214 protein-coding genes, 5 tRNA genes and 4 pseudogenes (2 of these 223 only partly in view) are annotated in these 225517 nt (G+C 71.8%); 77 read left to right on the forward strand and 146 right to left on the reverse strand.

Features of this window, described 5'->3' with window-relative positions; translation table 11 throughout:
• Both ABD901_RS14540 and ABD901_RS14545 read left to right on the forward strand, forming a co-directional pair.
• On the forward strand, positions 1–1739 hold the 3' portion of the coding sequence (locus ABD901_RS14540; protein ID WP_345126188.1) for a sensor histidine kinase. The gene continues 1363 nt to the left of window position 1, outside the view; the window shows 1739 of its 3102 coding nt (coding positions 1364–3102); its start codon lies beyond the left edge, outside the window; its stop codon occupies positions 1737–1739.
• Positions 1736–2155: a roadblock/LC7 domain-containing protein gene (locus tag ABD901_RS14545; RefSeq protein WP_425556692.1), complete on the forward strand. Its 420-nt coding sequence runs from the start codon at positions 1736–1738 to the stop codon at positions 2153–2155. Before ABD901_RS14540 ends, ABD901_RS14545 begins: the two co-directional genes overlap by 4 nt.
• A gap of 366 nt (positions 2156–2521) precedes the next feature.
• Here the strand turns inward: ABD901_RS14545 and ABD901_RS14550 are convergent, their stop codons facing one another.
• Together ABD901_RS14550 and guaB are read right to left on the reverse strand one after the other, a co-directional pair.
• Positions 2522–3640 (reverse strand): GuaB3 family IMP dehydrogenase-related protein, encoded by a 1119-nt coding sequence (locus ABD901_RS14550; RefSeq protein WP_345126191.1) that lies wholly within the window; start codon positions 3638–3640, stop codon positions 2522–2524.
• 36 nt (positions 3641–3676) lie between these two features.
• Positions 3677–5176, reverse strand: a complete 1500-nt coding sequence (guaB, locus tag ABD901_RS14555) for an IMP dehydrogenase (RefSeq protein ID WP_380137902.1) — start codon at positions 5174–5176, stop codon at positions 3677–3679.
• Positions 5177–5298: 122 nt separating this feature from the next.
• On the opposite strand from guaB, the gene ABD901_RS14560 reads away from it, so the two are divergent.
• Positions 5299–5691 (forward strand): DUF5319 domain-containing protein, encoded by a 393-nt coding sequence (locus ABD901_RS14560; RefSeq protein WP_345126198.1) that lies wholly within the window; start codon positions 5299–5301, stop codon positions 5689–5691.
• A gap of 85 nt (positions 5692–5776) precedes the next feature.
• Here the strand turns inward: ABD901_RS14560 and ABD901_RS14565 are convergent, their stop codons facing one another.
• The gene (locus ABD901_RS14565) at positions 5777–6535 is read right to left on the reverse strand and encodes a helix-turn-helix domain-containing protein (RefSeq protein ID WP_345126199.1); all 759 of its coding nucleotides are present in this window, start codon (positions 6533–6535) and stop codon (positions 5777–5779) included.
• A 180-nt stretch (positions 6536–6715) separates the two neighbouring features.
• On the opposite strand from ABD901_RS14565, the pseudogene ABD901_RS14570 reads away from it, so the two are divergent.
• Positions 6716–7081: pseudogene (locus ABD901_RS14570) on the forward strand (WhiB family transcriptional regulator); the annotation flags it as partial.
• Positions 7082–7224: 143 nt separating this feature from the next.
• On the opposite strand, the gene ABD901_RS14575 reads toward ABD901_RS14570, so the two are convergent.
• The 3 genes from ABD901_RS14575 to groES form a co-directional block, all read right to left on the reverse strand.
• Complete coding sequence (locus ABD901_RS14575; RefSeq protein ID WP_345126202.1) at positions 7225–8733, reverse strand: molybdopterin-dependent oxidoreductase; 1509 nt, start codon at positions 8731–8733, stop codon at positions 7225–7227.
• Positions 8734–8932: 199 nt separating this feature from the next.
• Complete coding sequence (gene groL, locus ABD901_RS14580; protein ID WP_345126205.1) at positions 8933–10570, reverse strand: chaperonin GroEL; 1638 nt, start codon at positions 10568–10570, stop codon at positions 8933–8935.
• 90 nt (positions 10571–10660) lie between these two features.
• Positions 10661–10975 carry a co-chaperone GroES gene (gene groES / locus ABD901_RS14585; RefSeq protein WP_344616035.1) on the reverse strand — a complete coding sequence of 105 codons (315 nt, stop codon included), beginning with the start codon at positions 10973–10975 and terminating at the stop codon, positions 10661–10663.
• 196 nt (positions 10976–11171) lie between these two features.
• Between groES and ABD901_RS14590 the strand changes: the two genes are divergently transcribed.
• Positions 11172–12377, forward strand: coding sequence for a class I SAM-dependent methyltransferase (locus tag ABD901_RS14590; protein WP_345126208.1), 1206 nt, complete (start codon positions 11172–11174; stop codon positions 12375–12377).
• Here ABD901_RS14590 and ABD901_RS14595 read toward each other — a convergent pair.
• Positions 12337–13083 carry a hypothetical protein gene (locus ABD901_RS14595; RefSeq protein ID WP_345126211.1) on the reverse strand — a complete coding sequence of 249 codons (747 nt, stop codon included), beginning with the start codon at positions 13081–13083 and terminating at the stop codon, positions 12337–12339. The genes ABD901_RS14590 and ABD901_RS14595 overlap by 41 nt on opposite strands.
• Before the next feature lie 17 nt (positions 13084–13100).
• Here ABD901_RS14595 and ybaK point away from each other — a divergent pair, with 17 nt between their 5' ends.
• Both ybaK and ABD901_RS14605 read left to right on the forward strand, forming a co-directional pair.
• On the forward strand, positions 13101–13580 hold the full coding sequence (gene ybaK, locus ABD901_RS14600; protein ID WP_345126216.1) for a Cys-tRNA(Pro) deacylase: 480 nt from the start codon (positions 13101–13103) through the stop codon (positions 13578–13580).
• Between the two features lie 12 nt (positions 13581–13592).
• Positions 13593–13880 carry a DUF1707 SHOCT-like domain-containing protein gene (locus tag ABD901_RS14605; RefSeq protein WP_345126219.1) on the forward strand — a complete coding sequence of 96 codons (288 nt, stop codon included), beginning with the start codon at positions 13593–13595 and terminating at the stop codon, positions 13878–13880.
• 478 nt (positions 13881–14358) lie between these two features.
• Here the strand turns inward: ABD901_RS14605 and ABD901_RS14610 are convergent, their stop codons facing one another.
• From ABD901_RS14610 to tsaB, 7 genes and pseudogenes are all read right to left on the reverse strand, one after another.
• Positions 14359–16071, reverse strand: a complete 1713-nt coding sequence (locus tag ABD901_RS14610; RefSeq protein WP_345126223.1) for an ABC transporter ATP-binding protein — start codon at positions 16069–16071, stop codon at positions 14359–14361.
• Positions 16071–17744: an ABC transporter transmembrane domain-containing protein gene (locus ABD901_RS14615; protein WP_345126226.1), complete on the reverse strand. Its 1674-nt coding sequence runs from the start codon at positions 17742–17744 to the stop codon at positions 16071–16073. Before ABD901_RS14615 ends, ABD901_RS14610 begins: the two co-directional genes overlap by 1 nt.
• Before the next feature lie 55 nt (positions 17745–17799).
• A complete protein-coding gene (locus tag ABD901_RS14620) occupies positions 17800–18057 on the reverse strand; it encodes a hypothetical protein (protein WP_345126956.1) in 258 nt (85 codons plus the stop codon).
• A gap of 303 nt (positions 18058–18360) precedes the next feature.
• Positions 18361–19410: a tRNA (adenosine(37)-N6)-threonylcarbamoyltransferase complex transferase subunit TsaD gene (gene tsaD, locus ABD901_RS14625; protein ID WP_345126230.1), complete on the reverse strand. Its 1050-nt coding sequence runs from the start codon at positions 19408–19410 to the stop codon at positions 18361–18363.
• Positions 19394–19693: pseudogene (rimI, locus tag ABD901_RS14630) on the reverse strand (ribosomal protein S18-alanine N-acetyltransferase); the annotation flags it as partial. The gene tsaD and the pseudogene rimI, both read right to left, overlap by 17 nt.
• Before the next feature lie 264 nt (positions 19694–19957).
• Positions 19958–20113, reverse strand: a pseudogene (locus ABD901_RS14635) (ribosomal protein S18-alanine N-acetyltransferase); the annotation flags it as partial.
• Complete coding sequence (tsaB, locus tag ABD901_RS14640) at positions 20110–20763, reverse strand: tRNA (adenosine(37)-N6)-threonylcarbamoyltransferase complex dimerization subunit type 1 TsaB (protein ID WP_345126233.1); 654 nt, start codon at positions 20761–20763, stop codon at positions 20110–20112. The pseudogene ABD901_RS14635 and the gene tsaB, both read right to left, overlap by 4 nt.
• A 343-nt stretch (positions 20764–21106) precedes the next feature.
• On the opposite strand from tsaB, the gene ABD901_RS14645 reads away from it, so the two are divergent.
• The gene (locus ABD901_RS14645; protein ID WP_345126237.1) at positions 21107–23179 is read left to right on the forward strand and encodes an Hsp70 family protein; all 2073 of its coding nucleotides are present in this window, start codon (positions 21107–21109) and stop codon (positions 23177–23179) included.
• A 91-nt stretch (positions 23180–23270) separates the two neighbouring features.
• Here ABD901_RS14645 and tsaE read toward each other — a convergent pair whose 3' ends face one another.
• The 11 genes from tsaE to ABD901_RS14700 form a co-directional block, all read right to left on the reverse strand.
• Positions 23271–23750 carry a tRNA (adenosine(37)-N6)-threonylcarbamoyltransferase complex ATPase subunit type 1 TsaE gene (tsaE, locus tag ABD901_RS14650; protein WP_345126240.1) on the reverse strand — a complete coding sequence of 160 codons (480 nt, stop codon included), beginning with the start codon at positions 23748–23750 and terminating at the stop codon, positions 23271–23273.
• Entirely contained in the window at positions 23747–24823 is a 1077-nt protein-coding gene (locus tag ABD901_RS14655; RefSeq protein WP_345126243.1) for an alpha/beta fold hydrolase, read from the reverse strand. Before ABD901_RS14655 ends, tsaE begins: the two co-directional genes overlap by 4 nt.
• Before the next feature lie 20 nt (positions 24824–24843).
• Positions 24844–26289, reverse strand: coding sequence for an NAD(P)H-hydrate dehydratase (locus ABD901_RS14660; protein ID WP_345126245.1), 1446 nt, complete (start codon positions 26287–26289; stop codon positions 24844–24846).
• Positions 26286–26681 (reverse strand): holo-ACP synthase, encoded by a 396-nt coding sequence (locus ABD901_RS14665; protein ID WP_345126248.1) that lies wholly within the window; start codon positions 26679–26681, stop codon positions 26286–26288. Before ABD901_RS14665 ends, ABD901_RS14660 begins: the two co-directional genes overlap by 4 nt.
• A 23-nt stretch (positions 26682–26704) precedes the next feature.
• Positions 26705–28588 (reverse strand): glutamine--fructose-6-phosphate transaminase (isomerizing), encoded by a 1884-nt coding sequence (glmS, locus tag ABD901_RS14670; RefSeq protein ID WP_345126251.1) that lies wholly within the window; start codon positions 28586–28588, stop codon positions 26705–26707.
• 87 nt (positions 28589–28675) lie between these two features.
• Complete coding sequence (locus ABD901_RS14675; protein WP_345126253.1) at positions 28676–29434, reverse strand: SDR family oxidoreductase; 759 nt, start codon at positions 29432–29434, stop codon at positions 28676–28678.
• A gap of 12 nt (positions 29435–29446) precedes the next feature.
• The gene (gene glmM, locus ABD901_RS14680) at positions 29447–30793 is read right to left on the reverse strand and encodes a phosphoglucosamine mutase (RefSeq protein ID WP_345126259.1); all 1347 of its coding nucleotides are present in this window, start codon (positions 30791–30793) and stop codon (positions 29447–29449) included.
• Positions 30794–30881: 88 nt separating this feature from the next.
• Positions 30882–31379, reverse strand: a complete 498-nt coding sequence (gene rpsI / locus ABD901_RS14685) for a 30S ribosomal protein S9 (protein WP_345126262.1) — start codon at positions 31377–31379, stop codon at positions 30882–30884.
• 20 nt (positions 31380–31399) lie between these two features.
• On the reverse strand, positions 31400–31843 hold the full coding sequence (gene rplM / locus ABD901_RS14690; RefSeq protein ID WP_345126267.1) for a 50S ribosomal protein L13: 444 nt from the start codon (positions 31841–31843) through the stop codon (positions 31400–31402).
• Between the two features lie 136 nt (positions 31844–31979).
• Complete coding sequence (locus tag ABD901_RS14695; protein ID WP_345126271.1) at positions 31980–33320, reverse strand: nitrate/nitrite transporter; 1341 nt, start codon at positions 33318–33320, stop codon at positions 31980–31982.
• Between the two features lie 121 nt (positions 33321–33441).
• Positions 33442–34149, reverse strand: coding sequence for a hypothetical protein (locus tag ABD901_RS14700; protein ID WP_345126274.1), 708 nt, complete (start codon positions 34147–34149; stop codon positions 33442–33444).
• Between the two features lie 222 nt (positions 34150–34371).
• Here ABD901_RS14700 and nirB point away from each other — a divergent pair, with 222 nt between their 5' ends.
• The 3 genes from nirB to ABD901_RS14715 are packed head-to-tail and all read left to right on the forward strand — an operon-like array spanning position 34372 to position 38314.
• Entirely contained in the window at positions 34372–36840 is a 2469-nt protein-coding gene (gene nirB, locus ABD901_RS14705) for a nitrite reductase large subunit NirB (protein ID WP_345126278.1), read from the forward strand.
• Positions 36837–37175 (forward strand): nitrite reductase small subunit NirD, encoded by a 339-nt coding sequence (gene nirD / locus ABD901_RS14710; protein WP_345126281.1) that lies wholly within the window; start codon positions 36837–36839, stop codon positions 37173–37175. The genes nirB and nirD overlap by 4 nt, the downstream gene beginning before the upstream one ends.
• A complete protein-coding gene (locus ABD901_RS14715; protein ID WP_345126285.1) occupies positions 37172–38314 on the forward strand; it encodes a uroporphyrinogen-III synthase in 1143 nt (380 codons plus the stop codon). Before nirD ends, ABD901_RS14715 begins: the two co-directional genes overlap by 4 nt.
• Before the next feature lie 3 nt (positions 38315–38317).
• On the opposite strand, the gene ABD901_RS14720 is transcribed toward ABD901_RS14715, so the two are convergent.
• The 3 genes from ABD901_RS14720 to ABD901_RS14730 form a co-directional block, all read right to left on the reverse strand.
• Positions 38318–38563, reverse strand: coding sequence for a DUF2630 family protein (locus ABD901_RS14720; RefSeq protein WP_345126286.1), 246 nt, complete (start codon positions 38561–38563; stop codon positions 38318–38320).
• A gap of 137 nt (positions 38564–38700) precedes the next feature.
• A complete protein-coding gene (locus ABD901_RS14725) occupies positions 38701–40356 on the reverse strand; it encodes an ABC-F family ATP-binding cassette domain-containing protein (protein WP_345126293.1) in 1656 nt (551 codons plus the stop codon).
• 28 nt (positions 40357–40384) lie between these two features.
• Positions 40385–40999 (reverse strand): class I SAM-dependent methyltransferase, encoded by a 615-nt coding sequence (locus ABD901_RS14730; protein WP_345126959.1) that lies wholly within the window; start codon positions 40997–40999, stop codon positions 40385–40387.
• Positions 41000–41134: 135 nt separating this feature from the next.
• On the opposite strand from ABD901_RS14730, the gene ABD901_RS14735 reads away from it, so the two are divergent.
• Entirely contained in the window at positions 41135–43756 is a 2622-nt protein-coding gene (locus tag ABD901_RS14735; protein WP_345126295.1) for a hypothetical protein, read from the forward strand.
• Positions 43757–43987: 231 nt separating this feature from the next.
• Here the strand turns inward: ABD901_RS14735 and truA are convergent, their stop codons facing one another.
• The 57 genes and pseudogenes from truA to ABD901_RS15020 all read right to left on the reverse strand — a co-directional run bounded on the left by truA (position 43988) and on the right by ABD901_RS15020 (position 86091).
• Positions 43988–44800: a tRNA pseudouridine(38-40) synthase TruA gene (gene truA / locus ABD901_RS14740; RefSeq protein ID WP_345126298.1), complete on the reverse strand. Its 813-nt coding sequence runs from the start codon at positions 44798–44800 to the stop codon at positions 43988–43990.
• Between the two features lie 72 nt (positions 44801–44872).
• Positions 44873–45397 carry a 50S ribosomal protein L17 gene (rplQ, locus tag ABD901_RS14745; protein ID WP_345126302.1) on the reverse strand — a complete coding sequence of 175 codons (525 nt, stop codon included), beginning with the start codon at positions 45395–45397 and terminating at the stop codon, positions 44873–44875.
• Positions 45398–45429: 32 nt separating this feature from the next.
• The gene (locus ABD901_RS14750) at positions 45430–46452 is read right to left on the reverse strand and encodes a DNA-directed RNA polymerase subunit alpha (protein ID WP_344616005.1); all 1023 of its coding nucleotides are present in this window, start codon (positions 46450–46452) and stop codon (positions 45430–45432) included.
• 133 nt (positions 46453–46585) lie between these two features.
• A complete protein-coding gene (rpsD, locus tag ABD901_RS14755) occupies positions 46586–47212 on the reverse strand; it encodes a 30S ribosomal protein S4 (protein WP_345126309.1) in 627 nt (208 codons plus the stop codon).
• A 19-nt stretch (positions 47213–47231) separates the two neighbouring features.
• Complete coding sequence (gene rpsK / locus ABD901_RS14760) at positions 47232–47642, reverse strand: 30S ribosomal protein S11 (protein WP_033357646.1); 411 nt, start codon at positions 47640–47642, stop codon at positions 47232–47234.
• Positions 47643–47687: 45 nt separating this feature from the next.
• Positions 47688–48068: a 30S ribosomal protein S13 gene (gene rpsM, locus ABD901_RS14765; protein WP_345126317.1), complete on the reverse strand. Its 381-nt coding sequence runs from the start codon at positions 48066–48068 to the stop codon at positions 47688–47690.
• 173 nt (positions 48069–48241) lie between these two features.
• A complete protein-coding gene (gene rpmJ, locus ABD901_RS14770) occupies positions 48242–48358 on the reverse strand; it encodes a 50S ribosomal protein L36 (RefSeq protein WP_014440745.1) in 117 nt (38 codons plus the stop codon).
• An 81-nt stretch (positions 48359–48439) separates the two neighbouring features.
• Positions 48440–48661: a translation initiation factor IF-1 gene (infA, locus tag ABD901_RS14775; protein WP_007073013.1), complete on the reverse strand. Its 222-nt coding sequence runs from the start codon at positions 48659–48661 to the stop codon at positions 48440–48442.
• 195 nt (positions 48662–48856) lie between these two features.
• On the reverse strand, positions 48857–49357 hold the full coding sequence (locus ABD901_RS14780) for a DUF1707 SHOCT-like domain-containing protein (protein ID WP_345126322.1): 501 nt from the start codon (positions 49355–49357) through the stop codon (positions 48857–48859).
• A 69-nt stretch (positions 49358–49426) separates the two neighbouring features.
• The gene (map, locus tag ABD901_RS14785; RefSeq protein WP_345126325.1) at positions 49427–50272 is read right to left on the reverse strand and encodes a type I methionyl aminopeptidase; all 846 of its coding nucleotides are present in this window, start codon (positions 50270–50272) and stop codon (positions 49427–49429) included.
• Between the two features lie 19 nt (positions 50273–50291).
• Positions 50292–50945, reverse strand: a complete 654-nt coding sequence (locus tag ABD901_RS14790) for an adenylate kinase (RefSeq protein ID WP_345126328.1) — start codon at positions 50943–50945, stop codon at positions 50292–50294.
• Positions 50945–52282, reverse strand: coding sequence for a preprotein translocase subunit SecY (secY, locus tag ABD901_RS14795; protein WP_345126962.1), 1338 nt, complete (start codon positions 52280–52282; stop codon positions 50945–50947). Before secY ends, ABD901_RS14790 begins: the two co-directional genes overlap by 1 nt.
• A 196-nt stretch (positions 52283–52478) precedes the next feature.
• On the reverse strand, positions 52479–52937 hold the full coding sequence (gene rplO, locus ABD901_RS14800; protein WP_345126332.1) for a 50S ribosomal protein L15: 459 nt from the start codon (positions 52935–52937) through the stop codon (positions 52479–52481).
• A gap of 4 nt (positions 52938–52941) precedes the next feature.
• On the reverse strand, positions 52942–53124 hold the full coding sequence (gene rpmD / locus ABD901_RS14805; protein WP_345126336.1) for a 50S ribosomal protein L30: 183 nt from the start codon (positions 53122–53124) through the stop codon (positions 52942–52944).
• A gap of 2 nt (positions 53125–53126) precedes the next feature.
• Positions 53127–53750 (reverse strand): 30S ribosomal protein S5, encoded by a 624-nt coding sequence (gene rpsE, locus ABD901_RS14810; protein WP_345126340.1) that lies wholly within the window; start codon positions 53748–53750, stop codon positions 53127–53129.
• 14 nt (positions 53751–53764) lie between these two features.
• Positions 53765–54160: a 50S ribosomal protein L18 gene (gene rplR / locus ABD901_RS14815; RefSeq protein WP_345126345.1), complete on the reverse strand. Its 396-nt coding sequence runs from the start codon at positions 54158–54160 to the stop codon at positions 53765–53767.
• Positions 54157–54699, reverse strand: coding sequence for a 50S ribosomal protein L6 (gene rplF, locus ABD901_RS14820; RefSeq protein ID WP_345126348.1), 543 nt, complete (start codon positions 54697–54699; stop codon positions 54157–54159). The genes rplR and rplF overlap by 4 nt, the downstream gene beginning before the upstream one ends.
• 13 nt (positions 54700–54712) lie before the next feature.
• A complete protein-coding gene (gene rpsH, locus ABD901_RS14825) occupies positions 54713–55120 on the reverse strand; it encodes a 30S ribosomal protein S8 (protein ID WP_344615994.1) in 408 nt (135 codons plus the stop codon).
• Between the two features lie 63 nt (positions 55121–55183).
• Positions 55184–55369 carry a type Z 30S ribosomal protein S14 gene (locus tag ABD901_RS14830; RefSeq protein ID WP_190249376.1) on the reverse strand — a complete coding sequence of 62 codons (186 nt, stop codon included), beginning with the start codon at positions 55367–55369 and terminating at the stop codon, positions 55184–55186.
• Positions 55370–55382: 13 nt separating this feature from the next.
• Positions 55383–55946, reverse strand: a complete 564-nt coding sequence (gene rplE / locus ABD901_RS14835) for a 50S ribosomal protein L5 (RefSeq protein WP_345126356.1) — start codon at positions 55944–55946, stop codon at positions 55383–55385.
• Positions 55946–56260, reverse strand: coding sequence for a 50S ribosomal protein L24 (gene rplX / locus ABD901_RS14840; protein WP_345126361.1), 315 nt, complete (start codon positions 56258–56260; stop codon positions 55946–55948). Before rplX ends, rplE begins: the two co-directional genes overlap by 1 nt.
• A 2-nt stretch (positions 56261–56262) precedes the next feature.
• Entirely contained in the window at positions 56263–56631 is a 369-nt protein-coding gene (gene rplN, locus ABD901_RS14845; protein ID WP_033357657.1) for a 50S ribosomal protein L14, read from the reverse strand.
• Positions 56632–56713: 82 nt separating this feature from the next.
• Positions 56714–56998: a 30S ribosomal protein S17 gene (rpsQ, locus tag ABD901_RS14850; protein ID WP_238007611.1), complete on the reverse strand. Its 285-nt coding sequence runs from the start codon at positions 56996–56998 to the stop codon at positions 56714–56716.
• 2 nt (positions 56999–57000) lie between these two features.
• On the reverse strand, positions 57001–57240 hold the full coding sequence (gene rpmC / locus ABD901_RS14855; protein WP_345126367.1) for a 50S ribosomal protein L29: 240 nt from the start codon (positions 57238–57240) through the stop codon (positions 57001–57003).
• Entirely contained in the window at positions 57240–57665 is a 426-nt protein-coding gene (gene rplP / locus ABD901_RS14860; protein ID WP_190249381.1) for a 50S ribosomal protein L16, read from the reverse strand. Before rplP ends, rpmC begins: the two co-directional genes overlap by 1 nt.
• A 3-nt stretch (positions 57666–57668) precedes the next feature.
• Positions 57669–58532 (reverse strand): 30S ribosomal protein S3, encoded by an 864-nt coding sequence (gene rpsC / locus ABD901_RS14865; RefSeq protein ID WP_345126376.1) that lies wholly within the window; start codon positions 58530–58532, stop codon positions 57669–57671.
• A 137-nt stretch (positions 58533–58669) separates the two neighbouring features.
• Positions 58670–59095: pseudogene (gene rplV, locus ABD901_RS14870) on the reverse strand (50S ribosomal protein L22); the annotation flags it as partial.
• 31 nt (positions 59096–59126) lie between these two features.
• Positions 59127–59408: a 30S ribosomal protein S19 gene (gene rpsS / locus ABD901_RS14875; RefSeq protein ID WP_190249384.1), complete on the reverse strand. Its 282-nt coding sequence runs from the start codon at positions 59406–59408 to the stop codon at positions 59127–59129.
• Positions 59409–59420: 12 nt separating this feature from the next.
• A complete protein-coding gene (gene rplB / locus ABD901_RS14880; RefSeq protein ID WP_345126380.1) occupies positions 59421–60260 on the reverse strand; it encodes a 50S ribosomal protein L2 in 840 nt (279 codons plus the stop codon).
• Positions 60261–60272: 12 nt separating this feature from the next.
• Positions 60273–60575: a 50S ribosomal protein L23 gene (gene rplW, locus ABD901_RS14885; RefSeq protein WP_345126384.1), complete on the reverse strand. Its 303-nt coding sequence runs from the start codon at positions 60573–60575 to the stop codon at positions 60273–60275.
• A 3-nt stretch (positions 60576–60578) separates the two neighbouring features.
• Positions 60579–61247 carry a 50S ribosomal protein L4 gene (rplD, locus tag ABD901_RS14890; RefSeq protein ID WP_345126387.1) on the reverse strand — a complete coding sequence of 223 codons (669 nt, stop codon included), beginning with the start codon at positions 61245–61247 and terminating at the stop codon, positions 60579–60581.
• The gene (gene rplC, locus ABD901_RS14895; protein WP_345126391.1) at positions 61244–61915 is read right to left on the reverse strand and encodes a 50S ribosomal protein L3; all 672 of its coding nucleotides are present in this window, start codon (positions 61913–61915) and stop codon (positions 61244–61246) included. The genes rplD and rplC overlap by 4 nt, the downstream gene beginning before the upstream one ends.
• A 12-nt stretch (positions 61916–61927) precedes the next feature.
• Positions 61928–62236: a 30S ribosomal protein S10 gene (gene rpsJ / locus ABD901_RS14900; protein WP_018347762.1), complete on the reverse strand. Its 309-nt coding sequence runs from the start codon at positions 62234–62236 to the stop codon at positions 61928–61930.
• Positions 62237–62563: 327 nt separating this feature from the next.
• The gene (gene tuf, locus ABD901_RS14905) at positions 62564–63757 is read right to left on the reverse strand and encodes an elongation factor Tu (protein ID WP_345126394.1); all 1194 of its coding nucleotides are present in this window, start codon (positions 63755–63757) and stop codon (positions 62564–62566) included.
• 147 nt (positions 63758–63904) lie between these two features.
• Positions 63905–66004, reverse strand: a complete 2100-nt coding sequence (fusA, locus tag ABD901_RS14910; protein ID WP_345126397.1) for an elongation factor G — start codon at positions 66002–66004, stop codon at positions 63905–63907.
• A gap of 46 nt (positions 66005–66050) precedes the next feature.
• Entirely contained in the window at positions 66051–66521 is a 471-nt protein-coding gene (gene rpsG, locus ABD901_RS14915) for a 30S ribosomal protein S7 (protein ID WP_190249390.1), read from the reverse strand.
• A 1-nt stretch (position 66522) separates the two neighbouring features.
• The gene (rpsL, locus tag ABD901_RS14920; protein WP_033357671.1) at positions 66523–66897 is read right to left on the reverse strand and encodes a 30S ribosomal protein S12; all 375 of its coding nucleotides are present in this window, start codon (positions 66895–66897) and stop codon (positions 66523–66525) included.
• A gap of 373 nt (positions 66898–67270) precedes the next feature.
• On the reverse strand, positions 67271–67789 hold the full coding sequence (locus ABD901_RS14925) for a hypothetical protein (protein WP_345126403.1): 519 nt from the start codon (positions 67787–67789) through the stop codon (positions 67271–67273).
• The gene (locus ABD901_RS14930; RefSeq protein ID WP_345126405.1) at positions 67789–68124 is read right to left on the reverse strand and encodes a hypothetical protein; all 336 of its coding nucleotides are present in this window, start codon (positions 68122–68124) and stop codon (positions 67789–67791) included. Before ABD901_RS14930 ends, ABD901_RS14925 begins: the two co-directional genes overlap by 1 nt.
• A 76-nt stretch (positions 68125–68200) precedes the next feature.
• Positions 68201–72088 carry a DNA-directed RNA polymerase subunit beta' gene (locus tag ABD901_RS14935; RefSeq protein ID WP_345126407.1) on the reverse strand — a complete coding sequence of 1296 codons (3888 nt, stop codon included), beginning with the start codon at positions 72086–72088 and terminating at the stop codon, positions 68201–68203.
• Positions 72089–72176: 88 nt separating this feature from the next.
• Positions 72177–75602 (reverse strand): DNA-directed RNA polymerase subunit beta, encoded by a 3426-nt coding sequence (gene rpoB, locus ABD901_RS14940; RefSeq protein ID WP_345126410.1) that lies wholly within the window; start codon positions 75600–75602, stop codon positions 72177–72179.
• Between the two features lie 526 nt (positions 75603–76128).
• Complete coding sequence (gene rplL, locus ABD901_RS14945; protein ID WP_345126413.1) at positions 76129–76512, reverse strand: 50S ribosomal protein L7/L12; 384 nt, start codon at positions 76510–76512, stop codon at positions 76129–76131.
• A gap of 45 nt (positions 76513–76557) precedes the next feature.
• The gene (gene rplJ / locus ABD901_RS14950; RefSeq protein WP_345126416.1) at positions 76558–77106 is read right to left on the reverse strand and encodes a 50S ribosomal protein L10; all 549 of its coding nucleotides are present in this window, start codon (positions 77104–77106) and stop codon (positions 76558–76560) included.
• Between the two features lie 252 nt (positions 77107–77358).
• Positions 77359–78048: a hypothetical protein gene (locus tag ABD901_RS14955; protein WP_345126419.1), complete on the reverse strand. Its 690-nt coding sequence runs from the start codon at positions 78046–78048 to the stop codon at positions 77359–77361.
• The gene (locus ABD901_RS14960) at positions 78045–78773 is read right to left on the reverse strand and encodes an ATP-binding cassette domain-containing protein (protein ID WP_345126424.1); all 729 of its coding nucleotides are present in this window, start codon (positions 78771–78773) and stop codon (positions 78045–78047) included. Before ABD901_RS14960 ends, ABD901_RS14955 begins: the two co-directional genes overlap by 4 nt.
• 68 nt (positions 78774–78841) lie before the next feature.
• On the reverse strand, positions 78842–79570 hold the full coding sequence (gene rplA, locus ABD901_RS14965) for a 50S ribosomal protein L1 (RefSeq protein ID WP_345126427.1): 729 nt from the start codon (positions 79568–79570) through the stop codon (positions 78842–78844).
• 68 nt (positions 79571–79638) lie between these two features.
• Entirely contained in the window at positions 79639–80070 is a 432-nt protein-coding gene (gene rplK / locus ABD901_RS14970; protein WP_345126430.1) for a 50S ribosomal protein L11, read from the reverse strand.
• A gap of 107 nt (positions 80071–80177) precedes the next feature.
• Entirely contained in the window at positions 80178–80810 is a 633-nt protein-coding gene (gene nusG / locus ABD901_RS14975) for a transcription termination/antitermination protein NusG (RefSeq protein WP_380139915.1), read from the reverse strand.
• A 151-nt stretch (positions 80811–80961) separates the two neighbouring features.
• Complete coding sequence (secE, locus tag ABD901_RS14980) at positions 80962–81450, reverse strand: preprotein translocase subunit SecE (RefSeq protein ID WP_345126437.1); 489 nt, start codon at positions 81448–81450, stop codon at positions 80962–80964.
• A 215-nt stretch (positions 81451–81665) separates the two neighbouring features.
• Positions 81666–81738, reverse strand: a tRNA-Trp gene (locus tag ABD901_RS14985).
• A gap of 84 nt (positions 81739–81822) precedes the next feature.
• Positions 81823–82224, reverse strand: coding sequence for a MaoC family dehydratase (locus tag ABD901_RS14990; RefSeq protein WP_345126440.1), 402 nt, complete (start codon positions 82222–82224; stop codon positions 81823–81825).
• A 1-nt stretch (position 82225) separates the two neighbouring features.
• Positions 82226–82672 carry an FAS1-like dehydratase domain-containing protein gene (locus ABD901_RS14995; protein ID WP_345126442.1) on the reverse strand — a complete coding sequence of 149 codons (447 nt, stop codon included), beginning with the start codon at positions 82670–82672 and terminating at the stop codon, positions 82226–82228.
• A 68-nt stretch (positions 82673–82740) separates the two neighbouring features.
• Positions 82741–82908, reverse strand: a complete 168-nt coding sequence (gene rpmG / locus ABD901_RS15000) for a 50S ribosomal protein L33 (protein WP_033357682.1) — start codon at positions 82906–82908, stop codon at positions 82741–82743.
• 103 nt (positions 82909–83011) lie between these two features.
• Positions 83012–83084, reverse strand: a tRNA-Met gene (locus tag ABD901_RS15005).
• Positions 83085–83088: 4 nt separating this feature from the next.
• Positions 83089–83161: transfer RNA gene (locus ABD901_RS15010), tRNA-Thr, on the reverse strand.
• 103 nt (positions 83162–83264) lie between these two features.
• Positions 83265–85721, reverse strand: coding sequence for a putative bifunctional diguanylate cyclase/phosphodiesterase (locus ABD901_RS15015; protein ID WP_345126445.1), 2457 nt, complete (start codon positions 85719–85721; stop codon positions 83265–83267).
• A 157-nt stretch (positions 85722–85878) separates the two neighbouring features.
• Positions 85879–86091: a hypothetical protein gene (locus ABD901_RS15020; RefSeq protein ID WP_345126450.1), complete on the reverse strand. Its 213-nt coding sequence runs from the start codon at positions 86089–86091 to the stop codon at positions 85879–85881.
• Positions 86092–86610: 519 nt separating this feature from the next.
• Between ABD901_RS15020 and ABD901_RS15025 the strand changes: the two genes are divergently transcribed.
• The 9 genes from ABD901_RS15025 to ABD901_RS15065 all read left to right on the forward strand — a co-directional run bounded on the left by ABD901_RS15025 (position 86611) and on the right by ABD901_RS15065 (position 95812).
• Entirely contained in the window at positions 86611–87150 is a 540-nt protein-coding gene (locus ABD901_RS15025; RefSeq protein WP_345126966.1) for a NuoI/complex I 23 kDa subunit family protein, read from the forward strand.
• 113 nt (positions 87151–87263) lie between these two features.
• Positions 87264–87785, forward strand: coding sequence for an NADH-quinone oxidoreductase subunit J family protein (locus ABD901_RS15030; protein ID WP_345126454.1), 522 nt, complete (start codon positions 87264–87266; stop codon positions 87783–87785).
• The gene (gene nuoK, locus ABD901_RS15035) at positions 87785–88213 is read left to right on the forward strand and encodes an NADH-quinone oxidoreductase subunit NuoK (RefSeq protein ID WP_345126458.1); all 429 of its coding nucleotides are present in this window, start codon (positions 87785–87787) and stop codon (positions 88211–88213) included. Before ABD901_RS15030 ends, nuoK begins: the two co-directional genes overlap by 1 nt.
• Positions 88210–90051: an NADH-quinone oxidoreductase subunit 5 family protein gene (locus tag ABD901_RS15040; protein ID WP_345126460.1), complete on the forward strand. Its 1842-nt coding sequence runs from the start codon at positions 88210–88212 to the stop codon at positions 90049–90051. Before nuoK ends, ABD901_RS15040 begins: the two co-directional genes overlap by 4 nt.
• Positions 90052–90172: 121 nt before the next feature.
• Positions 90173–91693, forward strand: a complete 1521-nt coding sequence (locus ABD901_RS15045; RefSeq protein ID WP_380137876.1) for a complex I subunit 4 family protein — start codon at positions 90173–90175, stop codon at positions 91691–91693.
• Positions 91690–93315, forward strand: coding sequence for an NADH-quinone oxidoreductase subunit N (locus ABD901_RS15050; RefSeq protein ID WP_345126465.1), 1626 nt, complete (start codon positions 91690–91692; stop codon positions 93313–93315). Before ABD901_RS15045 ends, ABD901_RS15050 begins: the two co-directional genes overlap by 4 nt.
• 63 nt (positions 93316–93378) lie before the next feature.
• Positions 93379–94251, forward strand: coding sequence for a zinc metalloprotease HtpX (gene htpX / locus ABD901_RS15055; protein ID WP_345126468.1), 873 nt, complete (start codon positions 93379–93381; stop codon positions 94249–94251).
• 182 nt (positions 94252–94433) lie between these two features.
• Positions 94434–95639, forward strand: a complete 1206-nt coding sequence (locus ABD901_RS15060; RefSeq protein WP_345126473.1) for an MFS transporter — start codon at positions 94434–94436, stop codon at positions 95637–95639.
• A gap of 11 nt (positions 95640–95650) precedes the next feature.
• Positions 95651–95812: a hypothetical protein gene (locus tag ABD901_RS15065; protein ID WP_345126475.1), complete on the forward strand. Its 162-nt coding sequence runs from the start codon at positions 95651–95653 to the stop codon at positions 95810–95812.
• 200 nt (positions 95813–96012) lie between these two features.
• Here ABD901_RS15065 and ABD901_RS15070 read toward each other — a convergent pair whose 3' ends face one another.
• Positions 96013–96507, reverse strand: coding sequence for a YajQ family cyclic di-GMP-binding protein (locus ABD901_RS15070; RefSeq protein WP_345126478.1), 495 nt, complete (start codon positions 96505–96507; stop codon positions 96013–96015).
• 102 nt (positions 96508–96609) lie between these two features.
• Here ABD901_RS15070 and ABD901_RS15075 point away from each other — a divergent pair.
• Together ABD901_RS15075 and ABD901_RS15080 are read left to right on the forward strand one after the other, a co-directional pair.
• Positions 96610–96690: transfer RNA gene (locus ABD901_RS15075), tRNA-Tyr, on the forward strand.
• 204 nt (positions 96691–96894) lie between these two features.
• Positions 96895–97446, forward strand: a complete 552-nt coding sequence (locus tag ABD901_RS15080) for a Uma2 family endonuclease (RefSeq protein WP_345126482.1) — start codon at positions 96895–96897, stop codon at positions 97444–97446.
• An 87-nt stretch (positions 97447–97533) separates the two neighbouring features.
• Here ABD901_RS15080 and ABD901_RS15085 read toward each other — a convergent pair whose 3' ends face one another.
• Positions 97534–98304 (reverse strand): SDR family NAD(P)-dependent oxidoreductase, encoded by a 771-nt coding sequence (locus tag ABD901_RS15085; RefSeq protein ID WP_345126485.1) that lies wholly within the window; start codon positions 98302–98304, stop codon positions 97534–97536.
• A gap of 69 nt (positions 98305–98373) precedes the next feature.
• On the opposite strand from ABD901_RS15085, the gene ABD901_RS15090 reads away from it, so the two are divergent.
• Positions 98374–98982, forward strand: coding sequence for a TetR/AcrR family transcriptional regulator (locus ABD901_RS15090; RefSeq protein ID WP_345126969.1), 609 nt, complete (start codon positions 98374–98376; stop codon positions 98980–98982).
• On the opposite strand, the gene ABD901_RS15095 is transcribed toward ABD901_RS15090, so the two are convergent.
• Complete coding sequence (locus ABD901_RS15095) at positions 98926–99225, reverse strand: MGMT family protein (RefSeq protein ID WP_345126489.1); 300 nt, start codon at positions 99223–99225, stop codon at positions 98926–98928. The genes ABD901_RS15090 and ABD901_RS15095 overlap by 57 nt on opposite strands.
• Positions 99226–99277: 52 nt before the next feature.
• On the opposite strand from ABD901_RS15095, the gene proB reads away from it, so the two are divergent.
• Entirely contained in the window at positions 99278–100378 is a 1101-nt protein-coding gene (gene proB / locus ABD901_RS15100; protein WP_345126493.1) for a glutamate 5-kinase, read from the forward strand.
• A 3-nt stretch (positions 100379–100381) separates the two neighbouring features.
• Here proB and ABD901_RS15105 read toward each other — a convergent pair whose 3' ends face one another.
• The gene (locus tag ABD901_RS15105) at positions 100382–101827 is read right to left on the reverse strand and encodes a gamma-glutamyltransferase (protein WP_345126498.1); all 1446 of its coding nucleotides are present in this window, start codon (positions 101825–101827) and stop codon (positions 100382–100384) included.
• Between ABD901_RS15105 and ABD901_RS15110 the strand changes: the two genes are divergently transcribed.
• Both ABD901_RS15110 and ABD901_RS15115 read left to right on the forward strand, forming a co-directional pair.
• Positions 101826–103163 carry an MFS transporter gene (locus ABD901_RS15110; protein WP_345126502.1) on the forward strand — a complete coding sequence of 446 codons (1338 nt, stop codon included), beginning with the start codon at positions 101826–101828 and terminating at the stop codon, positions 103161–103163. The two genes, ABD901_RS15105 and ABD901_RS15110, sit on opposite strands and share 2 nt — an antisense overlap.
• Positions 103160–104578, forward strand: coding sequence for a pyridoxal phosphate-dependent decarboxylase family protein (locus ABD901_RS15115; protein ID WP_345126507.1), 1419 nt, complete (start codon positions 103160–103162; stop codon positions 104576–104578). The genes ABD901_RS15110 and ABD901_RS15115 overlap by 4 nt, the downstream gene beginning before the upstream one ends.
• Here ABD901_RS15115 and ABD901_RS15120 read toward each other — a convergent pair.
• The 9 genes from ABD901_RS15120 to ABD901_RS15160 all read right to left on the reverse strand — a co-directional run bounded on the left by ABD901_RS15120 (position 104544) and on the right by ABD901_RS15160 (position 114422).
• Positions 104544–105515 (reverse strand): complex I subunit 1/NuoH family protein, encoded by a 972-nt coding sequence (locus tag ABD901_RS15120; RefSeq protein WP_345126510.1) that lies wholly within the window; start codon positions 105513–105515, stop codon positions 104544–104546. The two genes, ABD901_RS15115 and ABD901_RS15120, sit on opposite strands and share 35 nt — an antisense overlap.
• On the reverse strand, positions 105515–106087 hold the full coding sequence (locus ABD901_RS15125) for an NADH-quinone oxidoreductase subunit C (protein ID WP_345126513.1): 573 nt from the start codon (positions 106085–106087) through the stop codon (positions 105515–105517). The genes ABD901_RS15120 and ABD901_RS15125 overlap by 1 nt, the downstream gene beginning before the upstream one ends.
• Positions 106084–106593, reverse strand: a complete 510-nt coding sequence (locus tag ABD901_RS15130) for an NADH-quinone oxidoreductase subunit B (RefSeq protein WP_345126517.1) — start codon at positions 106591–106593, stop codon at positions 106084–106086. The genes ABD901_RS15125 and ABD901_RS15130 overlap by 4 nt, the downstream gene beginning before the upstream one ends.
• Positions 106594–106731: 138 nt before the next feature.
• Entirely contained in the window at positions 106732–107850 is a 1119-nt protein-coding gene (locus tag ABD901_RS15135; protein ID WP_345126519.1) for a right-handed parallel beta-helix repeat-containing protein, read from the reverse strand.
• A gap of 134 nt (positions 107851–107984) precedes the next feature.
• On the reverse strand, positions 107985–108782 hold the full coding sequence (locus tag ABD901_RS15140) for a squalene--hopene cyclase (protein WP_345126521.1): 798 nt from the start codon (positions 108780–108782) through the stop codon (positions 107985–107987).
• A 40-nt stretch (positions 108783–108822) separates the two neighbouring features.
• The gene (gene moeZ / locus ABD901_RS15145) at positions 108823–110001 is read right to left on the reverse strand and encodes an adenylyltransferase/sulfurtransferase MoeZ (protein ID WP_345126527.1); all 1179 of its coding nucleotides are present in this window, start codon (positions 109999–110001) and stop codon (positions 108823–108825) included.
• 41 nt (positions 110002–110042) lie between these two features.
• The gene (locus ABD901_RS15150; RefSeq protein ID WP_345126532.1) at positions 110043–110900 is read right to left on the reverse strand and encodes a DUF3152 domain-containing protein; all 858 of its coding nucleotides are present in this window, start codon (positions 110898–110900) and stop codon (positions 110043–110045) included.
• A gap of 6 nt (positions 110901–110906) precedes the next feature.
• Complete coding sequence (locus tag ABD901_RS15155; RefSeq protein ID WP_345126536.1) at positions 110907–111947, reverse strand: alpha/beta fold hydrolase; 1041 nt, start codon at positions 111945–111947, stop codon at positions 110907–110909.
• Between the two features lie 117 nt (positions 111948–112064).
• Entirely contained in the window at positions 112065–114422 is a 2358-nt protein-coding gene (locus ABD901_RS15160; protein WP_345126540.1) for a hypothetical protein, read from the reverse strand.
• 89 nt (positions 114423–114511) lie between these two features.
• Between ABD901_RS15160 and ABD901_RS15165 the strand changes: the two genes are divergently transcribed.
• Both ABD901_RS15165 and ABD901_RS15170 read left to right on the forward strand, forming a co-directional pair.
• A complete protein-coding gene (locus ABD901_RS15165; protein WP_345126974.1) occupies positions 114512–115150 on the forward strand; it encodes a TetR/AcrR family transcriptional regulator in 639 nt (212 codons plus the stop codon).
• A 69-nt stretch (positions 115151–115219) separates the two neighbouring features.
• Complete coding sequence (locus tag ABD901_RS15170) at positions 115220–115453, forward strand: DUF3107 domain-containing protein (protein WP_345126543.1); 234 nt, start codon at positions 115220–115222, stop codon at positions 115451–115453.
• Positions 115454–115957: 504 nt separating this feature from the next.
• Here the strand turns inward: ABD901_RS15170 and ABD901_RS15175 are convergent.
• Positions 115958–116641: a ferritin-like fold-containing protein gene (locus ABD901_RS15175; protein WP_345126546.1), complete on the reverse strand. Its 684-nt coding sequence runs from the start codon at positions 116639–116641 to the stop codon at positions 115958–115960.
• A gap of 253 nt (positions 116642–116894) precedes the next feature.
• Here ABD901_RS15175 and ABD901_RS15180 point away from each other — a divergent pair, with 253 nt between their 5' ends.
• A complete protein-coding gene (locus tag ABD901_RS15180; RefSeq protein ID WP_345126548.1) occupies positions 116895–118550 on the forward strand; it encodes a DEAD/DEAH box helicase in 1656 nt (551 codons plus the stop codon).
• Between the two features lie 159 nt (positions 118551–118709).
• Here ABD901_RS15180 and ABD901_RS15185 read toward each other — a convergent pair whose 3' ends face one another.
• Positions 118710–119576 (reverse strand): hypothetical protein, encoded by an 867-nt coding sequence (locus ABD901_RS15185; protein WP_345126552.1) that lies wholly within the window; start codon positions 119574–119576, stop codon positions 118710–118712.
• Between the two features lie 147 nt (positions 119577–119723).
• Between ABD901_RS15185 and ABD901_RS15190 the strand changes: the two genes are divergently transcribed.
• Both ABD901_RS15190 and ABD901_RS15195 read left to right on the forward strand, forming a co-directional pair.
• Positions 119724–121814, forward strand: coding sequence for a RecQ family ATP-dependent DNA helicase (locus tag ABD901_RS15190; RefSeq protein ID WP_345126555.1), 2091 nt, complete (start codon positions 119724–119726; stop codon positions 121812–121814).
• Positions 121815–122028: 214 nt separating this feature from the next.
• Positions 122029–122379 (forward strand): DUF6086 family protein, encoded by a 351-nt coding sequence (locus ABD901_RS15195; RefSeq protein ID WP_345126557.1) that lies wholly within the window; start codon positions 122029–122031, stop codon positions 122377–122379.
• Positions 122380–122665: 286 nt separating this feature from the next.
• Here ABD901_RS15195 and ABD901_RS15200 read toward each other — a convergent pair whose 3' ends face one another.
• The 7 genes from ABD901_RS15200 to ABD901_RS15230 all read right to left on the reverse strand — a co-directional run bounded on the left by ABD901_RS15200 (position 122666) and on the right by ABD901_RS15230 (position 134622).
• Positions 122666–124357, reverse strand: a complete 1692-nt coding sequence (locus ABD901_RS15200; RefSeq protein ID WP_345126559.1) for an FHA domain-containing protein — start codon at positions 124355–124357, stop codon at positions 122666–122668.
• Positions 124358–124516: 159 nt separating this feature from the next.
• Positions 124517–125851 (reverse strand): serine/threonine-protein kinase, encoded by a 1335-nt coding sequence (locus ABD901_RS15205; RefSeq protein ID WP_345126561.1) that lies wholly within the window; start codon positions 125849–125851, stop codon positions 124517–124519.
• Positions 125833–128493, reverse strand: coding sequence for a cyanophycin synthetase (gene cphA, locus ABD901_RS15210; RefSeq protein ID WP_345126564.1), 2661 nt, complete (start codon positions 128491–128493; stop codon positions 125833–125835). The genes ABD901_RS15205 and cphA overlap by 19 nt, the downstream gene beginning before the upstream one ends.
• Positions 128483–129295 (reverse strand): cyanophycinase, encoded by an 813-nt coding sequence (locus ABD901_RS15215; RefSeq protein WP_345126568.1) that lies wholly within the window; start codon positions 129293–129295, stop codon positions 128483–128485. Before ABD901_RS15215 ends, cphA begins: the two co-directional genes overlap by 11 nt.
• A gap of 222 nt (positions 129296–129517) precedes the next feature.
• Complete coding sequence (locus tag ABD901_RS15220) at positions 129518–133192, reverse strand: family 78 glycoside hydrolase catalytic domain (RefSeq protein WP_345126573.1); 3675 nt, start codon at positions 133190–133192, stop codon at positions 129518–129520.
• Positions 133193–133267: 75 nt separating this feature from the next.
• Positions 133268–134044, reverse strand: a complete 777-nt coding sequence (locus ABD901_RS15225; RefSeq protein WP_345126580.1) for an SDR family NAD(P)-dependent oxidoreductase — start codon at positions 134042–134044, stop codon at positions 133268–133270.
• Positions 134041–134622, reverse strand: a complete 582-nt coding sequence (locus ABD901_RS15230; protein ID WP_345126582.1) for a DUF998 domain-containing protein — start codon at positions 134620–134622, stop codon at positions 134041–134043. Before ABD901_RS15230 ends, ABD901_RS15225 begins: the two co-directional genes overlap by 4 nt.
• Before the next feature lie 81 nt (positions 134623–134703).
• Between ABD901_RS15230 and ABD901_RS15235 the strand changes: the two genes are divergently transcribed.
• Together ABD901_RS15235 and ABD901_RS15240 are read left to right on the forward strand one after the other, a co-directional pair.
• Positions 134704–135444: a LysR family substrate-binding domain-containing protein gene (locus ABD901_RS15235; RefSeq protein WP_345126585.1), complete on the forward strand. Its 741-nt coding sequence runs from the start codon at positions 134704–134706 to the stop codon at positions 135442–135444.
• A 66-nt stretch (positions 135445–135510) separates the two neighbouring features.
• Positions 135511–139650, forward strand: coding sequence for an AAA domain-containing protein (locus tag ABD901_RS15240; RefSeq protein ID WP_345126588.1), 4140 nt, complete (start codon positions 135511–135513; stop codon positions 139648–139650).
• On the opposite strand, the gene ABD901_RS15245 is transcribed toward ABD901_RS15240, so the two are convergent.
• The 3 genes from ABD901_RS15245 to ABD901_RS15255 all read right to left on the reverse strand — a co-directional run bounded on the left by ABD901_RS15245 (position 139647) and on the right by ABD901_RS15255 (position 142063).
• Positions 139647–140651, reverse strand: a complete 1005-nt coding sequence (locus tag ABD901_RS15245) for an SMP-30/gluconolactonase/LRE family protein (RefSeq protein WP_345126592.1) — start codon at positions 140649–140651, stop codon at positions 139647–139649. The genes ABD901_RS15240 and ABD901_RS15245 overlap by 4 nt on opposite strands.
• 144 nt (positions 140652–140795) lie before the next feature.
• Positions 140796–141494, reverse strand: coding sequence for an NRDE family protein (locus ABD901_RS15250; RefSeq protein WP_345126595.1), 699 nt, complete (start codon positions 141492–141494; stop codon positions 140796–140798).
• A 77-nt stretch (positions 141495–141571) separates the two neighbouring features.
• The gene (locus tag ABD901_RS15255; protein WP_345126598.1) at positions 141572–142063 is read right to left on the reverse strand and encodes a winged helix-turn-helix transcriptional regulator; all 492 of its coding nucleotides are present in this window, start codon (positions 142061–142063) and stop codon (positions 141572–141574) included.
• A 65-nt stretch (positions 142064–142128) separates the two neighbouring features.
• Between ABD901_RS15255 and ABD901_RS15260 the strand changes: the two genes are divergently transcribed.
• The gene (locus ABD901_RS15260; protein WP_345126603.1) at positions 142129–142632 is read left to right on the forward strand and encodes a PaaI family thioesterase; all 504 of its coding nucleotides are present in this window, start codon (positions 142129–142131) and stop codon (positions 142630–142632) included.
• 64 nt (positions 142633–142696) lie between these two features.
• Positions 142697–144634, forward strand: coding sequence for an ArnT family glycosyltransferase (locus ABD901_RS15265; protein ID WP_345126606.1), 1938 nt, complete (start codon positions 142697–142699; stop codon positions 144632–144634).
• A 55-nt stretch (positions 144635–144689) separates the two neighbouring features.
• Here the strand turns inward: ABD901_RS15265 and ABD901_RS15270 are convergent, their stop codons facing one another.
• On the reverse strand, positions 144690–145079 hold the full coding sequence (locus ABD901_RS15270; RefSeq protein ID WP_345126610.1) for a PPOX class F420-dependent oxidoreductase: 390 nt from the start codon (positions 145077–145079) through the stop codon (positions 144690–144692).
• Positions 145080–145155: 76 nt separating this feature from the next.
• Between ABD901_RS15270 and ABD901_RS15275 the strand changes: the two genes are divergently transcribed.
• The gene (locus ABD901_RS15275) at positions 145156–146370 is read left to right on the forward strand and encodes a bifunctional glycosyltransferase family 2/GtrA family protein (protein ID WP_345126612.1); all 1215 of its coding nucleotides are present in this window, start codon (positions 145156–145158) and stop codon (positions 146368–146370) included.
• 112 nt (positions 146371–146482) lie between these two features.
• Here the strand turns inward: ABD901_RS15275 and ABD901_RS15280 are convergent, their stop codons facing one another.
• The 4 genes from ABD901_RS15280 to ABD901_RS15295 form a co-directional block, all read right to left on the reverse strand.
• Entirely contained in the window at positions 146483–147208 is a 726-nt protein-coding gene (locus ABD901_RS15280; protein WP_345126614.1) for an enoyl-CoA hydratase/isomerase family protein, read from the reverse strand.
• The gene (locus ABD901_RS15285; protein WP_345126619.1) at positions 147202–148671 is read right to left on the reverse strand and encodes a glutamate-cysteine ligase family protein; all 1470 of its coding nucleotides are present in this window, start codon (positions 148669–148671) and stop codon (positions 147202–147204) included. Before ABD901_RS15285 ends, ABD901_RS15280 begins: the two co-directional genes overlap by 7 nt.
• Positions 148672–148741: 70 nt before the next feature.
• Positions 148742–149830 (reverse strand): hypothetical protein, encoded by a 1089-nt coding sequence (locus tag ABD901_RS15290; RefSeq protein WP_345126621.1) that lies wholly within the window; start codon positions 149828–149830, stop codon positions 148742–148744.
• 88 nt (positions 149831–149918) lie between these two features.
• A complete protein-coding gene (locus ABD901_RS15295; RefSeq protein ID WP_345126625.1) occupies positions 149919–150935 on the reverse strand; it encodes a helix-turn-helix domain-containing protein in 1017 nt (338 codons plus the stop codon).
• 395 nt (positions 150936–151330) lie between these two features.
• On the opposite strand from ABD901_RS15295, the gene ABD901_RS15300 reads away from it, so the two are divergent.
• The 3 genes from ABD901_RS15300 (at position 151331) to ABD901_RS15310 (ending at position 153442) form a co-directional block, all read left to right on the forward strand.
• Positions 151331–151618, forward strand: a complete 288-nt coding sequence (locus ABD901_RS15300) for a hypothetical protein (protein WP_345126627.1) — start codon at positions 151331–151333, stop codon at positions 151616–151618.
• Positions 151619–151736: 118 nt separating this feature from the next.
• Complete coding sequence (locus ABD901_RS15305; protein WP_345126630.1) at positions 151737–152252, forward strand: GNAT family N-acetyltransferase; 516 nt, start codon at positions 151737–151739, stop codon at positions 152250–152252.
• 5 nt (positions 152253–152257) lie between these two features.
• Positions 152258–153442, forward strand: a complete 1185-nt coding sequence (locus ABD901_RS15310; RefSeq protein ID WP_345126633.1) for a hypothetical protein — start codon at positions 152258–152260, stop codon at positions 153440–153442.
• Here the strand turns inward: ABD901_RS15310 and urtE are convergent.
• The 3 genes from urtE to ABD901_RS15325 are packed head-to-tail and all read right to left on the reverse strand — an operon-like array spanning position 153432 to position 156143.
• Positions 153432–154127 carry an urea ABC transporter ATP-binding subunit UrtE gene (urtE, locus tag ABD901_RS15315; RefSeq protein ID WP_345126639.1) on the reverse strand — a complete coding sequence of 232 codons (696 nt, stop codon included), beginning with the start codon at positions 154125–154127 and terminating at the stop codon, positions 153432–153434. The two genes, ABD901_RS15310 and urtE, sit on opposite strands and share 11 nt — an antisense overlap.
• Positions 154114–154881 (reverse strand): urea ABC transporter ATP-binding protein UrtD, encoded by a 768-nt coding sequence (urtD, locus tag ABD901_RS15320; protein ID WP_345126641.1) that lies wholly within the window; start codon positions 154879–154881, stop codon positions 154114–154116. Before urtD ends, urtE begins: the two co-directional genes overlap by 14 nt.
• Positions 154878–156143, reverse strand: a complete 1266-nt coding sequence (locus tag ABD901_RS15325; RefSeq protein WP_345126645.1) for an ABC transporter permease subunit — start codon at positions 156141–156143, stop codon at positions 154878–154880. Before ABD901_RS15325 ends, urtD begins: the two co-directional genes overlap by 4 nt.
• Positions 156144–156365: 222 nt before the next feature.
• On the opposite strand from ABD901_RS15325, the gene ABD901_RS15330 reads away from it, so the two are divergent.
• A complete protein-coding gene (locus ABD901_RS15330) occupies positions 156366–157955 on the forward strand; it encodes a glycoside hydrolase family 10-like protein (protein WP_345126648.1) in 1590 nt (529 codons plus the stop codon).
• A 36-nt stretch (positions 157956–157991) separates the two neighbouring features.
• Positions 157992–158420, forward strand: coding sequence for an SPW repeat domain-containing protein (locus tag ABD901_RS15335; RefSeq protein ID WP_345126651.1), 429 nt, complete (start codon positions 157992–157994; stop codon positions 158418–158420).
• 55 nt (positions 158421–158475) lie between these two features.
• Here ABD901_RS15335 and ABD901_RS15340 read toward each other — a convergent pair whose 3' ends face one another.
• From ABD901_RS15340 to ABD901_RS15350, 3 genes are all read right to left on the reverse strand, one after another.
• Positions 158476–158670, reverse strand: a complete 195-nt coding sequence (locus ABD901_RS15340; RefSeq protein ID WP_345126654.1) for a CsbD family protein — start codon at positions 158668–158670, stop codon at positions 158476–158478.
• 35 nt (positions 158671–158705) lie between these two features.
• Positions 158706–159296, reverse strand: a complete 591-nt coding sequence (locus ABD901_RS15345) for a DedA family protein (protein ID WP_345126656.1) — start codon at positions 159294–159296, stop codon at positions 158706–158708.
• Between the two features lie 77 nt (positions 159297–159373).
• On the reverse strand, positions 159374–160465 hold the full coding sequence (locus ABD901_RS15350) for an RNA polymerase subunit sigma-70 (protein WP_345126664.1): 1092 nt from the start codon (positions 160463–160465) through the stop codon (positions 159374–159376).
• Here ABD901_RS15350 and ABD901_RS15355 point away from each other — a divergent pair.
• Positions 160394–161047, forward strand: coding sequence for an RluA family pseudouridine synthase (locus tag ABD901_RS15355; RefSeq protein ID WP_345126667.1), 654 nt, complete (start codon positions 160394–160396; stop codon positions 161045–161047). The genes ABD901_RS15350 and ABD901_RS15355 overlap by 72 nt on opposite strands.
• Here the strand turns inward: ABD901_RS15355 and ABD901_RS15360 are convergent.
• The 3 genes from ABD901_RS15360 to ABD901_RS15370 all read right to left on the reverse strand — a co-directional run bounded on the left by ABD901_RS15360 (position 161040) and on the right by ABD901_RS15370 (position 164928).
• The gene (locus ABD901_RS15360; protein WP_345126671.1) at positions 161040–163289 is read right to left on the reverse strand and encodes an ATP-binding protein; all 2250 of its coding nucleotides are present in this window, start codon (positions 163287–163289) and stop codon (positions 161040–161042) included. The two genes, ABD901_RS15355 and ABD901_RS15360, sit on opposite strands and share 8 nt — an antisense overlap.
• A gap of 31 nt (positions 163290–163320) precedes the next feature.
• Positions 163321–164064 (reverse strand): CPBP family intramembrane glutamic endopeptidase, encoded by a 744-nt coding sequence (locus ABD901_RS15365; RefSeq protein ID WP_345126676.1) that lies wholly within the window; start codon positions 164062–164064, stop codon positions 163321–163323.
• A gap of 84 nt (positions 164065–164148) precedes the next feature.
• On the reverse strand, positions 164149–164928 hold the full coding sequence (locus ABD901_RS15370) for a class I SAM-dependent methyltransferase (RefSeq protein ID WP_345126679.1): 780 nt from the start codon (positions 164926–164928) through the stop codon (positions 164149–164151).
• Between the two features lie 57 nt (positions 164929–164985).
• Between ABD901_RS15370 and ABD901_RS15375 the strand changes: the two genes are divergently transcribed.
• On the forward strand, positions 164986–166251 hold the full coding sequence (locus ABD901_RS15375) for an APC family permease (protein WP_345126979.1): 1266 nt from the start codon (positions 164986–164988) through the stop codon (positions 166249–166251).
• Between the two features lie 73 nt (positions 166252–166324).
• On the opposite strand, the gene ABD901_RS15380 is transcribed toward ABD901_RS15375, so the two are convergent.
• Genes ABD901_RS15380 through ABD901_RS15390 form a run of 3 tightly spaced genes read right to left on the reverse strand, consistent with a single transcriptional unit; the run spans position 166325 to position 168888 of the window.
• Positions 166325–167194: an RNA polymerase sigma-70 factor gene (locus ABD901_RS15380; RefSeq protein WP_345126682.1), complete on the reverse strand. Its 870-nt coding sequence runs from the start codon at positions 167192–167194 to the stop codon at positions 166325–166327.
• A gap of 24 nt (positions 167195–167218) precedes the next feature.
• Positions 167219–168055, reverse strand: a complete 837-nt coding sequence (locus tag ABD901_RS15385; RefSeq protein WP_345126686.1) for an ABC transporter permease — start codon at positions 168053–168055, stop codon at positions 167219–167221.
• On the reverse strand, positions 168052–168888 hold the full coding sequence (locus ABD901_RS15390) for an ABC transporter ATP-binding protein (RefSeq protein WP_380139911.1): 837 nt from the start codon (positions 168886–168888) through the stop codon (positions 168052–168054). The genes ABD901_RS15385 and ABD901_RS15390 overlap by 4 nt, the downstream gene beginning before the upstream one ends.
• 166 nt (positions 168889–169054) lie before the next feature.
• On the opposite strand from ABD901_RS15390, the gene ABD901_RS15395 reads away from it, so the two are divergent.
• Entirely contained in the window at positions 169055–170071 is a 1017-nt protein-coding gene (locus ABD901_RS15395) for a GbsR/MarR family transcriptional regulator (protein ID WP_345126693.1), read from the forward strand.
• Between the two features lie 258 nt (positions 170072–170329).
• Here ABD901_RS15395 and ABD901_RS15400 read toward each other — a convergent pair whose 3' ends face one another.
• On the reverse strand, positions 170330–173851 hold the full coding sequence (locus tag ABD901_RS15400; protein WP_345126696.1) for an ATP-binding protein: 3522 nt from the start codon (positions 173849–173851) through the stop codon (positions 170330–170332).
• A 138-nt stretch (positions 173852–173989) separates the two neighbouring features.
• Here ABD901_RS15400 and ABD901_RS15405 point away from each other — a divergent pair, with 138 nt between their 5' ends.
• On the forward strand, positions 173990–176338 hold the full coding sequence (locus ABD901_RS15405) for a lamin tail domain-containing protein (RefSeq protein ID WP_345126700.1): 2349 nt from the start codon (positions 173990–173992) through the stop codon (positions 176336–176338).
• 114 nt (positions 176339–176452) lie between these two features.
• On the opposite strand, the gene ABD901_RS15410 is transcribed toward ABD901_RS15405, so the two are convergent.
• Entirely contained in the window at positions 176453–178486 is a 2034-nt protein-coding gene (locus tag ABD901_RS15410) for a substrate-binding domain-containing protein (protein ID WP_345126703.1), read from the reverse strand.
• 185 nt (positions 178487–178671) lie between these two features.
• On the opposite strand from ABD901_RS15410, the gene ABD901_RS15415 reads away from it, so the two are divergent.
• On the forward strand, positions 178672–179127 hold the full coding sequence (locus ABD901_RS15415; protein ID WP_345126713.1) for a GNAT family N-acetyltransferase: 456 nt from the start codon (positions 178672–178674) through the stop codon (positions 179125–179127).
• A gap of 101 nt (positions 179128–179228) precedes the next feature.
• Here the strand turns inward: ABD901_RS15415 and ABD901_RS15420 are convergent.
• Positions 179229–179301: transfer RNA gene (locus ABD901_RS15420), tRNA-Arg, on the reverse strand.
• Between the two features lie 106 nt (positions 179302–179407).
• On the opposite strand from ABD901_RS15420, the gene ABD901_RS15425 reads away from it, so the two are divergent.
• Together ABD901_RS15425 and ABD901_RS15430 are read left to right on the forward strand one after the other, a co-directional pair.
• Positions 179408–179911, forward strand: coding sequence for a SigE family RNA polymerase sigma factor (locus tag ABD901_RS15425; protein WP_345126717.1), 504 nt, complete (start codon positions 179408–179410; stop codon positions 179909–179911).
• 3 nt (positions 179912–179914) lie between these two features.
• Complete coding sequence (locus ABD901_RS15430) at positions 179915–181084, forward strand: hypothetical protein (protein ID WP_345126720.1); 1170 nt, start codon at positions 179915–179917, stop codon at positions 181082–181084.
• Here the strand turns inward: ABD901_RS15430 and nhaA are convergent.
• Complete coding sequence (nhaA, locus tag ABD901_RS15435) at positions 181035–182873, reverse strand: Na+/H+ antiporter NhaA (RefSeq protein ID WP_345126982.1); 1839 nt, start codon at positions 182871–182873, stop codon at positions 181035–181037. The genes ABD901_RS15430 and nhaA overlap by 50 nt on opposite strands.
• Before the next feature lie 70 nt (positions 182874–182943).
• On the opposite strand from nhaA, the gene ABD901_RS15440 reads away from it, so the two are divergent.
• The 6 genes from ABD901_RS15440 to ABD901_RS15465 all read left to right on the forward strand — a co-directional run bounded on the left by ABD901_RS15440 (position 182944) and on the right by ABD901_RS15465 (position 188745).
• On the forward strand, positions 182944–183603 hold the full coding sequence (locus ABD901_RS15440; RefSeq protein ID WP_380137838.1) for a response regulator: 660 nt from the start codon (positions 182944–182946) through the stop codon (positions 183601–183603).
• The gene (locus tag ABD901_RS15445; protein WP_345126737.1) at positions 183600–184682 is read left to right on the forward strand and encodes a sensor histidine kinase; all 1083 of its coding nucleotides are present in this window, start codon (positions 183600–183602) and stop codon (positions 184680–184682) included. The genes ABD901_RS15440 and ABD901_RS15445 overlap by 4 nt, the downstream gene beginning before the upstream one ends.
• A gap of 4 nt (positions 184683–184686) precedes the next feature.
• A complete protein-coding gene (locus ABD901_RS15450; protein WP_345126741.1) occupies positions 184687–185547 on the forward strand; it encodes an ABC transporter ATP-binding protein in 861 nt (286 codons plus the stop codon).
• Complete coding sequence (locus tag ABD901_RS15455) at positions 185544–187037, forward strand: hypothetical protein (protein WP_345126745.1); 1494 nt, start codon at positions 185544–185546, stop codon at positions 187035–187037. The genes ABD901_RS15450 and ABD901_RS15455 overlap by 4 nt, the downstream gene beginning before the upstream one ends.
• A 71-nt stretch (positions 187038–187108) precedes the next feature.
• Entirely contained in the window at positions 187109–187651 is a 543-nt protein-coding gene (locus ABD901_RS15460) for a SigE family RNA polymerase sigma factor (RefSeq protein ID WP_345126985.1), read from the forward strand.
• Positions 187648–188745 (forward strand): hypothetical protein, encoded by a 1098-nt coding sequence (locus ABD901_RS15465; RefSeq protein WP_345126748.1) that lies wholly within the window; start codon positions 187648–187650, stop codon positions 188743–188745. The genes ABD901_RS15460 and ABD901_RS15465 overlap by 4 nt, the downstream gene beginning before the upstream one ends.
• Positions 188746–188749: 4 nt before the next feature.
• Here the strand turns inward: ABD901_RS15465 and ABD901_RS15470 are convergent, their stop codons facing one another.
• A complete protein-coding gene (locus ABD901_RS15470) occupies positions 188750–189649 on the reverse strand; it encodes an alpha/beta hydrolase-fold protein (protein WP_345126753.1) in 900 nt (299 codons plus the stop codon).
• A 109-nt stretch (positions 189650–189758) separates the two neighbouring features.
• On the reverse strand, positions 189759–190328 hold the full coding sequence (locus ABD901_RS15475) for a permease (protein ID WP_345126758.1): 570 nt from the start codon (positions 190326–190328) through the stop codon (positions 189759–189761).
• A gap of 245 nt (positions 190329–190573) precedes the next feature.
• Here ABD901_RS15475 and ABD901_RS15480 point away from each other — a divergent pair, with 245 nt between their 5' ends.
• Positions 190574–191128, forward strand: a complete 555-nt coding sequence (locus ABD901_RS15480) for a TetR/AcrR family transcriptional regulator (protein WP_345126765.1) — start codon at positions 190574–190576, stop codon at positions 191126–191128.
• Here the strand turns inward: ABD901_RS15480 and ABD901_RS15485 are convergent.
• On the reverse strand, positions 191110–191766 hold the full coding sequence (locus tag ABD901_RS15485) for a response regulator (protein ID WP_345126770.1): 657 nt from the start codon (positions 191764–191766) through the stop codon (positions 191110–191112). The genes ABD901_RS15480 and ABD901_RS15485 overlap by 19 nt on opposite strands.
• Positions 191767–191768: 2 nt before the next feature.
• The gene (locus tag ABD901_RS15490) at positions 191769–192854 is read right to left on the reverse strand and encodes a sensor histidine kinase (RefSeq protein WP_345126773.1); all 1086 of its coding nucleotides are present in this window, start codon (positions 192852–192854) and stop codon (positions 191769–191771) included.
• Positions 192855–192953: 99 nt separating this feature from the next.
• On the opposite strand from ABD901_RS15490, the gene ABD901_RS15495 reads away from it, so the two are divergent.
• The 4 genes from ABD901_RS15495 (at position 192954) to ABD901_RS15510 (ending at position 196657) form a co-directional block, all read left to right on the forward strand.
• Positions 192954–193649 (forward strand): ABC transporter ATP-binding protein, encoded by a 696-nt coding sequence (locus ABD901_RS15495; protein WP_345126780.1) that lies wholly within the window; start codon positions 192954–192956, stop codon positions 193647–193649.
• Positions 193646–194404 (forward strand): ABC transporter permease, encoded by a 759-nt coding sequence (locus ABD901_RS15500; RefSeq protein ID WP_345126783.1) that lies wholly within the window; start codon positions 193646–193648, stop codon positions 194402–194404. Before ABD901_RS15495 ends, ABD901_RS15500 begins: the two co-directional genes overlap by 4 nt.
• Positions 194405–194627: 223 nt before the next feature.
• Positions 194628–196097, forward strand: coding sequence for a DUF1996 domain-containing protein (locus tag ABD901_RS15505; RefSeq protein WP_345126787.1), 1470 nt, complete (start codon positions 194628–194630; stop codon positions 196095–196097).
• A gap of 200 nt (positions 196098–196297) precedes the next feature.
• Positions 196298–196657, forward strand: a complete 360-nt coding sequence (locus tag ABD901_RS15510) for a response regulator (RefSeq protein WP_345126791.1) — start codon at positions 196298–196300, stop codon at positions 196655–196657.
• Between the two features lie 5 nt (positions 196658–196662).
• Here ABD901_RS15510 and ABD901_RS15515 read toward each other — a convergent pair whose 3' ends face one another.
• Complete coding sequence (locus ABD901_RS15515) at positions 196663–197355, reverse strand: response regulator transcription factor (protein ID WP_345126798.1); 693 nt, start codon at positions 197353–197355, stop codon at positions 196663–196665.
• A 41-nt stretch (positions 197356–197396) separates the two neighbouring features.
• On the opposite strand from ABD901_RS15515, the gene ABD901_RS15520 reads away from it, so the two are divergent.
• Both ABD901_RS15520 and ABD901_RS15525 read left to right on the forward strand, forming a co-directional pair.
• Positions 197397–199307: a CHASE3 domain-containing protein gene (locus ABD901_RS15520; protein WP_345126802.1), complete on the forward strand. Its 1911-nt coding sequence runs from the start codon at positions 197397–197399 to the stop codon at positions 199305–199307.
• A 137-nt stretch (positions 199308–199444) separates the two neighbouring features.
• Complete coding sequence (locus ABD901_RS15525; RefSeq protein ID WP_345126805.1) at positions 199445–199690, forward strand: hypothetical protein; 246 nt, start codon at positions 199445–199447, stop codon at positions 199688–199690.
• A gap of 57 nt (positions 199691–199747) precedes the next feature.
• Here the strand turns inward: ABD901_RS15525 and ABD901_RS15530 are convergent, their stop codons facing one another.
• Complete coding sequence (locus ABD901_RS15530; protein WP_345126808.1) at positions 199748–200758, reverse strand: coiled-coil domain-containing protein; 1011 nt, start codon at positions 200756–200758, stop codon at positions 199748–199750.
• A gap of 223 nt (positions 200759–200981) precedes the next feature.
• On the opposite strand from ABD901_RS15530, the gene ABD901_RS15535 reads away from it, so the two are divergent.
• The 6 genes from ABD901_RS15535 (at position 200982) to ABD901_RS15560 (ending at position 206673) form a co-directional block, all read left to right on the forward strand.
• A complete protein-coding gene (locus ABD901_RS15535) occupies positions 200982–201209 on the forward strand; it encodes a hypothetical protein (RefSeq protein ID WP_345126812.1) in 228 nt (75 codons plus the stop codon).
• Positions 201206–202600 carry a hypothetical protein gene (locus tag ABD901_RS15540; protein ID WP_345126815.1) on the forward strand — a complete coding sequence of 465 codons (1395 nt, stop codon included), beginning with the start codon at positions 201206–201208 and terminating at the stop codon, positions 202598–202600. The genes ABD901_RS15535 and ABD901_RS15540 overlap by 4 nt, the downstream gene beginning before the upstream one ends.
• Positions 202601–203046: 446 nt before the next feature.
• Positions 203047–204054 (forward strand): hypothetical protein, encoded by a 1008-nt coding sequence (locus tag ABD901_RS15545; RefSeq protein ID WP_345126818.1) that lies wholly within the window; start codon positions 203047–203049, stop codon positions 204052–204054.
• Positions 204055–204170: 116 nt separating this feature from the next.
• Positions 204171–204812, forward strand: a complete 642-nt coding sequence (locus tag ABD901_RS15550; RefSeq protein ID WP_345126820.1) for a hypothetical protein — start codon at positions 204171–204173, stop codon at positions 204810–204812.
• 54 nt (positions 204813–204866) lie between these two features.
• Positions 204867–206255: an MFS transporter gene (locus ABD901_RS15555; RefSeq protein WP_345126823.1), complete on the forward strand. Its 1389-nt coding sequence runs from the start codon at positions 204867–204869 to the stop codon at positions 206253–206255.
• Positions 206248–206673: a MarR family winged helix-turn-helix transcriptional regulator gene (locus ABD901_RS15560; RefSeq protein WP_345126827.1), complete on the forward strand. Its 426-nt coding sequence runs from the start codon at positions 206248–206250 to the stop codon at positions 206671–206673. The genes ABD901_RS15555 and ABD901_RS15560 overlap by 8 nt, the downstream gene beginning before the upstream one ends.
• Before the next feature lie 384 nt (positions 206674–207057).
• Here ABD901_RS15560 and ABD901_RS15565 read toward each other — a convergent pair whose 3' ends face one another.
• On the reverse strand, positions 207058–208143 hold the full coding sequence (locus tag ABD901_RS15565; protein ID WP_345126830.1) for a branched-chain amino acid aminotransferase: 1086 nt from the start codon (positions 208141–208143) through the stop codon (positions 207058–207060).
• A gap of 69 nt (positions 208144–208212) precedes the next feature.
• Positions 208213–209064, reverse strand: coding sequence for a spermidine synthase (locus ABD901_RS15570; protein ID WP_380137820.1), 852 nt, complete (start codon positions 209062–209064; stop codon positions 208213–208215).
• A 140-nt stretch (positions 209065–209204) separates the two neighbouring features.
• Here ABD901_RS15570 and ABD901_RS15575 point away from each other — a divergent pair, with 140 nt between their 5' ends.
• From ABD901_RS15575 to ABD901_RS15605, 7 genes are read left to right on the forward strand one after another with little or no spacing between them, the layout of a single operon-like run.
• Positions 209205–210080, forward strand: a complete 876-nt coding sequence (locus tag ABD901_RS15575; RefSeq protein WP_345126840.1) for an FAD binding domain-containing protein — start codon at positions 209205–209207, stop codon at positions 210078–210080.
• A 3-nt stretch (positions 210081–210083) separates the two neighbouring features.
• Positions 210084–210563, forward strand: coding sequence for a (2Fe-2S)-binding protein (locus ABD901_RS15580; RefSeq protein ID WP_345126845.1), 480 nt, complete (start codon positions 210084–210086; stop codon positions 210561–210563).
• Positions 210560–212935 carry an aerobic carbon-monoxide dehydrogenase large subunit gene (locus ABD901_RS15585; RefSeq protein ID WP_345126852.1) on the forward strand — a complete coding sequence of 792 codons (2376 nt, stop codon included), beginning with the start codon at positions 210560–210562 and terminating at the stop codon, positions 212933–212935. The genes ABD901_RS15580 and ABD901_RS15585 overlap by 4 nt, the downstream gene beginning before the upstream one ends.
• Positions 212936–212947: 12 nt before the next feature.
• Positions 212948–213865 (forward strand): XdhC family protein, encoded by a 918-nt coding sequence (locus ABD901_RS15590; protein WP_345126855.1) that lies wholly within the window; start codon positions 212948–212950, stop codon positions 213863–213865.
• The gene (locus tag ABD901_RS15595) at positions 213862–214728 is read left to right on the forward strand and encodes an AAA family ATPase (protein ID WP_345126858.1); all 867 of its coding nucleotides are present in this window, start codon (positions 213862–213864) and stop codon (positions 214726–214728) included. The genes ABD901_RS15590 and ABD901_RS15595 overlap by 4 nt, the downstream gene beginning before the upstream one ends.
• Positions 214697–215884 (forward strand): vWA domain-containing protein, encoded by a 1188-nt coding sequence (locus tag ABD901_RS15600; RefSeq protein WP_345126862.1) that lies wholly within the window; start codon positions 214697–214699, stop codon positions 215882–215884. Before ABD901_RS15595 ends, ABD901_RS15600 begins: the two co-directional genes overlap by 32 nt.
• Positions 215841–216491, forward strand: coding sequence for an SRPBCC family protein (locus ABD901_RS15605; RefSeq protein WP_345126866.1), 651 nt, complete (start codon positions 215841–215843; stop codon positions 216489–216491). The genes ABD901_RS15600 and ABD901_RS15605 overlap by 44 nt, the downstream gene beginning before the upstream one ends.
• A gap of 76 nt (positions 216492–216567) precedes the next feature.
• On the opposite strand, the gene ABD901_RS15610 is transcribed toward ABD901_RS15605, so the two are convergent.
• Complete coding sequence (locus ABD901_RS15610; RefSeq protein ID WP_425556694.1) at positions 216568–219117, reverse strand: glycoside hydrolase family 9 protein; 2550 nt, start codon at positions 219115–219117, stop codon at positions 216568–216570.
• A 75-nt stretch (positions 219118–219192) separates the two neighbouring features.
• Positions 219193–219714, reverse strand: a complete 522-nt coding sequence (locus tag ABD901_RS15615; RefSeq protein ID WP_345126870.1) for a DUF6328 family protein — start codon at positions 219712–219714, stop codon at positions 219193–219195.
• Between the two features lie 43 nt (positions 219715–219757).
• Here ABD901_RS15615 and ABD901_RS15620 point away from each other — a divergent pair, with 43 nt between their 5' ends.
• Positions 219758–220078 (forward strand): DUF6401 family natural product biosynthesis protein, encoded by a 321-nt coding sequence (locus ABD901_RS15620; protein ID WP_345126874.1) that lies wholly within the window; start codon positions 219758–219760, stop codon positions 220076–220078.
• A gap of 27 nt (positions 220079–220105) precedes the next feature.
• Here the strand turns inward: ABD901_RS15620 and ABD901_RS15625 are convergent, their stop codons facing one another.
• Positions 220106–221293: an esterase-like activity of phytase family protein gene (locus tag ABD901_RS15625; protein WP_345126877.1), complete on the reverse strand. Its 1188-nt coding sequence runs from the start codon at positions 221291–221293 to the stop codon at positions 220106–220108.
• 46 nt (positions 221294–221339) lie between these two features.
• Positions 221340–221855 carry a hypothetical protein gene (locus ABD901_RS15630; protein ID WP_345126880.1) on the reverse strand — a complete coding sequence of 172 codons (516 nt, stop codon included), beginning with the start codon at positions 221853–221855 and terminating at the stop codon, positions 221340–221342.
• A 214-nt stretch (positions 221856–222069) separates the two neighbouring features.
• Between ABD901_RS15630 and ABD901_RS15635 the strand changes: the two genes are divergently transcribed.
• The gene (locus tag ABD901_RS15635; protein WP_345126884.1) at positions 222070–222270 is read left to right on the forward strand and encodes a PspC domain-containing protein; all 201 of its coding nucleotides are present in this window, start codon (positions 222070–222072) and stop codon (positions 222268–222270) included.
• Positions 222271–222629: 359 nt separating this feature from the next.
• Here ABD901_RS15635 and ABD901_RS15640 read toward each other — a convergent pair whose 3' ends face one another.
• The 3 genes from ABD901_RS15640 to ABD901_RS15650 all read right to left on the reverse strand — a co-directional run.
• Positions 222630–224153 (reverse strand): MFS transporter, encoded by a 1524-nt coding sequence (locus ABD901_RS15640; RefSeq protein ID WP_345126890.1) that lies wholly within the window; start codon positions 224151–224153, stop codon positions 222630–222632.
• A 313-nt stretch (positions 224154–224466) separates the two neighbouring features.
• The gene (locus tag ABD901_RS15645; protein ID WP_345126897.1) at positions 224467–225201 is read right to left on the reverse strand and encodes an LppX_LprAFG lipoprotein; all 735 of its coding nucleotides are present in this window, start codon (positions 225199–225201) and stop codon (positions 224467–224469) included.
• Between the two features lie 165 nt (positions 225202–225366).
• Positions 225367–225517, reverse strand: partial view of a glycoside hydrolase family 3 protein gene (locus ABD901_RS15650; RefSeq protein ID WP_345126900.1) — the 3' end only. It continues 1325 nt past the right edge of the window; the window shows 151 of its 1476 coding nt (coding positions 1326–1476); the start codon falls outside the window, past its right edge; the stop codon is at positions 225367–225369.

The raw sequence follows: 225517 nt of genomic DNA on the forward strand, positions 1-225517 counted from the left end.
ACTCGATGTTCGTCAACCTGGCCCGCCGCTCGCAGACGCTCGTCGAGCGCCAGTTGCAGCTGCTGGACCAGCTGGAGTCGGCCGAGACCGACCCGGACCAGCTGGCCAACCTGTTCCGGCTGGACCACCTGGCCACGCGCATGCGCCGCAACGACGAGAACCTGCTGGTCCTCGCCGGCAGCGAGGCCACGCGCCGGTGGGCGCAGCCGGTCTCGCTGTCCGCGGTGATGCTCGCGGCGATGGCCGAGATCGAGCAGTACGCCCGAATCCGCCACGACGTGTCCAACGACATCTACGTCGTGGGCCACGCCGTGTCCGACATCGTGCACCTGTTCGCCGAGCTGCTGGAGAACGCGACCACGTTCTCCCCGCCGGACACGGTGGTCACGGTCACGGGCTGGCCGGCACAGCAGGCCCGCGAGGCGACGATCGTCATCGAGGACAAGGGCATCGGCATGACCGAGTCCGGCCTCGTCGAGGCGAACGAGCGCGTCTCCAGCCCGATCGCCATCGACGTCGCCGCGTCCGAGCGGATGGGCCTCGTCGTGGTCGGTCACCTCGCCGACCGGCACGGCGTCTCCGTGCGGCTCACCGCGACCGACGACGGGGTCACCGCGTACGTGACGCTGCCGGCCCGGCTGCTGGCCGCCCCGCCGGAGGGCGTCGGCCTCTACGGCAACGCCGCCAGCCGCCTCGCCGGCACCGCCCGCCTGCCGATCCCGGTCGACGGCGGCAGCTCGCAGGCGCCCGCCGGCCCGGCGCCGGCCGACGCGCCGACCGCAGTGCTCCCGGCGCTGCCGGGCCGCCTCGCCGCCGAGGCCAACGGCAACGGCAACGGCGCGGCGCCGGACGTGGACGTGGCGCGGCCGGTCTCCGGCGTGCCCGCGGTCGCGGCGCCGCCGGTGCCGGGCGTCCCGTCCGCGACCACCACCTGGCCGGTGGCGTCCCGCGACGCCGAGGAGCAGCAGCCCGACGAGGCCGGGCCCGGCGAGGCGCCGGTTTCCGGGGCGCCCGTCTCCGCCGCCCCTATCTCGGCGCAGCCGGTATCCGGAGCACCCGTCTCGGCGGCGCCCGTCTCGGCGGCGCCGGTGTCCGCGGCGCCTGTCTCCGCGGCGCCCGTGTCGGCTCAGCCCGTGTCCGCGGCGCCCGTCTCGGCGCAGCCTGTCTCGGCGCAGCCGGTTTCGGCGGCGCCGGTCTCGGCCCAGCCCGTCTCGGCGGCGCCGGTGTCCGCGGCGCCCGTCTCGGCGGCGCCCGCGTCGGCTCAGCCCGTGTCCGCCGCGCCGGCCTCGACGCCGCCGGCGAACCGGGCGACGAACGGCGGCCCGGCCGCCGCGCGGCGCGGTCCGACCCGCTCCGAGGACATCCTGGGCGCAGCAGCGCGCGGCAACGGCGCGCCAGCGCCCGCGGCGAAGGGCACCCGCTGGTGGTCCCGCGGCGGTGGCGGCGACGCGCCCGCGCCGGCCCCGGCGATCCCGGTGCAGCGCCAGCCGGTCACGGCCGGCACCAGCAGCGCCGGGCTGCCAATCCGGGTCCCGCAGGCCCAGCTGCCGGGCGATCCGACGGGCCAGGTGCCCGCGACGCCCGAGCCGACGCAGCCGATCACGGTCACCCACGCGGAACCGGATCCGGCTAGCGTGGGCAGCATGCTCACCCGGTTCTACAGTGGCGTGCACCGAGCCGCGAACGAGGACGAGGTGCCCACGGTGCCGATCAACGAACATCGAGGGAGCACGGCGTGACCCTGAGCCAACAAGCACGGGACCTGAGCTGGCTGATCAACGCGTTCACCGAGCGGGTGCCCGGCATTGCCCATGCTGTGGTGGTCTCCTCCGACGGCCTGCTGGTGGCCGTCTCCGACCACCTGCCCCGCGACAGCGCCGATCAGCTCGCCGCGGTCACGTCCGGCCTGGTGAGCGTCACCAGCGGCGCCGCGCGGATCTTCGACGGCGACGAGGTCAAGCAGACCGTGGTCGAGATGGGACAGGGCTTCTTCCTGGTCATGTCGATCCGCGACGGGTCGATCCTGGCGACGCTGGCCGGCCGGGAGGCCGACATCGGCGTGGTCGGATACGAGATGGCCCGGCTGGCTAAGCAGGCGGGCGAGATGCTGACCCCCGCGCTGCGCGCCGAGCTGCAGCAGGCGCTCCCCCGCTGACACCACGGCCCGCCGGCCGACGCCGCCACCGGCCGACGCCGCCACCGGCCGACGCCGCCACCGGCCGACGCCGCCACCGGCCGACGCCGCCACCGGCCGACGCCGCCACCGGCCGACGCCGCCACCGGCTGGCGCCGTGCGCGCCGCTGACGTCGGACGCGGTCCGAGCGCGTCGCCCAGCGGCTGGCCGGCGTTGCGTCAAACCGCTGACGTCGGACGCGGGCGGAACGCGTCGCCCGGCGGCCGGCCGGCGTTTGCGTCAGGACGGTCGCCGATAGGCACGAAGAAGGCCCGGGCAGCGCGCCCGGGCCTTCTGATCGTGCACGTCCTAGCAAGTCATTCGCGTCCTAGCTTGTCGTTCGCGTCCTACTTGTCCAGGATCAGGCCGACCTTCTGGAACTCCTTCAGGTCGCGATACCCGCACTTGGCCATCGCCCGGCGCAGCCCGCCGAAGAGGTTGAGCGCGCCGTCGGGGTCCTCGGACGGGCCGTAGAGGACCTTCTCCAGGCTGCCCAGCGACGGCTCGGCCGCCCCGAAGGAGCCCCGGGGCAGCTTCGGGTGGCTCGCCGCCGAGTGCCACCAGGCGCCGCCGGCCGGCGCGGTCTCGCTGCGCGACAGCGGCTCGCCGACCATGACGGCGTCGGCGCCGCAGCCCAGCGCCTTCGCGATGTCGCCGGACGTCTGGATGTTGCCGTCGGCGATGATGTGGACATACCGCCCACCGGTCTCGTCCAGGTAGTCGCGGCGCGCGTCGGCGGCGTCGGCGATCGCGGTCGCCATCGGGACGCGAATGCCCAGGACGCGGTCGGTGGTCGACCACTCGTCGGCGCCGATGCCCACGATGACGCCGGCGGCGCCGGTGCGCATGAGGTGCAGCGCGGTCTGGTAGTTGGTGCAGCCGCCGACGATGACCGGCAGGTCGAGGTCGGCGATGAACTCCTTGAGGTTGAGCGGCTCGTCGGTCGTCGAGACGTGCTCGGCGGAGACGAGCGTGCCCTGGATGACCAGGAGGTCGACGCCCGCGTCGAGGATCACCGGGGCGAGCGCCAGCGTGTGCTGGGGCGAGACGCGCACCGCGACCGTGACGCCGCCGTCGCGGATCTCCTTGACCCGCTCGCCGATCAGCTCGGGCTTGATCGGCTCGGCGTAGACCTCCTGCAGGCGCTGGGTGGCGGGGGCCTCGTCATCGAGGCCGGCCAGCTCCTCCAGGATCTTGGTCGGGTCGGCGTACCGCGTCCAGAGGCCCTCGACGTTGAGCACGCCCAGGCCGCCGAGCTTGCCCAGCGCGACCGCGGTGGCCGGGCTCATGGTGGCGTCGGACGGGTGTGCGACGCACGGGATCTTGAACGGATAGGCGTCGAGCTGCCAGTTCGTCGAAACGTCGTCGACGTCGCGCGTGCGGCGCGTCGGGACGATCGCGATGTCGTCCAGGTGGTAGCCACGCCGGGCGCTCTTGCTGTGCCCGATCTCGACCACATCACGCATTGTCAGCTCCTGTTGCACTCGGGGTGGGCGCCACCGTCAGCGCGAATGGTAGTTGGGTGCCTCGACGGTCATCTGGATGTCGTGCGGGTGGCTCTCCTTGAGCCCCGCCGCGGTGATCCGGATGAGCCGGCCGCGCTCGTGCATGTCGGCGACGGTGCCGGCGCCGACGAAGCCCATACCGGAGCGCAGGCCGCCGATGAGCTGGTGCGCCACCGCGGAGAGAGGGCCGCGGTAGGGCACCTGGCCCTCGATGCCCTCGGGGACCAGCTTGTCGTCGGAGAGCACGTCGTCCTGGAAGTAGCGGTCCTTGGAGTAGGAGCGCGCCTGGCCGCGGGACTGCATCGCGCCGAGGGAGCCCATGCCGCGATACGCCTTGTACTGCTTGCCGTTGATGAAGATCAGGTCGCCGGGGCTCTCCTCGCACCCGGCCAGCAGGCTGCCCAGCATCACGGTGCTGGCGCCGGCCACGATGCCCTTGGCGATGTCGCCGGAATACTGCATGCCGCCGTCGGCGATGACCGGCACGCCGAGCGGGCGGCAGGCGCGGGCGGCCTCCATGATCGCGGTGATCTGCGGCACGCCGACGCCGGCGACGACGCGGGTGGTGCAGATCGAGCCCGGCCCGACGCCGACCTTGACCGCGTCGGCGCCCGCCTCGGCGAGGGCCTTGGCGCCCTCGTAGGTGGCCACGTTGCCGCCGACGACGTCGACCGACGTCTCGGCCTTCAGCCGCGTGACCATCTCGACCACCTGGCGATTGTGCCCGTGGGCGGTGTCCACCATCACGATGTCCAGGCCGGCGTCGATGAGCGTGCGGGCCCGCTTGTAGGCGTCGTCGCCGACGCCGACCGCGGCGGCCACGCGCAGGCGCCCCGCCTCGTCCTTGGTCGCGTGCGGGAACTTCTCGCTCTTGGAGAAGTCCTTCACGGTGATCAGGCCGCGCAGCTTGCCCGAGTCGTCGACGATCGGCAGCTTCTCCACCTTGTGCTTGCGCAGCAGGGCGAGCGCCTCGTCCTTGCTCACGCCGACCCGGGCGGTGATCAGCGGCGCGACGGTCATGATGTCGCGCACGCGGGTCATCGGGTCGGACACGAAGCGCATGTCGCGGTTGGTGACGATGCCCACGAGCTGGCCGTCGGCGTCGGTCACCGGCACGCCGGAGATGCGGAACCGCCCGCACAGCACGTCGACCTCGCGCAGCGTGTCGTCGGGCGAGCAGGTCACCGGGTTGGTGACCATGCCGGCCTCCGACCGCTTGACCAGGTCGACCTGCTGCGCCTGGTCGTCGATCGACAGGTTGCGGTGCAGCGTGCCGATGCCACCCTGGCGCGCCATGGCGATCGCCATCCGGGCCTCGGTCACCGTGTCCATCGCGCTGGACACCAGCGGTATCCGCAGGGTGATGTTGCGGGTGACCCGGCTCGAGGTGTCCACGCCACTGGGCACAACGTCCGACTCGCCCGGCAGGAGCAGCACGTCGTCGAAGGTCAGGCCCAAAGGCAGCACGTCAGGTCGCGAGAAATCCATGAAGCGCATCCCAGCTCTCGGTCGTCCGGCGGGTGCGTCTCATCGTACTTCCGCCCCGGCAGTACACCCGTCCGCCATGGCAGAGCCGTGCCCGGGCCCACACCGAGGCTGATTGGGGCTACCGTTGAGGCGTGCACGAAGAGCCCATCGACCCGTTCGCCGGCGACCCGGCCGATCCGTCGGCCGAGCTCGACGACAGCGGAAGCGAAGACCCGTTGACCGCCGCCGAGCGCCAGGACGTTCTCGAGGACCTTGCCGACCTCGAGATCTACCAGGCGCTGCTCACGGCGATCGGCGTCCGCGGGCTCGTCATCGAGTGCGAGGACTGCCACGAGCCGCACTATTTCGACTGGGACCTGCTGCGGGGCAACCTGAAACACCTGCTGACCTCCGGGCGCCCGCGGGTGCACGAGCCCGCCTTCGACCCCGACCCGGACCACTACGTCACATGGGAGTACGCGCGGGGTTACGCTGACGGTGTTCACGACGCCCTGGCGAGCGCGACCGACGACAACGACGGCTGAGCAGGCTCTCGTTTAGGTTTTTCGCGGCAGGGGTACGCCTCCGGCATGCCTTGGATGGCCTGCCCGAACGTCGTGCCCAGCGACGCTAGCTCACGAGCCCGGCGCGAAACGCCGCCGCGACCGCGTGTGCCCGGTCACGCGCGCCCAGCTTCCGGAACAGCCGGCGAGCGTGCGTCTTGACCGTGTCCTCGGAGACGAAGAGCTCGCGGCCGATCTCGGCGTTGCTCTTGCCGTCCGCCATCCCGCGCAGCACCTGCAGCTCACGCTCGGTCAGCTCCACCCGGCGACGGGGCGGCTCGCCCGGCGAGTCGCCGCGCTGCTGCGGCACCCCGGCGCCGGCGACCCGTGCGCTCGGCACGCCGACCGTGGTGCGCGCGCTGCCGGCCAGCCCGCGGCCGGCCTGGAGGACGCCGCCGGTGGCCTGCTTCGGCACGGCCACGCGCGCCTGCAGCACCGGCTCGCCGTTACTGCGGCCCACCTGGCTGAGCACCAGCAGCACCGCCTTGGCCAGCGTCGTGACCGGGTCGGCCGTGTCCACCCGGATGACCGCCCGCGCGCCGGCGGCGATCGCCGCCGCGGCCGCGCGGGGCTCCTCCGTGCCGAAGAAGACCACCGTCGCGCCCGGCGCCACGGCCAGAACCCGCCGCGAGAACTCGGCGCTGTCGGGGCGTGACAGCGACGGGTCCGCCAGCACCAGGTCGACCGGCTGCTCACTGAGCCGCGCCAGGGCCTCGACCATCGTGACGGCGGTCCGCACCGCGTGTGCCACTCCCAGCCTGGCCGCGGCCGCGGCAACCGTCTGTGCCGCGACCTGTGTTCGCACACACACCAAAATCGTACGCACCGTCGTGCTCCTCTCTCTCAAAGAGAGAAACACGAAATGGCGAGATCTAGACGTGGTTTCGCCGCGATTGACTCACGAGAAATTGACGGAAGGCATGCCGTTACCCGCGGCGGTCTCGCGCGTTGTACCGGGAATGTGCGACGCGCGAATTCCAGGCCGCACGCCTGGAAGGAGGAGCGAATGACGAATGTGACCCGTTTGCCCGGTCCCATCGCGGACGTGTGGGACTGGCAGCGGCTCGGCCTGTGCCGGGGCCGCGACAGCGCGCAGTTCTTCCATCCCGACGGCGAGCGAGGCGCGTCGCGCGGCCGCCGGGAGGCTGCCGCCAAGAACGTGTGCCGGGCCTGCCCGGTGCGCGCCGAGTGCGCCGCGCAGGCGCTCGCCACGCGCGAGCCCTACGGCGTGTGGGGCGGCTTCACCGAGGGCGAGCGGCTGCGGCTGCTCGCGCTGGGCTGGGAGGACACCGCCGACCGGCGGCACACCCGCGTGGACGTGTCGCGGCTGGAGGCCAAGCTCGGCCTGCGCCCGACCCCGCCCGTACCCTCGGCCAACGCGGGCACCCAGCAGCCACTGCGCAGCGCGCCGGGCCGCCCGGCCCCGACGCACCCGGCACCGGGCGTGCCGTCACAGCGCCGCCCGCAGGTCTCGGCCGGCGGCTCCCGCTCCCGCTCCGCGGCGCGGTAGAACGCCTACTTGACGTCGACCTCAATCGAGTGCCATCCCGTGGCGCCGTCCGGATCGGGCGGCGCCACGGCGTTGGTCTGGGTCTCCCCGCCGTTGTCGGTGGCGCGCACGGTCAGCCGGTGCTTGCCGGGCGTTGCCGACCATTTCAGCGTCCACTGCCGCCACGTGTCGATCGACGGTACGGGCAGCAGCGTCGCCTCCTGCCAGGGCCCTTGATCGATTTGTACCTCGACCTTGGAAATGCCGCGGTGCTGCGCCCAGGCGACCCCGCCGATCGTGATCTCGCCCGCCCGGGGATTACCGCCGTCGCGCGGGGCGTCGATTCTCGATTCGGTCTTGATCGGCCCCTTGGCGGCCCAGCCGCGCTTGATCCAATATGCGTCGAAATCGGCGAACGAGGATAGTTCGAGTTCGACGAGCCATTTTGTCGCGGATACGTATCCGTACAATCCCGGCACCACCATCCGCACCGGAAAACCGTGCTCGATCGGCAGCGGCTCGCCGTTCATGGCAATGGCGAGCATGGCGTCCCGGCCGTCGGTGAGCACCGCCGTCGGGGTGCCCGCCGTGAACCCGTCGATCGAGCGGCTCACGACCTGGTCGGCGCCATCCTTGGGCCGCGCCTCGGCGAGCAGGTCGGCGACCCTGACGCCCTGCCACTTGGCGTTGCCGATGAGCCCGCCGCCCACCTCGTTCGAGACGCAGGCGAGCGTGATGTACCGCTCGATCATCGGCCGCCGCAGAAGCTCCTGGTAGCTGATGGTGATCTCCTTCTCGACGCGGCCGTGGATGCGCAGCTGCCAGTCCTCGCTCGTCAGCTGCGGTACCACCAGGGCGGTGTCGATCAGGTAGAAGTCCTTGTTCGGGGTCACGAACGGCGCGAGGTCGGGCAGGTTGGCGTCGGCCTCGGGCGGCAGCGGCGCGACGGTGTTGGGCGGCACGCTGGGCAGCGTGATCGTGGCCCGGTCGGCCTCGACGCTGCGCCGGGTGGACCACCAGCGGCTGGCAAACCCGGCGACGGCGGCGCCGAGCAGCGTGTACCCGGCGGCGCGCAGGAACCAGCGCCGCTGCTCGGGGTCGGCGTTGTCGCCGGCTTCGTGCGTGGACAGCCAGCGCAGCACCCCCGCGCCGGCAGCCGCCCCGACGAGCGTGGGCACGAACGCGTACCAGGGCGCGTTGTGCCGGCTGAGCGCGGCGACGATCCCGACGAGCGCGAAGACGCCGATTCCGATATATCCGATATATGGCCGTTTCGCGGCGAGCACGCCGATGATCGCGGCGAACACGGCGAGCAGGACGACGGTCCCGACGCTGAGGGCGAGCTTGTCGTAGGTGTAGAAGACCTGGACCGCGAATTCCTTGACGCCCGCCGGCACGTTGTCGATGACCACACCACCGACGCTGACCAGCGGAGACGTGCTCGCGCCGGTGAGGATGGCGACGATCTCGGCAACACCGAGCGCGACGCCTGCGGCGGTCAGTACTGCGAGCGCACCGAACCTACGAGTCTGCACGCCCCCAGCATGCGGCGATCATCCCGGCGCCACCAAGCCCGGTAATAGGTCCCTAATGTTTCTCCCAGGCACCGATCGCGGCCGAATTTTCCCCCGACGAGGTATAAATCCGGCAAGTCGTGGCGCGGAGCGCCCGACTTGTCGGGAAAATGAACGGGCCCCGAGCGAGAGTGCTCGGGGCCCGCGGAAAAGCAACCGGTCAGAAGCCCGGGCCGTGCGAGTGACCGTGGCCGTGGCCGTGACCGCCGGCGGCGGGCTCCGGGGCGGCTGGCTTGTCGACGATCAGGCTCTCCGTGGTGAGCAGCAGGCCGGCGATCGACGCGGCGTTGGCGACCGCGCTGTGCGTCACCTTCACCGGGTCGACGATGCCGGACTTCACCAGGTCGACGTACTCACCGGTGGCGGCGTCCAGGCCGTGGCCGAAGTCGAGCGCCGAGACCTTGCCGACCACGACGTACCCGTCGAAGCCTGCGTTCTGAGCGATCCACCGCAGCGGCTCGACCAGGGCCTTGCGCACGATGGAGACGCCGACCTTCTCGTCGCCGGTGAGGCCGAGGTCGCCGTCCAGGACCGAGAGGATCTGGGCCAGTGCGGCGCCGCCGCCGGGGACGATGCCCTCCTGGACCGCGGCCTTCGTCGCGGAGATCGCGTCCTCGATGCGGTGCTTGCGCTCCTTCATCTCGACCTCGGTCGCGGCGCCGGCCTTGATGACCGCGACGCCGCCCGCGAGCTTGGCGACCCGCTCGTTGAGCTTCTCCTTGTCCCAGTCGGAGTCGGAGGCCTCGATCTCCTTGCGCAGCTGCTCGACGCGCGCGGTGACCTCGGAGCGGTCGCCGCCGCCGTCGACGATCGTGGTCAGGTCCTTGGTGACCACGACGCGGCGGGCGGTGCCCAGCTGCTCCAGGCCGACGCCCTCGAGCTTGTACCCGAGCTCCGGCGCGACCAGCTCGGCGCCGGTCAGGATCGAGATGTCCTGCAGCATCGCCTTGCGGCGGTCGCCGAAGCCGGGCGCCTTGACCGCGACGACCTTGAAGGTCTTGCGGATGGCGTTCACGACGAGGGTCGACAGGGCCTGGCCCTCGACGTCCTCGGCGATGATCAGCAGCGGCTTGCTGTTCTGGACGATCTTCTCCAGGAGGGGCAGCAGCTCCTCGATGGCGGAGATCTTCTGGGTGGTGATGAGGACGTACGCGTCCTCGAGGACCGCCTCCTGCGCCTCGCCGTCGGTGACGAAGTGCGGGGAGATGAAGCCCTTGTCGAACTGCATGCCCTCGGTGACCTCGAGCTCGGTCGTGAGGGTCGAGCCCTCCTCGACCGTGATGACGCCGTCGCGGCCGACCCGCTCCATCGCCGAGGCGATCAGGTCGCCGATGGTGGCGTCCTGCGCGGAGATGGTGGCGACCTGGGCGATCTCGGTGTGGCTCGCGACCGGGGTGGCCTTGTCCTTGAGCGCCTGCACGACCGCGGCCGCAGCCTGGTCGATGCCGCGCTTGAGCCCGGCCGGGTTGGTGCCGGCGGTCACGTTGCGCAGGCCCTCGCGGACGAGCGCCTGTGCCAGGACCGTCGCCGTGGTGGTGCCGTCACCGGCCACGTCGTTGGTCTTGGTGGCGACCTCCTTGACCAGCTGCGCGCCGAGGTTCTCGTACGGGTTGGCGAGCTCGATCTCCTTGGCGATCGTCACGCCGTCGTTGGTGATGGTGGGCGCACCGAACTTCTTGTCCAGGACGACATTGCGTCCCCGGGGGCCGAGCGTGACCTTGACCGTGTCGGCCAGGCGGTTGACGCCGTGCTCCAGCAGGTGGCGCGCCTCGTCGGAGAAGCTCAGGATCTTCGCCATGCTATGGATTCCCTTCAAAGCGACACCGCCCCGGCTGCCTCGCGCCTACGCACGGGTCCGGGGCGGTGGCCACTGCTTATTTGGACTTGATCACTTCTCGATGACGGCCAGCACGTCGCGGGCGGAGAGCACCAGGTACTCAGCGCCGGCGTACTTGACCTCGGTGCCGCCGTACTTCGAGTAGATGACGGTGTCGCCGACCTTGACGTCGATCGGCACCCGGTTGCCCTTGTCGTCGATGCGACCCGGGCCGACCGCGATGACGGTGCCCTCCTGGGGCTTCTCCTTCGCGGTGTCCGGAATGACGATGCCCGAGGCGGTGGTCGTCTCAGCCTCGTTGGCCTGGACCAGGATGCGGTCCTCGAGTGGCTTGATCGCAACCTGCGTCGCGGTAGTCACGGGCATACCCTCCAAGGGTATCGAGCTTGTTAATCGAGTGCCCGGTGAAGCCGTCGTCGCGGGTGCCGGCCCCGGCCGGGTTTACTGGCACCCTCGACACGAGAGTGCTAATCGGAGGTTATGTCGACGGCTAGCACTCCGTCAACTAGAGTGCCAGACACGCCGCGAAATCACCCAGTGATCCCCGCCGGATAATCAGCGGGTGGAGTTCGACGACGTGCTGGCACTGGACACCGAGGCCGGCCGAGCCGCCCTCGCCGCGGCCACCGACCTGCCCGACGGCGACCCGCTCGCCGCCGCCTCCGCGCTGCGCGCCCGCGGGTTCGCACCGGCACTGGCCGCGGCGGCGCTGACCCAGGTGGCCCTGCGCCGCCGGGCCACCGCCAAGTTCGGCCCGGACGCCGCCGTCATGCTCTTCACCCGTGCCGGCCTCGAGCAGGCCACCCGCGCCCCGGTCGCCCGGCGCCGGGCCGAGCGCATGGCCGCCGCGGGCGCCCGCCGGATCGCCGACCTCGGCTGCGGCATCGGCGCCGACACCATCGCGTTCGCCCGGGCGGGACTGCAGGTCCTGGCCGTCGACGCATCCCCCGCCACCGCCGCCGTGGCGGAGGCCAACGTCCGAGCGCTGCATCTGGCGGATTCGGTACACCTGGAGGCCCGCGACGCCACCGAGGTCCCGCTCGACGCCGTGGACGCCGTGTTCTGCGACCCGGCCCGCCGCACGTCGGGCGGGCGGCGGGTGTTCGACCCGCGCGCGTACTCGCCGCCGTGGGAGTTCGTGGCCGGGCTGGCTCAGCGGGTACCACTGGCGGCTTTGAAACTCGCCCCGGGAATCGACCACGACCTGCTCCCCGCCGGGGCCGAGGGTGAGTGGGTGTCCGTGGACGGCGACGTTGTCGAGGCGGCGGCCTGGTGTGGTCCGCTCGCGGCGGCACCGCGCCGGGCGACCGTCCTGCGCGGCGACGAGGCGCACGAGCTCACCGGCACCGGCGCGGAGCGCGCCCCGGCCGGCCCGCTCGGCGGGTATCTCTACGACCCCGACGGCGCCGTCGTGCGCGCCCACCTGGTCGCGGAGCTCGCCGAGTCCCTCGACGGCCGGCTGCTGGACGAGACGATCGCGTACGTCACGGCCGACGTGGCACGCGCCACCCCGTTCGCCCGCTGCTACGCGATCGAGGAGCGCCTGCCGATCGCACTGAAGAAGCTGCGCGCCGCCCTGCGCGCCCTCGACGTCGGCTCCCTGCAGATCCTCAAGCGCGGCTCCGCGCACGACGTCGAGGACCTGCGCCGCCAGCTGCGCCTCGAGGGCTCCCGCGACGCCGTGCTGGCCCTGACCCGCATCGCCGGCGAGCCCGCCGCGCTGCTGCTCAGATCAACGGGTGCCCGAGCCGCCGCTGCAGGTCGTTGAGCACGTCCTCGGCCAGCAGGTCCGGCGTGCGCAGCCCGAGTTGCCCGAGCAGCTGGCGCCCGGTGTCGCGGCACATCTCGTACGTCAGGCGGTCGTTGAGCCAGCGCAGCCACTCGACGATGTCGTTGACGTAGAACGCGACGCTCTGCTCGGAGTTGCGCTGCCGCCGCTCCTCGGACACCACCATCAGCGCCGCGGCCAGCCGCCGGCGCGGAAAGTCGTGCCCCGCGAGCGCATCGGCGAACGCGTCGGCCCGGTGCCGCGGCGCCGTCGGCGACACCGTGAGCTTCGGAAACGGCGGCTCCCCCGCCGTCCACACCTGCGCGCTGCGCGGCACGAACTCCGGCTCCAGCACCACGTCCACCCGCGAGGCGTGCCCCGGGTCGTCGACCGCGATCAGCACGCGCGGGCTGTAGCTGGTCACCTTGACGGCGTAGCGGGAGGCCCCGGTCCCTTCCTCGATGCAGAACCTGGCATCGGGCAGCTTGAGGTTCCCGTCGAACACCAGCCGCCCGACCCGCGGCCCCGCACCTTGCCACAGCCGCACCCGCACCGGCCCGGTCTGCGGCCGCGCGGCGATGCGCACATGGTGCTCGGTCGCCGTGACCGCACCGTCGCCGTCGAACACCGCCAGGTCGACGGCGTTCGACGCGCCGAGGAACAGGTGGCCGTGGCCGAGGTACAACTGGACGGCACCGATCTGCATGTCGCTATTGTGGGCCAGTGGCGAGCAAGGGCACCCCGGCGACCGCACTGCTGACGCGCCAGAAGATCGCGTTCACACCCCATACCTACGAGGTCGACCCGCGCGCCGCCTCCTACGGCGAGGCCGCCGCGGCCGCGCTGGGTGTGGAGCCTTCGCGCCTGTTCAAGACGTTGGTGACGACGGTCGACGGCCAGCTCACGGTCGGCGTCGTGCCGGTCTCGTCGTCCCTGGACCTGAAGGCCCTGGCCGCAGCGGTGGGCGGCAAGCGCGCCGCGATGGCCGAGCCGGCGGCCGCGGAGCGCGCCACGGGCTACGTCACCGGCGGCATCTCCCCGGTCGGCCAGCGCTCGCGACTCCCGATCGTCATCGACGCTTCGGCGGAGGCGTTGGCCACGATGTACGTCTCGGGCGGCCGCCGCGGCCTGCAGATCGAACTGTCCCCGACGGACCTGGTCCAGGTCACCGGCGCCACCCTGGCGCCGATCGCGACGCACTGAAACGATAGCGACGTGCGGGCATCGGACGAGGACCGCAAGCGCGTCATCGGTGTGCTCCAACGCCACACCGAGGCGGGCCGCCTGACGCTGGACGAGTTCTCCGACCGCGTGGGCACGGTGTACGCGGCGAAGACCCTCGACGACCTGCGCGCCGCGGTCGTCGACCTGCCCGCACTGTCCCCTTCGCCGTCCACCCCACCCCCCTCCGAGCCACACGACGGCCGCGCGTTGCTGCTGACGTTCGCGCTGGCAATCGTCGCGGTCGCATTGATCGGCACCGCATACACGCTCTTCCATTAGCTTTGCGTGCTGCGTCGATTACGGTCCGGCGTTGAGCCAAGATCCACCTTTTTGGCGCATGCTAAGGTGGACCTTGAGAAAGCGGAGCACCACCCGCCGACCTGGAGCCGTGTCCGACCTACGCCAGCGACTCTGGCACGCATCGACACCACGCCTCATTCGCCGACTTCGCCGAGCGCCGTTCGCGGGCGCGGACTCGCGGGGTCCGGCGGCGGCAGGCTCGCTCCGCGGGACCGGCCTAGCGGGGTTTCAGCCTCGCGTGGTTCCGGCCTCGCGTGGTTCCGCGGCGGTGTGCTCGCTTCACGGGCGCGCGCTCGTGGGCCTAAGGCGTGGTTCGTAGGTGGGGTGGGGTAAGAGCCATTCGTTGATCGCGGCAACCCGGTGCTCGTCGTCGGGGCGCGCCAATGGAGGTAGGGGGTTCGGGTGGAGCGAAGCTCCCCCGGGCGAGCGCAGCGAGCGACTGACACAGCAACAGCTGTTAGCGGCCGTGCCAGCTTCGCCAGAGCGCCGCGTACGCGCCGCCCGCCTCGACCAGCTCGTCGTGGCTGCCGAGCTCGGTGATCCGGCCGTCCTCGACGACCGCGACCCGGTCGGCGTCGTGTGCGGAGAAGAGGCGGTGGGCGATCGCGACGACGGTGCGGCCCTCCAGCGCGCCGGCCAGCGAGCGCTCCAGGTGCCGGGCCGCGCGCGGGTCGATCAGGGACGTCGCCTCGTCCAGGACCAGGGTGTGCGGGTCGGCCAGGACCAGGCGGGCCAGGGCCAGCTGCTGGGCCTGGGCGGGGGTGAGCGACAGGTCGGTGGCGCCCAGGCCGAGCGCCATCGCCCAGTCGAGGGCGTCGACGGTGGCCAGGGCGGTGAACAGCTGCTCGTCGGTCGCGTCGGCCCTCGCCAGCGTCAGGTTCTCGCGCAGAGTGCCGATGAAGACGTGGTGCTCCTGCGTCACCAGCGCCACGTGGCGGCGCAGGTCGTCCAGCGGGAGCTCGGACAAGGGGACCGTGCCCAGCTCGATCGAGCCGGCGCGTGGGGCGTGGATGCCGGCCAATAGGCGGCCCAGCGTGGACTTGCCGGCGCCCGACGGGCCGACCATGGCCAGGCGCTCGCCGGGGCGGATCGCCAGGTCGATGCCGTGCAGCACGTCGCGGCCGTCCACATAGGAGTAGCGGACGTCCTTGGCGACCAGGCGGTCGTCGACCGGCTTTGGGCCCGACATCACCGGCGGGGCCGTCGCCGAACGTACGCCGACCAAGCGGGCGAAAGACGCCAGGCCGAGCTGCATCTCGTCGAAGTAGGACAAAATGCGGTCCAGCGGGTCGATGATCGCCACCAGGTAGAGGACCGCCGCCGTTACCTGGCCCACCGTTGACCAGCCCTGGGTCACGAACCAGCCGCCGGCTACCAACGTCACCGCGGCCGGCAAGGCGTAGGCGAACTCGGTCACGGGGAACCAGACCGTGCGCAGGGACAAGGTGTAGCGCGCGGCGGCGTACAAGCCCGTCAGCTGGGCCTGCGTGCGCTCGATTCGCTGTGACTGGCGGCCCAGAGTCTCCACCGTGCGGGCGCCCTCCACCGTTTCGGCCAGGCCGTCGGCCATCTGGGCGAACGCGGCGCTCTCGCGCAGGTAGCCGCCCGGGGCGCGGCGGAAGTACCAGCGTGAGCCGTAGTACAAAGCTGGGACCGCGACCAGGGCCGGCAGCAGCAGGAGCGGGGCGACCAGGGCGATCGCGCCGATCGTGAGCAGCATCTGCAGCACGCCGACCACGATCGCCGGCAGCGCGGCCTCGACCGAGTGCGACGTCTGGGCGACGTCGCGCGAGGCGCGGCTGAGCAGGTCGCCCGTGCCGGCGCGCTCCACTGTGGACAGCGGGATGGCGAGGACGCCCTCGACGAACTCCTCGCGCAGGCGGGCCAGGACCAGCTCGGCCAGCTTCGAGGCGGCCAGGCGGGCGTACCGCACCAGCACCGCCTGCGCGATCACGAAACCGGCGATGGCCAGGGCGATCCGGTCGACCGTCCACGTCGTGGTGCCGGCGGCAACGCGCTCGACCAGCGTGCCGAGCAGCGGGGGCGCGGCCAGGCCGGCGGCCGCGGCGACCAGGTGCAGTGTGAGGACGCCGGCGAGGCGGCCGGGGTACGCGACGAACAGGCCGCGCAGGTAGGCCCGCACCTCTGCGCGTCCGGCGATCGGCAGCATCAGTCCTCCCCGCGGGTCACGGTCGCGGCGTACGCCGGGCAGTCGTCCAGCAAAGCCCGATGCGGCCCGGCCGCGGCGACCCGGCCGGAGTCGTCGACGAACGCGACGATGTCGGCGCGGTCGAGCAGCAGCGGGCTGGTCGTGCAGACCACGGTCGTGCGGCCGGCGCGCGCGGCGGGCAGGCGTTCGGCGATGCGCGCCTCGGTGTGCGCGTCCACGGCGCTGGTCGGCTCGACGAGCACTAGCACGGGCGGGTCGAGCGCGAGCGCCCGCGCCAGCCGCAGCCGCTGTTGCTGCCCGCCCGAGAAGTCCCGGCCGCGCTCGGCGATCTCGGTGTCGAGCCCGTCGGGGAGTGCCTCGACGATGTCGCGCGCCGCCGCGGCGTCCAGGGTCGCGCCGTTGCCGAGCTCCTCGCGCAGCGGGCCGCGGAACAGCTGCCCGTCGTTGTCGGCCAGCACAATGTGCCGCCGCACGTCCGCGAGTGGCATTTTCCGCAGTGGTACCCCATGCAGCCGCGCCTGCGACCCCCGCGCCAGGAGCGCTATCCGGTCGGCGATGCCCGCCGCGTCCTCGGGCCGGACGGCCGCGACCGCCATGAACGTGCCCGCCTCGACGAGCAGGCCCGAGTCGGGGTCGTCGAGGTCGCCGGGCTGCAGGGGTACCGAATCCGGCGGCTCTTGAAAATCGGGCTCGATCCGCAGCACGTCGACCACCCGCTGCGCGCTCACCAGGCCGCGGGTCACCTTGTCGGCGAACTCGGTCAGGGTGCGCAGGGGCGAGATCAGGAACGCCGCGTACGCGTAGAAGGCGACCAGCTCGCCCGGCGTGATCCGCCCGGCGACCGCGAACCGCGCGCCGAGCCAGGTGACGAGCGCGACGAAGCACCCGGGCAGCAGCATCTGCGCGGCCTCGAGCATCGACTCGACGCGCGCGACCCGCACGCCGGCGAAGCGGACCCGCTGCGACTCGGCGCGGTACCGCGCGGAGAACACCGCCTCCCCGCCGACCCCGCGCAGCACCCGCAGCCCCGACACGATGTCGGCGGCGCGGCTGGCGAGCTGCCCGGCGAGGTCGCGCTGGTGGCGGCGCCGGTGGTGCAGCGGTCGCAGCAGGAGCCCGACCACGGCGACGAGCACCGGCACGCCCAGCACGACGACCAGCCCGAGCGGCACCGACACGCGCAGCAGCAGCGCGGAGACGACCACGACCGCGACGAGCGCGCCGCTGCCGCGGGCGGTGATGTCCATCGAGTACCCGATGGTGTCGAAGTCCGTCGTGCCGATGCTCACGACCTCGCCCGTGGCCACGCGCTTCTCCAGCGCCGCGCCGAGCCGCGCGGCCTGCCGGACGGTGACCTGCATGGTGCGGAACCCGGCGTTGAGGAAGTTCGTCACCGCGAACCGGTGGCGCATCGTCCCGCTGACCGCGGTGACGGCACCGAGCCCGAGCACCCCCAGCGCCGCGAGCAGGAGCCGCCGCCGGTCGTGGTGTGCGAGCGCGTCGACGCCGGCCCCGATCGCCGCCGGCACGAGCGCCTGGCTGACCATCCACATGACGCCGAAGCAGACGCCCCCGGCGATCAGCGAGAGCTGGCTGCGCGCGAGCCAGAGCAGGTACCTCGCCGCGGAACGACTGTCGGGCTCCAGCGGCTCGGCGAGGGGCAGTCTGCGCACGGTAGTGCACCGTAACCGCTGCCCCGCCCCGATCGCCTTACATTTTTCCGCGCGCTCAGCGGTCGACCTCTGTGAAGTCCCAGAACTGCGGCTTGCGAGCCACGAGGTGCGACGGCGGTTCGGCAAACCCTTCGGGCGTGCTACCTCGCCACTTGGACACGACGACGAGTCGCTGGTCCGTCGACGAGTACACCTCGCTGCTCATGTGCATGGGGTGCACCTCGACCTTGGGCAGCATGGCCTCGCAAACCCAGGACAACAGCTCCCCGAACGACTCCGGGTGCGCCCTGACCTCCCACATGCGCACGATCACGGCGCTGGACTCTACTCCCATACCCACCTCCCACAACGACGATGGTCAGACGGCCGCCGCGGCGGCTCCGGCTCCTGCCCGGGCGGACAGGGGAAACGAGAACCGAGGACCGGCCGACCCCGGATTGGGCCGGCCCGGTCGGGCTGACCCGAGGCTGCCCAACCCGGGGCTGCCCAACCTGGGGCCGGCTCCAGGTCCGGGTTTGGGCCGGCCCGATCGGGCTGCCGCCGGCGGGCCGGGACGGGCCGGAACGTGCTTGTGTGGCCGCGGCGGCCGGCGTGCGCCGACGCGGCGGGTTGTCGGTCAGGCCGTGACGAGTGTGATGGGCATCGCAGAGTCCGACGGCAGGCCGAGCGAGCCCGGCGCCGCACCGGAGGCGACCAGGTGCGAGCCCAGCGCGGCCACCATCGCGCCGTTGTCGGTGCAGAGCTTGGGGCGCGGCACGCGCAGCGTGATGCCGTGCTTGTCGCAGCGCTCCTGGGCCATCGACCGGATGCGCGAGTTGGCCGCGACGCCGCCGCCGATGACGAGGGTCTCCACGCCGTGCTCACGGCAGGCGTCGACCGCCTTCGCCGTCAGCACGTCGCACACCGCCTCCTGGAAGCTCGCCGCCACGTCCGCGACCGGCACCGGCTCACCGGCCCGCTGCCGCGCCTCGACCCACCGCGCCACGGCGGTCTTCAGGCCGGAGAACGAGAAGTCGAACCGGTGCTCGGCGAGGTCGCGCGGCGCGGTGAGCCCGCGCGGGAACGGGATGCCCGCCCCGCCCTCGCGCGCCGCCTTGTCGATCGGGGGCCCGCCCGGGAACGGCAGCCCGAGCAGCCGCGCCACCTTGTCGAACGCCTCGCCGGCGGCGTCGTCGATCGTCGCGCCGAGCGGCACGACCCCGCCGGCCAGGTCGTCGACCCGCAGCAGCGAGGAGTGCCCGCCGGAGACGAGCAGCGCGATCGCCGGCTCCGGCAGCGCGCCGTGCTCGAGCGTGTCGACCGCCACGTGCGCGGCCAGGTGGTTGACGCCGTAGATCGGCTTGCCCGCGGCCACCGCGTAGGCCTTGGCCGCGGCGACGCCGACCAGCAGCGCGCCCGCCAGCCCCGGACCGGCCGTGACCGCGATGGCGTCCACGTCGGCCAGCGTCACGCCCGCCTTGTCCAGCGCCCGCTGCATCGTCGGGACCATCGCCTCGAAGTGCGCCCGGCTGGCCACCTCCGGCACCACGCCCCCGAACCGCGCGTGCTCGTCGACGCTCGACGCGATCTCGTCCGCGAGCAGCGTGTGCCCCCGCACGATGCCGACGCCGGTCTCGTCGCACGACGTCTCGATCCCGAGGACCAGCGGTTCAGTCTTGTTGCTCACGCATCATCACCAGTGCATCCGTGTTGCTGGGCTGGTAGTAGCCGCGGCGGATGCCGACGGCCTCGAACCCGTACTGCGCATAAAGCTTCTGCGCCGGCGCGTTGTCGACGGCGACCTCGAGCAGGACCTGCCGCGCCCCGCGCCGGGCGGCCTCGTCGAGCAGCGCCTCCAGCAGCCGCCGCCCGATGCCGCGCCGCTGTGCGTCGCCGCGCACGCCGATGTTCTGCACCCACGCCTCGTCCGGCGGCGACACGGCCAGCCCGGCATACCCGACGATCCGCCCGCGGCGCCCGCCCGCGCCCGGCTCGGCACCGTGCTCCCCAACGGCCGGACCCGAACCGCCGTCGCCCGAACCGCTGCCGACCGAACCGCCGCCGACCGAACCGCTCTCGACTGAGGCGCTGCCGACTGAAGTGCTCTCGACCGAAGCGCTGTCGACCGAACCGATCGCCGCGGATCGCGACCCCAGGGTCGAGCCGCTCGCAGGCCCGGCGACGGGCGACGGACCGCGAGGAGAGGAAGGCCGCGCGCCGGGAGACGACGGCTCGGTGTCGCGGTCGACGGCGATGAGGTAGTGGTGGCCGTTGGCGAGCTCGTTCCAGAACATGCCGGCCGACCAGCGCTCCTCGCCGAAGAGCTCGTCCTCGATCGGCAGCAGCTCCTCGATGTGGAACCACCGCAGCTCGGCCAGGTCGATGCTCATTGCAGTGCCGGTTTCCGCTCGCCGGGCAGGACCGCGTCGGGCCGGCGCAGGTAGAGCGGCGTGAGCGTCTCGCCCGGGGCCTTGGCGCGCACGCGGTCGGCGGCAAGCTCGGCCAGTGCCAGTGCGGACGGGTAGCGCGGGCCCTCGACGGGCAGGGCGAGCACGTCTGCGTACTTCTCGGCGCCGTCGCCGGCCGCGCGCTCGATGCCGTCGAGTGCGACGTCCGCGGGGCTCGCCACGTCGGGGCCGGCCAGGCGGGTGCCGTCCTGATAGACGGCCCAGTAGATCTCCTTGCGGCGGGCGTCGGTCGCGACCAGGGCGCGGCCCGGCAGGTGCAGGCCGATCGCGTCGAGGGTGCAGACGCCGTAGACCGGTAGCGCCAGGGCGTGGCCCATCGCCGCGGCGGTGACCAGGCCGGCGCGCAGGCCGGTGAAGGGGCCGGGTCCGACGCCCGCCACGATCGCCGTCAGGTCGCCGATGGTCGCGCCGCCGTCGGCCAGCGCGGCGGTGATCTGGGGTGCCAGCAGCTCGCCGGCGCCGCGGGCGTCGACGGTCACGCGCTCCGCGAGCAGGGTCACGTCGTCGTCACCGACCCGCGCGAGCGCCGCGGTCACCGCCGCCGTCGCCGAGTCCACCACCATCACCAGCACGGTCCCAACTCTAGAGGAGGGGTCTGACACTTCTTTGACGCCGCGGCGCCGAACACACAAAAGCACCGTCGAGCACACAAAGGCGCCGTCGAGAGCACAAAGGCGCCGTCGAGAGCACCAAAGCACCGTCGAGAGCACAAAGGCGCCGTCGAGAGCACAGAAGCGGCGTCGAAGGCGCAAAAGTGGCGTCCAGGGCCCAAAGGCGACGTCAAGGCCGCAAAGGCGGCGCGCAGGCAAACGGTGCTGGTCAAATCGGTGTTGCGACGTCGCAACCGCGACCATTTAACGCGACCGCAACGAGCGGGCCCTAGCATCGGCGGCTATCGACGCCGGGAGAGCCGCTGTGACCGAACCGATCCTGGTCGTGGACATCGGGTCGTGGGCCCTGTCCGCCGCCGTCGTACTACCCGACCAGCTGCTCCCGGTCCGCGAGCCCGTCACCGGGGCCCAGCGCTGGCCGGGCGGTGCCACGCTCGTCGCCGGCGCCGGGCGCGGGCAGCTGACCGTCGGCGTCCCCGCCGAGCAGGCCAGGGACCAGCATCCGCGGCAGTACGTCGACGGCGTGCGCCGCGCGATCGACGCCAACGCGCCGATCTGGCTCGGCGACCAGCTGGTCAACGGGGTGGAGCTGGTCGGCACGGCGCTGGAGGCGGTCGTCGACGAGGCGCGCCGGCTGTACGGGAGCGTCGGGCGGTTGGTGCTGAGCGCGCCCGTGGGGTACCGAACCCATGATCCCCGCCGCGAAAGCCTGGTCGCCGCCGCGGCCATGACCGGCTTCCCCGATGCCGAGCTCGTCTGCGACGCGACGGCCGCGGTGCTCGACCCGATGACGATGCTCGAGGCCCCCGAGGGCGGCCACGTGCTCGTGTGCGACCTCGGCGCGACGTGGACGGCGACGGTGGCCCGGGTGGAGCAGGGTCGTGCGGTACCGCTGAGTCATGAAGGCTCCGGCAGCGGCCGCGACATCGACGTGATGCTCGCCGCGGACCTCCGGGCGACGCTCGCCGAGTGGGTGGAGCCGGCGTTCTCGGCCGGCGGCGACACGAGCGTGCGCGCCAACCTGCACGCCCTGGACATCGCGCGGCGGCTCAAGCACCGGCTGGCCGACGCACCCGAGGCGGCGGAGGAGGTGGAGTCGGGCGTCCCGGCGTACCGCTTGGACCGCCGCATGCTCGACCAGCTCACGGAGCCGGCGACGCGCTGGCTGATCGCCAGCTGCCGTGCGGTCATCGCGCGGGCGGGGCTCGTGCCGGCCGACATCATGGCGGTGCTCATGGTCGGCGGCGCCGCGCGGCTGCCCGGGGTCGGGCCGGTGCTGCACAACGGCCTCGGCCGGCCGGTGACCCGCCCCGCCGATCCGGAGCTCGCCGTGCTGCGCGGCGCCGCCGCCTGGGCGCGCGCCCGTGCCGAGCGCGGCGTGCCCGCGGACCCGCCGTCGTGGCGCGTCGAGCCGCTGTCGTGGACGATCCCGGGCGGGCGCGGGCGGCTGGTGCGGTGGCTGGTGAAGGAGGGCGAGGGGTACGCCCGGGGCGCCGCCCTCGCGCAGGTGCGCATCGCCGACGACCAGGTGTTCGACCTCACGGCGGGGCGCACCGACGGCGTCCTGCTCGAGCAGCGCGTCGCCGCCGGCGGCATGGTCGCCTCCGGCGCGGTGGCCGCGCACGCGCGCCTCGAACCGGCGAGCGCCGAGCGGTTCCAGCTGGCCAAGCGGCACCACCTGCGCGTGGCCGGCGCCTGGCTGCTCACGCCCGACCGGCGGGCACTGATCGAGTGCTCGCGCACCGGCGAGTACGTCAAGGTGCGCGCCATCGACACCGGCGCCCTGGTGACCGAGCTGCGCCCGGGCCGCGGCGCCGGCCGCACGCAGCACGCGCAGGTCGCGCTCGGCCCCGGCCGCCGGCTGGCCCTCGTCACCTGGGACGCCGACGGCCACTTCTCGGTGTGGGACGTGCTGGCCGGCCGGATGGTGGCGAGCTTCTCCGACGTTCACAAACCGGATGCGGTACTGCTGAACGAATCCGAATGGCGCCTCGTCACCACCGGCGAGGGCGCGGCGAGCGTCGGCCGCTATCGCCGCGACGTCGCCACCGTGTGGGACCTGGCCACTGGCGCCCGCCTCGACCGCGTCGTGGGCGAGGACCTGCCGAAGCGGTTCACCGGGTACGCCGAGACGAGCCGCGCGGACGCCTTCGCGCCGCAGATGGAGAGCCCGGACGGCCGGCTGCGCGCGGCGGCGCTGGACGGCACCCTGTCGGTGCGGGACCTGGAGACGGAGGCCGAGGTGTTCCGCGCCGACCTCGCGCCGGGGCGGCCGGTGAGCACCGCGTTCTGTCACGAGGGCCGGCACCTGCTGGCGCGCGGTACGGACGACGAGGGCACCTGGGTGGACGTCTGGGAGGTCCTGCAGGCCGCCTGACGCGCGCGAGAACGCCACGATCTATCGCCTGTCGGGGTATAAATCCGACAAGTCGTGGCGCGCCAGCGCCCGACTTGTCGGCAAAAACCGCCTACGCCGTCAGCGAGGCCGCGCGAGTCGGCCAGTCGCCGCCGCGCGGGATCAGGGCGACCACCCGCGAGTCGTCGTCACGGCGATCCAGACGGACCTCCAGGTGCGCGTCGCTGAGCTGCTCGACCAGCCCCTCGCCCCACTCCACGAGCGTGACCGAGTCCTCGAGCGTCGCGTCCAGGTCCAGGGCGTCGACCTCCCCCATCGGGTCCCGGACGTTGCCGAGGCGGTACGCGTCGACGTGCACCATCGGCAGTGTCCCGCCCCGGTTCGCGTCGGGCCGGTGCACCCGGGCGATCACGAACGTGGGGGACGTCACATTGCCGGTCACGTGCAGACCGGCGCCGACGCCCTGCGCCAGGGCGGTCTTGCCGGCGCCGAGCGGGCCGGTCAGCACGACCAGGTCGCCGGCGCGCAGCACGGACGCGAGCGCCATGCCGAAATCGCGCGTCTGCTCGACCGTCGCCAGGATTCTCGTCACTGCAGCACCTTCGTGAGGAACGTGTCCATCGCGTCGTCGACCTCGTCGGCGTGCTCGAGCAGCACGACGTGGCCGCCGTCGGCGATCACCACCAGCTCCGCCTCGGGCAGGACAGACGTTATCTCGTACGTGTGCGCCAGCGGCGTCAACACGTCCTTGTCGCCGCAGACGAGCAGGACGGGCACGTCGCGCAGCGGGCCGAGGACGAGCAGCCGGGCGTGCGTGTAGAGCGTGCGCAGGTACCGCGCGATCACCTCGGTCGACGTGGTGGAGTTCATCTTCTCGACGTACGACACCAGGGCGGGGCTGGGACGCGCCGTGCCGAACCCGTAGCGGCGGGTGAGCAGCCAGGCCAGGTCGGTCGAGGCGCGGCGGGCGCGGTCGATGACGGCGGAGCTGATCGGGCCGGCGAAGCCGAGGACGGGCATCAGCGGGCGGCGGAAGCGGGCGACGACCTCCGGGAAGCCGAAGGTGACCTGGTCGAGCTTGCCCGCGGAGGTGGAGATGAGCACGGCGGCTCGGACGCGGGACTCGAACAGCTCGGGCACCTGCTCGGCCAGCGCCATGATCGTCATGCCGCCCATCGAGTGGCCGACGAGCACGATCGGGCCGGTCGGCGTCGTGGCCTGCAGGACGGCACGCAGGCCTGCGCCGAGGGCGTCCAGGCTGTACTCGCCCTTGGACAGGCGGCCCGAGCGGCCGTGGCCGGGCTGGTCGTAGAAGACCATGCGGTACTTGCCCTCGAAGTACTTGCGCTGGAAGTGGAACGTGCCCATGTCCAGGCAGAAGCCGTGCACGAAGACCAGCGTGGGGCGATCGTCGCCGACCGGGCCGTCGACGACCTCCACGTGCAGGTCGATGCCGTCGTCGGTGGTGACGGTGAGCTCCTCGTCGGTGTCCCAGACGCCGAACTCCTCGTCGGCGTAGGGGTCGTCGGCGTTCTTGGAGCGCCGCACGATGTACCGCTCGGTGGCCACCCCGGCGGCGACGCCCGCCGCCGCCAGACCCACGATCGCGCCGACGATGCCGGCCGTTCGCTTCCGGTTGCCGTTCTTGACCACCTCACTGCCCATGCACAAAGCCTAAACGGTCGTTACCCGCGAGTTAAGATCGCGACTGCTTCGCGCAGGTGGGAGGCCACGTCGGCGGAGGTGACGGGGCCGCCCTCGGCGGCGAGGCGGCCGGCGAGGCCGTGCGCGTAGGCGGCGGCGACGGCCGCGTGCTCGGCCGGCAGGCCGCCGGCGAGCAGGGAGCCGAGCAGGCCGGCGAGGACGTCGCCGGTGCCGCCGGTGGCCAGGGCCGCGGTGCCGGTCGGGTTGACGAAGACCCGGCCGTCGGGCGTGGCGACGATGGTGCGGTCGCCCTTGAGCAGCACCACGGCGTCCATGCGGGCGGCGAGGGTGGTTGCGGCGGCGATCCGGTCGTCGCCGGGCGCGCCGCCGGAGAGGCGCTGGAACTCCCCGTCGTGCGGCGTGACGACGGTCGGCGCGTCGCGCTGGCGCAGCCAGTCGCGCATCCGGGTGTCGCCGAGCAGGGTCAGCGCGTCGGCGTCGAGGACGACGGGCACGGGTGCGCCGAGCACGGCCCGCACCTCGCCGTAGGCGCGGTCGTCGGTGCCGAGGCCGCTGCCGCAGACCCACGCCTGGACGCGGCCCGCGTCGGCGACCCGCTCGGTGGCCACGACCGGCGGGTGGTGCATGCGCACGGCGTCGGCCGCGCCGCCGGCGTAGCGGACCAGGCCGGACGGGCCGGCGAGGGCGCCCGAGGTGGAGAGCACGGCGGCGCCGATGTAGGTGTCGGAGCCGGTGGACAGGCCCACGACGCCGCGGGAGTACTTGTTGTCGTTCGCGGCCGGCCGCGGCCACCAGGCGGCGATGTCGGCGGCGTCGGGCACGTAGAGGGCGGGGTCGCCGTCGAGGTGCCCGCCGAGGCCGATGTCGACGAGTTCGACCATCCCGCTGTGTACCGCACCGGCGCCCACCACCAGCCCGGGCTTGAGCACGCCGAAGGTGACCGTGATGTCGGCGTGGATCGCCATGCCGGTGACCGCGCCGGTGTCGGCGTCGACGCCCGAGGGCACGTCGACGGCGATGACTGGCGCGTCGCGCAGCAGGTCGGCGACGTCGGCGACCCGGGAGGCCTGCGGCTCGCGCAGCCCGCCGCGCCCGCCGATGCCGAGGATGCCGTCGACGACGAGGTCGGCGGCGGCCGGGCGCTTCGAGTCGGGGGCGAGCAGCCGCCCGCCGGCCTCGACGAGCGCGCCGGCGCCGCCGCGGTGTGCCCGGTCGGGGTCGAGCAGCAGCGCCTCCACGCGGGCGCCGCGGCGGGCGAGCCGGGCGCCGGCGTAGAGCGCGTCGCCGCCGTTGTTGCCGGGGCCGACGAGCAGCAGGATCGTGCTGCCGTACAGCCGGGGCAGCGTGTCGGCGCAGCGTCGCGCCAGGCCCGCGGCGGCGCGCTGCATGAGCGCACCGTCGGGCAGGGTCTTCATCAGCGACTCTTCGGCCGCGCGCACCTGCGCGACCCGCCAAGCGGCTCTCATTCGGCGCTCCCCTGTTCGGCGGGCACCCGCTCGGCCACGACCATCGCCGAGGCGATCCCGCCGTCGTGCGACAGCGACAGATGCCAGCGGGAGATCCCGCGCTCGGCGGCGGCCTGTGCGACGGTGCCGGAGACGGTCAGCCACGGCCGGCCGTCGGGATCGGACACGATCTCGCAGTCGTGCCAGTGCAGCCCGCCGGGCGCGCCGAGGGCCTTGGCCACCGACTCCTTCGCCGCGAAGCGGGCCGCCAGCGACTCCGCCGAGCGGGGGTTCCCGGAGGAGGTGACCCGCTCGGCGGAGGTGAAGAGGCGGTCGATGAGCAGTGGTGTGCGCTCCAGCGCCTTGCCGAAGCGCTCGACGAGCACGACGTCGATGCCGACGGACACGATCACAGGGTTACCCTGTCACACCGGCCTTACTCGACGGTGACGGACTTGGCCAGGTTGCGGGGCTGGTCCACGTCGTGGCCGCGGGCGGCCGCGATCTCGCAGGCCAGGACCTGCAGGGGCACGGTGGTGACCAGCGGGGCGAGCAGCGTCGGGGTGACCGGGACGCGGAAGAGGTGATCGGCGTAGGGCCGCACGGCCTCGTCGCCCTCCTCGGCGATCACGATCGTGCGGGCGCCGCGGGCCCGGACCTCCTGGATGTTGGAGACGACCTTGTCGTGCAGCACGCCGCGGCCGCGGGGCGAGGGCACCACGCACACGACGGGGGTGCCGTGGTCGATGAGCGCGATCGGGCCGTGCTTGAGCTCGCCGGCGGCGAAGCCCTCGGCGTGCATGTAAGCGAGCTCCTTGAGCTTCAGGGCGCCCTCCAGGGCCACCGGGTAGCTCACGTGGCGGCCGATGAACAGCACGCTCTTGGCCTCGGCGAGCTCGCGGGCGAGCTCGCGGATGGGCGCCATCATCGACAGGACCTGCTCGACCTTGGCCGGCATCTCCTGCAGCTGGGCGACGACGGCGGCGACCTCGTCGGCGTACTTCACCCCGCGCACCTGCGCCAGGTGCAGCCCGACCAGGTAACAGGCGACGAGCTGGGTGAGGAACGCCTTGGTCGAGGCGACCGCGATCTCGGGGCCGGCGTGGGTGTACAGCACCGCGTCGGACTCCCGCGGGATCGTGGAGCCGTTGGTGTTGCAGACCGCCAGGACCCGGGCCTTCTGCTCCTTCGCGTGGCGCAGCGCCATCAGGGTGTCCATCGTCTCGCCGGACTGTGAGATCGCCACGACCAGCGTCGAGCGGTCCAGCACCGGGTCGCGGTAGCGGAACTCGCTGGCGAGCTCCACCTCGCAGGGGATGCGGGTCCAGTGCTCGATGGCGTACTTGGCCACCATGCCCGCGTGGTACGCCGTGCCGCAGGCGACGATGAACACCTTGTCGACGTCGCGCAGGTCCTGGTCGGTGAGGCGGACCTCGTCGAGCATCAGGTCGCCGTGCTCGTTGAGCCGGCCCAGCAGGGTCTCGGCGACCGCGTGCGGCTGCTCGGCGATCTCCTTGAGCATGAAGTAGTCGTAGCCGCCCTTCTCGGCGGCGGAGGCGTCCCAGTCGATGTGGAACGTCTTGCCCTCGGCGGCGTTGCCGAGGAAGTCGGTGATGACGATCGCGTCGCCGCTGATGAGCACGACCTGGTCCTGGCCGAGCTCGACGGCCTCGCGGGTGTGCTCGATGAACGCGGACACGTCGCTGGCGAGGTAGTTCTCGCCCTGGCCGCGGCCGACGACGAGCGGGGAGTTGCGGCGGGCGCCGACGACCACGCCGGGGGCCTGCACGTCGACGGCGAGCAGCGTGAAGGCGCCCTCCAGGCGCCGGCACACGGCGCGCATGGCGTCGGCGAGCCGCTCGCCGGGCGTGTCGCCCTCGGCGTCGTGCAGCGCGATCGAGAGCAGGTGCGCGGCGCACTCGGTGTCGGTGTCGCTGGCGAACTCGATGCCGGCGGACTCGAGCTCCGCGCGCAGCTTGGCGAAGTTCTCGATGATGCCGTTGTGGATGACGGCGACGCGCCCGTCGAGCGAGCGGTGCGGGTGCGCGTTGCGGTCGGTCGGGCCGCCGTGGGTGGCCCAGCGGGTGTGCCCGATGCCGGTCGTGCCGACGCCGAGCGCGTGCCCGGCCTCCTCGGCGAGCAGCTCGGTGACGGCCTTCTCGAGGTTGGCGAGCTTGCCGGCGCGCTTGGCGGTGAGCAGCTCACCGTTGACGATGGCGACGCCGGCGGAGTCGTAGCCGCGGTACTCCAGCCGCCGCAGCCCGTCCAGCACGATGTTCAAGGCCGGCCGGGCGCCGGCGTACCCCACGATTCCGCACATGCCCCGTACCGTAGCAGAAAACTGCGCAACGCCCGTGCGCGAAACTGTCACGTACGCGCACGGGCACTGCGCGCAAACGGGCGACTGCTAAATCAGGGACGATCGGATCTGCGCGCCGCCGTCGACCACGAGCGTCTGCCCCGTCATCCAGCGCGAGGCCGGCCCCGCCAGAAACATGATGACGTCGGCGATGTCGTCCGGCTCGCCGATGCGCCCGAGCGGCAGCTTGTCGCTGAGGAACTCCTCGTTGTTCTCCCACAGCCCCCGCGCAAGGTGGGTGCGCACGATCCCGGGCGCGACGGCGTTCACCCGCACCGCCGGCGCGAGCTCGGCGCCCATCTGCCGGGTCAGGTGGATCACGGCGGCCTTCGTGGCGTTGTAGTACCCGATCCCGGGCTCGGTCAGCACGCCGCCGACTGAGGCGACGTTGACGATGACGCCGCCGTGCGCCGACATCGAGGCCTTCCACACCAGCTGGCTCCACAGCACCACGCCGAACTGGTTGAGCCGGACCGTCTTCTCCGCGCGGACGGGGTCGATGTCCATGAGCGGGCCGAAGTACGGGTTGGTGCCGGCGTTGTTCACCAGGACCTCGACCGAGCCGAAGCGCGCCATGGCGGCGTCGACGACCGCGGCCGCCTGCTCGGGCTCGGCCGCGTGCGCGGCGTGCGTGAGCACCCCGACGTCCGGGAACTGCGCGGAGATCTCCGCGGCGACCTCGTCCAGCGCTTCGATCTTGCGGGAGGTCAGCACGACGTTGCAGCCTTCGGCGGCGAAGGCGACAGCGCTCGCCTTGCCGATGCCCCGGGAGGCGCCGGTGACGATGACGGTGCGGGCATTGGTCATGCGCGCACGTTACTACTCGGTAGGTGAGACCGTCCTCACGATGTGAGCGATCCGCTCCGCGGCCGAGCGAGCGGTCTCCTGGGTGCCGGCCTCGACCATCACCCGGACGAGCTGCTCGGTGCCGGACGGGCGCAGCAGCACCCGGCCCGCCCCGCCGAGCTCAGCCTCGACCTGCTTGGCCGCGTCGAGCACCTGCGGCGAGCGGGCGGCCGCCGCGCGGTCGAGCACGGGCACATTGATCATCACCTGGGGCAGCCGCTGTACCACGGAGGCCAGCTCCTTGAGGCTCCTGCCCGTGCGCTCCATGCGCCCCATCAGGTGCAGCGCGGTGAGCACGCCGTCGCCGGTGGTCGCATACGCCGGCATCACGATGTGCCCGCTCTGCTCACCGCCGAGGGCGAGGCCCTTGGCCCGCAGCTCCTCCAGCACGTACCGGTCGCCGACCTTGGTCTCCAGCAGCCGGATGCCGGCCTCGGCCATGGCGAGCTTGAGGCCCAGGTTGCTCATCACGGTCGCGACCAGGGTGTCCTCGGTCAGCGAGCCCGCCTCGCGCATCGACAGCGCGAGGATCGCCATGATCTGGTCGCCGTCGACCTCGGTGCCGTCGGCGGCCACCGCGATGCAGCGGTCGGCGTCGCCGTCGTGCGCGATGCCCAGGTCGGCGCCGTGCTCGACGACCGCCGCGCGCAGCTGGGCGATGTGGTTGGAGCCGCAGTCGTCGTTGATGTTGAGGCCGTCGGGGTCCGCGTTGATCGCGATGACGGAGGCGCCGGCGCGGCGGTACGCCTCCGGCGCGGCCGAGGACGCGGCGCCGTTGGCGCAGTCGACGACGACCGTGAGCTCCGCCAGCGGGCTGGGCAGGGAGGTCAGCAGGTGCTGGACGTAGCGGTCCTCGCCGTCGGCGTAGTCGGTGACCCGGCCGACACCGGCGCCCGTGGGGCGGCGGTGGGTGCCGTTGTCCATGAGGCGCTCGATCTCGTCCTCGACCTCGTCGGGCAGCTTGTGCCCGCCGGCGGCGAAGAGCTTGATCCCGTTGTCCGGCATCGGGTTGTGCGACGCCGAGAGCATCACGCCGATGTCGGCGTCGAGGACGCCGGTGAGGTACGCGACCGCGGGCGTCGGCAGCACGCCGACCCGCACGACGTTCGCGCCGGCGCTGGTGAGGCCGGCCACGACGGCCGCCTCGAGCATCTCGCCGCTCGCGCGCGGGTCCCGGCCGACGACGGCGACGGGCGCGTGCGAATGGTCGTGCTCGAACAGTGCCTGGGCGGCGGCAATGGCGACCGCCATGGCGAGTTCGGGGGTCAGGTCGGCGTTCGCCCGCCCGCGCACCCCGTCGGTGCCGAAGAGTCGCCCCATTGCGTACCTCCCATGGTTGTACTTCGTGCGCAGCGCAAAATCGGCCGGGCGCGCACCTCCCAGGGTGGCACCCGGCCGACAGGCTTGGTTAGCGCTTGGAGTACTGCGGGGCCTTACGGGCCTTCTTCAGGCCGTACTTCTTGCGCTCCGTCGCCCGGGCGTCCCGAGTCAGGAAGCCGGCCTTCTTGAGCGCCGCGCGGTCGTCCGGGTCGTTCTCGACCAGGGCGCGCGCGATCGCGAGCCGCAGCCCACCGGCCTGGCCGGTGGTGCCGCCGCCACGCAGGTTGGCGAAGACGTCGAACGTCTCGGCCTTCTCGACGATGACCAGCGGCTCACGGACCGACTGCTGGTGCACCTTGCTCGGGAAGTAGTTCTCCAGCTCGCGCCCGTTGAGCAGGAACTTGCCGGTGCCAGGGACCAGGCGGACCCGGACGATGGCCTCCTTGCGGCGGCCGACCGTCTGGATCGGCTGGCCGGCGCGGCGGGCGCGGGTCGGTGCCGCGGCGGTCGCCGTGGCGGTCGCAGCGGGGGCCTCGACGGTCGCAACAGCGGCCGGCGTCGGGGCGGCGGTGGTCTCCTCGGTCACGCTCAGTCCTTCGTCCGCGCTCACTGCGCGATCTGCTTGATCTCGAACGGCTGGGGCAGCTGCGCGGCGTGCGGGTGCTCAGCGCCCGCGTACACCTTCAGCTTGTGGATCTGGCGCGCACCCAGCCGGTTGTGCGGGAGCATGCCCTTGACGGCCAGCTCGATCGCCCGCTCGGGGTGCTTGGTCAGCAGCTCTTCGTAGCCGACCCTCTTCAGGCCACCCGGGTAGCCCGAGTGGCGGTACGCCACCTTGGTCTGCCGCTTGTTGCCGGTCAGCGCCACCTTGCCGGCGTTGATCACGATGACGAAGTCGCCGGTGTCCACGTGCGGGGCGAACGTCGGCTTGTGCTTGCCGCGCAGCAGCGTCGCAGCGTGCGTGGCCAGGCGGCCGAGCACCACGTCGGTGGCGTCGATGACATGCCACACGCGCTCGATCTCACCCGGCTTCGGGCTGTACGTACCCACAGGTCTACCTGTTCTTCCACATCGTCGGTTTCGGGGTGCGCTCTGGTGCGTACCCCCGGAGTCGACGTGGGGACGCCATGTCATCGCACAACAGCAATCCACGATACTCGGCGTCCCCAGTCGACACCAAATCGGGTCACACGCCAGCAAGCCTGCGCGCAGAGCTGCGCAGATACACCAGCCAGGTTACCCCGAAGCAGAGAGCGTAGTACGCGATGAAGACAACGTAGGCCGCGTCACCCGTCTTGTACTCCAGGAACGACTCCCGGAACGCCAGGTTGACCAGCACGCCGCCGGCCGCGCCGATCGCACCGGCCACGCCGATGAGCGCGGTGGCCAGGCGCCGGGCCTGCTGGTCGTTGTCCGGATTCTTGGCCCGGAAGATCGCCGGGATCATCTTGTACGTCGATCCGTTGCCCAGCCCGCTGAAGATGAACAGGAACACGAAGCCGGTCACGAACAGCGGCAGCGAGTGCTCGCGGGAGGCGACCAGGACGGTGCCGGCGCCGGCGGCCATCGCCACGAAGTTCCAGAACGAGATCCGGGCGCCGCCGAACCGGTCGGCGAGCATGCCCCCGATCGGGCGGATCAGCGAGCCGAGCAGCGGGCCGAGGAAGGTCAGGTAGGCCGCCTTGACCGGGGTGGAGAAGTCGGCCTTGAACTGCACCTGCAGGACCTGCCCGAAGGCGAAGCCGAAGCCGATGAAGGAGCCGAACGTCCCGATGTAGAGCAGCGACATGATCCAGGCATGCCCATCCTTGATCACGTCACGCATGGCGCGCTTGTCGTTGGAGGCGTGGGTGAGGTTGTCCATGTAGATCGCGGCGAGCACGGCGGCGATCACGATCAGCGGCAGGTAGATCAGCACGATGAGGCGCGGGTGCGCGGCGCCGGCCGTGGCGAGCACCAGCAGCCCGACGAGCTGCACCGCGGCCACGCCGATGTTGCCGCCGCCGGCGTTGATGCCCAGCGCCCAGCCCTTGAGCCGCTGCGGGTAGAAGGCGTTGATGTTCGCCATCGACGAGGCGAAGTTGCCGCCGCCGACGCCGGCCACGGCCGCCGCGATGAGCAGCGTGTTGAACGAGACGCCCGGCTCCAGGATGATCCCGGCGAAGATCGTGGGCACGAGCAGCATCAGGGCGCTGAAGATCGTCCAGTTGCGCCCGCCGAAGGTCGCCACGGCGAAGGTGTACGGCAGCCGCAGCACCGCCCCGACCAGCGTCGGCGCGCTCGTGAGCAGGAACTTCTGGGCCGGGTCGAGGCCGTATTTCGGCCCGAGGAACAGCACGAAGACCGACCACAGGCTCCAGATCGAGAAGCCGATGTGCTCGGAGAGGATCGACACGACGAGGTTGCGCCGGGCCACCTTCGCCCCGGTCCGCGCCCAGAAGTCGGGGTCCTCCGGGCGCCAGTCGTCGATCCACCGGCCGCGGCGCGGCCCTGACGGAGACTGCGGTCTTTCCACGGCAAGGGTCATGACCGTGGACGCTATGGATGCCCGGTTTCGCCTCGAGGCGCCGAAGTTGTCGGCGCCGAAACGTTTCCCACACGGCGGCGGATCCCCGCTTGTGAGATCCGCCGCCGCGCAAAAGCCCTGATCAGGCCTTTCGGAAGGTCCAGATGCCGGTGTCGGCGCCGCCCGCGGGCGGGGAGAGCTTGAGCGTGGTGCCGCCGCAGTCGTACTGGCTCTTCTTGAGCACCGGCTGGGCGTCGACGGCGCCGCCGGTGTCCGCGGTGCCGGATCCGGTGAACTCGCTGATCGGCATCTTGTCGGCGACGGTGACCGCGGCCGGTGCGGTCAGGTTCACGGTCACCGTGAGGCTGCTGAAGTCGACCGTGCCGGTCGGCTCGAGCGTGCCGGTGGCCGTCGACGGCGTCTTGATCGAGCCGTTGACCTTGCCGCCGTAGGCGAAGCTGCCCTTCACGTCGCTGCCGGACACGGAGAAGGTGAAGGTCACCGGCGTCATCGGGCCGAAGTCGACCTGGGTCTTGCCGCCGGAGTCGATCGTGAGCAACGCACCGCCGCCACCCGAGAAGGTGCCGTTGACCGGGCCGCTGAGCTTGCCGGTCAGGCCGTCGGCCTTCCAGGTGCCGACGAGGCACGACGCCGCGGTGCCCTGCCCGCCGCCGCCCGTGCTGCCGCCGCTCCCCGTGGCGCCGGACGCAACGGCGGTGGCGCCGGCCGTGGCGTTGCCCGAGGCGCCCGCGGTGGCGGACGATCCGGGGGACTTGTCACTGCCGCATCCGGCGAGCCCGATGCTGAACACCGCAACGGCCGCGATGGCGACCTTGCCGGTCGAGCGCATCTGCTTCCTCCTTGCTGGGTTTCTCTTGGTCGGCATAGGGGTCCGTCCCTATTTACCCCGCAGGGAACCTTCGCCACCCTATCGTGCGAGGATGTGGCACAACCGATACCGTTTCGGCGACCACCCGGTAACCACCTGCTCAGGGCGCGTGTGAGGCGCTCTTAGCAGGCGCGAAACATTCGGGACCCTGGAGCGAAACCGCCCCCCGGCAGCCTTTGGGCCATGTCCGAAGCGTCTTCGATGAAGGTCGTCGTCATCGGCCACGGCATGGTGGGGCATCGCTTCCTGGAGGCGCTGCAGTCGCGTGACACCGACCGTAGCTATGAGGTCACGGTGCTCGCCGAGGAAGGCCGGCCGGCCTACGACCGGGTCCGGCTGTCCGCCTACTTCGACGGGGTCTCGGCCGAGGAGCTCACCTACACGGTCCCCGACGGGGTTGACCTGCGCCTCGGCGAGCCGGCCGTCTCCGTGGACCGGGAGGCGCGGCTGGTGCGCACCGGCGCGGGCGAGTACCACTACGACGCGCTCGTGCTGGCGACGGGCTCGTCGGCGTTCGTGCCGCCGATCAGCGGGGTCGACCAGGCGGGCGTCTTCGTGTACCGCACCCTCGACGACCTCGAGGCGATCCGCGGCCACGCCAAGGGCAAGGAGGTCGGCGCGGTCATCGGCGGCGGCCTGCTCGGCCTGGAGGCGGCCAACGCACTGCGCCTGCTGGGCCTGCGCACCCACGTCATCGAGTTCGCGCCCCGGCTGATGCCGGTGCAGGTCGACACGGCCGGCGGCGCGGTCCTGCGCCGCTACGTCGAGGACCTGGGCGTTCGGGTGCACGTCGGCGCGGGCACGACCGCGATCCGCCAGACGTCGCCGAACGGGCGGCTGGGCCTGACCCTCTCCGACGGCGCGCACGTCCCCGCCGACATCGTGGTGGTGGCGGCGGGCATCCGGCCGCGCGACGAGCTGGCCCGCTCCATGGGCCTGCCGACGGGGGCGCGCGGCGGGGTGATCGTGGACCGCGGCTGCCGCACCGAGGACCCGGCGATCTACGCGATCGGCGAGTGCGCGGAGATCGACGGTCGCTGCTACGGCCTGGTCGCGCCGGGGTACGCGATGGCCGAGGTCGTTGCCGACCGGCTGCTCGGCGGGTCCGCCGAGTTCCCGGGCGCCGACCTGTCGACCAAGCTCAAGCTGCTCGGCGTCGACGTGGCGAGCTTCGGCGATGCGCTGCGGGAGGACCTGCTCGACATCGTGTACCTGGACCCGGCCAACGGTCGTTACGCCAAGCTCGTGCTCTCCGACGACGCGCAGACGCTGCTCGGCGGCATCCTGGTCGGCGACGCGAGCGCCTACCCGACGCTACGGGCCAGCGTCGGCGGCCCGCTGCCCGGCCACCCGCTCGCGCTGCTGGCCGGCGACGCGCAGGCCGGCGACGTTGCGCTGCCGGCCGACGCGCAGGTCTGCAGCTGCAACGCGGTCACGCAGGGCCAGGTCGTCGCCGCGATCCACGAGGGCTGCGCCGACGTGCCCGCGCTCAAGGAGTGCACCCGCGCCGGCACCAGCTGCGGCTCGTGCGTGCCGCTGCTCAAGCAGATCCTCAAGCAGCAGGGCGTGGCGGCCAGCAAGGCGCTGTGCGAGCACTTCGACTACTCCCGCGCGGAGCTGTTCGACATCGTGCGCATCCGCGAGATCCGCACGTTCTCGCAGCTCATCTCCGATCACGGGCGCGGGCGCGGCTGCGACGTGTGCAAGCCGACCGTGGCCTCGATCCTCGCCTCGCTGCACAACGACTACGTCCTGGAGGGCGAGCAGGCCTCGCTGCAGGACACCAACGACCACTTCCTGGCCAACATCCAGCGCAACGGCACCTACTCGGTGGTGCCGCGCATCCCCGGCGGGGAGATCACGCCGGACAAGCTCATCGTGATCGGCGAGGTGGCGCGGGACTTCAACCTGTACACCAAGATCACCGGCGGCCAGCGCATCGACCTGCTCGGCGCGCGCGTCGAGCAGCTGCCGGCGATCTGGAACCGGCTGGTCGCGGCCGGGTTCGAGTCCGGGCACGCCTACGGCAAGGCGCTGCGCACCGTGAAGTCCTGCGTCGGGTCGACCTGGTGCCGGTACGGCGTGCAGGACTCCGTCGGGCTGGCGATCGCGCTCGAGCTGCGGTACCGCGGGCTGCGCGCCCCGCACAAGCTCAAGTCCGCGGTGTCCGGGTGCGCCCGCGAGTGCGCCGAGGCCCGCGGCAAGGACTTCGGCATCATCGCCACCGATAACGGCTGGAACCTCTACGTCGGCGGCAACGGCGGCTTCCGCCCTCGCCACGCCGACCTGCTGGCCTCGGACCTGTCCACCGACGACCTGATCCGCACCATCGACCGGTTCCTGATGTTCTACATCCGCACCGCCGACCGGCTGCAGCGCACCTCGGCCTGGATCGAGGGGCTCGAGGGCGGCCTGGACTACCTGCGCGCGGTGATCGTGGACGACTCGCTCGGCATCGCCGCCGAGCTCGACGCCCAGATGGCCCACCACATCTCGTCGTACATCGACGAGTGGCGGGCGACCGTCGAGGACCCGCAGCGGCTGGCCCGCTTCGTGTCGTTCGTCAACGCCCCCGGCACCCCGGACCCGACGATCACGTTCGTTTCCGAGCGGGGACAGCCTGTCCCTGTCGTTCTAGGAGCGCGCTCATGAAGTGGACCGTTGTCTGCCCCTACCTGCGCCTGGAGCCGGAGCGCGGCGTGGCCGCACTGGTCGGCGGGGCCCAGGTGGCGCTGTTTCGGACCTTCGACGACGGGCTGTACGCCATCGGCAACCTCGACCCGATCAGCGGCGCGGCCGTGCTCTCGCGCGGCATCGTCGGCAGCCGTGGCGACACGCCGGTGGTCGCCTCGCCGATGCACAAGCAGGCGTTCGACCTGACCACCGGGGAGTGCCTGGACGAGCCCGGAGTGCGGGTGCCGGTCTACGCCGTGCGGGTGACCGACGGCATGGTCGAGATCGCGGACCTGGTCGGGGAACGCACATGAGCGCGGGCAGCACGCTGGAAGCGCCCCCGGACTCGGGCGAGGACCTGCCGCTGGCGGGGTTCACGGTGGCCGTGACCGCCGACCGGCGCCGCGACGAGCTGAGCGCCCTGCTGGAGCGGCGGGGCGCCCGCGTCGTGCTCGCGCCGGCGCTGCGCATCGTGCCGGTCGCCGACGACACCGAGCTCAAGGCCGCCACCGTGTCCTGCGTCGACGTGGCGCCCGACATCGTCATCGCCACCACCGGCATCGGCCTGCGCGGCTGGATCGAGGCCGCCGAGGGCTGGGGCCTGGGCGAGGCGCTGCGCGCACGGCTCGGCGAGGCGTACCTCATCGCCCGCGGCCCGAAGGCCAAGGGCGCCGTGCGGGCCGCCGGCATGCTCGAGGCGTGGTCACCGGACACGGAGAGTTGCGACGAGGCCCTCGACTACCTGCTGAGCGGCGGCTATCCGGGCGGCATCGCGGGGCGGCGCATCGCCGTGCAGATGCACGGTGAGCCGCATCCCGAGTTCACGTCCGCGCTGCGCGACGCCGGTGCGATCGTCGTGGAGATTCCGGTGTACCGCTGGGCGCCCCCGGTCGACCCCGCGCCCCTGCGCCGCCTGGTGGACCTGGTCTGCTCGCGCCTGGTCGACTCGGTCACGTTCACCTCGGCGCCCGCCGTCAGCTCGCTCCTGCGCGTGGCCGGCCCCGAGGCCCCGGACGTGCTCGAGGCGCTGCGCACCGACGTCCTGGCGGCCTGCGTGGGCCCCGTGACCGCGGCCCCGCTGCAGCGCCTGGGCGTCCCCGTCGCCGCGCCCTCCCGGGCCCGCCTGGGCGCCCTGGTCCGCATCCTCGTGGACGAGCTGCCCAAGCGGTCACCCACCCTGCAGGTCGCCGGCGCCGCCGTGACCTTGCGCGGCCACGCCGCGATCATCGACGGCACGCTGAAGCCCCTGGCACCCGGCCCGATGGCCGTCCTGCGCGCCCTGGCCGCCTCCCCCGGCCGCGTGCTGTCCCGCGCCGCCCTGCTGCGGGAGCTCCCGCGCGGCGCGGACGAGCACGCGGTGGAGATGGCGGTGGCACGGCTGCGCGCCGCCCTGGGGGGCTCGGCGTTCGTCCAGACCGTGGTGAAGCGCGGCTACCGCCTCCGGGTGGACTAACCCCTACTGCAGGTAGTGCTCGACCTCTTCGATGGAGTGCGCCTCGACCTCGTCGGGCGACACTCCCTGCAGCTTCGCCGCCCGCCGCCGGCGCAGCAGGTCCCAGAGCTGGTCGAGCTGCGCCTCGATCCCCTTCAGCCGGTCGTGCTCCTCCTGCTCGGTGATCTTGCCCGTCTGCAGCTGGGTGCGTAGCTTGTGCTCCTCGTCGACGAGGTTCGAGATCTGGTGCATCAACGTCGTGTCGTCCATGGGTTGCATCATCCACCAACGGGCGGCGACGGGCCCGCCACGCGCCCGGTCCCGGGCCGTCTCCCTCGCCACACCACCCGCCGTGCGGCCGGAGACATCACCACGGAGCGTGAGCGACCGAATGCACAACCAGTTCGTCAGCCGCGGCCCTCCCACACCGGCTCCGGGACCTCGACGACCTCACCGTCGGCGCGGAACAGCACGTACCGGTCGAAGGAGCGGCTGAACCAGCGGTCGTGCGTCACCGCGATCACGGTGCCGTCGAAGGTGCGCAGGCCCTCCTCCAGGGCCTCGGCGCTGGCCAGGTCGAGGTTGTCGGTCGGCTCGTCGAGCAGCAGGAGGGTCGCTCCCGACAGCTCCAGCAGCAGCACGAGGAACCGGGCCTGCTGGCCGCCGGAGAGGGTGCCGAAGCGCTGGTCGGCCTGTGCCGCCAGCTCGTACCTCGACAACGCCGGCATCGCCTGCGGCCGCGGCAGGCCGTCGCGCCAGTCGTCGCCGCGCCAGAGGATCTCGGCGAGGGTGCGATCGAGCAGCTCGGGGCGGTCGTGCGTCTGCGAGAAGTGGCCGGGCCGGACCCGCGCGCCGAGGCGCACCTTGCCGCCGTGCGCAACCGGGGCGAGCTCAGCGCCGATCACCGGGCCGTCCGGGTCGGTGCCGCCGCGGGCCAGCAGCCGCAGGAAGTGCGACTTGCCGGTGCCGTTGCCGCCGAGGACGGCCACGCGGTCGCCGTACCAGATCTCCAGGTCGAACGGGTACGTCAGGCCGTCGAGCTCCAGCTCCTCGCACATGACGGCGCGCTTGGCGGTGCGCCCGCCGGACAGGCGCATCCGGATGTCCTGCTCCTTCGGGGGCGCCGGCGGCGGGCCGGCCTCCTCGAACTTGCGCAGCCGGGTCTGGGCCGCCTGCAGGCGCGAGGCGAGGCCGTCGTTGTAGGCGGCCTTCGTGCGGTACATGATGACCAGGTCCTTGAGCTTCTGATGCTCCTCGTCCCAGCGCCGGCGCAGCTCGTCCAGCTTCTCGTGGCGAGCCACGCGCGCCTCGTGCCAGGACGCGAACCCGCCCGGATGCACCCACGCGGAGCCGCCCTCGACCGCCACGACACGGTCGGCGGACTGCGCGAGCAGCTCGCGGTCGTGCGAGACGTACAGCACGCTCTTGGCCGACTCCCGCAGCCGCTCCTCCAGCCAGCGCTTGCCCGGCACGTCGAGGAAGTTGTCGGGCTCGTCGAGCAGGAGCACCTCGTCCTCGCCCCGCAGCAGCAGCTCCAGCGCGAACCGCTTCTGCTGGCCGCCGGAGAGGGTGCGCACGGGCCGGTCCCGCGTGGCGTCCCACGCCAGGCCCAGGGCGGCGACGCTTACCGTGTCGAAGAGGACCTCGGCGTCGTACCCGCCGGCCTCGCCCCACGCCGCCAGCGCGTTGGCGTAGCGCAGCTGCGCCTTCTCGGCCGCGGCCCCGCTCGCCTCGTGCATCGCGCGCTCGGCCGCGGCGAGCCGGGCACCCACCTCGGCCAGCCGGGGCGGCGCGAGCTGCAGCGCCAGGTCGTACAGCGTGCGGTCGTCGCCGATCATGCCGATGAACTGGCGCATCACGCCAAGCCCGCCGGAGCGCGCGACCGCGCCCGTGTGCACCGGCAGGTCGCCGGCGACCATCTTGAGCAGGGTCGTCTTGCCGGCACCGTTCGGGCCGACGAGCGCCACCTTCGCGCCCTCACCGACCCGGAACGAGACCTCGGAGAAGAGCTCACGACCGTCCGGCAGCGTGTGCCCGACCCCTGCGACGTCCACATATCCCACGTCGAAGAGCTTCAGCCGCAGCGGTACCTCAGGAAAGCGGTTTTTGGACCCTGAGCACCCGGAAGCCCTTGTGGCTGGCGTGGCGCTCCGCCGCGAAACCCTGCTCGGCGAGCCAGCGCTGCAGCGAGTCCCCGCCCAGGTTCTTGGCCACGACCAGCCACGCAGTGCCGTCCGGGGCCAGCCGCGGCAACCAGCGCAGCAGCAGCGCGTGCAGCTCCGGCTTGCCGATGCGGATCGGCGGGTTGGACCAGATCTGCGTAAACCCGACACCGTCCGGCACCTCGTCGGGCAGCGCCGCCACGATCCGTTCCGCCAGCCCGAGCGCCGCGGCGTTCTCGCGGACGAGCTCCAGCGCGCGCTGATTGACGTCGATCGCGTACACCGTCGCGCGCGGCGCCGCCGTGGCCAGCACGGTGGCGATCGGCCCGTATCCGCAGCCCAGGTCCAGCAGCGCACCCTCCGTTCGCGGATCCGGCGCAGGGGCCTCCTTCAGCAGTACCGCAGTGCCGGGATCCAGTCGGCTCCACGAGAACACCCCCGAGGCCGAGGTCAGGCGAAACTCCTGGTCAAGGGCTTCGAACACGACCTCGTGCCGCTCGTGCGCGACGGCCGGGTCGGCCGAGAAGTAGTGCTCGCCCGCCAAGATGCCCTCCTTCGTGCCGGCTCGCAACGCATTGTCCACGCGCAGGTGACGGGCCGTTCGGGCGGCCACCCGTCGGGGATGCACGAAACATCGCCGACACGCCAACGCTCGGCGGCGTCGGCTACCCTGTGCGACATGACTTCTCGGGACGAGCAGCGCCGGAAGCGGCGTTCCGACTCGTTCCGCCGGGACGAGGCGGACGAAGCCGACAACTGGCTGGCGGGTCTCCGCGGCAGCGGCCGGGGCGAGCCCGACCCGTTCGCGGGTCCGCCGCCTGAGCCGGTCGCCCCGTTCGACCGCCCCTTCGATCGGCCCGGCCCTCTCGATCGGCCCGGACCTCCCGATCGGCCCGGACCTCCCGAGCGTTCCGGCTCCTTCGAGCGTCCGGGTCCCCTGGAGCGCTCGGGTTCGTTCGATCGCACGACGGCCCTGGAGCGTCCCCGCTCGGGCCCCGGCCCCGGCTCTGGCTCTGGCGAGTTCCGCGGGCCTTCCGATTCGCGCGGTTCCGGCGAGTTTCGCGGCTCCGGCTCGGCGCCCGCGCGTGGTGGCCGGCGCTCCCGCGACGACTCCCCCAGCGGCGTCTTCGGCCCGGGTGCACTGCCGCCCGCGCCCCCGCCGGCCCGCCCCAACGTCGAGGCCTGGTCCAACCCGGACGCCCCGACCAGCCCGGCCGGCCGCCGCCGCGCTGCCGACGAATCTCCGAGCGGCTCGTTCGGCCGCGGCACCGCCGAGTCGACCGGCTCGTTCGGCCGCACCGGTGAGTCGTCCGGTTCGTTCGGCCCCGCCGAGCCCCGGGACCGCCGGCGCACCCGCGACGAGAACGGCCGCAACGCCTCGGAGTCGTACGATCACGGCCCGCAGCTGACCCCGATCATCAAACCACTGAACGATCTCGTCGCCGCGACGCCACCGGACGAGCCCCCGCCGCTCGTGCCGATCTTCCCCAACCTGCGCCCGGACGCGTCCCCGACCAGCGGCGCGGGCCGCCGCGCCCGTCGCGCCGCCGAGCCGGACGAGCCCGCCGCCTTCACCGGCGACGTCACGGGCGGCCGCCGCCGCGCCCCCGAGGACGGCGCCGGCCGGCGCCGCCGAGACGAGTACGACGAGCCCCGCGCCGGCAACAGCACCGGCCCGCGCACCGGCGACCTGGCATCCCGCACCGGCGACGTCGGCTCCCGAACGGGCGACCTGGCCTCACGCACCGGAGACATCGGGCCGCGCACCGGAGACATCGGCTCACGCACCGGGGATGTCGGGTCGCGCACCGGCGATGTCGGCTCCCGCACGGGCGACCTCGGTTCCCGCACGGGTGACGTCGGCGGGCGGCGCAGGGCGGCCGAGGAGCCCGCCAACGGCCGCGGCGGCGTGTACTCGGGCGAGACCACCGCGTTCCGCCCCGGCGACGACACCGGCGCGCGACGGCGGCGCCAGGGCGCAAACGGCGAGGCCGGCCCCGCGCGCCCCCACGACGACCCCCGGGACGGCTTCGGCGGCGGCGCCCCGTATGCGGGCGAGACCACCATGTTCCGCCGGGGCGAGGACCCGGGCGTGCGCCGCCAGCGCCCCGCGTTCGACGACGACCCGCGGCGGGACTTCGACGACGTGCCGCGGCGCGGCTACGACGACGATCCGCGGCGAGTGCGCGCCGGGTTCGAGTCCGCGGCCCCCGCGACCGACACCGGCCGGCGCGACGACAGCGGCATCCGCCGGCGCGACGAGGCGATGCGCCGCCGTCCGGCCCTGGACGAGCCGCCGCAGCAGCGCCGGGCCATAGACGACGCGATGCCCGGCTACGACCCCTACGACGATCCCTCCGCCCGGCGGCGGGACGGTCGGCGGGGCACCGGGGAGTACACCGGCGAATTCACCTCCGGCGGCACCCGTCGCGCGCTGCGCGAGCCGCCCGGCGGGCGCCCGAGCGGGCCGCCCTCGCGCCCCGACCGGCTCGACCGGCCGCGCTCCGGCGGTTCGGTCCGCCCCGCCATCGAGCCGGGCCGCCCCTCGGGCCCGCGCCCGCACCGCTGGGTGGCGATGATGAGCGCGATCGCCGTGCTCGTGGTGCTGGGCGCCTGCGGGATGGGCACCTGGTTCATCTTCAAGGACGAGAAGAACGGCCCCGACTCGGCGAAGTCCAGCGCGACGGCCGGCCCGAAGCGGCGCGACATCAGCAGCCGCGACGTGGACCCGAAGGCCCTGACCGAGGCCGAGGTGTTCCCGAGCAACAACATCGTGGCCGTGCCGGACGAGCCACCGTACGTCATCCTGGCGACGAAGGCGGCCAACGACTGCAAGGTCGCCGCGACCGAGCAGCTCGCGACGCTGCTGGCCGGCGCGGGCTGCACCGAGGTCGTGCGCGCGACGATGAAGTCGCCGAACGAGGAGTACCTCATCACGGCCGGCATCTTCAACGTGAGCAGCGAGAAGGTGGCCGCGCAGACCTTCGACAGCATCAAGCCGATCGTCGACGGCCAGAAGGGCCGCTTCGCGGGCATGAGCGTCGGCGCCGGCACCGGCACGGACGCCCTGGTCCGCGCCCCGACGCAGCTGGGCTGGAACTACAAGGGCCACTTCATCACGTACTGCGTGATCGCCCGCGTCGACGGCAACAACTTCGCGCAGGGCGACCCGTACCCGAACCAGATCACGTACGACATCGTCGAGACGTACCTGGACAACGGCATCATCGAGAACCGCGCGATCATCCAGCCCGAGGCGACCCCGGCGGCTTCCCTGCCCGGCTCGCAAGCCCCGAGCTGACCCTCCACGACCACCCTGCCGCACTCCATAGGCGTGCGGCAGGTCGGGCGAGCGCCGGTCGGTGAGCGCGCCCACGGGCTGTGGGCCGTCCAGCAGCACATCGCGTGCAAATGCCGCGAAATCACGCAATCGCCGTACGGCGCAGAAAATGATGAAATATCCGATAAGTCGTGGCACGGAGTGCCCGACTTATCGGGTCGGATCCGGGGTGACCGCCGGACGGGAACGGTGCTAGGCCAGGTCGCGGCGGCGGCGGGTCTGCTCGGCGCGGGCCAGGAGCGAGGCGGAGTCCGGCGGGTACGTCACGGCCACCAGCGTGAGGCCGTGCGCGGGCGCCACGACCACCTCGTCGGCGCGGACCGCGCGGGTCAGCAGGGTCGCCGGCCACTGCGAGGCACGCCGGCCGTCGCCCGTGGCCAGCTGGGCACCGACCAGACTGCGCACCATCGACCAGCAGAACGCGTCCGCCTCGACGGTGGCGACCAGCGTGCCGTCCGGGTCGCGGCGCCAGTCCATCCGGGCCACGGCGCGGATCGTGCTCGCGTGCTCCTTGCGGCGGCAGAACGCGGCGAAGTCGTGCTCGCCCACCAGGCCCGCGGCCGCGGCGTTGAGGCGCTCCAGGTCGAGCGGGCGCGGCCAGGCGAGGGTGTTGCGGCGGCGGAGAGGGTCGGCTCCGTAGGGGGCGTCCGTCACGCGGTACTCGTAGCGGCGCGCCAGAGCCGAGAAGCGCGCGTCGAACTCCGGCGGCGCCTCGGCGGCCGCGAGCACGCGCACGTCCGGCGGCAGGAGGCCGGAGAGCTTGCGCACGAGGGCGGGTGCCAGGACCGCCCAGCGCTCCGGCGGCACGTCGACGTGGCAGACCTGGCCGGTGGCGTGGACGCCGGCATCGGTGCGCCCGGCCACGGTGAGGCCCTCGACGGACCCGAACAGGCGCTCCAGCACCGCCAGGAGCTCGCCGGCGACCGTCCGGCGGCCGGGCTGCAGCGCCCAGCCCGAGAAGTCCGTGCCGTCGTAGGAGACGTCGAGGCGGACGCGGACGCTCATGGTGTACCCCCAAAGAAGGAAAAGCCCGGCACCCCCGAAAGGGTGCCGGGCCCTCGGACCGCGACCAGGTGATCAGGCCTTGGTCTCGTCGTCCTTCGCCTCGTCGGCGGCCGGGGCCTCGTCCGAGGCGGCGGCCGCGGGGGCCTCCTCCGCCTCGTCGCCGGCCAGCACCGCGATCGAGTCGGCCTTGGCGGCCTTGCGAGCGGCCTTGCGCGGCGCCTTCGGGGCGGCCGCGACCTCGAGCTCCTCGACCAGCTCGATGATGGCCATCGGGGCGGCGTCGCCCTTGCGCGGGCCCTTCTTCACGATGCGGGTGTAGCCGCCGGGACGGTTGCTGAAGCGCGGCGCGATCTGGTCGAAGAGCGCGAACACCACGTCCTTGTCCCGCACCACGGAGAGCGCTTGACGGCGCGCGTGCAGGTCGCCGCGCTTGGCCTTGGTGATGAGCTGCTCGGCGAGCGGGCGCAGCCGCTTGGCCTTCGTCTCGGTCGTGGTGATGCGACCGTGCTTGAACAGCGACGTGGCAAGGTTTGCCAGCATCAGCCGCTCGTGCGCGGGGCTGCCGCCGAGCCGGGGACCTCTGGTGGGCGTGGGCATTGTTAGGGACTCCTCTAATACAGCAGGCTGTGTTACAGCTGCTCGGTCTCGCGGTAGTCGTCGGCGTCGTAGTCCACCTCGGCGAAGGAGTCCACGACGTGGGCCGGGTCGAACGTCGGGGCGGAGTCCTTGAGACCCAGGCCCATCCCGGCGAGCTTCATCTTGACCTCGTCGATCGACTTCTGACCGAAATTCCTTATATCGAGGAGGTCGGCCTCCGTCCGGCTGATCAGCTCCCCGACGGAGTTGATGCCCTCGCGCTTGAGGCAGTTGTAGGAGCGGACGGTCAGGTCCAGCTCCTCGATCGGCAGCGCCAGGTCGGCAGCGAGCTGCGCGTCCTGCGGCGACGGGCCGATGTCGATGCCCTCGGCGGTCTCGTCCAGCTCGCGGGCGAGGCCGAACAGCTCCACCAGCGTCGAGCCGGCCGAGGCCAGCGCGGTGCGCGGGGTGAGCGACGCCTTGGTCTCGACGTCGATGATGAGCCGGTCGAAGTCGGTGCGCTGCTCGACACGGGTCGCCTCGACGCGGTACGTCACCTTGAGCACCGGCGAGTAGATCGAGTCGACCGGGATGCGCCCGATCTCCTGGCCCTGCTGCTTGTTCTGGTTCGCGGTCACGTAACCGCGACCGCGCTCGACGGTGAGCTCCATGTCGAGGCGGCCCTTGCCGTTGAGCGTGGCCAGCTTCAGGTCCGGGTTGTGCACGGAGACGCCGGCCGGGGGCTGGATGTCGCCCGCGGTGACGTCGCCCGGGCCCTGCTTGCGCAGGTACATCGAGACCGGCTCGTCGTGCTCGGAGCTGACGCACAGCTCCTTGATGTTCATGACGAGCTCGACCACGTCCTCCTTGACGCCGGGGATCGTGGTGAACTCGTGCAGCACGCCGTCGATCTTGATGCTGGTCACCGCCGCGCCCGGGATCGAGCTCAGCAGGGTGCGACGCAGCGAGTTGCCGAGCGTGTAGCCGAAGCCAGGCTCGAGCGGCTCGATAGTGAACTTGGACCGGACCTCGCTGATCGACTCTTCGGCGAGGCTGGGACGCTGGGAGATGAGCACGTTCTTTCCTCCAGTTCGTTGCGCGCCCGCTATATGACGCGCTCCGGATCGGCGGGGCCTCGCGGCCTCTACGCCCAGTCTGGCTCGATGACGCTTCGCGCGGATCGACCCAGACCGGGCGCCGACGATGTTGCTACTTGCTGTAGAGCTCGACGATGAGCTGCTCCTGGACCTGGGTGTCGATGACCTGCCGCGCGGGCAGGCTGTGCACCAGGACCTTGAACTCGCTCGGGATGAACTCCAGCCACGCGGGGACGGTCTTGCTGCCCGCGAGGCCCTGCGCGATCTGGAACGGGGTGAGCTCCCGCGACTTCTCGCGCACCTGCACGATGTCGTGCTCGCGGAGGCGGTACGACGGGATGTCGACCTTGCGGCCGTTCACCACGATGTGGCCGTGCTTGACCAGCTGGCGGGCCATGTCGCGCGACGACGCGAGGCCGGCGCGGTACACGACGTTGTCCAGCCGCGACTCGAGGATCCTCAGCAGCTCCTCACCGGTCTTACCCGGCTTGGCGACGGCCTCCTCGTAGTACCCGGCGAACTGGCGCTCGAGCACGCCGTAGATGCGGCGGGCCTTCTGCTTCTCGCGCAGCTGCAGGAGGTACTCGGTCTCCTTCGGCCGGCCGCGGCCGTGCTGGCCGGGCGGGAAGGGACGCGACTCGAACGGGCACTTCGGCCCGTCGCACTTGCTGCCCTTCAGGAACAGCTTCATCTTCTCGCGCCGGCAACGACGGCAGTCGGCACCTGTGTAACGAGCCATGTTCTCTTCGTCTCTTCCCTTAGACCCGGCGGCGCTTCGGCGGACGGCAGCCGTTGTGCGGCTGCGGCGTGACGTCAGAGATCTGCCCGACCTCGAGGCCGACGGCCTGCAGCGAGCGGATCGCGGTCTCCCGGCCGGAGCCGGGGCCCTTCACGAAGACGTCGACCTTGCGCATGCCGTGCTCCATCGCGCGACGCGCGGCGGCCTCGGCCGCCAGCTGCGCGGCGAACGGGGTCGACTTGCGCGAGCCCTTGAAGCCCACCTGGCCGGCGGACGCCCAGGAGATGACGGCACCCGTCGGGTCGGTGATCGACACGATGGTGTTGTTGAACGTGCTCTTGATGTGCGCCTGCCCGTGGGCGACGTTCTTGCGTTCCTTGCGCCGGACCTTCTTGACAGCGGTCGCGCCGGCGCGAGCCTTCGGCGGCATTCTCTATGCGCTCCTAGATGCGTTTTCTGATCTCGGACTCGACTACTACTTCTTGCCCGGCTTCTTCTTGCCGGCGACCGTGCGCTTCGGACCCTTGCGGGTGCGCGCGTTGGTCCGGGTGCGCTGACCGCGCACGGGCAGGCCCTTGCGGTGCCGGATGCCCTCGTAGCAGCCGATCTCGACCTTGCGGCGGATGTCCGCGGCGACCTCGCGGCGCAGGTCGCCTTCGACCTTGAAGTTGGCCTCGATGTAGTCGCGCAGCTGCACGACCTCTTCATCGGTCAGGTCCCGAGCCCGCTTGTTGGGGTCGATACCGGTGGCGGCCAGAAGCTCGACGGCGCGGGTACGCCCGATGCCGTAGATGTAGGTGAGCGCGATCTCCGTGCGCTTCTCGCGCGGGAGATCGACACCAACGAGACGTGCCATAGGTGGGCGTGCTCCTCATGTGTGCGGAGGTCTGTGCCCGCTCCGCCCCGCCTGCCCACAGACGGGCCCCGGCCTCCGACCGGGGGTGCAGCCCACGCGCACCGCCGTCTGACGGCGGTCGCCCGGGGCTGGAACGGGCAATTGCTAAAAGTGGATCCGGCAGTGCCGAGGGCTCAGCCCTGGCGCTGCTTGTGACGCGGGTCAGTGCTGCAGATGACCATGACCCGGCCATGCCGCCGGATGACCCGGCAGTTGTTGCAGATCCGCTTGACGCTCGGCTTGACCTTCACGGTTTGCCTAACTCTCGCTGCGCACGCGCTCTTACGAGCGGGCGCGACAGAACCCGACCGTTACCTGGGTACCGACACCGATTACTTGTAGCGGTAGACGATGCGCCCGCGAGTGAGGTCGTAGGGCGACAGCTCCACGACAACACGGTCCTCGGGCAGGATGCGGATGTAGTGCTGCCGCATCTTGCCGCTGATGTGCGCCAAGACCTTGTGGCCATTGGCGAGCTCCACCCGGAACATCGCATTCGGGAGTGGCTCGATCACTCGGCCCTCGATCTCGATGGCCCCGTCTTTCTTCGGCATGTCCTCCGCTACCTGACATCGGGTCTGGTGGTCGACGCTCGCATCCGTTTCCCCAGGTCATCGGCGGTGCCGAAACCTGGAGCCAGCCGCGGCTCCGGTCATGCCACTAGAAGCGCGTGGAGGCATGCCGGAGTGGACGCTTTGCGCCAATGGGCAAGTCTACGCGCGGGACCCCGTCGCACCAAATCGGGGGGCCTAGCTGTCCCGGTAGCGCCTCTGACGGTCGTCCGGGTGGTTGCCGAGGGCCTTCGTGGAGAACGTGGTGGCGAGCAGCACGGCGCCCCAGGGCCCGGCGACCCACATCGGCCAGAAGTACACGGCCTCGCCGCTGGAGATGCTCACCAGCGCCCAGATGACCACGTTGACCGATACGGCGACGATCCAGGCGCTCCAGATGCCGATCAGCCACCTCGGGTTGCTCCGGTCGCGATCGCGGTCGCGGCGCCGGCGCTCGTCGTGGTCGTCCACCTCCGGCTCGTGCGGCGCGAGCTGCGAGCTGCCGACCGGGTGGAACCCGGGTAGGTCCTTGAGAATGACGTCCAGGTCGCCGTAGGTGCGGGCCGCGTACGTCTCCTTGAGGCGATCATCGTATTCGCCGAGCGACAGCCGGCCCTCGTCGAGCGCCGCCTTCAGGCGCTCGGCCACGAACTGCCGGTCCACGTCGGCCGCGCGCAGGTCTTCCCGCCGGTCTGCCACCGTTCCCCCTTCGCAGTGTGCACACAGAATGCCACCGTGCCCGCAGAGGGTTCCACCCCGGTCTTTCCCTTACTCTGCCGCGGGCACGGGCTCACGGGCCGTAATGAGCTCTCCGAGGCGGGAACGGCCGCCGTCGTGGGCGGTCAGGACCCACACCCCGTCGTCGCAGATCGCCATCGTGTGCTCGACGTGTACCGCGACCGAGCCGTCGAGGGTCACCACGGTCCAGCCGTCGTCGAGCTCGGCGACCTTGGGCCGGCCGCGGGTGATCATCGGCTCGATGGCCAGGGCCATGCCGGGGCGCAGCGACACGCCCTTGCCCGGCCGCCCGGTGTTCTGCACGAACGGGTCCTGGTGCATCGCGCTGCCGATGCCGTGGCCGCCGTAGCCCTCGACGATGCCGTAGCGGCCCGCCTTGCGGATCGAGGACTGGATGGCGAACGAGATGTCGGTCAGCCGGCCCTTGCCCGAGCGGGCGCCGCGCGCCGCGGCGGCGATGCCGGCCCACATGGCGTCCTCGGCGGCCCGCACGAGGCCGCGCAGGTCCGGGCGGACCTCGCCGACCGCGACCGTGATCGCCGCGTCGCCGTGCCAGCCGTCGAGGTCGGCGCCGCAGTCGATGGAGATCAGGTCGCCCTCGCGCAGCACCTGCCGGGGGCTGGGGATGGCGTGTACGACCTGGTCGTTCACCGAGGAGCAGATCGAGGCGGGGTACCCGTGGTAGCCCTTGAACGACGGCACCGCGCCGGCGGCGCGGATCGTCTCCTCGGCGATGCGGTCCAGTTCGGCGGTGGAGACGCCGGGCCCGACGGCGGCCCGCATCCGCTCCAGCGCGTCGGCGACGACGAGCCCGGCGCGGCGCATGAGGCCGATCTGCTCGGGCGTCTTGAGCTCGATCTCGAGCTGATGTGCCATGAGACGTTCCTGCGGGGGATCAGGCGCCGTAGGAGCGCAGGGCGTCGATCGCGCGCACAGTGACGTCCTCGACCGGACCGGTGGCGTCGATGCCCACCAGCTTGCCCTGCGCGCCGAAGTAGTCCACCAGCGGCGACGTGTCCCGGGCGTACACCTTCAGCCGCTCGGCGATGGTCTCGGCCTTGTCGTCGTCGCGCTGGAACAGCTCGCCGCCGCAGCGGTCGCAGACCCCTTCGTGGGTCGGCGCGTCGAACTCGACGTGCCAGATTTTCCCGCACCCGCGGCAGGTCCGCCGGCCCGAGAGCCGGCGGATGACCTCTTCGTTCTCGACGACCAGCTCGAGCACGATGTCGAGCCCGGTGCCGAGGTCGGCCAGCAGCTTGTCCAGCGCGTTGGCCTGCGGCACCGTGCGGGGGAAGCCGTCGAGCAGGAAGCCGTCGACGGCATCGCCCTCGGCCAGCCGGTCGGACACCATGTTGATGGTGACCTCGTCGGGCACGAGCTGGCCCGCGTCCATGTACCGCTTGGCCTCCACGCCGAGCGGGGTGCCCTGCCCGACGTTGGCCCGGAAGATGTCGCCCGTGGAGATTTTGGGCACGGCGAGGTGAGCGGCGATGTACTCGGCCTGGGTCCCCTTGCCCGCCCCGGGGGGACCTACCAGCACCAGCCTCACTACCGGAGGAACCCTTCGTAGTTGCGCTGCATCAGCTGGCTCTCGATCTGCTTCACCGTCTCGAGGCCCACACCAACAATAATGAGCACCGCGGTTCCACCGAACGGGAAGTTCTGCAGAGCCTGCCCGCCACCCACGATCCCGATGAGCAGGTTGGGCAGGATCGAGATGATGCCCAGGTAGAGCGCGCCGGGAAGCGTGATGCGGCTGAGGATGAAGTCAAGATACTCGGCCGTCGGCTTGCCCGGGCGGATGCCAGGGACGAATCCACCGTACTTGCGCATGTTGTCCGCCACCTCGGTCGGGTTGAAGGTGATGGACACGTAGAAGTAGGTGAAGAAGATGATCAGCAGGAAGTAGATCGAGATGTGCCAGGCGCTGTTCTGCGGCACGATGTGGCGGTTGATCCACAGGATGGTCTTGTTGGTCGTGTCCGTTCCGGCGAACGACGTGACCAGCTGCGGCAGGTAGAGCAGCGACGAGGCGAAGATGACCGGGATGACGCCCGCCTGGTTGACCTTGAGCGGGATGTAGGTCGACGTTCCGCCGTACATGCGCCGGCCGATCATGCGCTTCGCGTACTGCACCGGGATGCGCCGCTGGGCCTGCTCGAGGAAGACCACGAAGGCGATGACCACGACGGCCAGGCCGACGATCACGAAGAACGTGGTCTTGTTGTCCTGCCAGATCTGGATGCCCTCGAGCGGGAGCCGGGCCGCGATCGAGGTGAAGATCAGGACCGACATGCCGTTGCCGACGCCGCGGTCGGTGACGAGCTCGCCCAGCCACATGATGACGCCGGTGCCGGCGGTCATCGTCACGACCAGCGCGCCGAGCGTCAGCCACATCGGGATCTTGCCGGTGTTCGGGATGATCGGGAACTGCGACTGGTCGCACGCGCCGCCGAAGAGCTGGCCGGACCGCGCCAGGGCGACGAACGCCGAGGCCTGCAGGATGCCGAGGCCGAGGGTCAGGTAGCGCGTGTACTGCGTGATCTTGGCCTGGCCGGACTGGCCCTCCTTGCGCAGCTGCTCGAGCCGCGGGATCACCACCGTCAGCAGCTGCAGGATGATGCTCGCTGTGATGTAGGGCATGATGCCCAGCGCGAACACCGACAGCTGCAGCAGCGCGCCGCCGGAGAACAGGTTCAACAAGGTGAAGACCTGGTTGTCCTTGCTGTTCTCGACGATGTTGAGGCACTTCTGCACGTTGCCGTAGGACACGCCCGGGCTGGGCAGCGTGGCGCCTAGGCGGTACACGCCGATCATCAGCAACGTGAACAGGATTTTCTTGCGCAGGTCAGGCGTTCGGAACGCACTAACAAAGGCGGAGAGCAACTTCATCCTCCTGCGCAAGGCGGCCGGTCGTTCGGCCGACGAGGTGGGGTCCGGGTGGAACGGGTGACGCTGTCGAACGTATGAGTCCAACGTGTTTCTGCGCAACGGACTCTAACAGGATGTCCGGGGCACATCACGTCCGGCTTTTGATGCACGCCGTGGCGCCCACCGAGATGGTGGACGCCACGATAGCGCTCTATGCCGCTTCGCCGCCGAGCAGCTTGACAGAGCCGCCGACCGCCTCGATCTTCTCCTTGGCCGACGCGCTGAACTTGTGCGCGCTGACCTGCAGCTTCACGCCGCCAAGCTCGCCGTCACCGAGGACCTTGACCAGCTCGCCCTTGCGGACGGCACCGGCCTCGACCAGGTCGGCAACGGAGACCTCGCCGCCCTGCGGGAAGAGCTCCGCGAGGCGTGCAAGATTCACAACCTGGAACTCGATCCGGTTGCGGTTGCGGAAGCCCTTGAGCTTCGGCAGGCGCATGTGGAGGGGCATCTGCCCACCCTCGAACGCCGCCGAGATGTTCTTGCGGGCCTTGGAGCCCTTGGTACCACGACCGGCGGTCTTGCCCTTGGAGCCCTCACCGCGACCCACGCGGGTCTTCGCGGTCTTGGCGCCCGGGGCGGGCCGCAGGTGGTGCAGCTTGATCGTCATCGGATTACTCCACCTCTTCCACGGTGACCATGTGCGTCACGGTGTGGATCATGCCGCGGATCTCCGGGCGGTCCTCCTTGACGACCACGTCGCGGATCCGCTTGAGCCCGAGGGAGCGCAGCGTTTCGCGCTGGTTCTGCTTCGAACCGATCTCGGACCGGATCTGGGTGACCTTCAGACGGGCCATGGCTATGCACCCGCCCCGGCCCGCGCGGCCAGCATGGCGGCCGGAGCGACGTCCTCGACCGGCAGGCCGCGGCGAGCGGCAACCGCCTCCGGCGACTCGAGCTTCTTCAGCGCCGCCACCGTCGCGTGGACGATGTTGATGGCGTTGGAGGAGCCGAGGCTCTTGGACAGCACGTCGTGGATGCCAGCGCACTCCAGGACGGCGCGGACCGGGCCGCCGGCGATGACGCCCGTACCGGCGGAGGCCGGCTTGAGCAGCACCACACCGGCCGCGTCCTCGCCGATCACCGGGTGCGGGATGCTGGCCGCGAGCCGCGGGACCTTGAAGAAGTGCTTCTTGGCCTCCTCGACGCCCTTGGCGATGGCCGCGGGCACCTCCTTGGCCTTTCCGTAGCCGACGCCGACCGTGCCGTCGCCGTCGCCGACGATGACCAGGGCGGTGAAGCTGAAGCGACGACCACCCTTCACGACCTTGGCGACGCGGTTGATCGCGACGACCCGCTCGAGGTGGGGGGTCTTCTCGGCGGGCGCGTTGCCGCGTCCGCCACCCTCGCGACGGTTCTCGCGACGGCCGCCACCTTCTTGGGTGCTACCGGACCCGCCGCCCCTGCGCTGAGGACCAGGCATGAACGTTTCCCTTCTTAGAACTCGAGTCCGGCTTCGCGGGCGGCGTCAGCCAGGGCCGCGATGCGGCCGGCGTACCTGTTGCCACCACGGTCGAAGACGACCTTGCCGACACCCGCGGCCTTGGCCCGCTCGGCCAGGAGGGCGCCCGCCTTGCGAGCCAGCGCCTTCTTGTCGCCGTCGGTACCACGGATGGTCGCGTCGAGCGTCGAGGCCGAGGCCAGCGTGTGGCCCTTGTTGTCGTCGACGATCTGCGCGGTGATGTTCCGCAGCGAGCGGGTGACCACCAGGCGGGGACGCTCGGCGGTACCACTGACGTGCTTGCGGATGCGGAAGTGCCGGCGAGCACGCCCCGTGCGGCGCGCGGCGGCAACGCCGCCGGAGTTGCGGCGCTTGAGCAGCGTGGCGCTCATTTCTTACCAGCCTTTCCGGCCTTGCGGCGGATGACCTCGCCCTGGTACCGCACGCCCTTGCCCTTGTACGGCTCCGGCGGACGAATCTTGCGGATGTTGGCGGCGACCTCGCCGACCTGCTGCTTGTCGATGCCGGCGATGTGGAACACCGTCGGCCGCTCGACCGTGAAGGTGATCCCCGGCGGCGGCGTGACGAGGACCGGGTGCGAGAACCCGAGCGCAAACTCGAGGTCGCTGCCCTTGGCCGTGACGCGGTAACCGGTGCCGGCGATCTCCAGGCTCTTGCGGTAGCCCTCGGTGACGCCGACCACCATGTTGGAGATCAGCGTGCGCGAGAGGCCGTGCAGTTCCTTGGACTTGCGCTCGTCGTTCGGGCGGACGACGTTGTACGTGCCGTCCTCGGCCCGCTCGACCGTGATCGGCTCGGCGAGGGTGTGCGAGAGCTCGCCCTTGGGGCCCTTGACGGAGACCACCGGGCCGTCGATCTTGATTTCGACGCCGGAGGGAACCGTGATCGGCTTACGTCCGATTCGAGACATGTGATGCCTTCCCTTACCAGACGTAGGCGAGGACTTCCCCGCCCACCCCTCGCTTGCGGGCCTGCTTGTCGGTCAGCAGGCCCTGGGACGTCGAGATGATGGCCACGCCGAGACCGCCGAGCACGCGCGGCATCTCGACCGACTTCGCGTAGACGCGGAGGCCGGGCTTCGACACACGGCGGATGCCGGCGAGACTGCGCTCGCGGTTCTGGCCGTACTTGAGGTCGACGACAAGGGTCTTGCCGACCTTGCCCTCTTCCGGCTCCTGAACCAGCCACGAGGACACGTAGCCCTCGGACTTGAGCACCTCGGCGATGTTCGCCTTGATCTTCGAATATGGCATCGACACCCGGTCGTGGTACGCCTGGTTGGCGTTGCGCAGACGGGTCAACATGTCTGCGATCGGGTCGGTCATGGTCATGGGTTTGTCAGCCTTTCTCGCCGCGGTTCCGCACCGTCGCGGTGGGCCTGCGGCGAAGGAGGATTACCAGGAAGCCTTGGAAACGCCGGGCAGTTCGCCACGGTGCGCCATCTCGCGGATGCACACGCGGCACAGACCGAACTTGCGGTAGACGGCCTTGGGCCGGCCGCAGCGCTGGCAGCGGGTGTACGCGCGGACCGCGAACTTGGGCTTCGCGGCGGCCTTGAGGACGAGAGCCTTCTTCGCCATTGGTCAGTTCTCCCTAGTTCTCACGGAAGGGGAAGCCGAGCAGCTTGAGCAGCGCCCGACCCTCCTCGTCCGTGCGGGCGGTGGTGACCACGGTGATGTCCATCCCTCGCGGCCGGTCGATGCGGTCCTGGTCGATCTCGTGGAACACCGACTGCTCGGTGAGACCGAAGGTGTAGTTGCCGTTGCCGTCGAGCTTGCGCCCGTCGAGGCCGCGGAAGTCGCGGATACGGGGCAGCGCGATGGACAGCAGGCGGTCCAGGAACTCCCACATCCGGTCGTTGCGAAGCGTGACCTTGGCGCCGATCGGCATGCCCTCGCGCAGCTTGAACTGCGCGATCGACTTGGTCGCCCGGCGGACCTGGGGCTTCTGGCCGGTGATCGTGGCCAGGTCGCGGACCGCGCCGTCGATGAGCTTCGAGTCGCGGGCCGCCTCGCCGACGCCCATGTTGACGACGACCTTCACCACGCCGGGGATCTGCATGACGTTGGCGTACTTGAACTGCTCCTGCATGGCGCCCGCGATCTCGTCGCGGTAGCGCTGCTTCAGGCGCGGGTTCACCTTCTCAACGGTCGTCATCACAGTTCCTTACCGCTACGGCGGGACACGCGGACCTTGAGCCCGTTCTCGTCCTCGCGGGCGCCGACCCGGGTGGCCTGGCCGTCCGAGTCGATCACCATCACGTTCGAGATGTGGATCGGGGCTTCCTGCGTCACGATGCCGCCGGTCTTCGAGCCCCGCTGGGTGGTGCGGATGCGGGTGTGCTTCTTGACCCGGTTGACGCCCTCGACGACGACCTTGTCCTCGCGCGGGAGCGCCTGGAGCACCTTGCCGCGGGAACCCTTGTCCTTGCCGGCGATGACCAGGACGGTGTCGCCCTTCTTCACCTTCACGGCTACAACACCTCCGGCGCGAGCGAGATGATCTTCATGAAACGCTTGTCCCGCAGCTCGCGACCGACGGGGCCGAAGATGCGGGTACCGCGCGGGTCACCGCCGTCCTTGATGATCACGGCGGCGTTTTCGTCGAAACGGATGTACGACCCGTCCGGCCGGCGCCGCTCCTTCGTGGTCCGGACGACGACGGCCTTGACCACGTCGCCCTTCTTCACGCCGGCGCCCGGAATGGCGTCCTTCACCGTGGCCACGATGATGTCGCCGATGCCTGCATAGCGGCGGCCGGAGCCACCGAGCACACGAATGCACAGGATTTCCCGGGCACCCGTGTTGTCGGCGACGCGCAGCCGCGACTCCTGCTGAATCACGCTTGTCTCCTAATGTCTGCCAGTTCTCGGCGCCGGGCACGGTCTGCACCGGACCGGCGCCGAGCTTGGCGGAACGACGGCCTTACTTGGCCTTTTCGAGGATCTCCACGACCCGCCAGCGCTTGGTCGCCGACAGGGGACGGGTCTCCATGAGCAGCACGCGGTCGCCGATGCCGCACGCGTTCTGCTCGTCGTGCGCCTTCAGCTTGCTGGTGCGGCGCATGACCTTGCCGTACAGCGGGTGCTTGACCTGGTCCTCGACCGCCACGACGACGGTCTTGTTCATCTTGTCGCTGACCACGAGGCCCTCGCGGACCTTGCGGCGGCCGCGCACCTCGGTGCCCGACTCGGTCGTCTGCTCGCTCATGCTCATGCCACCTCAGCCACAGCGTCGGGCGCGGCCGAAAGTCCCAGCTCGCGCTCGCGCATGATCGTGTAGATCCGGGCGATTTCCCTGCGGATGACCTGCAGACGCCCGTGGTTGTCCAGCTGCCCGGTGGCCGACTGGACGCGGAGGTTGAACAGCTCCGCCTTGGCTTCCCGCAGCTTCTCGACCAGGCCCTCGTCGGACAGCTCACGCAGCTCGGTCGCCTTGATACCGGCGGCCATCACACATCAGCCCCTTCGCGCGTGACGATCCGGCACTTCAACGGAAGCTTGTGGATCGCGCGGCGCATCGCTTCCCGAGCGATCTGCTCGTTCGGGAACGACATCTCGAACAGGATCCGGCCCGGCTTGATGTTGGCCACCCACCACTCCGGGGAGCCCTTGCCGGAACCCATGCGGGTCTCGGCCGGCTTCTTCGTGATGGAGCGGTCCGGGAAGATCGTGATCCAGACCTTGCCGCCACGGCGGATGTGCCGGGTCATCGCGATACGGGCCGCCTCGATCTGGCGGTTCGTGATGTACGCGGGCTCGAGGGCCTGAATACCGAACTCGCCGAAGACCACGCGGGTGCCGCCCTTGGCCGGGCCGTGACGGTCCGGGTGGTGCGGCTTGCGGAAGCCCTTCGGGGGCTTACGAGGGATCAGCATTCGTCAGCCCTCCTGCTGCGTCTCTGCCGGAGCGGCAGCCGGCTCAGCGGCCGGAGCCGGAGCCGGGGTGCTCTCGCCGGCGGCCTCGGCGGCGTGCGCCGCCGCGGCGGCGCGGCCGGCCTCGGTGCCACCGGCGGTCGTGCCGGAGGAGCCAGAACGCCCGCGACGCGGCCGCTCGGGCCGGTCGGGACGCTCACGGCGGCCACGCGGAGCGGCGGCCTCGGCCGGCGCCTCGCGACCCGGAACGGCGTCGCCCTTGTAGATCCACACCTTCACGCCGATGCGGCCGAAGGTGGTACGCGCCTCGAAGAAGCCGTACTCGATGTTCGCGCGCAGCGAGTGCAGCGGAACGCGGCCCTCGCGGTAGAACTCGGTCCGGCTCATCTCGGCGCCGCCGAGGCGGCCGGAGACCTGCACCCGGATGCCGCGCACGAGCGGGTTCTTCATCGCCGACTGCATGGCCTTGCGCATCGCACGGCGGAAGCTGACCCGGCTGGACAGCTGCTCGGCCACGCCCTGCGCGACGAGCTGCGCGTCCGACTCGGGGCTCTTCACCTCGAGGATGTTCAGCTGCACCTGCTTGCCGGTGAGCTTCTCGAGCTCAGCACGGATGCGGTCGGCCTCGGCGCCCTTGCGGCCGATGACGATGCCCGGGCGGGCCGTGTGGATGTCCACGCGGACCCGGTCGCGGGTGCGCTCGATGTCGACCTTGGCGATACCGGCGCGCTCCAGGCCCTTGGACATCATCCGACGGATCTTGACGTCCTCGGCGATGTAGTCCTTGTAGAGCTTGTCGGCGTACCAGCGGGACTTCCAGTCGGTGCTGATGCCGAGCCGGAACCCGTGCGGGTGAACTTTCTGACCCATTACTCGGTCTCCTCCTCGGCGTCAGCCTGCTTGGCCGCCGCCTTCTTGGCCGCCGCCTGCTGGGCCGACTTTTTGGGGCCAGCCGTCTTCTTGGCGGGCGCCGAGGTCTCCTCGACCTCGTCGGCGTCGGGCTCCGGCGTCACTGCCTTCGCGGCCTTGGTCGCCTTGGCCACGCCGGCCTTCGCGGCGCGGGCCTGTGCGACCGGGACGCTCTCGACCACGATCGTGATGTGGCTGGTGCGCTTGCGGATCCGGTACGCCCGGCCCTGCGCCCGCGGACGGAACCGCTTGAGCGTCGGGCCCTCGTCGACGTAGGCCGCGGCGACCAGGAGCGAATCGGGGTCGAGACGCTCGTTGTTCTCTGCGTTGGCGATGGCGCTGGCCAGCACCTTGTAGACCGGCTCGCTCGCCGACTGCGGCGCGAACTGCAGCACGGTGAGCGCCTCGCGCGCGGGCAGGCCGCGCACGAGGTTCACCACGCGGCGCGCCTTCATCGGCGACACGCGGACGTGCCGCGCGATCGCCCGCGCACCGGGCAGCGCCGCCTCGCTCTTCGTTGGCATCGGGAAATCCTCTTGATTCCTATCGGCTGCCTTAGCGGCGGCGGCTCTTCCGGTCGTCCTTCTCGTGACCCTTGAACGTGCGGGTCAGCGCGAACTCGCCGAGCTTGTGCCCGACCATCGCCTCGGTCACGAAAACGGGAACGTGCTTACGCCCGTCGTGCACGGCGATCGTGTGGCCGAGCATCTCGGGCACGATCGTCGAGCGGCGCGACCACGTCTTGATGACGTTCTTGGAGTTCTTGGCGTTCTGGACTTCCACCTTCTTGATCAGGTGGTCGTCAACGAACGGGCCCTTCTTCAGGCTGCGAGGCATTGCTCAGGCTCCTTAGCCGCGCTTCCGGGTGGCGTAACGCCGACGGACGATGAGACGGTCGCTCGGCTGGCCCTTGCGCCGCGTACGGCCCTCCGGCTTGCCCTTCGGGTTGACCGGGTGGCGACCACCCGAGGTCTTACCCTCACCACCACCGTGCGGGTGGTCGATCGGGTTCATCGCGACACCACGGACGGTCGGGCGCTTGCCCTTCCACCGCATGCGGCCGGCCTTGCCCCAGTTGATGTTCGACTGGTCGGCGTTGCCGATCTCGCCGACGGTGGCCCGGCAGTGCACGTCGACGCGCCGGATCTCGCCCGAGGGCATGCGCAGCGTGGCGTACTGACCCTCGCGGCCCAGCAGCTGGATGCCGACGCCGGCCGAGCGGGCCAGCTTGGCGCCGCCGCCGGGGCGCAGCTCCACCGCGTGGACGGTGGTGCCGACCGGGATGTTGCGCAGCGGCAGGTTGTTGCCGGGCTTGATGTCAGCGCCGGCACCCGCCTCGACCTGGTCGCCCTGCTTGAGGTCCTTCGGGGCGATGATGTAGCGCTTCTCGCCGTCGGCGTAGTGCAGCAGGGCGATGCGCGCGGTGCGGTTGGGGTCGTACTCGATGTGCGCGACCTTGGCGGGGATCCCGTCCTTGTCGGCACGCCGGAAGTCGATCAACCGGTACTGGCGCTTGTGGCCGCCGCCCTGGTGGCGCGTGGTGACGCGGCCGTGGACGTTGCGGCCGCCCTTGCTCGGCAGCGGGACGAGCAGCGACTTCTCAGGCGTCGACCGGGTGATCTCCGCGAAGTCGGCAACGCTCGAACCACGACGACCGGGCGTCGTCGGCTTGTACTTACGAATAGCCATCGTCTATACCCCTCAGCTGACCGGTCCGCCGAAGGCTTCGATCCGGTCACCCTCGGCGAGCTTCACCAACGCCCGCTTCGTGTCCTTGCGCTTGCCCCAACCCGTGCGGGTCCGCTTGCGCTTGCCTTCGCGGTTGATGGTGTTGACCGACAGGACGCGGACGTTGAAGATCTGCTGGATCGCGATCTTGATTTCCGTCTTGTTGGCGTCCGGGTGCACCAGGAACGTGTACCAGTTGCGGTTGAGCTCGCTGTAGCTCTTCTCCGAGACCACCGGCTGGATGATCACGTCACGCGGGTCGGCGATCGTCGCCATGGCTCAGCCCTCCTCGTTGCTGTCGGCGTCGGCGGTCTCGCCGACCTCGGCCGGCACCCCGAGGAACTCGCTCAGCGCCGCGGTGGTGAAGACCACCTCGTCGGCCACGAGCACGTCGTGGGTGTTGAGCTGGTCGGCGACCAGCAGGTGCACCGACTGCTCGTTGCGCAGGCTCAGCCAGTTGGCCTCGTCGTCACGCGCGAGGACCACCAGGACCCGGCGCGCCTCGGTGATGCCGTGCAGCACCTTCAGCGCTTCCTTGGTCTTCGGGGTCTCGCCCTCGATGAACGTCTCGACGACGTGGATCCGGCCCTCGCGGGCGCGGTCCGACAGCGCGCCGCGCAGGGCGGCCGCCTTCATCTTCTTGTTCACCCGCTGGGTGTAGTCCCGCGGCACGGGGCCGTGGACCACGCCACCGCCGGTGAACTGCGGCGCGCGGATCGAGCCCTGGCGGGCGCGGCCGGTGCCCTTCTGCTTGTAAGGCTTCTTGCCGCCGCCGGCGACCTCGCCGCGCGACTTGGCCTTGTGCGTGCCCTGACGGGCCGCGTTGAGCTGGGCCACGACGACCTGGTGCAGCAGCGGGATGCTGGCCTGCGCGTCGAAGATGTCGTCCGGCAGCTCGACGGTGCCGTTGGTCTCGCCGGCGGCCGTGCGAACGTCAACCGTGGTCATTTGGTGATCCCGCCCTTCTGCGCCTTCGCCTCGGTCTTGGCCGCGGTGCGCAGCAGCACGAGGCTGCCCTTCGGGCCCGGGATGGCGCCCTTGACCAGGATCAGGCCGTCCTCGGCCTCGATCTTCTGGATCGTCAGGTTCTGCACGGTGAAGCGCACGCCACCCATGCGACCGGCCATCCGCACGCCCTTGAAGACGCGACCCGGGGTCGCGCAGGCGCCGATGGAGCCGGGCGAGCGGTGCTTGCGCTCGACACCGTGGCTGGCGCGCAGGCCGTGGAAGCCGTGACGCTTCATGACACCGGCGTAGCCCTTGCCCTTGCTGCGGCCGGTGACGTCGATGCGCTGTCCGGCGGTGAAGGCGTCGGCGGTGATCTCCTGGCCGAGCGAGTAGTCACCCGCGTCGGTGGTGCGCAGCTCGACAACGTGCCGGCGCGGCGCAACGTCCGCCTTGGCGAAGTGGCCGGCGCGCGGCTTGTTGACCTTGCGGGGGTCAATCTGGCCCCACGCCAGCTGGACCGCCGAGTAGCCGTCGTTGTCGGGCGTGCGCACCTGGGTCACGACGCACGGGCCGGCCTGCACCACGGTCACGGGGACAACCTTGCCGTTGTCCCAGACCTGGGTCATGCCGAGCTTCTCACCCAGGATGCCCTTGACTTGCCTGTCCATAAGTCCGAGTCCCTACAGCTTGATCTCGATGTCGACACCGGCCGGCAGGTCGAGCCGCATCAGCGAGTCGACCGTCTTCGGGGTGGGGTCGATGATGTCGATCAGACGCTTGTGCGTGCGCATCTCGAAGTGCTCGCGCGAGTCCTTGTACTTGTGCGGCGAGCGGATCACGCAGTAGCGGTTGATCTCAGTGGGCAGCGGCACCGGGCCCGCGACCTGAGCCCCGGTGCGCGTGACCGTCTCGACGATCTTCCGCGCCGAGGAGTCGACGACCTCGTGGTCGTAGGCCTTGAGCCGGATGCGGATCTTCTGTCCCGCCATGGTGGCTTCAGTTCCCTCTCTCATGCGGGGCCTTGCAACCCCGCCAAACCCCGAAGGGTCCGGTGCCGCCTATTGGTGTTTGTCCGACCCCCGCGGTCGGGCGTGTCGCGGCCAAGGGCCAGGCTCCGCCGCAGCAACTTTCCTACTGTGGAGACCTACCCCAGGGCGTGCCACGCCCAGTCGAGAGAATCCGCGCCAGTCCCAGGACTGACGCCGCGCAGAAGCGGTCGAGACCTCTCAACGAGCAGTCTCGACCGCCCCGCGACGCAACCCGTCCATTATGCCGCACGTACTGCGACAAAGTGAAATCGGGGTACTTCAGGGGTGTTACTTGATGATCTTCGTCACGCGGCCGGCGCCGACGGTGCGGCCACCCTCGCGGATCGCGAAGCGGAGGTTCTCCTCCATCGCGATGGGCTGGATGAGCTGCACCGACATGCTGGTGTTGTCACCCGGCATGACCATCTCGGTGCCCTCGGGCAGCGTGACGACGCCCGTAACGTCCGTGGTGCGGAAGTAGAACTGCGGGCGGTAGTTCTGGAAGAACGGCGTGTGCCGGCCACCCTCCTCCTTGGAGAGGATGTAGACGGTCGCCTCGAACTCGGTGTGCGGGGTGTTGCTGCCCGGCTTCACCACGACCATGCCGCGCTCGACGTCCTCGCGCTTGATACCACGCAGGAGCAGACCGACGTTCTCGCCGGCGCGCGCCTCGTCGAGGATCTTGCGGAACATCTCGATCGCCGTGCAGGTGGTCTTCATCGACTTGGCCTTGATGCCAACGATCTCGACCTCCTCGTTCGGCTTGAGGATGCCGCGCTCGACGCGACCGGTGACGACGGTGCCACGACCGGTGATCGTGAACACGTCCTCAACGGGCATGAGGAACGGCTTGTCGGTCTCGCGCTCCGGCTGCGGGATCGCGGTGTCGACGGCGCCCATGAGCTCCATGAGCGCGTCGGCCCACTTCGGGTCGCCCTCGAGAGCCTTGAGCGCCGAGACGCGAACGACGGGAGCGTCGTCGCCCGGGAACTCCTGGCTCGACAGCAGCTCGCGGACCTCGAGCTCGACGAGCTCGAGCAGCTCCTCGTCATCGACCATGTCGCTCTTGTTGAGCGCCACGACGATGTACGGCACACCGACCTGGCGGGCCAGCAGCACGTGCTCACGGGTCTGCGGCATCGGGCCGTCGGTCGCCGCCACCACCAGGATCGCGCCGTCCATCTGCGCGGCACCGGTGATCATGTTCTTGATGTAGTCGGCGTGACCCGGGCAGTCCACGTGGGCGTAGTGCCGGTTCTCGGTCTGGTACTCGACGTGCGCGATCGAGATCGTGATGCCGCGGGCCTTCTCCTCCGGCGCCTTGTCGATCTCGTCGAACGGCGTGTACGGGTTCACGTCCGGCATCCGGTCGTGCAGCACCTTGGTAATGGCCGCCGTCAGCGTCGTCTTACCGTGGTCGATGTGACCGATGGTGCCGATGTTGACGTGCGGCTTAGTCCGCTCGAACTTCGCCTTCGCCACTGGTGTCCTCCTGTGGACTTCTTGGTTCACGGTGCGCCGACGCTGGAAGCGCCGACGCACCCTGTCGACTTGGGTCTGGCTGGCCCCCAACTGCAAAAGGAAGCCCTCAGCCCCGCTGACACAGCCTCACGGCCGACTACCGGGTAGTTACTCCCCGGTGGCTTTCGCGATGATTTCCTTCGCCACGTTCGCGGGAACCTCGGCGTAGGAGTCGAACTGCATCGAGTAGCTCGCCCGGCCCTGAGTCTTCGACCGCAGGTCGCCGACGTAGCCGAACATTTCCGACAACGGCACGGTGGCGCGGACGACGCGGGCACCGCCGCGCTCCTCCATCGCCTGGATCGTGCCGCGCCGGGAGTTGAGGTCGCCGATGACGTCGCCCATGTTCTCCTCCGGCGTCGTCACCTCGACCGCCATGAGCGGCTCGAGCAGCACCGGGTTGGCCCTGCGGGCCGCGTCCTTGAGCACCATCGAACCGGCGATCTTGAAGGCCATCTCCGAGGAGTCGACCTCGTGGTACTGCCCGTCGAGCAGCGTCAGCTTCAGGCCCACGAGGGGGAAGCCGGCGAGCACGCCGTACTGCATCGCGTCCTGGACACCGGCGTCGACCGAAGGGATGAACTCCTTCGGGATGCGACCGCCGGTGACCGCGTTGACGAACTCGTAGGTCGGGCCGTCGGCGGTCTGCTCGAGCGGCTCGAGCTTGACGATGACCCGCGCGTACTGGCCGGAGCCACCCGTCTGCTTCTTGTGGGTGTACTCGACCTTGTCGGCGACGGACTTCACCGTCTCGCGGTAGGCCACCTGCGGCTTGCCGATGTTGGCCTCGACGTTGAACTCGCGGCGCATGCGGTCGACCAGGATGTCCAGGTGGAGCTCGCCCATGCCGGCGATGACCGTCTGGCCCGTCTCCTCGTCGTTCTTGACGCGGAAGGTCGGGTCCTCCTCGGCCAGGCGCTGGATGGCGGTGCCCAGCTTCTCCTGGTCGGCCTTCGTCTTGGGCTCGATGGCGACCTCGATGACCGGCTCCGGGAACGTCATCGACTCGAGGATGACCGGGTTGGCCGGGTCGCACAGCGTGTCACCGGTGGTGGTCTGCTTGAGACCCTGCACGGCGATGATGTCGCCGGCGCCGGCGCTGCCGCGCTCCTCACGCTTGTTCGCGTGCATCTGGTAGATCTTGCCGATCCGCTCCTTGCGGTCCTTGGTGGAGTTGACCACCTGGGAGCCGGAGTCGAGCGTGCCGGAGTAGATGCGCACGTAGGTGAGCTTGCCGAGGTGCTTGTCGGTCTGGATCTTGAAGGCCAGGCCGGAGAACGGCTCGTCGACCGACGGCTTACGCAGCAGCGGCGTCTCGCCGTCCGTCGCGATGCCCTCGATCGCCGGGATGTCCAGCGGGGAGGGCAGGAAGTCCACGACGGCGTCGAGCATGGGCTGCACGCCCTTGTTCTTGAACGCCGAGCCGCACACGACCGGGTTGAGCTTGCCGGCGATGGTCGCGCGGCGGATGGCGGCCTTCAGGTCCTTGACGTCGATCTCTTCGCCGTCGAGGTAGCGCACCAAGATGTCGTCGTCGGCCTCGGACAGCGTCTCGAGGAGCTTCTCCCGCCACTCGTTGGCCTGGTCGACCAGGTCGGCGGGCACCTCCTCGACCGCGTAGTCCTCACCCTTCTGGGTCTCGCCGCGCCAGGTCAGCGCGCGCATCCCGAGCAGGTCGACGACGCCGATGTGGTCGCCCTCGAGCCCGATCGGGATCTGCAGCACCAGCGGGGTGGCGTTGAGCCGGTCGATCATCATCTGCACGCAGCGGAAGAAGTCCGCACCCGTGCGGTCGAGCTTGTTGACGAAGCACATGCGCGGGACGTTGTACTTGTCCGCCTGGCGCCACACGTTCTCGGTCTGCGGCTCCACACCGGCGACGCCGTCGTAGACCGCGACCGCGCCGTCGAGCACGCGCAGGGACCGCTCGACCTCGACCGTGAAGTCGACGTGGCCGGGCGTGTCGATGATCTGGATCGTGTGGCCCTTCCACTCGCACTTCGTGGCGGCGGAGGTGATGGTGATGCCGCGCTCCTGCTCCTGCTCCATCCAGTCCATGACCGCCGCGCCCTCGTGGACCTCGCCGATCTTGTACGTGATGCCGGTGTAGAAGAGGATGCGCTCGGTCGTCGTCGTTTTACCGGCGTCGATGTGCGCCATGATGCCGATGTTGCGGACCTTGGCGAGGGCGGCGTCTGCGGCAGCCACTACAAATCCCTACTTCGTCTCTCGTCGGGCGGTTGAAGGCTGGCGCTTACCAGCGGTAGTGCGCGAAGGCCTTGTTGGACTCCGCCATCTTGTGGGTGTCCTCGCGGCGCTTCACCGAAGCACCGAGACCGTTGCTCGCGTCCAGCAGCTCGTTCATGAGCCGCTCGACCATGGTCTTCTCGCGGCGGGCGCGGGAGTAGGTGACCAGCCAACGCAGGCCCAGCGTCGTCGCCCGGGGCGGGCGAACCTCGACCGGCACCTGGTAGGTCGCGCCACCGACACGGCGGCTGCGGACCTCGAGGGTCGGCTTCACGTTGTCCATGGCGCGCTTGAGCGTCACCACGGGGTCGGTGCCGGTCTTCTCGCGAGCACCCTCGAGCGCGCTGTACACGATGCGCTCGGCGAGCTGCCGCTTGCCCTCGACCAGGATCTTGTTGATCAGCTGGGTCACGAGCAGGGAGTTGTAGACCGGGTCCGCCACGAGGGGCCGGCGCGGCGCGGGGCCTTTACGCGGCATGTCAGCTCTTCTCCTTCTTCGCGCCGTATCGGCTGCGAGCCTGCTTGCGGTTGCGAACGCCCTGGGTGTCCAGCGAACCGCGGATGATCTTGTAACGCACGCCGGGCAGGTCCTTCACACGGCCGCCACGGACCAGCACGATCGAGTGCTCCTGAAGGTTGTGACCGACACCGGGGATGTAGGCCGTCACCTCGATACCGTTGCTCAGCCGCACACGGGCCACCTTGCGAAGCGCCGAGTTGGGCTTCTTCGGCGTGGTGGTGTACACACGCGTGCAGACGCCCCGCCGCTGCGGGCTTCCCTTGAGCGCCGGCGTCTTGGTCTTGCTCAGCTTCGCCTGGCGGCCCTTGCGGACCAGCTGCTGGATCGTAGGCACTGGGCCTGCCTCTCCCTTCGGCCTCGCGGCCGCACGTCTATCTCTTCTGTCTTTCCCCATATGACCGAGCGCTGCTCGGACCCGCACCCGCGGTCGGGCGTGTCGCCTATTCCGCGACCCGGCCCGTTTGATCCCAGCCCGGGGTTGTGGTCCGCACCCACCTCTGTTCCCGCCGAGCGGGGCCGATGTGGGCGCACGCACGAGTTGCCCGGCAAAGCCGGGCACGAGGGGAAAGAGTACCCACCGTAAGGACGCTGGTCAAAATCGCGCTGAGGCCTTCGGCCGGCGCCTGCTGACGGAACACTCTTCACACCAAGAGTACCTGGTCGCCGATCGACGTGTCCGGGGGCCTCCAATTCGGGCGCCGGGGTGGTCACACCACGGCGAGCGGGATCAGGAGGGCCAGCAGCGCAAGGCCCGCGCCCACCGCGCCGAGCACGATGCCGGTGACGGCCATGCCCTTGCCGGTGACGCCCTGACCTGCGGCGCGGCGGATCTGGCGCAGGCCGTAGACGGCCAGGCCGACGGCGCCGCCGCCCAGAAAAACCCCCAGGATGGTGAACGCACCGCTCGCGGCGAGGCCCCAGCCGGGCTCGGCGCCGGTCGCGCCGAGGCAGACGGCGAACAGGGCGACCAGCACGGAGGCGATGCCGGCGACGAGGGAGCCGGTGGCCTGCCCGCTGGGCACCGACTGGATCGTCGGGTAGGCGACCCCGAACGGAGTGCCCTGCACCACGTCGACCCGCATGGCGGGTGCGGCCACGGGCGCCGGCGGCACCGTAGGGACGCCGTAGGGGTGCGGATAGCCATACGGCGGGGGTTGTTGCCCGTAGGGCACCGGCCGGCCGTACGGCGACGGGGGCTGTTGCGGCGGGTACCCCGGGTAGCCCATCAGTTCACCGTCGGGTCGAAGTCGGTGCCGCGCTGGCGCGCGTAGTGCAGCAGCCCGATGATCGCGAGCACGACGAGGCCGGCGATGCCGAGCACGATGCCGGTCCAGGCCAGCCGCACGCCGCTGCGCAGGCGGCGGGAGCCGAGCAGGAAGCCGTCCGCGGCGACCAGTTCACGCCGCGACTCCCTCGCGATGAGCAGGGCCAGCGTCGCCGGGATCACCCCGCCCAGGAACGGCCCGGTGACCACGGAGAGCAGGCCCAGCCCGAACACGGCCGAGGCCTTCGTCGCGCGGACCGGATCCGGGTCCAGCGGGTGCCGGGTCGAGGACGTCACGCAGTGAACTCTATCCGGTGCACGGGAAAGGGGCGGAGACACATGGTCTCCGCCCCTCATGCCCTAGCGCTGGTCCTTACCGGAACGACCCCAGGTCGAAGTCGTCCAGCGGGACGGCCTGGCCGCTGGCCGGGCCGAAGCCGTAGTCGGCCTCCGGGTAGCCGGTCATCGAGTAGACCTTGGCCTTCGCCTCCTCGGTCGGCTCGACCCGGATGCTGCGGTACTTGCTGATGCCAGTACCGGCCGGGATGAGCTTACCGATGATGACGTTCTCCTTCAGACCGATCAGCGAGTCGCTGCGCGCGTGGATCGCGGCGTCGGTCAGCACCCGGGTCGTCTCCTGGAACGAGGCCGCGGACAGCCACGACTCCGTCGCCAGCGACGCCTTGGTGATACCCATGAGGACCGGACGGCCGGCCGCGGGCTCGCCGCCCTCGGCGACGACCCGGCGGTTCTCCGCCTCGAACATCGCGCGGTCCACGAGCACACCCGGCAGGAACTCGGTCGAGCCGGAGTCGATGACCGTCACCCGCTTGAGCATCTGGCGGATGATGATCTCGATGTGCTTGTCGTGGATGAGCACACCCTGCGAGCGGTACACCTCCTGGACCTCCGAGGTCAGGTGCACCTGCACCGCCCGGGGGCCCATGATGCGCAGCAGCTCGTGCGGGTCGATCGTGCCCTCGGTGAGCTTCTCGCCGACCTCGACGTGCTCGCCGTCCTGGATGCGCAGCTTGACGCGCCGGCTGAGCTTGTCGTGGACGATCTCGTCGCTGCCGTCGTCCGGCACGATGATGATCTTCCGCATCCGCTCGCCGTCCTCGATGCGCACGCGGCCCGGGGTGTCGGCGATGGGCGCCTTGCCCTTGGGAACGCGGGCCTCGAAGATCTCCTGAACACGGGGCAGACCCTGGGTGATGTCCTCACCCGCGACGCCACCGGTGTGGAAGGTACGCATCGTCAGCTGCGTGCCCGGCTCACCGATCGACTGGGCGGCGATGATGCCGACCGCCTCGCCGACGTCGACGGTCTTGCCCGTGGGCAGCGACCGGCCGTAGCAGGCGCCGCAGACGCCCAGCTTCGACTCGCAGGTGAGCACGCTGCGGACCCGGACGTTCTCCACGCCCGCGGCGACCAGCTGGTCGACCACGATCGAGTTGATGTCCGTGCCACGCTCGGCGACCATGCGGCCGTCCTTGTCCCGCACATCGTCGGCGAGGGTGCGCGCGTGCACGCCCGTCTCCGCGTGGGTGTGGATGCGCAGCAGCCCGTCGGCCACCTCGCCGACCGCCATCGGGATGGCGCGGTCGGTGCCGCAGTCCTCCTCGCGGATGATGACGTCCTGCGAGACGTCCACCAGACGACGGGTCAGGTAACCCGAGTCGGCGGTCCGCAGCGCGGTGTCGGCCAGACCCTTGCGGGCACCGTGGGTGGAGATGAAGTACTCCAGCACGGACAGACCCTCCCGGTAGCTGGCCTTGATCGGCCGCGGGATGATCTCGCCCTTCGGGTTGGCCACCAGGCCACGGATCGCGGCGATCTGGCGGAGCTGGAGGAGGTTACCGCGGGCACCCGAGTTGATCATCTTCCACAGCGGGTTTTCGCGCGGCAGCGCGCTCTCCATCTCCTTGGCCACCTCGCCGGTCGCCTTGGTCCAGATCTCGATGAGCTCGCCGCGGCGCTCCTCGGCGGTCATGAGACCACGCTGGTACTGCTTGTCGATCCGCTGCGCCTCCTTCTCGTAGCGCTCGAGGATCTCGCGCTTACGAGGCGGCTGGATGACGTCCTCCATGCCGATGGTGACGCCGGACCAGGTGGCCCAGTGGAAGCCGGCCAGCTTGAGCGCGTCCAGCGTCGCCGCCAGGGAGACCTTCGGGAAGCGCTCGGCGAGGTCGTTGACGATCGCCGAGAGCTGGCCCTTGCGGATCTCGTAGTTCACGAAGCGGTACCCCACGGGCAGCGTCTCGTTGAACAGGACCCGGCCCAGCGTGGTGTCGATCGTGACGGTCTCGCCCGGCTGCCACTCCTCCGGCGCCTCCCACGGCGCGGCACCCACGCCGTTGTCGACCCCGACGATGCCCTTCAGGCGGATCCGCACCGGCGCCTGCAGGTGCAGCTCGCCGTTGTCGAACGCCATCCGCGCCTCGGCGTCGGAGCTGAACGTGCGCCCCTCACCCCGCAGGTTCTTCTGAATGTGGGTGAGGTGGTACAGGCCGATGATCATGTCCTGCGTAGGCATGGTCACCGGCTTGCCGTCGGCCGGCTTGAGGATGTTGTTGCTGGACAGCATGAGGATGCGCGCCTCGGCCTGCGCCTCGGCGGACAGCGGCACGTGCACGGCCATCTGGTCGCCGTCGAAGTCGGCGTTGAAGGCGGTGCAGACCAGCGGGTGGATCTGGATGGCCTTGCCCTCGACCAGCTGCGGCTCGAAGGCCTGGATGCCTAGGCGGTGCAGGGTCGGCGCGCGGTTGAGCAGCACCGGGTGCTCCGCGATGACCTCCTCCAGCACGTCCCACACGACCGGCCGCTGACGCTCGACCATGCGCTTGGCCGACTTGATGTTCTGCGCGTGGTTGAGGTCAACCAGTCGCTTCATCACGAACGGCTTGAACAGCTCCAGCGCCATCTGCTTCGGCAGGCCGCACTGGTGCAGCTTGAGCTGCGGGCCGACGACGATGACCGAACGGCCGGAGTAGTCGACGCGCTTGCCGAGCAGGTTCTGCCGGAAGCGGCCCTGCTTGCCCTTGAGCATGTCGGACAGCGACTTCAGCGGCCGGTTGCCCGGGCCGGTGACGGGACGACCGCGGCGGCCGTTGTCGAACAGCGCGTCGACGGCCTCCTGCAGCATCCGCTTCTCGTTGTTGACGATGATCTCCGGGGCACCCAGGTCGATCAGGCGCTTGAGCCGGTTGTTCCGGTTGATCACGCGGCGGTACAGGTCGTTGAGGTCGCTGGTGGCGAAGCGGCCACCGTCGAGCTGCACCATCGGGCGCAGGTCCGGCGGGATGACCGGGACGCAGTCCAGCACCATGCCCAACGGCGAGTTCGCCGTGTTGAGGAACGCCGCGACGACCTTGAGGCGCTTGAGCGCCCGGATCTTGCGCTGGCCCTTGCCGCTGCGAATGGTCTCGCGCAGCAGTTCGGCCTCGTCGTCCAGGTCCAGGTTCTCCAGCAGGGCCTTGATGGCCTCGGCGCCCATGGCACCGGAGAAGTACTCACCGAACCGGTCGCGCAGCTCGCGGTAGAGCAGCTCGTCGGTGATGAGGTTCTTGCGCTCCAGCTTGCGGAACGTGTCCATGACCTCGTCGAGGCGGTCGATCTCGCGCTGCGCACGGTCGCGGATCTGGCGCATCTCGCGCTCGCCGGCCTCCTTGACCTTGCGGCGCACGTCGGCCTTGGCGCCCTCGGCCTCGAGCTCGGCCAGGTCCTGCTCCAGCTTCGCGGCGCGCTTCTCGATCTCCGAGTCGCGGGCGTTCTCCGCCTGCCGCTTCTCGGCCGACACCTCGTTCTCGAGGGTCGCGAGGTCGCGGTGGCGGGACTCCTTGTCGACGCTGGTGATCACGTACGACGCGAAGTAGATGATCTTCTCGAGATCCTTGGGGGCCAGGTCCAGCAGGTAACCGAGGCGGCTGGGCACACCCTTGAAGTACCAGATGTGCGTGACCGGCGCGGCGAGCTCGATGTGGCCCATGCGCTCGCGGCGGACCTTCGCCCGGGTCACCTCGACGCCGCAGCGCTCGCAGATGATGCCCTTGAAGCGGACCCGCTTGTACTTACCGCAGTAGCACTCCCAGTCCCGGGTAGGACCGAAGATCTTCTCGCAGAAGAGCCCGTCCTTCTCCGGCTTCAGGGTGCGGTAGTTGATCGTCTCGGGCTTCTTGACCTCGCCGTGCGACCACTGCCGGATGTCGTCGGCCGTGGCCAGGCCGATGCGGAGCTCGTCGAAGTAGTTGACGTCGAGCACTTCGTCTATGTCCTCACGATTCAGTTGCTCGGGTAATTGCTAGGTCGCTGCGGCGGCGCCCCTCGACTGAAGGGGCGCCGCCCGCGTATCAGACTTCCTCGACGCTGCTCGGCTCTCGCCGCGAGAGGTCGATACCCAGTTCCTCGGCGGCGCGGAACACCTCGTCATCCGTCTCGCGCATCTCGAGGGCCACGCCGTCGCTGGAGAGCACCTCGACGTTCAGGCACAGCGACTGCAGCTCCTTGAGGAGCACCTTGAAGGACTCGGGGATGCCCGGCTCCGGGATGTTCTCGCCCTTGACGATCGCCTCGTACACCTTGACGCGTCCGAGGACGTCGTCGGACTTGATCGTCAGCAGCTCCTGCAGCGCGTAGGCCGCGCCGTAGGCCTGCATGGCCCAGCACTCCATCTCACCGAAGCGCTGGCCACCGAACTGCGCCTTACCACCCAGCGGCTGCTGGGTGATCATGGAGTAAGGCCCGGTGGAGCGAGCGTGGATCTTGTCGTCGACCAGGTGGTTGAGCTTCAGGATGTAGATGTAGCCGACCGCGATCGGGTCCGGCAGCGGCTCGCCGGAGCGGCCGTCGAACAGCCGCGCCTTGCCGCTCGCCCCGATCAGCTGGTTGCCGTCCCGGTTGGGCAGCGTGCTGCTGAGCAGGCCGGCGATCTCCTCTTCCTTGGCGCCGTCGAAGACCGGGGTCGCCACGTTGGTGTCCGGCTCGGACTCCCCCGCGTTGATGGAGGTCAGCGCCCGCTTCCACTCGGTGTCGTCGCCGTCGATCTTCCAGCCCGTCTTGGCGACCCACCCGAGGTGTGTCTCCAGGACCTGGCCGATGTTCATACGGCTCGGGACGCCGAGCGGGTTGAGCACGATGTCGACCGGCGTGCCGTCCTCGAGGAACGGCATGTCCTCGACCGGAAGGATCTTGGAGATGACACCCTTGTTGCCGTGGCGGCCGGCGAGCTTGTCGCCGTCCTGGATCTTGCGCTTCTGGGCCACGTAGACGCGCACCAGCTCGTTCACGCCCGGGGACAGCTCGTCGCCGTCCTCGCGGCTGAACGTCCGCACGCCGATGACCGTGCCGGTCTCGCCGTGCGGCACCTTGAGGCTGGTGTCGCGCACCTCGCGGGCCTTCTCGCCGAAGATCGCGCGCAGCAGCCGCTCCTCCGGGGTCAGCTCGGTCTCACCCTTGGGCGTGACCTTGCCGACGAGGATGTCGCCGGTGACGACCTCGGCGCCGATCCGGATGATCCCCCGCTCGTCGAGGTCGGCGAGCATTTCCTCGCTGACGTTCGGGATGTCGCGGGTGATCTCCTCCGGCCCCAGCTTGGTGTCGCGGGCGTCGACCTCGTGCTCCTCGATGTGGATCGAGGTGAGGACGTCGTTCTGCACCAGCTTCTGGGACAGGATGATCGCGTCTTCGTAGTTGTGGCCCTCCCAGGGCATGAACGCCACGAGCAGGTTGCGCCCGAGCGCCATCTCGCCCTCGTCGGTGCACGGGCCGTCGGCGATGACCTGCCCCGCCTCGACCCGGTCGCCCTCGAAGATCACCGGCTTCTGGTTGACGCAGGAGCCGGAGTTGGAGCGACGGAACTTGTGCAGCAGGTACGTGCGGCGGTGGCCGTCGTCCTGGTGGATGGTGATGTAGTCGGCGCACATGTCCTCGACGACACCGCCGACCTCGGCCACGACCACGTCGCCGGCGTCGACCGCGGCACGGTACTCCATGCCGGTGCCGACCAGCGGCGACTCCGCCTTGACCAGCGGCACGGCCTGGCGCTGCATGTTCGCGCCCATCAGTGCCCGGTTGGCGTCGTCGTGCTCGAGGAACGGGATCATCGCGGTGGCGACCGAGGTCATCTGCCGCGGCGACACGTCCATGTAGTCGACCTGGTCGGCCGGGACGTTGTCGACCTCGCCGCCCTTCCGGCGGACCAGGATGCGCTCCTCGGCGAAGTTGCCGTCGCTCTTGAGCGGAGCGTTGGCCTGCGCCTTGACGTAGCGGTCTTCCTCGTCCGCGGTCAGGTAGTCGATCTGGTCGGTCACCCGGCCGTCGACCACCTTGCGGTAGGGCGTCTCGACGAAGCCGAACGGGTTGACCCGCGCGAACGTCGACAGCGCGCCGATGAGACCGATGTTGGGACCCTCGGGGGTCTCGATCGGGCACATGCGGCCGTAGTGCGACGGGTGCACGTCCCGGACCTCGAAGCCGGCCCGCTCACGCGACAGACCACCCGGGCCGAGCGCGCTCAGCCGGCGCCGGTGGGTCAGGCCCGCCAGCGGGTTGGTCTGGTCCATGAACTGGGACAGCTGCGACGTGCCGAAGAACTCCTTGATCGCCGCCACGACGGGGCGGATGTTGATCAGGGTCTGCGGCGTGATCGCCTCGACGTCCTGGGTGGTCATGCGCTCGCGCACGACGCGCTCCATCCGGGACAGGCCGACGCGGACCTGGTTCTGGATGAGCTCGCCGACCGTGCGCAGGCGCCGGTTGCCGAAGTGGTCGATGTCGTCGGCCTCGTAGCCCTCTTCGCCCGTGTGCAGGCGGCAGAGGTACTCCACCGTGGCGACGATGTCCTCTTCGGTCAGCACGCCCTGGGTGATCGGCACATCCAGTTCGAGCTTCTTGTTGAACTTGTATCGGCCAACCTTGGCGACGTCGTACCGCTTCGGGTTGAAGAAGAGGTTGTCCAGCAGGTTCTGGGCGTTCTCCCGCGTCGGCGGCTCACCCGGCCGCAGCTTGCGGTAGATGTCCAGCAGCGCCTCGTCCTGGCCGGCGATGTGGTCCTTCTCGAGCGTGGTCATCATGAGCTCGGACCAGCCGAACTTCTCACGGATGCGCTCGGCCGACCAGCCGATGGCCTTGAGCAGGACGGAGACAGCCTGCCGGCGCTTGCGGTCGATGCGGACACCAACGGTGTCGCGCTTGTCGATGTCGAACTCCAGCCAGGCACCCCGGCTCGGGATGACCTTGACGCTGGTGAGGTCGCGGTCGGAGGTCTTGTCCGGCTGCTTGTCGAAGTACACGCCCGGCGAGCGGACGAGCTGGCTCACCACGACGCGCTCGGTGCCGTTGATGATGAACGTGCCCTTGGGCGTCATCATGGGGAAGTCACCCATGAACACCGTCTGGCTCTTGATCTCGCCAGTGGTGTGGTTGGTGAACTCCGCGGTCACGAACAGCGGGGCGCAGTAGGTGAGGTCCTTCTCCTTGCACTCCTCGATCGGGGCCTTGACCTCGTCGAAGCGCGGAGCGGAGAACGACAGTGACATCGTGCCGGAGAAGTCCTCAATGGGACTGATCTCATCGAGGATCTCCGCGAGCCCGGAACGGGCGTGCTGATCACCGGCCGAGCGGTTCTGCCAATTCTCGTTGCCAACCAGCCAGTCGAACGAGTCGGTTTGGATGGCGAGGAGGTTGGGAACCTCAAGGTGTTCGGTGATCCTGCCGAAGGAGACCCGGCGGGGAGCGTAAGCGCTCGAACTGGTCTTCGCAGGGCGGGAAGCTGCCAAGATGCGTCCTTCCGAGGACCGGTGTTGCAAACAGGCCGTTTCGCGTGCAGCCTGACGACCTCCGATGTGGAGAAGCCCACGAAGAGGCCCCTCACGCCAGAGGTGAAGTCAGAAGACAGCGCAAACTAGCAGTGTAGCCGAAGGGCTCACCGCTGTCCAGCGGCCTCGTGCACGATGTTTTCAACGACCTTTTGCGAAGATCGTTTCTCCACCGGCCGAGCCGCTCGCGTCGGTCGTAGCCTGCGGGCCCACAGTCGATGCGCTCAGAACCAGATCCAAGAAGGACCGGGCACATCGGTCGTGCCGCTCGGCCGCCGCGTCCGCGGAAGGCAGTGCCTGATTAGCGTGCCTGGCCGCCGGTCATCGCGTCAAGGGTTCCCACGCGCGTCGGGGCGTCGTGACGGATATCTCGCACCACGACCACTAAGTGTTGTGGTCGGGCCCCCTAGATCTTGGGTCCTTACATGTCGCTTACGAAAAGACGGCCGCCGGTGACCCGGCGGCCGTCCAGTTCGCAGACGCGAAGTTACTTGAGGGTAACCTTGGCGCCCTCGGCCTCGAGCTTCGCCTTGGCCTTCTCGGCGTTGTCCTTGTTGGCCTTCTCGAGGACGGCCTTCGGGGCGGCCTCGACGAGGTCCTTGGCCTCCTTGAGGCCCAGGCCGGTCAGCTCGCGCACGACCTTGATGACCTGGATCTTCTTGCCGCCGTCACCCTCGAGGATGACGTCGAACTCGCTCTGCTCTTCCTTCTCCTCGACCGGCGCGGCAGCGCCGCCGGCCGCGGCGATCGCAACCGGGGCGGCGGCGGTGACCTGGAAGACGTCCTCGAACTGCTTCACGAACTCGGAGAGCTCGATCAGCGTCATCTCCTTGAACGCGTCCAGGAGTTCGTCGTTGCTCAGCTTCGCCATGGTGGCGTTTCCTTTCGAAAAAGTGATGTGGGGCGATCGGCCGGACTACTCGGCCGCGCCACCGGCTTCCTGTTCGCGCTTGTCTGCCAGAGCCTGGACGGTCCGGGCCGCCTTCGACAGCGGGGCCTGGAACAGCGCCGCGGCCTTGCTCAGGTTGCCCTTCATGGCGCCGGCCAGCTTCGCCAGCAGCACCTCGCGGGACTCCAGGTCGGCCAGGCGACGGACCTCGTCCGCGCTGATGGCCTTGCCCTCGAAAACGCCGCCCTTGATGATCAGCAGCGGGTGGGCCTTCGCGAACTCGCGCAGACTCTTGGCCGCCTCGACCGGGTCGCCGCCGACGAAAGCGAGCGCGGTAGGACCGGAGAACAAATCGTCGAGCCCGCTGATGCCCGCATCCGTCGCGGCACGCTTCGCGAGCGTGTTCTTCGCGACGGCGTACGTGGTCTCACGGCCCAGGCTGCGGCGCAGGGTCTTGAGCTGCGCCACGGTCAGGCCGCGGTACTCGGTCAGCACGGTGGCCGAAGCGCCACGGAACTGCTCGGTGAGCTCCGCGACAGCGGTGGCCTTGTCGTCTCGAACCGGCTTGTCCGCCATGTCCCTCCTCTCTCGTTGCCTCATTGCTGGTCATCACCACAGCAATGAAAAACGCCCCGGCGCAGGGGCGCACGGGGCGGAGGCAGCACGTGAAGGCGCTGACGTTCACACCAGTTTCGCGGCCCTGCGCGGGTCGCCCGCATTGCGGCGGGACCTTCGATGTCTGTGTTCTCCAGTCAGGAGCACGCGGACATGACCAGCGGTCTTCGGGTTTGCCGTTTCAGAGTACGTGCAACTTCGCGAGGCGCCAAATCAGGCCCTGTCGAGCCGAGCCCGCGTGTAGAAGCCAGTGAAGACCGCGGTCCAGGCCAGCGCCCAGGCGGTGGTGAGCGCAATGACCGGCAGGTGTGCGGCGCCGACGGTGGCGCGGGCCGTGGCCATCACCGGCGGGGCCAGCCACGGCACCGGGAAGCTCTTGAGGCCGAACACGACCGCGAACACGGCGCCGGAGACCAGCACAGCCACGCCGCGGGCGGCCTGGACGGTCACCGCCCGGCTGGACAGGGCGCCGAGCGCCACCGCGGGCAGCAGGAGCAGCAGGTGGGCCCACACGCCCAGGGCGATGCCGGTGGATAGCGGCGGGTCGCCGGCTCGCGGTGTGGTCACGCCGCCGACGACCCACGGCAGGACCAGCGCGATCGCGACGAGGGGCAGGCCCGCCAGCGCGGCCGCGACCAGGCCGGCGACGATCTCCCGCGCGGCCCCGCCGGCCGCGACCCGGCCGAGGCGGCGCTGGACATCGGGCTCGACGTCGAGCAGGACCTTGCTCTGCCAGGCGAGCACCACGAACAGGACGGCGGCCGAGACCCCGTACGCCTCGCCGGCCTGCGCCTGGCCGCCGCCGTAGAGGATCGAGAGCACGACGAGGGCGGCCAGCAACGGGGCGACGGCCCGTCCCGTGTGGACGAACCCGGCCAGTCGCATGCGGACGAGCGCGGTCATGGCTGGGGCACCTCATCGCGTACCGTCAAGATCTCGAAACCGGCCGAGCGCAGCCGGCTGACCGCGTCGGGCGCGTCGGCAGCGTCGACGGCGAGCTCGATGACCTTCTTGCTCGCCGGTCGCTCCGCCGCGTGCACCTCGCCGTCGCGGACGTGCCAGCGGCTTGCGCCCGGGAGCCGGGCGACCTCGCCCAGATGGTCGCTGACCAGGACCGACCCGCCGCGCGCGACGACCTCGGCGACGATCGCCGGCACCTGCTCGCGGGTCTGCGCGTCGAGGCCCTCCCACGGCTCGTCGAGCACGAGCAGGCCGGGCGGGGCGAGCAGCGCCTGCACGAGGCCGACCTTCTGGGCCGAGCCCTTCGACAGCCGGCTGAGCCGGACGTCGAGGAAGTTCTCGAAGTGCAGCCGGCGCGCCCACCGCTCGATGTCCGCGGTGCCGTCGCGGCCGCGGATCGCCGCCATGTGTTTCAGGTGGGTACGCGCCGTGAATGGCTGATCCGCGGGAAAGCGCTCGGGGACCCAGCCGATCACGGCCGGGCGGTCCGTGACGGCCCCGCGGCCGGGACGCAGCACCCCGGCGGCCAGCTGCAGCAGCGTGGACTTGCCGGAGCCGTTCGGACCGGCCACGACCGCCGTCTCGCCCGGCTGGAGGGTGAGGTCGACGCCGCGCAGGGTCCACGGTGCGCGTCGGCCGTAGCGGAACCACACGTCCTGGAAACGCACCGGGACAGCGTGCCATAGACACGCTGTCCCGGTGGTTCCCGCTTTGCTGTGCTTTTGCTGAGTACCTGCTACTCGGCGGTGGCGACGCTGTCGTCCTCGAGGAGGTTGCGCGTCTTGCCCGGGTCGACGGGGATGCCCGGGCCCATGGTGGTGGTGATGAAGATCTTCCTCAGGTACTTGCCCTTGGCGGCCGAGGGCTTGGCCCGGTTGACCTCGTCCAGCACCGCGGCGTAGTTCTCGACGAGCTGCTCGTCGGTGAAGCTCGCCTTGCCGATGATCAGGTGCAGGTTCGAGTGCTTGTCCACCCGGTAGGTGATCTTGCCACCCTTGATCTCGTTGACCGCCTTGGTGACGTCCATGGTCACCGTGCCCGTCTTCGGGTTCGGCATGAGGCCGCGCGGGCCCAGGATCCGCGCGATCCGGCCGATCTTGGCCATCTGGTCGGGGGTGGCGATCGCCGCGTCGAAGTCGAGCCAGCCCTCCTGAATCCGGGCGACGAGCTCGTCGGTGCCGACCGCGTCGGCGCCGGCGGCCTCGGCCTCGGCCGCCTTCGCGCCCTGCGCGAAGACGATCACTCGGGCGGTCTTACCGGTGCCGTGCGGCAGGTTGACCGTGCCACGGACCATCTGGTCGGCCTTGCGCGGGTCGACGCCCAGGCGCATGGCCACCTCGACGGTGGGGTCGAACTTCACGGTCGTGGTCTGCCGGGCCAGCTTGACGGCGGCCATGGGGCTGTACAGAGCGCTGCGGTCGACCAGGTCGGCGACCTTGCGGTAGTTCTTGCCGTGCTGCGACATGTCGCTTTCGTTCTCCTGTGGTCTCAGTGCGGACGCCGCGCGGCGTCCTCCCACTAGTCGGCGGTACTTCAGTCCTTGACGGTGATGCCCATGGAGCGGGCGGTGCCGGCGATGATCTTCTCGGCCTGCTCGATGTCGTTCGCGTTGAGGTCCGACATCTTCTTCTCGGCGACCTCGCGGAGCTGGGCCTTGGTGATCGAGCCGACCTTGTCCTTCTGCGGCACGCCGGAGCCCTTGGGCACGCCGGCGGCCTTGAGCAGCAGGCGGGCGGCGGGCGGCGTCTTGAGGATGAAGGTGAACGTGCGGTCCTCGTAGACGCTGATCTGCGCCGGAATGATGTCACCGCGCATGGACTCCGTCTGGGCGTTGTACGCCTTGACGAACTCCATGATGTTCACGCCGTGCTGACCGAGGGCGGGACCGACCGGCGGAGCCGGCGTGGCCTGGCCGCCCGGCAACTGAAGCGTGAAGGTCTTGACGAGCTTCTTCTTCGGAGGCATGGCTGCTTTCGTCTTCCTGGGCTGGAATCGGTTCGTGCTGTCGCGTTTTCCGAGCACGATGAGGCGTCCGGCGCTCAGGCCGGACGCTCAAGCGTACCGCAGGCGTTTTAGATCTTCGTGACCTGGTTGAAGTTGAGCTCAACCGGGGTCTCGCGACCGAAGATCGAGACCAGCACCTTCAGCTTCTGCTGGTCCGCGTTGATCTCGCTGATGGTCGCCTGGAGCGAGGCGAAGGCGCCGTCGGTGACGGTGACCGAGTCGCCGACCTCGAAGTCGAGGACCTTGACCTCGGGCTTGCCGGCCTTCTTGCCCTCCTGCTGCACCACCGGCGCGAGCCACTTGAGGACCTCGTCGAGCGACAGCGGCGCCGGGCGGTCGGCGCGGTCGGTCGCCCCCACGAAACCGGTGACGCCCGGCGTGTTGCGCACGCAGGAATACGACTCCGGGGTCAGCTCCATCCGGACCAGGATGTAGCCGGGGAAGACCTTGTTCTGCACCTGGGTGCGCTTGCCGTTCTTGATCTCGACCTCTTCACGAGTCGGGACCTCGACCTGGTAGATGAACTCTTCCATGTCGAGGCTCGTGATCCGGGTCTCGAGATTCGTCTTGACCTTGTTCTCATAGCCGGCGTAGGAGTGCACAACGAACCAGTCGCCGGGCGCGAAACGCAGTGCGGCCCGCAGCTCGGCGACGGGGTCCTCGGCGTCGGACGCCACCGTCGGGGTGGCGGCCGTCATCACCGGCGACGCTTCCTCGTGCTGCTCGTCGTCGGGAGTACCGGGCGTCTCGTCGAAATCCTGCACGCTGCTCACTTCCGTCTGTCTGTCTTCGCCGGCCCTCGGTCCCGACGCCGCCTGGCTGACCGCCGGCGCTCGCTCGGCCGTGTCGTGCCTACTGGTTGGCGTTGCCGTTACCGAAAGTCCAGAGGACGAGCTTGGCGAAGCCGAAGTCGAGGCCGCCGACGATGGCCAGCATGATGATCACGAACACCACCACGACGAGCGTGTAGGTGCTCAGCTCCTTGCGGGTCGGCCAGATAACTTTACGCAGCTCGGCGACAACCTCGCGGATGAAGTTGATGAGCCGCGCAAAGATGTTGTTGGAACCGCCCTCTTTGACCTTGGTCTTCTTGCCGTCCTTGGTCTTGAGGTCCTTGGACTTGGCGTCCTTGGACTTCCCGTCCTTGGCGCGACCGTTCTTGCTCGCGGTCTCCTCGTCGAGGTCCTCGTCCTCCTCGGACTCGTCCTCGACGTCGTCCGCGGTCTCGAGGCTGTCCAGCTCGTCGGCGAACTCATCCTCGATGGCGGCGTCCTCGGCGCTGAGCTCCTCTTCACGGCGATCGTCGGCGGGGTTGGTCCCGCGTCGCCTGCGTTCGGCCACTTTCGCCCTCTTCCGTGATCTCGCGAGTGCTCGGTCCGTATGTCGTCCGGCAGCAAGACCCCGGGCCCTCACGACCCGTCGACCACCGGTACTTGCCCGATCGCAGGGCCACCGGCGGGAGCCGGTGGCACACGGTCGGACCAACCGTGACCGCTGTGGTCGACGGCCCGGCCACGTTCGGCCGAGCGCACCGGACCCAGGTCAGGCCTTCGGCGCAGGGGCGACAGGACTCGAACCTGCAACCTGCGGTTTTGGAGACCGCTGCGCTACCAATTGCGCCACACCCCTTCGTGAACTGGGCAACATTGAGTTGCTCACCCCACGGCGGACCAGTGTACGGGTTGTGGGCGGGATATCCCAACCACCCCCCACCTACTGCTTTCTCACGAGTGCCTTCGCGGCCCCCAGCGCCTTCTCTCCCTGGCAGGTCGCGGACACGTCGATCTGCACCAGGCCGTCCTCGAGGACCTTCTTCACCACGCCGGTCACCACGATCTCGGTGCCCTTGTCATCGTCCGGCACCACCACCGGGTTGGCGAACCGGGTGGAAAATTCCACGATCGAGGCGGTCCCGCCCACCCAGGAGGCCACCGCCTGGCCGGCGAGGCCCATGGTCAGCATGCCGTGGGCGATCACCCCGGGCAGGCCCACAGCGATCGCCTGGCGGTCGCTCCAGTGGATCGGGTTGAAGTCGCCGGAGGCCCCCGCGTAGCGCACCAGATCGGCGCGGGTAACCCGGAACGTCCGGGCCGGGAACTCGGTGCCTGGCTGCATCTCAGCCCTCCCCACGGATCACGAGCCGGGTCCAGACGGTCACGACCTGCTCGCCCTCGACGGTGGCGACCTCGTGCCGTGTGGTCAGGAACGCATGCCCGGCCCGGCTGCTGATCTCCTCCACCGTCATCACCGTGGTGAGGTGATCGCCGGCCTCGATCGGCCGTGCGTAGCGGAACGTCTGCCCGCCGTGCACGACCCGGCTGTAGTCCATGCCGAACGACGGGTCGTCGACAAGCTGCTGCCCGGCGATCTGGCTGAGGATGATGGCGAAGGTCGGCGGCGCGATCACGTCGCGGTAGCCGTGGGCCCGGGCCTCGGCGAGGTCGCGGTGCACCGGGTCGGTGGCGAAGACCGCGTCGGCGAACTCGCGGATCTTCTCCCTGCCCACCTCGTAGGGCGGGGTCGGCGGGAACACCCGGCCCATGTACGACTGATCCAGCGGCATGGAGTGGAACTTACCCGTACAGCAACAATGCCCCGGCCTCAGGCCGGGGCATTGTATGGATTATGGGATTACCGCGTCTCGCGGTGGACCGTGTGCTTGCCGTCGCGCGGGCAGAACTTCTTGAGCTCGATCCGGTCCGGGTCGTTGCGGCGGTTCTTCTTGGTGATGTAGTTGCGCTCTTTGCACTCCGTACACGCCAGCGTGATCTTCGGACGAACGTCGGTCGCCTTGGCCATGGCGAAGTGCCTTCCTTCAGAGCGTTCTCGGTGTCAGACTCAGCGAACCATCTTAGCGGCTCACGCAGATGGACGCCCACTCGGGCGTCCGATAGTACTTCTGTAGCGGTGGCCGGACTTGAACCGGCGACACAGCGATTATGAGCCGCTTGCTCTGCCATCTGAGCTACACCGCCCTAGAGCCCCCTTACGGAATCGAACCGTAGACCTTCTCCTTACCATGGAGACGCTCTGCCGACTGAGCTAAGGGGGCGCATCGTATGCGTTCCCGCACACGCGCTCGCTAAGCGTACACGGCCCTCGGCCGGGCACGAAATCGACTTACCCACTATCGGTCTTCGCGCAGCTCAGCCCGGCTATGGGACCGCGCGGAGCCACCGGACCTCGCCCGCCGGGGCCCGCGTGGGATCCGAGGCGGTCTGAACCTGCAGCCACGATTCGAAGCGCTCGTACGGCAGCGGCCGGCTGAACAGGAAGCCCTGCCCCATCCCGCACCGCATGTCTTCCAGCAGCCCGAGGGTGAGCTCGCTCTCGACCCCCTCGGCCACCACGTCGAGCCCGAAGTTGCGGGCCATGTCCACGACCGAGCGAACGATCGCCAGATCGCTCGGCGACGTCGCCATGCCCTGCACGAACGTCCGATCGATCTTGACTTCCTGCACCGGCAGCCGGCTGAGGTCCGCGAACGACGAGCGCCCGGCGCCGAAGTCGTCGACCGACAGCCGCACCCCGAGGTCGCACAGCCGCTCCAGCGTGGGCAGGGCCCGCCCGCCGGCCAGCAGCCCCTCGTCCTCGGTGATCTCCAGGATGAGCCGATCCGCCGGTACCCCGTGCTCCTCGAGCAGCTCCGAGATCTGCAGCGGCAGGTCCGCGTCGCCCAGCGTGCGCGGCGACAGGTTGACGGCCACGGCCAGCGGCCGACCGGCGTCGGCCCACTGCCGGGCCCGCCGGATGCCCTCGCGCAGCACCACCGCGTTGAGCCGGGTCAGCTGCCCGGTGTGCTCGGCGACGGCGACGAAGTCGGGCGGGGCGACCTGCCCGTGCACCGGATGCTCCCACCGGGCCAGGCACTCGACCCCGACCAGCCGCCGGTCGGTGAGCGCGACCTTCGGCTGGAAGTACACCTCGATCTCGCCCCCGGCGAGCGCGGTGCGCAGGTCCGCGGCGAGCCCGACGCGGCGCACCGCCCGCGACTGCAGCCCGGCGTTGAAGACCTGGACGATCCCCCGCGACTTCGCCACGTGGGTGGCGACGTGGGCCCGCTGCAGCAGTTCCTCGGGCTGGGTGCCGTGCTCGGGATGGACGGCCACGCCGACGTACGTGTCGACGTCGATCGTCAGGGCGTCGATCACCATCGGGTCGCGCAGCCCGGCGCGCAGCGTGTCGGCGACGGTCGCGGCCGCCTCGGCGCTCGCGGTGCGCAGTTCGATCGCGAACTCGTCGTCGCCGACCCGGGCCACCAGCGCGCCCTGCGGCGCGAGCCCGCGCAGCCGCTTGGCCACCTCGACGAGCACCTTGTCGCCGGCGTTGTGCCCGAGCGAGTCGTTGACCTCGCGCAGCGCCACGACGTCGAAGAACAGCACAGCGACCACCTCGCGGCTGCCGCGGCCGCTCATCGCCTCGTCGAGGGCCTCGAGCATCCGGCGGCGGTTGGCCAGGCCGGTGAGGGCGTCGTGGTTCGCGTCGTACTGCAGCCGGTCGACGAGCCGGCTGTTCTCGACGGCCACGCCGGTGTGCGCGGCGAGCGTCTCGATCAGCTGCACGTCGTCGCGGCCGAAGGCGACCTGGTCGCCGAGCCGCCCGGCCACCTCCAGGGTGCCGATCGACACGCCGCCGGAACGCAGCGGCACGACGATGATGTCCTTGACCCCCGCGTCCTGCAGCTGCGCGCGCAGGTCGGGGTCGCCGGTCCTGGGCCCGACGGCGACGATCTGCCCTGTGCGCATGGCGAGGTCGCGGAACAGGTCGGGCGTCGGCGCGGCGTCCAGCAGCCCCTGGTAGTCGAACCGGGCCGACAGCAGCACCTCCTGGTGCCGGCCGTGCCGGGGCAGCCACAGCGTCGCCGAGTCGGCGACCAGCAGGGCGCGGACCCGGCCGAGCAGCACGTCGGGCAGCGTCCCGTCGTGGTTGGTGCTGGCGATGTCGCGGGTCAGCGCATACATCACGGTGAGCCGCTTGTGCTGGCCCAGGAACCGGGCGTAGGCCCGGTTGCCCACGGCGAGCACCACCGCGAGCAGCGCGAGTAAAACGATCGACCAGAGGCTCGCGTCCAGCGTCAGCAGCGTGACCAGGCCGATTACCGTGTTGATGGCGGTGACGGCGAGACCGGGGCCGGTGCTGCGCAGGAATTGCGGAACGTGAGCGACGCCCTGCACCAGCGCCAGGACGCCGGCGATCGCGGCGAGGTTGACGACGGAATTGGCGGCGATCGCCAGGCCGAGCACCAGCCAGGTGTGCGGATTGCCCGGATCGTCACCAAGGCGGTAAATCACCACGACGAGCCCGGCGGCGGCGACGCCGGCCGTATGACTGGCCGCATTGAAGGCGGCCTTGTGCCAGCCGAGCTTGCCGGTGAAGACGTTCCACAGAATGCCGGCGGCGACGCGCACGATGATCGCGGCCAGCGGCGAGAGGTAGAACAGGCTCAGCAGGAGCGGGACGTCGTTCATGCGGTGCGTGACGCCCTGACGGTTGACGTCGAAGCGCAGCTGCACGTACGTGCCGAGGATCGCCAGCAGCAGGAAGACCGGGACGAACTCGATGTGGTACGACAGCGGGTGCACCTGGTCGGACATCGTCTCCGCCAGCGCCATGAGGGCGCCGACGGCGAACAGGGGACCGGTGATCAGCCACGCATGTCGGTCAGACCGGGTGATCGGCCTCTTCGGAGCGGGCACCGCTTCCCCAATCGCGTCTAGCCGTGACGTTGATCAGCCACGGCTCGGCCGCAACCGGGGCCGCCGATGAAACTCAGGTCCAGTCCCAGTCCTGGACGACGTAGACCGGCGGCGTAACGGCTCGCGCCGCCGTCTGCGTCACGTCGGCAATAACCGCCTGGTAACGCGGTGCCGATAACGCAACGTCAGCTTGTGCAACCGTGGCGGAGAGACCGAGCGCTGCCGTTCCAACGCCGATGGTCACCGCCAGCCGCATGATCCACCGGCCGAGCGTCTTTTCGCGCATCTTTGGCTCCCATGCGATCGCAGTGACACTGGCGCGGTCTGGTTACCCACGATCGTGCCACAACCCACGTCGGGACCAACAGAGCCAGGGCCAACATGACGCGGCCACACGAAAGAATCGACCTTTCAGCCGATTTCAGTTCCGGCGAACCGGCTGATTCAACCCGCCTGGCGGAGCTTTCGAGCAACGTTTCGGCGCCGTCGTGAGTCGCCCCTGCTCGACCCGGCCGCCTGATCAGCTATCGACACCTCGCGCCATTCCAGCCCGGCCCCGAGCACCGCAGATTCCACCCAATTCACCGCATCTCGCTCGGACCCAAACGTTCGGGTCCGCCACCCGGCCGTCCGCCCCTCCGCGGCGGAGCTCGACCTGCCACCGGCCTTCGACGGCGTTACGCAAGAAGACGTCACGGCGCGTGAGCCGCGACCAGGAGCCGTTCCACCAACGTCGCTCGTTCATGGGTACATCTTAGAACGGGTGTACGACAATTTTCGCTCTCTCGGCCCCAGCCACCCGGTCGTGTGCGGTGCTAGTTTCCAAACTGTGGAGTTTCCGGGCAAGGGTCTCGCCAAGGGGCTGGCCGTCACGCTGGGCACGATGACCAAGCGGGCCCACACACAGCAGTACCCGGATGTCGAACCCGACCTGCCCCCGCGCTCGCGGGGCGTGATCGCGCTGGTCGAGGAGAACTGCACCGTCTGCATGCTCTGCGCACGGGAGTGTCCGGACTGGTGCATCTACATCGACTCCCACAAGGAGGAGGTGCTGGTCCCGGGCGCCGCCCGGCCGCGCCAGCGCAACGTCCTGGACCGGTTCGCGATCGACTTCTCACTCTGTATGTACTGCGGCATCTGCATCGAGGTCTGCCCGTTCGACGCTCTGCACTGGTCGCCCGAGTTCGAGTACGCCGAGCACGACATCCGCGACCTGCTGCACGAGAAGGAGCGGCTCGATGAGTGGGTGGCCACCGTGCCGGCGCCGCCCGCGCACGACCCGCGCGGCGAGCCGGCCAAGGAAGAGGCCGCCGCGGCGAAGCGGGCCGCCAAGGACGCCGGCTGAACGTCCGGCACGCTCGGTAACGATCACCCGACCGCACGCGGGAGTCTGCGAGCCGGTGGTCGATTCCTGTCGTACGCGGGTGGCAGGATATCGCCCATGAGAGTGGCGCAGCGATGACCGTCTCCGACGTGCTGACAGCGGCGCTCGGCGCGGTGGCGCTGGGGGCCGGCCTCCTGGTCGTGACCACCCGGCACGTCGTGCGGGCCGGGCTGTGGCTCGTCGTCGCGCTGGGCGCGATCGCCGGCCTCTATCTGGTGCTGACCGCGGAGCTGGTGGCCTGGGTCCAGGTGCTGGTCTACGTCGGCGCCGTCGTGGTCCTGCTGCTCTTCGCGGTGATGCTGACCCGCGCGCCGATCGGCGCCAGCGACGATCTGGACCGGGCCCGATGGCCGGGTGCCCTGATCGGGGCCGGCGCGGGTGCCGGGCTGGCCGCGCTGCTCATCGACGCGTTCCGGTGGACGCGGGTGGACCTGCCGGAGCCGGGGACCGCCGAGCGGCTCGGCGCGGCGCTCTTCCGCACCTGGGTGCTGCCCTTCGAGCTGGTGTCGGTGCTGCTGCTGGCGGCGCTGGTCGGCGCGATCGTGGTGTCCAGGCCCGACATCGGCGCCCGGTTGGCGCAGCGGAGGCGGGGCTGATGCATCCGGCGCTTCCGTTCACGATCGCGGCCCTGCTGTTCGGCATCGGGGTCTACGGCGTGCTGGTCCGGCGCAACGCCGTGCTGCTGCTGATGGCGGTCGAGCTCATGCTCAACGCGGTCAACCTGGTCTTCGTGACCGCTGATGCGTCGATCCGGGCCGCCGCGCCACAGGCCGGGCAGTCGTTCACGCTGTTCATCATCGTGCTGGCCGCGGCGGAGATCGGGGTCGGGCTCGCGCTGATCCTGCAGCTGTACCGGCTGCGGCGCACCGTCGGCGTCGACGATCTGCCGCTGAGCGAGGCCGTCGAGGCGCCCGGCGTCGAGGCGCCGGGCGACGCCGAGCAGGCCGTCGCCGCCGGGCGGGCGCCGGGTGCGCAGCGATCCGGGGGCCACGCGACCGGGGACGGGACGGGGGTGGCCGGATGAGCGTCGATCCGCTCGGGGTGGCGTTGCCCGCCGTGCCGGTGGGGTTCGGGCTGGTGGGGTTGCTGTTGCGATACCGGATGCGGGGTCTTTCGGCCCTGCTCGGCATCGGCGGGGCGGCCGTGGCGCTGGCCTGCGCGATCGCCGCCGCCCTGCGCGGGGTGCGCGGGCCGGATGCCGGGGTCACCGTCGTGGAGTTCGGGCGGCTGCCGGTCACGTTCGGCACCTGGCTCGACGGGCCGGCCGGGCTGGTGGCCGTGGCGGTCGGCGTGGTCGCGCTCTGCGTCCAGATCTATTCGGTGGCGTATCTGCACGACGACGAGCGATACGCGCCCTACGCCGCGCAGGTGAGCCTCTTCACCGGGGCGATGCTGCTGGTGGTCGTGTCCGGGGACCTGATCGCGCTGCTGGTCGGGTGGGAGGTCATGGGCATCTGCTCGTACCTGCTGATCGGGCACGACCGGCGGCTGCCCGAAGCTCCGCGCGCGGCGGTGAAGGCATTCCTGGTCACGCGGGTCGGTGACGTCGGATTCCTGCTCGGCATCGTGCTGCTCGGGCTGCACGCGCACAGCTTCCGCATCGCCGACGTGTTCGCCGCGGCGCAATCGGGAGCGATCTCCGGCGGTGTCGTGACGGCGGCGTGCGTGCTGCTGCTGGCCGGGGTGGCGGGCAAGAGCGCGCAGTTCCCGCTGCACACCTGGCTTCCCGACGCGATGGCCGGCCCGACGCCGATCTCGGCGCTGATCCACGCCGCCACGATGGTGGCCGCCGGTGTGTACGTGGTGGCGCGGCTGTATCCGCTGTTCGAGCGGTCGACGACTGCGCTGGTCGTGCTCGCGGTGATGGCCTCGGTGACGATGCTGCTCGGCGCCCTCAGCGCGCTCGGGCAGGACGACATCAAGCGGGTGCTCGCCTGGTCGACGGTGAGCCAGCTCGGGTACATGACGGGGGCGCTGGCGGTCGGCGCGCCGTCAGTGGCGCTGTTCCACCTGCTCACGCACGCCGCGTTCAAGGCGCTGCTGTTCCTGGCGGCGGGGTCGGTGATCCACGCGGTCGGCAGCAACCTGATGTCGGCGATGGGCGGGCTGCGCGAGCGCATGCCGGTGACGTTCTGGACCATGACGATCGGGCTCGGGGCGCTGGCCGGGGTGCCGCCGCTGGCCGGGTTCTGGAGCAAGGACGCGATCATCGAGGCCGCCGCCGGTGACGGGCCGGCGCCTCGCGGGTTTGCGATCCTCGTGCTCTGTTCGGCGGCGCTGACCGCGATGCTGACGGCGGCGTATGTGGTGCGGCTCTGGCGGCGCACGTTCTTCGGCGAGGCGCGCAGCGAGGCGGCCCGGCACGGGCACGAACCGCCCTGGGCGATGCGGGGTCCGCTGGTCGCGCTGGCCGTCCCGGCGGCGCTGCTCGGGCTCGCCGGGCTGCTGGAGGGCTTCAGCGGGCGCCTCGGCTCCGAGGAACGGCTCGCGCACCTGGGCTGGGTAACGCCGGTCGTGCTGGCACTGCTGCTCGCCGGGGGTTGGTGGGCCTGGCTGCGCGACCCGGCAGTGGGGCCGTCGGACACCGCGCTCGGTCGGCTGCTCACGAACGCCTTCTACCTCGACAACGTGCAGGACGCACTCGTCACGCGACCGGTCGCGGCGCTGGCCCGGCTGGCCCGGCGCGGCGACGAAGGCCTGGTCGACGGGGCTGTCGAGGGGGTCGGCGCGGGCGCCGGCGGACTGGGCGGACTGTTGGCGCGGGCGCACATCGCCGCGCTGCCGCGGGCCGCCACGGCGGTGCTCGGCGGCGCTGTGGTGATCGCCGCCGCGATCGTGATCGTGCTGGGAGTCACGCAATGACCCGGGCCACCGCCGCACCGCGGCCGGCCCGACGCGACGGCGCGCTGGAGGCGCTGGTGGATGGCGCTCGGCGAGGGTCGTGCGGGTTGACCGATATATATGGCATGCCGGGGTTGGGGGTGTGGCGGTGACCTCCGGACAGACGCTGCTGCTGGCGACGCTGCTGCTGCCGGCGGTCGGGGCGCTGTTGGCCGCCGCGCTGCCGGCTCGGCTGGACCGGGCCGGGCGGATCGGCGGGACCGCGTTCGCCGCGGCCACGGCAGGCGTGGTCGTCGCGCTCGGCCTGACCCGCACGCCGGCGGCCGGGCAGAGCCGGATCGAGCCGTTCGCCGAGATCGACGTGCCGTGGGCGCCGGCGCTGAGCCTGCGGTTCCACATCGGCGTCGACGGGATCTCGTATCCGCTGGTCGCGCTCACCGCGCTGCTGACCGTGCTGTGCTGTGCCTACTGCCTGTGGCGGGTGCCGGAGCCGGGGCGCGGGCGGCTGCTCGTGGCGCTGCTGCTGGTGCTGCAGGCAGGGATCACCGGGGTGTTCCTGGCCCTCGACCTGGTGCTGTTCTTCGTGTTCTTCGAGGTCGTGCTCCTGCCGATGTACGCGGTGATCGCCGTGTGGGGCGGTGCGGATCGGCGGCGGGCGGCGCGCAAGTTCGTGCTGTACACGCTGTTCGGATCCTTGTTGCTGCTCGTCGGGGTGTTCGTGGTGGTGTCCTCGTCGGGCACCGGTGATCTCGTCGCGTTGAGCGATCCGGCAGTGCGGCCGATGTCGGCCGGCGTGCAGTTGCTGGCGTTCGTGCTGCTGGCGCTCGCGTTCGCGGTCAAGAGCCCGCTGTGGCCGCTGCACACCTGGCTGCCGGCCGCGCACACCGAAGCGCCGACGGTCGGGTCGGTGATTCTGGCCGGGGTACTGCTGAAAATGGGCACGTATGGGCTCCTTCGGGTGGCGGTGGGCGTTGCGCCCGACGGGGCGGCCCGCAGCGCGCCGGTGGTCGGGGTGCTAGCGACCGCGGCGATCCTGGCCGGCGGGCTGATCTGCCTGGCGCAGACGGAGTTGAAGCGGCTGATCGCGTACTCCTCCGTGGGGCACATGGGCTTCGTCCTGCTCGGCGTCGCGACGCTCACGGCGACCGGGATGCAGGCCGCGCTGATCGGCAACATCGCGCACGGCGTCGTCACGGGGCTGCTGTTCTTCGTCGCCGGCGGGATCAAGGACCGTGCACACACGGGCGAGCTGGTGCAGCTCGGCGGGCTGCGAGAGACGGCGCCAGGGTTGAGCGGTGTGCTCGCGTACGCGGCGATCGCCTCGCTGGGGTTGCCGGGGCTGGCCGGGTTCTGGGGCGAGGCGTTCGCGGTCGTAGCCGCGTTCGAGCGCGGCGGGCCGCTGTGGATCACGCTCGGCGCGCTGGCCGCGGTCGGTGCGGCGATCGCCGCGGCGTACTTCCTGCGGCTGCTGCGGCGGGTCACGCACGGCTCGGCGGCGCCGACGGTCGCCGGGCTCGGGCCGGCCGCCCGGCTGGGGCCCGGCGAGTTGGTCGCGTGGTCGCCGCTGATAGCGCTGACGCTGGTCGTGGGCGTCGCACCGGCGCTGGCCCTGAATTGGTCGAACACCGCGGTCGAGGCGTTGGCGGGGGTGTTCGGGCGATGAGGATCGATCAGGTTGCGCTGATTCCCGCGTATGTGGCGGTCGGGACGGCCCTGCTGGCGCTGCTCGTGGATCTGATCGCGCCCGGGCGGCGCGGGCCGGTGCTGGTGGCGACCGCGCTCGGGATGGCGGGGACCGCGGGGGCGGCGATCTGGGTCGGCGTGGCCGGCGGGCACCGGACCGCGTTCTGCGTCGGGCCGGATCAGTGTTCGCTGGTGCTCGACCCGGCCACGGCCATCGTCGCCGGGGTCTTCGCGGGGCTGGCGCTCGGGACGCTCGCGCTGTCGGCGCCGCTGCTGAGGACCGGCGAGGTGCCGGTCGGCGAGTACTGCTTCCTGCTCGCGAGCTCGCTCACCGGGGCCGTGGTGCTGGGCGGGGCGCGGGACCTGATCACGCTGATCGTGGCGCTCGAGACGTTGACGCTGCCGCTCTACCTGTTGGTGGGGCTGCGGCGAGGGGCCCGCGAGGGCGGGTCGGCGGCGGTCACGTTCTTCGTGGTGAGCGTGGTGTCGACGGCGATTGCGCTGCTCGGTGCGGCGCTGGTGTTCACCGCGACCGGGGGCGTGCACTTCGCCGACATCGCGAAGGGTGCGCTGGTGCCGGGGGCGGAGCCGCTGCTCAAGGTGGGCGTGGTGCTGCTGCTGACCGGGCTCGCATTCAAGGTCGCGGCGGTGCCGGCGCACGCTTGGGCGCCGGCCACGTATGACGGGGCGCCGTTGCCGGTCGCGACGTACCTGTCGACGGCCTCGAAGCTCGGGGGCGTGGTCGCGCTGCTGCTCGTCGGGGTGTCGGCGGCCCGGCCGGTGCTGTCGACGTCGGGGCTGACGCTCGCGGTGCTCGCGGTGCTGAGCATGACTGTCGGGAACCTTGTCGCGCTGCGGCAGCGGCGGATGGTGCGGCTGCTCGCGTGGTCGTCGGTGGCGCAGGCCGGCTATCTGCTGGCGCCGCTCGGGGCCCTGATCGCGGCCGACGAGATGACGCCGCTGCTGGCGGCGGCCACCGTCGGCTACGCCTTCTTCTACGTGGTGCTCGAGTTCTGCGCGTTCGGGGCTGTCGTCGGGGTGCGCGGGGCAGGCGACGGCGGGGCGATCGCCGAGTACCGCGGGATGGCGCGGCGCTCGCCCTGGTTCGCGGGCGTGCTCGTGCTGGCGCTCGCCGGGCTCGCCGGGTTGCCGCCGGGGCTCGCCGGGCTGTTCGCCAAGGTGGCGGTCGTGCGGGCGCTGCTCGGCGGGGATGCCACCTGGCTGGCGATCGTCGTGGCGGTCAACGCGGTGATCGGGCTGGCGTATTACGTGCGGGTGGGCGCGATGCTGTTCGCCCCGGCCGAACCGGTCGGCGCCGCACCAGCGGGCACTGCGGGGGCGGCGGCCACACTGGTGACGGCAGGTGTCGGCGGAAATGCCGACGCAACGGACAAAGCGGGCGCGGCCGGAGAGGCGGAGAGCACCGGGCGACCGAGGGTTGGTGAAGGAGCCGGAGCGGCGCTGGAGAGCACCGAGGGGGAGATTTCGGGCGAAAGGGCGGCGTGGCCCGTTGTCGTTTCCGTGGCGGTTGCGTGCGTTGTGGCCGTTTTCGTCGGGTTTGGGCCGGAACTGGTCATGCGGGCGGCGGCGACCTTCGGATAGCTTTCAGCTAGCTCACAGCTAGCACCGGGAAGGTACACCGGGAGTTGCGCTGTTATTGATGACATGCACAGGCATTTCAACGGCTTGAAGACGGCGGCCCTGCTCGGGCTGCTGACCTCTCTGATCCTGCTTGTCGGCTACTGGCTCGGCGGTAGCACCGGTCTGGTCATCGCCGTGTTCCTGTCGCTGGGAATGAACGCCTTCTCCTACTTCTACTCCGACAAGCTCGCCCTGCGGGCCATGAACGCGCAGCCGGTCACCGAGGCGCAGGCGCCTCAGCTGTATGCCATGGTGCGTGAGCTGGCGACGGCGGCCGGGAAGCCGATGCCGCGGCTGTACATCAGCCCGACGCGGCAGCCGAACGCCTTCGCGACCGGGCGCAATCCGCAGAACGCGGCCGTGGCGGTGACCGCGGGCATCCTCGAGATGCTGACGCCGCGGGAGCTTCGGGGCGTCGTCGGACACGAGCTGTCGCACGTGTACAACCGGGACATTCTCATCTCGAGCGTCGCCGGGGCGCTGGGCGGCATGATCACGATGCTGGCCAACCTGGCGATCTTCCTGCCGCTCGGCGGGTCGAGCGACGACGAGGACGGGCCGGGGCTCGGCGGGCTGCTGCTCATGATGATCCTGGGGCCGCTGGCGGCTACCGTGATCCAGCTGGCGATCAGCCGGAGCCGGGAGTACGAGGCGGACGAGTCCGGCGCGAAGCTGACCGGGGACCCGCTGGCGCTGGCCAGTGCGCTGCGCAAGATCCACCGGGGCACCCAGGCGCTGCCGCTGCCGGCCGACGGGCAGCTTGCCAGCCAGGCGCACCTGATGATCGACAACCCGCTCAAGGGTGGCGGTATCGCTTCGCTGTTCTCGACCCACCCGCCGATGGAGCAGCGGGTGGCGCGGCTGGAGCAGATGGCCAGCATGAGCAGCGCCCGGTAAGCAGAACGCCAGCCGACGTCGTTGAGCTGGGAAAAACCCCGCGATATCGCGATGGGGCCCGCCGTAGGATCGGCGGGCCCTTTCGCGTGCGCGGGAGGGCTGAGGGCCGCTTCGCGGGCGAACAGAGTCGATGGGCGTTCGCGGGCGAAGAGGGCTGACAAGAGAGCGAAACGAGGTCTGCCGTGCGGCAGTACATGTCCGTGTGGCGGCTTCCGGGCGCGCCGGTCCTGCTGGTGGTCGGCGTGGTTGCGCGCCTCGGCGTCGGCATGGTGTCGCTGGCGCTGTTGTTGCTCTTGCAGCAGGCCGATGGGCGGTACACCCAGGCGGCGCTCGCCTGCTCGGTCTATGCCATCGCGAGCGCGGCCGCCAGCCCGATCGTGGGGCGGCTGGCGGATCGCATCGGTCCGGCGCCGGTGCTGGTGGCTACGGGGTTGGCGTACCCCTGCTGCCTCGTGTTTTTGATCTTTGCGGGGTTGCACGACCTGCCCTTGCCGGCCGTGCTCGGCGCCGCCGTGCTGGCCGGCGTGACGTTTCCGCCGCTGACGGCCGCGGTGCGGGGCACCTGGAACGCGCTGACCGTGGACGAGCCCGAGGTCCGGGTGACGGCCCTGGCGGCCGAGACCGCGCTGTTCGAGCTCGTGTTCGTCGTCGGGCCGATGCTCGTCGCACTGTGCGTGGCGCTGTGGCAACCCGCCGTCGCGCTCGGCGCCGCCGCCGCGATCACGCTGGTGGGGACGCTGCTGGTGGCGCGCGGGCAGGCGATGCGCTCCTGGCGGCGCCACGAGGGGCACGCGCCGGCGCGAGGGCTGGGGCCGCTGCGGGTGCCCGGGTTCGCCGCGCTGCTCGTCACGGCGTTCGGGCTGGGTTTCGCGTTCGGCGGTACGGGCGTGGCGGTGCCCGCGTACGCGACCGAGTACGTCGCGCGGGACCCGCAGAGCGCGGGCGGCATCCTGCTGGGCGTCTGGGGGATCGGCAGCGCGGCGAGCGGGCTGTGGTTCGGCAGCCGCCCGCGCGCCCGGGCCCGGCTGCGATGGCTCCTCGCCGGCGTCGCCGCGAGCCTGGCTGTGCTCGCCGCCATGCCCAATGCGCTGGCGCTGGGAGCCGCCCTGATCATCGGCGGCGCGACCATTGCGCCGGCGTTGACGGTGCAGAACTCCATGGTGGGCGCGATCGTGCCGCGATCGATGCTGAATGAGGCGTACACCTGGCTGGTCACCGTCTCGATCGCCGCCAGCGCCGCCGGGGTGGCCGTGACCGGCCTCGTCGTCGACCGGCCCGGCGGCGCCGTGTGGGCGTTCCTGCTGGCCGGCGCCGCGGTCGCGGCCGGCGCGGTGGTGGCGCCCGCGCCGTTCACTCACACGGGCGAGCGCGAGAAGGTGCCCGTGTAGGGTCAGCGCCCATGGCACGAACGGTCCACGCCGTGCTCACCGACCCTGATGAGGCCGGCGAGGACGACATCGAGATCCGCCACGCGGACAGCTTCGTGCGCGTGCGCGCCGAGGAGCCGCCGCCGCGCCCCCGCGACCGGGAGGATCGAGAGGGGTCGAACGACGGGTCGTGACGTTGGTAGGCTCGGCGACCGTGGGTGCGATCAGGCCTTGGGAAGTCCTCGCCGGGTGCTGCCTGTGCGTGACAGTCGTGATCTCCGCCGTCGTGCTGACGGTGGTGCTGGTCCGGCGCAACAAGCGCTCACGCTGAACCAGCACCCGTCGGCGCCCTTTCCGCGGCGCCCTTGGCGATGCCGCCGGCGCCCGTCGCGGGTCAGCGGTAGTTCGTGAACTGCAGGGCGATGCCGAAGTCCTCCTGCTTGAGCAACGTGATGACCGCCTGCAGGTCGTCCTTCTTCTTGCCGGTCACCCGCAGCTGATCGCCCTGGATCTGGGCCTGGACGCCCTTCGGCCCCTCGTCCCGGATCTTCTTCGAGATCGCCTTGGCCTTGTCCGACTCGATGCCCTGAATGATCTTGGCGTCGATCTTGTAGGTCTTGCCGGACGCGCGCGGCTCGCCGGCGTCGAGCGACTTCAGCGAGATGTTCCGCTTGACCAGCTTCTCCTTGAAGACCTCCAGCGCGGCGACGACGCGCTCTTCGGTCTCCGCCTGGAGGGCGACCGTCTCCTCCCCGGCCCACTTGATCTCAGCCCCGGTGCCGCGGAAGTCGAACCGCTGCGCCAGCTCCTTCTCGGCCTGGTTGAGCGCGTTGTCGACCTCCTGCCGGTCGACCTTGCTGACGATGTCGAACGAGGGTGCCGAAGCCATGGCAGACGCTCCCTGTTACTGCGTGCGTTAGACGGTTGTGGGCGTGCCGAGGGTACCCGTTTGCATTGCCCCCGGGGGCTACCGCTATTCTTGCTTGCGCCAGGCGGGTTGCCCGAGCGGCCAATGGGAGCGGACTGTAAATCCGTCGCGAAAGCTACAGAGGTTCGAATCCTCTACCCGCCACCGGCAGACAAGTTGGCCCTCGACCAGGGGAAAAGCCTGGACGAGGGCCTTCTTCGTGTGTCCGGCCCCGTCCGAGCGAATCCAGCCAGTCACGGCCGGTTGTGGGCAGATCGTGAGCAGGTCGATCTTGCCCGCGCTGCGTGGAGGTGCCTGCGGCTCGGTCATGAAAAGTTTGAGCCGGACGTCGGCGGGGAGGTGGCCCGCATGAGCGTCGCCGTGCTGGAGCACGTCGGTCCGTGGAGCGAGGCGGACTACCTCTCGCTCGGCGAGACGGTGGATCGGATCGAGCTGCTCGATGGGAGCCTGTTGGTGAGCCCCGCCCCGACGAAGGGCCATCAGCGTTTGTCCCGGCGGATCGCCAACGCTCTCAACGGGCCGGCTTCGGAGGCCGGTCTGGAGGTCTGGGAGGCGGTCAACGTCCGGCTGCGTGCTGGGCGGATCGTCATTCCCGATCTGGTCGTGGTGGACACCGACGATGAAGGCGCGATGACCGAGGCGTCGGAGGTCGTTCTGGTCGGCGAGGTTGTCTCGCCGGGGAACGCGTCGGCAGACCGCCTGCTGAGGATGCAGTTGTACGCGGCGGCGCACATCGGATGGCACCTGCTGGTGGAGCAGGATTCGGACACAGTGCTGTTGCGGCTGTACGGCCTGGAAGGCGCCCACTACGTCGAGCACGCGACGGCTACGAGCGGTGCGGTGCTCGCCTCGGACCGGCCGTTCCCGCTCCAGCTCGACACCGGGTCGCTAGGCCGGTGAGCCGCCACGCCGGCCGATGCCGGCGTTTGCGCCAAAGTCGAAGGGCCTGTCATCAGGGAACCCCAGATGACAGGCCCTTTCGGCGTGTCAGGCCGACGTATGCGCCAGAGCGCCGTGCGCGGTCACGGCCGTGAGGCCGCCGTCGACCGGCAGAGTTGCGCCGTGGATGTGCAGAGCCTCGTCCGACGCCAGGAATGCCGCTGCGGCCGCTACCTCGGCCGCCTGGGCCAAGCGGCCGCTGGGGACCGTGGACACCATCCGCTCGAGCATCGGGCGAAGGTGCGTCGACCATTCGACGTCGGTGGGGCCGGGGGCGATGGTGTTCACGCGGATGCCGTGCGGGCCGAACTCGGCCGCCCAGGCCGCCGTCATCGCGTGCAGAGCGGCCTTCGTGGCGCTGTAGAGCGCGGTGCCCGCCATGCCCGTCAGCGCGTTGATCGAACCGATGTTGACGATCGCGCCCGAGCCGCCGGTACGCATCTTCGGTGCCAGTGCGGCGGTGAGCAGGTAGGGCGCCTTGATGTTGGTGGACAGTGCCGCGTCGACCACGTCCTCGGGGGTTTCGGGCGTGGCGCGGCCGCCGATGAGGTACGCGGCGTTGTTCACCAGGATGTCGACGGTGCCGACGGTCGCGGCGAGTTCCTCGATCGCCGCGGCTCCGGCGTTGAGGTCGGCGGGCACGAACGAGGCCCGGCCGCCGGCGGCGACGATGCCGCGCACGACCTCGGCGCCGAGGTCGGCGCGCCGGCCGCTCACGATCACCGTGGCGCCCTCGGCGGCGAACCGTTCCGCGATCGCGCGGCCGATGCCGCTGGTCGAACCGGTGATGAGGGCGCTTTTATTGGCCAGACGAGTCATGAGGTACCAACTCCAAAAATGGACTGAACGGTCCACTGCACCGTAGCACGTAGGCTGGGCGGCGTGACCATGCCGTTGACGCGCAAAGGTGCCGCTACGCGCGATCGCATCGTTGCGGCGGCCGCTGCGTTGCTGCGTGAGCGCGGTGTGGACGAGGTTTCCCTGGACGACATCCGCACGGCGACCGCTACGAGCAAGAGCCAGCTCTTCCACTACTTCCCGGAGGGGCGCGCCCAGCTCCTGCTGGCCGTCGCCGAGCACGAGGCCGCGGCGGTACTGCAGGATCAGGAGCCCCAGCTCAGCTCGCTCGGGCCGCCGGAGTCCTGGACCGCGTGGCGCGACGTGGTGATCGCCCGCTACGAGGCGCAGGGCACGCACTGCCCGCTCGGGGCGCTGACACGGCAGCTGGCGCCGAGCAATCCCGAGGTGCGCCCGATCGTCGTCGACCTGCTCACGACCTGGCAGGCCCGCCTGAGCGAGGGTGCGGGCCGCGCCGGCGCCGCGGACCCGGGGCGCGCGGCTGTGATCATCCTGACGGCGGTGCAGGGCGGCGTGAACATGCTCCTGGCGACGGGCGACTCGACGGCCCTGCGCGTATCGCTGGACGCGGCGCTGGCCGGGCTACGACTCGTCGGGCCACCAGGCGGCGGTGCGCATGTCGATCTTCTCACCGCGTAGCGGGGTGCCCTCCGAGCGGTGGCGGCGCAGAGCCTCGGCCTCGTGGCCGGGGACCAGACGGCCGTTCGACGCGACGACCCGGTGCCAGGGGACGCCGCCGCCGTAGTGGGACATCACCGAGCCGACCTGGCGGGGGCCGCCTCGGCCCAGGTACTCGGCGATCGCGCCGTAGGACATCACGCGTCCCGCGGGGATGCGCTCCACAAGGTCGAGGACCATCTCGGCGTACTCCTCGTCGGCCACGATATGGGAACCTACCGCGCCGGGGTGAGGAGCAGGCGGCAAGATGGGCGGCGTGCGCGAACAGGTCACCGAGGCTCGACGCATCGTCGTCAAGGTCGGGTCGTCTTCGCTGACCACGGCGGCCGGAGGGCTCGACGGCGAGCGGGTCGACGCGCTGGTCGAGGCGCTCGCCGGTGCGCCGGCCGAGGTTGTGCTGGTGTCGTCCGGGGCGATCGCGGCCGGGCTGGCGCCGCTCGGGCTGCCGCGGCGGCCGCGGGACCTCGCCACCCAGCAGGCGGCGGCCAGCGTGGGGCAAGGGCTGCTCATGCGGGCGTACAACGACGCCTTCGCCCGGCACGGCCGGGTGGTCGGGCAGGTGCTGCTGACCGTCGACGACGTGACGCGGCGGGCGCACTACCGCAACGCCTACCGGACGCTGCGCCGGCTGCTCGACCTCAAGGCGATCCCGATCGTGAACGAGAACGACACGGTCGCCACCGAGGAGATCCGCTTCGGGGACAACGACCGGCTCGCCGCGCTCGTCGCCGCGCTCGTCCACGCCGACCTGCTGGTGCTGCTGTCGGACGTCGACGGGCTGTACACCGGCGATCCCTCCCTGCCGACCTCGCGCGCGATCGCGGACGTGCGCACGGTCGAGGACCTCGAGGGGATCGACATCCGGCGGCCGGGCAAGGCGGGGGTCGGCACCGGCGGGATGGTCACCAAGGTGGAGGCCGCGCGGATCGCCACCACCAGCGGCATCCCGGTCGTGCTGACGTCGGCGCCGCACGCCGCGGCCGCCCTCGCCGGGCATCCGATCGGGACGCTGTTCCACCGGCTGCGGGAGCGGCCGCAGGCGCGGCTGTTCTGGCTCGCGCACGCCACCAGCCCGCGCGGGCGGCTACACCTCGACGCGGGTGCGGTCCGCGCCGTCGTCGAAAAGCACGCATCGCTGCTGCCCGCCGGGATCACGGCGGTCGACGGGCGCTTCGCCGCCGGCGACCCTGTGGACCTCGTCGACGTGGGGGGCGTGGCGGTGGCCCGCGGGCTGGTCAATTACGACGCGGCGGAGATGCCGACACTGCTGGGGCGCTCGACGAGCGACCTCGCGGCCGAACTCGGCCCCGCATACGAGCGCGAGGTCGTACACCGCGATGATCTAGTCCTGCTGTAATACCTATAACGTCCGGCCGATGCCGCCCCGGCGAGGGTCGCCGGCGGAGCCGGTCGCGCCCACGGCGCTGACGCCGCCGAAGTAGTGGTCGAACGTTTCCCACTGCTGCACCTTGTACCCCGCGGCCGACAACGCCTCGAGCTCGTCCTGCGGATAGCCGGGCTCCGCGTGTACCAGATCGGAGACCACGTGGAAACGAGGGCGGTGGATCGCCGTCTCCGGGTCGTCGCCGTCCACCAGGACGTTGACCAGGGTGTGCAGGAGCGCCGTGCGGATGCGCGTGGCGCCGGCCGAGCCGACGGCGAGGACCAGCGGGCCGTCCTCGGCGGTGACCACGGTCGGGCACATGCAGGACGCCATGCGCTCGCCGGGGCCGGTGCCGGGGCGGATCAGCTCGCCCTCGCCGAGCATCGAGTTGAGGTGGATGCCGAGGTCCTCCAGCCACACGCCCGAGCCGAGGCCGAGGGTCAGCGTGACGACGCAGGCGTTGCCGTCGGCGTCGACGATCGAGATGTTGGTGGTGTCGCCGAGGCGTTGCGCGCCGTGCGAGCGGAGCGCGTCGGCCATCGCGACGGCTCGGGCCGATCGCGATAGGCCGCCGAGTTCGGGCAAACGACCCAATGTGGCGATAAATCCGGTCAGATCCCCGCTGCGCGCCCGGACCGCACTGCCGCCGAGCCGCGCGGACGAGACGGGCGCGAGCATGACGCGATATACGGACAAGTCCGAGTACGTCAGGTTCCCGCCGGACGCGTACACCGTCTCGACCAGACGACGCGCGATGCCGCCGGTGTAGAAGGCCGCCGGGCCCTCCTCCGACAGAATGTCCAGCGCCGCATCCAGCCCGGGGTGGTACAGCAGATCCCCACCGGCCAGCAGACGACCGCGAGGGGCGTAGACCTGCGCACCGAAGCCGGGCAGCATGGCCGGCCCGAGCGTGGCCAGCGTCGAAGCGTGCGCGTGCGGCAGCAACGTCCCGCTGCGGGCGAGCGACACGGCCGGCTCGACGACCCGCTGCCAGGGCAGGCGCCCCCAGCGGCGGTGCAGCACCCCGCACCCGGCCGGCACGCCGGGCACGGCCACGCTCGAGGCCCCGATCTCGTACCGCTGCGGCACCCCGCCGAACGCCACCGCGATCGGCTCCATCGGCGCCGCGGCCCGCACGGCGTCCAGCCCGGGCACCGCGCAGAAGAAGTCGAGGCACGTCGTGGTCGCGGTTGCGGCCTCGTAGTACGTGGCGAAGCCCCCGCCGGCGACGCCGGTCATGACGCTCTCGGCCACGCAGCAGGCGAGCATGGCCGCGACGCCGGCGTCGGCGGCCGACCCGCCCGCGTCGAGGACCCGCAGGCCCACCTCGACGGTGGCCGGATGTCCGGCCGCGACGCCCGCCGGAATCTTGGATCCGGAGCCTTTCCATGAAGAAATCTCGCGGTAGCATCCGTGGACCATGGATCACCCGTCGGAGTCACTGCCCGGCCGCGTCCGGGTCGGGTATGCGCTCGGCTCCCTCGTCACGGGAGCGTTCGGCACCGTGCCCGGACTGCTGCTTCTGCCCTATCTGACCGACACCCTGGGCGTCGCGGCCGGGATCGCCGGGCTGCTCGTGCTGGCGCCGAAGGCGTGGGACGTGCTCATCAACCCGGTTGCCGGGAGGATCTCCGATCGTACTCGCACGCGATGGGGCGCCAGGCGTCCTTTCCTGCTCGGTGCGGGCATCGCGGTCGCCTTCCTGTTCGCCGCGATCTTCGCGGCCCCCGTGCGCAGCGGCGTCTACGTCGCGCTCGTCTTCCTGGCCACCGCGACCGCCTACGCGTTCTACCAGGTGCCGTACGTCGCGATGCCCGCCGAGATGACCGACGACTACGCCGAGCGGACCCGGCTCATGACCTGGCGGGTGGCGCTGCTCGCGGTCGCGATCCTGATCTCCGGCGCCCTGGCGCCGGTGGTCACCAAGCAGTTCGGCGACGGCATCCCGGGCCACCGCGCCATGGGCGTCTTCGTCGCCGTCCTCATCCTCATCGGTACCGCGGGATCCTTCCTCGGCACCCGCTCCGCACCCACCGGCAGGGTCCTGGAGAGCGAGCCGAGCCTGGGCCGCCAGCTGCGCACCGCGCGGGAGAACCGCGCGTTCACGAGGCTGCTGGTCTGCTTCATCGTCCAGGCGGCCGGCATCGCCACGATGCTGGCCGGGGTGAGCTTCTTCGCCACCCAGATCCTGCGCGACCCCGACACCGGCGCCACCGTGCTGTTCGCCTGCTTCGTCGGCCCGGCGCTGCTGGTCATGCCCGTTTGGTCCCGGTTCGGCGCCCGGTTCGGCAAGCTGCGCGCCTACGTGGCGGCCTCGCTCGTCTTCGCCGCCGGCGCCGCCCTCATCGGGCTGGCCCAGTTCCTGCCCGCGGCCGCCGTGTACGTACTCACCGGCCTGGTCGGCGTCGGCTACGCCGGGCAGCAGGTCTTCGGGCTGGCCATGCTGCCCGACTGCATCGCCGCCGACACCGCGCGCACCGGCCGCCGCCAGGCCGGGGTCTTCACCGGGCTGTGGACCGCGGGCGAGACGTTCGGCCTCGCGCTCGGCCCGGGCGTCTTCGCGTTGGTGCTCGCCGCGTTCGGGTACGTGTCCAGCGACTCGGGAACGGCCGCCACGCAGACCGACACCGCGCGCCTCGGTGTGCTGTTGGGCTTCACGGTGGTACCCGCGGTCGTGGTCGCCCTGGCGCTGTTCGCGCTGCGCGGCTACGACCTGGACGAACGTCGGCTGGAAGAGCTCGAACTGGAGGCCGCATGAGCGCGCTGTCGGACAAGGGGGTGCCGGCGGACGAGGTGCTCGCGCAGCTGCGGGCCATGCGCGGCGGCGACCTGCCAACACACGGCGGGCGGCTCTTCGCCTACGTCTACGACCCCGGTCTCGAGGGCCTCGACGAGCTCGCCGCGGCCGCGCACGCCATGTCGGCGCACGTCAACGGGCTCGACCCGACCGCGTTCCCGTCACTGCTGGCGATGGAGAACGACCTCGTCGGCGCGGCCGCGCAGGTCCTCGGCGGCGACGGGCGCACCGTCGGCAGCGTGACCGGCGGCGGCACCGAGTCGCTGATCCTCGCCGTCAAGGCGGCCCGCGACGGGCGGCCCGACATCGCCGCGCCGCGCCTGGTCATGCCGGTCACCGCGCACGCGGCCCTGGCCAAGGCGGCCTCCTACCTGCGGGTCGCGCTGGACACCGTGCCCGTCGACCCGGTCACGCTGCGGGTCGACCCGGCGGCGGTGGCCGCGGCGATCACCCCGGACACCGTCCTCGTCGCCTGTTCCGCGCCGTCGTACGCGCACGGGCTCATCGACCCGGTCGAGCCGATCGCCGCGGCGGCCGCGGCCGCGGGCGTGCGCTGCCACGTCGACGCGTGCTTCGGCGGCTGGACGCTGCCCTACCTGCGCCGCCTCGGCGAGCCGATCCCGCCGTTCGACCTGTCGGTGCCCGGGGTCACGAGCATCTCGGTCGACCTGCACAAGTACGCGTACGCGCCCAAGGGCGTCTCGGTCCTGCTGCACCGCGACGAGGAGCTGCGCGCCGCGCAGTACTTCGGCTATGCGGACTGGCCCGGGTACACGATGGTCAACCCGGTCATCTCCTCGACCCGCTCCGGCGGCCCGATCGCCGCGGCCTGGGCCACCCTGCGCCACATCGGCGACGACGGCTACCTGGCGCTGGCCGGGCGCACGCGGTACGCCACCGCCGCGATCGCCGAGGCCGTTTCCAAGGTCCAAGGCCTGGATGTGGTACCGCGGGAGTCGACGGTCGTCGCCTTCATGTCCTCGTCGGTGGACCTGTTCGTCCTCGCCGACGAGCTGGCCGCGCGCGGCTGGCACACGCAGCCGCAGTTCCGCCACGGTGAGATCCCGGCGTCGGTGCACCTGACCGTGACCGCGGCCGTGGCGCCCCGGGTCGGCGAGTTCGAGGCCGACCTCGCCTCGGCGGTCGCCGCGGCGCGCGAGCACGGGCCGGTGCAGCTGCCGCCCGGGATCCTGGACCTGCTGGGTGCGGCTCCCGTCGAGCAGCTCGCGGGCGCTCTCGGGCTCGGGGCGGGCGGGGCGCTGCCGGAGCGCATGGCGCCGGTGAACGCCCTGCTGAATGCGGCGCCTCCCGCGGTACGAGAGAAGCTGCTGGTGGCTTTTCTCAGTCTCCTGCAGCGACCTTCACCGCGGCCGTGAGCACGAGCTGGCCCAGTGCGGTGGGCACCAGGACCAGCCAGCACAGCCGCTGCAGCTGGTCCTCGCGCAGGCGTGGGTAGGAGACGCGCACCCAGATCACGACGAACGACACCGCGAACACCTTGATCAGCGTCCACACCCAGCCGAGCTGGTCGTCGAGGCCGAACGGGCCCTTCCAGCCGCCCAGGAACAGCACGGTGGTCAGCGCCGCGATGACGACGATGCCGACGTACTCGGCGAGCAGGAAGAACGCGAACCGCAGGCCCGTGTACTCGGTCATGTAGCCGAAGACGAGCTCGGAGTCGGCGATCGGCATGTCGAACGGCGGCCGGCGGATCTCGGCGAGGCCGGCGGTGAAGAACACGAGCATCGCCGGCAGCTGCCACAGCAGCCACCAGGGCCGCCACGCCTCGACGATGCCGGACAGCGACAGGGTGCCGGCGGCCATCGCCACCGACAGCGCGGAGAGGATGAACGGCAGTTCGTAGCCGAGCAGCTGCGCCGCCGCCCGCAGGCCGCCGAGCAGCGCGTACTTGTTCGCCGACGACCAGGCGGCCATGAGCACGGCGACCACTCCGATGCCGACGACGGCCAGCACGAAGAAGAGCCCGATGTCCAGCGACTGGGCCACCAGCCCGTGCGGGCCGAGCGGGATGACCAGCAGCACGACCAGGTACGGCAGCAGGGCGATCACCGGGGCGAGCCGGAACACGGACCGGTCGGCCGCCCGCGGGGTGATGTCCTCCTTCTGCACGAACTTCACGCCGTCGGCGACGAGCTGCGCCCAGCCGTGGAACGCGCCGGCGTACATCGGGCCGAGGCGCCCCTGCATGTGCGCCATGACCTTGTGCTCGGCCTGACCGACGATGAGCGGCAGGGTCAGGAACGCCGCGACGACCGCCAGGAGGCGGATCGCCAGCTCCAGCCAGACCGGCATCAGCCGCGCCCTCCCGGCCACTCGTCGGGGCTCGGCACGCCCGGCGGCCGCATGGGCGCCCGCTTGCTCGCCGCGTGCTCGCTCTCGCCCGGCTCCTTGGCGCCCGGCCACGGCTTCGCGACCCGCGAGGCGAGCACGAACTCCTTGCGCAGCGGGTGCCCCTCGAACTCCGGCGGCAGCAGCAGCGGCTGGATGTCGGCGTGGCCGAGGACGGTGATGCCGAACATCTCGTGGGTTTCCCGCTCGTGCCAGGCCGCGCCCGGGAAGATCGCGACGACGCTTGGCAGCTCGGGCGCCTCCCGCGGCAGTGTCGTGCGCACCAGCACCCCGTGGCGGTCGGCGGTCGACCACAGGTGCGCGACGATCGTGAACCCGCCGGGCAGCTCGTCGACGGCCGTCAGCCAGTCGAAGAAGTCGCACCCGAGCTCGTCGCGGGCCGCGGTGATCGCCTCGACCCAGCGCTCGGCGGGCACTTCGACGGTCGCGCGGGCAAACTTCCCGCCGCCGCTTTCGGAGACCTCGCCGGCGCCCAGGGCCTCGACCAGGCGGGCGCCGATCTCAGCCGGGGTCACGGCTTCACCGGCGGGGCGGTCAGGGCGCGCACGTCGGGCCGCGGGGTGCCGCCGAGCCCGGCCTGCTCGCCGGCGATCTTCTCCTGCAGCCGCATGATCCCGTGCAGCAGTGCCTCGGGCCGCGGCGGGCAGCCCGGCACGTAGACGTCCACGGGGATGATCTGGTCGACGCCCTTCGTCACCGAGTAGGAGTCCCAGTAGGGGCCGCCACAGTTGCTGCAGGCCCCGAAGCTGATCACATACTTGGGCTCGGGCATCTGGTCGTAGAGCCGCTTGATCGCGGGCGCCATCTTGTCGGTGACCGTCCCGGACACCACCATGAGGTCGGCCTGCCGCGGCCCGTGCGCGAACGGGATGACGCCGAGGCGCATGAAGTCGTGCCGCCCCATCGACGTGGCGATGAACTCGATGGCGCAGCAGGCGAGGCCGAAGTTGAACACCCACAGGGAGTAGCGCCGCCCCCAGTTGAGCACGAACTTGATCGGCTCTCCCAGCACTCCCGACATGGCGACAGCGTACTCTTGCCCGTTCTCGTCAGCCCCCCACGATCCGGGCGATCTTGGGCACGAAGGAGCGCCCGAACGGGTTGCCGCCCTCGACCGCGCGAACGATCGAGGGCGCGACAGCTCGTGCGTGGACGGTGTTCAGCAGATGACGCCGGAGCAACCGTTCGGGTCGCCGGTGGAGGTGTTGCCGCCGCCGTCGATGACCGTTGCCGGGTCGGCGAAGATGCCGTAGCTCGCGTTGTTCAGCGCGATGTTGTTCTTGACGGTGACCTTGGCGTTGGCAAACGTGGCGAAGTGCGCGCCGTCGGCCACCGGCCGGCCGAGCCGGTCGTTGACCCCGCCGACGAACCCATTGCCGTCGAACGTGTTGCCCGACACGGTCGCCGTGGACAGCGACGAGTCCGTGCTCGCCTCGAAGAGCACGCCGGCCGCGTCGTTGCCGGTGAAGGTGTTGCCGGAGATGTTCGTCCCCGCGATGGTGGCGATGTCGGTCACGGTGGTCCGCACCCCGATGCCGTTGCCGGTGAAGGTGTTGTTCAGGATGCGCCCGTTGAGGCCGGTGACGTAGATCCGCACGCCGGTGACGGCGCCCTGGATCGTGTTGTTCTGGATGAGGATGTTGCGCGAGGTCGTGCCGTAGGCGATCGGCGAGCGGGTGAATGTGCTGTTGATCAGCTGCACGTTGTCGGACTGGTCGATGTTCACGGCGCCGTCCGTGGCGTCGCTGAGCGTGACCTTCAGGCTGTTCGACGAGTTCGCGCTGAGCGGCGCGTGGTCCAGCGTGGCGTCGTCGAACGTCACGCCGGAGCTGAACGTCACGGACACCGAGGCGTTGGTGACCGAGCTGCTCAGCACCTTCGAGTCGTTCCCGTTCTGGATCTTGACGCCGATGCCTCCCTGAACGCTGAGGCTGCTCAGGATCGCGCGTTTCGACTGGTAGACGTACACCTCCGTGGCGAAGCCGCTGACGCCGCCGTTGGTGACGGTCACGTCATTGACCAGCATCTGGGTGCGCACACCGCTGCCGGTGCCGCTGCCGATGATGTTGAACCCCCCGAGGTCGAGGGTCACGCCGGAGGCTCCCACGATGATGGCGTCCCCCGAACACAGGAGATCAGCGGTCAGCGTCGTGCTGACCGTGATGGTGCTGCCACAGGCCGGATTGGCGTGCGCGATCGCGGCGGGCACGACGGCGCACCCGGCGCCGACGAGCGCCGCGGCCAGGATCCGGACTACCGAGCGGGACTGGTTGCGCATGGAGTCACGTCCTTCTGGATCGACAGAGGGGCGGGCTGTTGATCCAGACGCTATAGACGAGATTCTTTGCCTGCTGCCCCGTTTCGCCGGCCGGGAATCTCGACCATTACCCGCAATTGGTCGCCGGCACCAGGTCAGCGCAGGGCGCGGATGGCGGTCAGCGTGGTGTGGACGTTGAACTGTTCGCCGTCGTCGCTGGGCCAGCCGCCGTCGCTGCGCTGCGTTTCCCAGAGGCGCTTCCGTGCGGCGCTCAGGAGCCAGTCCTCGGTGGACATGCCGACCCGGCGCAGGGAGGAGAAGAGGCCGGCGGTGTCGGCCGCGGTCATGGACGGGACGCGGTCGGCCAGGGCGACCTGGATCTGCGCGGACTCGTAGAACCAGCCCAGGTGATACAGGATGGCGCAGCCCAGCCAGCCCGTGACCAGGAACGACGGCCAGGAGCCGTCGGGGCGCAGGGAGGCGCGGAAGGCCTCGGCGGCGCGGGCGATGCGGGCCGCGTGCTCGTCCTCGTCGCCCCGCTCGGGGCCGCCGACGACCAGCCAGAAGGCGGCGTTCGTGGTGAGGAAGAGGCGGGCCTCGTCGTCGCCGGGCTGCGCCCACGGCGGGGCGATGCCGGCCAGGGACTCGTCCTCTTCCCACATGCCGTCGGGGCGCTGGCTGCGGCCCAGCCACGCCAGCGCCTTGCGGGCCGCGGGGCGGTCGATCGCGCCCAGGTCGTCGAGCTCGGCCAGGCGGAAACAGGTGGCGTCGACCGAGGCAACGTGCGCGCCCCAGTAGGCCGGCCAGCCGCCCGTGGACGCCTGGCCGACCTCGGCCTTCTCCAGCACATCGGCCGGGGGCGCCTGGCCTGTGCGTAACCAGGCCAGGCGGGCGCGGTCCACGACGTCGCCGTGTGCGACGACGTAGCCGATCGCGGCATCAAGGTCGACCATGGGCCGTACGGTACCGCGCCGATCTCCCCCGCGTGATCCGTTAGTACACCGGCAGTGAGGGATCGACGGTCTTCACCCACGAGACGACGCCGCCCTGGACGTGCACGGCGTCCTTGAAGCCGGCGGCCTTGACGGCGGCGAGCGCCTCGGCCGAGCGGACGCCGCTCTTGCAGTACAGGACCACCTGCTTGTCCTGAGGCAGGCCGGCCAGCGCGTTGCCGTTGAGGATCTCGCCCTTCGGGACAAGCCGCGCACCGGGGACCCGCACGATCTCCCACTCGGCCGGCTCGCGCACGTCGATGAGGTCGATCGGCTTGCCGGAGTCCAGCCAGTCCTTGAGCTCGGCGGCGGTGATCGTCGAGCCGACGGTCGCGGCCTGCGCCTCGTCGGAGACGGCGCCGCAGAAGTCGTCGTAGTCGATGAGGCCGGTGACGGTCGGGTTCTCGCCGCAGATCGCGCAGTTCGGGTCCTTGCGCAGCTTGATCTTGCGGTAGGACATCTCCAGCGCGTCGTACACCATCAGGCTGCCCAGCAGCGTGTCGCCGACGCCGGTGAGGAGCTTGATCGCCTCGGTCACCTGGATCGCGCCGATGGACGCGCAGAGCACGCCGAGGACGCCGCCCTCAGCGCAGGACGGGACCATGCCGGGCGGGGGCGGCTCCGGGTAGAGGCAGCGGTAGCAGGGGCCGTGCTCGGCCCAGAAGACCGACGCCTGGCCGTCGAAGCGGTAGATCGAGCCCCACACGTACGGCTTGCCGAGCAGCACCGCGGCGTCGTTGACCATGTACCGCGTCGCGAAGTTGTCGGTGCCGTCGATGATGAGGTCGTACTGCGCGAAGATCTCCATCACGTTGTCGTTGCTGAGCGCCTCGTTGTGCAGCACGACGTTGACGTAGGGGTTGATCTCGCGCACCGAGTCCCGCGCCGACTCGGCCTTGGGCCGGCCGATGTCCGACTGGCCGTGGATGATCTGGCGCTGCAGGTTCGACTCGTCGACGGTGTCGAACTCGACGATGCCGAGCGTGCCGACGCCGGCCGCGGCGAGATACATGAGGGCCGGCGACCCGAGGCCGCCCGCGCCCACACAGAGCACCTTGGCGTTCTTGAGTCGTTTCTGCCCGGCCACCCCGACGTCGGGAATGATCAGATGACGGGAATAGCGGCGGACCTCGTCCACCGACAGGTCGGCGGCGGGCTCGACCAGAGGAGGCAGCGACATGGTTCTCATTCTGCCGCGCCCGGGTGCCAAACCCACGTGAGCTACGGCACTTTGGGGCCGGTGTACCGCTTGCCGTCCACGTAGGGCCAGGAGTTCGCCACGCAGCCCTTGAGGCCATAGGTCTGCTGCATCATGACGGGTGCCGGTCGGCCGTCGCCGGTGCAGGCCTCATGGCCGTTGCCGAGCTCGTGCCCGGTCTCGTGGTTGACGACGTACGTCTGGTAGTCCGACACCGGCGCGCCGTAGTCGGGGACGGACGTCAGCCAGCGCGCGAGGTTGATGATGACCTTGCCGGTGATGGTGCAGGAGGCGTACCCGTCGGTGTGCAGCCCGGCCGTCGCGCACATCGCCTCGGAGGTGGCCGGCGTGGCGAGGAACACCGTGAAGTCGGCCGCGCCTTCGCCGGCGACCCGCTGCAGGCGCAGGTCGCCGCCGGCGGTCCAGCCGCGCGGGTCGCCGTAGGTCTTCTCCACCGCGGCGGCGAAGGCGTCGGCCTGCTGGCCGGAGCCGTTCTCGACCGCCACGCGGTACTTCTTCAGCGCGCCGCCCGCGCCCGCGACGGGCCCGGCGGTGGTGGCGTAGGCGAACGTCCCGTCGCCCTTGGCCGGCCCGGCCTCCGGCGGCGGGCTGGCCGGCTGCGACGGCGGCGCGAGCATCGGCGCCTCGCGGCGGGGCGTCGCGGCGGAGGTCTCGTCGTCGGCGAAGAGCATCTGCCGGCCCATCCCGAGCACCGCGAGCAGCCCGGCCGAGGCCATCACGCCGGCCACGAGGTAGCGGCGGCGGCGCGCGTCCTGGCGGCGGCGGTGCCGTGCGGCGCGCACGACGTCGCGAGCGGCCTCGGGGTCACTCGGCAGAGGTTCCGGCTCCCGCCGGCGGTCGCTGATCAGCCGGCTCGCCATCGATGCTCAGCTTGCCATGCGCACCCGCGCGACGCTGCGCCGGACCTTCTCCTGCGCCGGCACGGCAACCGGCCGGGCGGCCGGCTGCGAGATCTCGTCGAGCAGGCCGAAGACGGCGCGGGCCACCGAGCGCGGCACCTCCATCTGCGCCACGTGGCCGACGCCCTCGAGCATCATCAGGCGGCTGTCCGGGATGAGCTGGGCGACCTGCGGCGCGGTGCGGATGTCCACGAGCCGGTCCTGCCGGCCGGCGATGACCAGGGTCGGCGCGGTGATGCGGGCCGCGGCGCGCCACATGGAGCCCTCGCCCGGCAGATAAGCGCGCAGGAAGCTTCCGACCAGGCCGCGCAGGCTGCCGACGTAGGCTTCGGCGTACCACGGAACCTGATGCCGCAGGCGCGCCTCCTCGATGGCCTCCAGCCGCCGCTGCTCGGGGTATCGGGTGGGGTCGGCGTAGCAGGAGTCGATCACCATGTCGGCGAGCGCCTCGGGGTCCATCGCCGACATCCGGCGGCCGGCCAGCCGCGCGGCGTTGGGCAGGAGCAGCAGCGGGACGACCCGACCCTGCAGGGATCGACGCGGGTCGAGGAACGGCATCGCCGGCGAGATCAGGGTCAGCGAGCGGACCAGGTCGGGGCGCTGTGCGGCGGCCTTGACGATCGCGGCGCCGCCCATCGAGTTGCCGAACAGGTGAACGGGGCCGCGGTCGCTGTGCTCGATCCAGCGGATGACGTGGTGCGCCATCGCGTCGAGGCTGTAGCTGCGCGCCCGGCCGCTGTAGCCGAAGCCGGGCAGGTCGATGGCCTGCCCGTCCAGCGCGATCCCGTCCTCGCGGGCCGCGAGGATGCCGGCCAGGTCCGTCCAGTTCGTCGACGAGCCGCCCAGGCCGTGCACATAGACGGCGGGCTCGGCGCCGGGCGCCGCGGCCGGCGTGTCGCGGACGTAGGCCACCAATCCGTCGAGCTCGACCTCTCGCCCCGGCCAACGTTCCGGCAGCCGCTCAGATGACGGGACGGTGAACTCTGGGACAAGAGGAGCTCGCTTCATGAACCAAGTGTGCCCCGGACTCGCGTTCGGCACGCGATCTTGAGCACACCCGACTCTACGGATCGCTCTTGGATCGCTTCTACGGCTCGCTTTACGGCTCGCTTTGACGGCTCGCCTTTACGGAAGCAGGGCCTCCAGGCGCCTGTTCACGGCCGCGAGGGTCGCGCGGACGATTGCCTGCCGCGAGTCCCCGTCGCCGCTGACCACCGCGGAGCCGGTCAACTGCTCGACGAATCCGTCGTACATCAGCAGCAGCACGACGACCGCTACCTCGCACCCGCCCAGTGCCACCACGGCGGCGTGCTCGATGTAGCAGCGCGCCCGGACGGTGGTGTCGGAGTCGATGAGCAGCTGGTCGACGGCCGAGGCCGCGGCGAGCGCGGCGAGCTTCAGCATGTAGCCGTCGAAGTTGGGGCCGCTGGCCACACCGATCGCCGGGTGGTTGTCGGCGGTCAGGCGCACCTCGACGGTCGCGTCGATGCCCTGCGTGTTGACGTCGACGGACTCGATGACGACCCGCGGCGAGACGATCGCGCCCGGGTTGGGGATGAGCGCGGGCGCCTTGTTGTTCTCGTTGGGGCGGCGCGCACCGGAGCTGACCGGACGGCGGCGGCGCGCCTCCCGCCCGTAGCCGGGCAGGGCGCTGTGCGGCGTGTTGCGCGCGGGCGGCCGGCCGGCCATCGTCGGCGCCAGCGGGCCCGCGATGGGCCCGGGGACGTCGGGCGCGCCGTCGTCGTAGGGCAGCAGCGGGTTCTGCTCGGCGGAGAGCCCCATCGTGTCGTTGAGCATCCGCGCGACGATGCGGCTGACCTGCCCTGCGTCGGCCTCGTCGGCCAGCTCCAGGCGCAGCGTGTGCAGCCCGTCGGCGTTCTTGCGCAGGGTGGCGCGGCTCACACCGCTGACGGTCTGCACGGCCCGCAGCACGCTCTGCACGTCGAAGCCGTCGGGGCGCTCGTCCAGGCTCTCCGGCCCGAAGTCCTCGTCCTCGCGCAGCTTGTTGGTGATGCGGGTCAGCTCGGGCGCGCCGACGGCGACCGGCTGCGGCTCCACCACGGGCACCTTCGGCACGTCGGGCTCGGACGGCACGCGCTGGGGCAGCTCGAGCGCCTCGTACGACGGCTCGTTCATGGCGTCGGCGAACGACGGCATCGCGGGCTCGCCGGCCGACAACCCGGTCGCCGAGCCGAGCAGGACCGGCGGCAGCGGCCCGACCAGCGGATCGTCCTCCGGGACGCGCTGGGCGGCCGGCGACTGGGCCTGCGGCTGCGATGGTGGCGTCAGCGGTACCACGGGCTGCGCCGACGTCGGCTCGTGCACGGCCGGCAGGTGCTGAGCGGGCGCGGCCCAGTCGAACTCCGGCTGCGCCGGCTCCGGCGCCCAGTGCCGCTGCTCCGGCGGCTGCTGATACGACGGCTCGGGCTGGTGGTAGGCGGCCTCGTGCTGCTGGTACGGCGGCTCCGGCTGGTGGTACGCCGGCTCGTGCTGCTGGTACGGCGGCTCGGGCTGGTGATACGGGGATTCCGGCTGGTGGTACGGGGGTTCGGGCTGGTGATACGCCGACTCCTGCTGCGGCTGGTGCTGCTGGTACGGCGGCTCGGGCTGCTGGCGCTGGTACTGCTGGAACTGGTAGCCCCACTGATCCGACTGGTGCGCCTGCTGCTCGGCGGCCCGGTCGAGGGCCGACGGGGCCTGCTCGTAGCCGTAGGACTGCTGCGGCTGCTGGCCGAAGTCGTAGGACGGCTGCGCCGGCGCCTCCTGCTGCTGCGCCTCGAACGGCGGCTGCGGCCCGTGGACCGGCTGCACGTCGAACGGGGGCTGCGGCCCATGCAGCGGCTGCACGTCGAAGGGCGGCTGGGGGCCGTGCAGTGGCTGCACGTCGAACGGCGGCTGCGGCCCGTGCAGGGGCGCCACCGACGGCTGCCCGGACACCGGACGGCGGGTGTCGCCGGCGTGGTCGACGCCGCTGAGGGCGCCGTAGACCGTGCCCGGCGACGGCGGCGCGGGGACGTTCTTGGTCTCGCCGGTGCTGCTCGAGTTGGGCCAGCCCTGCCCGTCCGGGCCGTAGTGGCCGTAGTGCAGCGTGGAGGTGGGCGGCTGGACCGGCGGCGGCGCCGAGACCGGCGGGCTCATCGGGGCCAGCATGTCGGAATACGGACTGCGCACCTCGGCGCGGCCGCGCGAAGCGCCGTTGCCGTTGCCGTTGACGCCGTTTCCGTTGATGCCGTTGCCGTTGAGGCCGTTGCTGTTTCCGTTGAGGCCGTTGCCGTTGAGGCCGTTGACCGTGGCACGACCGGCGATGGCGCCAGTGGCCGGCTCACGCCATGCGGAGACGATCGCTTCGAGCGCGTCGTCGCTGGGCGAAGCCCCGCCGACGTGCCCGTCCTGGTAGCCGCTCCGGCCCCGGCTCAGCCCCGGGTTGGCGCCAGGGTATGCGCCACCCGCATCCGGGCTACCGGCTTGCCCCGTTTCGTCCACCGCACGCTCCTCCGTCGCCCCTAGGTGAGGCTACCGTGTGGGTGGAAAGGGGGTAAGTTGCAATCTCGACCCAAATCCGGATGGTGAACATGACCTCGGCGATGAGCGGCACGCAGGCGGCCGGTCGCCCCGTGCGGCTGCCCCGGTCGGCGCGGCGCAAGCAACTGCTCGCCGCGGCACAGCAGGTCTTCGTGGCGCAGGGCTACCACGCCGCGGCGATGGACGACATCGCCGAGCGCGCCGGAGTCTCCAAGCCTGTGCTCTACCAGCACTTTCCCGGCAAGCTCGAGCTGTATCTCGCCCTGCTCGACACGCACTGCGACGCGATGGTCTCGCGGGTGCGCTCGGCGATGGAGGCGACCACCGACAACAAGGACCGGGTGCGCGGCGCCATCCAGGCGTACTTCGACTTCATCGACCACGAGAGCGAAGCCTTCCGGCTCGTGTTCGAGTCCGACCTGCGCAACGACCCCGCGGTCCGCGAGCGCGTGGACCGCGTCGAGACCGGCTGCATCGCCGCCATCACCGACACGATCATGGCCGACACCGGTGTCAGCCGCGCCCGCGCCGAGCTCCTGGCCTCCGGCCTGGTCGGCGCCGCCGAGATCGCGGCCCGGTTCTGGCTCGCCGGCGGCCGTCAGGTCGACAAGGCGGAGGCCGAAAGCCTGCTGACCACCCTGTCCTGGCGCGGCATCGCAAGCTTCCCCTTGCACGGCGAACACGCCTGACCGCGTTAATCTTCAACCACACTGGGTGTGCAGGCCGACGCACGGCCGCGCCCGATCAAGGAGGAAGACGTGGAGGTCAAGATCGGCGTGCAGTACGCGCCTCGGGAGCTGGTGCTGGAAAGCACTCAGACGCCCAGCGAGGTCGAGTCTGCGGTCACCGACGCGATCAATGGTGGGGATAAAAGCGTTCTGTCCCTGGTCGACGAGAAGGGCCGCCGGGTGATCATCCCGGTCGGCAAGCTGGCCTACGTGGAGATCGCCGAGTCGTCGCCGCGTCCGGTCGGCTTCTCGTCCGCTCGCTGAGCTCGAACGGCATCGAAGGGCCCCCTCGTGGGGCCCTTTTGTGTTGCCCCGAGCGCGGGTTTTGACCTCTCGCTCGGATACGCACATGAGGTGATAAATCCAGACAGCTGCGCTGTCCGGATTTATCGCCTTTATCATCACTTCCCGGCATGCGCCGGAGTCACGATCGGGTGACGCGCCGCGTCCAGCAGCACGTGCGGCTCCCGCGCCCAAGCGAGCTTGGTGGGGTCGGCGAGCTTGGTGGGGCCGTCGAGCTTGGTGGGGCGAGCGAGCTTGGTGTGGGCAGCGAGGGCAGCGAGCTTGGCGCGGCCGACGGGGTTTAACGCGGCCAGCGAGCTTGGCACAGCCGGCGGCCGACGGCCGGCGGGACCAGCGGGGTTGACGCGGCCAGCGAGCTTGGCGGGACCAACGGGCCGGCGGGGTCCGTGACGCCGCCGCAGTCGGGGCGGCTGCCGCGGTTCCACGCGGCCGCCGCGGTCCGCGGCGGGCGGGTGCGCAGCGGCGTCAGTTGTTCAGGCCGACCGCGCCCATGCGCGCCGTGTGTGCGCTGGTCAGGCGCTTGAGCAGGGCCTGGAAGTCGGTGCCGTTGATCGCCAGCAGCGCGGTCAGCGACGGGCGCTCCCCCGCCACGCGCAGTGCCTGCGAGATGCCCTCGCCGACCAGGCGGCGCGCCCACATCGACAGGCGGTTGGCGACCTTCGGGTCGATCGCGATCGCGGCGCGCAGCTCGTCGGCGGCGAAGTCGGCGTGGCGCGAGTCGTGCAGCACGTCCAGGATGAGGTCGCGGTCGGGAGCGGTCAGCACCGAGGCCACCTCGCGGGTGAAGTCGTCGGCGATGCCGTCGCCGACGTATGCCTTGGTCAGGCCCTCGAGCCAGTCGTTGGGCTCGGTCTGCTCGTGGTAGTCCGACACCGCGCGCACGTAGGGGCGCATCGCCGCCTCGGGGTCTATGCCGAGCTCGCCCAGGCGGTCCGCCATGCGGCGGAAGTTGGTGATCTCGCGGGCCGCCATCTCGCTGAGCACCGCGCGGCGGCGCAGGTCAGGGGCCAGACGGGCGTCGGCGGCCATGCGATCGAAGGCGACCAGCTCGCCATATGCGAGCATGCCCAGCAGATCGACGACCGCCTCGGCGGCCGGCTCGGGTGAAGACTCGCCGGCGGGCTGGACGGGCGGGGTGACATCGGACACACCGGCACAGTACCGCGCCGGATCACCTGACGGGCTCCGCGCGGTGCTGTGAGCGGAAAGGCCCGGCGGTCGGTACAATGGCCGGAATAGACCCGGGCGGACCCTAGCCCTGGCACATCGGCGCTTGTAGCCCGCGACCAGCTGTCGTTCCGGTAGCACTGTCATCCGGTTGCGTGTGGCCCGCGCCGACGACCGATCGAGCGCACCCGGTAATTCAGGGGCGCTCCCGCGAGAGAGACACCCCGAGCAAAACATGACCATCGACAACACTCAGGCCGCCGAAACGGTGGCCGCCCGCGCGCCTGTGCGCGCCGACAGTCCCTCATTCGCCGACCTGGGCGCCCGGCCGGAGACCGTGGCCGCGCTCGAGGCGGTCGGCATCACCCGCGCCTTCGCGATCCAGGAATACGCCGTGCCGATCGCGTTGCGCGGCACCGACCTGATCGGCCAGGCGCCGACCGGCACCGGCAAGACCCTCGGTTTCGGCGTACCGCTCCTGGACCGCGTCACCGCACCCAGCGAGGGCGCCGACGGGCTACCGCAGGCGCTCGTCGTCGTGCCGACGCGCGAGCTCGGCCTGCAGGTCGCCCGCGACATCGCGGCGGCCGGCAAGACCCGCGGCGTGCGGGTCCTGCCGCTGTACGGCGGCGTGGCCTACGAGCCGCAGGTCGAAGCGCTGCGCAACGGCGTCGAGATCGTGGTCGGCACGCCCGGCCGCCTGCTCGACCTGTCCAAGGGCAAGCACCTGCGCCTGCACGCCGTGCGCGCGCTGGTGCTCGACGAGGCCGACCGGATGCTCGACCTCGGGTTCCTGGACGACGTCGAGCGCATCCTCACGCTGCTGCCCGAGGAGCGGCAGACGATGCTGTTCTCGGCGACGATGCCGGACCCGATCGTGACGCTGGCCCGGCGCTTCCTGCGCCAGCCGATGACGATCCACGCGCATCACGACGCGAGCACCGGGCCGTCGCCGCTGACGAAGCAGTTCGTGTACCGCACCCATCCACTCAACAAGATCGAGATCGTGGCGCGGGTGCTCCAGGCGACCGACCGCGGCCTCACGATGATCTTCTGCCGCACCAAGCGCGCCGCCGACCGGGTGGCCGAGGACCTCGACTTCCGCGGGTTCGCCGCGGCCGCGGTCCACGGTGACCTGGGCCAGGGCGCCCGCGAGCGGGCCCTGCGCGCCTTCCGGGCCGGCAAGATCGACGTGCTCGTCGCCACCGACGTCGCGGCCCGCGGCCTCGACGTCTCGGGCGTCACGCACGTCATCAACTACGACTGCCCGGAGGACCCGGACACCTACACGCACCGCATCGGCCGCACGGGCCGCGCCGGCGCCACCGGCGTCGCGGTGACGTTCGTGGACTGGGAGGACATGCCCCGCTGGCGGATCATCGACAAGAGCCTGGGCATGGATCTTCCGGAGCCCCCGGAGACCTACCACACGTCGGCGCACCTGCTGACCGACATCGGCATCCCCGAGGGCACGACGGGCTCGCTGCCCACGGCCGACCGCAAGCGCGCCGGCCTGTCCGCGGAGACGCTCGAGGACGTCGAGGGCAAGCCGCGCGGGCGTGGCCGCACGCGGGGCCGGGGCCGTTCGTCGACCGCGCCGGCGCCGACCGCGTCGGAAACCGCCGAGGCGACCGAGCCGCGCCGCCAGCGCCGACGCCGACGCCGGGGCGAGGTGGACGGCGTCGAGCTGACCGAGTCCGCGTCCTCGGCCGACCTCGCCGATTCGTCGGCGTCCGAGGCGGAATCCGAAGGCGCCGGAGCGTCCGTCGCGGTGGCCGGCGAGGAGGGTGCCGCGCGCACCCGCCGGCGTCGCCGTCGCGGTGGCCGCGGACGGGGCGGTTCGAGCGAGGGCGCGGCCGAGTCCGCGGCGGACTCGAGCCCCGAGGCATAAGGCACCACGGATATCCAGCAAGGGCGGGCCCGCACCGGGTTCGCCCTTGTTTCATTCTTGGCACCGTCGGACGTGGCAGCGGAGGGCCGCCAGGCCCGCAGCGGTGACTGGTGGGAACAACGGTCGCCAGTTGCACGGGCCCGAGCCATGGAAATGCTCTTAAGCCACGTCGACCGTGAACTCCGCGCGGTGGACCGTGCCCTGCTTCTGGAACTCGAAGTACATGCGGTAGCGGCCGGGGCTGGGGGCGGACAGCCAGAACTTGACGGCGCCGCCCACCAGCTGGTCCTCCGGATGCACATGCAAGAAACCGAGGTCGCCGTCTCGGACGACGACCAGGTGCCCGTATGCGCCGAGGTAGCGCTCCAGATCGGTGACAGGAGTGCCATTGGCGAAGACGCGCATCGACAGTGGCTGAGTTGCGTTGACCTGAGGCGTGCCCTCGAGAGTGACCGTGAACCCGTCCGTCTCCACCGTACGCGACGGCGGCGGGACCGCGATCGGGGCGTAACTGCCCGCGACTGTTGCATCTACGGCGAGTGCCAGGGGCAGCTGCTGGCCGGTTGGGTCGAGCGTCACGAAGTCGGCGTAGAGGCGCCACACGCCCGGGGTCGGCAGCGTGAGGGGGATCGACCAGGTGCCGTCCGCGGCCATCGCCGGGTGAAGGTGCTGGAATCCGGACAGGTCGTGCCGCACGGCGATGAAGTGCAGGTTCTTCTCGTGATTCACGATGTACTTCGTGACGGGCTTGCCGTCGGGGCCCACGATCTTGAAGTTGAACTGCTGCTGCGCGGCCGCCGGCATCGTGAGCGGCTGCGCCGGGACTAGCGTGAAGCCGCCGGCGCTGAGCGAGAAGCCGCCCAGGTCGCCGGTGACCGCGCCGCCGTGGGAATGTGACGGTATCGCCGTCGTGGCGGGCGCGGGGGCCGGAGAGGCGGACGTGGTATCCGTTGCGCGGGCGATGCCGAAGCCCAGCAGGAGGGCCGCGACCAGCCCAGCGGCCACGAACGGACCCTTCAACGCCATGCGACCACCCTAGCGAGCGACCGAAGTGCGCCTCGGACAGGTGAACATATCTCCATGCGACTGCTCGACTACGCTCCGGTCACCGGATACGGTCGTCCGCAGTGCACGTAGCGCTTTTTGTCAGACCCCGTTGCTAGCGTCGACCCCGTGAGACACGAAGCCTCGAACGTTCTCAAGAAGCTCGCCGGACCCGCCGCCGAACTGCGCGAAGACCAGTGGACGGCCATCGAAGCCCTGGTGGCCGGGCACCGCCGGGTGCTGTGTGTGCAGCGCACAGGGTGGGGGAAGTCGGCGGTGTACTTCGTGGCCACCGCCCTGCTGCGGGCCCGCGGCGCCGGGCCGACCGTGATCGTCTCGCCGCTGCTTGCGCTCATGCGCAACCAGACCGACGCGGCGGCCCGAGCCGGGATCGTGGCCCGCACGATCAACTCGGCCAACCTCGAGGAGTGGGACTCGATCACCGAGGAGATCGCGGCCGGCGCGGTCGACGTCCTGCTGGTCAGCCCGGAGCGGCTGAACAACCCCGGGTTCCGCGACGATGTGCTGCCCAAGCTCGCCGCGACGACCGGGCTGCTGGTCGTCGACGAGGCGCACTGTGTCTCCGACTGGGGGCACGACTTCCGGCCCGACTATCGGCGGCTGCGCACGCTGCTGCTCGACCTGGCGCCGGACACGCCGGTGCTCGCCACCACGGCCACGGCCAACTCGCGGGTCACCGCCGATGTGGCCGAGCAGCTCGACGACGCGCTGGTGCTGCGGGGCTCGCTCGACCGGGAGTCGCTGCGGATGGGGGTGCTGAGCCTTCCGTCGCCCTCGCACCGGCTGGCCTGGCTCGGCGAGCACCTGCGCGACCTGCCCGGCTCCGGGATCATCTACACGCTGACGGTGGCCGGGGCGCACGAGACCGCGGCGTTCCTGCGGGCGCAGGGCTATGACGTCGCGGCATATACGGGCAAGACCGAGAACGCGGACCGGCTCGGCGCCGAGGCCGACCTGATCAACAACCGGATCAAGGCGCTCGTGGCGACGTCGGCGCTGGGCATGGGGTTCGACAAGCCGGATCTCGGGTTCGTGGTGCACCTGGGCGCGCCGTCGTCGCCGATCGCGTATTACCAGCAGGTCGGGCGGGCCGGGCGGGCCGTCGAGAAGGCCGACGTGCTGCTGCTGCCGGGCAGGGAGGACACCGACATCTGGCGATACTTCGCCTCGCTCGCCTTCCCGCCCGAGCACCAGGTGCGCTCGGTCCTCGACGTGCTGGCCGACTCGGCCCGGCCGCTGTCGACGATGGCGCTGGAGCCGCGGGTCGAGCTGCGGCACAGCCGGCTCGAGCTGATGCTCAAGGTGCTCGACGTCGACGGCGCCGTGAAGCGGGTCGCCAGCGGATGGATCGCCACCGGTGAGCCGTGGAGGCACGACACCGAGCGATACGCGCGCATCGCCGCGGCGCGGCAGGCCGAGCAGGACGCGATGCTGGAGTACGCGGCGTTGACCGGCTGCCGGATGGAGTTCCTGCGCCGCCAGCTCGACGATCCCGAGGCGGTGCCGTGCGGGCGGTGCGACAACTGCGCCGGGGTGTGGTACGAGCCGGAGGTCTCCCCCGAGGCGCTCGCCGCGGCCCGCGCGCACCTCGGCCGCGCCGGCGTCGAGATCGCACCGCGCAAGAAGTGGCCGACCGGGATGGCGACGGTCGGGGTGTCGCTGAGCGGCAACATCCCGGCCGGCGAGCAGACGCTCGCGGGGCGCGCGATCGGGCGGCTCAGCGACCTCGGCTGGGGTGACCGCCTGCGCAACCTGCTCGCGGCGCCCGACGGGCCGATCCCGGACGAGATCTTCAACGGGGTCGTGGCCACGCTGGCGGAGTGGGCGAAGGGGGACGCTCGGTGGGCGGAGCGACCGGCCGGGGTGGTGGTCATCGGGTCGTGGCATGCGCCGGAGCTGGTCGGGTCGTTGGGGGCGCGGATCGCCGAGGTGGGGCGGCTGCCGCTGCTGGGGACGGTGCCCGCGGGGGTGGGGACCGAGTCGGCTTCGCGGACGAACAGTGCACAGCGGGTTCGGGCGTTGCATGCGTCGTTCTCGGTGCCGGGGTCGGTGGCATCGGGGGTGCGGGAGTTGGGTGGGCCCGTGTTGCTTGTTGATGATCATGTGGATAGTGGGTGGACTATGGCGCTCGTTGGGCGGGCGTTGATGGGGGCCGGGGCTCGGGGGGTGTTGCCGTTCGCGTTGGCTGTGGCGGCTTGAGGGGTGTGTCTTCTGGGCCCTGGGGGGCGGGGCGGGGGGCCGAGGACGGGGGCGGGGGCGGGGGGCACCGTGCGCCCCTTTGCCTGGACTGGGGGCGTTGGTTGCGGTCGAGCTACGGCCGTTGCTGATTGGAATACCGGGCGGGCCGCCTTGCCTGGCCTTGGCGCGTTGGGTGCGGTTGGGCTATGGCCGTTGCTGATTGGAATACCGGGCCGTGAGTTTCACCTTCGACGTCAACAACGAGGAAATCTGGAGCCCGGCCAACAAAGTCGCTCGGCTCTACCTCGACACGGTCGACGCGGCCTCGCGCTACGTCGACCGGCCGACCGGGCTCACCGATGTCTCGGGAGACTGGTACACGATCGAACCTGACGCCTTCCGCGACTTCGTCGGGGCGATGCTCCACGCGTACGTGGAACGCGGGCGTGGGGACGTCCGGGCGTTGCTCCGCGGGCCACTGGCCGTTTCCCTCGACCTGTTGCGTCGGGCGGACATCGCGCTGGACGGACGGACCGAAAATGAGGTGGCCGCGCTGACCGAGCTCAGGTCCGAACTGCCGTTCTGACCGGCCGCACGAGATGAGGCGATCGGCGGGCATCCAGCTTCGGGAACGATCAACAGGGCGTAGGAGCCTCGATGGTCTTCCGAACAGGTCATGCCCGTCCTGCTGCGCCCAGCAAGGGCGCGTCTACACGAAGCACCTCAAGCCGGACATGCATCACGACTTTGTCGGGGCCCTGCCCTTGGAGGGGGTGAAAACGCGTGATCGTGGAAAGAAAACGCTGCCGAGAAGGGCTGGAGCGCGCACTGGTGGTACTCGGCGGATGCGGAACAGCGAATGGTGAAGTGGGCTAGTTGACTAGGCGCAAAGCTACCGTGGGGGCGTCCAGTAGGACTGACGCGGGCTCGGAGCCGACTACCGTTTGCAGGCGGTGGTCGCCTACCACCAGTTCTACGCCGGTGTAGAGCTCGATTGAGTCCCAGCCGTCCAGGTTGTACGACTTGTGGTAGATGCGCTGGGTTTCCTCCTTGACGTCTGGAGTTGAGCGCTTCCAGATCAGGGTGCCGTTGTTGCTGGTGTCGGTCACCCTCAGGCGGGCGTCCGTTACCTCCAGGCGGAGGTGTTCCTTGGCGATCCAGGCGGCCGCTGCCTCGTGTAGCCAGGCACCTACCGAGATCTCGTCGGGGTCGGATGGGTCGCGGCCGACGATGACCGGGTGGTTGGCGGCTACCACGAAACGGCGGCGGGCCAGGTCGTCTACCACGATGGCCACCGCGAAAGCCGCTGGGCGGGGGCCGATGTCCTTCACGGCCTCGCCGTGGCGCGGGCAGGCGGGGACGCCGCCGCGCATCCTTGGGACGGGCTGGCCGATTCGGCGGTACTCGCCGAATGCGGGGCAGTCGGGCTCCTTGCAACGCCACTGGCGGGCCATCAAGGCGGCGCCTACGCCGCTCGGGTCTGCCCGTGTAAAGCGGCGGCGGACCACCCGGGTGCGGCCGGAGCGCTGGGCGCCCCTCGCGGTGAATGTCTGGAGGCCGTCGGGGCGGCCGCCCTTGACCTCCGGGGACGGGCTTGGCTTGGGCGAACTATTGTCCGATTTATCCGAACTTGGCGATTTATCCGAACCCGCAATCCCCGCCGAAACCGACGTGTCCGAATCCGAAGAGTCCGAAGCCGCCGAGCCCGATGCCGCTGAGCCGGAAGCCGCTGAGCCCGACGTCGGGTCCCCCGAGTCCGAATCCGAGGCCGAGGCCGACGCAGAGGCCGAGGCCATGTCCGACGCCGCGGCCGGCTTGTCCACGTCCGATTCGCCGACGTCCGATTTGTCCGGGTCCGATTTATCCGCGTCCGGACCGGCCAAGGTGGCCGTAGCGGCGGCCGGTGCGTCCGAATTGTCGGAAGATGCCTCTTCCGGGCCGGGCGTGTCGGCTCGCTGGTCCTCGATGGGGGACGGAGTTGCCATGGGCTTCTCCGTTGCGGGGTCCTCCGGGTCGGGCGGGACGATCGGCAGGGTCGCCTTGCCGACCACGACCAGGCGCTCCTTGCCGTCCTTCGGCGGAGCGGGCTCGCCGCCCGGCGTCAGCACCGCGCCGCCGGCGCGAGGGCTGAGGCGCAGCACCCGTTCAGGGCTGTCGGCCAGCCAGGGGAAGCGGGCCGCGTACTGAGGGGTGTCGCGCACCACGATCAGCGGGAGGCCGGTGAAGTCGGCGATCTCGGCGGGACGGTCGGCCACCACCGGGGTGACCTCGATCAGGCCGTCGTCGGCCCAGCGGCCCAGGACCATGCGCTCCTTCGACGTGAGCGCGGCCTCCGACAGGACCTCGCGGCCGGTCACCGGGTAGAGCATCGCGCCCGCGTCGATCAGGTAGCGGCTCAACGCGTCGACCACCATGCCGAGGCGTAACAGGTTGATGGGGCGGCCGCCGTCCAGGGCGACGAACCTTGCCACCTCGGCCAGGTCGACCACGGCCTGCGCCAAGGTGACGTCCGTGGTCAGCCGCTGCTCGATCGTGTCCATGACCCGGCTGATCTCGAAACGCACGGCCCCTCCTACCTTCGACCCCAACACCCTAAGGCGAGACGGCCCGTACATGGACGGGACGCCACCAGGATCAGACTTGTGTACCAGTCAGGAAGGTTGCACGCCATAACCAACAAAGCGCCAAAAACCCAAAAAACGAACGATCAACTTACGAATGGGTCATTGGTCCTTCTTCCCGGGCTTGTCCTTCTTCTCATGCTTGTCGTGGACGGTCGGGGGCGCCGAGGTCGTGGTGGTGGCTACGAGCACCGAGCGACACGCCGAGCCGTTCAGCGCGAAGTCGGAAGGCTGACCGGACGAGGCGCGATCGGCGCCGGTGACGGCGAACGTGGCGCCGGTCGAGAGGTCGGCGGCGAGGTCGGGGCCGCGGACCGAGACCTGGCTGCCGTCCTGGGTCCAGGTGGCGCCGTTCAGGGCGCCGATCGCCTGGCCGGCGGGGAGGCTGAACGTCAGGCTCCAGCCGCCGTCGCCGCCCGTCGCGGTGAGGTGGAGGTCGGCGGCGAAGGCGCCCCCGGCACCGTCGCGGACCGAGTACTGCACGGCGCAGTCGACCTCGGCGGGGGCGGCGCTCGCGGGAGTCGCGGCGGCGGCCATCCACGTCGGCTCCTCGGGGGTGCCGGGGGCGCACATCGCGAGGCCGGAGACCGCCGCGACCGCCACGGCGCCGGCCAGCGTCAGGCGGCCGTATCGGGACCTTGGCATCCAGGCGCCGGGCGCCAGCGGTACCGCAGCCGAGAGGACCTCGCACATCTCCTCCGCGGACGGGCGGTCCTGCGGGGACTTGGCCAGGCAGCGGGCGATCGCCTGGGCGACCGGCGGCGGGCAGAGGCCGGGCGGCAGAGGGGCGGGGCGAACGAAACAGTGGGCCTCGAGCAGGCCGGTGGAACTCTCCACGGAGGGCCACGGCAGGCGGCCCGCAAGGGCCTTGTACAGCAGCACGCCCAGCGCGTAGACGTCCGTCGCCGCCGTCGTCGGCAAGCCCTGCAGACGCTCCGGCGCCAGGTACGCGGGCGTGCCGAGGATCTCGTCGTGGCGGTCGCTCTCATCGCCGGCCACCGCGGAGATGCCGAAGTCGACGAGCTTGGCGCCGGCCTCGGTGAGCATGACGTTCGCGGGCTTGACGTCGCGATGTACCAGGCCCCTGGCGTGGACCGCCGACAGTGCGGCGGCCAGGTCGGCGCCGACGCGCAACAACTCGGACAACGGGAGCGGGCCGGCCTCCTCCAGGGGGCGGCCGGTGACGAGCTCCATGACCACGAACGGCGCGCCGTCCGCGTCGTGGCCGAAGTCGTACACCTGGGCGATGTGCGGATGACTGAGCAGCGCGGCGGCGCGCGCCTCGGCCTGGATGCGCGCGCGGAAGCGCTCGTCAGCGAGCAGGTCGGGCGCCAGCAGCTTGACCGCCACAGCGCGTTCGAGCACCTTGTCGAAGGCGCGCCACACCACGGACATACCGCCGGTGCCGAGGGGTTCGATCAGCCGGTACCGGTCCACGCCATGGTCTTGCCCAGATTCACATCAGTCACACCAACCTCGCCGGCGTGGTGGGCGCCCAGGGCTCCCAGCATGGCCAGGACGGGCTCGATCTTCTCGTAGAGGAGCAGCACGACGTCGCCGGGGCGGGCCAGGGCGAGGGCGGCCGGCACGGCCTCGTCGACCGTGCGGACCTGCACGCACTCGGCGTGCGGTGCGGCGCGGCGCAACTCGTCGCGCAGGATGCCGGGCACCTCGCCCATGGCGCGGCCGCGCAGGTCGTGGTCCTCGTAGAGCACGATCCGGCCGAAGCGGGACGCGACCACCGCGGCGGACTCGCGCAGCAGGTCGTCGCGGCGGTCGCCGGGCAGCGTGATGGCGGCGACGGCGCGCTCGCAGCCCCAGACGCGCTCGACCAGGTCGCTGACGGCGGCGATGGCGGCGGGGTTGTGGGCGTAGTCCACGAGGACGTGCACGTCGGCGCAGCGCAGCAGCATGCCGCGGCCGGGGTTGTCGGCGGGGTCGGCGCCGAACGTGCGCAGGCGCTCGGCGACGCGGGCGGTGGTGACGCCGAGGACCCGGGCCGCCGCCGTGGCGGCCAGGGCGTTGGCGACCAGGTGGCGTGCGGCGCCGCCGAAGCCGCCGCCGAACTCGTGCGCGGCGAGCAACGGCACCCAGCGGCGGGCCGCGAGCTCGACCAGCCAGCCGTCGGCGAGCAGGTACGCCCGGCCGCCGGAGTCCCAGTGGCGGCGCACGAGCGGGTTGCGCGGGTCGAGGGAGCACCAGATGATCTCGCGGCCGGAGAACTCGAGGTCGCGGCTGCGCGGGTCGTCGGCGTTGAGAATGATCGCGCCGCCCTCGCGGACGCGCTCGGCGACGATGGACTTGAGGTCGACGAGGTCCTCCATGCTCTCGATGCCGTCCTGGCCGAGGTGGTCGCTGACGAGGTTGGTGATGACGCCGACGTCGCTCCAGTCGTACCCGAGGCCCTGGCGCACCAGGCCGCCGCGCGCGGTCTCGAGGACCGCGGCGTCGACGGTCGGGTCGCCGAGGACCACCTGAGCCGAGCGGGGGCCGGTGGCGTCGGCGCGCTGGACCAGGCGGCCGCCGACGACCACGCCGTCGGTGGTGGTGAGGCCGACGCGCAGGCCGGCGCCGGAGAGCAGGTGCGCGGTCAGCCGGGCCACGGTCGTCTTGCCGTTGGTGCCGGTGATCGCGACGGTCGGCACGCGCGACGGGGTGCCGGCCGGGAACAGCGCGTCGACGATGGCCGCGCCGACGTCGTGCTGCTCCAGGTGCATGCGCAGGCCGGGCGCGGCGTTGACCTCGATGACGCCGCCGCAGTCCAGGGGCAGCTCCTCGGCGATGTCGGGCAGGCGCAGGTCGATGCCGGCGATGTCGAGGCCGACCAGGCCGGCGACCCGGCGGCACAGGTCGGCCACCGACGGGTGCACCCGGGCGGTGACGTCGACGCTGGTGCCGCCGGTGGAGAGGTTGGCGTTGTCGCGCAGCCACACGATGTGGCCGGTCTCGGGCACGTCGTGCGCGGCGAGACCCTGCCGGCCCAGGAGCGTGGCGGCGACCTCGTCGATCGCCAGGCGGGTCAGCGCGCGGGCGTGGCCGACGCCGCGGCGCGGGTCGCGGTTGGCCCGCTCGATGAGGCCCTCGATGTCGGTGCGGCCGTCGCCGATCACGTGCGCCGCGACCCGCTCGGCGGCGGCCACGATCTCGCCGCCGACGGTCAGCACGCGGTAGTCGCGGCCGTCGACCTGGCGCTCGACGACGGCCTGGCCGCCCTCCGCGGTCGCGGCCCGGTAGGCGGTGCGCACCGCGTCGGGGGTGTCGATGCCGAGGTACACGTGCCGGCCCTGACGCCCGCCGCGCGGCTTGACCACGACGGGCGGGCCCAGCTCCTCGAACAGCTGCAGCGCGGTCGCCTCGTCCTCGGCCGCGCCGCCGCGGGCCACGGGGATGCCGGCCTCGGCGAGCAGCTGGCGGGTGAGCTCCTTGTCGCCGGCGATGTCGACGCCGATCGCGGAGGTCTGGTCGGTGAGGGCCGCCCAGACGAGGCGGCGGTGGCGGCCGTACCCGAGCCGCAGCAGGCTGAGGTCGCCGACGCGCTCGACGGGGATGTCGCGCTCGCGGGCGGCCCGGGCGATCGCCTGGGTGCTCGGGCCGGGGCGCTCCCGCTCGTACCGCCGCTGGATCTCGCTCAGGTCGGGCAGCGCCGGCGTCTCGCCGCGGGTCAGCGCCAGGATCAGACCGATCGCGTTTTCTAGTAATTTTTCGGAAATCTCCGAATCGTACGGCTCGTCGAGCGGGCACTCCATGATCACGTCGAACACCGCCGGGTCTGCCGTGCCGACGGTGCGGCCGAAGCTGACCTCGCGGCCGAGGACGTTGGACATCTCGATCGCCATGTGCTCGGCGGTGTGGCCGAAGTACGTGCCGCCGTAGAGCCGCTTGACGAACCCGCCGGGCGCCCCCGCGGCGCAATGGTGCTCCGCCAGGCCGGGCAGGAGGTCCAGCAGCCGCTCCGGCAGGCCCGGGAACTCGCAGGTCTCGCGCCCGGTGAGCCCGTCGAGGCGGACCTGGGTGACCCGGACGGGGCGCGCGAGGTACCGGTTGGGCCCCCGCAGCCACCGACTGCTCTCAATGCGCATGATCCTCTTCCGCTCTCCTCATCGGCATCCGCTCGGTCAGGTTGAACCGGTGACCGGCCGGCAGGACGTGCAGTTGGGCGCCCCACAGGGCGATCGGCCCGCCGGCGTCCACCGACGGGCAGCTGATGTCGCGCGCCTGCCCGGCGTCGATGACGGTGACGGTGCCGCGCCCGAGCACCTCGAAGACGTCGCCGTCGACCAGGATGGCCGTGTTCTCGTCGATGCCGAGGCCGAGCTCGTGCGGGAACATGGCGATGGCGCTGAGCAGCCGGTTGAGCCGGCCGCGCTCGGCGAAGTGCATGTCGATGAGCACGCCGGGCAGGAACTCCATGCCCGGGCCGGTGCGCACGCTGGCCGAGCTGACGGTGGCGACGCTCCCGCCGAGGATCATGGTGCTCGACATCATGGCCGCGCCCGCGCTCGTGCCGGCCAGGACCATGCCCTCGGCCAGCCGTGCGTGCAGCGCCGAGTCCACCTTCGACCCGCCCAGGACGGTGGTGATGCGCAGCTGGTCGCCGCCGGTGAAGAACACACCGGTGGCCCGCTCGAGCGCCGATGTGGCGAGGTCGCCGTTGGCGTCTTCGCGCGACTCGAGCCGCAGCGGCGTGACCCGCTCGGCGCCGAGGCGGTGGAAGGCCTCCGCGTACTCCTTCTCGCGCTCGGCCGGGCTCTCGCTGGCCGTGGCGATCACGACGAGGTTCGCATCCGCACCGCCAGCGAGCAGCACGAACCGCTCGAGGATCTCGTCATCACCCGCGTCGTGACTCTCGGCACCGCCGATGACGAGCAGCTTTCCCGGCATCCCACCTCCACAACCCCTTCATCTTGCAAACCAGGGCCCTCGGCCGCCCTGCGTTTGCCGGGATTGCCAGGGCTACGAACGGGGGATACGAAGAGCGCCTCGGCGGCGGCTTTTCAAGAAGATGGCTCGGGTTCGCGTCACTTGCTGACCGTTGTTCCCACCAGTCACCGCTGCGGGCCTGGCGGCCCTCCGCTGCCAGGCCCGCAGTGCCAAGAATGAAGATCAGGCCGCGGCGGTGAAGGTGTACGAGCCGGCCGGCAGGTAGAACGTTGCCGTGCCGGACGGGACCGCCTGCGCCGGCGCCGCGATCGAGGCGGCGTTCGACGTCGGCACCCGCACCGTCGCCGAGGCCCCGGCCGGGACCGTCACCCGCAGCGTGAGCGTGCCGCCGGAGACGGACCAGTCGCTGACCGCGTTGCCGTACGGCGTCTCGTAGGCCGACTTCGCCGACGTCAGCCCGCCGCCCGGCTGCGGCGCGACCAGCAGCGCCGAGTAGCCGGGCGCGGCCGGGCCGAGGCCGCCGACCTGGCGGTACAGGAAGTCGCCGACCGAGCCGAGGCCGTAGTGGTTGAAGGAGTTCATCCCGGGGTCGTTGAACGAGCCGTCGGTGCGGATGCCGTCCCAGCGCTCCCAGATCGTGGTGGCCCCCTTGGAGATCATGTACCCCCAGCCGGGGAAGCCGGGCTGCATGAGGATCTGGTACGCCTCGCTCGCGTGACCGTTGGAGGCCAGCACCGGCAGCAGGTTCTCCACGCCGAGGAACCCGACGGACAGGTGCCCGCCGGTCGCGGCCACCTTCGCCGCCAGCTTGTCCGCGGCCGCCTGCACCCGGTTGGCGGGCAGCAGGCCGAACGCGAGCGCCAGCACGTAGCCGGTCTGCGTGTTGCCGCTGACCGTGCCGTCGGTGGCCACGAACCGGCTCGTGAACGCCGCCGCCACCTGGTCGGCGAGCTGGCCGTACGAGGTCGCCTCGGCGCTGCGGCCGGTCGCCGCCGCCATCCGGGACACCAGCCGCGCCGACCACGCGAAGAACGCCGTGGAGATGACGTCCTGCGCGGTGTTGTCGTTGACGTTGAGCCAGTCGCCGTAGGTGGGCTGGTTGCGGATGAGGTCGGCGCCCGAGGTGGAGCGCAGGTAGTCGACCCACTTGGCCATGGCCGCGAAGTGCTCGTCGACGACGCGGACGTCGCCGTAGCGCTGCCACAGGGTGTACGGCACGATCACGCCGGCGTCGCCCCACCCGGCGGTGCCGGCGCCGCAGCACACGCCCGGCGCGACGTCGGTGAACGCCCCGTCGGAGTGCTGCGCGTCGGTGAGGTCGTCGGCGAACTTGTCCAGGAACTGGTGCACGTCGACGTTGAACGTCGAGGTGGCGCTGAAGATCGCGATGTCGCCGGTCCACCCGAGGCGCTCGTCGCGCTGCGGGCAGTCCGTCGGGACCGACAGCATGTTGCTGCGCTCGCCCCACAGGATGTTCTGCTCGAGCTGGTTGAGCATCGCGTTGGACGTGGTGAACGTGCCGAGCTGCGCGCCGTTGGTCCACGCCGCCCGGCCGGTGATCGTGTCCGCGGTCGGGGTGAAGCCCGCCGGCGCGCCGGTGAGCTCCACGTAGCGGTACCCGTGCACGGTGAACCGCGGCTCGTAGGTCTCGGTCCCGCTGCCGGCGAAGGTGTACCGGTCGGTGGCCTGCGCGCCCCGCAGGTTGGCGGTGTAGATGGTCCCGTCGGGGTTGAGCACCTCGGCGTGGCGCAGCTGCACCGTCGTGCCCGCCGGCGCGGCCATGGACAGCCGGTTCCAGCCGGCGAAGTTCTGGCCCAGGTCGAAGACCCACACGCCGGGCTGCGGCTGCGTGATCGCGACCGGCCGGAAATCCTGCTGCACGGTCACGCCGGGGTCGACCTGCGCGACCAGGGTGGGCTTGGCGCCGCTCTTCACCGCGGCCGCGGACCACGACGCGTCGTTGAAGCCCGGGTTGTCCCAGCCGGCCATCGTGAGGCGGGCGTCGTAGGACTCTCCGTTGTAGAGGTCGTCGGCGCGGATCGGGCCGGCCGTCACCTTCCAGCTGCTGTCGGTCTTCACCGTCTGGGTGGTGCCGTCCGTGAACGTGATGAGCAGCTGGGCGGAGTACCACGGCTGGGTGCCGTAGTGCTGGCTGCCGGCGAAGCCGAGGCTCCCGGAGTACCAACCATTGCCGAGCCAGGCGCCGAGCGCGTTGTCGCCCTGGCGGATCTGCCCGGTGACGTCGTACTCCTTGTACTGCAACCGCTTGGTGTAGTCGGTCCAGCCCGGTGCGAGCACGTCGGCGCCGACCTTGGCCCCGTTGAGCCGGGTCTCGTGCAGGCCGAGGGCGGTGGTCAGCAGCCGCGCGGTAGCGACCGGCTTGCTCACCGTGAAGCCCTTGCGCACCAGCGGCGCGGCCTTGGCGATGACGACGTTGGAGGCCCACGGCCCGCTGCCGTAGGTCGCGACGGCCTTCGCCGCCGGCCACGCGGAGTCGTTGAAGCCCGGCTGGTTCCAGCCCGACGGCCCGCTCGTGAACGACTTCCAGGCGGTGTCGGTGTTGATCGTCGCGCTGCCGCTCACGGTCAGCTTGGCGATCATGCCGGCCGGCGACTGGGTGGTGTTCTGCGCGGCGATGGCGATGGTGTTGGTACCGGCGGTGAGCTGCGTGCGCAGGTCGAGCGCGACGGCCTGCTTCCACGAGTCGGTGACCCGCGGCGAGGAGCTGACCTGCGCGCCGTTGACCCACACGTCGGCGGTGTCGTCGCCGGTGACCACCAGCGTCGCCGCCGTCGGGGCGCCGGGCAGGGTGAAGGTGCGCCGGAAGTACCGCGTGGCGGCGGGCACGCCGGCGGCGGGGTCGCCCTCGGGGTACCAGATCCAGGTGGCACCGGAAAGGTCGGCGTTGACCGCGGGCTGGCCGATGAAGTCGCCGGTCCACTCGGTCGCCGGGCTGCGCAGCGCCGTCTCGAACGTCTGGTTCGCGCTCCAGCCGCTGGCGCGGCCCTGCGTGTCCCAGACGCGCACGCGCCAGAAGTACCGCCGCATGCTCGACAGAGCCGGGCCGCCGTAGACGACGTCGACCTGGTTGGCGGAGGCCACGCGCCCGCTGTCCCACACGTCGGCGGTGTTGGCGCTGCTCGTGGAGACCTGGATCTCGTAGGCCGCCTGGCGCTGCTGCGCCGTGCTCGACGTGAGCTTCCAGCCGAAGCGCGGCTGCGCGGCGTCGACGCCGATGGGGTTGGCGCTGTGCTCGACGGTCGCGCCGGCCACGCTCAGCGGCGAGGCCGCGTTGGGGTCGGGCAGCACGACGGCGGTGTTCCACGGCGAGGAGCCGTAGAGCCCGAGGTCCAGCGCGGCCGGCCACGACCCGTCGCCGAAGCCGCCCTGCTCCCACCCGGTCGGCGCGCTCTGCGCCGACTTCCACCCTGTGTCGGTGACGAGGTCGGTGGTGCCGCCGGCGGTGACGACGTGGACGTGCCCGATGACGCCGGCCGGCCCCGAGGTGGTGTTGCGGACCGCCAGGGCGATGGTGTTGGTACCGCTGGTCAGCGCGCTCTGCAGGTCGACGTAGAGCGCGCTCTTCCACGAGTCGGTGACCCGCGGCGACCCGGCGAGCGGCTTGCCGTTGAGCCAGACGTCGACGGTGTCGTCGCCGGTGACGACGAGCTGCGCGTCGCTGACGGCACCGGCGGCGACGGAGAAGCTCTTGCGGAAGTAGCGGTACCCGACCGGCGCGGTGGTGCGCGGGTCGCCCTCGGGATACCAGATCCAGTGCGCCCCCGACAGGTTGACGGGCGCGGCCGCCGCGGCGGGCGCGGGCGGCGCGATGAGCACGAGTGCGGCCAGCGATATCAGCGCGGTGGCGGCCGCGCGACCTCGTTTTTGCAGTTTCACGATGCCTCCAGTCCTGAAACGTTTCATTTAAACGTTTCATTTAGCCCAGATGCGCTCACTGTAATGAGACACCCGTCAATGCGCAACGGCTGCGAGCGACGACTCCCAAAGTCGAGCCGCGCGCGTCGGGCTGGTCGAGCGGGGTGTGGCGGCGAAGAGGGAGCGGCGGAAGTAGTAGCCGCCCGGTACCAGCTCGGAGCGCGGGGCGTCGGCCAGCCAGCACAGCGTGTCGGCGGCCCGCGCAGGGGACGTGAACAGGACCGGGACCAGCTTGCCGAGCACGAACAGCGGGCTCGTCGCGGCGAAACCGCTGCGCACCAGGCCGGGGAAGAACGCAGTCGGCAGGATGCCGAGGGACGACCAACGGCGCGCCGCCTCCAGCGTGAACAGGAGGTTCGCCTGCTTCGAGGAGCCGTAGGACAGCCAGCGCGACCGGTGCGCCAGAGACGCGCGCAACGGGTTGTCGACGTCCAGCACCGACCAGGCCTCGGCCAGCGACGCCGTGGTGATGATCCGCGCACCCGGCAGGAGATCGAGCAGGAGGTTTGCTAGTAGGAAGCCGGCCAGGTGGTTCACCGCGATGGCGCGCGGGCCGCGGTACAGGCCGCCGGCGTTGTTGACGAGCACGTCCACGCGGTCGCAGAGGCCGGCGATCCGCGCCGCGGCCGAGCAGACCTGGGACAGGTCGGCGAAGTCGGCGCGGATCGTCGTGGAGCCGGGGAACAACGCGCCGGCGGCGGCCAGGCGGCGCTCGTCGCGGCCCAGCAGGATGAGGCGGTCGGACGCGAACCGGCGAGCGGCGGCCAGGCCGATGCCCGCGCTGGCGCCGGTGATGACGACGGTGCGGGTCATGGGCGCGACCGGGCGTGGAGGGCCGCCATGAACACGACCCAGGCCGAGACCCCGACCAGGGCGATCCGCTCCATCACGCCCGTGAACAGGGACCGGCCGGCGAAGAGGATGCCGGCCGCGGACAGGATCAGCGGCGGGTACGCCACCAGCAGGCCGATCCTGCCCGCCCGGCGCAGGAGGGCGGGCAGCCGCAGCGTGGAGTACAACAGCATCGCCAGCGCGCAGAAGCCCAGTGCGCCGATAGCGGCCGTCGCGTGGAGCAGGTCGCGTGGCGACGGGGTCTCATAAGGGGGGAGCGGGCAGCCGGGACTGCAGTGCACGGCGCCCGATACGGCGGCCAGCGGGGCCGCCAGCAGGAAGCAGGCCGCGACCGCGCGATGGGCCGACACCGCGAGCAAGGCCAGCGAAACGGCCAGCAGGACCATGCTGAGCTGGTACAACCCGGCGTGCGGCGCGCCGGGAACGCCCGACTCCGACACGTAGCGCCACGGCGCCGAGCCCGCGACCGCCATGGCCAGGCCCGCGGCGCCGAGCGTGCCGGCGGCCGCGGAACCGGCGGCGGCCCAGCGCGTGATCACGAGCGCCAAGCCTAGCGATGGTGCTGGTGATGCCGGTGCACGCGGCGCCATGTACCCCCTTGGGGTATCGGTACAAGAAGGTTGCGCAACAAGGGGCTGCAGGACGAGGCGACGCGGCTGGCCAGCGCCGCCGGGACCGCCGTGCGCTACCGCATCGGCGCGGTCAACGGGCCGATCCTCGGCGGGCTGGTGCGCCGGATCACCACCAACCACCCCGGCGCCCAGGTCAGCACGCACGCGTCCTGGTCGGCGTCGCAGCTCGGCGACCTTGTGCTGTCCGGGCGGCTGGACTACGTGCTCGTCGGGGCGTGCGGCGACGCGCCGCCGGCCACCGACAACGGGCTGGCCTGGCGCGTCGTCGCCGCCGACCCGGTGTTCCTGCTGCTGCCCGAGAAGCACGAGCTGGCCGGGCGGGACGAGGTGGACCTCGCGGAGCTCGCCGAGGCGCAGTGGGTGGCCGCGCCCGGCGACGGGTGCTTCTCGGCCTGCCATGCGGCGGCCTGCGCGAAGGCGGGGTTCACGCCGAAGGTGCTCTTCGAGACCGAGGTGCGCGGCGCGATCGACCTCATCGAGTCCGGCGACGCCGTCGGTCTGTGCCAGGCGACGCTGCGGCCGATGGCGGGGCTGGCCACCGTGCCGATCGCGGGTGCGCCGCTGCACTGGCGGCAGATGCTCGGGTGGCTGCCCGACGGATCCGCGTCGGGGCAGGCGGGGCAGGTGTGGGCGTACGCCATCGAGGCCTACGCCGACGCCGTGCGCCGCAACGAGCGCTACTCGGCGTGGCTGAGGCGCCATCCCGACTACAAGGGGCCGGCGCTGTAAAGACATCCATCTATTGCGACTGTCGGGTTCCGACGCCTTCTTGTCAGGGCCGCTACGCTCGCAACCGTGGACGACGCTGTCGACCGGCGAGGCTCGCTGGTGCAGGAGGCGTCCCGCCGCTGGCGGTCTCAGCTGATCGACCTCGGCGGGCGCAACACGCTGCTGTATTACCGCGATCTGCGGGCCGGGACCCTGGATCTGACCGGCGTTGATCCGCTGACGCTCGAGGCGCTCTTCGGCGGCCGCACGATGCCGCTCGGCCAGCTCTTCCCCGACGCCGATGCGCACGCCGCCGCGATCAAGCGGGCCCGGACGATCCGCAACAAGGCGCGCGAGCTCGCCGAGGAGCGCGGCATCGAGACGTGCTTCGCGGCGATCGGCAGCGCCACCTGGACCCCGCCGCCCGGCGGCGGCGCCGCGCCCGCCGCGCCGGTGCTGCTGCGCTCGGCGGTGCTGCGGGCCCGCGGCGCGGCCGAGGACGACTTCGACCTCACCCTGCAGGGCGACCTGGAGCTCAACCCGACGCTGCTGCAGCTGCTCGAGGAGGACTTCGGCGTGCGGGTCGACGCCGACGAGCTCGAGGAGCTGGTCAGCTACACCGCCGGCTTCGACCCGCAGCCGCTGTACGAGCGGCTGGTCAAGGAGGCGGCGGGCCGGGTCCGCGGCTTCGCGGTCAGCCCGCGCTGCGTGCTGGGCACCTTCTCCTACGCCAAGCTGCCGATGGTCACCGACCTGCGGGTCGCCGCGCGCGCCCTGGTGGAGCACGACGTGATCGCCGCGATCGCCGGCGACCGCGACGCGCAGGAGGCGCTGCGCCCGGCGCCCGGCATCGCGCTGCGCGACCCGGACTGGATCCCGCCGGAGGACGAGTTCCTGGTCCTCGACGCCGACTCCTCGCAGAACTACGCGATCAACGCCGTGCTCGCCGGCCAGCACAGCGTCATCAAGGGCCCGCCCGGCACCGGCAAGAGCCAGACCATCGCCAACCTCATCGCCTCGCTGGTCGCGCGGGGCAAGCGGGTGCTGTTCGTGGCCGAGAAGCGGGCCGCGATCACCGCCGTCACCGACCGGCTGGCCCGCCGCGGGCTGGGCAACCTGGTCATGGACGTGCACGACGGCACGACCTCGCGGCGCAAGGTCGCCGCCGACCTCAAGGCCGCCTTCGACTCGGCCGCGCGCATCGCCCAGCCCGACCTCGGCGTGCTGCACGAGACCCTCGCCGCCCGCCGGGCCACGCTCAACGACCACGACGACGCCATGCACCAGTCGCGCGAGCCGTGGGGCATCTCGGCGTACCAGGCACAGGCGGAGATGATCCGGCTGTCGGCGGCGGTGTGGCCGATGACCACCGTGCGGCTGCGCGGACCGGTCCTCGCCGCCCTCGACGCGGCCAACGCCCGCAGGGTCCGCGAGCAGCTGCGCGACTACGCGACCGTCGGCGGGTTCGCCGTGACCGGCGAGCAGTCCGGCTGGATCGGCTCCGCCGTGGCCACGCCGGCCGACGCCGAGGCCGCCTTCGACCTCGCCGAAGGGATCAACGAGCGGTCGCTGCCCGCCGCCCGGCCGGCCCTGCGCTACGTGCTCGAACAGACCGGCCTGCGCGCGCCCGCCGACCTCAACGGCTGGCGCGGCCTGTTCGGCTTCCTCGACGCCGTCGCCGCGACCCTCGCCCAGTTCCGCGACGAGGTGTTCCGCGTCGACCTCTCCCTGCACCTCGCCTCGGCCGCCGACAAGGAGTGGCGGCGCGCGCACGCCGGGCAGCCCGGCACCGACGCCGGCTGGTGGACCCGGCGCAAGATGCGCAAGCAGGCCGCGCAGCTGTGGCGCGGTTCGGGCGCGCCGAGCCGCCAGCAGCTCTTCGAGGGGCTCTCGGCGGCGCTCGCGCAGCGGCGGCGCTGGGCGGAGCTCGCCCGCGACGGCGGCCAGCCGCGCCTGCCCGCCGACCTGCCGCGGGCCCGCGCCGCGTTCGACCAGCTCGACGGGCAGGTTCAGCAGCTCCTGCGGTACTGCGGCCACATCCCGATGGCCACCATGGACCTCGACCGGCTCGGCCGCGTCGCGGCGAGCCTCGCCGCCGACGAGCGCACCCTGCGCCGGGTGCCGCGCCTCAACGAGCTGACGGGCGCCTTCACCGCCGCCGGCCTCGACCCGCTCCTGGAGGACCTGCGGGCGCGCCAGGCGCCCGACGCCGATCTCGCCGCGGCCGTCTTCGACGCCTGCTGGCACGCGTCGATCCTGCAGCACCTCAACTTCACCGACCCGCGCGTCGGCGCCTTCGACGGCCCGCTGCACGCCCGCACCGTCGCCGAGTACCGCGACGCCGACCGCCGCCATATCGACGCGACCGCCACCCGGGTGCTGCGCGCCGTCGCCGAGCACATCACCCATACCCGCGACGAGTATCCGGACGAGAGCCGCCTGGTCGAGCATCAGGCCAACCTCAAGCGCCGCCACCTGCCGATCCGCCAGCTCTTCGCCACCGCGCCGCACATGCTCACGGCGCTGCGCCCGTGCTGGGCGATGAGCCCGCTGGTCGTCTCGCAGCTGCTGCCGCCGCAGGCCGACCTCTTCGACGTCGTCGTCTTCGACGAGGCGAGCCAGGTCACCCCGGCCGACGCCGTGCCGGCGCTGCTGCGCGGCCGCCAGATCGTCGTCGCCGGCGACGAGCACCAGCTGCCGCCGACGTCGTTCTTCACCGCGGCCGAGGAGGGCACCGGAGCCGACCCGCTCGGCGTCAACGCCGACGGCTCGATCGACCTGTCGCTGACCTCCGGCTACGAGTCGATCCTGGACGTGCTCACCGCGCTGCTGCCCGGCTACCTGCTGCGCTGGCACTACCGCAGCCAGGACGACCGGCTCATCGCCTTCTCCAACGCGCACATCTACGACGGCTCGCTGGTCACCTTCCCCGGCGTGGCCGGCGCCGGCACGGTGTCGCACGTCCACGTCCCGTTCGCGCCAGTGGGCCGTGACGACGACGCCGGTGAGGAGGGCACCGACTCGGTCACCGCCGAGGTCAACCGGGTCGTCGAGCTGATACTGCAGCACGCGCAGCTGCGCCCCAACGAGTCGCTCGGCGTCATCACGATGGGCATCACCCACGCCGAGCGCATCGACCTCGCGCTGCGCAAGGCGCTCTCGGCGCGGCCGGAGCTGCACGCGTTCTTCGCCGAGACCGCCGCCGAGCCGTTCTTCGTCAAGAACCTCGAGCGGGTCCAGGGCGACGAGCGCGACGCGATCATCCTCTCCATCGGGTACGGCAAGAACGCCGCCGGCCGGCTGCTGTACCGCTTCGGCCCGCTCCTGCTGCCCGGCGGCGAGCGGCGCCTGAACGTCGCCGTCACGCGGGCCCGCCGGCGCATGACCCTGGTCAGCTCGTTCACCGCCGCCGACATGGACCCGTCGCGCAGCACCAGCGACGGCGTGCGGCTGCTGCGCTCCTACCTGGAGTACACCGAGTCCGGCGGCACCTCCCTGTCCGCCGCGGCCGGCGCCCGCCCCGAGCTCAACGCCTTCGAGCGCGACGTGCGCGACCGGCTCGCCGCCGCCGGCATCCCGGTGACCCCGCAGTTCGGCGTGGCCGGCTACTGCATCGACTTCGCCTGCGAGCACCCGACCATCCCCGGCGAGATGGTGCTCGCGATCGAGACCGACGGCGCGTCGTACCACTCGTCGAGCACCGCCCGCGACCGCGACCGCCTGCGCCAGGAGCAGCTGGAGCGGCTCGGCTGGCGCTTCCACCGCATCTGGTCGACGGACTGGTTCGCCGACCCGGTCGCCGAGACGTCCCGTGCGCGGGCCGCCTACGACGAGGCGGTTGCCGCCGTCGACGCCCGCCGCACCGACGAGCCGACCGTGGTCCTGGCCGCGCCGCCCGCCGAGGCCGCCGCGCCCGTCGACGACGACAGCCGCCCGCTCCCGCGCCCGGTGCTCACGCCGGGCCGGCCGATCAACGAGTACCCGCGCGAGCTGCTCGTCGACCTGATCCGCTGGATCGAGTCCGACACCCTGCTGCGCACCGAGGAGCAGGTCGTCGACGAGGCCCGCAGGCACCTGGGCTTCAAGCGCGGCGGCTCCCGGATCAACGCGACGCTCCTGGCCGCCCTGGCCGAGGCCCGCGGCGAGAGCGCACCCGGCGACGACCCGGGTGCCGAGCCCACGCGCGTCCTGGACACCGACCCCCGCCAGCGCCCCGAGACCGACTAGTCGAGCGCGACGCGGGCGAGGGCGGGCTCGGTCAGGCTGGCCAGCCACAGGGTGTCGCCGGCCTGGCGGACGCCGGTCAGCATCGGGTAGTGGCCGGTCGGGCCGTGCAGCGTCTCGAGCACGGCGCCGGCCGCGTCGACGCGGGCGACGATCGTGTGCGGCAGCGGCTGGGGCTGGAGGCGCTGCGGCAGCACGGCGGCGATCCGTCGCACGTTCGGGTGCGGCAGCAGGCGCTCGGCGATCGGGACCCGGAGGCTGGCCAGCGCGATCCAGAACGTGCCGTCGCCCACGGCCGACATGTTGTCCGGGTAGGCGGGCAGATCGCCCAGGTGTGTGACCTCGCCCGAGGACAGGTCGATCCGCGAGAGCCGGTGCGCGACGGTCTCGCAGACCAGCAGCGCCGACTCGTCCGGGGTGAGCGCGACGCCGTTGGGGAAGTACATTCCGTTCGCGACCACCGATGTCTCGCCCGATGCCGGGTCGTACGCGAGCACGCGGCCGTTCGGTTGGTGCTCGAGCAGGTCGCGGCGCCAGTGCGAGACCGGGAAGCGGCTGGAGGAGTCGCTGAAGTACACGACGCCGTCGCCGGCGATCGCGGCGTTGTTGCACATCATGATGGGGGTGCCGGCCGCGGTGCGGGTCAGGTCGGTGATCGCGCCGTCGGGCGTGACGCGCAGCAGGCCGCGGTAGGCGTCGCAGACGATCAGGGTGCCGTCGCGCGGGTCGGCCTCGATGCCGAGCGGGCGCCCGCCGGTGTCGGCGAGCTCGGCGAACTCGCCGGTGTAGCGCCAGAGGCGGCCGTCCTCGGTGCCGCAGTACACCGCGCCGGCACCGTCCACCGCGACGTCCTCGGGCGGGTGGCCGCCGGGGATCGCGATCAGCTCGGCCGCGTCGATGCGGGCGTCGGCGGGCGCCCACGCGCCGTCCAGCGGCGGTGGGGTGGTCGCCGGGAGCTTGGCCGGCCGGATGAGCCACGGTGCCCTCGGGCGCGGGACAGTCATGCCCGCAGTGTCCACCCGGACCCGGTCCGTCCGGAACCCGTTGCGCCCCCTCGTTGTCCCACCGAGCAGCGCCGTGGTCAACGCCGGCAGGATTCGGCCCGGCGCGGACGCTGACCACGGCTGAGGCTCGTTCGGGCCTGGGGGTCAGTTCGGGAGCGTGATCTCGCCCCAAACCGCGTCCGGGCCGGGGTTGGCGGTGAAGTCGTAGCGCACGCCGGGCTCGCCGATTGCAACCAGGCTGGCCGAACCCGAGCCGTAGAGCAGCCCGTCGACCTCGCGGCGGACCAGCAGCGGGCGCTCGGCGGCGCCCGTGAACTCGCCGCCCGAGAGCAGCGCGATCCAGTCGCCCCAGGCCTCCGCCGAGGAGAGGCCGGGCTTCGGGTCGGGGGTGGCGGCGGCGCGCAGTGGGGCGAAGTGGTTGACGTCGATGCCCTGGTTCACGATCACGTGGTCGCCGGGCGCCAGCAGGCGGTGGGTCACCGCGGTGCCGTCCCACGACGTCACCGCGATCTCGGTGGGCTCCGCGCGGACGAGGTGGAACGCGTCGAAGGCGCGCAGCACGTCGTCGGCGGGTGGGTGCGGTGCGAGCGGGAGTGAGCCACGCGTGGGGCGATCGCCGACCGGCGGCAACGGGGGGAAGCCGTTGAGCAGGGCGGTCGCGCTCGGGCGGGCCGGGTCCACGGCCAGCCAGGTGCCGCCGGCGGTGCTGTCGCGGCCGCCGAACCGGCCGGGCCAATGCTCGGCGGGGGGCTCCCAGGGGCGGGCCAGGTACTCGTCGCGGACCGCTGCGATCAGCACGGGCCACGTGGCGTCGGGGTCGAACCGGAGGAGCACGGTGCACATGGACCGAACGTTATGCCCCGCCGAGCCGAGGGATCCCGGCGGTCAGCCAATCCGCGAGATCGCCCGCGGCGACGCCGCTATTCGGGCACCTCGACCGGGATCCGCCGAATCGCACCCGGCCCCGGCTGCGGCACGACGTCGCGCGGGACGACGTCGACGTGGCCGGCCTCGCACATGAGCGTGGCGTGCACCTCGGCGCCGCAGCCGCGGTGGACGGTCTGCAGCGGCGGACCGCCCGGGTCGGCGAGGTAGCGGTCGCCCCACTCGCGGACGGCGACGAGCAGCGGGTACAGGTCGAAGCCCTTCTCCGTGAGCCGGTACTCCTCGCGGGCCCGCGAACCGGGCTCCCGGTAGGGCACGCGGCGCAGGATGCCGTTGTCGACGAGCAGGGCGAGCCGGTTGGTGAGCACCTGGCGGGGTATGCCGGTGCGCTCGCGCATGTCGTCGAAGCGGAAGACGCCGTTGAACACCTCGCGCAGCACGACGATCGTCCACCGCTCGCCGAGGATCGCCATCGTCCGGCCGATGGTGCAGTTGTCCACCGACCACTCGAGTGCTCTGGGTCTCATGTTCTCAGGCTAACGCCGAGCTGGGTCTTATTGACAGATCCAGGCCGCCCCGGAAGGCTGGGTCCATGACGCAGACCGAGGCGGACCTCCGCAGCCGCACCTTCACCTGGTCGGACCCGATGCTCAACGCCGCCGAGGTCGGCCGGCGCGGCGGGCTGGAGCTGCTGCAGGCCATGTCGCGCGGCGAGCTGCCGGCGCCGCCGGTCACCCACCTGCTGGGCACCGGGCGGCTCGAGGCCGAGGCCGGGCGCGTGGTGGTGACGCTGGAGCCGCGGGAGTACCACTACAACCCCCTCGGCACCGTGCACGGCGGGGTGCTCGCGACGCTGCTGGACACCGCCACGGGCTGTGCGGTGCACTCGACGCTGCCGGCCGGCATGGGGTACACCACCCTGGATCTGAACACCAAGTTCCTGCGCCCGGCGTCCATCGCGTCCGGGGTGCTGACCTGCGAGGGCACCGTCATCTCGAAGGGGCGCCGGACCGCGCTGGCCCAGGCGCAGATCACCGACGCCCGCGGCGGGCTGGTCGCGCACGCCACCTCGACCTGCATGCTGTTCGAGCTCTGAGTTCACAGCCGGCCCACAGCCCTCGTTGAAGCGGCCGGAAGGGTCGGGCCGCAGCTTGAATGGCATGACCACCACGCTGACCCGCCCGGCCGCGCCCGCCGCCCCGCCCGCTGAGTCGACCGGGACACCGGCCTGGACCCGCGCGGCGCTCCCGCTGCTCCTCATCGCCACCGGCGTGCTGTACCTGTGGAACCTCGGCGCGTCCGGCTGGGGCAACGCCTTCTACGCGGCGGCCGGCCAGGCCGGCGGCGAGAGCTGGGAGGCGTGGTTCTTCGGCTCCTCGGACGCCTCGAACTTCATCACCGTCGACAAGACGCCGGCCGCGCTGTGGATCATCGGGCTGTCGGTGCGGATCTTCGGGCTGAGCCCCTGGAGCGTGCTCGCGCCGCAGGCGTTGATCGGGGTGGCGACGGTCTGGCTGCTGTACATCACCGTCAAGCGCTGGCACGGCCCGGCGGCCGGCCTGCTCGCCGGCGCGGTGCTCGCGAGCACCCCGGTGGCCACGCTGATGTTCCGCTTCAACAACCCCGACGCGCTGCTGATGCTGCTGCTGGTGGCCGGCGTGTACGGCATGGTGCGCGCCATCGAGCGGGGCAGTACCTGGTGGCTGCTGTTCGCGGGCTCGGCGGTCGGCTTCGGGTTCCTCACCAAGATGCTCCAGGCGCTGCTGGTCGTGCCCGCGTTCGGCCTGGCCTACCTGCTGTTCGCGCCGACCGGCTGGGCGCGCCGGCTGGTGCAGCTGCTCGCGACCGGCGCCGCGGTGATCGTCTCGGCCGGCTGGTGGGTCGCGATCGTCTCGCTGACCCCGGCGTCGTGGCGGCCCTACATCGGCGGTTCGCAGACGAACTCGATCCTCGAGCTGACGCTGGGGTACAACGGCTTCGGCCGCCTGACCGGCAACGAGACCGGCAGCGTCGGCGGTGGCGGCGGGGGCAACGGCGGCGGCTGGGGCGAGACCGGCTGGTCGCGCCTGCTCGACGGGCAGACCGGCGGCCAGGCCTCCTGGCTGCTGCCGGCGGCGCTGATCCTCACGGTGGCGGGCCTGGTGTGGTCCACGCGGCGGGCCGCCTATGTGCTGTGGGGCGGCTGGCTGGTCACCACCGCCGTGGTCTTCAGCTACATGCAGGGCATCTTCCACGACTACTACACGGTGGCCCTGGCCCCGGCGATCGGCGCGCTGGCCGGCATGGGCGCGGCGACCCTGTGGCGCCGGCGCGCGGACCTCTACGCCCAGCTGGTGCTCGGCGGCACGGTGGCGGTCACCGCGGTCTGGTCGTACCTGCTGCTGGAGCGCGCCAGCGGCTTCCACCCGTGGCTGCGGGTCGCGGTGCTCGTCGCCGGCGGCATCGGCGCGGCCGGGCTCCTGCTGAGCCAGCAGATCAACCGGCGCCTGCGCCTCGCCGCGGTGGCTCTGGCCCTCTTCGCGGTCCTCGGCGGCCCCGTCGCCTACTCGCTCAACACCGCGGCGACGCCGCACACCGGCTCGATCGTCACCGCCGGCCCCGCCGTCGCGGGCGGGTCGGGCGGCTTCGGCGGCGGGCGCTTCAACGGCACTCCCCCGGGCGGCTTCAACGCCCGCGGCGGCGGTGGCGGCATGGGCGGCGGGATGGGCGGCGGCATGGGTGGTGCTGGCGGTATGGGCGGCCTGCTCAACGCGACGACGCCGAGCTCGGAGGTGGTCGCGGCGCTGCAGAAGGACGCCGCGAAGTACACCTGGGTCGCCGCCGCGGTCGGCTCCAACAACGCCTCCGGCTACCAGCTAGCCTCCGAGGAGCCGGTGATGGCGATCGGCGGGTTCAACGGCAGCGACCCGGCCCCGAGCCTGGCGCAGTTCCAGCAGTACGTGCAGGACGGAAAGATCCACTACTTCATCGGCGGCGCGGGGCTCGGCGGGCGCAGCAACGGCGGCAGCAGCGTGAGCGCCGAGATCGCCGATTGGGTCGCGGCCAACTACACGGCGCAGACGGTCGGCAACACCACGCTGTACGACCTGACTGCGTAGGACTTTCTCATCGGCGGCGGCGGTCGGTTTTCCGGCCGCCGCCGCCGTGCCTGCCTCAGACCGCGCGGGTGGACCGGGGCCCGTCGAGGCCCCACGAGGTGATCTTGTTGGGTGTGATCCGGATGACCTCGCGCGACATGCCGCGCATCGGCGGATCCTGATCGGTCAGCGCCTCCGCCGTGCCCCGGATCTCGATGCCGCGGACCGTCCACGGATCGACCGACGCCAGGTCGTCCACGACGAGCGCGACCGTGCTGCCGCGCTGGACGTTGCGGAACTTCTTGGTCCCGCCCATGGCGCCGCCGCCGATGACGATCGCGCCGGTGGCGCCGTCGACGAAGAAGCCGACCGGGTTGTTCTGCACCTGCCCGTCGGGCGAGACGGTGGCCAGCCGCCCGAGGCGTTGCGTGGCCAGGTAGTCGAGCTCAGCCTGCGTGAAGGTCATGACCCGACTCTATTCACAGGCGGGCCACAGGTACGCCGGAAGCTTCCGGAAGGTCCGGCCCCGACCGTTGGTCACCATGAGCACTGAGACACTTCCTCGCGCCGACGGCCCCGGCCGCCGAGCGACCGGCGCCGTCCTCGACGTCGTGATCCCGGTCTACAACGAGGAGGCCGACCTCGGGCCCTGCGTGCGTCGGCTGCATCGCCACCTGAGCGAGAGCTTCCCGTACCCCTTTCGCATCACCGTCGCCGACAACGCCAGCACCGATGCAACGCCAGCGGTCGCGGCCGCGCTGAGCGTCGAGCTGCCCGGCGTCGAGGTGCTCCGCATGGCCGAGAAGGGCCGCGGCCGGGCGTTGAAGCGCGCGTGGTCGGCCTCGGACGCGCCGGTGCTCGCGTACATGGACGTCGACCTCAGCACCGACCTCAACGCCCTGCTGCCGCTGGTCGCGCCGCTGCTGTCGGGCCACTCCGACGTGTCGATCGGCAGCCGCCTCGCGCGCGGCTCGCGGGTCGTGCGGGGCCCGAAGCGCGAGTTCATCTCCCGCAGCTACAACCGCATCCTGCGTACCGCCCTGAGCGCCCGCTTCTCCGACGCACAGTGCGGCTTCAAGGCGATCCGCCGGGACGTGGCCGAGCAGCTGCTGCCGATGGTCGAGGACACCGGCTGGTTCTTCGACACCGAGCTGCTGGTCCTCGCGCAGCGGGCGGGCCTGCGCATCCACGAGGTGCCGGTCGACTGGATCGACGACCCCGACAGCCGGGTCGACATCGTCGCGACCGCGCTCGCCGACCTCAGGGGCATCGCGCGCCTGGGCCGCGCGCTGTTCACCGGCCGCCTGCCGCTGGCCGCGCTGCGCAACCGCTTCGGCCGCGCCCCGCTGGTCGAGGGCGTCCCGGCCGGCATGCTGCCGCAGCTGCTGCGCTTCGGCGGGATCGGCATCCTGTCCACGGTCGCGTTCCTGGCCCTGTTCGCGCTGCTGCGACCGGCGACCGGCGCGCAGGCGGCGAACTTCATCGCGCTGCTGAGCACCGCGGTGGCGAACACGGCGCTGAACCGGCGGCTGACGTTCGCCATCCGGGGCGCCGAGGGGGCGGTACGCCACCAGGTCCAGGGCCTGCTGTTGTTCGTGCTCGGCTGGGCCCTGAACGCGGCCGCTCTCGCGTTGCTGAACGTCGCCGCTCCTGCCCACAGCCACTGGGCCGAGCTGTCCGTCCTGCTCCTCGCCAACGCCGTGACGACGCTCCTGCGGTTCGTCCTGATGCGCGTGTGGGTCTTCCGCCGTGTTTGAGAGGCAATGTCGGGCGCTGGCGCGACCATTGTGGGCTGATTTATCGCCTGACAGGGCATAAATCCGACAAGTCGTGGCGCGCCAGCGCCCGACTTGTCGGAAAAGACCGGCTTCAGGACCAGGGGAACGCCGGCGGGCGGCGGGACAGGAACGCGGCGATGCCCTCCGACAGTTCCGCCTCGTCCTGCGGCGGGGGCTCGCTGCCGGAGAGGACGGCCTTCGTCGCGCGCTGGGTCAGCTGGGAGCGGGAGGCGATCGTGGACGCAACCTGCAGTACCGACGATGCCAGATCGGCCGGCGGGAACACAGCGTCGACGAGGCCCATGCGCTCGGCGGCCGCAGCGTCGAAGAGGTCCGCGGTGTAGAGGAGCAGCTTCGCCCTGGCCGGGCCGATCAGGGACGCCAGGCGGCGGGTGGTCGACGGTGGGTACACGATGCCGAGCTTCGCCGGGGTGATGCCGAAGCGGCTGTCGGAGGCGGCGAAGCGCAGGTCGCAGGCGACCGCGAGCTGGCAGCCGCCGCCCACGCAGAAGCCGTCGATGCGGGCGATCGTGGGCTTGGGGAAGGCCGCCAGGGCCTGCTCGGCCCGGACCGCGAGGCTGGCGTCGCCGGCGCGGGCCAGCGATGCGGCCTCGGTGATGTCGGCACCGGCGCAGAAGGTGCCGCCGGCGCCGGCCAGGATCAGGGCGCGGACCGACGGGTCCTTGGCGGGGGCTTCGAGCAGGGATGGGAGCGCCCGCCACATCGCGGCCGTCATCGCGTTGCGCTTCGCGGGGTTGCTGATGACGAGGGTGGCGATCGGGCCGTCCTGCGTGAGGACGAGCTCGCCGTTCACCATTCGTGGACGGGGACGTTCGAATGCATCCTCGGAAGGTACTCCGCCACGAGTTTGCGCATCGTCACGTCCCGCTCGACCGGGCCGCTGCCCTCGATCGCGTGCACGGTCTCGACCTGCCAGGCGGCGCCGTTGCGCTGGGTCAGGCAGCGCTGCTCGATGATGCCGAGCAGGCGGTCGCGCTGGTCGGGGTGGACGCCCCAGTCGTCGAGGCCCTCGTAGGCCAGCGGGAGCAGGCGGCGCAGGACGAGTTCGGTGACGGGGACCGAGCCCAGGCCGGGCCAGAACACGGCGGCGTCGATGCCGAGGCGGGCGGCAGTGTGGAAGTTCTCCTCGGCGGCGCCGAACGACATCTGTGTCCACACCGGACGCTCCTGGCTCGCCAGGCGATGGACGAGGCCGAAGTAGAACGCCGCGTTGGCCATGTTGTCCACGACGGTCGGGCCCGCCGGCAGGACGCGGTTCTCGACGCGCACGTGCGGGCGGCCGTCGACGACGTCGTAGATGGGGCGGTTCCAGCGGTAGATCGTGCCGTTGTGCAGGCGCAGCTCGCCCAGGCGCGGCGCGGCGCCGTCGTCGAGGGTGGCGATCGGGTCCTCGTCCTCGCAGATGGGCAGCAGGGCCGGGAAGTACCGCACGTTCTCCTCGAACAGGTCGAAGATCGACGTGATCCAGCGCTCGCCGAACCAGACCCGCGGGCGCACGCCCTGGCTCTTGAGCTCCTCGGCGCGGGTGTCGGTGGCCTGCTCGAACAGCGGGATGCGGGTCTCGCGCCAGAGTTCCTGGCCGAAGAGGTACGGGGCGTTGGCGCCGAGGGCGACCTGCGCCGCGGCGATCGCCTGGGCCGCGTTCCAGTATGCGGCGAAGCGCTGCGGGGCGACCTGCAGGTGGAACTGCACGCTCGTGCAGGCGGCCTCGGGTGCGATCGAGTCGCACCGCACGTGCAGGCGCTCGACGCCGTCGATCGCGATGAGCAGGTCCTCGCCGCGGGCCGCGAAGATCTGCTCGTTCAGCAGCGCGTACCGCGGGTTGGCCGACAGCACGTCCGGCGTGAGCAGGTCGCGGCGCAGGGTGGGCAGGATCCCGATCATCGCCAGCCGGGTGTCCACCTGCGCGGCGTGCTCCTCGGCGGCGTTGAGGCTCTCGCGCACCTGCGCCTCGAAGCGGGCGAGGCCGTCGCCGGCCAGGCGCCGCGGCGGCACGTTGATCTCGATGTTGAACTGGCCCAGCTCGGTGACGAACGCCGGGTCGGCCAGCGCGTCGAGCACCCGCTGGTTGCGCAGCGCCGGGTCGTACGCGTCGTCGACGAGGTTGAGCTCGATCTCCAGGCCGCTCATGCCGTCGCCGTCCTCGAACGGCGACTCGGCGAGCATCCGCGCGAAGGCATCGAGGCATTGGCGCACTTTGTCGCGGTACCGCATCCGGTCTTCCCGGCTGAACACGTGCGACTCGACGTCCTTGCCCATGGATGCCACCTCCGCGCGGGAGTGCCGTCCATCTGGCATACCACGCCGGGCGAGCTTTTACTCCTGTCCGTTATGGCAGGACGAGCTTCAGGTGACGAAGAGCCGCCCGCACGCTGTCGAACTCGGGCAGGTCGGCGAGGAAGTCGCCCCACACCTTGCGGTCGTGCTGCCAGGCATCGAGGTACCGCACGCACAGCTCCGGCGTGATCTCGGCTCGGCTGTTCTGCGCCGCCCGCAGCGACTCGGTCATCCTCGCCCGCCGCTCGTCCTCGACCCCGAGGGAGGGCAGGCGCTGCATGACCGCGGCGATGAACGCCTCCCGCCGGCCGAGGTAGTCGCGCCAGAAGTCCAGGCCCGCGTCGGCGAGGTCGCGGCCGTCGTCGAGCAGCTCGAAGACCCCCTCGGCGAGGCAGTCGCCGAACTCCTGGCGGCGGGCGCGGGCCGGCTTGTCGAACGGGTCGTAGACCCGCTGCGCGGCCTCGCCGGTCAGGGCGACGCGCCGCTCGCGGATGTGCTCGAAGACAAAGAACCAGTCCTCGTTGTACACGTGCGGAAAGTGCGACCGGCCGCTCGCCGGCACCAGCAGCGCGCCGGCGCCGATGAACGTGTCCTGGAACTGCTGGCCGCTGACCTCCCGGTTGGCGTGGCAGACCACCGAGTTGTCGGGGAAGCCGGTGTTGGCCAGGCCCACCGCGTCGTAGTCGGCGAGCAGCCCGGCGGCGCCGCGCACGTCGTCGGCGGTGACCGTGATGTCGTCGTCGAGGAAGAGGATCGCCTGCCAGCCGTCCATCATGCGCGCGACGGCGAGCCCGATGTTGCGCTTCATGCTGGTGTCGCTGCGGCTGCGGAAGGGGGTTTCGAGCAGCACGTCGTCGGCGGTGGGCCGGGGCAGGCGGACCCGCGGCGGCACGTCGACGGCGATGGTCGGCACCTCGGCGCGCGCGGCCTCGCTGATCACCAGGCCGGCGTTGCTCCACGTGCTGCACAGCACCAGCAGCAGGCAGTCGAGCTCGCGGGCGAGGCGCATCGACTCGCGCAGATAGCTGATCGGCCGGTTGGTCGGCACGACGATCGCATCCAGGCGGCCCGGCGCGGCGGTGTCCGGCTTGAGCAGTTGCCTGTGCGAGAAGTGATGGTGCGGGTCCGCGGGCTCGGTCATAAAGCTGCCGACTCCACGCGACGCCTCCCGTACTTGCCAATCGTGTGACGAGTACTCTACGGGTCACGCGCGCGCATGTCACAGCTGCTCAGCCGGACTCCATCGGCCATTCGTGCAGACGCATGTTCGGATCGGTCCAGTCCGGGACCGTGAGGATCCCGGCGACGATGTGCACCCGCGACACGATGCTGAACTCGGTGCCGCCGCCGAAGCGCCGCTCGAGGTAGCGGAAGTTCCGCTCGCGCCGGTCGACGTCGGTCAGCGCCCGCACGATGCCATAGGTCCCGCGGCCGTACACGCCGTTGAAGATGGTCACCGTCGAGCCCTCGCCGCCGAACCGGTTCGCCGTGCGCCACAGGTGTGCGACGTCCTGGCGCAGCGTGAGCCGTCCGTTGTCCTCCTTGAGGTCGGGCACCAGCGTGCGCTTGGTGCCGTCGGGGTCGACGACCTCGAACGCGCCGGCCTCGATGCCTTCCCGGCCGACCTGCTTCACGGGCGGGTCGAGCATGTCGTACAGCTGCCGGGTGAGCGTGTTCCAGTCGACCCCGCCCAGCAGGAGCAGATGGGTGTCGAGGTCGGCCGGGTCGAGCCGGTGTACGAGCTTGTAGCGGATGCGGCTGGCGGGGTTGACCTGGCGCAGGTAGCTGTAGAGCTCGAACAACGCGTCGGGGTCGGCGTAGCTGTAGAGCTCGACGTGGTCGGGCGCCAGCGGGTCGGCATACTCCCGGGCCGCCTGCAGCTGCTCGGGCAGCTCGGCGCAGACGATGGTGAGGGGCTCGCCGGCGGGGTACCGCAACGGGTTCACCGGCTCGGAGTCCAGGCCCAGCGACTGCTTCAGCTCGTCGTACCGCACCCGCTCCTCGGGCGTCAGGTCGCTGAAGTCGAGCAGCTCGGGCCGCGCACCGGCAAACGAGCGGGGCGTGGCGAACAGGCGCGCGTACTTCTCCAGGTGTACCGGGTTGGGCCGGGCGGCGCCGCCGACCTTCTCCCACGAGGAGATGAGGGGCACGCTCACCTTCAACGCCTGCTTCAGGTCCCCTTGGCCCAAACGTTGCTGAAGCCGCAGTTCGCGCAGGCGCTGCGCGAGGTCGTCGGGTGGGTTCAATCGATGCCCCCTTCAGTCCGCTTCAGTCCACTTCAGCGGCCGAAGATCACCGCCGCCCCGGTCGTGACGCCGGTCGATCGTCGCCGCGATCTGGACATATACGAAAGTCGGCCCCAGACCTCCGGCGCTCATTGTTTCAGGTATTGCTGAACAATAAACTATTGAGCAGGAAGAAGTCGAGGACTTCAGGCATCACTGAAATTCAGTCGCGTTGACTGAAACGAGGGGGGTCGGAGTGATGTCCTACGGACCGGTCCATCGCACGAGAGCACCGCCCGCCGAAGACGCCGTGGCCTGACGCAAAAAGTGGGGCGTTCCCGGTTGCCCCCGGGACGCCCCAGATTGGCAGCTCCGCGCTTTACCCAGGCACCGGGTCCAGGCTAAGGAACGTACCGATGGCCATTCTATTCGTTTCGAGTACACCGGTAAATCACGAGTCGGGCGCGAACACGGGACTGTTGTTCATCGCGGTGGTGGGCATCGTCATCGCGGTCGTCATCAACCAGCTCGGCCGCTCGTTCAACAGTTACCGGCACCCGGAGACGGCTGCGATGAACAACCACCAGCGTCAGCTGCGGCGCGAGTCGCTGCAGAGCATGGTCCGGGGTTCGTTGTGGCTCGCGCTCCTGGTTCCCGTAATGTTCGTCATGCTGTACGCGGTGATCCACACGAGCTCCGGCTGACCCTTGCGGCCGGGTTTAACCCACATGAAACCGGGGACGGCACCGGGGGGCGCCGTCCCCGACCCACGTGCCCAAACCAACGCGTCTTCCCAGCGGGCCGAGAGGAAACTCGACTACGGTGCAACAGGTTCGCCCAGCGGTCAACGCTGACCTGCCGGCCCTGATCAAGGCCTTCGGAGAGCGGTACTACTTCGAGGATCGCCTTGCCCGCCCGCCACTTCACGGCGTCCTCTTCGTGCTCCCGGGCGACGACGCCGCCGCACTCGGCGCGGCCTTCGTGCGCATGGTGCCGGCCGAGGAGTGGGAGCTGCGCGAGCGCCTCCGCGGCGTGCCGATCCTCAGCCGTCTTCAGGTCCGCAAGGACGTACGCCGGCAGGGCGTCGCGTCCGCCATCATGAAGGCCGCCGAGGAGTACGTCCTGTCGAAGGGCCGCATGCGCATCGCGCTCGGCGTCACCTCGAACAACGCGGCGGCCCGGCGGCTCTACGCGGCCCGCGAGTACGTCGAATGGGACTTCGGCCAGGTCAACGCGATGGTCGTGGACTACCTCGACGACGGGCGCAAAGCATTCAGCACCGAGCGCTGCCACATCATGGTCAAGGCGCTCGGCGCCGCGGTCCCGGCGCGGGTCTGATCCGCTTGGCCAGGCGCCTCGCCAGGCGTGCCGACCAGCTGCTCTCCCACGCCGGTCTGCTGCAGGCCGCGGCCGCGCCGGCCCGCGAGGCACCCGGCCTCGACGCGATCGTCGTGCCCACCGCCCGGCGCATCCGCGGCGACGCCGAGCAGGCCGCGACGCTGCTCGGCACGGCCCGCCTGGCCGAGAGCCTCGGCACCCGGCTCATCGCCCTGGCCAGCCGCGACGCCGGCCGCGAGGACATATCCGAGCTGCTCGCCGCGCATGGCGTCGCCGTCGACCTCGTCGCGATCGACGCGCCGCGGGTGCCCGGCGGCGGGCACCCGTACCTCGAGACCACCGAGATGCTCACCGGCACCGACTTCGAGCGCGACGCCGACGTGAGCCAGAAGCGCAACCTCGCGCTGCTGCTGGCCCGCTCGGTCGGCTGGCGGCGCATCGCCTTCCTCGACGACGACATCACCGTCCCCGACCCCGCCGACCTGCGCCGCGCCGCCGGTGCACTGAACGGCCACGCCGTGGTCGGCCTGCGCGTCGGCGGCTTCGAGGACAACTCGGTCGTCTGCCACGCCCGCCGCGCCCTCGGCGACCCGCAGGACACGTTCGTGGGCGGCGGCGCGATGGTCGTCTCGCTGGCCCGCGCCGCCGAGGCGTTCTTCCCCGACGTGTACAACGAGGACTGGTTCTTCCTGCTCGGCGAGGCCCGCCTGCGCGGCGTCGCGCGCTTCGGCGCGGTGCGGCAGCGCCCGTTCGACCCGTTCGAGGACACCCGCCGCGCCTTGGACCAGGAGTTCGGCGACACCCTGGCCGAGGGCGTCTTCGCCGTGCTGAGCCGCGGCGGCACCATCCGCGACACCCTCAACGAGGGCTACTGGATGGGCTTCCTGGCCACCCGCCGCCGCCTCATCCAGCAACTGCTCGTCCGCGCCACGACGACCCGGCACGAGCCCGGCCGCGACCGCATGATCACCGCCCTGCAGGCCGCCCGCGCCCGCTCGTACCTCATCGAGCCCCGCGCCTGCCTGCGCTTCCTGCTCGCCTGGCGCCGCGACCGCCTGGAGTGGTCCGACGCTGTCGCCGCCCTGCCGACGACGCTGCGCCTGGAGGAGGCCCTGCACGAGTTCGGCCTCGCCCACGCCACCACCGTCCACCTGGGACGCCGCGCTCGCCGCCCGCTCTTCAGACGGTGAGGAGCCCGCGGACCGCTGGATCTTGCAGGTCGGCGCGGTCGCCGGAGCGGACGACCTCGCCGGCGTCGATGATGACGAAGCGGTCGGCCAGGCGCAGGGCCAGGTCGAGGTACTGCTCGACGAGCAGCACGGCCACGCCGGTTTCCTTGTGCAGGCGCTCGATCGCCTCCTCGATCTCGATGATCACCGAAGGCTGGATGCCCTCCGTCGGCTCGTCCAGCAGCAGCATCGACGGGCGGGTGACCAGGGTGCGGGCCATGGACAGCTGTTGCTGCCGGCCGCCCGAGAGAAAGCCGGCCTTGTTGCGCAGCAGAGGCTTGAGCGCGGGGAAGATGTCCAGAGCCTCGTCGAGCGACGACGGGGTGGCCTTCGGGCTGGCCTCGAGTACCACCTGGAGGTTTTCCCAGACCGTCAGCTGCGGGAACGTCTCGTGGCCCTGCGGCGCGTAGCCGAGGCCCAGGCGGACGCGGTCGTAGGTCTTGAGGCGGGTGATGTCGCGGCCGTCGAAGGTGATGCGGCCGGCGCGGACCGGCAGCACGCCCATGACGGCCTTGAGCAGGGTGGTCTTGCCGACGCCGTTGCGGCCCATCACGCAGGTCAGCGAGCCGGGCGCGACGGTCAGGGACAGGCCGAAGAGGACCTGGGCCCGGCCGTAGGACACGTCGATCGCCTCAACCGTCAACATCGACTGCCTCCCGCTGCTCGGATCGGGCGCGGCCGAGGTAGACCTCCTGCACGCGCGGGTCGGCCTGCACCTCGGCGACGCTGCCCTCGCACAGCAGGCGGCCCTCGTGCAGGACCGTCACGACCGTGGCGAAGCGGCGCAGGAACTCCATGTCGTGCTCGATGACCACGACCGTGTGCGTGCGGGCCACCTCGACGAGCAGCTCGCCGGTGCGCTCCCGCTCCGACTTGCTCACGCCGGCCACCGGCTCGTCCAGCAGCAGCAGGCGCGGCTGCTGGACCATGAGCATGCCGATCTCCAGCCACTGGCGCTGGCCGTGTGACAGCACGCCGGCCTTGCGGTCGACGAGGTCGCTCAGGCCGGTGGTCTCCAGCACCTGCACCACGTCGTCGGGGTAGGCGCGGCGGCGGCGCAGCAGCGAGACCAGCGGGCGGCGGAACGACGCGGCGAGATCGAGGTTCTCGCCGACGGTGAGCTCCTCGAAGACGACCGAGGTCTGGAAGGTGCGGCCGATGCCCATCCGGACGATCCGGTGCTCCCGGCGGCCGAGGATCTCCTGGCCGTCGAACGTGATGCGGCCCGACGCCGGCTTCGTGCGCCCGGTGATGCAGTCGACGAGCGTGGTCTTGCCGGCGCCGTTGGGGCCGATGACGAAGCGCAGCTCGCCCGCGGCGACGGAGAAGTCGAGGTCGGTCACCGCCCGGAAGCCGTCGAAGACGACGTTGAGGCCGCGGACCTCCAGCAGCGGGCTCATGCCGACCTTCTCAAACGAACCGAAGAACGAACCGAAGCCAGCAGGCCGGCGAGGCCGCGCGGTGCCCACACCATGACCGCGATGAACAGGGCGCCGACGAGGTACTTCCAGCCCGACGGCCACGCCTCCGACAGCGACGTCTCGGCGTAGTTGTAGAGCAGCGCGCCGGCGACGGCGCCGACGAGGGAGTAGCGGCCGCCGATCGCGACGCCGATGAGCATGGCGAGCGAGGGCACGATGCCCAGCTCCGCCGGCGAGATGATCCCGACGACCGGCACGAAGAGCGCGCCGCCGATGCCGGCCAGGGCGGCCGAGAACGCGTAGGCGACGGTCTTGACCACGGCCGGGTCGTAGCCGAGGTAGCGCACCCGGTCCTCGCCGTCGCGGATCGCCACCAGCAGCCGGCCGAGGCGGCTCTCCTTGAGCTGCCAGGCCAGCAGGAACGACACGGCCAGCGCGCCGACCGCGATGAGGTAGACGATGCGCTGGTCGGCCTCGTCGTACAGGTCCAGGCCGAAGAAGAACTGGATGTTCGTGAGGCCGTTGGTACCCCCGGTGAGCCCCTGCTGCCCGACGAGCAGGATGACGAACGCGGCAGCGAGCGCCTGGGACAGCACCGCGAAGTACGCGCCGCGCACCCGCTGCCGGAACACCAGCAGGCCCAGGAGCACGGCGACGGCGGCGGGCAGCAGCACCACCATCGCCAGCGCGAAGAGCGTCAGCGCCACGCCCGCGAGCCCGGCGAAGCCGGAGCCGATGAAGAACGTGAGCTGGTCGACCCGGTCGGTCGCCACGCCGCTGACCGCCGCGAGCTGCCGGTTCTGCATCACCGCGCGCATCCGGCGCCCGGCGGCCAGGCGGGTGAGGTACAGCCAGATGCCGACGACCCCGGCCGCGGCCAGCGCCATGATGAACAGCCGGTTGTACGAGATGCTGACGTCCGCGACCTGGAACCCGCCGCGCAGCCAATGCGGCGCGCTGACCTGCACGTTCGGCGCGCCGAAGAGGTCGATGGCCAGCTGCTGCAGGATGAGGCTCACGCCCCAGGTCAGCAGCAGCGTGTCCAGCGGACGGCCGTAGAAGCGCCGGATGAGCAGGCGCTCCAGGACCAGGCCCATCGCGCCGGCGACCAGGAACGCGATCGGCAGCGCCACCGCCACGGCCTGTGTGCCGGCGAACGACTGCACGAGATAGGTGGTGTACGCGCCGGCCATGATGAACTCGCCGGCGTTGTAGCCGGCCTCCATCGGGACGGAGGTCACCTGATTGCCAGGCGATTACCTCCCGTTCACAATCGATTGTCGACAGATGTGTTACCCGAGGACCGGTCCCGACTGGTCCGTTAGGACAGAAGTTCCCGAATCGCTTGCTATTGGGCCATACAGTCCGGGCAGACTAGCCCGGTGTCTCACCGCTTGCCCCGCCAAGCGCCGGGCGCCCAGTCTGGCCCGACGCGCTATCGCAGGGTCGGCCCAGACCAGGCGGTGCTCCCCATCGTCATTGCCATCGTGCTGATCCTCGTCGGCGGCGTGAGCGTCGCCCGGATGGTGTGGTCGGACGCGATGTCCGCCTCGGCCGGCGGGCCGGACATCGATCGGTTCGGCAACGGCGAGCGGGCCAACCGGGCCGCCGACGCGCGCAACGACCCGCAGTCCGCCCGCTGCGGCGGCGCGCCGCTGAGCGCGCCCCGGGAGCTGCGCGGGATCTGGATCACCACGGTCGAGAACATCGACTGGCCCAGCCGGCCCGGGCTGCCCGCCGACCAGATCAAGTCGGAGTACATCGGCTGGCTCGACCTCGCCGTGCAGCGCAACCTCAACGCGGTCTTCGTCCACGTGCGGCCCAGCGGCGACGCGCTGTGGCCGTCGCGCTACGCGCCCTGGTCGGAGTGGATCACCGGGGTCCGCGGCCAGGGGCCGGGCTTCGACCTGATGCAGTGGATGATCGACGAGACGCACCGGCGCAACCTCGAGTTCCACGCCTGGTTCAACCCGTACCGCGGCAGCCAGCCCGCCCCGTCCGGCGCCGGGCCCGACATCAACGCGCTCGCGCCCGACCACCCGCTGCGCCAGCACCCGGACTGGGCGGTCGTCTACCCCTCGGTGGGGACCACCGGCAGCCGCCTGCACTTCAACCCGGGCATCCCGGAGGCGCGCAAGTTCGTCGAGGACTCGATGCTCGAGGCGGTCGAGAAGTACGACGTCGACGGCGTGCACTTCGACGACTTCTTCTATCAGTACCCGGTCGGCAAGCAGGACTACCCGGACGAGGACGCCTACCGCAAGTACGGCGGCGGCCTGAGCAAGGCCGACTGGCGCCGCGACAACGTCAACAAGCTCGTCCAGGAGATGAGCCAGCGCATCAAGCAGCTCAAGCCGTGGGTGAAGTTCGGGATCAGCCCGTTCGGCATCTGGCGCAACGACGGCACCGACCCGTCCGGTTCGCCCACCCGCGGGCTGCAGAGCTACGACGACATCTACGCCGACACCCGTCTCTGGGTGCGCCAGCAGTGGCTCGACTACATCGTGCCGCAGCTGTACTGGAACATCGGCTTCGACATCGCGGACTACGCCAAGCTCGTGCCCTGGTGGTCGGCGGTCGTCAAGGACACCAGGGTGCAGCTGTACATCGGTCAGGCCGACTATCGCGTCGGGCAGTCCGGCCCGTGGTCCGACCCGGCGGAGCTCGACCGCCAGCTGGCCCTCAACCGCAAGTATCCGCAGGTCACCGGCAGCATCCACTTCAGCGCCAAGAGCGTGCGGGCCGACGCGCTGGGCTCGGTGTCGAAGTACGCCGCGGACTTCTACTCCACCCCGGCGCTGCCCCCGGTGATGAAGTGGCTGCCCAACCGCGCGCCGGTCGCGCCCGCGCTGCGCAGCCGCGCCGACGGGGACAAGACGGTCCTCAATTGGACCGGCAAGGGGGTGTCGGCGGCGGTGTACCGGGTGGAGGGCGACAAGGCGAAGCTGGTGGCCACCCGCCGGGGCGGCGACGGCGAGTTCACCGGCCCCAAGGGCACCTACTGCGTCACCGAGCTCGACCGGTCCTGGAACGAAAGCCCACCGTCCGGGTGATCACGGCTCATCCGGTCATTGCCGAAGCTTCGGGCCATGACCACGAGCTTCATCTCGGATCAGGACTTCACCACGCCCGCACACATCCGGGCCGCGCCGCCGGAGGAGCGCGGGCCCGCGAGCGAAGCGAAGAGCGCCTCCCGGGTGCTGCTCACCGTCACATTCCTGGCCGCGGTGTGGCTCGTGGTCTCGGCGGTCCCGTTCGGGTACATCGGGGCGGGCCGCTACGACGTGTTCTGGAGCGATGCGGTCACCGGCATCACCATCGCGATCGTGACGACGATCCGGCTGCTGCACCCGCGCGCGGTGGCGTTCGGCTGGGTCACCGGCGGCCTGTCGGGCTGGCTGCTCGTGGCGCCGCTGGTGCTGCAGTTCGGCTGGTCGACCTCGACCGCCAACGACATCATCGTCGGACTGATCATCCTGGTCTGCGCCGCACTCGCCCCCTCTGACGAGCGGGAGTAGCCACAGAAGGGCGGGCCGCCCCCGGCAGGGAGCGGCCCGATCCGTCGCGTGGTGATCAGCGGTCGAACGCTTCGCGCACGTTGCGCCCGGCGTCCTTCACGTGGTCGCCGGCCTGCTTGGCCTTTGCGGCGGCCCGCTCGGCTGCGCCCTCGGCCTCGATGCGCTCGTTGTCCGTGGCGTCGCCGTACTTCTCCTTGGCGGCGCCCTTGAGCTCTTCGGCCTTGTGCTCGACCTTGTCCGTGAAGCCCATTGCACTTCCCTTCCACGTTTCCGGTCTTCGCCTTGCTACAGAATTGGGTTCCCGGCCCGGCGCATGCGCAAACGCAGGCGCTGTGCCAGGGTCGTCACACCCGTCACCATGAGTGAGAGCGCGATCCCGAGACCGGCGGCGGCCAGTGGGTTGCCGCTGAAGACGTTGCCGCCGAGGTAGCCCAGGCCGACCACGTAGAGGCTCCACAGCACGGCGCCCACGGCGATCGCGGGCAGGAAGCGGCGGCGGGGGAACTCGGCGTAGCCGCTGACGAGCGCGACCGTCGTGCGCCCGAGCGGCACGAAGCGCCCGGCCGCGACGATCGCGCCGCCGCGCCGCTCGAGCAGGCGCGCGACCCGGGCGACCGCCCGGCCGTAGCGCTCGCCGCGCAGGAACCGCTCGACCAGCCGCCGCCCGCCGCGCCGCGCCGCCTCGTGCATGAGCAGGTCTCCCACGACGACGGCGCTCGCCGAGGCCAGCAGCACGACCGCCACGTGCAGGTGCCCGTTCGCGGCGAGGGCGCCGCCGGCGATCACGCTCGTCTCCGCCGGTACCGCCGGAATGAGGCAATCCAGCACCAGCAACACGAAGATCAGCAGGTACGCCCACCCGGCCATCGACTCCATGCCTGCAACGTTGCCGTCCGGCGGCCCCGAAATCAGCGGGGCCACCCTGCCGATCGACGGTGGGGGTTTCCCTACCCCTAGGGGCTCTTGCGAAGAAAGTCCGCGAGCAGGCGCGGGTCGTGGAACGCGGTCATCTCGCGGATCAGGCCGGCCTCGATGCGCAGGACGGACAGCGCGAAGGGGCGCTCGGTCCGCTCCCCCGGCGGGATGCGGTGCACGACGATCGCCGGGGTCCGGTTGGCCCGGGTCGGCACCGCGCGGACGCGCCCGACGTCGTAGGGGCTGCCGGGCGGGACGCTCAGCGCGAGCGCGCCGACGATGGCGGGCTTCCGGAGGTACCACACCTGGATCGGCGGCATCGTGGCGCGCGCCTCGTCGGCGATCAGCCGCGCCATCCCGGCCACATCGGCGCGCTCGAAGGCCTCGACGTAGCGGCGCAGCACCTCCGCCTCCTCCGGCACCGGCGCCCGCGCGGGCGTCCAGTCCGCGCCGCGCTCGGGCAGCCGCTCCCGCAGCGTCGCCCGCGCCCGCTGCAGCGCGCTGTTGACCGCCGGCGCCGTCAGGCCGAGCAGCGCCGCGGCCTCGCCGGCCGGCCAGCCGAGGACGTCGCGCGCGATGAGCACGGCCCGCTGCCGCGGCGGCAGGTGCTGCAGCGCGGCGAGGAAGGCGAGCTCGACGGTCTCGCGGGCGACCAGGCGGGTCTCGGGGTCCTCGTCGAGCACGCGGTCCGGGATGGGCTCCAGCCAGGGCACGTCGGCGCGCGGCGGAAGGCTCGTGCCGGGCGCGGACGGCGGGCCGAGGTCCATCGGCAGGACCCGGCGCTGCGCGCTCTTGAGGACGTCGAGGCAGGCGTTGGTGGCGATGCGGTAGAGCCAGGCCCGCACCGACGAGCGGCCCTGGAACGCGTCCCAGCCGCGCCAGGCCCGCAGGAACGTCTCCTGCACCACGTCCTCGGCCTCGTGGTACGACCCGGGCATCCGGTAGCAGTGCACCTCCAGCTCGCGTCGGTGCTTGCGCAGAAGTTCGGTCAGGTCCATGCGTGCCCCCTCGTCGCGGCGTGCGATGTTAGGACGATGTGGGCGGAGTTTCGTGAGCGCGTGATCCTGGAGGACGACGCGATCCTGGTGCTGGACAAGCCGGTCGGCGTCTCCGTGATGGGCGAGCGGCACGAGACCGACCTGGTCCGCATGGCCGCCGACGCCGGCGAGCGGCTCTTCCCGGTGCACCGCATCGACAAGGTGACCTCGGGCGTGATCCTCTTCGCCAAGGACCTGGCCGTGCACGGCGGGCTGACCCGGCAGTTCAACAAGCGGACCGTGCACAAGGCATACCTGGCGGTGACCGCGCCGGGCGGCCTGCCGCCGACGGGCCGCATCGACCTGCCGCTGAGCGTCGGGCGCAAGAACCGGGTGCGGATCGCGGCGCCTCGGGAGAGCATCGAGGTCAAGGATGACACCTGGACGGTGCCGGAGGCGGCGGTGTTCGACTCCGTGCCGACGTACGCGTCGGTGACGACGTTCGCGGTGCGCGCCCAGACGCCGGAGCGGGCCCTGCTGGAGGCGGTGCCGGAGACCGGGCGGCGCCATCAGATCCGGGTGCACCTGGCCTGGATCGGCCACCCGATCGTGGGCGACCCGCTGTTCGAGAAGGCGCCGGCCGGGCGGACGTACCTGCACTCGTGGCGGCTGTCCTTCGACCATCGCGGCGAGCGCGTCACGGTGGAGGCGCCACAACCCGCCGAGTTCAGCTGAGTAATCGGCGCGCTTCGGCGGCCACCTGGGGATAGTCGATGGCGACCGCGGTCTCCAGGGCCCGGCGGGCGTGCGGGATCCACGGCTCGGACGGGTCGAGGGCGCGCAGGGCGCGGGCCAGGCCGAGGCGGGCCCGGGCCTCCTGCCGGGACTGGCCGAGCGCCTCCAGCAGCGGCACGGCCGCCGTCAGCGACTCCGCGGCGGCCGGCCAGTCGCCGAGGCGGACCTCGAGTTCGCCGATCCACAGGGTGCTGTGCGCGATCGAGATGTCGGCGATGACCGGTGACACGCCGCGCACCGGGTCGGTGAGCGCCGCCCGGCGCGTCCGGTGCTGGGCCAGGGCCTCCTCGAGCCGGCCCGTGGACTCCAGGCCGAACGCGGTCACGGCCAGGGCCTGCGCGTAGCCGTCCCAGTCGCCGACGGCCTCGAAGCGGGCGGTCGCCTCTCCGCCGGCGCCGAGCATGAGGTCGGGGTCGGGCACGTCGATGGCGGCGCCGCCGATGTACGTCCACGCCCACGCCTGCTGCCGCACGTCGCCGATCGCCTCGGCCAGGGCCAGCGCGCGGCGGCCCTCGGCGATGGCGTCCGCCGGCCGCTTGCCGATCTTGTTGAGCGCCCACGCGTGGTAGTTGCGGTGGGTGACCTCGAGCCCGCCGTCGCCGAGGGCGTGCGCGGACGCGGCGGAGCGCTCGTAGACCTCCAGCCAGCGCGGCCACCACATGAGGCGGTCGGAGTACCAGTGCATGGACTCGGCCAGGTCGACGACCCGCCGGTGCTCGCCGGCCTCCGCGGCGAGCCGGAACGCGCCGAACCAGTTCGCCAGCTCCGCCTCGATCCAGGCGCGGGCCTGCTCGCGGGTGCCGAGCTCCACATGGCGGACCGGTTCGGCCGGTGCCCGGCCCCAGTCCGGCTCGAACCACCGCCCGGCCGCGGTCGCGGCGTCGAGCAGCCAGCCGACCATGCGCTCCCGCGCGGCCCTGCGCTGCGCCTCCGGCTCGGCCTCCTGCAGCCGGGCGCGGGCGAAGAGGCGGATCAGGTCATGGAAGCGGTACCGCCCGTCGCTCGCCGACTGCAGCAGCCCGAGCTCGACGAGTTCCTCGAGGGAGTCCTCGGCGTCGTCGAGCCCGGTCTGCCCGAGCACGGCGGCGAGCTCGGGCCCGGCGTCCGGCCCCGGCACCAGCGAGAGGCGGCGGAAGGTGCGCTGTGCGAGCGGGGACAGCTGCTGGTACGACAGCAGGAACGGCCCCTCGACCTGCAGGTCCCCGGCGGTCAGCGCGGCGAGCCGGCGCTCGGTGTCGGCGAGGCGCCCCACCAGGTGCGCGACCGTCCACCCCGGCCGGCTGGCGAGGCGATTGCCGGCGATGCGCAGCGCCAGCGGGAGGCCGCCGCACAGCGCGACGAGCTCCTCGACGGCCTTGGCCTCGGCCTCCGCGCGGGCGCCGCCGAGCAGCCGCACCAGGAACTCACCCGCCTCGCGGGCCGGCAGCGGAGCCAGGGCCAGGCGGTGCACCCCCTCGAGCCCGCTGAGCGAGCGGCGGCTCGTCACCAGCGCCATGCCCGCCCCCGCGCCCGGCAGCAGCGGCCGGACCTGCGCCTCGTCGGCGGCGTTGTCGAGGATGAGCAGGCAGCGCCGCTCGGCCAGCAGCGCGCGGTAGCGCCCGGCCGCCTCCTCCTCGCCCGCCGGCACATCCCGCTCGGGCACCCCGAGGGCGCGTAGCAGGATGGCGAGGGCCTCGGCGGGGCGCAACGGGGCGCCGTCGGTGCCGCGCAGGTCGAGGAAGAACCGGCCGTCGGGGAACAGGCCGCGTTCGGCGAGCACGCCGGCCGCGTGCACGGCGAGGGCCGTCTTGCCCGCGCCGGGCGGACCGGAGACGACCCCGATCGTCGCGCCGCCCTGGGCGGTGAGCTGGGCGATCCACGTCAGCTCCGCCGGACGGCCGGTGAAGTCCCAGACGGTGCGCGGCGGCTCCAGCAGGCCGATGTGGTCGCGGGCGCCGGGCGCCGCCGCCGGGCTGCCGCCGCGCGCGGCCGCGATCAGGGCCGCATGGTCGTCCGGGGCCAGGCGCAGCGCGTCGGCGATCGAGGCCACCGTGCGCCGCTGCGGGCGACGGCTGTGACCGAGCTCCATGTCGCTGATCGCGCGGACGCTGACCCCGGAGGCCTCGGAGAGCTCCTCGAGCGTCATCCCCGCGTTGTGCCGGTGCCCACGCAGCAGCGCGCCGAAGCTGGTGGGTCCGGTCATGTGCGGGAGTCTAGTGATGCGGACCCGTGCGTCACGCCAGCACGGCGGCCAGCGACAACAGGATGGCCAGGCTGTTGGTGAGGCAGTGCACGGCGATGCTGATCCGCACGCTGCGCAGCCGCAGCATGATGGCGATGAGCAGCAGCTGGGCGACGAAGACGAAGACGAACTTCTCCGGCTGCCAGTAGTGCTGGGCCGCGAAGAGGCCGGCCGAGGTCACCACCGCCGCGATGCCGCGCACGGGCAGGCGGGGCAGCAGGTACGCCCGGAAGTACAGCTCCTCGACCGCCGGGTTGACCAGGCCGTCGACGAGCAGCGTGACGAGCAGCGTGGCGACCATCGTGGTGGCCGGGAACGCGTCGGAGTCGGGCGGCAGCAGCCACGACGACGGGTAGATGTCGAGGATCCGCTCCTCCAGCGGCGCCAGCAGCACGACCATGCCGATCGCGATGGCGGTGACGCAGGGCAGGATCATGAGGTACAGCCGGATCGGCAGTTTGCGCTTGAATGCCAGGACCTCCGGCACACGCCGCCAGGACCAGCCCGCCGCGCGCAGCAGCAGGCCCGCCTCGATCGGGGTGAGCACGAAGGCGAAGGCGAGGGTGAGCGCGAACTGCGGCGGCAGATGCCACGCGCGCATGAGCGGCTCGAGCGCGAACGCCGCGGCGAAGGTGGCCGCGGCCGGCAGCAGGTGCATCGCGAGGACAGTGGGCCAGCCCAGCCGTTGGATCGGCTGCGCGGCGCCGCGGTACCGGATCAGGGTGGCCGTCGTCATAGACCCGACGCTATGAAAATCGGCGGTCGGGACCCAGCCCGCTGGGCGGAGTGTTCGGGGTAGGGCAAGCCCTACCCCGCGTACTCATGCCTGCGTTACCCCGGCGACCGCGGCGTCCGTGCCGCCGCGCCAGACGACGCCGGTCTCGACGAAACCGGCCGCGGCGAGCGCCTCGAGATGCCAGCTCGCGGGCGGGAGGAACTCGCTCGAGTGTGGCTCACTGTAGATGCGGTGGCGCTCCTCGACCAGCGGCGCGAGCACCGGGTCGAGGGCGGCCCGCTCCCACCAGTCGCGCCAGGACGGCACGGCGCCGGTGGCGTACCGCGCGTCGCGACGCTGGTCGGCCCGGGCCACGAGCCGGCGCGACAGCTCCGGCAGCGTCTCGTCGGGCATGTGGTCGGCGTTGACGAACACGCCGCCCGGGCGCAGGACGGCGGGCAGCTCGCGGTACAGCTGCGTGAGGCGCTCCGGGCTCAGCCAGTGCAGTGCGGTGGCGGTGAGCACGGCGTCGTATGCGCGGTGGGGCAGCCGCGCGGCCCAGCCGGGCTCGCGCAGGTCGGCGGCGACGAGCTGCGCGCGGTCGCCGAGCGAGGCGCCGGCGATGGCCAGCAGCGCCGGGTCCAGGTCGAGGAGGGTGACCTCGACGCGGTCGAGGCGCGCGAGGGCGCGCAGGCTGATCGAGCCGGTCCCGCCGGCGAGGTCGAGGATGCGCACCGGCCCGGCGGAGGCGGCGTCGCCGGACGTGACCGCATCGACGACGTCGAGCATCGCGGCGAAGCGGTGCTCGCGGTCGGGCATGAACGCCTCCTGCTGGCGGTCCCAGCTCTCCTGCCACGCGCGCGAATCGAGCTTGTAAGGAGTCATAGGCGATAGGGTAATTACATTCACGTCCCGTTTCCAGACCTGTGGTGAACTTCGGTGGTGACAACTGAGCGCCTCGCCCGGCACCTGCGCACGCCCGACGCCGTCGTCGTCGGGCTCGGCGCCATGATTGGCGCGGGTGTCTTCGCCGCGTTCGCACCCGCGGCGCGAGCCGCCGGCGGGCTGCTGCTGGTGGCGCTGGGCATCGCCGCGGTGGTCGCCTACTGCAACGCGACGTCCTCGGCTCGGCTCGCGGCGCTCTATCCGCAGTCCGGCGGGACCTACGTCTACGGGCGGGAGCGGCTCGGGGGCTTCTGGGGGTACCTGGCCGGGTGGGGCTTCGTCGTGGGCAAGACCGCGTCGTGCGCGGCGATGGCCCTGACCGTCGGCGCCTACGCGTTCCCCGGCCACGAGCGCGCGGTCGCGGTGCTCGCCGTCGCCGCGGTCACCGCGCTCAACCTCTTCGGGGTGCAGAAGTCCGCGCTGGCCACCCGGGTCATCGTCGCCGTCGTGCTCGTGGTGCTGGCCGCGGTCGTCGCCGCCTGCCTGCTCGGGCGCCCGGCCGCGCCCGGCACTGCGGCGAGCGGTGGCGGCTGGGGCGTGCTGCAGGGCGCCGGGCTGCTGTTCTTCGCCTTCGCCGGCTACGCGCGCATCGCCACGCTGGGCGAGGAGGTCGCCGAGCCGGCGCGCACGATCCCTCGCGCCATCCGGATCTCGCTCGGGATCACGCTGGTGGTGTACCTCGCGGTCGCCGTCGCCGCCCTCGCCGCGCTCGGCCCGGGCCGCCTCGCCGCGTCCACCGCGCCGCTGGCCGACGCGGTCACCGCGGCCGGCTCCGCCTGGCTCACGCCCGCGGTGCGCGCGGGCGCGGCCATCGCGGCGCTGGGCTCGCTTCTCGCCCTGGTGCTCGGGGTGTCCCGCACGACCCTGGCGATGGCCCGCGACCGGCACCTGCCACGGTTCCTCGCCGCCGTGCACCCGGCCCGCCAGATTCCGCACCGCGCGGAGATCGCCGTCGGCGTCGTGGTGATCCTGCTGGTGACGTTCCTGGACCTGCGCGGCGCGATCGGCTTCTCCTCGTTCGGCGTGCTCGTCTACTACGCCGTCGCGAACGCCTCGGCCTGGACCCTGCGCCCCGACGAGGGTGCGCCCCCTCGCCTCGTGCCGGCGCTCGGCCTGGCCGGTTGCCTGCTGCTGGCCGCCACGCTGCCGTTCGCGTCGGTACTCGCCGGGCTCGCCGTGTTCGCTATCGGCGCCCTGCTGTGGCTGGCCCGCCGTGCTGCACGGCCCACTCCGCCAGGCTCGCCAACGCCTCCATCAGCGTGACCCCCTTCGCCGTGACCCACGCTCGACCCGGCCGCCGCGGCGTGGCTGCGCGCGGCGACCGAGGCGCTGCTGGCTACCCTTGCGCCGCGGCCAGACCGGTGAGCTTCTCCGGGTTGGCGATCAGGTGGATCGTCTCGATCCGCCCGTCGACGAGGTGGAGCGTGATGGCGCTGACCGGCTCGCCGTCGTAGCGGGCCACGATGGCCGGGCCGCCGTTGAGCTCGACGATCTCGGCGGTCGCCGCGGCCGGGGTCCGGCCGGCGAACGTAACGAGCGCCCGGGCCACGAGCTCGGCGCCGACGATGGGCTTGCGCGGGGCCTGCGCCAGTCCGCCGCCGTCGCTGATCATGGTCACCTCGGGGGCGAGCACCTGCACCAGGCTGCGCAGGTCGCCGCCGACACAGGCGGCGAGGAAGCGCTGGGTGGCCTCGGCGCGGGTGGCCCGGTCGGTGTCGTAGCGCACGCGGTGGTCCTCGACGTGCGCGCGGGCGCGGGCGGCGGTCTGGCGCACCGACGGCTCCGTGCGGTCGACGAAGCCGGCGATCTCGGCGTAGGAGTACCCGAAGGCCTCGCGCAGCACGAACACGGCGCGCTCCAGGGGCGAGAGCGACTCGAGCACGAGCAGCATGGCGGTCGACACCGAGTCGTTGAGCGCCACACTGTCGGCGACGTCGGGCGAGGTCAGCATCGGCTCGGGCAGCCACGGGCCGACGTAGGCCTCCCGGCGGGCCTGCGCGCTGCGGAGCCGGTCGATGGCGAGGCGGGTGGTGACCCGGACGAGGTAGGCCTCCGGGTCGTCCACCGAGTCGAGGTCGACCGTGCTCCAGCGCAGCCACGCGTCCTGGACGACGTCCTCGACGTCCGCGATCCGCCCGAGCACCCGGTAGGCCACGCCGGCCAGCCGCTCGCGGTGCTCGCTGAAGATCTGCGCCGCGTCCGCCATGCCACCGATCGTAGGCTCGCGGGTCTATGCGACGCGGCGCAGGGCGCGGTCGCGGCGGGCCGCCACCGCCGAGCCCGACTCGTGCCGGGCCATGCGGCGCAGCACCGCCGGCGCGATGAGCAGGCCGGCCACGGCCCAGGCGCCGAGCACCGCCGTCGTCTCCAGGTGCCGCCACGAGTCGCCGATCTCGACCGCGGCCGCGCCGGCGGGCAGCAGCGCCGAGCGCATGCCGAGCCCGAGCCAGTACACCGGGAAGACCTGCGCCAGCCCCTGCACCCAGCCGGGCAGCGCGGTGATCGGGTAGAAGATGCCCGAGATCGCGATGACGGCGAGCACCGGGAGCGTGAGCAGCCCCTGCGCGCGGGCGCTGCCGAAGACCGAGCCGAGCACGGCGCCGAGCGGCAGCGTGGCCAGCAGGCCCAGCGCGAGCACCCACAGCACGGTCCCCCACGCCGCCGGGCTGGCGGTGGCGAGGCCCGGGACCAGCAGCAGGGCGGGCACCAGGAAGATCGCGAGGTCCACGAGCAGGGCGCCGGAGACGGAGACGACCTTCCCGACGAGGTACGCCCCGACGCCGTCCGGCGTCGCCTTGGCCCGCAGCAGGGTGCCGTCCTCGCGGTCGGCGGTCAGCGTCTGGCTCATCGTCACCATCGCCATCGCCGCGTTCATCCCGAGGATGCTCGGCAGCACCAGGCCGGCGAGCGGGAAGCCGCCGCCGTAGTCGTGGTGGCGCATGAAGTACAGCGTGACGAGCATCAGGGCCGGCCAGAAGCAATGGTTGAACAGGTCGCCGGCGTTGGTCAGCGATTGACACAGCTCGATGAGGCCGCGAGTGCGGCCCTGTCGCAGGACGGCGGTCATGACTCGGCTCGCCTCACCAGGGTCAGGTAGGTCTCTTCCAGGGACGACTTGCGGATCTCGAGGTCGCTCAGCGCCTCGCCGTGCGTGCGGAACAGCTCGAGCGCCAGGCGCGTCGAGTCGGGCGTGGCCTCGACGAAGCGCCGCTCGCCGAGCCGCCAGCGCACCTCGTCCGGCCCGGCGATGCGCCGCGCCAGCTCGGCAGCGGTGCCGTCGGCGACGATCCGCCCGCCGTCGAGGATCACGATGCGATCGGCGAGCCGCTCGGCCTCGTCGAGGTCGTGCGTGGTGAGCAGCACCGCGGTCCGGTTCGTCGCGACGAGCGCCTCCGGGTCGGCCAGGCCGCGGACCAGCGCGTGGAACTCGCGGCGGGCCTGCGGGTCGAAGCCGGCCGTCGGCTCGTCGAGGAACAGCACGTCGGGCCGCCCGACGATGCCGACGGCGACGTCGAGGCGGCGCCGCTGCCCGCCGGACAGCGTGCCGATGCGCTGCCGGGCCTGCCCGGTCAGCCCGACCGCGGCGAGCAGCTCGTCGGGGTCCCAGGCCCGCCCCGGGTAGTAGCCGGCCTGGTGTGCGAGCAGCTCGCGGACGCGCCACTTCGCGTGGTCGCGCCACGACTGCAGCACGATGCCGACCCCCGCCCGCCAGCGCTCGTCGCCGCGGGCCGGATCGCGCCCGAGCACCTCGACCTGCCCGGCCGAACGCACCCGGAACCCTTCGAGAATCTCGATGGTGGTCGTCTTGCCGGCCCCGTTGGGCCCGAGGAGGGCGACGATCTCGCCGCGGCGCACCGCGAGGTCCACCCCGTCGAGCACCACGTTGTCCCCGTAGCGCATCGCGAGCCCACGGACATCGACGACGACTTCGCTTCGTGTTTCCACAATCGCGAACGTAGATTGCATTTCCAATTTCAGCAACGCTCTGGCATGGATAATTGCAATGGCGTTGCCGCCTAATGCAACGCGTTGCAATGCCATGCCGGCTAATGCAACACTGGTCGGCATGCCAGGCGTCCGGCTCACCCAGGAGGACCGCGAGCGGATCGCGGCCGGATTGGCGGAGGGCCTCGACTACGCGGAGATCGCCCGCCGCCTGGGTCGCCCCACATCGACGATCTCCCGCGAGGTGGCCCGGAACCTGCGCCCGGGCGGCTATCAGGCGACCGAGGCGCACCGGGCCACCCTCCAGCGCCGTGCCGCCCGCCGTGGCCCTTCGACCACTGAATCCGAGAGTGGTCTCGATAAGTCCGTCGACTCCGTCGCCGGACTTATCGGACATATCATGATTTACCGTGATGTGACGGTGGAGAGGGCCGGACTGCCGCGAGATCCGCAGGTCACGGCCGAGTTCGACGAGCGGTTCGCGGCGCTGATGGTGGAGACCGGGCTGCCGCGCATGGCGGCGCGTGTCCTCGGGGCGCTGGTCACCACCGACGCGGGTGCGCTGAGCGCGGCCGAGCTGGTCGGGCGGCTGCGGGTCAGCCCGGCATCGGTGTCGAAGGCGGTCGGGTACCTGGAGAGCCTCGACGTCGTGCGGCGGGAGCGGGTGCCGGGGCGGCGCGAGCGGTACGTGATCGACGACGACGTCTGGCTGCAGAGCTGGCTCACGAGCGCCCGCCTGCACCGCATGTGGGGCGAGGCCGCGCGCGACGGCGCGGCCGTGTACGGGGCCGACACGCCCGCCGGGGTCCGGCTCGAGCAAATGGGGCGGTTCTTCGGGTCGCTGAGCGATCAGATGACCGGCGGGCTCGATCCCCAGCTCGCGACCGACCTGCTCACCGTCGTCGCCGCGCTCGTGCACGCCGCGGGGCCGCGGACCGTGGAGCAGCTCGCGGACGCGCTCGGGTGGGAGGCGCGAAGGGTGGCCGCGGCGGTGGACCTGGCCGAGCGGCGTTCCGACATCGGGGATCCCGTCGCACCGCGGGCGGTTCCCGGCGGCTATGTCGCGGTGGCCAACGACCAGCGGCTCACCGAGGCGCAGCGGGCGGCCCTGAGCGGCAACGGAACAGCCGGCAACTGAGCAGCCGGCCGAGGCCGCGCAACAAAGGGCGCGGCCTCGGCTGGGGCACCGGTGAATGCGCGGCACGCCGCGGTCCTCGCTGGCGGCCGGGCATCACGCCCGGCCTCCCCCCTTTACGAGCACCGCGAGGTGGCCGGCGGCATCCTGGGCCCCCTCCCCCTCAGCGGACCCGTCCATCAGATCCCGGCCGGGCGCCGGTCGCCATGCGGAACCGCATGCAGAAGTCTCAGGACGGGCGAGTCTCGGACCGGGCGAGTCTCAGGACGGGCGCAGGCGCAGGCCGCCGAGGCGCACGCGCATCGACTCCAGGGCGGCGCGGACCGAGCGCGGGGTGAGGAACAGCGCCTCGGCGATCTCGCGCTCGTCGACGCCGCCGAGGTGGCGGTCGAGGATGCGCCGCTCGGTCGCCGACAGCGTGGCGACCGGCGAGGGAGGGGCGGGCGGGGCGACGCCGCGCGTGGTCAGGGCGGCGACGGCGGCGGCGTAGAGGGCGTCGGCGCCGCCGGCCGCGGCGAGGTCGACGGCCAGGCGCAGGGCCGGCACGGCCTCGTCGCGCTCGGGGCTCGCGGCGCCGAGGGCGAGCAGCGCGCGGGCGTGGTCGATGCGGGCGTTCCCGGCGCCGAGCAGGGCCGCGGCCTCGCGCACGTCGGCGAGGCCCTCGTCGCCGCCGCGCAGCTCGCCGCGCAGGCGCAGGGCGCGGCCGATCGGGCGGGCGGCGCCCCACGCGCGGGCGCGGGCCACCTCCTCGTCGAGCAGCTCGACGGCCTCGGCGGTGCGGGCCAGGCCCGCGAGGGCGGCCGCGCGCACGGAGCGCCACGGGCGCCAGGCGGGATTGTCGATGGTGGACATCACCCGCAGTACCGAATCCTGGGCCGAAAGAGCCTCGCGGTAGCGGCCCTCGGCGACGAGCAGGCGGGCCTCGGCCTCGCCGAACATGCGCGCGCCCTCGGTGATGCGGTGGTGCGGGCGGACCTGTTCCAGGAATGCCCGGCAGGCGGCCGGGTCGCCCTGATCGAGCAGCACCTCAAGCAGGAAGGACTCGCCGTAGCCGGAGGCGATGCCGCCCTCGCCCCAGGCGTGGGACATCTCGTTGCCGGCGGTCAGGGCCTGGCGGGCCTCGCGCAGGTCGCCGCGGCGCCACTCGACGTAGCCGCGCCACAGGTTCATGCCAAGGGCCGTGAACATGTCGCCGCGGCGGGTCGCCTGGTGCAGGCCGGCCGTCCACAGCGGGCCGGAGTCCTCGTCGCACAGGTCGAGGACCTGGCCGGCGATGACCCACAGCAGGCCGGTGTCCCCGTGCAGCAGGTCGCCCTCGGCCACGCCGAAGCGGGCCAGGCGCGCCGCGAGGTCGCGGTCGGTGCCGTCCATCGCGGCCTCCCAGGCGAGCGCGACGGAGAGCATCCGCGCGCCGATGCCGGTGCCGGTGACCGGGGGCGGCGGCAGCGTGCGCCAGGCGGCGGGGTCGAGGTCGTGGAGGTACCCGCTGATGCGCTCGGTCGCCAGCAGCGCCTGCCGGTCGTCGTCCAGCCCCGCCGGCAGGGCCGCCGCGGCGTCGTGCGCGAAACGGGTCGCGGAGCCGGGCTCGCCGACGAAGACGAGGATGCGCCCGAGCGTGCGGGCGAGATCGGCGCGTACCGCCGGATCCGTCGCGGCGTCGTATGCCTGGCGCAGGTGCGTGATCGACGCCGGCGCGTCGCTGATCGCCTCGGCGTGACCCAGCTCGAGCAGCACGCCCGGGCGCGCGTCCGCGTCGGGCGGCTCCTGCAGCGCGCGGGTCAGCGACGCCACGGCGGCCTCGGGCGCCGCGCGGTCGCGGGCGCGCCGGGCGGCCGCGCGCAGGATCTCCACGACCCAGGCGTCGCCGCGAGGCGGCACCTGCATGAGCTGCGCGGCGACCTGCTCGGGCGGCGCGCCGGCGTCGGCGAGCACGCGGGCGGCCCGGCCGTGCTCGAGCTGGCGCCGCCCGGGCGCGAGGTCGCGGTAGACGGCGTCGGCGACGAGCGGGTGGACGAAGCTCAGCGGGTACTCGTCGCGCAGCACCTCGGCGCGGGCGAGCGCGGCGACCGCGGCGGCGGCCTCGTCCTCGCCGACGCCGGCCAGAACGGCGACGGTGGGCAGCGCGGCGCCGCTGCCGAGCACGGCGATCGCGGTGGCCACGGCGGTGCTGGCGGCCTCGAGCCGGGCCAGGCGCATCAGCACGAGGCTGGAGACCGCCCGGGAGCCGATCGCGGTGACGGTGCCGGCGTGCGCGGCGTCGGGCGTCACCTGCTCGGCCCGCAGCGCCTGCAGCAGCTGGCGCAGCAGCAGCGGGTTGCCGGAGGTGGTGCGGTGGCACGCGCGCACGAAGGCGTCCTCGGCGTGCGCGCCGAGGACCTGGCGGACGAGGTCGGCCACGCCGGGCTCGGTGAGCGGGGCCGGGCGCAGGTGCGTGGTGATGGGGTCGGCGGCGAGCTCGGCGAGGACGGCCTCGTCGTCGTGCGGCTCGCCGGTGCGCAGGGTCGCGATGACGAGGACCGGCAGCCCCTCGACCCGCCGGACCAGGTACGCCAGGAACCGCAGCGACGCCGAGTCGCACCACTGCAGGTCGTCGACGGCGAGCACGACGGGCCCGGCGCGGGACAGGTGCACGGTCAGCCAGTACAGCCCGTGCAGCACCGACTGCCCGCCGCCCTCGTCGCCCCCGTCCAGGTCGAACACGCTCGCGGCCGGCGCGGCCGGGCCGCCCAGGGCGCCCGCCGTCTCCCGGGCCGCGGTCTCGAACAGCTGCCGGATGGCGCCGAAGCCGTACTCCTTCTCCAGCCGGCTCCCGCGCGCCGCGAGCACCCGCGCGCCGCGCCCGGCCGCGTCCCGGCGGGCCTCGGTGAGCAGGCGGGTCTTGCCGATGCCGGCCGGACCTTCGACGAGCACGAGCCGCGCCTGCCCGTCGAGCGCCTCGGCGAGGGCGGCGCGCAGCTCGTCCAGCTCCCGGTCGCGGTCGACGAGGTCGCCCGCGGCGGCCGGGGGCGCCGAGAGCCGCCGGGGCGGCGCGGGCGCGGCCGGCGGCGTCAGGGTCGAGGCCTGCGCGAGGACCTCCGACTCGAGGGCGCGCAGCGCGGGGCCGGGCTCGACGCCGAGCTCGTCGGCGAGCAGCCGCCGTGCGCGGCGCAGCGCCGCCAGCGCGTCGCCCTGCCGGTGCGCGCGGTACAGGGCGAGCACGAGCAGCCGCCAGCGCTCCTCCCGCAGTGGCGCGGCGGCGACCAGGGTCTCCAGCTCCGGTACCAGCACGGCCGCCTCCCCGCGGGCCAGCCGCGCGGCGGCGAGCTGGTCGCGGGCGACCTCCCGCAGCTCGTTGAGGCGCGTGGCCTCGGCCTGCGACCACGGCTCGGCCGCGTACTCCGCGTAGGCGGGGCCGCGCCACAGTGCGAGCGCGGCGCTCAGCCGGGCGACGGGGTCGGCGCCGGGCTCGCGGACCATCGCCTCGAAGCGCCAGGCGTCGACCGCGTCGGGCTCCAGGAGTACCGCATAGCCGGCGCCTCGGCTCGCGATCACCGTGCCCCGCGTCCGGGCGCCGCGGTCCGGCTCCAGCCGGCGGCGCAGGTGCGAGACGTAGGACTGCAGGGCGGCCACTGCGGCCGGCGGCGGCTGGTCGCCCCACACGGCGTCGATGAGCCGGTCCGCGGAGACGGTCTCCCCGCGGGCGAGGACGAGCAGCGCCAGGACGGCGCGCTGACGCCGCCCGCCGAGGTCGAGGGGCTCGTCGTCGCGGGTCGCGGTGAGGTCGCCGAGGACGTTGATGTGCATCGCGCAAGTGAATGTAGGCACATGTCCGGACACGAACTGTCGGCTGGCCGTCCGATGCCCATCCTCCGAACGGACTGGCTGTAGGACTGTTCGCGGCTTGTTCACGAGCGATTCGCCCTAGTGCTCGACGCTGCGCGGGTGCGTACGAAAACGGTTTTGATCGCCGCGCTGCTCGCCGGCGTGCCGCTCGTCGCCGCCGGCCTCGCCTCGACCGCCGCGCAGGCGGCCGACGGGCTCGCCGTGCGGATCAACGAGGTCGAGTCCAGCGGCGGCACGCCCGGCGACTGGGTCGAGCTGTACAACGCGGGCACCGCCGCCGCCGACATATCCGGCTGGGTCGTCAAGGACAACGACGACACCCACGTCTTCACGATCGCCGCCGGCACGAGCATCGCCGCCGGCGGCTTCCTGGCGCTGGACGTCGACCCGGTCTTCGGGCTCGGCAGCGCCGACTCGGCCCGGCTGTTCCAGCCCGGCGGCGCGCTCGTCGACTCGTACTCGTGGACCGCGCACGCCGCGACCACCTACGGCCGCTGCCCCGACGGCAAGGGCGACTTCACCACGACGACGGTCGACACCAAGGGCAAGGCCAACGCGTGCCCGGGCCAGACGCCGGCCTCGCCGTGGCCGGGCGGTGCCGCGGTGTCCACCGTCGACGCCGCGAACACGTTCGGCACCAACCTCAGCGGCCTGGCCTACGAGGGCCGGAACGTGCTCTGGGCGGTGAAGAACGGACCCGGCACGTTGTACCGCCTGAGCTGGGACGGCGCGCAGTGGTCCCCGGCCGCGACGTACCCGCTGCACTACCCGGACGGCACCGGCGACCTCGACTCCGAGGGCGTGACGCTGGCCGGCGGCGCCGTCTACGTCTCCACCGAGCGCAACAACGCCAACAACGGCGTGAGCCGCCCGGCGGTCGAGCGCTTCGAGCCGGTCGCGGGCGCGTCGAGCCTCAACGCGGTGCGCGAGTGGAACCTGACCGCGGACCTGCCGGCGGTCGCCGCGAACAGCGGGCTGGAGGGCATCACGTTCGTGCCGGACGCGTACCTCACCGCGCACGGCTTCCGCGACGAGCACACCGGCGCCGCCTACGACCCGGCGACCTACCCGGGCCACGGCGACGGGCTGTTCCTCGTGGGCCTGGAGGCCAACGGCTCGGTCTACGCGTACGCGCTGGCCGACGACGGCTCGTTCACCCGGGTCGCCACGGTCGCGAGCGGCTTCCCGAGCGTGATGGACCTGCAGTACGAGCCGGAGACCGGCCACGTCTGGGCGGTCTGCGACGACACCTGCCAGGGCCGCACCGCCACCCTCGACATCGACGCGACCGGGCGTTTCGCGGTCACGAACGTGTTCGAGCGGCCGGCCGGCATGCCGAACTACAACAACGAGGGCTTCGCGATCGCACCGCAGTCGGAGTGCCAGGCCGGGCTGAAGCGGGCCTGGTGGTCCGACGACACCGGCGACGAGGGCCACGCCCTTCGGGCCGGCACGATCGCCTGCACCGACCTCGACGCCGATGACGACGGCGTGTACGACGCGGTCGACCCGAACCCGTCGACGGCGGGCGACGACTTCGCCGGCGGCCGCATCCTGGACCGGGCGGCCCGCGCGATCACCGTCGAGCCGGGCCTGAAGGTCACGGTCGGCGCGGGCGCGACGCCGGCGCTGTTCCGCCTCGACGGCAGCGCCGCGACGGTCGCGCTCGGCACCGGCGTGTACTCCCTGGCGGCGCCGGGCACCGTGGCCGTGCGCACCGGCGAGCCGGCCGTCGTCACCGCCTCGGTGAAGTCGGTCCCGATCACGCTGACGGTCTCCGCCGGCGGCTCGGTCACGTACACCGACGCACTCACCGGCATCCAGCAGGCCGGCCCGGTCGCGATCCGGGCGGCGAGCCAGCCGGACGGCGCGTGCGCCGGCATCGCGGTGCAGAACGTCATCGTCGGCGGCACCGGCAACGAGCGACTCGCCGGCACGAACGGCAACGACCTGATCCTGGGCCGCGGCGGCAACGACGTCGTGGACGGCAACGGCGGCGCCGACTGCATCACCACCGGCCCCGGCAACGACGTCATCACCACCGCGGACGGCAGCGACTGGATCGACGCCGGCGGCGGCAACAACGTGGTGAACGCGGCCGGCGGCGACAACGTCGTGAACGCCGAGTCGGGCAACGACACGGTCACGACCGGCGACGGCAACGACCGCATCGATGCGGGCGGCGGCAACAACGTGATCCGGGCCGGCGAGGGCGACAACACGGTGCTGACCGAGTCGGGCAACGACTCGATCACCACCGGGCCCGGCAACGACACCGTCACCGCGGGCAACGGCAACAACACCGTCTCGACGGGCGCCGGCGACGACACGATCACGACCGGCAGCGGCAACGACACGCTCGACTGCGGCGCCGGCACGGACGCCGCCCACCCGGGCCGCGGCAACAACACCAACCCCGGCGGGCGCTGCGAGACCTTCACCGGCTGACCGAACCCGCACGACAAAGCGGCCCCCGCCACATAGCGGGGGCCGTTTCGTATGGTTCACCAGCACAAATGCCGCCTCGCTGCCGTTCTGCTCCGCCGACCCGCTTACCCCTCGTCAGCTGCTGGTCAGGGCGGTGATGGTCAGGGTGGCGGTGTAGTCGCCGGGCTGGGTGCTCGACGGGATCTTCAGGGCGAGGTCGGCGCCGAGCACGGTGGTGCCCAGGCCGCCGGTCGCCAGGCCGGCGGCGGCCTTCAGGCCCGGATCGGCGCCCGGGGACACGGCCGCGCCGGCGACGGCGTCGTGGTCCGCGTTCTGCGTGACGATCGTCGGTGTCCAGCCCAGGCAGTTGCCGCTGAACGTGTGGGTGCCGCTGGTGAAGTCGGAGATCTGGCCGGAGACGCTCCAGCCGGGCCGGGTCTGGTCGCGGCCGTCGCTGATCGTGACCGCGCCGAGCCGGCCGGAGGACTCGAAGGTGTGGTCGTTGCGCAGCGCGGCGGTGCCCAGCTGCACCGGTGTGCTGTCGACGGTCATGGTGAGCCCGCCCTCGGACAGCGGGACGTCCACGTCGATCGTCTCGGGGTACACGATGCCGTCGACCATGATGACGAAGGGTTGAGCCGAGGCCGACGGCAGGGATACGTCCGAGTCCGCCGGCGTGAACGCGGCCGTGATGAGGTGTCTGCCGTAGTCGCTGAAGGTCGTGGTGAGCTCGGCGACACCGTTGACCACGGGAACGGGCGCACCTATTGGATGGATGTACGAGCAAACGGAATCGCAGCCGTCGTGGAACTGGACCTGGCCGGCCGCGGTGGAGGGCGAGACCCGGGCGGTCAGGGTCACGGCGGTGTCCCGCTGCACGTAGTCGGTTTGTGCGGACACCGTCGTCGTGGTGTTCGGCGCCGGGCACTGCACCGGGCCCTGCTGGTCGCACGGGCGCGGCATCGGCTCGCTCGCCGCCAGCGCGTCCGTGCCGCCGGCAGAAATCGTCGGGTTGGCGCAGGACTGGAGGAACTCGGCCGCGGTCCCGGGCAGCTGCGCGCCGGGGACCCGCTGCAGTTGGCCGTACCCCGCCAGGCTCAGGTTGATCGGCAGCGCGGCGTAGCCGAGCTGCTTCGCCTGGCCCTGCCCCTGGCACAGCGCGTAGCGGCCGAAGTCCCCGAGGGTTCGGCCCTTGTCCGTCGTGAAACCGTGGGTCGCTTCGGTCGGCACGATCAGGTACGAGTACCACGAAAGCTCGTATGCGCGCGGATCCGGGTTGGTGTACACCTCGGAAAGATCCTGGATCTGGCCTGCGTCGACCTTGGCCTTGAGCAGCGCGATCCCGACGTGGCCGGACGTGGGTGACGTGTAGTAGCCGGCCGCGTTGAGCATCTTCGCCGCCGGGATGCCTAAGCCGGCCTCGAAGTCCGGCCCCTCGTTGAGGAAGCCGATCGCGCCGTTCGCCTGCGGGTCGTCGACGATCGCGGTCACGCTGGAGTCGCCGTAGTACGCCAGGCGCATGGCGGAGCCGGCCGGCACGGGATACAGCGAGGTCGGGGTGCACGGATCGAGGCCGACCTTGGTGCAGTACGCCGTCCAGTACTGCTGTTGCCGGGCCATCATCCATCGCGTGAACTGCCACGTCACGCCGGACCGGTCGGCGCGGACCACCGGCAGGATCGGGATCGCCGGCAGGGCCAGACCAGGATTCTCCGCCGCGATGGCCGGGTCGTCCCACCGGGTCAGCACCCCGGTGAAGATCTTCGCGATGTTCTCGCCGGACAGGCGCAGACTCGTGATCCGCCGGTTGCCGATCCTCAGGTTGTACTTGAAGGCCGTGGCGCCCGCGGTGCCGGGCATGTACGTGTACCCGCGCGACGGCTGCTGATCTTCGACGCCATAGGGGACGTCCCAAGCGCCCCAGTCCACGGTGCCATCGGCGAAGCTCGCGTGGCCGAAGGTGGAACCGGTCTGCGAGAATCCGAAGTCGATCGTCATGCCGTCCTGCGCGACGGTGCCCGTCCACGCGTAAATCGCCCGGTATGACGTTGCCGTGCCCGCACCCCTGAGCTGCACATAGACGCCCGCCGCAGCGGGCCGGGCTGAACCGGCGACGCTCACCAACGCGCCCAGCAACACGACGACGAGTACCGCCCGGACACGAATCACCACTGAACCCCCGTGTTTGCGCGACGTTGACGGTGGGCCGCGCAGCTGTCGCGACGATCGGGCAGCTTCGTACAGCAGATATCCGTCAGGTGAACAAGCGCCGGATGCCCCCGCCGTGGACGACGTGGCGGGAATGCTGCTGCTGGGCGACGAGCCGCGCCGGTTTGAGGATAGTTTTATCGGTCATGGCAGAGGTGCGGCTGGAGCCGATGACCGAGGATGAGTACAAGCCGTGGCGGGCCGAGGCGGAGGCCCATTATGCGCAAAGTGTCGCCGCATCGGGCCAGTCCGCCGAGGCCGCGGCCCGCAACGCCGCCGACACCTACGCGCAGCTGCTTCCCGAGGAGTTCACCACCCCCGGCCACCATTTCTGGTACGCCTACGACGGCGAGCGCCGCGTCGGTTTCCTCTGGGTCAAAGTCACCCGCGAGACCGCGTTCGTCTACAACGTCGCCGTCGAGGAAGACGTCCGCCGCCAGGGCTACGGCCGCGCGATCATGCTGGCCGCCGAGCACTGGTGCCACGCCAACGCCCTGACCAGGATCGGCCTGCACGTGTTCGCCCACAACGCGGGCGCCCGAGCCCTCTACGAACAGCTCGGCTTCACCGAGACCGGCCGCAACATGGCCAAAGATCTCTGACGGCGATCAGCGCGCCAAATGGCGGACATCGAACGGGCCCCTTGACCGCGTCACTGCTGGTCAAGGGGCCCGTTTCGGCTGGTCAACAGCCGATCCATCGGTGGCCCCGGCGCGAATCGAACGCGCGACACCCGCTTTAGGAGAGCGGTGCTCTATCCCCTGAGCTACGAGGCCTTGCCCGAGGTCGAGTCTAGGGGAGAACCGGGTCGGGCCGAAATCGCGTATCCGTGCAACCTCCCGAGGTGTCGGGCTCGTTTCAGTCCGACCGAGGGGGAGGCCGATGCGCGCACGGGCGCAAGAGGAGTACGCCGAGTACGTCACCGGACGGCTCGCGGCGCTGCGGCAGCTGGCGTTCCTGCTGTGCGGCGACACGCACCGGGCCGACGACATCGTGCAGCTCACGATCGAGAAGCTGTACCTGCGCTGGGCGCGGGTCAGCGCGGTGGAGCACCTCGACCAGTACGTGCGGCAGATGCTCGTGCGCACGTTCCTCGACGAACGGCGCAGGCCCTGGGCCCGCGTCGCGCTGACGCCTTGGGGGCCGCCCGAGCCGCCGCCCGCGCCGCCGCAGGGGGTGGACGAGGCGCTGGTCCTGCGCGCCGCGCTCGCCCGGGTGCCGCGGCGCCAGCAGGCGGTCATCGTGCTGCGGTACCTCTGCGACCTGCCCGTCGAGGAGGTGGCCGGGATCCTCGGCTGCAGCGTCGGCACCGTGAAGAGCCAGTGCGCCCGAGGGTTGGCCACGCTGCGCCAGCTCGTCGGCGACGATCTGCAGAGGACGGGCTGAGCGATGGACTTCGACGACCGCCGCGCCACCGAGCTGCTCATGCCGCTGCGCCAGGCGCCCACCGGCCCGTCCACCGTCGACGTGGGGCGGGCGATCGCGCGCGGCGAGCGGCGCCGCGCCGCCATCCGGGCCGCCTCCGCGGCCGCCGTCGTCCTGGTCGTCCTCGCGGGCGGCTGGGCGTTCGCGGGCACGGGCCGGGGGCACCGGCCGGACCCGGTGCCGGCGGTCAGCGCGTCCCCGAGCCCCGAGGGCGGGCAGGGCATCACGCAGTGCACGGCCTCGGAGGTGGAGACGCCCCCGGCGGCGGCGCAGGGCGGCACGACCGTCATGGGCGGCGACCCGTCCGGGCGCTACCTCGTCGGGCTGGGCATCGACGGCGCCAAGGGGCTCGCGCTGCTGTGGGACCGGGGGAAGTACCGCATCGTCGACCTGCCCGACGAGAGCCCGACGCTGCTGGACGTCAACTCCGCCGGTGTCGCGGTCGGCTACACCATGCGCCAGCGGCGGGTGCCGTGGGTGGTCGTGGACGGGCGGGCGCACGAGCTGGCCCGGGCCGGCGGCGACAACGACGACGCGGTGGCCTACGGGATCAACGCCGCCGGACAGATCGCCGGGACGGTCAAGAGCCGGCCGGTGCTCTGGCCCGGCCCCGACGGCCAGGCGGCGCCGCTGCCGCTGCCCGGGCCGGGGTACTCCGGCTGGGCGCGGGCGGTCGACGACGACGGCACGGTCGTGGGGCAGCTGTTCCACGACGACGGCTCGGCGGCATGGGCCTGGGCCCCGGACGGCACCCCGACGATGCTCGCGGCCCCGGTGATCGACGGCAAACCGGCCACCGACTACGGCGCCTTCGACGTGCGCAACGGCTGGGTGGCCGGGATGGCCGGCACCACGGGGGTGCTGTGGAACCTGCGCACCGGTGAGGTGCGAGTGGTCGCCTGGGGCATGCTCATGGCGGTGAACGGCAAGGGCTGGACCGTGCTGGCCAACGAGCCGCGCGCGGCGGTGGACACCGGCACGCAGCGCGTCGACCTGCCGTCGGTGCCCGGGGCCGAGGGCGGCGTCTACGCGCTCGCCCCGGCCGTGCTCAGCGACGACGGGCGCTTCGCCGCCGGCACGGCGATCACCTCGGCGAACGGCCACCGGGCCGGGACGCGTTGGACCTGCCGATGAGCGCACGGGCGCGGGCCACCTTGACCGACTCGGTGAGGGTGCCGATGTCGTACGCCCCGTAGTGCCGGATGCCGTTGATGAAGAACGTCGGGGTGCCGCCGACGCCGCTGAGGTCCGCGGACTCCAGGTCCTGTGCGACCCGGCCCTCGTGCGTGTGGCTCATCAGGTCCTCGTGGAAGCGCCGGCGGTCCAGGCCGAGCTGCTCGGCATAGCGCACCAGGTCCATCGGGCGCAGCTCGTCCTGGTGGTCCAGCAGCAGGTCGTGCATGGGCCAGAACGCGCCCTGCGCGGCCGCCGCCTCGGCCGCCTCGGCGGCCAGCTGGGCCTGCGGGTGTACGTCGGTGAGCGGCAGGTGGCGCCACACGTAGCGCAGGTCGGTGTCGGAGAGCAGCTCGCGCACCGCCGGCTCGGCCTGGCCGCAGTAGGGGCACTGGAAGTCGCCGTACTCGACCACGGTCACCGAGGCGTCCGCGGCGCCGCGCACGTGGTCGACGCTCACGTCCACGGGCGGGATGAGGTCCACGAGGACGTCGGCGTCGCCCAGCAGCGCACGGGCGCGCTTGTGCTTCGGCAGGCGGTCCGTCACGCGGTACACCACCCAGGTGCACAGCGACGCGAGCAGCGCGGCGGCGAGGACGCCCGCCTTCGCCTCGTCCAGCTGATCGCCCGTGAACGCCAGGCTCGCGATGAGCAGCGACACCGTGAACCCGATCCCGGCGATCGTGCCGCTGCCGAGCACCGCCGCCCACCCGACGCCCGGGCGCACCCGCCCGCCGGTCAGCCGGGTCACCAGCCACGAGGTGCCGGCGACGGCGACCGGCTTGCCGACGACGTAGCCGGCCAGCACGCCGAGGGTGATCGGCGAGGTGAACGCCCGGGCCAGGAACGCGCCGTCGATCGGGATGCCGGCGTTGGCCAGGCCGAACAGCGGCACGATGAGGTAGCTGGTCCAGGGGTGCCACAGCCGCTGCAGCCGGTCGTTGGGTGAGAGGGTGCGGGTGAGGCCGAGCGACGCCGAGCGGGCCAGCTCCGCGGTCGGCTGCTCGCGGAAGAGCTTGAACAGCCCGCTCGCCGCCTCCAGCGCGTTGCGGGCGGGGGTGTACGCGGTCGCGGTCAGGCCGACGGCGAGGCCGGCGACGACCGGGTCGACGCCGCTACGCAGCATGAAGTACCACAGCAGGATGCAGAACGGCGCGTAGGCCGGCCCGCCCTTCACGCCCAGCGCGCGCAGGGCGAGGACCATGCCGAACGCGACCGCGGCGAGGGCGAGCCACATGGGCTCGATGTGCTCGGAGTACGCGACGGCGATGATCACCAGCGCGAGCAGGTCGTCGACGACGAACACGGTCAACAGGAAGACCCGCACCTGCTCCGGCACGCCCCGGCCGACGAGTGCGAGCAGGCCGAGCGCCAGCGCGGTGTCGGTGGACATGGCCACGCCCCAGCCGTGCGCGCCCGGGCCGCCGCGGTTCACCGCGAGGTAGATGGCCACGGGCACCGCCATGCCGGCGATCCCGGCGGCCAGCGGCAGCAGGAATCGGCGCCGGTCGCGCAGGTCGCCCAGGTCGAACTCGCGGCGCGCCTCCAGGCCGACGACCAGGAAGAACAACGTCATGAGGCCGCTGTTGACCCAGGTGCGCAGGTCGCAGGCGAGCTCCCAGCCACCCGCCCGGACGGAGAACTCGGTGGTCCACAGCCGCTCGTAGCCGGCCTCGTCGACGTTCGCCCAGATCAGCGCCGCCACGATGGCGGCGACGAGCACGCCGGCGCTGCCGGCCTCGGTCCGCATGAATGCCCGCAGCGGTGCGGTGACGTCCCGCCTCCACGTCGTGATGCCGTCGCTCACAGCGGGCAAGCCTATGCCGCGCGGGCGCCGTTACGCTCGGGCAGTGGGAATCCGCGTGCTCATCGCCGACGACCAGCGGATGGTCCGCGACGGCCTGCGCCGCATCCTGGGCGCCGCGCCGGACATCGAGGTGGTCGGGGAGGCCGCGGACGGGGTCGAGGCCCTGGAGTGCGTCCGCGCCCTCGCGCCCGACGTCGCCCTCGTCGACATCCGGATGCCGCGCATGGACGGGCTCACCCTCACCCGCGAGCTCGCCGGCGGCCCCACCCGGGTGGTGGTCGTGACGACGTTCGATCTGGACGAGTACGTCTACGCGGCGCTGCGGGGCGGCGCGGCCGGCTTCCTGCTCAAGCGCTCCGGCCCGGCCCTGCTCACCGAGGCCGTGCGCGCCGCGATGTCGGGCGAGAGCCTGATCAGCCCGGCGATCACGGTCAAGCTGCTGCGCCACCTGTCCAGCCCGCAGCCGCAGTCGCCGGAGCCGCTCACCGAGCGCGAGCTGGAGATCGCCGGGCACGTGGGCGCCGGGCGGACCAACGCCGAGATCGGCGCCGAGCTGTTCATCTCGGCCGGCACGGTCAAGACGCACGTCGCGGCCGTGCAGCGCAAGCTCGGGGTGCGCAACCGGGTCGGCATCGCGGTGTGGGCGTGGAACAACGGAGTCGTCGCGGCGTGAGGGCCCGGTGGCTGCTCCTGCTCGCCCTGCCGGTGCTGTGCGGGCTGCCCTTCACGCGGGCGCCCGGCCTGCCGCTGAGCCTCGCCGCCATGCTCGCCGTCGCCGCCGCGATACGCCCGGGCCTGCGCGGCCTGCCCCTGGCCGCCGCGCTCGGCTCGCTGGCGGTCACCGCCGCCTACACCGGGGCGCCGCAGCCGGCGGGCCTGTGGTTCCCGTTCGAGTTCCTTCCGTTGTCGGTACTGCTGGTGCGCGTGCTGCGCCGCAGCCCCGCCCGGCCGGCGGCCGTGTCCGGTTCGCTCGTCGCCCTGGCGGCGACCGCGCTGCCGCTGCGCATCACCCTGCACGTGCCGCACAACCGGTTCAACGGCTCGGTGCTGCTCGTGGCGACCGCGTTCGCATGCGTGGTGGCCGCCGCCGGCCTGGGCCTGTACTGGCGCGCCGCGGACGCCCGCCGCGCCCGGGCGCTGGCCGCGGCCCGGCGTGCGCAGCGGCTGGAGGTGGCCCGCGACCTGCACGACCTGGTCGCGCACGAGGTCACCGGGATCGTTGTCGAGGCGCAGGCCGCGCAGGTGTCGCCCGACGCTGACTCGTACTCGCGGATCGAGGCGGCCGGCCAGCGCGCCCTGTCGGCGATGGACGACCTCGTGTCGGCGTTGCGAGCGGATGACGACGTCGGCCGGCGCGGCCGCGGCCTGGCCGACCTGCCCGGCGTGGTATCCCGCTTCGGCTCCGCGGCGACGCTGGAGATCGAGCCGGGCGTCGAGCTTCCGCCCGCGGCCGGAACGGCCGCTTATCACGTCGTCATCGAGGCGCTCACCAACGTGCGCCGCCACGCTCCGGAGTCCGCCCAGGTCACGGTGCGACTGACCGCCGCCGGCGTGCTGACGATCGCGAATGACGGGTCTGCCGGATTCATCCCCCCGCGCGACGGCGGTGGGTCCGGCCTCAGCGAACTCGCCGTGCGCGTCCGGGCGGTCGGGGGGACGCTGGAGGCCGGGCCGTTCGAGGGAGGGTGGCGGGTCGTCTGCGATCTCTCCCATTCGGCAGATGTGCGCGGGGGCGGCGGGCAAGAGCCTTAGGGGCATGCTCGAACTGCTCGACATCACGAAGGTCTACAAGGGACAGAAGCGGGCCGTCGACGGGCTGACGCTGCGGCTGGGGCCGGGGCTGGTCGGCCTGCTCGGGCCCAACGGGGCCGGGAAGTCCTCGCTGCTGCGCATCGCCGCCACCGTGACCCGCCCGACGAGCGGCAGCGTGCGCTTCGACGGCGCGGACGCGGTGGCCCGGCCGGACGGGCTGCGCCGCGCGCTGGGCTACCTGCCGCAGGACTTCGGGGTGTACCCGAACCTGACGGCGGTGGAGTTCCTGGCGTACCTGGCGGCGGTCAAGGGGCTGTCGGCCCGCTCCGCGCGGTCGCGCATCGACGAGCTGCTGGAGCTGGTGAACCTCGCGCACGCCGCGCGCCGGCCGCTCGGCGGCTACTCCGGCGGCATGCTGCGCCGGGTCGGCATCGCGCAGACGCTGCTGGCCGACCCGCGGGTCGTCATCGTCGACGAGCCGACCGCCGGGCTGGACCCCGAGGAGCGGGTCCGGTTCCGCAACCTGCTCAGCGACCTCGCCGCCGACCGGCTGGTGCTGCTGTCCACGCACATCGTCGGCGACGTGGAGTCGGTCGCCTCGCGCATCGCGGTGGTCAAGGGCGGGCGGGTGCGCCTCGACGGGCCGCCCGAGGAGCTGCTGCGCGGGGTCGCCGGGCACGTCTGGGAGGCGACCGTGCCGCCCGAGGCCGCGGCCGCGTTGCAGCAGCGGCTGCTCACCACCCGGTCCGTGCGCACCCCCGCCGGCGTGCGGCTGCGGGTGCTGGCGACGAGCCGGCCGCTCGCCGACGCGGTGCCGGTCGCGCCCGACCTGGAGGACGCCTACGTCGGGGCGGTGCACCGGTGAGGGCGCTCTGGGGACTCGCCCTGGCGGACTTCCGGGAGAGGGTGCGGCGCCCGGCGTACCTGCTGATGCTGATCTCGGCGATCGGGCTGGGGCTGCTGGCGGTGCCCCCGGTCGGGTCGCACTGGTCGGTCCTGGTCATCGGCGGCTTCCGCGGCCGGTACACCAGCGGCTACGTCGGCCTGGTCACCGCCCTGACGAGCGCCCTGTGGCTGACCCTGGTCGGCTTCTACCTCGTGCGCGACGCCGTCGCACGCGACGAGCGCACCGGGGTCGGGCAGCTGCTGGCCGCCTCGCCCCTGCGCACGCCGGTGTACCTCGCCGGCAAGCTGCTGAGCAACGCGATGGTGCTGGGCTCGATGACCGTCGTCCTCGCCGCGACCGCGCTCGCGCTGCAGCTGCTGCGGGGCGAGTCGCGCGCCGTCGACCCGGTCGCGCTGGCGCTGCCGTTCGTGCTCGTCGCGCTGCCGATGCTGGTGCTCACCGGGGCCCTCGCCGTGTTCTTCGAGGCCACGCCGCTGCTGCGCGGCGGCCTGGGCAACGTGCTGTGGTTCTTCGTGTGGATGGTCGTCGCGATCGGCGGGCAGTCCACGCACGCGCCGCTCGGCGGGATCGGGCTGCAGCCGGTCGACCTGCCTTCGGGCGCGTCGCGGGACGTGGGGCTGGGGCTGATGTACGTCGACGATCCCCTGCGCACCTTCGAGCACCCCGGCCTGCGCCTCGACGCCGGCTTCCTCGCCGGGCGCCTGGCGCTCACCGCCGTCGCGGTCGCGATCGCGCTGCTGCCGGCGCTGTGGTTCCACCGCTTCGACCGCCCGGCGCGCGCCGCCCGGGCGGGCGCCGGCCCCGAGCCGCGGGCCGTCTACCGGGGCCTGCCGCGCACGGCGCCCAGGCGCGGCGGCACGTGGTCGCGGCTGCTCGCCGGCGAGCTGCGCATCCTGGTGCAGGGCGCGCCGCTGTGGTGGTGGCTGGGCGCGGGCGCGCTGGCCCTGGCGAGCCTCGCCGTCCCGCCCGGCCCGCTGCTGGCGATCGTGTGGGTCTGGCCCGTGCTGCTGTGGTCGCGGCTGGGCACCCAGCCGGCGGCGTCGGGCGCGGCCGCGATCCTCGCCGCGTATCCGGCGCCGCGCCGCCGGGTGCTCGCCGAGTGGGGCGCGGGCGTGCTGCTGGCCGCGGCAACCGGCGCGGGCGCGGCGGCCCGCATGGCGTTCGCCGGGGACGTCCCCGGGCTCGCCGCCTGGACGGCGGGCGCGCTGTTCGTGCCCGCGCTCGCCCTGGCGCTCGGCACGCTGAGCGGGGCGCCGCGGGTGTTCCAGGCGGTGTACACCGTGCTGTGGTACCTGCTGATCACCGACACCCGGACGCTGGACTTCATGGGCGCGCTGCGTGCGGATGGCCGCCCGGCCGGGCCGAGCCCGCTGCTGTGGGCCGCGGCCGCGGCGGCCGGGGTGGCCGCCGCGCTCGCCCGGACGGCCTGGCGGCACGCCCGCCGCTGAACGGCCGCGGCACCCGTGCAACAGGCGGCGATGGTCGAAGCGTCGTGCCGGGTGGGAGGCGGTGACGAGTGATCAGCTTCGACGAGTACGTCCGGTTGCGCGGCGACCGGCTGGTGCGGCTGGCCCGGCTGCTGGTGCGCGACCGGCACCTGGCCGAGGACCTCGTGCAGGAGGTCCTCGGCCGGGCCTACGCGCGCTGGGACCGGGTCAGCCGCGCCGACGACATCGACGTGTACGTGCGGCGCATGCTGGTCAACCGCCACATCTCGTGGCGACGACGCCGCTCGTCCACCGAGGTCGCCGTCGACACTCGCGCCGAGCACCTCGACCGCGCCGGCAACGGCGACATCGGCGCGGAGGCGGCCGAGCGCGACGCGGCCTGGCAGCTCATCGCCGAGCTGCCGCCGAAACAGCGCGCGACCGTCGTCCTGCGCTACTACGAGGACCTCGACGACGCGACGATTGCCGAGATCCTGCGCTGCTCGCGGGTGACCGTGCGCTCCCAGGCGATGCGCGCCCTCGCAACCTTGCGCCGGCGCCTCGCCGCCCAGCCGGATCTGACTCGTAGGGACCTGCTTCGTAGGGACCTGCTTCGGAAGGACGTGGCCCGATGAGCGACCTCGAACCCGTCTTCATGACAGCGCTGCGCGACCGCGCCGACGGCGACGTGCGCGTCGAGCCTCTCCTCGACGGCGCCCGGCGCCGCGGCGTCCGGCACCGGCGCAACCGGCGCCTGGCCGCGATCGGCGGCTCGGTCGGCGCGGTCGCCGCAGTGCTCGCCGCGACCCTGCTGGTCCCGACCGGCGGCGGCACGCCCCCGCCCGCGACGAGCGCCGCGCCGAGCGCGCGGGCGAGCACGGCCCGGCCGTCGCCGACGCCGTCGGAGCGCCCCCGCCCGCCGGCCGTGCCCGGCCTGGCCCCGCTGACCGCGGGCGGCACCCTGGGCCAGGGCCGCCAGCTCCACCTCGACACGACCGACGCGACCCCGTTCACGATCCGGTGGGACTCCGCGGACGGCTTCGAGGCCCTCGAGGTGGGCCGGTACCCGACCTCGCGGTTCGGCTACGACCTGTTCCGCGTCATGGCGTACACGACCGGGCCGGCCCTGGACGCGGCGATCGCCGAGCGACAGGCGAACTGGCCCGGCAAGGCCGCCGTCGAGCAGCTCAGCGCCGGCGGGCGCCCGGCGACGCTGCGGTGGACGAACGACTGGGCGACGCTGCGGTGGCAGCCGCTCGACGGCGTCTGGGCGCTGGCCGAGGTGAAGTTCCACCGGATGCAGCCCGACCCGATGCCGGTCATCGGGGCGGCCGAGGCGCGCGCCGCGATGCTGGAGGTGGCCGCCTCCATCCGGTACGACCGGGTGCTGCGCTGCGCCGCGCAGTACCAGCTCACGTGGGCGCCGCCCGGCACGCGGGTCCGGTCCTGCATGGTGGAGCTGCCGGGCCTGTCGACGACGACCTCGCTGGGCTTCGAGGTGCCCAGCGGCGGCGTCTTCTTCGTGACCGACACGACGACGGACGAGGTGAAGCCGAACAAGACCTACGCCGGCCATCCGGTCGAGGAGGGCCGCGACGGCTCGCAGATCGCCATCGACGGCCACCAGTACACGATCGAGCGCGGCGACGCCGGCCTGAGCCGCGACAGCCTGCTGCGCACCCTCGTCGGCATCCGCCCCGGCCCGGCGACCGCCGACCCGCTGGCCTGACCCGTCAGCCCAGGGCGGCCGCGATCGCGGCGACCTGGCCCGGTGCCACGGCGTCCCAGTAGCGGCCGTCGTGGCACCCGGTCGACAGCGTGACCACGGAGGGGTCGGGCAGCCGGTCCCGCAGCCGCCGCACGGCCGGCGCGAACGGGTCCGCGGCCCCGATGTCGACGCGGAACCGCAGCCCGGCGAACTCGGCCGCCCGCCCGGTCACGTCGTAGCGGGCCCACTCGGCGGCCGAGTCGAACGCGCCGGCGTTGACCCGCTCGGCGTCGGCGTAGTCGCGGAAGATCGCCGGCGAGGAGGCCACGACGAGGCGGAAGCGGTCGCGGTACGTCAGCCCGCACAGCAGCGCACCGTAGCCGCCCATCGACCAGCCGGCCACCGCCGCCCGGCCGGCGTCGAGCCCCTCGCCGGCCAGGAACGGCAGGAAGTCCTCGACGAGCATGCCGAGCGGGTCGTCGGCGGCGTGCGGGTGCCAGTACCCGTCCCCGCCGTCGGCGGCCGCGATCGCGAACGGCGCCGCCCCCGCGCCGACGGCCCCGGCGAGCAGCGCCGCGTAGCCACCGGTGCTCACCGCCTGCGCGGCATTGGACCCGAACCCGTGCAGGGCCAGGCACACCGGCAGCCGCTCGCCGCGCGCGTGCCCGGGCGGATAGACCAGCGCATAGGCCACGTCGCGGTTGCGCCGCGCCGAGCGGAACGTCCCCGTGAGCACGGGTGGCGGCGCGGCGCGCGGCACGGCCGGGTGCGCGGGCGCCTCGGCGTCGCAGCGGCCCAGCGCCTCGTCCAGCCGCCCCTTGCCGGGCAGCACGGCGTGGTCGACGAGCTCGAAGCCGCCGCCGGCCGCACCGAGCACGACGACGCCGCCCAGCCCCAGCAGCGCGACGCGCCGGCTCACCCCCATACGCGACACCGTAGCGCCCGCCGTCCATGCCCCTCCCCCAGCGACGGCCATCTCGAAATCGTGGCGCGTATCGGCGACATCCAGCTCAACGTGGCCTGACGGCCGGCGGCTAGATGCCGGCCAGGTCCAGCGCCAGGGTGGCGGCGCCGCAGGCCAGGATCAGGGCCGTGATCAGGTTGATGCGGGGCTTCGGGCCGCCGGTTTGGCGTGCCGCGCGCCAGTAGAGGGCCGCGCCGGCGACCACCAGCAGGGCCTCGATCGTGGCGGTCAGCGCGTGGTACTGCCACAGGCCCAGGCCCAGCCGCGGCAGGTCGCCCGCGTTGCCGGGCAGCAAGGGCAGGTCGGTGCGGTGCACGAGCAGGTCGAGCAGCCAGTGCGAGAAGACCACAGCGCCGATGACGACGCCGCCGCGGCGGCCCCACCAGCGGGCGCACAGCAGGCCCGTGGCGGCGGCGATGACCAGGGCGCCGAGCAGTGAGTGCGTGTAGTCGGCGTAGATGATGCCGTCGCCGTAGCCGCCGTCGGTGCCGGGGACGGGGTCGATGTGCTCGACGCCCGCCAGGTACAGCGGGGCGAAGACGACGTCGAGCCAGATGGTGGCGAGCATGAGCGACCACAGCGGGACTGGTCGCCCGACGGACTTGACGGCGGCGGCGAGGCCGAAGTGGCCGGTGATCATCGGTTGTCTCCCTTGCGGCCGGTCGGCCACGGCAGTTTCGCGTCGAGTGCGCCGATCAATGCGGCGAACAGGAGCGCGCCCACGAAGAACGCCATGATGCGAGGTCCCAACTACTAAGTGAACTTCAGTTGCGTTAGCCTGAGCATGGCAGAGGATGGACGCTTAACGCAACTGGAGTTTCATTGGGAGACGAACCGGTTGGGACCGTTCGGCCCGGTGGGCGGACCGCGCGCACCCGGGCCGCGGTGACCGAGGCCCTGCAGGCCGAGCTGCTGGAAGTCGGGTACGCGGGCACCACCATCGAGCGCATCGCGCAGCGGGCGGGAGTGGCGAAGACCACGGTGTACCGACGCTGGGGGTCTTTGACGCAGCTCGTTGTCGACGTCTTCGCGGAGACGGCGGGCACCCTGATCCCGCCGCCGGACACCGGCTCGCTCGAGGGGGACCTGCGTGAGCTGGGGCGGGCCAGCATCGCGCTGCTCACCATGCCCCGGCTGCGCACCGTCTTCGACATCGTCGTGCGCGAGGCGATACACGACCCGGCCACCCGGGCGGCGCTGACCGAGTTCTTCGCGGCGCGGATCGAGATCGGCACGGCGATCGTGCAGCGGGCGGTCGAGCGCGGCGAGGCGCCGCCCGGCACCGACGCGGCCGAGGTGATCCGGCTGGTCGGCGCGCCGTACTACGCCCGCGCCTACATCACCGGCGAGGCGCTCGACCCGGCGATCGCCGACCGCACCGCCGCGATGATCGCGCTGGCCGCCCGCGAAGGGCTGCTCAATCAGCGCGAGTCGCGGTAGAGCAGGGCCGCCTGCACGCGGTTGGCGCAGTCGAGCTTGGTGAGCAGGCGGCTGACGTACGTCTTGATGCTCGGCTCGCTCATCCGCAACCGCGCGCCGATGTCGGCGTTGGACAGGCCCTCGGCGACCAGCCGCAGCACGTCGGCCTCGCGCGGGCTCAGCGCGGCGAGCCGCCCGGACGCGGCCCGGCGGCGCTCGGCTGCGGCCACGCCGTCGGCGCCGACCAGGCCGAGCAGGTGGCGGGTGACCGGCGGCGACAGGTACGCGTCGCCGGCGTGCGCGGCCCGCACCGCCCGCAGCAGCTCCTCCGGCGCGCAGGACTTCAGCACGAACCCGGCCGCGCCCTCGCGCAGCGCGCGCAGGACGTTCGGCTCATCGCCGAACGACGTGAGCACCACGATCGCCACGCCCGGGCGCGCGGCGCGCACGCCGGCCATCGCGTCCAGGCCGCCGAGCACCGGCATCCGCACGTCCAGCAGCGCGACGTCCGGGTCGAGCCGGCCGGCCGCCTCGACCGCCGCGGCGCCGTCGGCGACCACGGCGACGACCTCGAGGTCCGCGGCCGATTCGAGGACCGCCCGCACACCCGCGGCCATCAGCGGCTCGTCGTCGGCGACGAGGACGCGGATCGGCCCCACGGTCAGGCCACTCCGACCATCAGGCTGAGCGGCACGAAGCCGAACATCAGCCCGGCCACGGCCATCCCCAGCAGTGCCGGGCGCCGCCCCGCGGGCACGAGCGGCAGCACGGCCCACAGCCGGAACTCTCCGGCCCCGACGCCGTGCCCGACGAGCCCGCCGGCCGCCTCGGCCCGCTCGGCCAGCCCTAGCAGGCCGCGCCCGGGCGCGGGCTCCGCCGTGCCGGGCGGCACCGGGTTGACCACAGACAGCACCAGCGCGTCGTCCTCCCACTCGGCCCGCACGCTCAGCGGCGCGCCGGGCGCGTGCTTCACGCCGTTGGTCAGGCCCTCCTGCACCAGCCGGTAGGCGGCCGGCCCGGCGTCGTCGGGCAGCTCGCGCGCCGCGCCGCGGGTCTCGAGCCGCACGTCGACGCCGGCCGCCCGCGCGCCCGCCACGAGGTCGCCGACCGCCGCCAGCCCCGGTCGCGGCCCGCGCAGGCCGGTGACCACCTCGTGCAGCTCGCCCACCGCGCCGCGGGCCGCCTCGGCCAGGCGCCGCACGGCCGCGCGCTGCTCGGCCGGCAGTTCGGCCACCTCCAGCGCCGCCGCCTGCACCGACACGAGGCTGAGCCGGTGCCCGAGCGCGTCGTGCATGTCCCGGGCGATGCGCAGCCGCTCCTGCGCGGCGAGGTTGGCCGCGAGCCGCTCCTGCTGCGCGACGTAGCGCCCGGCAAGGACCGGCAGCAGGCCGAACGCCACCGCTGCGACCGCGAGCGGCGCCGCCGCGCCCGGGCGCCGCGCGATCTCGGCCGCGAGGGCGAGCGCGCCCGCCGCGACCATGGCGATTCCGGATGCGGTACCCCGCAGAGCCCGCCCGGCCTGGTACGCCGTCCACGGCAGCAGGGCGAGGACCCCACCGACGTACACGGCCGGCCCGAGCGCGCAGACGAACGCCGCGACCGGGTTGCGGTAGCGCAGCCAGACGATCCCGGCCACGAGCAACGCCCAGAGTGGCAGGAGCCAGGCGCGCGGCGGGCCCGGAAGCGCGAAGGTCAGCAGCATGCAGTCGATGCCCACGATGCCCGCGGCGGCGAAGTATCGGCGCATGTCAGCAGGATAAACGCCCGCCGCTCGCGACGATCGTCGCCGAATCGGCGCGACTTTCGCCGACTGCGCCGCGCCCGGGCGCGCGCCTAGCGTCCGGTCGTGATCGTCGTCGAAGAGCTCACCAAGCGCTACGGGCGCACCGTCGCGGTCGACGGGCTGTCGTTCGCCGTGCGGCCCGGGCACGTGACGGGCTTTCTCGGGCCCAACGGTGCCGGGAAGTCCACGACCATGCGCATGATTCTCGGCCTGGACCGGCCCACCGCGGGGCGCGCCCTGGTCGGCGGGCGGCCGTACGCGTCGCTGCGCCGGCCCCTGCGCGAGATCGGCGCACTGCTGGAGGGGCGCAGCGCGCACCCGGGCCGGCGCGCCGCCGACCACCTGCGCTACCTGGCCCGCAGCAACGACATCCCGGCCGCTCGGGTCGGCGAGGTGCTCGCGCTCGTCGGGCTGCAGGACGCCGCGCGCCGGCGGGCCAGCGGCTTCTCGCTCGGCATGGCGCAGCGGCTGGGCATCGCCGCGGCACTGCTGGGCGACCCGCCGGTGCTGCTGCTCGACGAGCCGGTCAACGGCCTCGACCCCGAGGGCGTGCACTGGCTGCGGGCCCTCCTGCGCGGCTACGCGGCGCAGGGGCGCACGGTGCTGGTGTCCAGCCACCTGATGGCCGAGACCGCGCTGGTCGCCGACCGGCTCGTGGTGATCAGCCGCGGGCGGCTGGTCGCCGACGCCACCGTTGCCGAGTTCGTCGCCGGCGCGGCGAGCCTGGAGGACGCGTTCCTCAAGGCGGTGGCCCGATGAGCGCCTTCGCCGCCGAGTGGATCAAGCTGCGCACGCTGCGCTCGACGCGGTGGCCGCTCGGGCTGACCGTCGTGGTCGCGGGCGGCATGGCGTACCTCATCGGCATCTCCTTCGCGCACGCGAACCCGGCGACGCTGCGCTACGACGCGATGTTCGCGAGCTTCTACAGCCTCTCCTTCGCGCAGCTCGCCCTCGTGGTCTTCGCGGTGATCGCGGTGTCCGGCGAGTACGGCTCGGGCACCATTCGCCCGTCGCTGGCCGCGGTGCCCCGCCGGACCGCGTTCTACCTGGCCAAGATGGGCGCCGTGGCGCTCTGCCTCGCCGGCGCCGCGGCGCTGAGCGTCGCGGTGTCGTTCGCCGCCGCGCAGGCCGGGCTCGGCGCCCGGCTGCGCACGTCGCCCAGCGCCGACGGCGTGGCCGGGACCATCGCCGGCGCGTGGCTGTATCTGGTGCTGATCGCCCTGTTCGCGGCCGGCGTGGCGCAGGCGCTGCGCAGCACGGCGCTGGCGCTCGGGGTACTGCTGCCGGTGTTCTTCCTCGGCTCGCAGGGCGTCGGCAACATCCCGGGCGTGCGGCGGGTCGCCCAGTTCCTGCCGGACCAGGCGGGCGTGACGATCCTGCACTTCTTCGGCAACCCGGACTCGCCCGACTACGACCGCGCCTACGGTCCGTGGGGCGGGCTGGGCATCCTCGCGCTGTGGGCGGCCGCCGCGCTCGCCGCCGGCCTGCTCACGCTGCGCCGCCGCGACGCCTAGCGCGCATGCGGCAGGATCCGGGCCGGGATCGCATCGATCCCGGCCCGGTGCGCCCTCGCCGGCGTGCCGCTGGGCCTGGCCGCCGGCTACGTCGTGCGTGACCGGCGGCCATGGTGCGCGGCCGTGGCGGTTGTCCTGGTGGCGCTTAGAGCAGTTTTACGTTCGACTTAGATCTAGCAGGAGCCCTTGAGAGAGCGCTCTCCGCCTGCGTACGGTCACGCGCATGCCGACCACGCCGTACCGCGCGCCGATGCGCCGCCGCACGCTGCTGGCCCTGCTCGCCGTCCCGGTCGCGGGCGCGATGGCCACCACCGTCATCGTGAGCACGACCGCCGGCGCCGAGCAGGCGGACACCGCGGGCGTGGTGCAGGCCGAGGCGTGGAGCGCACAGTCCGGCGCCCGCACCGAGAACACGGCCGACACCGGCGGCGGCAAGAACGTGGGCTGGCTCGCCAATGGCGACTGGATGCGGTACGACAACATCGACCTCGGCGGCGCCGGCTCCCTGAGCGCCGGTGTCCGCGTCGCCGCGGCCAGCCGCGCGGGCGGCACGATCGAGCTGCGGGCCGGCGCGCAGGACGGCGAGCTGCTGGCCAGCTACGCCGTCGGATACACCGGCAGCTGGCAGACCTGGACCACCAAGACGGTGCTCAGCGGCACCACGCTGACCGGCAAACAGACGATCTTCCTCCTGCTCAAGAGCCCGCAGGGCGGCGACTTCATCAACGTGAACTGGCTGCGGTTCCAGCGCACGCCCACCGCGACCGTGCCGGGTTCGCCAACCCCCGCGTCGCCGAAGCCGAGCGCGAGCGCAAGCGCAAGCGCAAGCGCGACGGTCAACGCAGGGTGGCCGAGCGTCGACCCGGCCAAGCAGAGGGCCGACACCGACGCGTTCTTCGCGCGCAGGCCGGCGCCGATCACGAACAACCCGGTCAAGGTGCCCGAGTTCCACGCCACCTGCACGGTGAGCCACCACGCGAGCGACGACCCGATCGTCTTCCCGGGCCTGGCCGGCGCCTCGCACAACCACACGTTCCTGGGCAACCGCTCCACGGACGCGAACTCGACCGCCGAGTCGCTCTTCGCCGCCGGCACCACCTGCACGCCGGCGCAGGACCACTCGGCGTACTGGATCCCGACGCTGTACCAGAACGGCAAGGTCGTGGACCCGAAGGAGTTGACCGTGTATTACGGCTCGCGCCTGAAGGACCCGAGCAGGACCCAGCCGTTCCCGTTCGGCCTGCGCATGATCACCGGCGACGCCAAGAACCAGAACGACACCCCGGACCACCAGGGCAACCACTTCTGGTGCGCGGGCATCGGCGGCGAGGTCGGGCGGACCGCCGACGGGCAGTACCCGATCTGCGCGAAGACCGCCGAGCTGGTCCGGCAGATCACGTTTCCGGACTGCTGGGACGGCGTACACCTCGACAGCCCCGACCACAAGGCGCACATGGCCAACGGCGACCACACGGGCGCCTGCCCGGCGAGCCACCCGGTGCCGATCCCGTCGGTTTCCTTCGTCATCGCTTACCCGCTGAACACGGACACGAACGGCATCACCCTCGCGTCCGGGAATGGTTACTCGATGCACGCGGACTTCTTCAACGCATGGGAGCCCGACGCGCTCGCCCAGCGCGTGCGCGACTGCCTCGACCAGGGCTACAAATGCAACGCGCAGGGCTCCTTCTGACGCTTACTGGAACAATTCCAAAGACCGCCGGTCCCGCCCGACCGGCGCAGGAAAGGCCACCCGCCGCCACGGGTGGCCTTTCCCTTATTCCGTTTCTTTGGTGATTGCTGCCTTTTGTGGGCGTTTGTGGTAACGGTTCGCGTCGCCTTTCCGGCTAGCCGCAAGGCAGCACCACCCGTCGCCGTGGCAGTGTTTGCGGTATGACGATCCGCTGCGTCATCGTCGACGATTCGGAACGCTTCCGGGCCAGCGCCCGCCGGCTGCTCACCGACCAGGGAATCGCGGTGGTGGCGACCGCGGCGGACAGCCGACAGGCGTTGCACGCGGTCGAGCAGGAACAACCGGATGTGGTACTGGTGGATGTCGGCCTGGGCGCCGAGAGCGGCTTCGACCTCGCCGCGCGCATCGAGCACAGCCCGGTGATCATGGTCTCGAGCCTCGCACCGGACGACCTCGCGGACCTGCTGGAGGAGAGCCCGGCCATCGGCTACCTACCGAAAGAGGAGCTGTCCGGCTGCGCCATAAGCTCCCTGCTGGGCACGAAGTCGCACGCCTGCTGATCGGCTCAGCCCCCCGAGGATGACGACGCCGCCTCGAGGAACGTCAGCACGGCCAGCACGCGGCGGTGCGTCTCGTCCGTCTCCGGCAGGTCGAGCTTCGTGAGGATCGAGCGCACGTGCTTCTCGATCGTCCCCTCCGTCACCCACAGCGCCTTGGCGACGCCGGCGTTGGAGCGCCCCTCGGCCATGAGCGCGAGGACCTCGCGCTCGCGCGGGCTGAGCACGTCGAGCGGGTCCTTGCGCCGGTGCGCGGCGACGAGCTCCTGCACCACGGCCGGGTCGACGACCGTGCCGCCGTCGTAGACCCGGTGCAGCGTCTCGATGAACTCCTCGACGTCGGTCACCCGGCTCTTGAGCAGGTAGCCGATCCGCTCGCCGCTGGCCAGCAGCTCGATCGCGTGCTCGACCTCGACGAACGCCGAGAGCACCAGGATCGCCACCCGCGGGAAGCGGACCCGGATCTCCCGGGCCGCGGCCAGGCCCTCGGTGGTGTGCGTCGGCGGCATCCGGATGTCGACGACGGCCATGTCGGGCGAGGTCTTCTCGACCAGCTCGAGCAGGTGGCTGCCGTCGTCGGCGAGCCCGGTGACGCTGAACCCGTGCCGGTCGAGGAGGCTCGCCAGCCCCTCGCGCAGCAAGACGTCGTCGTCCGCGATCACCACGGAACGACGCAGTGCCGCGCTCGCCTCGAATGCCATCAAATCCAACATAACCCTGCGAGTCGGGGTAGACACCCACAATGCACGGGGGGTTGACCTTCCGCCTGGCAGTAATCAGCGCCGCGTTCACCCTGATGATCAGCGCCGCCTTCGCGGTGATCCTCTACTCGGTGTACCAACTGCGTGCGTCCGTTGCCGACGTGACCCGCGCCGAGCAGTCCGTTTCCGCCGCCAACGCCCTGGAGCGCCTGGTCCTCGACGTGGAGGCCGGCCGGCGCGGCTACGCGCTCACCCACGACCGTGCCCTGCTGCAGCCGTGGATCCGCGCGCAGCAGCAGATTCCACTCCGACAGCAGGAGCTCGCCTCCTCCGTCGACGGCGGCCCGGCACAGGCGGCGCGGGTGACGCGGCTCAACAACGACGTGACCGTGTACCTCGACAACTACGCCGACCCGGCGATCGCCGACGACCAGTCGGGCGAGCCGGAGAACATCGACCCCCAGTCGATCATGGATGGCCAGCAGCACATCGCGGCACTGCGGGCCGAGTTCGACGACTTCATCAACAACCAGGCCACGATCGTGGCGAAGGCGCACAACGAGGCGGCCCGTGCGGGGCGCCGCGCGGCGATGGCGGCCGTCGCCGGGTTCGTCGTGGCGCTGCTCGCCGTCGCGCTGCTCACCCGCTCGCTCAACGTCATGGTGGTGCGACCGCTGCATCGGATGGTGATGGCCGCCGACAGGGTGGCGGGCGGCGATCTGGCCGTGCGCGTGAACACCGATGGGCCGGTCGAGGTCGGCGTGTTGCAGCGCACCTTCAACTCGATGGTCGCGGCGCTGGACCGGGGCCGGATCATGCTCGGCGCGGTGGCGGCCGAGCAGGCGGCGCTGCGCCGGGTGGCCACCGTGGCCGCGCACGGCAAGCCCGCCGAGGACGTGTTCGCGGCGGTGACCGAGGAGGCCGGCAAGCTCTTCGGGGCCGATGCCTCGGTACTGCTGAGATTCGAAATGGACGGGAACGCCACGGTGGTGGCCAGCTGGAGCCACGACCCCGCGCACCGCATCGCTCTCGGCCGCGTGGAGCTCGCAGACCACGGGATCGCCGGGCGCGTGCTGCGCTCCGGCCGCCCCATCCGGATGGCCGGGCCGCGCAGCGCGGACTTCCTGCAGCACGAGTTCGGCGACTCCTCCATCCGCTCGGCGATCGGCGCGCCGGTGCACGTCGCCGGGCGCACCTGGGGCGCCCTGAAGGCCCTGTCCACCTGCGCCCGCCCGCTGGAGGAGCACGACGCCGAGCGGGCGGCCGAGTTCACTGAGCTGGTCGCGAGCGCCATCGCCAACTCGCAGGCGCGCGCCGACCTCACCGCCTCCCGCGCCCGGGTCGTGGCGGCCACCGACGAGAGCCGAAGGCGCATCGAGCGCGACCTGCACGACGGCACCCAGCAGCGCCTCATCGCCCTGCTGCTGGCCCTGCGGGCGACCGAGACGCAGGTCAGCGACGGGGCGCAGGAGCGGCTGCACACGATCGGCAGCGACCTGTCGGAGGCGATCGACGAGCTGCGCGAGCTCGCCCGGGGCATCCACCCGTCGATCCTGTCCGAGGGCGGCCTCGGCCCGGCGATCAAGTCGCTGGCCCGCCGCTCGCCGATCCCCGTGGAGGTGAGCCTGGACCTGCCCGAGCGCCTCAGCTCCAACATCGAGATCGGGGTGTACTACGTGGTCGCGGAGGCGCTGACCAACGCGATCCGGCACGCGCACGCCACGGTCATCTCGGTCAGCGCCACGGTCTCCGAGCAGCACCTGCGCCTGTCCATCGAGGACGACGGCGTCGGCGGCGCCGACCCGGGCACCGGCACCGGCCTGACCGGCCTCGGCGACCGGGTGGCGGCGCTGGGCGGCACGATGCAGATCGCCAGCCGGCCCGGCACGGGCACACGGCTGGGCATCGCCATCCCGCTCACGACCGTACCTCTGGAGGGTGATGCCAGTTGAATTCGGCATGGCGGCCAGCCGGAAAAGCCGGGTCGGGAAACCCGCAGGCATAGAGGCCCGCTGGCGCCGAGGCGGCCCCGTGCGCACGGAGAGACGGTGGAACAGTCATCCACACCCCCATGAACAGGTGATCCACCATGACGATCTGCCCGGTTGACCCGGTGCTGTGCATGGCACTGTTCGTCTCCGACACTCCGTGCTTCTCCAACCCCGACGCCGCTACCGTCCGCAGGACGGTCGACGCCACGCTCGAGCGCCTCGGGCCCGACGAGTGCTACGCCCGCGCAGCCGAGATCTTCGGCGACCGGCCGGATGTGGCCCTGAACCGCATCCAGTGGGCCCGCACCGTCTGCGAGCGCGCCCTGTCCACGGCTACCGCCTGACGGCTTTCAAGCTTTCGGCCGCCACCGTCAGCGCCGCTTCCGCCGGGGCTACTGACCCTACAAGACCGACAGGTGCACGTGGTTGGTGTGATCGCTGGACGGGTCGCCGTTGCCGCCGCTGTAGGCGTGCCAGCCCGCGGCCGGCGTCCACACCTGCCGGAACCAGATGACGTACAGCACGCCGAGCGACGACGCGTTCTTCACGAAGAACGCCGCGAGGTTGGTGCCGTAGGTCTTGTCGTTGCCCGAGGCGATGCCGCCGAAGCCGTCCGAGGCGGCCGCGAAGTCGCACGCCCGCCCCTTCGGATGCTCATACGGCCCGGACGGGCGGAAGCACGAGTAGAAGTGCGTGAACCCGGCCTTGCGGGCCTCCTGCGCCGCGTGCAGCATCCGCGGCGTGATGCAGCCCGACGTGGTCGGGTCGTCGATGATGCAGTTCTCCTTCGGCCAGGTGCCGTCCGCGTTGCGCGGCGCGGGGTTGGCCAGCGGTGAGTTGACGCTGACGTACCCGTCGGCCTTGCCCCGCATCTTTGCCAGCGCCGCCTCGGCGTCGACCTTCTTCTTGGCCTGGATGTCGGCCTGCGCCTGCTGCTTGGCGACCTCGTCGTCGATCGCCTTCTTCGCCGCCGCGAGGTCCGCCTCGAGCTTGGTGAGCCGGCCGATCACGCGGTCGTTGTACATCGCGATCTCGTTCACCAGCAGCACGCGGTCCATGAACTGCTCGGGCGAGGCCGTGTCCACCAGCGCCGCGCTCATCCGCACCTTGCCGCCCGTCCGGTACGCCGCGGCCGCGATCACGTTCACGCTGGCGCGGACCGGCTCGAGCTCCCTCTGCATCTCCTCCATCTGCTGGACGAGCTCGGCCTGGCGCTTCTTGGACGCGTCCAGCGTCGCCTGCGCCTGCAGCCATTCGGTGTTGGCCGCATCGAGCTTGTCGCCCAGCGTGAGGTTGGCCGCGCCCTCGTCCGGCGGGGCCGTGGGGTCGCCCGGCGCGGCGGCCGCGGGCATCGCCCAGGCGCCGATCAGCACGAGCACCGCAGTTACCAACGTGAGTGCCCGGCGCCGCATGCGGTGAGCGTACCGAACCGCCCCGGCCCGGCACAGGACCGAGAATGCTCCCGAATGACTACTCACGGTGAGATTTCGGGGGCCGTTGAACCTTTCTCGAACACGCTACGTAAGCGCCCTTGGCGGCGCTTCCCCGAATTCGAACATGCGTTCCGGCGTGTCGGTTGTCCTCATCGACCGCTGTTTTGCTAGCGTGCGCGCTAGCAAACGGCTAGCGGGAGTGATGTTGGAAGCGACAGAGAAGACGGTGGCGATGCCGCCACAGCGGCCGCGGTTCGAACGGGTCCAGCTCAACACCCGGGTCCGGGTGGAGATCGAGCAGACCCTGCAGCGGTTCGTCGTCGACCACAACACCACGGTGCAGAGCTCCGTGGACCTGGCGCTGGCCGAGTTCCTCGCGGCGCGGGGCTATCAACTGCCCCAGCCGAACGAAGACGGGAGAAGCCGGTGAGCACGCCGGGCATCAGTCAACTCGACGCCGATCTGCAGAAGACCGTCCGGCGCACCTCCTACATGCGACAGCTGTTCTACATTGTCGTCCTCCTCGTCGCCCTGGCCGGCCAGGTCTCCGGCGCCGTCGAGGCCCTCGGCATCCCCACCATCTGGGCGATCCCGGCGGTCGGCGCCCTGGAGCTGGGCGGCATCGTGGTGCTGGCCAACGCCGACGTGCGCCGCCGGCTGGGCGAGCGCGCCATCGCCTCGCGCATCCTCTCCGCCGCCATCGCCGCCTTCGCCGTGGCGTTCAACTGGATGGCGCACGACAACAAGCTCCTCGCGGGCTTCTTCGCCGGGATGTCGGCGCTGGGGTATCTCGTCTGGCTGATGCACACCGAGAACCAGCGGCGCGACCGCCTGCGGGCCAAGGGCGACCTGCCGCCCACCACGCCGGCCTACGAAGTGGTGGGCCACTGGGTCCGCCACCCGTGGCTGACGCTGCGGGCCAAGAACCTCGCCAAGGCCGACGTCAGGCTGGGCCTCTACACCTCCATCGCGGCCGCGAAGGCGGAGAAGCGCAAGGAGCAGCGCACCGCCGCGATCGCCAAGGTGCTGCACCGCAAGATCCGCTCCGCCGTGGACCCGACCACGGCCGACATCGCCGTCGCCGTCTACGACCTCGACGAGATCGCGCTGCGCCTCGCCGACGGCGCCGACTACGACGGCCTGACCTCGCTCATCGCCGCCGACCTCGCTCCGGCGCGGCTGGCCGCGATGACCGGCGCACCCGCACCGGTCGCGCCGGCGCAGGAGCCGGAGCCCGCGCCGGTCCTGCCGGCACGGGCGCACGAGCCGGCCCTGCCGGTGATCGACACCGAGGAGCAGCAGGCGCTCCCGGCGGCCGGCGACCGCCTGGTCACCCGCGAGATCACGCGCGAGCAGGAGGAGCGCCGCGCGGCCCGCGAGGCCGTGGCCCGCGCCTCCGAGGCGGCCGCCGAGGCCGACACGGTCGCGCCGTCGGCCCTGGGCGGCCTGCGCGCCGACCTGGAGGGCATCCTGCCGGCCGCAGGGCAGCCGCGCCGGGCCCGCTCGCGCACCGCGCCGGTCACGCACGAGGCCGAGACGGTCGAGATCGCCGAGGAGCCGACGCTGTCCCCGACGCCGCTGGTCCGCGAGGGCTCGCTGCGCAACCAGGTGTTCCAGCTGCTGCACGACCAGGTCCCGGCCAACGACCGCCGCGACGTGGTGGCGCTGACGAACCTCGTCGGCGACCTGCTCGACCTCGACGACGTCGACCGGCTGACCGCCTCCAACTACGTGCGCTCATGGAAGAGCGAGGTCGACGCGGGCCGCCGCGCCGCCGTCAACGGCCGCCACCTGCAGGGCATCCTGCCGGGCAAGGGCTGATTCGGTAATTCCCGCCCTCCGGCTGCCGATGGGCTGCCGGAGGGCGGCGGCGCGGTCCATGGCCCGTACGGGGCCGTCGCGCTCGCCGCGGCCCGCCCGGCATGGACGGGCATCCAAGCGCATCGTGGAGCACCATGGTTGGCCTCGCGCTTCACGGTCACGGTGCCCACCACTCTGCAGTCCTGTCGCACCGCTGGCCGGCCAAGAACGGCAAGCACCGGGACTTCGCGCGAACGCCTTCCCGCGACGCCGTTCTCTTCCGCAGCCGGGGTGCGGCGATAAGTCCGGCCGCTCCGCTTGGCCGGACTTATCGCTTTTATCAGCATTTAACGACCAGGTCGCCGTGAGCAGGGTCGCAGCGTAAAGCGAACGTTCGTTCTTGACGTGCGGTGAGGACCGGACGATGCTCAAAAAGAGCGAACGAACGTTCTTTTTAGGAGACCCAGATGGCCGGTCGGCACACTGCGGGAAAGTCCGGCTGGGGCCGGACCGGTGGGATCGTGCTCCTGCTCACCGCGCTGCTCAGCCTCATCATGATCGCGTTTGCCTGGCCCGCCACGCGGTCCAGCGTGCATGACGTTCCGCTGGCCGTTGCCGGCCCGGCGCCCGCCGTGTCACAGGTGGTGCAGCAGCTCAACGCCAAGCGGCCGGGCGCCTTCGACGTCACGACCGTCGCCGACACCGCGGCCGCCGAGAAGCTGATCCGGGATCGCGAGGTGTACGGGGCGATCGACCTCACCTCCGGGCATCCGCAGGTGATCATCGCCTCGGCGGCCAGCCCGGTCGTCGCGCAGGCGCTGCAGCAGGTGGCGCTCGGGCTGGGCGGCGGGGAGAACGCCGCGCCGGCGGTGCGCGACCTCGTGCCGCTGCCCGCCGACGATCCGCGCGGGGCGGGGCTGGCCGCGGGAGCGCTGCCGCTGGTGCTCGGCGGGATCATCGCCGCCGGGCTGCTCACCAACCTCGTCGCGGGGATCGGGCGGCGGGTCGCGGGTGCGCTGGTCTTCGCGATCACGGGCGGGCTCGCGCTGGTGGCCATCCTGCAGTACTGGCTGGGCTCCCTCGAGGGCGACTACTGGACCAACGCCGGCGTCGTCGCGCTGTCCATCGCCGCCACCGCGCTCACGCTGCTCGGGCTCGAGGCGCTGCTCGGCGTGGCCGGGCTCGGGCTCGGCGGCGCGCTCATGATGCTGCTGGGCAACCCGCTGTCGGGGCTCGCCAGCGCGCCCGAGATGCTGCCGTCGGGATGGGGAGCGATCGGGCAGTACCTGCCGCCGGGTGCGGCCGGGTCGCTGCTTCGCAGTACCGCATTCTTCGATGGCGGCGGCGCGGGGCCGCACCTGCTGGTCCTGGGTGCGTGGACGGTCCTCGGGCTGCTGCTCGTCGGGGCCTCGGCGCTGCGGAGGAGGCCCGCGCAGACCGCGGACGCGCCGGCCGAGAAGCTCGTCGCGGCCTAGAGCGGCTCACAGCCGGTTGCCAAGCTGCGCGCGGGCCGGTGCCAGGGAACCTCGCGATCGTTGCTGGTGAGCGGCTCCCCGGATGCGAGCCGCCGGGACGACTCAGGGAGCCACGCATGAGCAGCCAGATCGACCAGCAGCCCGCAACGCCCGTCTGGGCCGACCAGGCGCCGATGCCGGCGGCGGCACCCGCCCAGCCGCCGGCACAGGCGCCGAAGTCCTCGCGCATGAAGACGCTCGTCGTGGGCATCGTGGCGGCGCTGGTCATCGGGGGTGGCGGGTTCGCCGTCATCCGGGCCGCGAGCGACTCCTCCTCGCAGACGTCGCAGCAGGCGGGGCCCGGCGGCGGGCAGGGCGGGCCCGGCGGGCAGGGCGGCTTCGGCGGCGGGCAGGGGTTCGGCGGGGGCATGGGCGGGTCGAACGGCCTGTCCGGCGCCCTCTACGGGGACTTCACCGCCTCCGACGGCAACGGCGGGTACACCACGAAACGCCTCCAGACGGGAACCGTGACCGACGTGAGCACCACCTCGATCACCGCCAAGAGCGCGGACGGGCACAGCACGACGTTCGTCATCGGCACGTCCACCACCGTCGACAACGGCAACGATCAGGTCGCGGACATCAAGACCGGCGACACGGTGACGGTGGTGGGCACGGTCGACGGCTCCACGGCGACCGCCACGACGATCACGGACACCACGCTCAACCAGGCCAACGGCCAGCAGGGCAACGGCGGTATGCCGCCGGCAGGCAACTGACTAGGGCATCAATCACACTGGCGTCGGCCGCTTGCTTGTACGAGCATAACTATTATGGTCGTACAAGCACGCAGCCGGCGCCTGCTCATTCTCGGCATCTGCTGCATGAGCCTGCTCATCGTCGGCCTCGACAACACGATCGTGAACATCGCGGTGCCGGCGATCGGGCGCGACCTGCACGCACCGCTGTCCGGCCTGCAGTGGACCATCGACGCCTACACGCTGGTCCTGGCCAGCCTCGTGCTGATGGCGGGTTCGACGGCCGATCGGGTGGGCAGGCGGCGTACCTTCCAAACGGGCCTGGTGGTGTTCTCGGCCGGCTCGCTGCTGTGCGGCCTGGCCCCCTCCCTCGGCTGGCTCATCGCCTTCCGCGTGCTGCAGGCGATCGGCGGCTCGATGCTCAACCCCGTCGCCATGTCCATCATCACGAACGTCTTCACCGACCGCCGCGAGCGGGCGCGGGCCGTCGGGGTGTGGGCGGGCGTGGTCGGCATCAGCATGGCGCTCGGCCCGGTCGTCGGCGGCCTGCTGGTGCAGACGGTCGGCTGGCGCACGATCTTCTGGATCAACGTGCCGATCGGCATCGCCGCCGTCGTGCTCACCGCGCTGTTCGTGCCCGAGTCGCGCGCGCCGCGGCCGCGGCGGGTGGACCTGCCGGGCCAGGTCATCGTCCTGGTGCTGCTGGCCAGCGCCACCTACGCCATCATCGAGCACGAGCCGGCGGCCGGCGCCGTGGCGCTCGTCGCGCTCGTGGCCCTGCTGCTGGTGGAGCCGCGCCGGCCCGAGCCGCTGGTCGACATCACGCTGTTTCGCAGCCCGCCCTTCGCCGGCGCCACGTCGATCGCGGTCGCCGCGTTCGGCGCGCTGGCCGGCTTCCTGCTGCTCAACACCGTGTACCTGCAGGACGTGCGCGGGTACTCGCCGCTGCACGCCGGCCTGCTGACCCTGCCGATCGCCGCCATCACGGTGATCCTCGGCCCCCTGTCGGGCCGGCTCGTCGGCAGCCGCGGCCCGCGCCCGTCGCTGCTCGTCGGCGGCACCGGCATCGGCCTCAGCGGCGTGCTGCTCACGAGCCTGAGCCCGCACACGTCGATCGTGTGGGTGCTCGCCGCGTACGTCTCGTTCGGCATCGGCTTCGCCATGGTCAACCCTCCGATCACGGTCACCGCGGTGTCGGGCCTGCCCACCGCGCAGGCCGGCGTCGCCGCCGCGTTCGCCTCGACGAGCCGCCAGTTCGGCTCGGCGCTCGGCATCGCGGTCCTCGGCGCCGTCATCACCGCCGGCCTGCACGGCCGGTCGATGGCGGACGGCTTCAGCCCGGCCAGCCACGCGGGCTGGTGGATCATCGCCGGGTGCGGCGCCGCGATCCTGCTCATCGGTACGCTGACCACCGGACGCTGGGCCACCGCCCGACAACCCGATGCGGAGCTCGTCGATGCCTGACCCGCACAGCGCACCCCAGGCCGCCCAGGTCTGGCGCGACCTACTGACCTTGGTGCACGAGCGCCACGACCGGCGCAAGGAGGCCTGCGAAGCGCTCGACCTGAGCTTCGTGCGAATCAAGGCCCTGCGTCGCCTGGCCGGCGAGCCGATGACGATGCGGGAGCTCGCGAGCCGCCTGCAGACCGACGCGCCGTACACGACGCTCGTCGTGGACGACCTGGAAAAGCGAGGTCTGGTACACCGTGAGCCGCACCCCGCCGACCGCCGCGCCAAGCTGGTGAGGGCGACGGACCTCGGCCGCGCGGAGGCCGCCCGGGCCGAGGCCATCCTGACCCAGCCGCCGCCGCAGTTGCTGGCCCTCCCGCCGGAGGAGCTGGCGACCCTGGCCCGCATCGTCGCGAAGCTCGACCCGTCTTGAGCCGGCCGACGTTTTCTCTCCACGTCGATGCGTTTTTCGGCCCGCCGGAGGCCGGTTTTGCATCAAGGTGGTGACAAAACGTACACAGGGGTGCATTATCGCTCCACGATCGCGGCGATGTCCGATTTGCCCCGGCCGTTTTTCGCCTGATCGTGGAGAGAAAACGCCGCCGACGGCGCGAGAGCGCACCTCGCTAGCGCGACCGCACCCTGCAGGTGCGCAGTCGTCCCGAGGCCGGGTCAGAAGCTGGCATTTCCGATAAGTCGGGCACTGCGTGCCACGACTTATCGGATTTATACCCTGTCAGGAGAAAAGTCCGATAAGTCGTGGCGCGCCAGCGCCCGACTTATCGGGAAAAGGCCGTTTGTCGCTCGAAAAGGTCGCTCAGGAGCGGCGTGACCAGCCGAAGGGGTCCGAGGTCAGGCCGCGCTGGATGCCGACGATCGCGGCGCGGATCGAGGTGGTGACCGGGCCCTCGGCAGCACCGCCGATGAGGAACTCGCCGTCGCGGGAGCGCGCGGTGCCGATCGCGGTGATCACGACGCCGGTGCCGCAGGCGAAGGTCTCGCGCAGGTCGCCGCCGAGCGCGTCCGTGCGCCACTCGTCGAGGGAGTACGGCCGCTCCTCGACGCCCCAGCCGCGGTGGCGGGCGAGCGTCAGGACCGAGTCGCGGGTCACGCCCGGCAGGATCGAGCCGTTGAGGGGTGGCGTGACGAGCAGCGGTTGGCCGTCGCGCTCGTACACGAAGAACAGGTTCATGCTGCCCGACTCCTCGATCCACCGGTGTTCGACGGCGTCGAGGAAGACGGTCTGGTCGCAGCCGGCCTCCTGGGCCTGGGCCTGCGCCCGCAGGCTGACCGCGTAGTTCGCGGCGGCCTTGACGTGCCCGGTGCCGCCCGGCGCGGCGCGCGAGTAGTCCTGGGAGATCCACACGGTGACGGGCTTGGCGCCGCCGGCGAAGTAGGAGCCCGACGGGGAGGCGATGACCGCGAAGAGGTACTCCGAGGACGGCCGCACGCCCAGGAACGGGTCCGTGGCGATCATGAAGGGGCGGATGTAGAGGCTCTGACCCTCGCCCGCGGGCACCCAGTCGCGGTCCGCGTCGACCAGCGTCCAGACGGCGCGCAGGAACAGCTCCTCGGGCAGGGCCGGCATGGCGAGGCGCTCGGCGGTCGCGTTGAGGCGGCGGGCATTGGCCTCGGGGCGGAAGAGGCCGACCCCGCCGTCGGGCAGCGCATAGGCCTTGAGGCCCTCGAAGAGCTCCTGGCTGTAATGCAGCGCGGCGGTGGCGGGCGACAGCGAAAGCGGCCCGAAGGGTTCCAGGCGCGCGTCGTACCACCCTTTGCCCTCGGCATAGCGAATCGTGACCATGTGGTCGGTGAAGACGCGGCCGAAACCGGGATCGGCGAGTAATGCGGCGCGCTCCTCGGCCGGGCGGCGCGCGGCGGGAACGATGTCGAATTCGAGCATTCCGGAACTGTATTCGGAACCTGAACGATCCCTAAGCAACATCCCGCGGACTGGTCGGTAACAAACCCGTCAGAACAGGTTGGCCGGCGGCGCCGGCGACGATGTCGCGGTCGCATCGGTGACGATGCGTGCGCCGCCGATGAGCTTCACCAGGTCCTCGCCGTCGACCAGCCGGGCCGGGAACGGGTCCGCGGCGGCCGCGCGGGTCAGCGGCGCCCGCGGGATGCGGCCGGGCGCGGCGGCGGCCACGAGGACCACGTTGCCGAAGCGCCGGCCGCGCAGCACCGACGGCTCCGACAGCAGCACGAGGTCGCCGAAGAGCTGCCGCAGCGTCGCCGCTTGGCCGCGGGCGAAGGCGAGGCCGGGCCCGTCGGCGAGGTTGGCCACGTAGACGCCGCCGGGGCGTAGAAGCCGCGCGGCCGCGGTCATGAACTCCAGCGACGCGAGGTGCGCCGGGACGCGGGCTCCGCGGTACACGTCGGCGACGACCAGGTCGAAGCGGCCCGCCGCGGTCGCCTCGACGGCGGCGCGGGCGTCGGCCGCGCGGACCCGGATGTCGGCGCCGCGCGGCAGCGGCAGCTCCCGGCGCACGAACTCGATGAGGCCCGCGTCGAGCTCGACGACGCGCTGCACGGAGCCGGGACGGGTGGCCGCGACGTACCGCGGCATGGTCAGCGCGCCCCCGCCGAGATGGAGCACCGCGAGCGCTTGGCCGGCCGGTGCCATCGCATCGATCACCGATGCGATGCGCCGCATGTATTCGAAGTCGAGCCGCCGCGGGTCGTCGACGTCCAGAGCGGACTGTGGATAGCCGTCCAGCAGCAGGGTCCAGCGGCCGGGGCGGCCGTCGTCGGGGCACAGCTCGGCGACGCCACCGTCCACCTGCGCCACAATTCCGGCCATCCTTTTTCTGCCACCCACGCGGCAATCTTGCCCCGCGCAAGCAGAACTACCCTCCGTAACGGCTCAACTACCTAGACGGAGTTGTCCGTTGTCGGCTTTAGGACGACGATTCTGTCGACCTTCTGCTCATTGTCCGGACCCGAAAGACCGGAGGCGCGATGCAAGTACCCGCCGCATTTGAATACGCGAAAGCCACGAGTGTCGGCCAGACCCTGGAGCTGCTTGCGAAGTGGGGTGAGGACGCTCGCGTGATCGCCGGCGGCCACAGCCTCATTCCGATGATGAAGCTGCGCCTGGCCCGGCCCACGGCGCTGATCGACATCAACGACGTCGCCGAGCTCGCGTACATCCGCGTCGAGGGCGCGGAGCTGCGCATCGGCGCGCTCACGCGGCACGCGGACCTGCTCGACTCGCCGCTGGTGGAGGAGCACTACCGGATCTTCGCCGACGCCGAGCGCGTGATCGCCGATCCGCTGGTGCGCAACCGCGGTACCGTCGGCGGCTCCCTGTGCCAGGCGGACCCCGCCGAGGACCTCTCCGCCGCGTTCGCCGCCGTCGACGCCTCGGTGGTGATCCAGGGTGCGCGGGGGTCGCGCACCGTGTCGCTGTCCGAGTTCCACGTCGGTCCGTACGAGACCGTCGTCGAGCCCGGCGAGCTGCTGACCGAGATCCGGGTGCCCATCCGGCCCGGCGGCGGCTCGGCGTACCTCAAGGTGGAGCGCCGCGTCGGCGACTGGGCGGTCGCGGCCGCCGGTGCCGCCGTGTGGCTCGATCAGGACCTGATCCGCTCGGCCGGCATCGGCCTGGCCGCGGTCGGCGCGGAGCACTTCCGTGCGGCCGAGGCGGAGGCCTTCCTCGCCGGCAAGCCGGCCACCGAGGAGACGTTCGCCGAGGCGGGGCGGATCGCCGCCGAGAACACCAACCCGGTCGCGGACCAGCGCGGGCCGGTCGACTACAAGCGGCACCTCGCCGGCGAGCTCACCGTGCGCGCGCTGCGCGCCGCGACCGCTCGCGCGCGAGGGCAGGAGGCCTAGAAGATGCAGATCACCGTGACGGTGAACGGCGAGCAGCACACCCGCGACGTTGAGCCCCGGCTGCTGCTGGTGCACTTCCTACGCAACGAGCTCGGCCTCACCGGTACGCACTGGGGCTGCGACACGTCCAACTGCGGCGTGTGCACCGTGACGCTGGACGGCGTGCCCGTGAAGTCGTGCACCGTGCTCGCGGTCATGGCCGACGGCAAGAGCGTCGGCACCGTCGAGGGCCTCGAGGGCCCCGCGGGGCTCGACCCGGTGCAGCAGGGCTTCGTGCAGTGCCACGGCCTGCAGTGCGGCTTCTGCACGCCGGGCATGATGATCACCGCCCGCGCCCTGCTCGACAGCAACCCCAACCCCTCCGAGCAGGAGATCCGCGAGGCCATCTCCGGCCAGCTGTGCCGCTGCACCGGCTACGAGAACATCGTGCGGTCGGTGCGCTGGGCCGCCGAGCACCAGACGAAGGAGGCGGCTGAGGCATGACCGTCACCGAGAACCCCACCCCCATGGGCTTCGGCCGGATGCACCGCAAGGAAGACGCGCGGTTCGTCCGGGGCAAGGGCAACTACGTCGACGACATCCAGCTGCCCGGGATGCTGCACGGCTCGTTCCTGCGCAGCCCGTACGCCCACGCGAAGATCATCTCGATCGACACCAGCGCCGCCGAGGCGCTGCCGGGAGTGCGCGCGGTCATCACCGGCGCCGTGCTGGAGACGCTGAAGCTGGCCTGGATGCCGACCCTGTCGTACGACACCCAGGCGGTGCTCGCGACCGACAAGGTGCGCTTCCAGAACCAGGAGGTCGCGTTCGTGGTGGCCGACAACCACTACATCGCGCGCGACGCCCTGGAGCTCATCGAGGTCGAGTACGAGCCGCTGCCCGTCGTCGCCGACGCCAAGCAGGCCCTCGCCCCCGGCGCCCCGGTCATCCGGGACGACAAGGAGGGCAAGACCGACAACCACATCTTCGACTGGAGCGCCGGGGACAAGGAGAAGACCGACGCGGTCTTCGCCGACTCCGAGGTGGTCGTGGTCGAGGACGTGCTCTACCCGCGCGTGCACCCCTCGCCGCTGGAGACCTGCGGCGCGGTCGCGGACTTCGACAAGGTCAGCGGCAAGCTCACCATCTACTCGACCACGCAGGCGCCGCACGCGCACCGCACGGTGTACGCGCTCGTCGCCGGGCTGCCCGAGCACAAGATCCGGGTCGTCTCGCCCGACATCGGCGGCGGCTTCGGCGGCAAGGTCGGCATCTACCCCGGCTACGTGCTGGCGATCGTCGGTTCGATCGTCACCGGCAAGCCGGTCAAGTGGATGGAGGACCGCAACGAGCACCTGACCGCCACCGCGTTCGCCCGCGACTACCACATGCGCGGCGAGATCGCGGCGACGAAGGACGGCAGGATCCGCGCCCTTCGGGTCAACGTTCTTGCCGATCACGGAGCCTTCAACGGTACGGCGCAGCCGACCAAGTTCCCGGCGGGCTTCTTCCACATCTTCACCGGCTCGTACGACCTCGAGGCGGCGTCGTGCGACGTCACCGGCGTGTACACCAACAAGGCCCCCGGCGGCGTGGCGTACGCCTGCTCGTTCCGGATCACCGAGGCGGTGTACCTCGTCGAGCGCATGATCGACGTGCTCGCGTACGAGCTGAAGATGGACCCGGCCGAGCTGCGCATGAAGAACCTGCTCAAGCCGGAGCAGTTCCCGTACACCACGCCCACCGGCTGGGAGTACGACTCGGGCGACTACCCGAAGGCGCTGCGCCTGGCCATGGACATGGTCGGGTACGAGAAGCTGCGCCAGGAGCAGGCCGAGAAGCGCGAGCGCGGCGAGTACATGGGCATCGGCCTCAGCTTCTTCACCGAGGGCGTGGGCGCCGGCCCGCGCAAGCACATGGACATCCTCGGGCTGGGCATGGCCGACGGCGCGGAGCTGCGCGTGCACCCGACCGGCAAGGCGGTGCTGCGCCTGTCGGTGCAGACGCAGGGCCAGGGCCACGAGACCACGTTCGCGCAGATCGTCGCGGAGGAGCTCGGCATCTCCCCCGACGACATCGAGGTCGTGCACGGCGACACCGACCAGACCCCGTTCGGCCTGGGCACGTACGGCTCGCGCTCGACGCCGGTCTCCGGCGCCGCCACCGCGATCGTCGCGCGCAAGGTCCGCGACCGGGCCCGGATCGTCGCCTCGGCGATGCTCGAGGTCTCGCCGGACGACCTGGACTGGGAGAAGGGCCGCTTCTTCGTCAAGGGCGACCCGGACCAGGGCAAGACCATCCAGGAGATCGCGATGGCCGCGCACTCCAGCCTCGAGCTGCCCGAGGGCGTCGAGGGCCACCTGGACGCGACCACGGTCTACAACCCGCCGAACCTCACCTACCCGTTCGGCGCGTACATCTGCGTCGTCGACGTCGACCCGGCCACCGGCCAGGTCAAGGTGCGCCGGTTCATCGCGGTCGACGACTGCGGCGTGCGGATCAACCCGATGATCGTCGAGGGCCAGGTGCACGGCGGCCTCGCCGACGGCATCGGCATGGCGCTCATGCAGCTCATGGCGTTCGACGAGGACGGCAACCACCTCGGCGCCTCGCTCATGGACTACCTGCTGCCGACGGCGCTGGAGTGCCCCTCGTGGGAGCTCGGCGAGACCGTCACCCCGTCGCCGCACCACCCGATCGGCGCCAAGGGCGTCGGCGAGTCGGCAACGGTCGGTTCGCCGGCCGCCGTCGTCAACGCCGTGCTCGACGCGCTCAAGCCCTTCGGGGTCCGGCACGCCGACATGCCCCTGACCCCGTCGAACGTCTGGCGGGCCGCGCAGGGCCGCCCGATCCGCACCGACATCGCGATCAGCTAAGGAAGTCCCCCGATGAACCTGCTCATTCGTGCCGATCAACTCCGTGAGGGCCGCACCCCGTTCGTGCTCGCGACCGTGGTGCGCGCCGAGCGGCCGACCAGCGCCAAGGCCGGCGACCGCGCCCTGGTGCTGCCGGACGGCACGATCGAGGGGTTCGTCGGCGGCACCTGCGCCGAGTCGACCGTCCGTCTCCAGGGGCTCCGGCTGCTGGAGACGGGCGAGTCGACGCTGCTGCGCATCACGCCCGACGACGAGGGCCCCGACGACCGTCCCGGCGCCGAGGGGCTGCTCACGGTCGCGAATCCCTGTCTTTCCGGCGGTACCCTCGAAATCTTCCTCGAGGCGATGATCCCCGCGCCGCTGGTCTTCGTCTACGGCGAGGCGCCCGTTGCCCGCTCCCTGCCCGAGGTGGCCCGCGCCGTGGGCTGGGAGGGCTTCCGCGCGGCGGACGCGCAGACCCCGATCCCGCTGGACGCGAGCGCCGTCGTGGTCGCCTCGCACGGGCGCGACGAGGCCGAGATCCTCACCGCTGCCGTCAAGGCGCGCATCCCGTACATCGCCCTCGTCGCCAGCCGCAAGCGCGCCGCCGCGGTCCTGGCGGAGCTCGAGCTGAGCGACACCGAGAGGGCGACCATCCACGCGCCGGCCGGCCTCGACATCGGCGCGCGCACCGCGCCCGAGATCGCGCTGTCCGTCCTGGCCGAGATCATCTCGAAGCGCCCCCGGCAGACCGCGCCGCCGCCCGGGCGAGTGATGCTGCCGTTGCTGGAGAAGCCTTCCGCCGTGCAGATCGCGAAGGACCCCGTCTGCAACATGGACGTCGCCGTGGTTCCGGACGCGCTGCACTACCAGCACGAGGGCACCGTCTACTACTTCTGCGGCACCGGCTGCCGCCGCGCATTCGCCGACGCCCCGGCAAGGTACCTGTGACCGAGACCGTCGACGCGCTGGTCGAGGGCCTCGACCGGCAGGGCTACCTCGCCGACCCAGGGCTCGGCACCGCACTGTTCCTGGCGCTGAAGATGGGCCAGCCGATCCTGCTCGAGGGCGAGCCCGGCGTGGGCAAGACGGCCGCCGCGGGCGCGCTGGCCGCGGCCCTGGACACCCCGCTCATCCGGCTGCAGTGCTACGAGGGCCTCAGCGCCGCCGAGGCGCTCTACGAGTGGAACTACCCGCGCCAACTGCTGGGCATCCGCCTGGCCGAGGCCCGCGGCGAGACGCCGCGCGAGGCGGACCTGTTCGCGCCCGAGTACCTGCTGCGCCGCCCGCTGCTCGCCGCGATCGAGCACCCCGGCCCGCGCCCGGCGGTCCTGCTCATCGACGAGGTCGACCGGGCCGACGACGAGTTCGAGGCGTTCCTGTTCGAGCTGCTCGCCGAGGGCTCGGTCACCATCCCGGAGCTCGGCACCCGCACCGCGGTCGTGCCGCCCGTCGTGGTGCTGACCTCCAACCGGACCCGCGACCTGCACGACGCCCTGCTGCGCCGCTGCCTGTACCACTGGATCGGCTACCCCGACGCCGGGCGCGTCGCCGCCATCGTCCGCCGCCGCGTCCCCGGCGCCGGCGAGCCGCTCGCCGGACGGGTGGCCGGCGCGGTGTCCCGGCTGCGGACGCTGGACCTGGCCAAGCCACCGGGCGTCGCCGAGGCGATCAGCTGGGCCAACGCGCTACGGATGCTGGGCCTGCCGCTCGACGAGGCGTCGGCGCTGGCGACCCTCGGCGCGGTGCTGAAGTACCGCGAGGACGAGGAGGTGGCCCGCAATGCCGGCCTCGCCGACATCGTTGCGGGCTGACCTCGCCTCGCTGGTCGCCGCCTTCGGGGCGGTCCTGCACGACGCCGGCCTGCCGGTCGGCCCGGACCGCGCGGCCCGCTTCGCGCAGGCGGTCGAGCTGCTCGCCCCGCGGACCGTGGACGAGCTGCACCGCTGCGCGCGGGCCACGCTGACCAGCGACCCGGAGCAGTTCCCGATCCTGGACCGCCTCTTCGACGCGGTCTTCCGCGGCTTCGTCGACGAGGCCGACTTCCGCGGCGACCTGAACGCGCAGGGCATGACCACCACCCGGGCCGGCGGGACGCCGACGGCCTCCGACTCCGCCGGCCGGACGGAGCGGCCGCGCGAGGTGGAGGTCGCCATCGCCGGCAGCGGCGCCGAGCGCCTCGCCGGGCGGGACTTCTCCACGCTGAGCGCCGACGAGCTGGCGGTGCTGGCCGACCTCATGCGGCGGCTGCGCCTCGCCACACCGCCGCGGCGCAGCCGGCGCTACCGCACCGCGCCCGAGGGCACCGCCGTCGACCTGCGCGCCGCCCTGCGCCGGGCCCGGCGCACCGGTGGCGAGCCGCTGCACCTGCCGCGCCGCCGCCGCAGGGAGAAGCCGCGCCGCCTGGTGGTGCTGTGCGACATCTCCGGCTCGATGGAGCCTTACGCCAGGGCCATGATCCAGCTGTTGTACTGCGCGAGCAGCGCCACCCGCGCCGAGGTGTTCACGTTCGCCACGCGCCTGACGCGCCTCACCCGCGTGCTCGCGCGCACCCGCCCCGCGGTGGCGTTGGAGCGCGCCGGCCGCGCGGCGCCGGACTGGTCCGGCGGCACCCGCATCGGCGCGGCCCTCAAGCGCTTCAACGACGCCTACGGCCGGCGCGGCATGGCCCGCGGCGCCGTCGTGCTCATCGTCTCCGACGGCTGGGAGACCGGCGACCCCGCGCAGGTGGGCACCGAGATGGCCCGGCTGTCACGCCTGGCGCACCGCATCGTCTGGGTCAACCCCCGGACCCAGAGCCCGCGCTACCGGCCGCTCGTGGGCGGCATGGCGGCGGCGTGGCCGTTCTGCGACGCCGTGGTCAGCGCGCACTCGCTGGCCGCCGTCGAACCACTCCTCGATGCCCTCAACGGAGGTTCCCCCCACCATGCTGCTCACCAACGAGTTCGTCGTCGCCCGCCCGATCGATGAGACCTGGGCGGTCCTCACCGACATCGAGCGCATCGCCCCCTGCATGCCCGGCGCCCAGCTGACCGGGGTCAGCGGCGAGGAGTACCAGGGCAAGGTCAAGGTGAAGGTCGGGCCGATGACCGCCCAGTTCTCCGGCACCGCCGCGTTCAAGGAGCAGGACGCCGCCGCGCACCGCGCCGTCATCGAGGCGAAGGGCCGCGACGCGAGCGGCAAGGGCCGCGCGTCCGCCCTGGTGACCGCGGTCCTCGTCGCCGAGGAGTCGGCCACCCGCGTCCAGGTCGAGACCGACCTCAACATCGCCGGCCCCCTCGCCCAGATGGGCCGCAGCACGATCGCCGACATCAGCACCCGCCTGCTGACCCAGTTCGTGGAGAACCTGGAGCAGCAGCTCGCCGCGGAGTCGGCGGCGGCCACGTCCACTGTGGAGGAGGAGGCACCCGCGTCCGAGCCGGAGGCCCCCAAGGCGGAGGTCCGCGTGATCGACGCGCCCGAGGCCGAGGCGGTGGACCTCACCAAGGTCGCCGGAACGAGCACGCTGCTCAAGCTGGCCGTGCCCGTGGTCATCGTCGTCGCCGCGATCGTCGCGCTGGTCGTCTGGCTGGTGTAGAAGCCCGGTCGCGTAAAGTCCGGCGCCTGGCGGCGCCGGACTTTACGGACTTATCAGCATTTTACGGTTGGTTACCCTATCCGCATGAGAAGACCGCAGGTGCGGCGTTCGGGCCCCACGGGACCTTGCCGACGATCAGGATCGTCGTCTGCTCGCCCGGCCTGAGCCGGGACTGCCACGGCGTGATCTCCACGTTCGCGGCCGTCTGCGTCGCCGTGCCGTTGACCGCGAGCTCGACCTGCTGGGTCCCGGTGTAGGAGTACCGAAGCCGCCAGTTCTGCAGAGTCTGCCGGCTGGTGTTCTTGACCGTGGCCTGGGCGAGGAACACGCCGCCGAGGTCCAGGACGTTGCTGTAGGAGACCGAGCACGCCGACGCGGCCGCGCGGCCCTCGCCCTGGTCGGCCATGAACGAGGCCACCCAGGACAGCGTCGAGTTCCAGTTGATGGCGATCTCGTTGGTCGAGTACGAGTTGATGTCGTCGACGTAGCAGAACTGCGGCGCGCAGCCGGTCAGCAGCTTGGCCGCGAGCGGGTCCTGCAGGTTGGAGTTCGGGCCGCCCGCGAGCGAGCCCGCCGGCGGGTTGGGCAGCGCCTGGTTGAGCTGGTGCGCAAAGATGCGCGTGTGCTGGTTGTGCGAGGAGCGCTCGCCGAAGCCGGTGACGTATGACTGGTTCAGCGCGTTGCGGCCGAGCAGGTAGTCCATCCCGGTGACGACGCCGTCGCGGTACTCGGCCGCGCCGGTGAGGTCGAACGCGGTCGCCAGCACGACGAGGTTGTTGAGCACGGCGCTGTTGGAGCCCCACTCGTACTTGCCGGTGGAGGGCGCGTAGGCGATGCCGTAGGGGTTGGCCTGCACCGTCGCCAGGTACTTCTTGGCGCCGTCGACGACCGACCGGCGCACCCGGTCACGGTCCGGCAGTCCGTTGGGCACGGTCGCGAGGTCGAGTCGGCCCGCGGTCGCGGTGAACTGCCAGCTGAAGCCCTCGGGCTTGAAGACGTCCGCGGTGTGCCACGGCGAGGCCGTGACGGCATCGCGGTACACCTTCTCGCCCGTGCTCAGGTAGAGCTCGGCCGCGGCCCAGTAGAACTCGTCGCTCACGTCGGCGTCGTCGTACGCGCCGCCGCCGTTGCCGTCGCTGCCGGGGGCGTAGACGGCCGGGTGGGCCAGCGCCGCCGCATACGCGGTGCGCGAGGCGGCGAGCAGCCGCGCCGCGAACGCCTTGTCGTACGGCGCGAAGAGCCGCGCGCCCTGTGCCGCCGTGGCGGCCAGGTTGAGCGTCGCCGCCGTCGACGGCGGGTGCAGCTCGCGCGGCTGTGGGTCGGCGGCCGGGTCGAGCGGCAGGCCGGTCCAGTTCTGGTCGTGGACCTTGTGGTGCACCATGCCGGCGAGCGGCTGCCCGGCCGGGACCTGCATGCGGAGCATGAACTCGAGCTCCCAGCGGGCCTCGTCGAGCACGTCGGGCACCTGGTTGCCGTGTTCGGGCAGGCGCAGCGAGCCGTCGGCCAGCTTGTCGGACCGCGCGTTCGCCGCGGTCTTGGTCCGCTCGAAGGCACTCAGCAGCTGGTACGCGGCGATGCCGCCGTTGACGACGTACTTGCCGTGGTCGCCGGCGTCGTACCAGCCGCCGCGCACGTCGAGCCGGTAGTCGCACACGCCGGCCTGGCACGGCACGTCGGTGTCACCCTGGTTGGGCGCCACGCCGAGGTGCCCGGCCGCGCGGCCGTAGCCGGGTGCGATCGCGTTCGAGATCTCGATGCCGCTGCGCTGGACGTAGAACCAGGACAGTGCGTCGGTGCGCAGCTTCTCGTAGGACGCGTTCACGCCGATGTCGAAGGGGACGCTGGTCTCCCCGTCGACGCTGAGCGTCAGGCCGCTGCTGACGGTGGTGTACCGCGAGAAATCGGCCGTCTGCACGTTCTGCCCGGACGTCGGGTCCACGCCCCGCGGCGAGGTGTTGCCGCTCGCCACGACCGTGCCGCCCGCGTTGCGCAGCTGCCAGGGCAGCGGTGCGGTGGCCTCCGTGACGATCGTGGCCTGCTTCGGGCCGTTGGCGAGGTATCCGACCTGGTTCACCCGCACCCGCGGGCCGGTGTCCGGCACGTACACGGGCGGCGGTGCCCCTCCCTGCAACGAGACGTTGTCGACGCAGAACGTCCACGCGGAGGCGCTGCCGCCGACCTGGAACGCGACCTGCCCGGCGGTGGTGTCCGCGGCCGCGGTGAAGGTGTAGCTGAAATCCTTCGGTTCCGGCGAGAGCGCCGGGGCCTCGGAGATTTCCTGGGTGTACGGCGGGTCGGCCAGCTGCACGTTGGCGCGCACGGTGACCGGGATCGACCCGCTGGCGGTGAACGCGAGCCGATAGGACTCGCCGGCCTGCAGGCTGATCGCGTTCTGGCCGATGATGGCGTCCCACGGATTCGTGGTGCCCGCCGGAATCGTTGCGCATAGGCGGCCGTCGACCACGGAGGCGGGCGAGTTGCCCGTCCACCACCACGGGTCGGTGCCGCTGTCGAAGGTGCCGTTGACGATCTGTTCCGGTCCGTCCGCATGCGCGGCCGATGCCGTGAGCGGAACGATCAGCAGTGCCGCCGCGACGGCTATGGGGAATTTGCGCTGCACAGACACCCCTTTTGGCGGAAGGGAAATGGGAGCGCTCCCACTGTGGCGCAGGGCACAGCGAGGTGTCAAGTATCGGGCGGGTCAGCGCTTGGCGGTCGGCAGGATGTACCAGATGCCGATGAAAGCTGCAGCGAACGCCGCGCCGACCGCGACGCCCCAGGACATTCCCACCACGACCTGGAAGATCAGGAATACCGCGCCGACGATCGACAGCCAGAGGAACCACAGGCCGATTCCCGCAAGATTGCTGCTGATCGCGACGAGCTCCTTCTTGCGACCGCGGCGGAACAGAATGCGATGGTGGCTCACCGGCGCGATGAGGCACAGCGCGGACAGCGCGGTGCACAGGAGCGTGGCGACATAGGTCGCCTTCTGTCCCTGGGACACCGTCGCGAAACGATCATTGAACGGCAGCGTCAGCAGGAACGCGAAGAGAAACTGCACACCGGTCTGCGCGACCCGCAGCTCCTGGAGCAGCTCATTCCAGTTACGGTCGAAACGCTCGTCCGGGGTCTCGTCGCGATCGGCCATGCGGGTCCAATTACCCACCGGATGAACGCCGCGAACCTGCCGGTTCGGCCCATCCGCGCCCGGCGCGCGCATGTCGGGGCTGCGGGCCTTGCGCGCCCGGCATATGGTCGCGAGCGTGAGTGCGCCCTTCGATGAATTGACGGCCGGGCGGCGCGCGTGGATCGCCCGCGCCGGCCTGTCCGAGCTCGCGTCCACCATCGGACGCCCGGGCCGGGCCGCCGTGGCCGCGCGCCCCGACCTGCTCGCCCGCGTCGACCAGCATGCGGCCGCGATCCGCGAGTCGCTGGGCGGGTCGCTGCTCGACCCGGTGGCCCTGGCCGGCTATTCGGCGGCGATCCGCGACGCGGCGCGTGACGCCGGCGACCCGCTCGATGAGTGGTCGAGCCCGTCATGGGCGATGCTGCGCCTGCTGGCGGTGTGCAGCCTCGTGCCGTAATGGCCGCACACCGCCGCCGGCCCTGTGTCAGTGCAGGAAACGCTTGTCGGCGTGCAGGTTGTCGGTCAGGCGGATGGTGATGAACTCGTCGTTGTCCGGCTGGCCCGCGGTGCGGCCGCTGGAGAACGGGAAGTTGTTGTCGTTCACCACGCCGAGCGTGCGGTCGTCGAGGATCACGACGTCCTCGATGGTCTGGAACGGGAACGTGAAGACGTTCGAGGTGCCGCCCAGGTGGCGCGGGTCGGCGAGGTTCATGAGGTCCGCGACGAGGGTCTTGTCCATCTTGCCGTCGCGGTTGCGGTCGCGCTTGTCGGCCAGGTAGATCCGCTTGAGCTTGGCCGTCGCGCCCTGGCCCTGGTCGCGCTCGATGATGAGGAAGCGGTCGTCGTCGACGGCGATGGCGTCGCCGATCGAGTTGCTCGGGTCCTCGAGCTGGTAGGTGTAGATCGTGCCGGTGTACCGCTGGTGCACCAGGTCGAACTCGTTGAACCGCAGCGCGCCGGCCGGGTCGCCGGCCACCGTGCCCTCCAGCAGCGGGTAGAGCGTGCGCCCGTCGGGCGACTGCGCCATGCCCTCGAAGCCCTTGCTGCTGTTGAGGTTCGGGTTGCCCTCCGGGTTCTCGGGCGCGCGCACGCCGGGCAGCGAGATCGGCGCCTGCATCAGGCGGCCGGCCCGGTCGAAGTGCAGCAGGTACGGGCCGAACTCGTCGCCGATCCAGTACGTGCCGTCGCTGAGCCGCTGGATCGACTCGATGTCGAAGTCCGCGCCGGTCAGGACGCGGTCCTTGCGGGTGAGGGCCCACGACACGTAGCCGTTCGGGTCCGTGAGGTTGATGCCGCCGACGACGTCGACGGTCTTCTTGGCGTAGTCGGGGAAGACCCGGTGGATGCGCAGCACGAAGTCGCCGCTGTTGGCCTTGTTGCCGTAGCCGTTGTCGGAGATGACGTCGAACGTGCCGTCGCCGTTCTTGACGATGCCGCTGAAGCCCTGGACGGGCTGGTCGTCGAACGGCGGCGTGATGCCGTTGGACGGGGTGCCGCCCAACAGGCCGCCGGACGGGTCGCTCGCCGAGACGAACGTCGCCGCCGGGAGCATGGCCCAGCCGGTGAGGGTGGCCTGCCCGAAGGACCCGTGCGCCGAGGCGCTCGGCGCCGCGAACGCGAGCGTGAGCACGCTGACGCCCACACCGAGGCCGACACGTCGAAGATTCTTCATGGCCCGGGACCCTAGGCAGGGGCCATGAACCCCGGATTCTGCACGCCTAGACTTTTTGTGTCATCTGCCCGAGCAGCGTGTGTAGGCGTCCGACCACACCGGTCCCATCGGTGATCTTCCCACCGTCGACGTAGTAGATCAGCGACGCGCGGAGCACCAGGTCGCCGTCGGAGGTTTCGACGTACGCCTGGCCCTCATCGAAGAACGAGAACGTCTTCGCGTCGACGTCCTTCGCGCCCTCCACGGCGGCCTTGTCGTAGCCCACCTGGTCGGCCGCGGCCATCGACGGCTTCACCACGGTCAGGAACAGGTAGAAGTCGCCCGAGGACGCGTCGATCGCACACGCGCGCAGCGCGTCGGTGTCCTTGCGTTCCTTGGGGCCGGGCCCCTCGCCGAGGGCGGCCTTGATCTGCTCGTCGTCGGCGAGGGTGCACACGTTCATGCCGTCGTACGCGGCGCCGTTGTGCTTCACGTCGGGCGGCGCGGCCGCCTTGTCGTCGCCGCAGCCGGCTAGCGCCAGGAGGGCGGCCGCCAGCAGCAGCAGTCCGCGAGGGGTGGTCACTCGTGTTTTCTACACGGGCATGCACCCGTCTCTCTACGTACTTGTGTGTGGTGTCAGACTCGGCCGACCGCCACGCAACGTTCGGCAACCGGTCGGCTACCCGTGCGGAGTTCTCCCTAGTGGTCGCGCCCCTCGATTTCCACCAAAGGTTGGAGGGCAGCCGTGCAGGGCATTTCTACGGTTGAGGTACACATCGACAACGAGGAGCCATGAGATGTCCAGTCTCGTCAGGCCGCGCGACAACCGCTGGATCGCCGGCGTCTGCTCGGGCCTAGCCCGCCGCTTCGGCATCTCCCCCAACGTGATGCGCCTGATCTTCGTCCTCTCGTGCCTGCTACCAGGACCTCAGTTCGTGATCTACATCGTGCTGTGGATCCTGATGCCGGACGAGTCCAAGGCCCGCAGTTACAACTGAGCCCGCCCCCTCCACAGCGGGGCTCAGCCGCGGGACGGGTGGCCCGGGGTGCGGCCCGGGCCACCTCTCACGGCCTGTATGCGCATGCTCTCGCGCGGCCTGTATGCGCATGCTCTCGCGGCCTGGATCCACGTGCTCTCGCGGCCTGGATCCGCGTGCACGAAACGTGTCGGCGTGGCGACGGTGAGTCCCGGTTCGGAAGCGGGCCGGGTGCCCCACGGCCTCCGTCCGTCTGGCGCGGGCGGATGCGACTCGGCGCGCCAGATCGGCCCGGGACGCGCTCCGCAAGGCGCACCTGGCGCGGCTGCCGGTGCGCGTCGGTCTGGTGCGGTCCGAGCCTCCTCCAGTCCGAAGCGTTCCTAGTCCGGGCGGGGGCGGTTCTGCAGGAGCAGGGCACAGGCGGCGCCCAGCAGGCAGATGGCCGCGGTGGCTATGAAGATCTCGCGGTACTCGGTGCGCAGCGCCGCCTGCAAAGCCGCCTTGTAGGCGTCCATCAGGCGTTTCTGCTCGTCCGCCGGCTTGCCGAAGACCAGCGGGAAGTTCAGCTTCGCGGTCAGCTCGTGGAAGCGGTGCAGGCCCCACGCGGTCAGCGCGGCCACGCCGATCAGCATGCCCATCATGCGGGCCACAACGACCGCCGACGACGCGACGCCGTGCTGCGCCGACGGGGTGGCGCGCAGGATCGCCGCAGACAGTGGGCCGATCACCAGGCCCAGGCCGAACCCGGCGATGACCAGGTCGGTGTCGAGCCGGGGCAGGAACCCGAGGTAATGCCGCTCGAGAACGTCGGCCGGCCAGGCGGCGATCAGCGCGTAGCCGCCCGCGGCCGCCACCAGGCCCGCCGTCGCGACCAGGCGCTCGCCGAGGCGGGACACGAGCCAGCCGCCCAGCACCGCGCCGACCGGCAGCGCGATCAGGAAGCGGGTCAGGACGAGCGTGGCCTGCACGCCCTGGCGGCCCAGCAGGGTCTGCGCGACGAGCTCCACGTCGACCAGCGTCACCATGAGCGCGGCGCCGGCGCAGAAGCTCGCGCCCAGCGCCGCGAAGAACGGGCGCCGCAGCGCACCGCGCAGGTCCACGAGCCGGGTGCGCGCCCGCATCTCCCAGCCGACGAAGAGCAGGGCCCCGACGCCCGCGCCGGCCAGCGTCCACCCGCCCCACGGCGGCAGCACGGCCCGCTCCGGGTCGGGGTTGTAGAGCGCGACCACGGCCGCCCCGAGCGTGGCCGCCAGCAGCAGCCCGCCCACGACGTCGGTTTTCTGCCGCGGCGCCCCCGGAGTCCGTCCCGGCAGAGCCACCCACACCAGCACGATCGCGATGGCGACGAGCGGCAGGTTGAGCCAGAAGATGCCCCGCCACGAGCCGAGCAGCGCGGCGATGCCCACGCCGTAGAGCGGGCCGAGCACGCTGCCCAGCTCCTGCGCCGCCCCGACCGCGCCGAGCACGGTCGCGCGCCGTCGCTCCGCCCACAGGTCGCTGGCGAGCGCGAGCGTCACGGGCAGCAGCGCTCCGCCGGCGAGGCCCTGCACGGCACGCCCGGTCGAGAGCAGCCAGACGGAGTCGCCGGAGGCCGCCGTGAGCGCCGACCCGCCGGCGAAGCCGACCAGGCACCCGATGAGCACCGCCCGGCGCCCGAGCCGGTCGGAGAGCGACCCGAGCAGGGGCATGCCCGCGATGTACCCGAGCAGGAACCCCGTCACGACCGGCGTGACCCGCTCGAGCCGGTTGGTCGCGATGTGCAGCGCGTCGAGGATGTCGGTCAGGACGCCCACGACCACGTACGCATCCAGCGCCGCCAACAGCACCGTCGCCCCGCCGACCCCGATGGCGAGCCGCCGCCGCGCCCCGCTGCCAGCCGCCGCCCCGCCGCCGTCGTGTGCCAACGAGGCAGGCGCGGCTGCGGTCGGGCCGGACGGCGCCGAGGACGTCGGCGCAGGGTCAGCGCGATTCCCGGAAGTCGCGCGGTCCACACGATCCGTGGTGGGGTCCAGCCGGTCCGTAGGGTCCAACCGGTCCGTGAAGGCCGCACGGTCCGACGAGTCGACACGGTCCGTAGAGGCCGCACGGTCCGTGGGGGCGGTCTGGTCCGCAGAGCCCGTGCGGTCCGCACCGTCCGTGGGGACCGCACGGTTTCCGGGAGCCGCGTCGGCCTCGGCGGCCTCGGTCGGCGGGTCGGTGTGCGGCATCGGCTCGGCTCTACTTCGGCGGTGCGATCGAGACGGCGGCGTCGAACTCGGTGAAGGTCACGGTGACCGTGCCGCCCTTGGCGTCGCCGACGGCCGGCAGGTCGAAGGCGGCCTTCAGCAGGTGCTTGTTGTCCTTGGCGATCCACACGCGGCCGGGGACGGCGCCGGTCACGCCGGGGACGACCTTGGAGAGGTTCTCGGCCGGGAACTTGGCGCTCACGCGGTAGGTGGCCTGGCCGTCCACGGTCTCGGAGGCCTCGGTCTTGCCCTCGTTGGCGGTGGACAGGACCTTCGCGATGCCGCGCTCGGGGTCGAGGATCGCCGACGGGTCATACACCGAGGCGGCCAGCGCCAGCGGGATCTGCTGGTAGTCGCCGGTGGGGCCCTTGAGCCACATGGTCTGGCCGACGATCGTGAACGAGAGGTCGGCGGTCGTGCCCATCTGCTCGACCTGCGCGGTGCCCTGGGCGTTGCCCTCCTTGGTCAGCACGCCGTCGGCGCGCTTGAGGGCGACGCCGGCGATCGTGCCGTCGGCGGTGATCTGGAACTTGGCGGACTTGATGGCCGCCATCGCCGTCGAGGAGTCCTTGAGCAGCCCCTCGGCGGCCGGGAGGTTGGCGTCGGGCGTCGGCGCGCCGCCCTTCTTGTCGGACTTGCCGGAGCAGCCGGTAAGGGCGACGAGCACCGCCGTCAGGGCGGCGATGCCGGCGACGAGCAGAGCGGGGCGGGACTGGGTCCGGGGCATACCGGCATGCTAGACCGGGCTGGGTAACGACGCGGGAATCGAAGCTGAGCGTCGTCTCAGGGTAGCGGGGATGTCACCGATCGTGAGAACGGGCGATCCGCGCGCGGCACAGCACCGCCCGCGCGCGGATCGAAGATGAGTGCGCTCAACGCGCAAACCCGAAGTTCAGCGGCCGGCCAGCAGCTCCGCCACGGCGCGGCCCGCCGCCGCCGTCGCGCCGAACGTCGCGATGTGCACCTCGCCCCTGGGATCGGCGGGGACGCCCATTTCGACGACGATGGCCTCTGGACGTACCGCCAAGGAGGCTCTCAAAGAA

Origin of the sequence: Dactylosporangium darangshiense (genome assembly GCF_039537565.1) — a bacterium.
GTDB lineage: Bacteria > Actinomycetota > Actinomycetes > Mycobacteriales > Micromonosporaceae > Dactylosporangium > Dactylosporangium darangshiense.

What these genes read in the sequence shown, in the direction of transcription:
- ABD901_RS14550 (WP_345126191.1), bottom strand. Translation starts at nt 3,640, where the DNA reads ATGCGTGATGTGGTCGAGATCGGGCACAGCAAGAGCGCCCGGCGTGGC.
- guaB (WP_380137902.1), bottom strand. Translation starts at nt 5,176, where the DNA reads ATGCGCTTCATGGATTTCTCGCGACCTGACGTGCTGCCTTTGGGCCTG.
- groL (WP_345126205.1), bottom strand. Translation starts at nt 10,570, where the DNA reads ATGGCGAAGATCCTGAGCTTCTCCGACGAGGCGCGCCACCTGCTGGAG.
- groES (WP_344616035.1), bottom strand. Translation starts at nt 10,975, where the DNA reads ATGCCCGTGACTACCGCGACGCAGGTTGCGATCAAGCCACTCGAGGAC.
- ABD901_RS14595 (WP_345126211.1), bottom strand. Translation starts at nt 13,083, where the DNA reads ATGCAGATCGGTGCCGTCCAGTTGTACCTCGGCCACGGCCACCTGTTC.
- ABD901_RS14610 (WP_345126223.1), bottom strand. Translation starts at nt 16,071, where the DNA reads ATGCTGCCGATCGCCGGACGCGCAGAGGTGCGGGCCTACCTGCGCGGC.
- ABD901_RS14655 (WP_345126243.1), bottom strand. Translation starts at nt 24,823, where the DNA reads ATGGGCAGTGAGGTGGTCAAGAACGGCAACCGGAAGCGAACGGCCGGC.
- ABD901_RS14660 (WP_345126245.1), bottom strand. Translation starts at nt 26,289, where the DNA reads ATGAGAGCCGCTTGGCGGGTCGCGCAGGTGCGCGCGGCCGAAGAGTCG.
- glmS (WP_345126251.1), bottom strand. Translation starts at nt 28,588, where the DNA reads ATGTGCGGAATCGTGGGGTACGCCGGCGCCCGGCCGGCCTTGAACATC.
- ABD901_RS14675 (WP_345126253.1), bottom strand. Translation starts at nt 29,434, where the DNA reads ATGACCAATGCCCGCACCGTCATCGTCACCGGCGCCTCCCGGGGCATC.
- glmM (WP_345126259.1), bottom strand. Translation starts at nt 30,793, where the DNA reads ATGGGGCGACTCTTCGGCACCGACGGGGTGCGCGGGCGGGCGAACGCC.
- ABD901_RS14695 (WP_345126271.1), bottom strand. Translation starts at nt 33,320, where the DNA reads ATGACCCTTGCCGTGGAAAGACCGCAGTCTCCGTCAGGGCCGCGCCGC.
- ABD901_RS14700 (WP_345126274.1), bottom strand. Translation starts at nt 34,149, where the DNA reads ATGCGCTCGACCGGCAAGGTCGCCATCGCGGCCGTTGCGGTGTTCAGC.
- nirB (WP_345126278.1), top strand. Translation starts at nt 34,372, where the DNA reads ATGTCCGAAGCGTCTTCGATGAAGGTCGTCGTCATCGGCCACGGCATG.
- nirD (WP_345126281.1), top strand. Translation starts at nt 36,837, where the DNA reads ATGAAGTGGACCGTTGTCTGCCCCTACCTGCGCCTGGAGCCGGAGCGC.
- ABD901_RS14715 (WP_345126285.1), top strand. Translation starts at nt 37,172, where the DNA reads ATGAGCGCGGGCAGCACGCTGGAAGCGCCCCCGGACTCGGGCGAGGAC.
- ABD901_RS14720 (WP_345126286.1), bottom strand. Translation starts at nt 38,563, where the DNA reads ATGGACGACACGACGTTGATGCACCAGATCTCGAACCTCGTCGACGAG.
- ABD901_RS14735 (WP_345126295.1), top strand. Translation starts at nt 41,135, where the DNA reads ATGACTTCTCGGGACGAGCAGCGCCGGAAGCGGCGTTCCGACTCGTTC.
- truA (WP_345126298.1), bottom strand. Translation starts at nt 44,800, where the DNA reads ATGAGCGTCCGCGTCCGCCTCGACGTCTCCTACGACGGCACGGACTTC.
- rplQ (WP_345126302.1), bottom strand. Translation starts at nt 45,397, where the DNA reads ATGCCCACGCCCACCAGAGGTCCCCGGCTCGGCGGCAGCCCCGCGCAC.
- rpsD (WP_345126309.1), bottom strand. Translation starts at nt 47,212, where the DNA reads ATGGCTCGTTACACAGGTGCCGACTGCCGTCGTTGCCGGCGCGAGAAG.
- rpsK (WP_033357646.1), bottom strand. Translation starts at nt 47,642, where the DNA reads ATGCCGCCGAAGGCTCGCGCCGGCGCGACCGCTGTCAAGAAGGTCCGG.
- rpsM (WP_345126317.1), bottom strand. Translation starts at nt 48,068, where the DNA reads ATGGCACGTCTCGTTGGTGTCGATCTCCCGCGCGAGAAGCGCACGGAG.
- infA (WP_007073013.1), bottom strand. Translation starts at nt 48,661, where the DNA reads ATGCCGAAGAAAGACGGGGCCATCGAGATCGAGGGCCGAGTGATCGAG.
- map (WP_345126325.1), bottom strand. Translation starts at nt 50,272, where the DNA reads ATGGCACATCAGCTCGAGATCGAGCTCAAGACGCCCGAGCAGATCGGC.
- rplO (WP_345126332.1), bottom strand. Translation starts at nt 52,937, where the DNA reads ATGACGATCAAGCTGCACCACCTGCGGCCCGCCCCGGGCGCCAAGACC.
- rpmD (WP_345126336.1), bottom strand. Translation starts at nt 53,124, where the DNA reads ATGGCCCGTCTGAAGGTCACCCAGATCCGGTCCGAGATCGGTTCGAAG.
- rpsE (WP_345126340.1), bottom strand. Translation starts at nt 53,750, where the DNA reads ATGCCTGGTCCTCAGCGCAGGGGCGGCGGGTCCGGTAGCACCCAAGAA.
- rplR (WP_345126345.1), bottom strand. Translation starts at nt 54,160, where the DNA reads ATGAGCGCCACGCTGCTCAAGCGCCGCAACTCCGGCGGCGTTGCCGCC.
- rplF (WP_345126348.1), bottom strand. Translation starts at nt 54,699, where the DNA reads ATGTCTCGAATCGGACGTAAGCCGATCACGGTTCCCTCCGGCGTCGAA.
- rpsH (WP_344615994.1), bottom strand. Translation starts at nt 55,120, where the DNA reads ATGACCATGACCGACCCGATCGCAGACATGTTGACCCGTCTGCGCAAC.
- ABD901_RS14830 (WP_190249376.1), bottom strand. Translation starts at nt 55,369, where the DNA reads ATGGCGAAGAAGGCTCTCGTCCTCAAGGCCGCCGCGAAGCCCAAGTTC.
- rplE (WP_345126356.1), bottom strand. Translation starts at nt 55,946, where the DNA reads ATGACGACCGTTGAGAAGGTGAACCCGCGCCTGAAGCAGCGCTACCGC.
- rpsQ (WP_238007611.1), bottom strand. Translation starts at nt 56,998, where the DNA reads ATGAGCGAGCAGACGACCGAGTCGGGCACCGAGGTGCGCGGCCGCCGC.
- rpmC (WP_345126367.1), bottom strand. Translation starts at nt 57,240, where the DNA reads ATGGCCGCCGGTATCAAGGCGACCGAGCTGCGTGAGCTGTCCGACGAG.
- rplP (WP_190249381.1), bottom strand. Translation starts at nt 57,665, where the DNA reads ATGCTGATCCCTCGTAAGCCCCCGAAGGGCTTCCGCAAGCCGCACCAC.
- rpsC (WP_345126376.1), bottom strand. Translation starts at nt 58,532, where the DNA reads ATGGGTCAGAAAGTTCACCCGCACGGGTTCCGGCTCGGCATCAGCACC.
- rpsS (WP_190249384.1), bottom strand. Translation starts at nt 59,408, where the DNA reads ATGCCTCGCAGCCTGAAGAAGGGCCCGTTCGTTGACGACCACCTGATC.
- rplB (WP_345126380.1), bottom strand. Translation starts at nt 60,260, where the DNA reads ATGGCTATTCGTAAGTACAAGCCGACGACGCCCGGTCGTCGTGGTTCG.
- rplW (WP_345126384.1), bottom strand. Translation starts at nt 60,575, where the DNA reads ATGGCGACGATCGCCGACCCGCGTGACGTGATCATCCAGCCGGTGGTC.
- rplD (WP_345126387.1), bottom strand. Translation starts at nt 61,247, where the DNA reads ATGACCACGGTTGACGTTCGCACGGCCGCCGGCGAGACCAACGGCACC.
- rplC (WP_345126391.1), bottom strand. Translation starts at nt 61,915, where the DNA reads ATGGACAGGCAAGTCAAGGGCATCCTGGGTGAGAAGCTCGGCATGACC.
- rpsJ (WP_018347762.1), bottom strand. Translation starts at nt 62,236, where the DNA reads ATGGCGGGACAGAAGATCCGCATCCGGCTCAAGGCCTACGACCACGAG.
- rpsG (WP_190249390.1), bottom strand. Translation starts at nt 66,521, where the DNA reads ATGCCGCGTAAAGGCCCCGCGCCGCGCCGGCCCCTCGTGGCGGACCCG.
- ABD901_RS14925 (WP_345126403.1), bottom strand. Translation starts at nt 67,789, where the DNA reads ATGGGCTACCCGGGGTACCCGCCGCAACAGCCCCCGTCGCCGTACGGC.
- rplL (WP_345126413.1), bottom strand. Translation starts at nt 76,512, where the DNA reads ATGGCGAAGCTGAGCAACGACGAACTCCTGGACGCGTTCAAGGAGATG.
- rplJ (WP_345126416.1), bottom strand. Translation starts at nt 77,106, where the DNA reads ATGGCGGACAAGCCGGTTCGAGACGACAAGGCCACCGCTGTCGCGGAG.
- ABD901_RS14955 (WP_345126419.1), bottom strand. Translation starts at nt 78,048, where the DNA reads ATGACCGCGCTCGTCCGCATGCGACTGGCCGGGTTCGTCCACACGGGA.
- rplA (WP_345126427.1), bottom strand. Translation starts at nt 79,570, where the DNA reads ATGTCGCAGCACGGCAAGAACTACCGCAAGGTCGCCGACCTGGTCGAC.
- rplK (WP_345126430.1), bottom strand. Translation starts at nt 80,070, where the DNA reads ATGCCTCCGAAGAAGAAGCTCGTCAAGACCTTCACGCTTCAGTTGCCG.
- ABD901_RS14990 (WP_345126440.1), bottom strand. Translation starts at nt 82,224, where the DNA reads ATGCAGCCAGGCACCGAGTTCCCGGCCCGGACGTTCCGGGTTACCCGC.
- ABD901_RS14995 (WP_345126442.1), bottom strand. Translation starts at nt 82,672, where the DNA reads ATGCCGCTGGATCAGTCGTACATGGGCCGGGTGTTCCCGCCGACCCCG.
- rpmG (WP_033357682.1), bottom strand. Translation starts at nt 82,908, where the DNA reads ATGGCCAAGGCGACCGACGTTCGTCCGAAGATCACGCTGGCGTGTACG.
- ABD901_RS15015 (WP_345126445.1), bottom strand. Translation starts at nt 85,721, where the DNA reads ATGGCGCTGGCGGAGACGATGTCCGACCAGGTGCACCCGCTGTCGTAC.
- ABD901_RS15020 (WP_345126450.1), bottom strand. Translation starts at nt 86,091, where the DNA reads ATGCGCGAAAAGACGCTCGGCCGGTGGATCATGCGGCTGGCGGTGACC.
- ABD901_RS15030 (WP_345126454.1), top strand. Translation starts at nt 87,264, where the DNA reads ATGACCGTCTCCGACGTGCTGACAGCGGCGCTCGGCGCGGTGGCGCTG.
- nuoK (WP_345126458.1), top strand. Translation starts at nt 87,785, where the DNA reads ATGCATCCGGCGCTTCCGTTCACGATCGCGGCCCTGCTGTTCGGCATC.
- ABD901_RS15040 (WP_345126460.1), top strand. Translation starts at nt 88,210, where the DNA reads ATGAGCGTCGATCCGCTCGGGGTGGCGTTGCCCGCCGTGCCGGTGGGG.
- ABD901_RS15050 (WP_345126465.1), top strand. Translation starts at nt 91,690, where the DNA reads ATGAGGATCGATCAGGTTGCGCTGATTCCCGCGTATGTGGCGGTCGGG.
- htpX (WP_345126468.1), top strand. Translation starts at nt 93,379, where the DNA reads ATGCACAGGCATTTCAACGGCTTGAAGACGGCGGCCCTGCTCGGGCTG.
- ABD901_RS15065 (WP_345126475.1), top strand. Translation starts at nt 95,651, where the DNA reads ATGGCACGAACGGTCCACGCCGTGCTCACCGACCCTGATGAGGCCGGC.
- ABD901_RS15070 (WP_345126478.1), bottom strand. Translation starts at nt 96,507, where the DNA reads ATGGCTTCGGCACCCTCGTTCGACATCGTCAGCAAGGTCGACCGGCAG.
- ABD901_RS15080 (WP_345126482.1), top strand. Translation starts at nt 96,895, where the DNA reads ATGAGCGTCGCCGTGCTGGAGCACGTCGGTCCGTGGAGCGAGGCGGAC.
- ABD901_RS15085 (WP_345126485.1), bottom strand. Translation starts at nt 98,304, where the DNA reads ATGACTCGTCTGGCCAATAAAAGCGCCCTCATCACCGGTTCGACCAGC.
- ABD901_RS15090 (WP_345126969.1), top strand. Translation starts at nt 98,374, where the DNA reads ATGCCGTTGACGCGCAAAGGTGCCGCTACGCGCGATCGCATCGTTGCG.
- ABD901_RS15110 (WP_345126502.1), top strand. Translation starts at nt 101,826, where the DNA reads ATGGATCACCCGTCGGAGTCACTGCCCGGCCGCGTCCGGGTCGGGTAT.
- ABD901_RS15105 (WP_345126498.1), bottom strand. Translation starts at nt 101,827, where the DNA reads ATGGTCCACGGATGCTACCGCGAGATTTCTTCATGGAAAGGCTCCGGA.
- ABD901_RS15115 (WP_345126507.1), top strand. Translation starts at nt 103,160, where the DNA reads ATGAGCGCGCTGTCGGACAAGGGGGTGCCGGCGGACGAGGTGCTCGCG.
- ABD901_RS15120 (WP_345126510.1), bottom strand. Translation starts at nt 105,515, where the DNA reads ATGCCGGTCTGGCTGGAGCTGGCGATCCGCCTCCTGGCGGTCGTCGCG.
- ABD901_RS15130 (WP_345126517.1), bottom strand. Translation starts at nt 106,593, where the DNA reads ATGTCGGGAGTGCTGGGAGAGCCGATCAAGTTCGTGCTCAACTGGGGG.
- ABD901_RS15135 (WP_345126519.1), bottom strand. Translation starts at nt 107,850, where the DNA reads ATGCGCAACCAGTCCCGCTCGGTAGTCCGGATCCTGGCCGCGGCGCTC.
- ABD901_RS15140 (WP_345126521.1), bottom strand. Translation starts at nt 108,782, where the DNA reads ATGGTCGACCTTGATGCCGCGATCGGCTACGTCGTCGCACACGGCGAC.
- moeZ (WP_345126527.1), bottom strand. Translation starts at nt 110,001, where the DNA reads ATGTCGCTGCCTCCTCTGGTCGAGCCCGCCGCCGACCTGTCGGTGGAC.
- ABD901_RS15150 (WP_345126532.1), bottom strand. Translation starts at nt 110,900, where the DNA reads ATGGCGAGCCGGCTGATCAGCGACCGCCGGCGGGAGCCGGAACCTCTG.
- ABD901_RS15155 (WP_345126536.1), bottom strand. Translation starts at nt 111,947, where the DNA reads ATGAAGCGAGCTCCTCTTGTCCCAGAGTTCACCGTCCCGTCATCTGAG.
- ABD901_RS15165 (WP_345126974.1), top strand. Translation starts at nt 114,512, where the DNA reads ATGACCTCGGCGATGAGCGGCACGCAGGCGGCCGGTCGCCCCGTGCGG.
- ABD901_RS15180 (WP_345126548.1), top strand. Translation starts at nt 116,895, where the DNA reads ATGACCATCGACAACACTCAGGCCGCCGAAACGGTGGCCGCCCGCGCG.
- ABD901_RS15185 (WP_345126552.1), bottom strand. Translation starts at nt 119,576, where the DNA reads ATGGCGTTGAAGGGTCCGTTCGTGGCCGCTGGGCTGGTCGCGGCCCTC.
- cphA (WP_345126564.1), bottom strand. Translation starts at nt 128,493, where the DNA reads ATGCGCATTGAGAGCAGTCGGTGGCTGCGGGGGCCCAACCGGTACCTC.
- ABD901_RS15215 (WP_345126568.1), bottom strand. Translation starts at nt 129,295, where the DNA reads ATGCCGGGAAAGCTGCTCGTCATCGGCGGTGCCGAGAGTCACGACGCG.
- ABD901_RS15225 (WP_345126580.1), bottom strand. Translation starts at nt 134,044, where the DNA reads ATGACCCGCACCGTCGTCATCACCGGCGCCAGCGCGGGCATCGGCCTG.
- ABD901_RS15245 (WP_345126592.1), bottom strand. Translation starts at nt 140,651, where the DNA reads ATGACTGTCCCGCGCCCGAGGGCACCGTGGCTCATCCGGCCGGCCAAG.
- ABD901_RS15250 (WP_345126595.1), bottom strand. Translation starts at nt 141,494, where the DNA reads ATGTGCACCGTGCTCCTCCGGTTCGACCCCGACGCCACGTGGCCCGTG.
- ABD901_RS15255 (WP_345126598.1), bottom strand. Translation starts at nt 142,063, where the DNA reads ATGAGACCCAGAGCACTCGAGTGGTCGGTGGACAACTGCACCATCGGC.
- ABD901_RS15260 (WP_345126603.1), top strand. Translation starts at nt 142,129, where the DNA reads ATGACGCAGACCGAGGCGGACCTCCGCAGCCGCACCTTCACCTGGTCG.
- ABD901_RS15265 (WP_345126606.1), top strand. Translation starts at nt 142,697, where the DNA reads ATGACCACCACGCTGACCCGCCCGGCCGCGCCCGCCGCCCCGCCCGCT.
- ABD901_RS15270 (WP_345126610.1), bottom strand. Translation starts at nt 145,079, where the DNA reads ATGACCTTCACGCAGGCTGAGCTCGACTACCTGGCCACGCAACGCCTC.
- ABD901_RS15275 (WP_345126612.1), top strand. Translation starts at nt 145,156, where the DNA reads ATGAGCACTGAGACACTTCCTCGCGCCGACGGCCCCGGCCGCCGAGCG.
- ABD901_RS15280 (WP_345126614.1), bottom strand. Translation starts at nt 147,208, where the DNA reads ATGGTGAACGGCGAGCTCGTCCTCACGCAGGACGGCCCGATCGCCACC.
- ABD901_RS15285 (WP_345126619.1), bottom strand. Translation starts at nt 148,671, where the DNA reads ATGGGCAAGGACGTCGAGTCGCACGTGTTCAGCCGGGAAGACCGGATG.
- ABD901_RS15290 (WP_345126621.1), bottom strand. Translation starts at nt 149,830, where the DNA reads ATGACCGAGCCCGCGGACCCGCACCATCACTTCTCGCACAGGCAACTG.
- ABD901_RS15300 (WP_345126627.1), top strand. Translation starts at nt 151,331, where the DNA reads ATGGCCATTCTATTCGTTTCGAGTACACCGGTAAATCACGAGTCGGGC.
- urtE (WP_345126639.1), bottom strand. Translation starts at nt 154,127, where the DNA reads ATGTTGACGGTTGAGGCGATCGACGTGTCCTACGGCCGGGCCCAGGTC.
- urtD (WP_345126641.1), bottom strand. Translation starts at nt 154,881, where the DNA reads ATGAGCCCGCTGCTGGAGGTCCGCGGCCTCAACGTCGTCTTCGACGGC.
- ABD901_RS15335 (WP_345126651.1), top strand. Translation starts at nt 157,992, where the DNA reads ATGACCACGAGCTTCATCTCGGATCAGGACTTCACCACGCCCGCACAC.
- ABD901_RS15340 (WP_345126654.1), bottom strand. Translation starts at nt 158,670, where the DNA reads ATGGGCTTCACGGACAAGGTCGAGCACAAGGCCGAAGAGCTCAAGGGC.
- ABD901_RS15345 (WP_345126656.1), bottom strand. Translation starts at nt 159,296, where the DNA reads ATGGAGTCGATGGCCGGGTGGGCGTACCTGCTGATCTTCGTGTTGCTG.
- ABD901_RS15360 (WP_345126671.1), bottom strand. Translation starts at nt 163,289, where the DNA reads ATGACCGGACCCACCAGCTTCGGCGCGCTGCTGCGTGGGCACCGGCAC.
- ABD901_RS15365 (WP_345126676.1), bottom strand. Translation starts at nt 164,064, where the DNA reads ATGACGACGGCCACCCTGATCCGGTACCGCGGCGCCGCGCAGCCGATC.
- ABD901_RS15370 (WP_345126679.1), bottom strand. Translation starts at nt 164,928, where the DNA reads ATGACTCCTTACAAGCTCGATTCGCGCGCGTGGCAGGAGAGCTGGGAC.
- ABD901_RS15380 (WP_345126682.1), bottom strand. Translation starts at nt 167,194, where the DNA reads ATGGCGGACGCGGCGCAGATCTTCAGCGAGCACCGCGAGCGGCTGGCC.
- ABD901_RS15385 (WP_345126686.1), bottom strand. Translation starts at nt 168,055, where the DNA reads ATGACCGCCGTCCTGCGACAGGGCCGCACTCGCGGCCTCATCGAGCTG.
- ABD901_RS15390 (WP_380139911.1), bottom strand. Translation starts at nt 168,888, where the DNA reads ATGCGCTACGGGGACAACGTGGTGCTCGACGGGGTGGACCTCGCGGTG.
- ABD901_RS15395 (WP_345126693.1), top strand. Translation starts at nt 169,055, where the DNA reads ATGCCAGGCGTCCGGCTCACCCAGGAGGACCGCGAGCGGATCGCGGCC.
- ABD901_RS15400 (WP_345126696.1), bottom strand. Translation starts at nt 173,851, where the DNA reads ATGCACATCAACGTCCTCGGCGACCTCACCGCGACCCGCGACGACGAG.
- ABD901_RS15415 (WP_345126713.1), top strand. Translation starts at nt 178,672, where the DNA reads ATGGCAGAGGTGCGGCTGGAGCCGATGACCGAGGATGAGTACAAGCCG.
- ABD901_RS15425 (WP_345126717.1), top strand. Translation starts at nt 179,408, where the DNA reads ATGCGCGCACGGGCGCAAGAGGAGTACGCCGAGTACGTCACCGGACGG.
- ABD901_RS15430 (WP_345126720.1), top strand. Translation starts at nt 179,915, where the DNA reads ATGGACTTCGACGACCGCCGCGCCACCGAGCTGCTCATGCCGCTGCGC.
- nhaA (WP_345126982.1), bottom strand. Translation starts at nt 182,873, where the DNA reads ATGCGGACCGAGGCCGGCAGCGCCGGCGTGCTCGTCGCCGCCATCGTG.
- ABD901_RS15440 (WP_380137838.1), top strand. Translation starts at nt 182,944, where the DNA reads ATGCCGCGCGGGCGCCGTTACGCTCGGGCAGTGGGAATCCGCGTGCTC.
- ABD901_RS15450 (WP_345126741.1), top strand. Translation starts at nt 184,687, where the DNA reads ATGCTCGAACTGCTCGACATCACGAAGGTCTACAAGGGACAGAAGCGG.
- ABD901_RS15465 (WP_345126748.1), top strand. Translation starts at nt 187,648, where the DNA reads ATGAGCGACCTCGAACCCGTCTTCATGACAGCGCTGCGCGACCGCGCC.
- ABD901_RS15470 (WP_345126753.1), bottom strand. Translation starts at nt 189,649, where the DNA reads ATGGGGGTGAGCCGGCGCGTCGCGCTGCTGGGGCTGGGCGGCGTCGTC.
- ABD901_RS15475 (WP_345126758.1), bottom strand. Translation starts at nt 190,328, where the DNA reads ATGATCACCGGCCACTTCGGCCTCGCCGCCGCCGTCAAGTCCGTCGGG.
- ABD901_RS15490 (WP_345126773.1), bottom strand. Translation starts at nt 192,854, where the DNA reads ATGCGCCGATACTTCGCCGCCGCGGGCATCGTGGGCATCGACTGCATG.
- ABD901_RS15500 (WP_345126783.1), top strand. Translation starts at nt 193,646, where the DNA reads ATGAGCGCCTTCGCCGCCGAGTGGATCAAGCTGCGCACGCTGCGCTCG.
- ABD901_RS15505 (WP_345126787.1), top strand. Translation starts at nt 194,628, where the DNA reads ATGCCGACCACGCCGTACCGCGCGCCGATGCGCCGCCGCACGCTGCTG.
- ABD901_RS15510 (WP_345126791.1), top strand. Translation starts at nt 196,298, where the DNA reads ATGACGATCCGCTGCGTCATCGTCGACGATTCGGAACGCTTCCGGGCC.
- ABD901_RS15515 (WP_345126798.1), bottom strand. Translation starts at nt 197,355, where the DNA reads ATGGCATTCGAGGCGAGCGCGGCACTGCGTCGTTCCGTGGTGATCGCG.
- ABD901_RS15520 (WP_345126802.1), top strand. Translation starts at nt 197,397, where the DNA reads ATGCACGGGGGGTTGACCTTCCGCCTGGCAGTAATCAGCGCCGCGTTC.
- ABD901_RS15525 (WP_345126805.1), top strand. Translation starts at nt 199,445, where the DNA reads ATGACGATCTGCCCGGTTGACCCGGTGCTGTGCATGGCACTGTTCGTC.
- ABD901_RS15530 (WP_345126808.1), bottom strand. Translation starts at nt 200,758, where the DNA reads ATGCGGCGCCGGGCACTCACGTTGGTAACTGCGGTGCTCGTGCTGATC.
- ABD901_RS15535 (WP_345126812.1), top strand. Translation starts at nt 200,982, where the DNA reads ATGTTGGAAGCGACAGAGAAGACGGTGGCGATGCCGCCACAGCGGCCG.
- ABD901_RS15545 (WP_345126818.1), top strand. Translation starts at nt 203,047, where the DNA reads ATGGCCGGTCGGCACACTGCGGGAAAGTCCGGCTGGGGCCGGACCGGT.
- ABD901_RS15550 (WP_345126820.1), top strand. Translation starts at nt 204,171, where the DNA reads ATGAGCAGCCAGATCGACCAGCAGCCCGCAACGCCCGTCTGGGCCGAC.
- ABD901_RS15555 (WP_345126823.1), top strand. Translation starts at nt 204,867, where the DNA reads ATGGTCGTACAAGCACGCAGCCGGCGCCTGCTCATTCTCGGCATCTGC.
- ABD901_RS15560 (WP_345126827.1), top strand. Translation starts at nt 206,248, where the DNA reads ATGCCTGACCCGCACAGCGCACCCCAGGCCGCCCAGGTCTGGCGCGAC.
- ABD901_RS15565 (WP_345126830.1), bottom strand. Translation starts at nt 208,143, where the DNA reads ATGCTCGAATTCGACATCGTTCCCGCCGCGCGCCGCCCGGCCGAGGAG.
- ABD901_RS15575 (WP_345126840.1), top strand. Translation starts at nt 209,205, where the DNA reads ATGCAAGTACCCGCCGCATTTGAATACGCGAAAGCCACGAGTGTCGGC.
- ABD901_RS15580 (WP_345126845.1), top strand. Translation starts at nt 210,084, where the DNA reads ATGCAGATCACCGTGACGGTGAACGGCGAGCAGCACACCCGCGACGTT.
- ABD901_RS15585 (WP_345126852.1), top strand. Translation starts at nt 210,560, where the DNA reads ATGACCGTCACCGAGAACCCCACCCCCATGGGCTTCGGCCGGATGCAC.
- ABD901_RS15590 (WP_345126855.1), top strand. Translation starts at nt 212,948, where the DNA reads ATGAACCTGCTCATTCGTGCCGATCAACTCCGTGAGGGCCGCACCCCG.
- ABD901_RS15600 (WP_345126862.1), top strand. Translation starts at nt 214,697, where the DNA reads ATGCCGGCCTCGCCGACATCGTTGCGGGCTGACCTCGCCTCGCTGGTC.
- ABD901_RS15605 (WP_345126866.1), top strand. Translation starts at nt 215,841, where the DNA reads ATGCTGCTCACCAACGAGTTCGTCGTCGCCCGCCCGATCGATGAGACC.
- ABD901_RS15615 (WP_345126870.1), bottom strand. Translation starts at nt 219,714, where the DNA reads ATGCGCGCGCCGGGCGCGGATGGGCCGAACCGGCAGGTTCGCGGCGTT.
- ABD901_RS15625 (WP_345126877.1), bottom strand. Translation starts at nt 221,293, where the DNA reads ATGAAGAATCTTCGACGTGTCGGCCTCGGTGTGGGCGTCAGCGTGCTC.
- ABD901_RS15635 (WP_345126884.1), top strand. Translation starts at nt 222,070, where the DNA reads ATGTCCAGTCTCGTCAGGCCGCGCGACAACCGCTGGATCGCCGGCGTC.
- ABD901_RS15645 (WP_345126897.1), bottom strand. Translation starts at nt 225,201, where the DNA reads ATGCCCCGGACCCAGTCCCGCCCCGCTCTGCTCGTCGCCGGCATCGCC.